This window comes from Sutcliffiella horikoshii (assembly GCF_019931755.1).
Lineage (GTDB): Bacteria > Bacillota > Bacilli > Bacillales > Bacillaceae_I > Sutcliffiella_A > Sutcliffiella_A horikoshii_E.
The window spans coordinates 173,015-403,700 of record NZ_CP082918.1; the positions used below are offsets into that span (position 1 = coordinate 173,015).

General features: G+C 43.0%; 207 protein-coding genes, 19 tRNA genes, 6 rRNA genes, 4 pseudogenes and 5 riboswitches (2 of these 241 cut by a window edge). Of the genes and pseudogenes, 177 read left to right on the forward strand and 59 right to left on the reverse strand.

The genetic code is table 11. The features are described from left to right. From K7887_RS00965 to rocF, 8 genes are all read left to right on the forward strand, one after another. Positions 1-6 (forward strand) — tRNA-Thr (locus K7887_RS00965); it begins 68 nt to the left of the window's first position. 14 nt (positions 7-20) lie between these two features. Further along, a tRNA-Glu gene (locus K7887_RS00970) sits at positions 21-95 on the forward strand. Positions 96-173: 78 nt separating this feature from the next. After that, positions 174-249: transfer RNA gene (locus K7887_RS00975), tRNA-Val, on the forward strand. An 8-nt stretch (positions 250-257) separates the two neighbouring features. Further along, positions 258-341 (forward strand) — tRNA-Tyr (locus K7887_RS00980). Positions 342-476: 135 nt separating this feature from the next. Continuing rightward, positions 477-551, forward strand: a tRNA-Gln gene (locus K7887_RS00985). A gap of 2 nt (positions 552-553) precedes the next feature. Then, a tRNA-Lys gene (locus tag K7887_RS00990) sits at positions 554-626 on the forward strand. Positions 627-660: 34 nt separating this feature from the next. Continuing rightward, a tRNA-Ala gene (locus K7887_RS00995) sits at positions 661-733 on the forward strand. Positions 734-1,212: 479 nt separating this feature from the next. Next, a complete protein-coding gene (rocF, locus tag K7887_RS01000; protein WP_223491793.1) occupies positions 1,213-2,115 on the forward strand; it encodes an arginase in 903 nt (300 codons plus the stop codon). A gap of 188 nt (positions 2,116-2,303) precedes the next feature. On the opposite strand, the gene K7887_RS01005 is transcribed toward rocF, so the two are convergent. Beyond that, entirely contained in the window at positions 2,304-2,486 is a 183-nt protein-coding gene (locus K7887_RS01005) for an aspartyl-phosphate phosphatase Spo0E family protein (protein WP_010194972.1), read from the reverse strand. Positions 2,487-2,665: 179 nt separating this feature from the next. Here K7887_RS01005 and sigW point away from each other — a divergent pair, with 179 nt between their 5' ends. From sigW to glmS, 6 genes are all read left to right on the forward strand, one after another. Continuing rightward, positions 2,666-3,229 carry an RNA polymerase sigma factor SigW gene (sigW, locus tag K7887_RS01010; protein ID WP_060666092.1) on the forward strand — a complete coding sequence of 188 codons (564 nt, stop codon included), beginning with the start codon at positions 2,666-2,668 and terminating at the stop codon, positions 3,227-3,229. A 20-nt stretch (positions 3,230-3,249) separates the two neighbouring features. After that, positions 3,250-3,879 (forward strand): anti-sigma factor family protein, encoded by a 630-nt coding sequence (locus tag K7887_RS01015; RefSeq protein ID WP_223491794.1) that lies wholly within the window; start codon positions 3,250-3,252, stop codon positions 3,877-3,879. Positions 3,880-4,217: 338 nt separating this feature from the next. After that, positions 4,218-5,039 carry a diadenylate cyclase CdaA gene (cdaA, locus tag K7887_RS01020; protein ID WP_223493551.1) on the forward strand — a complete coding sequence of 274 codons (822 nt, stop codon included), beginning with the start codon at positions 4,218-4,220 and terminating at the stop codon, positions 5,037-5,039. Next, positions 5,032-6,282 (forward strand): CdaR family protein, encoded by a 1,251-nt coding sequence (locus K7887_RS01025; protein WP_223491795.1) that lies wholly within the window; start codon positions 5,032-5,034, stop codon positions 6,280-6,282. The genes cdaA and K7887_RS01025 overlap by 8 nt, the downstream gene beginning before the upstream one ends. A 20-nt stretch (positions 6,283-6,302) precedes the next feature. Further along, positions 6,303-7,649 (forward strand): phosphoglucosamine mutase, encoded by a 1,347-nt coding sequence (gene glmM, locus K7887_RS01030; protein WP_223491796.1) that lies wholly within the window; start codon positions 6,303-6,305, stop codon positions 7,647-7,649. 520 nt (positions 7,650-8,169) lie between these two features. Further along, positions 8,170-9,975, forward strand: coding sequence for a glutamine--fructose-6-phosphate transaminase (isomerizing) (gene glmS, locus K7887_RS01035; protein ID WP_223491797.1), 1,806 nt, complete (start codon positions 8,170-8,172; stop codon positions 9,973-9,975). 49 nt (positions 9,976-10,024) lie between these two features. Here the strand turns inward: glmS and brnQ are convergent, their stop codons facing one another. Continuing rightward, positions 10,025-11,377: a branched-chain amino acid transport system II carrier protein gene (gene brnQ, locus K7887_RS01040; RefSeq protein WP_223491798.1), complete on the reverse strand. Its 1,353-nt coding sequence runs from the start codon at positions 11,375-11,377 to the stop codon at positions 10,025-10,027. 221 nt (positions 11,378-11,598) lie between these two features. Between brnQ and K7887_RS01045 the strand changes: the two genes are divergently transcribed. Both K7887_RS01045 and K7887_RS01050 read left to right on the forward strand, forming a co-directional pair. After that, complete coding sequence (locus K7887_RS01045) at positions 11,599-12,270, forward strand: GntR family transcriptional regulator (protein WP_223491799.1); 672 nt, start codon at positions 11,599-11,601, stop codon at positions 12,268-12,270. Between the two features lie 30 nt (positions 12,271-12,300). Next, complete coding sequence (locus tag K7887_RS01050) at positions 12,301-12,759, forward strand: GNAT family N-acetyltransferase (RefSeq protein WP_223491800.1); 459 nt, start codon at positions 12,301-12,303, stop codon at positions 12,757-12,759. A 46-nt stretch (positions 12,760-12,805) separates the two neighbouring features. Here the strand turns inward: K7887_RS01050 and katG are convergent, their stop codons facing one another. The 3 genes from katG to K7887_RS01065 form a co-directional block, all read right to left on the reverse strand. Beyond that, the gene (gene katG / locus K7887_RS01055) at positions 12,806-14,989 is read right to left on the reverse strand and encodes a catalase/peroxidase HPI (protein ID WP_223491801.1); all 2,184 of its coding nucleotides are present in this window, start codon (positions 14,987-14,989) and stop codon (positions 12,806-12,808) included. A gap of 276 nt (positions 14,990-15,265) precedes the next feature. Further along, positions 15,266-16,066, reverse strand: coding sequence for an MFS transporter (locus K7887_RS01060; RefSeq protein WP_223491802.1), 801 nt, complete (start codon positions 16,064-16,066; stop codon positions 15,266-15,268). 13 nt (positions 16,067-16,079) lie between these two features. Further along, the gene (locus tag K7887_RS01065; RefSeq protein ID WP_223491803.1) at positions 16,080-16,280 is read right to left on the reverse strand and encodes a hypothetical protein; all 201 of its coding nucleotides are present in this window, start codon (positions 16,278-16,280) and stop codon (positions 16,080-16,082) included. Between the two features lie 380 nt (positions 16,281-16,660). Between K7887_RS01065 and K7887_RS01070 the strand changes: the two genes are divergently transcribed. Beyond that, on the forward strand, positions 16,661-16,858 hold the full coding sequence (locus K7887_RS01070) for a hypothetical protein (protein WP_223491804.1): 198 nt from the start codon (positions 16,661-16,663) through the stop codon (positions 16,856-16,858). 56 nt (positions 16,859-16,914) lie between these two features. Here K7887_RS01070 and K7887_RS01075 read toward each other — a convergent pair whose 3' ends face one another. The 5 genes from K7887_RS01075 to K7887_RS01095 form a co-directional block, all read right to left on the reverse strand. After that, positions 16,915-18,624 carry a glutamine--tRNA ligase/YqeY domain fusion protein gene (locus K7887_RS01075; RefSeq protein WP_223491805.1) on the reverse strand — a complete coding sequence of 570 codons (1,710 nt, stop codon included), beginning with the start codon at positions 18,622-18,624 and terminating at the stop codon, positions 16,915-16,917. Between the two features lie 468 nt (positions 18,625-19,092). Then, the gene (locus tag K7887_RS01080; RefSeq protein ID WP_223491806.1) at positions 19,093-20,751 is read right to left on the reverse strand and encodes a b(o/a)3-type cytochrome-c oxidase subunit 1; all 1,659 of its coding nucleotides are present in this window, start codon (positions 20,749-20,751) and stop codon (positions 19,093-19,095) included. Beyond that, positions 20,748-21,221 (reverse strand): cytochrome c oxidase subunit II, encoded by a 474-nt coding sequence (locus tag K7887_RS01085; RefSeq protein ID WP_223491807.1) that lies wholly within the window; start codon positions 21,219-21,221, stop codon positions 20,748-20,750. The genes K7887_RS01080 and K7887_RS01085 overlap by 4 nt, the downstream gene beginning before the upstream one ends. Before the next feature lie 27 nt (positions 21,222-21,248). Next, the gene (locus tag K7887_RS01090) at positions 21,249-21,416 is read right to left on the reverse strand and encodes a cytochrome c oxidase subunit 2A (RefSeq protein WP_223491808.1); all 168 of its coding nucleotides are present in this window, start codon (positions 21,414-21,416) and stop codon (positions 21,249-21,251) included. Between the two features lie 15 nt (positions 21,417-21,431). Further along, positions 21,432-21,791: a cupredoxin domain-containing protein gene (locus tag K7887_RS01095; protein ID WP_148980421.1), complete on the reverse strand. Its 360-nt coding sequence runs from the start codon at positions 21,789-21,791 to the stop codon at positions 21,432-21,434. A gap of 218 nt (positions 21,792-22,009) precedes the next feature. Between K7887_RS01095 and K7887_RS01100 the strand changes: the two genes are divergently transcribed. From K7887_RS01100 to K7887_RS01150, 11 genes and pseudogenes are all read left to right on the forward strand, one after another. Next, positions 22,010-22,684 carry a YdeI/OmpD-associated family protein gene (locus K7887_RS01100; protein WP_223491809.1) on the forward strand — a complete coding sequence of 225 codons (675 nt, stop codon included), beginning with the start codon at positions 22,010-22,012 and terminating at the stop codon, positions 22,682-22,684. 114 nt (positions 22,685-22,798) lie between these two features. Beyond that, positions 22,799-23,881 (forward strand): endospore germination permease, encoded by a 1,083-nt coding sequence (locus K7887_RS01105; RefSeq protein ID WP_223491810.1) that lies wholly within the window; start codon positions 22,799-22,801, stop codon positions 23,879-23,881. Continuing rightward, positions 23,878-25,344, forward strand: coding sequence for a spore germination protein (locus K7887_RS01110; protein WP_223491811.1), 1,467 nt, complete (start codon positions 23,878-23,880; stop codon positions 25,342-25,344). The genes K7887_RS01105 and K7887_RS01110 overlap by 4 nt, the downstream gene beginning before the upstream one ends. Continuing rightward, positions 25,341-26,513, forward strand: coding sequence for a Ger(x)C family spore germination protein (locus tag K7887_RS01115; RefSeq protein WP_223491812.1), 1,173 nt, complete (start codon positions 25,341-25,343; stop codon positions 26,511-26,513). The genes K7887_RS01110 and K7887_RS01115 overlap by 4 nt, the downstream gene beginning before the upstream one ends. 96 nt (positions 26,514-26,609) lie before the next feature. Further along, positions 26,610-27,434, forward strand: coding sequence for a DUF2935 domain-containing protein (locus K7887_RS01120; RefSeq protein WP_223491813.1), 825 nt, complete (start codon positions 26,610-26,612; stop codon positions 27,432-27,434). 127 nt (positions 27,435-27,561) lie between these two features. Beyond that, positions 27,562-28,233: a haloacid dehalogenase type II gene (locus K7887_RS01125; protein ID WP_223491814.1), complete on the forward strand. Its 672-nt coding sequence runs from the start codon at positions 27,562-27,564 to the stop codon at positions 28,231-28,233. 15 nt (positions 28,234-28,248) lie between these two features. Then, the gene (locus K7887_RS01130) at positions 28,249-28,752 is read left to right on the forward strand and encodes a peroxiredoxin family protein (protein WP_148966700.1); all 504 of its coding nucleotides are present in this window, start codon (positions 28,249-28,251) and stop codon (positions 28,750-28,752) included. A gap of 186 nt (positions 28,753-28,938) precedes the next feature. Further along, positions 28,939-29,469 (forward strand): annotated as a pseudogene (locus K7887_RS23035) (protoglobin domain-containing protein); the annotation flags it as partial. Between the two features lie 234 nt (positions 29,470-29,703). After that, on the forward strand, positions 29,704-30,231 hold the full coding sequence (locus K7887_RS23040) for a methyl-accepting chemotaxis protein (protein ID WP_399209648.1): 528 nt from the start codon (positions 29,704-29,706) through the stop codon (positions 30,229-30,231). Between the two features lie 155 nt (positions 30,232-30,386). Further along, positions 30,387-30,857: a DUF2243 domain-containing protein gene (locus K7887_RS01145; RefSeq protein WP_223491815.1), complete on the forward strand. Its 471-nt coding sequence runs from the start codon at positions 30,387-30,389 to the stop codon at positions 30,855-30,857. Continuing rightward, positions 30,854-31,657: a cytochrome c oxidase assembly protein gene (locus tag K7887_RS01150; protein ID WP_223491816.1), complete on the forward strand. Its 804-nt coding sequence runs from the start codon at positions 30,854-30,856 to the stop codon at positions 31,655-31,657. Before K7887_RS01145 ends, K7887_RS01150 begins: the two co-directional genes overlap by 4 nt. A 62-nt stretch (positions 31,658-31,719) precedes the next feature. Here the strand turns inward: K7887_RS01150 and K7887_RS01155 are convergent, their stop codons facing one another. Beyond that, positions 31,720-32,379, reverse strand: a complete 660-nt coding sequence (locus K7887_RS01155; protein ID WP_399208996.1) for a spore coat protein — start codon at positions 32,377-32,379, stop codon at positions 31,720-31,722. Positions 32,380-32,528: 149 nt separating this feature from the next. On the opposite strand from K7887_RS01155, the gene K7887_RS01160 reads away from it, so the two are divergent. Next, positions 32,529-32,735, forward strand: coding sequence for a hypothetical protein (locus K7887_RS01160; protein ID WP_223491817.1), 207 nt, complete (start codon positions 32,529-32,531; stop codon positions 32,733-32,735). Then, a complete protein-coding gene (locus tag K7887_RS01165; RefSeq protein ID WP_223491818.1) occupies positions 32,716-33,030 on the forward strand; it encodes a YbjQ family protein in 315 nt (104 codons plus the stop codon). The genes K7887_RS01160 and K7887_RS01165 overlap by 20 nt, the downstream gene beginning before the upstream one ends. Before the next feature lie 60 nt (positions 33,031-33,090). On the opposite strand, the gene K7887_RS01170 is transcribed toward K7887_RS01165, so the two are convergent. Further along, the gene (locus tag K7887_RS01170; RefSeq protein ID WP_223491819.1) at positions 33,091-34,653 is read right to left on the reverse strand and encodes a glycoside hydrolase family 10-like protein; all 1,563 of its coding nucleotides are present in this window, start codon (positions 34,651-34,653) and stop codon (positions 33,091-33,093) included. Between the two features lie 260 nt (positions 34,654-34,913). Between K7887_RS01170 and K7887_RS01175 the strand changes: the two genes are divergently transcribed. Both K7887_RS01175 and K7887_RS01180 read left to right on the forward strand, forming a co-directional pair. Continuing rightward, a complete protein-coding gene (locus K7887_RS01175; RefSeq protein WP_223491820.1) occupies positions 34,914-35,681 on the forward strand; it encodes a MerR family transcriptional regulator in 768 nt (255 codons plus the stop codon). 431 nt (positions 35,682-36,112) lie between these two features. Next, positions 36,113-37,441, forward strand: a complete 1,329-nt coding sequence (locus tag K7887_RS01180) for a hemolysin family protein (RefSeq protein ID WP_223493554.1) — start codon at positions 36,113-36,115, stop codon at positions 37,439-37,441. Positions 37,442-37,493: 52 nt separating this feature from the next. On the opposite strand, the gene K7887_RS01185 is transcribed toward K7887_RS01180, so the two are convergent. Beyond that, a complete protein-coding gene (locus K7887_RS01185; protein WP_223491821.1) occupies positions 37,494-38,723 on the reverse strand; it encodes a hemolysin family protein in 1,230 nt (409 codons plus the stop codon). A gap of 205 nt (positions 38,724-38,928) precedes the next feature. Here K7887_RS01185 and K7887_RS01190 point away from each other — a divergent pair, with 205 nt between their 5' ends. From K7887_RS01190 to K7887_RS01205, 4 genes are all read left to right on the forward strand, one after another. Next, the gene (locus K7887_RS01190; RefSeq protein ID WP_223491822.1) at positions 38,929-40,095 is read left to right on the forward strand and encodes an FtsW/RodA/SpoVE family cell cycle protein; all 1,167 of its coding nucleotides are present in this window, start codon (positions 38,929-38,931) and stop codon (positions 40,093-40,095) included. 132 nt (positions 40,096-40,227) lie between these two features. Continuing rightward, positions 40,228-40,638 carry a hypothetical protein gene (locus tag K7887_RS01195; RefSeq protein WP_223491823.1) on the forward strand — a complete coding sequence of 137 codons (411 nt, stop codon included), beginning with the start codon at positions 40,228-40,230 and terminating at the stop codon, positions 40,636-40,638. A gap of 141 nt (positions 40,639-40,779) precedes the next feature. Next, positions 40,780-41,127 carry a MerR family transcriptional regulator gene (locus K7887_RS01200; RefSeq protein ID WP_223491824.1) on the forward strand — a complete coding sequence of 116 codons (348 nt, stop codon included), beginning with the start codon at positions 40,780-40,782 and terminating at the stop codon, positions 41,125-41,127. Next, a complete protein-coding gene (locus K7887_RS01205; RefSeq protein ID WP_223491825.1) occupies positions 41,124-41,573 on the forward strand; it encodes an SRPBCC family protein in 450 nt (149 codons plus the stop codon). The genes K7887_RS01200 and K7887_RS01205 overlap by 4 nt, the downstream gene beginning before the upstream one ends. 39 nt (positions 41,574-41,612) lie before the next feature. Here the strand turns inward: K7887_RS01205 and K7887_RS01210 are convergent, their stop codons facing one another. Genes K7887_RS01210 through K7887_RS01220 form a run of 3 tightly spaced genes read right to left on the reverse strand, consistent with a single transcriptional unit; the run spans position 41,613 to position 43,402 of the window. Beyond that, positions 41,613-42,374, reverse strand: coding sequence for an HAAS domain-containing protein (locus K7887_RS01210; protein ID WP_223491826.1), 762 nt, complete (start codon positions 42,372-42,374; stop codon positions 41,613-41,615). An 18-nt stretch (positions 42,375-42,392) separates the two neighbouring features. Further along, entirely contained in the window at positions 42,393-43,073 is a 681-nt protein-coding gene (locus tag K7887_RS01215) for a DUF1129 family protein (protein ID WP_223491827.1), read from the reverse strand. Then, positions 43,070-43,402 carry a PadR family transcriptional regulator gene (locus K7887_RS01220; protein ID WP_223491828.1) on the reverse strand — a complete coding sequence of 111 codons (333 nt, stop codon included), beginning with the start codon at positions 43,400-43,402 and terminating at the stop codon, positions 43,070-43,072. The genes K7887_RS01215 and K7887_RS01220 overlap by 4 nt, the downstream gene beginning before the upstream one ends. A 211-nt stretch (positions 43,403-43,613) precedes the next feature. Here K7887_RS01220 and K7887_RS01225 point away from each other — a divergent pair, with 211 nt between their 5' ends. The 14 genes from K7887_RS01225 to K7887_RS01290 all read left to right on the forward strand — a co-directional run bounded on the left by K7887_RS01225 (position 43,614) and on the right by K7887_RS01290 (position 58,417). Next, positions 43,614-44,291, forward strand: a complete 678-nt coding sequence (locus tag K7887_RS01225; protein WP_223491829.1) for an AlkZ-related protein — start codon at positions 43,614-43,616, stop codon at positions 44,289-44,291. 71 nt (positions 44,292-44,362) lie between these two features. Further along, entirely contained in the window at positions 44,363-45,496 is a 1,134-nt protein-coding gene (locus K7887_RS01230; RefSeq protein ID WP_223491830.1) for a sensor histidine kinase, read from the forward strand. After that, on the forward strand, positions 45,497-46,135 hold the full coding sequence (locus tag K7887_RS01235) for a response regulator transcription factor (RefSeq protein ID WP_223491831.1): 639 nt from the start codon (positions 45,497-45,499) through the stop codon (positions 46,133-46,135). Between the two features lie 370 nt (positions 46,136-46,505). Further along, a complete protein-coding gene (locus tag K7887_RS01240; RefSeq protein ID WP_223491832.1) occupies positions 46,506-47,786 on the forward strand; it encodes a DUF58 domain-containing protein in 1,281 nt (426 codons plus the stop codon). Between the two features lie 154 nt (positions 47,787-47,940). After that, positions 47,941-48,873, forward strand: a complete 933-nt coding sequence (locus K7887_RS01245; protein WP_223491833.1) for an ABC transporter ATP-binding protein — start codon at positions 47,941-47,943, stop codon at positions 48,871-48,873. Positions 48,874-48,885: 12 nt separating this feature from the next. Next, the gene (locus K7887_RS01250) at positions 48,886-50,148 is read left to right on the forward strand and encodes an ABC transporter permease (RefSeq protein WP_223491834.1); all 1,263 of its coding nucleotides are present in this window, start codon (positions 48,886-48,888) and stop codon (positions 50,146-50,148) included. After that, positions 50,149-51,252 carry an ABC transporter permease gene (locus K7887_RS01255; protein WP_223491835.1) on the forward strand — a complete coding sequence of 368 codons (1,104 nt, stop codon included), beginning with the start codon at positions 50,149-50,151 and terminating at the stop codon, positions 51,250-51,252. 98 nt (positions 51,253-51,350) lie between these two features. Next, positions 51,351-51,566: a helix-turn-helix transcriptional regulator gene (locus tag K7887_RS01260; RefSeq protein WP_317849231.1), complete on the forward strand. Its 216-nt coding sequence runs from the start codon at positions 51,351-51,353 to the stop codon at positions 51,564-51,566. A 4-nt stretch (positions 51,567-51,570) separates the two neighbouring features. Further along, entirely contained in the window at positions 51,571-51,984 is a 414-nt protein-coding gene (locus K7887_RS01265; RefSeq protein WP_223491837.1) for a hypothetical protein, read from the forward strand. 103 nt (positions 51,985-52,087) lie between these two features. After that, positions 52,088-54,076, forward strand: coding sequence for a methyl-accepting chemotaxis protein (locus K7887_RS01270; RefSeq protein WP_223491838.1), 1,989 nt, complete (start codon positions 52,088-52,090; stop codon positions 54,074-54,076). Between the two features lie 371 nt (positions 54,077-54,447). Next, positions 54,448-54,981, forward strand: coding sequence for a sigma-70 family RNA polymerase sigma factor (locus K7887_RS01275; RefSeq protein WP_223491839.1), 534 nt, complete (start codon positions 54,448-54,450; stop codon positions 54,979-54,981). Beyond that, positions 54,968-56,263 carry a DUF4179 domain-containing protein gene (locus K7887_RS01280; RefSeq protein ID WP_223491840.1) on the forward strand — a complete coding sequence of 432 codons (1,296 nt, stop codon included), beginning with the start codon at positions 54,968-54,970 and terminating at the stop codon, positions 56,261-56,263. The genes K7887_RS01275 and K7887_RS01280 overlap by 14 nt, the downstream gene beginning before the upstream one ends. A 359-nt stretch (positions 56,264-56,622) precedes the next feature. Beyond that, positions 56,623-57,648, forward strand: coding sequence for a LysM peptidoglycan-binding domain-containing protein (locus K7887_RS01285; RefSeq protein WP_223491841.1), 1,026 nt, complete (start codon positions 56,623-56,625; stop codon positions 57,646-57,648). A 127-nt stretch (positions 57,649-57,775) separates the two neighbouring features. Continuing rightward, a complete protein-coding gene (locus K7887_RS01290; RefSeq protein WP_223491842.1) occupies positions 57,776-58,417 on the forward strand; it encodes a hypothetical protein in 642 nt (213 codons plus the stop codon). Positions 58,418-58,638: 221 nt separating this feature from the next. Here the strand turns inward: K7887_RS01290 and metH are convergent, their stop codons facing one another. The 4 genes from metH to K7887_RS01310 are packed head-to-tail and all read right to left on the reverse strand — an operon-like array spanning position 58,639 to position 66,268. Continuing rightward, positions 58,639-62,115 (reverse strand): methionine synthase, encoded by a 3,477-nt coding sequence (gene metH, locus K7887_RS01295; RefSeq protein WP_223491843.1) that lies wholly within the window; start codon positions 62,113-62,115, stop codon positions 58,639-58,641. Next, positions 62,108-63,967 (reverse strand): bifunctional homocysteine S-methyltransferase/methylenetetrahydrofolate reductase, encoded by a 1,860-nt coding sequence (locus K7887_RS01300; protein ID WP_223491844.1) that lies wholly within the window; start codon positions 63,965-63,967, stop codon positions 62,108-62,110. Before K7887_RS01300 ends, metH begins: the two co-directional genes overlap by 8 nt. Beyond that, positions 63,951-65,153, reverse strand: a complete 1,203-nt coding sequence (gene metC, locus K7887_RS01305) for a cystathionine beta-lyase (RefSeq protein WP_223491845.1) — start codon at positions 65,151-65,153, stop codon at positions 63,951-63,953. The genes K7887_RS01300 and metC overlap by 17 nt, the downstream gene beginning before the upstream one ends. Continuing rightward, the gene (locus K7887_RS01310; protein WP_223491846.1) at positions 65,150-66,268 is read right to left on the reverse strand and encodes a methionine biosynthesis PLP-dependent protein; all 1,119 of its coding nucleotides are present in this window, start codon (positions 66,266-66,268) and stop codon (positions 65,150-65,152) included. The genes metC and K7887_RS01310 overlap by 4 nt, the downstream gene beginning before the upstream one ends. A gap of 122 nt (positions 66,269-66,390) precedes the next feature. Further along, positions 66,391-66,511: riboswitch (SAM riboswitch) on the reverse strand. A gap of 281 nt (positions 66,512-66,792) precedes the next feature. Here K7887_RS01310 and cydD point away from each other — a divergent pair. Together cydD and cydC are read left to right on the forward strand one after the other, a co-directional pair. Next, on the forward strand, positions 66,793-68,526 hold the full coding sequence (cydD, locus tag K7887_RS01315; RefSeq protein ID WP_223491847.1) for a thiol reductant ABC exporter subunit CydD: 1,734 nt from the start codon (positions 66,793-66,795) through the stop codon (positions 68,524-68,526). Continuing rightward, positions 68,523-70,247 (forward strand): thiol reductant ABC exporter subunit CydC, encoded by a 1,725-nt coding sequence (gene cydC / locus K7887_RS01320; RefSeq protein WP_223491848.1) that lies wholly within the window; start codon positions 68,523-68,525, stop codon positions 70,245-70,247. Before cydD ends, cydC begins: the two co-directional genes overlap by 4 nt. Before the next feature lie 134 nt (positions 70,248-70,381). Here the strand turns inward: cydC and K7887_RS01325 are convergent, their stop codons facing one another. The 4 genes from K7887_RS01325 to K7887_RS01340 form a co-directional block, all read right to left on the reverse strand. Then, positions 70,382-70,981, reverse strand: coding sequence for a PepSY domain-containing protein (locus K7887_RS01325; protein ID WP_223491849.1), 600 nt, complete (start codon positions 70,979-70,981; stop codon positions 70,382-70,384). 113 nt (positions 70,982-71,094) lie between these two features. Further along, positions 71,095-71,655 carry a PepSY domain-containing protein gene (locus K7887_RS01330; protein WP_223491850.1) on the reverse strand — a complete coding sequence of 187 codons (561 nt, stop codon included), beginning with the start codon at positions 71,653-71,655 and terminating at the stop codon, positions 71,095-71,097. Continuing rightward, positions 71,645-73,021 carry a HAMP domain-containing sensor histidine kinase gene (locus K7887_RS01335; protein ID WP_223491851.1) on the reverse strand — a complete coding sequence of 459 codons (1,377 nt, stop codon included), beginning with the start codon at positions 73,019-73,021 and terminating at the stop codon, positions 71,645-71,647. Before K7887_RS01335 ends, K7887_RS01330 begins: the two co-directional genes overlap by 11 nt. Positions 73,022-73,028: 7 nt before the next feature. Next, positions 73,029-73,700, reverse strand: a complete 672-nt coding sequence (locus K7887_RS01340; protein ID WP_223491852.1) for a response regulator transcription factor — start codon at positions 73,698-73,700, stop codon at positions 73,029-73,031. Between the two features lie 195 nt (positions 73,701-73,895). Here K7887_RS01340 and K7887_RS01345 point away from each other — a divergent pair, with 195 nt between their 5' ends. Both K7887_RS01345 and K7887_RS01350 read left to right on the forward strand, forming a co-directional pair. After that, positions 73,896-75,605 carry an ABC transporter ATP-binding protein gene (locus tag K7887_RS01345; protein WP_223491853.1) on the forward strand — a complete coding sequence of 570 codons (1,710 nt, stop codon included), beginning with the start codon at positions 73,896-73,898 and terminating at the stop codon, positions 75,603-75,605. A 92-nt stretch (positions 75,606-75,697) separates the two neighbouring features. Continuing rightward, positions 75,698-76,096 (forward strand): general stress protein, encoded by a 399-nt coding sequence (locus K7887_RS01350; RefSeq protein WP_223491854.1) that lies wholly within the window; start codon positions 75,698-75,700, stop codon positions 76,094-76,096. Positions 76,097-76,173: 77 nt separating this feature from the next. On the opposite strand, the gene K7887_RS01355 is transcribed toward K7887_RS01350, so the two are convergent. Further along, a complete protein-coding gene (locus tag K7887_RS01355) occupies positions 76,174-77,709 on the reverse strand; it encodes an FAD-dependent oxidoreductase (RefSeq protein ID WP_223491855.1) in 1,536 nt (511 codons plus the stop codon). 299 nt (positions 77,710-78,008) lie between these two features. Next, on the reverse strand, positions 78,009-79,421 hold the full coding sequence (locus K7887_RS01360) for an LVIVD repeat-containing protein (RefSeq protein ID WP_223491856.1): 1,413 nt from the start codon (positions 79,419-79,421) through the stop codon (positions 78,009-78,011). 385 nt (positions 79,422-79,806) lie between these two features. Here K7887_RS01360 and K7887_RS01365 point away from each other — a divergent pair, with 385 nt between their 5' ends. The 6 genes from K7887_RS01365 (at position 79,807) to K7887_RS01390 (ending at position 85,445) form a co-directional block, all read left to right on the forward strand. Next, the gene (locus tag K7887_RS01365; RefSeq protein ID WP_223491857.1) at positions 79,807-80,736 is read left to right on the forward strand and encodes a manganese-dependent inorganic pyrophosphatase; all 930 of its coding nucleotides are present in this window, start codon (positions 79,807-79,809) and stop codon (positions 80,734-80,736) included. A 231-nt stretch (positions 80,737-80,967) separates the two neighbouring features. Then, positions 80,968-82,227 carry an ABC transporter substrate-binding protein gene (locus tag K7887_RS01370; RefSeq protein WP_223491858.1) on the forward strand — a complete coding sequence of 420 codons (1,260 nt, stop codon included), beginning with the start codon at positions 80,968-80,970 and terminating at the stop codon, positions 82,225-82,227. Then, positions 82,205-83,071, forward strand: a complete 867-nt coding sequence (locus K7887_RS01375) for an ABC transporter permease (protein WP_223491859.1) — start codon at positions 82,205-82,207, stop codon at positions 83,069-83,071. Before K7887_RS01370 ends, K7887_RS01375 begins: the two co-directional genes overlap by 23 nt. A gap of 1 nt (position 83,072) precedes the next feature. Beyond that, positions 83,073-83,876 (forward strand): ABC transporter permease, encoded by an 804-nt coding sequence (locus K7887_RS01380; protein ID WP_223491860.1) that lies wholly within the window; start codon positions 83,073-83,075, stop codon positions 83,874-83,876. After that, entirely contained in the window at positions 83,873-84,850 is a 978-nt protein-coding gene (locus tag K7887_RS01385) for an ABC transporter ATP-binding protein (RefSeq protein WP_223491861.1), read from the forward strand. Before K7887_RS01380 ends, K7887_RS01385 begins: the two co-directional genes overlap by 4 nt. 13 nt (positions 84,851-84,863) lie before the next feature. Further along, the gene (locus K7887_RS01390; protein WP_223491862.1) at positions 84,864-85,445 is read left to right on the forward strand and encodes a CDP-alcohol phosphatidyltransferase family protein; all 582 of its coding nucleotides are present in this window, start codon (positions 84,864-84,866) and stop codon (positions 85,443-85,445) included. A 201-nt stretch (positions 85,446-85,646) separates the two neighbouring features. On the opposite strand, the gene K7887_RS01395 is transcribed toward K7887_RS01390, so the two are convergent. Together K7887_RS01395 and K7887_RS01400 are read right to left on the reverse strand one after the other, a co-directional pair. Continuing rightward, entirely contained in the window at positions 85,647-85,793 is a 147-nt protein-coding gene (locus K7887_RS01395; protein WP_010195114.1) for a lmo0937 family membrane protein, read from the reverse strand. Positions 85,794-85,887: 94 nt separating this feature from the next. After that, positions 85,888-86,037 (reverse strand): lmo0937 family membrane protein, encoded by a 150-nt coding sequence (locus K7887_RS01400; protein WP_148989869.1) that lies wholly within the window; start codon positions 86,035-86,037, stop codon positions 85,888-85,890. Between the two features lie 242 nt (positions 86,038-86,279). Here K7887_RS01400 and K7887_RS01405 point away from each other — a divergent pair, with 242 nt between their 5' ends. The 3 genes from K7887_RS01405 (at position 86,280) to K7887_RS01415 (ending at position 87,910) form a co-directional block, all read left to right on the forward strand. Further along, positions 86,280-86,468 carry a CsbD family protein gene (locus K7887_RS01405; RefSeq protein WP_088016761.1) on the forward strand — a complete coding sequence of 63 codons (189 nt, stop codon included), beginning with the start codon at positions 86,280-86,282 and terminating at the stop codon, positions 86,466-86,468. 49 nt (positions 86,469-86,517) lie between these two features. Further along, positions 86,518-86,784 (forward strand): stress-induced protein, KGG, repeat-containing protein, encoded by a 267-nt coding sequence (locus K7887_RS01410; protein WP_223491863.1) that lies wholly within the window; start codon positions 86,518-86,520, stop codon positions 86,782-86,784. A gap of 247 nt (positions 86,785-87,031) precedes the next feature. After that, a complete protein-coding gene (locus K7887_RS01415) occupies positions 87,032-87,910 on the forward strand; it encodes an SDR family oxidoreductase (RefSeq protein ID WP_223491864.1) in 879 nt (292 codons plus the stop codon). A 624-nt stretch (positions 87,911-88,534) separates the two neighbouring features. Here the strand turns inward: K7887_RS01415 and K7887_RS01420 are convergent. Continuing rightward, positions 88,535-89,703, reverse strand: a pseudogene (locus K7887_RS01420) (IS3 family transposase). Positions 89,704-89,924: 221 nt separating this feature from the next. Between K7887_RS01420 and K7887_RS01430 the strand changes: the two are divergent. Next, complete coding sequence (locus K7887_RS01430) at positions 89,925-90,263, forward strand: YciI family protein (RefSeq protein WP_223491865.1); 339 nt, start codon at positions 89,925-89,927, stop codon at positions 90,261-90,263. A 44-nt stretch (positions 90,264-90,307) separates the two neighbouring features. On the opposite strand, the gene bioB is transcribed toward K7887_RS01430, so the two are convergent. Next, on the reverse strand, positions 90,308-91,318 hold the full coding sequence (gene bioB, locus K7887_RS01435; RefSeq protein ID WP_223491866.1) for a biotin synthase BioB: 1,011 nt from the start codon (positions 91,316-91,318) through the stop codon (positions 90,308-90,310). A gap of 422 nt (positions 91,319-91,740) precedes the next feature. On the opposite strand from bioB, the gene helD reads away from it, so the two are divergent. Then, on the forward strand, positions 91,741-94,047 hold the full coding sequence (gene helD / locus K7887_RS01440) for an RNA polymerase recycling motor HelD (protein ID WP_223493556.1): 2,307 nt from the start codon (positions 91,741-91,743) through the stop codon (positions 94,045-94,047). A 444-nt stretch (positions 94,048-94,491) separates the two neighbouring features. On the opposite strand, the gene K7887_RS01445 is transcribed toward helD, so the two are convergent. Continuing rightward, positions 94,492-95,043, reverse strand: a complete 552-nt coding sequence (locus K7887_RS01445; protein ID WP_223491867.1) for a TVP38/TMEM64 family protein — start codon at positions 95,041-95,043, stop codon at positions 94,492-94,494. 103 nt (positions 95,044-95,146) lie between these two features. On the opposite strand from K7887_RS01445, the gene K7887_RS01450 reads away from it, so the two are divergent. The 12 genes from K7887_RS01450 (at position 95,147) to K7887_RS01505 (ending at position 110,516) form a co-directional block, all read left to right on the forward strand. Then, positions 95,147-95,482, forward strand: a complete 336-nt coding sequence (locus K7887_RS01450; RefSeq protein WP_223491868.1) for a metal-sensitive transcriptional regulator — start codon at positions 95,147-95,149, stop codon at positions 95,480-95,482. Between the two features lie 12 nt (positions 95,483-95,494). Next, positions 95,495-95,701: a copper chaperone CopZ gene (copZ, locus tag K7887_RS01455; protein WP_010195133.1), complete on the forward strand. Its 207-nt coding sequence runs from the start codon at positions 95,495-95,497 to the stop codon at positions 95,699-95,701. 93 nt (positions 95,702-95,794) lie between these two features. Next, complete coding sequence (locus K7887_RS01460) at positions 95,795-98,215, forward strand: heavy metal translocating P-type ATPase (protein ID WP_223491869.1); 2,421 nt, start codon at positions 95,795-95,797, stop codon at positions 98,213-98,215. Positions 98,216-98,230: 15 nt separating this feature from the next. Next, entirely contained in the window at positions 98,231-99,094 is an 864-nt protein-coding gene (locus K7887_RS01465) for a hypothetical protein (RefSeq protein WP_223491870.1), read from the forward strand. Between the two features lie 15 nt (positions 99,095-99,109). Beyond that, positions 99,110-99,736 carry an NAD(P)/FAD-dependent oxidoreductase gene (locus K7887_RS01470; protein WP_223491871.1) on the forward strand — a complete coding sequence of 209 codons (627 nt, stop codon included), beginning with the start codon at positions 99,110-99,112 and terminating at the stop codon, positions 99,734-99,736. Between the two features lie 136 nt (positions 99,737-99,872). Further along, positions 99,873-102,068: a beta-propeller domain-containing protein gene (locus K7887_RS01475; protein ID WP_223491872.1), complete on the forward strand. Its 2,196-nt coding sequence runs from the start codon at positions 99,873-99,875 to the stop codon at positions 102,066-102,068. A gap of 497 nt (positions 102,069-102,565) precedes the next feature. Then, positions 102,566-103,636: a D-alanine--D-alanine ligase gene (locus K7887_RS01480; protein WP_223491873.1), complete on the forward strand. Its 1,071-nt coding sequence runs from the start codon at positions 102,566-102,568 to the stop codon at positions 103,634-103,636. 264 nt (positions 103,637-103,900) lie between these two features. Beyond that, positions 103,901-105,262, forward strand: a complete 1,362-nt coding sequence (locus K7887_RS01485) for a UDP-N-acetylmuramoyl-tripeptide--D-alanyl-D-alanine ligase (RefSeq protein ID WP_223491874.1) — start codon at positions 103,901-103,903, stop codon at positions 105,260-105,262. A 292-nt stretch (positions 105,263-105,554) separates the two neighbouring features. Continuing rightward, on the forward strand, positions 105,555-107,072 hold the full coding sequence (locus K7887_RS01490) for a degradosome RNA helicase CshA (RefSeq protein ID WP_223491875.1): 1,518 nt from the start codon (positions 105,555-105,557) through the stop codon (positions 107,070-107,072). A 433-nt stretch (positions 107,073-107,505) separates the two neighbouring features. Beyond that, positions 107,506-108,477 (forward strand): UV DNA damage repair endonuclease UvsE, encoded by a 972-nt coding sequence (gene uvsE, locus K7887_RS01495; RefSeq protein ID WP_223491876.1) that lies wholly within the window; start codon positions 107,506-107,508, stop codon positions 108,475-108,477. 73 nt (positions 108,478-108,550) lie between these two features. Continuing rightward, positions 108,551-109,030 (forward strand): PH domain-containing protein, encoded by a 480-nt coding sequence (locus tag K7887_RS01500; protein WP_223491877.1) that lies wholly within the window; start codon positions 108,551-108,553, stop codon positions 109,028-109,030. After that, positions 109,020-110,516 carry a PH domain-containing protein gene (locus K7887_RS01505; RefSeq protein WP_223491878.1) on the forward strand — a complete coding sequence of 499 codons (1,497 nt, stop codon included), beginning with the start codon at positions 109,020-109,022 and terminating at the stop codon, positions 110,514-110,516. Before K7887_RS01500 ends, K7887_RS01505 begins: the two co-directional genes overlap by 11 nt. Before the next feature lie 35 nt (positions 110,517-110,551). Here K7887_RS01505 and K7887_RS01510 read toward each other — a convergent pair whose 3' ends face one another. Continuing rightward, a complete protein-coding gene (locus K7887_RS01510) occupies positions 110,552-111,265 on the reverse strand; it encodes a rhomboid family intramembrane serine protease (RefSeq protein ID WP_223491879.1) in 714 nt (237 codons plus the stop codon). A gap of 118 nt (positions 111,266-111,383) precedes the next feature. Between K7887_RS01510 and acpS the strand changes: the two genes are divergently transcribed. The 14 genes from acpS (at position 111,384) to K7887_RS01580 (ending at position 122,826) form a co-directional block, all read left to right on the forward strand. After that, a complete protein-coding gene (acpS, locus tag K7887_RS01515; RefSeq protein WP_223491880.1) occupies positions 111,384-111,749 on the forward strand; it encodes a holo-ACP synthase in 366 nt (121 codons plus the stop codon). A gap of 163 nt (positions 111,750-111,912) precedes the next feature. Continuing rightward, the gene (locus tag K7887_RS01520; protein ID WP_223491881.1) at positions 111,913-112,935 is read left to right on the forward strand and encodes a LolA family protein; all 1,023 of its coding nucleotides are present in this window, start codon (positions 111,913-111,915) and stop codon (positions 112,933-112,935) included. 190 nt (positions 112,936-113,125) lie between these two features. After that, the gene (alr, locus tag K7887_RS01525; RefSeq protein WP_223491882.1) at positions 113,126-114,295 is read left to right on the forward strand and encodes an alanine racemase; all 1,170 of its coding nucleotides are present in this window, start codon (positions 113,126-113,128) and stop codon (positions 114,293-114,295) included. Positions 114,296-114,440: 145 nt separating this feature from the next. Beyond that, the gene (locus K7887_RS01530) at positions 114,441-114,722 is read left to right on the forward strand and encodes a CopG family ribbon-helix-helix protein (RefSeq protein WP_010195162.1); all 282 of its coding nucleotides are present in this window, start codon (positions 114,441-114,443) and stop codon (positions 114,720-114,722) included. A 4-nt stretch (positions 114,723-114,726) separates the two neighbouring features. Beyond that, positions 114,727-115,077, forward strand: a complete 351-nt coding sequence (ndoA, locus tag K7887_RS01535) for a type II toxin-antitoxin system endoribonuclease NdoA (protein ID WP_010195163.1) — start codon at positions 114,727-114,729, stop codon at positions 115,075-115,077. Positions 115,078-115,478: 401 nt separating this feature from the next. Beyond that, on the forward strand, positions 115,479-116,309 hold the full coding sequence (locus K7887_RS01540) for an RsbT co-antagonist protein RsbRA (RefSeq protein WP_223491883.1): 831 nt from the start codon (positions 115,479-115,481) through the stop codon (positions 116,307-116,309). Beyond that, positions 116,306-116,662 (forward strand): STAS domain-containing protein, encoded by a 357-nt coding sequence (locus K7887_RS01545; protein WP_010195165.1) that lies wholly within the window; start codon positions 116,306-116,308, stop codon positions 116,660-116,662. The genes K7887_RS01540 and K7887_RS01545 overlap by 4 nt, the downstream gene beginning before the upstream one ends. A 3-nt stretch (positions 116,663-116,665) precedes the next feature. Further along, positions 116,666-117,067: an anti-sigma regulatory factor gene (locus K7887_RS01550; RefSeq protein WP_010195167.1), complete on the forward strand. Its 402-nt coding sequence runs from the start codon at positions 116,666-116,668 to the stop codon at positions 117,065-117,067. Positions 117,068-117,082: 15 nt separating this feature from the next. After that, complete coding sequence (locus K7887_RS01555; protein WP_223491884.1) at positions 117,083-118,090, forward strand: PP2C family protein-serine/threonine phosphatase; 1,008 nt, start codon at positions 117,083-117,085, stop codon at positions 118,088-118,090. A 76-nt stretch (positions 118,091-118,166) separates the two neighbouring features. After that, a complete protein-coding gene (locus K7887_RS01560) occupies positions 118,167-118,475 on the forward strand; it encodes an STAS domain-containing protein (RefSeq protein ID WP_223491885.1) in 309 nt (102 codons plus the stop codon). A gap of 48 nt (positions 118,476-118,523) precedes the next feature. Then, entirely contained in the window at positions 118,524-119,000 is a 477-nt protein-coding gene (rsbW, locus tag K7887_RS01565; RefSeq protein WP_010195173.1) for an anti-sigma B factor RsbW, read from the forward strand. Beyond that, the gene (gene sigB / locus K7887_RS01570; protein ID WP_010195175.1) at positions 118,975-119,760 is read left to right on the forward strand and encodes an RNA polymerase sigma factor SigB; all 786 of its coding nucleotides are present in this window, start codon (positions 118,975-118,977) and stop codon (positions 119,758-119,760) included. Before rsbW ends, sigB begins: the two co-directional genes overlap by 26 nt. After that, positions 119,757-120,356, forward strand: a complete 600-nt coding sequence (locus K7887_RS01575) for a PP2C family serine/threonine-protein phosphatase (protein WP_223491886.1) — start codon at positions 119,757-119,759, stop codon at positions 120,354-120,356. The genes sigB and K7887_RS01575 overlap by 4 nt, the downstream gene beginning before the upstream one ends. A 283-nt stretch (positions 120,357-120,639) precedes the next feature. Then, positions 120,640-122,826: a Tex family protein gene (locus tag K7887_RS01580; RefSeq protein WP_223491887.1), complete on the forward strand. Its 2,187-nt coding sequence runs from the start codon at positions 120,640-120,642 to the stop codon at positions 122,824-122,826. A gap of 222 nt (positions 122,827-123,048) precedes the next feature. Here the strand turns inward: K7887_RS01580 and cmpA are convergent, their stop codons facing one another. Beyond that, positions 123,049-123,159: a cortex morphogenetic protein CmpA gene (cmpA, locus tag K7887_RS01585; RefSeq protein WP_156317784.1), complete on the reverse strand. Its 111-nt coding sequence runs from the start codon at positions 123,157-123,159 to the stop codon at positions 123,049-123,051. 333 nt (positions 123,160-123,492) lie between these two features. On the opposite strand from cmpA, the gene K7887_RS01590 reads away from it, so the two are divergent. From K7887_RS01590 to K7887_RS01665, 16 genes are all read left to right on the forward strand, one after another. Continuing rightward, the gene (locus K7887_RS01590) at positions 123,493-123,966 is read left to right on the forward strand and encodes a SprT family protein (RefSeq protein ID WP_223493557.1); all 474 of its coding nucleotides are present in this window, start codon (positions 123,493-123,495) and stop codon (positions 123,964-123,966) included. 160 nt (positions 123,967-124,126) lie between these two features. Then, positions 124,127-124,201, forward strand: a tRNA-Asn gene (locus K7887_RS01595). A gap of 3 nt (positions 124,202-124,204) precedes the next feature. Beyond that, positions 124,205-124,295, forward strand: a tRNA-Ser gene (locus tag K7887_RS01600). 8 nt (positions 124,296-124,303) lie between these two features. Beyond that, positions 124,304-124,375, forward strand: a tRNA-Glu gene (locus K7887_RS01605). 50 nt (positions 124,376-124,425) lie between these two features. Next, positions 124,426-124,501: transfer RNA gene (locus tag K7887_RS01610), tRNA-Val, on the forward strand. Between the two features lie 45 nt (positions 124,502-124,546). Continuing rightward, positions 124,547-124,621, forward strand: a tRNA-Gln gene (locus K7887_RS01615). Between the two features lie 16 nt (positions 124,622-124,637). Further along, positions 124,638-124,721: transfer RNA gene (locus tag K7887_RS01620), tRNA-Leu, on the forward strand. 26 nt (positions 124,722-124,747) lie between these two features. After that, a tRNA-Leu gene (locus K7887_RS01625) sits at positions 124,748-124,833 on the forward strand. A 107-nt stretch (positions 124,834-124,940) separates the two neighbouring features. Continuing rightward, a tRNA-Arg gene (locus K7887_RS01630) sits at positions 124,941-125,017 on the forward strand. A 17-nt stretch (positions 125,018-125,034) separates the two neighbouring features. Beyond that, positions 125,035-125,108: transfer RNA gene (locus K7887_RS01635), tRNA-Pro, on the forward strand. An 11-nt stretch (positions 125,109-125,119) separates the two neighbouring features. After that, positions 125,120-125,193: transfer RNA gene (locus tag K7887_RS01640), tRNA-Gly, on the forward strand. Between the two features lie 122 nt (positions 125,194-125,315). Beyond that, a 16S ribosomal RNA gene (locus K7887_RS01645) occupies positions 125,316-126,867 on the forward strand. A gap of 225 nt (positions 126,868-127,092) precedes the next feature. Beyond that, a 23S ribosomal RNA gene (locus K7887_RS01650) occupies positions 127,093-130,024 on the forward strand. Positions 130,025-130,149: 125 nt separating this feature from the next. After that, positions 130,150-130,266 (forward strand): 5S ribosomal RNA (gene rrf, locus K7887_RS01655). Together the 16S, 23S and 5S rRNA genes with 12 tRNA genes alongside form the textbook arrangement of a ribosomal RNA operon. Before the next feature lie 32 nt (positions 130,267-130,298). Continuing rightward, positions 130,299-130,375, forward strand: a tRNA-Met gene (locus tag K7887_RS01660). Positions 130,376-130,379: 4 nt separating this feature from the next. After that, positions 130,380-130,455 (forward strand) — tRNA-Asp (locus tag K7887_RS01665). 115 nt (positions 130,456-130,570) lie between these two features. On the opposite strand, the gene K7887_RS01670 is transcribed toward K7887_RS01665, so the two are convergent. After that, positions 130,571-131,494 carry a DUF2268 domain-containing putative Zn-dependent protease gene (locus tag K7887_RS01670; protein ID WP_223491888.1) on the reverse strand — a complete coding sequence of 308 codons (924 nt, stop codon included), beginning with the start codon at positions 131,492-131,494 and terminating at the stop codon, positions 130,571-130,573. A gap of 202 nt (positions 131,495-131,696) precedes the next feature. Next, positions 131,697-131,957, reverse strand: coding sequence for a DUF3243 domain-containing protein (locus tag K7887_RS01675; RefSeq protein WP_392396781.1), 261 nt, complete (start codon positions 131,955-131,957; stop codon positions 131,697-131,699). A gap of 215 nt (positions 131,958-132,172) precedes the next feature. Between K7887_RS01675 and thiL the strand changes: the two genes are divergently transcribed. The 8 genes from thiL to K7887_RS01715 all read left to right on the forward strand — a co-directional run bounded on the left by thiL (position 132,173) and on the right by K7887_RS01715 (position 138,738). Beyond that, the gene (gene thiL / locus K7887_RS01680; RefSeq protein ID WP_223491889.1) at positions 132,173-133,150 is read left to right on the forward strand and encodes a thiamine-phosphate kinase; all 978 of its coding nucleotides are present in this window, start codon (positions 132,173-132,175) and stop codon (positions 133,148-133,150) included. A 12-nt stretch (positions 133,151-133,162) separates the two neighbouring features. Beyond that, positions 133,163-133,618 (forward strand): tRNA (adenosine(37)-N6)-threonylcarbamoyltransferase complex ATPase subunit type 1 TsaE, encoded by a 456-nt coding sequence (gene tsaE, locus K7887_RS01685; protein WP_223491890.1) that lies wholly within the window; start codon positions 133,163-133,165, stop codon positions 133,616-133,618. Beyond that, positions 133,615-134,310 carry a tRNA (adenosine(37)-N6)-threonylcarbamoyltransferase complex dimerization subunit type 1 TsaB gene (gene tsaB / locus K7887_RS01690; protein ID WP_223491891.1) on the forward strand — a complete coding sequence of 232 codons (696 nt, stop codon included), beginning with the start codon at positions 133,615-133,617 and terminating at the stop codon, positions 134,308-134,310. The genes tsaE and tsaB overlap by 4 nt, the downstream gene beginning before the upstream one ends. Before the next feature lie 9 nt (positions 134,311-134,319). Next, the gene (gene rimI, locus K7887_RS01695; RefSeq protein WP_223491892.1) at positions 134,320-134,769 is read left to right on the forward strand and encodes a ribosomal protein S18-alanine N-acetyltransferase; all 450 of its coding nucleotides are present in this window, start codon (positions 134,320-134,322) and stop codon (positions 134,767-134,769) included. After that, the gene (gene tsaD, locus K7887_RS01700) at positions 134,766-135,800 is read left to right on the forward strand and encodes a tRNA (adenosine(37)-N6)-threonylcarbamoyltransferase complex transferase subunit TsaD (protein ID WP_223491893.1); all 1,035 of its coding nucleotides are present in this window, start codon (positions 134,766-134,768) and stop codon (positions 135,798-135,800) included. Before rimI ends, tsaD begins: the two co-directional genes overlap by 4 nt. A 997-nt stretch (positions 135,801-136,797) precedes the next feature. Then, positions 136,798-137,166 carry a GntR family transcriptional regulator gene (locus K7887_RS01705; RefSeq protein ID WP_088016786.1) on the forward strand — a complete coding sequence of 123 codons (369 nt, stop codon included), beginning with the start codon at positions 136,798-136,800 and terminating at the stop codon, positions 137,164-137,166. After that, positions 137,163-138,044, forward strand: a complete 882-nt coding sequence (locus K7887_RS01710) for an ABC transporter ATP-binding protein (RefSeq protein ID WP_223491894.1) — start codon at positions 137,163-137,165, stop codon at positions 138,042-138,044. Before K7887_RS01705 ends, K7887_RS01710 begins: the two co-directional genes overlap by 4 nt. Next, the gene (locus K7887_RS01715; RefSeq protein ID WP_223491895.1) at positions 138,037-138,738 is read left to right on the forward strand and encodes a hypothetical protein; all 702 of its coding nucleotides are present in this window, start codon (positions 138,037-138,039) and stop codon (positions 138,736-138,738) included. Before K7887_RS01710 ends, K7887_RS01715 begins: the two co-directional genes overlap by 8 nt. Positions 138,739-138,779: 41 nt before the next feature. On the opposite strand, the gene K7887_RS01720 is transcribed toward K7887_RS01715, so the two are convergent. Next, positions 138,780-138,962: a hypothetical protein gene (locus tag K7887_RS01720; protein WP_010191762.1), complete on the reverse strand. Its 183-nt coding sequence runs from the start codon at positions 138,960-138,962 to the stop codon at positions 138,780-138,782. A gap of 19 nt (positions 138,963-138,981) precedes the next feature. Beyond that, complete coding sequence (locus K7887_RS01725) at positions 138,982-140,922, reverse strand: ABC-F family ATP-binding cassette domain-containing protein (RefSeq protein ID WP_223493558.1); 1,941 nt, start codon at positions 140,920-140,922, stop codon at positions 138,982-138,984. 261 nt (positions 140,923-141,183) lie between these two features. Here K7887_RS01725 and K7887_RS01730 point away from each other — a divergent pair, with 261 nt between their 5' ends. The 4 genes from K7887_RS01730 (at position 141,184) to K7887_RS22920 (ending at position 143,036) form a co-directional block, all read left to right on the forward strand. Then, entirely contained in the window at positions 141,184-141,822 is a 639-nt protein-coding gene (locus K7887_RS01730; RefSeq protein ID WP_148990068.1) for a redox-sensing transcriptional repressor Rex, read from the forward strand. 40 nt (positions 141,823-141,862) lie between these two features. After that, positions 141,863-142,045 carry a twin-arginine translocase TatA/TatE family subunit gene (locus K7887_RS01735; protein ID WP_088016791.1) on the forward strand — a complete coding sequence of 61 codons (183 nt, stop codon included), beginning with the start codon at positions 141,863-141,865 and terminating at the stop codon, positions 142,043-142,045. Positions 142,046-142,062: 17 nt separating this feature from the next. Beyond that, entirely contained in the window at positions 142,063-142,821 is a 759-nt protein-coding gene (gene tatC, locus K7887_RS01740; protein WP_148980374.1) for a twin-arginine translocase subunit TatC, read from the forward strand. An 89-nt stretch (positions 142,822-142,910) separates the two neighbouring features. Then, on the forward strand, positions 142,911-143,036 hold the full coding sequence (locus K7887_RS22920) for a hypothetical protein (RefSeq protein ID WP_263290325.1): 126 nt from the start codon (positions 142,911-142,913) through the stop codon (positions 143,034-143,036). A gap of 536 nt (positions 143,037-143,572) precedes the next feature. Here K7887_RS22920 and K7887_RS01745 read toward each other — a convergent pair. Beyond that, the gene (locus K7887_RS01745) at positions 143,573-143,779 is read right to left on the reverse strand and encodes a YdiK family protein (protein WP_223491896.1); all 207 of its coding nucleotides are present in this window, start codon (positions 143,777-143,779) and stop codon (positions 143,573-143,575) included. 42 nt (positions 143,780-143,821) lie between these two features. Beyond that, positions 143,822-144,568 (reverse strand): CPBP family intramembrane glutamic endopeptidase, encoded by a 747-nt coding sequence (locus tag K7887_RS01750; RefSeq protein ID WP_223491897.1) that lies wholly within the window; start codon positions 144,566-144,568, stop codon positions 143,822-143,824. Positions 144,569-145,055: 487 nt separating this feature from the next. Here K7887_RS01750 and groES point away from each other — a divergent pair, with 487 nt between their 5' ends. From groES to K7887_RS01790, 8 genes are all read left to right on the forward strand, one after another. Further along, positions 145,056-145,343 carry a co-chaperone GroES gene (gene groES, locus K7887_RS01755; protein WP_223491898.1) on the forward strand — a complete coding sequence of 96 codons (288 nt, stop codon included), beginning with the start codon at positions 145,056-145,058 and terminating at the stop codon, positions 145,341-145,343. Positions 145,344-145,411: 68 nt separating this feature from the next. Continuing rightward, on the forward strand, positions 145,412-147,043 hold the full coding sequence (groL, locus tag K7887_RS01760; RefSeq protein WP_223491899.1) for a chaperonin GroEL: 1,632 nt from the start codon (positions 145,412-145,414) through the stop codon (positions 147,041-147,043). A 361-nt stretch (positions 147,044-147,404) separates the two neighbouring features. Beyond that, on the forward strand, positions 147,405-147,587 hold the full coding sequence (locus tag K7887_RS01765; RefSeq protein ID WP_223491900.1) for a hypothetical protein: 183 nt from the start codon (positions 147,405-147,407) through the stop codon (positions 147,585-147,587). Next, the gene (locus K7887_RS01770) at positions 147,584-148,156 is read left to right on the forward strand and encodes an ABC-three component system protein (RefSeq protein ID WP_223491901.1); all 573 of its coding nucleotides are present in this window, start codon (positions 147,584-147,586) and stop codon (positions 148,154-148,156) included. The genes K7887_RS01765 and K7887_RS01770 overlap by 4 nt, the downstream gene beginning before the upstream one ends. After that, complete coding sequence (locus K7887_RS01775) at positions 148,140-148,379, forward strand: ABC-three component system middle component 8 (protein ID WP_317849250.1); 240 nt, start codon at positions 148,140-148,142, stop codon at positions 148,377-148,379. The genes K7887_RS01770 and K7887_RS01775 overlap by 17 nt, the downstream gene beginning before the upstream one ends. Continuing rightward, positions 148,376-150,142 carry a DUF2326 domain-containing protein gene (locus K7887_RS01780; RefSeq protein WP_223491903.1) on the forward strand — a complete coding sequence of 589 codons (1,767 nt, stop codon included), beginning with the start codon at positions 148,376-148,378 and terminating at the stop codon, positions 150,140-150,142. The genes K7887_RS01775 and K7887_RS01780 overlap by 4 nt, the downstream gene beginning before the upstream one ends. A gap of 46 nt (positions 150,143-150,188) precedes the next feature. Then, entirely contained in the window at positions 150,189-151,460 is a 1,272-nt protein-coding gene (locus K7887_RS01785; protein WP_223491904.1) for an FRG domain-containing protein, read from the forward strand. 15 nt (positions 151,461-151,475) lie between these two features. Beyond that, positions 151,476-152,387 (forward strand): hypothetical protein, encoded by a 912-nt coding sequence (locus K7887_RS01790; protein ID WP_223491905.1) that lies wholly within the window; start codon positions 151,476-151,478, stop codon positions 152,385-152,387. 216 nt (positions 152,388-152,603) lie between these two features. Here K7887_RS01790 and K7887_RS01795 read toward each other — a convergent pair whose 3' ends face one another. Beyond that, positions 152,604-152,813, reverse strand: coding sequence for a hypothetical protein (locus tag K7887_RS01795; RefSeq protein ID WP_223491906.1), 210 nt, complete (start codon positions 152,811-152,813; stop codon positions 152,604-152,606). Positions 152,814-152,948: 135 nt separating this feature from the next. Here K7887_RS01795 and K7887_RS01800 point away from each other — a divergent pair, with 135 nt between their 5' ends. The 6 genes and pseudogenes from K7887_RS01800 to K7887_RS01825 all read left to right on the forward strand — a co-directional run. After that, positions 152,949-153,677, forward strand: a complete 729-nt coding sequence (locus tag K7887_RS01800) for a VCBS repeat-containing protein (protein ID WP_223491907.1) — start codon at positions 152,949-152,951, stop codon at positions 153,675-153,677. Positions 153,678-153,878: 201 nt separating this feature from the next. Continuing rightward, a complete protein-coding gene (locus tag K7887_RS01805) occupies positions 153,879-154,586 on the forward strand; it encodes a M48 family metallopeptidase (protein ID WP_223491908.1) in 708 nt (235 codons plus the stop codon). 278 nt (positions 154,587-154,864) lie between these two features. After that, a complete protein-coding gene (locus K7887_RS01810; RefSeq protein ID WP_223491909.1) occupies positions 154,865-157,798 on the forward strand; it encodes a RelA/SpoT domain-containing protein in 2,934 nt (977 codons plus the stop codon). Positions 157,799-157,939: 141 nt separating this feature from the next. After that, positions 157,940-158,416: a hypothetical protein gene (locus K7887_RS01815; protein ID WP_223491910.1), complete on the forward strand. Its 477-nt coding sequence runs from the start codon at positions 157,940-157,942 to the stop codon at positions 158,414-158,416. A 405-nt stretch (positions 158,417-158,821) separates the two neighbouring features. Then, on the forward strand, positions 158,822-159,529 hold the full coding sequence (locus tag K7887_RS01820) for a M48 family metallopeptidase (RefSeq protein ID WP_223491911.1): 708 nt from the start codon (positions 158,822-158,824) through the stop codon (positions 159,527-159,529). A 54-nt stretch (positions 159,530-159,583) separates the two neighbouring features. Continuing rightward, a pseudogene (locus K7887_RS01825) lies at positions 159,584-159,766 on the forward strand (DUF3231 family protein); the annotation flags it as partial. Between the two features lie 92 nt (positions 159,767-159,858). Here K7887_RS01825 and K7887_RS01830 read toward each other — a convergent pair. The 3 genes from K7887_RS01830 to hxlA form a co-directional block, all read right to left on the reverse strand. Continuing rightward, positions 159,859-160,578, reverse strand: a complete 720-nt coding sequence (locus K7887_RS01830; protein ID WP_090831815.1) for a 3-ketoacyl-ACP reductase — start codon at positions 160,576-160,578, stop codon at positions 159,859-159,861. A 111-nt stretch (positions 160,579-160,689) separates the two neighbouring features. Next, on the reverse strand, positions 160,690-161,247 hold the full coding sequence (gene hxlB, locus K7887_RS01835) for a 6-phospho-3-hexuloisomerase (RefSeq protein WP_223491912.1): 558 nt from the start codon (positions 161,245-161,247) through the stop codon (positions 160,690-160,692). 8 nt (positions 161,248-161,255) lie between these two features. After that, positions 161,256-161,888, reverse strand: a complete 633-nt coding sequence (hxlA, locus tag K7887_RS01840) for a 3-hexulose-6-phosphate synthase (RefSeq protein WP_223491913.1) — start codon at positions 161,886-161,888, stop codon at positions 161,256-161,258. A gap of 484 nt (positions 161,889-162,372) precedes the next feature. Between hxlA and zwf the strand changes: the two genes are divergently transcribed. The 13 genes and pseudogenes from zwf to K7887_RS01905 all read left to right on the forward strand — a co-directional run bounded on the left by zwf (position 162,373) and on the right by K7887_RS01905 (position 173,431). Beyond that, complete coding sequence (zwf, locus tag K7887_RS01845; protein WP_223491914.1) at positions 162,373-163,830, forward strand: glucose-6-phosphate dehydrogenase; 1,458 nt, start codon at positions 162,373-162,375, stop codon at positions 163,828-163,830. 36 nt (positions 163,831-163,866) lie between these two features. Continuing rightward, complete coding sequence (gnd, locus tag K7887_RS01850) at positions 163,867-164,760, forward strand: phosphogluconate dehydrogenase (NAD(+)-dependent, decarboxylating) (RefSeq protein WP_223491915.1); 894 nt, start codon at positions 163,867-163,869, stop codon at positions 164,758-164,760. Between the two features lie 72 nt (positions 164,761-164,832). Continuing rightward, positions 164,833-165,324, forward strand: coding sequence for a hypothetical protein (locus tag K7887_RS01855; protein ID WP_223491916.1), 492 nt, complete (start codon positions 164,833-164,835; stop codon positions 165,322-165,324). 156 nt (positions 165,325-165,480) lie between these two features. After that, positions 165,481-165,831 carry a winged helix-turn-helix transcriptional regulator gene (locus tag K7887_RS01860; protein ID WP_223491917.1) on the forward strand — a complete coding sequence of 117 codons (351 nt, stop codon included), beginning with the start codon at positions 165,481-165,483 and terminating at the stop codon, positions 165,829-165,831. A gap of 172 nt (positions 165,832-166,003) precedes the next feature. After that, positions 166,004-166,420, forward strand: coding sequence for an Rrf2 family transcriptional regulator (locus K7887_RS01865; RefSeq protein WP_010191722.1), 417 nt, complete (start codon positions 166,004-166,006; stop codon positions 166,418-166,420). A gap of 428 nt (positions 166,421-166,848) precedes the next feature. Next, positions 166,849-167,793 carry an LLM class oxidoreductase gene (locus K7887_RS01870; RefSeq protein WP_223491918.1) on the forward strand — a complete coding sequence of 315 codons (945 nt, stop codon included), beginning with the start codon at positions 166,849-166,851 and terminating at the stop codon, positions 167,791-167,793. Positions 167,794-167,831: 38 nt separating this feature from the next. Further along, positions 167,832-168,910 (forward strand): annotated as a pseudogene (mnmA, locus tag K7887_RS01875) (tRNA 2-thiouridine(34) synthase MnmA). Positions 168,911-168,987: 77 nt separating this feature from the next. Further along, the gene (locus K7887_RS01880) at positions 168,988-169,851 is read left to right on the forward strand and encodes an SDR family oxidoreductase (RefSeq protein WP_223491919.1); all 864 of its coding nucleotides are present in this window, start codon (positions 168,988-168,990) and stop codon (positions 169,849-169,851) included. 236 nt (positions 169,852-170,087) lie between these two features. Next, positions 170,088-171,047 carry a magnesium/cobalt transporter CorA gene (gene corA, locus K7887_RS01885; protein WP_223491920.1) on the forward strand — a complete coding sequence of 320 codons (960 nt, stop codon included), beginning with the start codon at positions 170,088-170,090 and terminating at the stop codon, positions 171,045-171,047. A gap of 345 nt (positions 171,048-171,392) precedes the next feature. Then, positions 171,393-171,953 (forward strand): hypothetical protein, encoded by a 561-nt coding sequence (locus K7887_RS01890; RefSeq protein ID WP_223491921.1) that lies wholly within the window; start codon positions 171,393-171,395, stop codon positions 171,951-171,953. Between the two features lie 112 nt (positions 171,954-172,065). Beyond that, a complete protein-coding gene (locus tag K7887_RS01895; protein ID WP_399209044.1) occupies positions 172,066-172,239 on the forward strand; it encodes a CorA family divalent cation transporter in 174 nt (57 codons plus the stop codon). Positions 172,240-172,584: 345 nt separating this feature from the next. Further along, on the forward strand, positions 172,585-173,145 hold the full coding sequence (locus tag K7887_RS01900; protein WP_223491921.1) for a hypothetical protein: 561 nt from the start codon (positions 172,585-172,587) through the stop codon (positions 173,143-173,145). A 112-nt stretch (positions 173,146-173,257) separates the two neighbouring features. Then, positions 173,258-173,431, forward strand: a complete 174-nt coding sequence (locus tag K7887_RS01905) for a CorA family divalent cation transporter (RefSeq protein WP_399209044.1) — start codon at positions 173,258-173,260, stop codon at positions 173,429-173,431. Positions 173,432-173,544: 113 nt separating this feature from the next. Here the strand turns inward: K7887_RS01905 and K7887_RS01910 are convergent, their stop codons facing one another. From K7887_RS01910 to K7887_RS01930, 5 genes are all read right to left on the reverse strand, one after another. Next, entirely contained in the window at positions 173,545-174,789 is a 1,245-nt protein-coding gene (locus tag K7887_RS01910) for a sugar ABC transporter substrate-binding protein (protein WP_223491922.1), read from the reverse strand. Positions 174,790-175,011: 222 nt separating this feature from the next. Next, complete coding sequence (locus K7887_RS01915; protein WP_223491923.1) at positions 175,012-176,040, reverse strand: LacI family DNA-binding transcriptional regulator; 1,029 nt, start codon at positions 176,038-176,040, stop codon at positions 175,012-175,014. A gap of 220 nt (positions 176,041-176,260) precedes the next feature. Then, complete coding sequence (gene guaC, locus K7887_RS01920; RefSeq protein WP_223491924.1) at positions 176,261-177,244, reverse strand: GMP reductase; 984 nt, start codon at positions 177,242-177,244, stop codon at positions 176,261-176,263. Between the two features lie 78 nt (positions 177,245-177,322). Further along, a riboswitch (purine riboswitch) is annotated at positions 177,323-177,422 on the reverse strand. Between the two features lie 304 nt (positions 177,423-177,726). After that, entirely contained in the window at positions 177,727-179,193 is a 1,467-nt protein-coding gene (locus tag K7887_RS01925; RefSeq protein WP_223491925.1) for a sensor histidine kinase, read from the reverse strand. Continuing rightward, positions 179,190-179,873: a response regulator transcription factor gene (locus K7887_RS01930; RefSeq protein ID WP_223491926.1), complete on the reverse strand. Its 684-nt coding sequence runs from the start codon at positions 179,871-179,873 to the stop codon at positions 179,190-179,192. Before K7887_RS01930 ends, K7887_RS01925 begins: the two co-directional genes overlap by 4 nt. A gap of 180 nt (positions 179,874-180,053) precedes the next feature. Between K7887_RS01930 and K7887_RS01935 the strand changes: the two genes are divergently transcribed. The 5 genes from K7887_RS01935 to K7887_RS01955 all read left to right on the forward strand — a co-directional run bounded on the left by K7887_RS01935 (position 180,054) and on the right by K7887_RS01955 (position 190,387). Continuing rightward, on the forward strand, positions 180,054-181,499 hold the full coding sequence (locus K7887_RS01935; RefSeq protein WP_223491927.1) for an ABC transporter permease: 1,446 nt from the start codon (positions 180,054-180,056) through the stop codon (positions 181,497-181,499). Between the two features lie 10 nt (positions 181,500-181,509). Beyond that, on the forward strand, positions 181,510-182,205 hold the full coding sequence (locus K7887_RS01940; protein ID WP_223491928.1) for an ABC transporter ATP-binding protein: 696 nt from the start codon (positions 181,510-181,512) through the stop codon (positions 182,203-182,205). A 575-nt stretch (positions 182,206-182,780) separates the two neighbouring features. After that, entirely contained in the window at positions 182,781-188,735 is a 5,955-nt protein-coding gene (locus K7887_RS01945) for a lamin tail domain-containing metallophosphoesterase family protein (RefSeq protein WP_223491929.1), read from the forward strand. A 233-nt stretch (positions 188,736-188,968) separates the two neighbouring features. Then, positions 188,969-189,520, forward strand: coding sequence for an HD domain-containing protein (locus K7887_RS01950; RefSeq protein WP_223491930.1), 552 nt, complete (start codon positions 188,969-188,971; stop codon positions 189,518-189,520). 330 nt (positions 189,521-189,850) lie between these two features. After that, the gene (locus tag K7887_RS01955; protein ID WP_223491931.1) at positions 189,851-190,387 is read left to right on the forward strand and encodes a hypothetical protein; all 537 of its coding nucleotides are present in this window, start codon (positions 189,851-189,853) and stop codon (positions 190,385-190,387) included. A 132-nt stretch (positions 190,388-190,519) separates the two neighbouring features. On the opposite strand, the gene cspC is transcribed toward K7887_RS01955, so the two are convergent. Continuing rightward, positions 190,520-190,723: a cold shock protein CspC gene (gene cspC, locus K7887_RS01960; protein ID WP_047972459.1), complete on the reverse strand. Its 204-nt coding sequence runs from the start codon at positions 190,721-190,723 to the stop codon at positions 190,520-190,522. A 345-nt stretch (positions 190,724-191,068) separates the two neighbouring features. Here cspC and K7887_RS01965 point away from each other — a divergent pair, with 345 nt between their 5' ends. The 6 genes from K7887_RS01965 (at position 191,069) to K7887_RS01990 (ending at position 197,765) form a co-directional block, all read left to right on the forward strand. Further along, a complete protein-coding gene (locus tag K7887_RS01965; protein WP_223491932.1) occupies positions 191,069-191,530 on the forward strand; it encodes a CarD family transcriptional regulator in 462 nt (153 codons plus the stop codon). Positions 191,531-192,185: 655 nt separating this feature from the next. Further along, on the forward strand, positions 192,186-192,872 hold the full coding sequence (locus K7887_RS01970; RefSeq protein WP_223491933.1) for a response regulator transcription factor: 687 nt from the start codon (positions 192,186-192,188) through the stop codon (positions 192,870-192,872). A 1-nt stretch (position 192,873) separates the two neighbouring features. Further along, positions 192,874-193,881: a sensor histidine kinase gene (locus K7887_RS01975; RefSeq protein ID WP_223491934.1), complete on the forward strand. Its 1,008-nt coding sequence runs from the start codon at positions 192,874-192,876 to the stop codon at positions 193,879-193,881. Between the two features lie 134 nt (positions 193,882-194,015). Next, complete coding sequence (locus K7887_RS01980; RefSeq protein WP_223491935.1) at positions 194,016-194,699, forward strand: ABC transporter ATP-binding protein; 684 nt, start codon at positions 194,016-194,018, stop codon at positions 194,697-194,699. Continuing rightward, positions 194,696-197,278 carry an ABC transporter permease gene (locus K7887_RS01985; protein WP_223491936.1) on the forward strand — a complete coding sequence of 861 codons (2,583 nt, stop codon included), beginning with the start codon at positions 194,696-194,698 and terminating at the stop codon, positions 197,276-197,278. Before K7887_RS01980 ends, K7887_RS01985 begins: the two co-directional genes overlap by 4 nt. Before the next feature lie 118 nt (positions 197,279-197,396). Continuing rightward, the gene (locus K7887_RS01990; protein ID WP_223491937.1) at positions 197,397-197,765 is read left to right on the forward strand and encodes a VOC family protein; all 369 of its coding nucleotides are present in this window, start codon (positions 197,397-197,399) and stop codon (positions 197,763-197,765) included. A 203-nt stretch (positions 197,766-197,968) separates the two neighbouring features. Here the strand turns inward: K7887_RS01990 and K7887_RS01995 are convergent, their stop codons facing one another. Beyond that, entirely contained in the window at positions 197,969-198,370 is a 402-nt protein-coding gene (locus K7887_RS01995) for an anti-sigma regulatory factor (RefSeq protein WP_223491938.1), read from the reverse strand. Positions 198,371-198,500: 130 nt separating this feature from the next. Beyond that, on the reverse strand, positions 198,501-199,202 hold the full coding sequence (locus tag K7887_RS02000; RefSeq protein ID WP_223491939.1) for a Na-translocating system protein MpsC family protein: 702 nt from the start codon (positions 199,200-199,202) through the stop codon (positions 198,501-198,503). Positions 199,203-199,573: 371 nt separating this feature from the next. Between K7887_RS02000 and K7887_RS02005 the strand changes: the two genes are divergently transcribed. The 9 genes from K7887_RS02005 (at position 199,574) to K7887_RS02045 (ending at position 214,296) form a co-directional block, all read left to right on the forward strand. After that, complete coding sequence (locus K7887_RS02005) at positions 199,574-200,527, forward strand: AAA family ATPase (RefSeq protein ID WP_223491940.1); 954 nt, start codon at positions 199,574-199,576, stop codon at positions 200,525-200,527. After that, positions 200,527-201,741: a DUF58 domain-containing protein gene (locus K7887_RS02010; RefSeq protein ID WP_223491941.1), complete on the forward strand. Its 1,215-nt coding sequence runs from the start codon at positions 200,527-200,529 to the stop codon at positions 201,739-201,741. Before K7887_RS02005 ends, K7887_RS02010 begins: the two co-directional genes overlap by 1 nt. A gap of 2 nt (positions 201,742-201,743) precedes the next feature. Further along, positions 201,744-203,966 (forward strand): transglutaminase TgpA family protein, encoded by a 2,223-nt coding sequence (locus K7887_RS02015; protein ID WP_223491942.1) that lies wholly within the window; start codon positions 201,744-201,746, stop codon positions 203,964-203,966. A gap of 39 nt (positions 203,967-204,005) precedes the next feature. Next, positions 204,006-204,107: riboswitch (purine riboswitch) on the forward strand. Between the two features lie 456 nt (positions 204,108-204,563). Further along, entirely contained in the window at positions 204,564-206,084 is a 1,521-nt protein-coding gene (gene guaA / locus K7887_RS02020) for a glutamine-hydrolyzing GMP synthase (RefSeq protein WP_223493559.1), read from the forward strand. A gap of 143 nt (positions 206,085-206,227) precedes the next feature. After that, positions 206,228-206,329: riboswitch (purine riboswitch) on the forward strand. A gap of 130 nt (positions 206,330-206,459) precedes the next feature. After that, positions 206,460-207,785: an NCS2 family permease gene (locus K7887_RS02025; RefSeq protein WP_223491943.1), complete on the forward strand. Its 1,326-nt coding sequence runs from the start codon at positions 206,460-206,462 to the stop codon at positions 207,783-207,785. A 444-nt stretch (positions 207,786-208,229) separates the two neighbouring features. Beyond that, positions 208,230-209,781, forward strand: a 16S ribosomal RNA gene (locus K7887_RS02030). Between the two features lie 225 nt (positions 209,782-210,006). Beyond that, a 23S ribosomal RNA gene (locus K7887_RS02035) occupies positions 210,007-212,938 on the forward strand. 125 nt (positions 212,939-213,063) lie between these two features. Further along, a 5S ribosomal RNA gene (rrf, locus tag K7887_RS02040) occupies positions 213,064-213,180 on the forward strand. Between the two features lie 579 nt (positions 213,181-213,759). Further along, positions 213,760-214,296: a P-loop NTPase family protein gene (locus tag K7887_RS02045; RefSeq protein ID WP_223491944.1), complete on the forward strand. Its 537-nt coding sequence runs from the start codon at positions 213,760-213,762 to the stop codon at positions 214,294-214,296. Between the two features lie 37 nt (positions 214,297-214,333). On the opposite strand, the gene K7887_RS02050 is transcribed toward K7887_RS02045, so the two are convergent. The 7 genes from K7887_RS02050 to K7887_RS02080 form a co-directional block, all read right to left on the reverse strand. Further along, positions 214,334-215,110 (reverse strand): ABC transporter permease, encoded by a 777-nt coding sequence (locus tag K7887_RS02050; protein ID WP_223491945.1) that lies wholly within the window; start codon positions 215,108-215,110, stop codon positions 214,334-214,336. Beyond that, on the reverse strand, positions 215,107-216,003 hold the full coding sequence (locus K7887_RS02055; protein WP_223491946.1) for an ABC transporter ATP-binding protein: 897 nt from the start codon (positions 216,001-216,003) through the stop codon (positions 215,107-215,109). Before K7887_RS02055 ends, K7887_RS02050 begins: the two co-directional genes overlap by 4 nt. Positions 216,004-216,015: 12 nt before the next feature. Continuing rightward, complete coding sequence (locus K7887_RS02060) at positions 216,016-216,207, reverse strand: PLD nuclease N-terminal domain-containing protein (protein WP_168865617.1); 192 nt, start codon at positions 216,205-216,207, stop codon at positions 216,016-216,018. Beyond that, a complete protein-coding gene (locus K7887_RS02065) occupies positions 216,207-216,428 on the reverse strand; it encodes a transcriptional regulator (RefSeq protein WP_223491947.1) in 222 nt (73 codons plus the stop codon). Before K7887_RS02065 ends, K7887_RS02060 begins: the two co-directional genes overlap by 1 nt. Beyond that, the gene (locus K7887_RS02070) at positions 216,425-216,766 is read right to left on the reverse strand and encodes a YxlC family protein (RefSeq protein ID WP_223491948.1); all 342 of its coding nucleotides are present in this window, start codon (positions 216,764-216,766) and stop codon (positions 216,425-216,427) included. The genes K7887_RS02065 and K7887_RS02070 overlap by 4 nt, the downstream gene beginning before the upstream one ends. Then, positions 216,753-217,295, reverse strand: coding sequence for an RNA polymerase sigma factor SigY (gene sigY / locus K7887_RS02075; RefSeq protein ID WP_223491949.1), 543 nt, complete (start codon positions 217,293-217,295; stop codon positions 216,753-216,755). The genes K7887_RS02070 and sigY overlap by 14 nt, the downstream gene beginning before the upstream one ends. 254 nt (positions 217,296-217,549) lie before the next feature. Then, positions 217,550-217,999 (reverse strand): Hsp20/alpha crystallin family protein, encoded by a 450-nt coding sequence (locus K7887_RS02080; protein ID WP_223491950.1) that lies wholly within the window; start codon positions 217,997-217,999, stop codon positions 217,550-217,552. Between the two features lie 298 nt (positions 218,000-218,297). Here K7887_RS02080 and K7887_RS02085 point away from each other — a divergent pair, with 298 nt between their 5' ends. Beyond that, positions 218,298-219,545, forward strand: a complete 1,248-nt coding sequence (locus K7887_RS02085; RefSeq protein WP_223491951.1) for an MFS transporter — start codon at positions 218,298-218,300, stop codon at positions 219,543-219,545. An 84-nt stretch (positions 219,546-219,629) separates the two neighbouring features. On the opposite strand, the gene K7887_RS02090 is transcribed toward K7887_RS02085, so the two are convergent. Next, positions 219,630-221,168 (reverse strand): glycine betaine uptake BCCT transporter, encoded by a 1,539-nt coding sequence (locus K7887_RS02090; RefSeq protein ID WP_223491952.1) that lies wholly within the window; start codon positions 221,166-221,168, stop codon positions 219,630-219,632. Between the two features lie 210 nt (positions 221,169-221,378). Here K7887_RS02090 and K7887_RS02095 point away from each other — a divergent pair, with 210 nt between their 5' ends. The 10 genes from K7887_RS02095 to purF all read left to right on the forward strand — a co-directional run. Continuing rightward, positions 221,379-221,933 carry a DUF2179 domain-containing protein gene (locus tag K7887_RS02095; protein WP_187443912.1) on the forward strand — a complete coding sequence of 185 codons (555 nt, stop codon included), beginning with the start codon at positions 221,379-221,381 and terminating at the stop codon, positions 221,931-221,933. Continuing rightward, positions 221,897-222,103, forward strand: a complete 207-nt coding sequence (locus tag K7887_RS02100) for an NETI motif-containing protein (RefSeq protein WP_223491953.1) — start codon at positions 221,897-221,899, stop codon at positions 222,101-222,103. The genes K7887_RS02095 and K7887_RS02100 overlap by 37 nt, the downstream gene beginning before the upstream one ends. A gap of 103 nt (positions 222,104-222,206) precedes the next feature. Beyond that, positions 222,207-222,309, forward strand: a riboswitch (purine riboswitch). Between the two features lie 292 nt (positions 222,310-222,601). Then, on the forward strand, positions 222,602-223,090 hold the full coding sequence (gene purE / locus K7887_RS02105; protein ID WP_223491954.1) for a 5-(carboxyamino)imidazole ribonucleotide mutase: 489 nt from the start codon (positions 222,602-222,604) through the stop codon (positions 223,088-223,090). Further along, the gene (gene purK / locus K7887_RS02110) at positions 223,074-224,228 is read left to right on the forward strand and encodes a 5-(carboxyamino)imidazole ribonucleotide synthase (protein WP_223491955.1); all 1,155 of its coding nucleotides are present in this window, start codon (positions 223,074-223,076) and stop codon (positions 224,226-224,228) included. Before purE ends, purK begins: the two co-directional genes overlap by 17 nt. Continuing rightward, a complete protein-coding gene (gene purB / locus K7887_RS02115) occupies positions 224,225-225,517 on the forward strand; it encodes an adenylosuccinate lyase (protein ID WP_010191810.1) in 1,293 nt (430 codons plus the stop codon). The genes purK and purB overlap by 4 nt, the downstream gene beginning before the upstream one ends. Before the next feature lie 361 nt (positions 225,518-225,878). After that, the gene (gene purC / locus K7887_RS02120) at positions 225,879-226,604 is read left to right on the forward strand and encodes a phosphoribosylaminoimidazolesuccinocarboxamide synthase (protein WP_223491956.1); all 726 of its coding nucleotides are present in this window, start codon (positions 225,879-225,881) and stop codon (positions 226,602-226,604) included. Next, positions 226,597-226,851 (forward strand): phosphoribosylformylglycinamidine synthase subunit PurS, encoded by a 255-nt coding sequence (gene purS / locus K7887_RS02125; RefSeq protein ID WP_060664027.1) that lies wholly within the window; start codon positions 226,597-226,599, stop codon positions 226,849-226,851. Before purC ends, purS begins: the two co-directional genes overlap by 8 nt. Further along, a complete protein-coding gene (gene purQ, locus K7887_RS02130) occupies positions 226,848-227,534 on the forward strand; it encodes a phosphoribosylformylglycinamidine synthase subunit PurQ (protein WP_223491957.1) in 687 nt (228 codons plus the stop codon). Before purS ends, purQ begins: the two co-directional genes overlap by 4 nt. Next, positions 227,518-229,740 (forward strand): phosphoribosylformylglycinamidine synthase subunit PurL, encoded by a 2,223-nt coding sequence (gene purL / locus K7887_RS02135; RefSeq protein WP_223491958.1) that lies wholly within the window; start codon positions 227,518-227,520, stop codon positions 229,738-229,740. The genes purQ and purL overlap by 17 nt, the downstream gene beginning before the upstream one ends. Then, positions 229,725-230,686 carry the 5' portion of an amidophosphoribosyltransferase gene (gene purF, locus K7887_RS02140; protein ID WP_223491959.1) on the forward strand. 454 nt of this gene lie beyond the right edge of the window, so 962 of the gene's 1,416 nt are visible here — the first part of the coding sequence; it begins with the start codon at positions 229,725-229,727; the stop codon falls past the right edge of the window. Before purL ends, purF begins: the two co-directional genes overlap by 16 nt.

A 230,686-nucleotide genomic window follows, 5' to 3' on the forward strand; every position in this document is an offset into this window, starting at 1 on the left:
GAAGCTTATACAAAAAAATTGGCCCGTTGGTCAAGCGGTTAAGACACCGCCCTTTCACGGCGGTAACACGGGTTCGAATCCCGTACGGGTCACCAAAGTTTTTTCACGACAGTGAAAATAACTAAGTTTTTTGCGTCAGCAAAATAACTTTCCTTTTAAATTAATAATACATTGGAGGATTAGCTCAGCTGGGAGAGCATCTGCCTTACAAGCAGAGGGTCGGCGGTTCGATCCCGTCATCCTCCACCATATCCCTTGGAGGGGTAGCGAAGTGGCTAAACGCGGCGGACTGTAAATCCGCTCCTTCGGGTTCGGCAGTTCGAATCTGCCCCCCTCCACCATTTTAACTTCGAAATGAAAATTCCGGAGTTTTTGTTTGAAGAAATGTATAAACTCCCTTAAATCAGAGATAATAAGTGAAGTTAGTTATCACTGAAGATTGGGTATGTGGTACATAGAGAAACAACTACATTTAATGGGCTATAGCCAAGCGGTAAGGCATCGCACTTTGACTGCGACATGCGTTGGTTCGAATCCAGCTAGCCCAGCCAACGTGCCATTAGCTCAGTCGGTAGAGCATCTGACTTTTAATCAGAGGGTCGAAGGTTCGAGTCCTTCATGGCACATATCTTTTTACAAAGCTTTATTATAACTACATAAGGGGCCTTAGCTCAGCTGGGAGAGCGCCTGCTTTGCACGCAGGAGGTCAGCGGTTCGATCCCGCTAGGCTCCACTTTCTAATAAAGTTTAAGTCATAGACCATTTGGTTTATGGCTTTTTTGTATGCCCCTTTTTTAGAAAGGTCTTCGATAAAAGGAAGCACGAAAAGGTTTCTCTCGTACCTATAAAGCTTAGGGGATCGCATGAGTGAATCGGGCGATAATTTCAATTTACGGGCGACTTTTCAGGTTTACGGGCGATAATTTGAATAATCGGGCGAAAATAAAATTTTACGGGCGATTTTTAAAAAATACGGGCGAAAATCGCAACTAATCGGGCGAAACGTAAAAATAGCCGCTCAGTCTCAGATCGGGTCACCCAACTTTATAGCTCTATCCTCCCAGCTTCCTCCGGGCAACTTATCCGCCCTCCCTCCACCACTAATAATCCGACAATTCCAAACTGCATATATATTCAAAACTATGTCGAGTTGAGTCATCTGATAGTTTCCCTATACAATAGAAGTAGATTACATAAAGGGGGACACGATTCATGAAGAAAGATATCAGTATTATTGGAGTACCAATGGACTTGGGCCAGACACGTCGCGGAGTGGATATGGGTCCTAGTGCGATAAGATATGCAGGGGTAGTGGAACGATTAGAAAATTTAACAAAGACGATAGAAGACCTGGGAGATATTGAGATTGGAAGTAGAGAGAGAACAGCAACTGGTGAAAGCAATCTTAAAAATTTGAAAGCGGTTGCGGAAGCAAGTGAGAACCTGGCTTCTAAAGTGGACGAAGTACTTTCAAATGACAGGTTTCCGCTTGTTTTCGGTGGAGATCATAGTATTGCTATTGGGACCATTGCGGGCCTTGCAAAGCACTATTCCAACATGGGGGTCATTTGGTATGACGCACACGGCGACCTAAATACGGGCGAAACATCCCCATCAGGCAATATCCATGGCATGCCGCTTGCTGTAAGCTTAGGCATTGGTGATTCAACATTAACGTCAATCGGCGGCGACCATGCTAAAATCAAGCCAGAGAATATTGTGATTATCGGGGCAAGATCTTTGGATGAAGGCGAGAAGATATTAATTAAGGAAAAAGGAATCAAAGTATTTACGATGCATGAGATTGATCGAATGGGTATGGCTGCTGTGATGGAAGAGGCTATTGCCTACTTGAGGGAACGACAAACAGACGGGGTTCATTTATCATTGGACCTTGATGGGCTAGATCCTCATGATGCGCCTGGAGTAGGGACACCAGTGCTTGGTGGTATCTCTTACCGTGAAAGTCACCTGGCGATGGAAATGTTAGAAGAAGCAAATATCCTGACTTCAGCAGAATTTGTGGAAGTTAACCCAATTTTAGACGAGCGTAACAAAACAGCAACGGTAGCTGTAGCGTTAATGGGATCTTTATTTGGTGAAAAACTTCTTTAAAATAAAGGATCTGTTAAACACCGCTGTTGATTTCCGCAAATGGCTTCGCTTTCCGCGGGACGGTGCTTGAGCCTCCTCACTCCGTTGCGGGGTCTCAATCTACCGTTACCCCCCGCTGGAGTCTGCGCCTTTTGCTCCAATCAACAGCTAAAAAATTCCACTTATAAAAAAACACCAGCAACTAATACTTAAGAAGTTGCTGGTTTTCGTTTGATTTGTAAGTATAGGTATTGATTTATCAATGAATCAAGCGAGGTGCTCGCATCAATTACTTCCTTAGATTGAAGATGGTTGGATGAGGAAAGTCGAATCATTTCTTCTCTTTTTCTCTCAATTGCTTCCTGTAAATGGACGGTAGCATGGACGGCCACTATACAACACCCCTTATTCATTAGGCTTCAAAAACTAATTAGTAGTTTTTACCCTCTTTTATCCTTTTTAAAACCAATTTCAGTAAAAATTTGTTAGAATATATTTTATAGAGAAAAATGAAACCTTTTAGGGCGAAGACACGTATTACTAGTCGACCGCCAGACAACGGGGGAACGGAATGGAAGAACTAATCAGAAAAAGAATAAAACAAATAAAAAAAGGCGATCAGGATGCATTTGCGGAAATTGTGGAATTGTTTAAAGACAAGATCTATCAATTGGTTTACCGAATGATTGGCAATTCGCATGAAGCAGAAGACATTGCACAAGAAGCTTTCATACGTGCATATATTAACATCAACAGCTTTGATGTTAATCGCAAATTTTCGACCTGGTTATATCGGATTGCGACAAACCTGACGATTGACCGCATTCGCAAAAAGAAGCCGGATTATTATTTAGATGCAGAAGTAGCAGGTACAGAAGGTTTAACGATGTATTCCCAGGTTGCCGCAGATATTGCTTTACCTGAGGAGGAAGTGGAAACGATGGAGCTGCAAGGAGAAATCCAGCGCCAGATATTAAAGCTTCCTGATAAATACCGATCGGTAATTGTCTTAAAGTACATTGACGAGTTATCATTGATTGAAATCAGTGAAATCCTAGAAATTCCGGTCGGAACAGTAAAGACCCGAATCCATAGAGGGCGAGAAGCGCTGAGACAGCAATTGCGCCATGTTTAATTCTGGAGGTGTTATAAACAATGAATAAATGCCCGGAACATATCGTCCAGTATATGCATGAGTATTTAGATGGTGATCTAGAACAAGAACGAGAAAAAGAGCTAAAAGCACATCTCCACGACTGCAAGGAATGCTACCAGCAGTTCCATGAGCTGGAGAAGGCGATTGCTCTTGTGCAAAGCACCTCTCATATATCTGCACCAAATGATTTCACGCAAAGAGTGATGAATAGTTTACCGAAAGAAAAGAAGACCATTGGTTGGAATCGCTGGCTGCGTTCCCACCCAATGCTTGTAGCGGCCGCCATTTTCTTTATTTTAATGAGTGGAAGTTTATTTGGAGGCTGGCAGGAAGATAAGTTTGCATTCACCAACCAGCCGGATCTTGTTGTAGAGGATAATACTGTCGTTGTCCCAGAAGGCAAGGTTGTGGAAGGGGATGTTGTCGTGAAGAACGGGAATATCCGCGTTGATGGTGAAGTTAGAGGCAATGTGACGGTCATAAATGGAGAAATCATCAATGGTGAAAACTACCTCGCTTCCGCAGGCCAAGTAACAGGAGAAATCGAAGAAATCGACCAGGCTTTTGAATGGATCTGGTACACCATGAAAGACGGCTTCAAAAAAGCGGTTGACGTGTTCAACGACTGAGCAATAACCTAGTTGATCGCAGTGGAAGGCGCGAAGACTCCCGCGGGAGGAAGGGACAGGTGAGACCCCGCAACGCAGTGAGGAGGCTCACGGACCGCCCGCAGGAAAGCGAAGCGCCTGAAACGGAGATCAACTGTTAAATGCTATCAAATGAGATGCTTGAAACAATTCAAGCATCTTTTTATATTTCAAGGAGATTATAATAATGTTGCAAAACATGAATTAAAAGGCCATTTCTACCTGATTATTAAAAATATGCTATAATAACATGGTTACGGTTTTCGTACTTGATACATAAATCTTGTACTGTTAAAGGAAGTGTGAGGATGCCTTTTGAAATACCTTTTGGAGATATGCCATATTTAAGTTATCTTGCAAATATCATAGATATTTTACTCGTTTGGTTTGTTATCTATAAGCTTATCATGGTCATCCGTGGGACAAAGGCGGTCCAGTTATTAAAAGGGATAACAGTCATTGTAGTGGTAAGGATCATTAGTAACTTTTTAGGATTCAGTACCTTACAATGGTTGATGGACCAAGCTTTGACATGGGGATTCCTGGCGATTATCATTATCTTTCAGCCAGAGCTTCGACGCGCCTTGGAGCAATTGGGTAGAGGGAAATTGTTTTCAAGAAGCGGTATAGATGATGAGGAAGAGCATGCCAAAATGATTGAAGCGGTCGTTAAATCCGTTCAATACATGGCCAAACGCCGTATTGGAGCGTTGATTTCGATTGAAAGAGAGACCGGAATGGGAGATTACATAGAAACGGGTATTCCGTTGCATGCAAAAGTTTCATCCGAGCTCTTAATTAACATTTTTATTCCAAATACACCACTTCATGATGGAGCGGTTATTTTGCAAAAGAGCCAAGTATCTGCAGCAGCTTGTTACCTTCCATTGTCTGAGAGTCCTTTTATTTCGAAGGAACTAGGTACAAGGCATAGAGCAGCACTTGGAATCAGTGAAGTAACAGATAGTATCACCATTATAGTATCTGAGGAGACAGGAAGTATTTCTGTTACGAAGAACGGTGAATTGCACCGTGACCTGGAACCTGAATTATTCAGCGAGTTGTTGAAGAAGGAATTAGATACAAGCGTGAAGACCAATACTTCGAATCGCTGGCAGTGGAGGGGGCAGAAGGATGGATAAGTTTATCAATAACCGTTGGGTGATGAAAATTATCGCGTTGTTATTGGCCTTTATGCTATACATGTCAGTCAGCATCGAGAATAGTTCCACTCAGCAGACAGATTCTCCCCCTTCTCCTTTTTCCGGATCTACGGACGTGCAAACGGTGACTGATGTTCCGGTTGAAACGTTCTATGACAGGGAGAACCTGGTGGTATCAGGTATCCCGCAAAGTGTTACGGTTACACTTGAGGGTCCAACTGCATCTGTTAAACCAACAGCTTTGCAGAAGGATTTTGAAATCATTGCAGATCTTTCAAATCTAGGTATCGGAACTCACGAAGTAACGTTAGAGTCTCGAAATCTTTCTGACAGATTAAGTGTAGCAATTGAACCAGCAGTAGCTTCTGTTACCATCCATGAAAGAATATCCGAGGATTTCCCTGTGGACGTTGATTTTATTAACAGAGGCCAAATGGAAGAAGGCTATCAGGCAGAACAACCAATTGTTAAGCCTAATATTGTAAAAGTAACAGGATCTCGCGAATTGATTGAAAGTATTGCATTGGTGAAAGCACGTGTGGACCTTAAAGGCGTCAATGAGTCCATTGAACAACAATCCCGTGTGACAGTCTACGACAGAGAAGGAAACACGTTGAATGTGGAAATTGATCCTCCTGTGGTAGATGTAAATGTTCCGATTACAAGTCCTTTTAAATCAGTTCCGTTGAAAATAAATCGCAAAGGGTCATTAAAAGAGGACCTGAGTATTACCAAGATAGAAGCAGAACCGAATGAAGTAACTGTCTATGGACCGAAAAGCGCCATTGACAAGTTGGAGTTCATTGATAATATAGAGTTGGATTTAACGGAGATCACAGAGAGCACAACCATTGAAGTTGATGTGCCTGTACCGGATGGCGTGAAACGCGTTGTACCGGAGAAGGTGAAGATCAACGTGGAAGTGGAAAAAGAAGAACAAAAGACGTTTACAAACGTCCCTATACAACAAATCGGGCTATCAGAAGGGTTGGGACTAGAATTCATTGACCCGGAAACTGGTTTAATGGATCTTACCATACTTGGTGCACCTAGTACCCTTGAGAGCGTTAATAGCTCCGATATGGAAATGTATATCAATGTAACAGATTTGAACGCTGGGGAACATGAAGCCCCTCTTGAGATAAACGGTCCGCAAAACGTTTCGTGGGACCTGCCAAAAAGAAATGTAAAGTTTAGATTAATAGAAGAAACTAATGAGTAGTAAAAGGAGAGATTTACGAAATGGGTAAATATTTTGGTACGGATGGAGTGCGCGGTGTAGCGAACTCGGAATTAACACCTGAATTGGCATTTAAAGTAGGACGTTTGGGAGGATATGTGTTAACGAAGGACCAAACTCGTCCGAAAGTGCTGATCGGTCGTGACACGCGTATTTCAGGACACATGCTTGAAGGAGCGCTAGTGGCAGGATTACTTTCCATTGGCGCAGAAGTCATGCGTTTAGGTGTAATCTCCACTCCTGGTGTGGCTTACCTGACAAAAGCATTGGGTGCCCAAGCTGGTGTGATGATCTCTGCTTCTCATAATCCGGTAGCAGACAACGGTATCAAGTTTTTCGGTCCGGACGGATTCAAACTATCTGACGAGCAGGAAGCGGAAATCGAAGCATTAATGGACCAAGAGACAGACACCCTTCCACGTCCAGTCGGTGCTGACCTAGGTCAAGTGAACGACTATTTTGAAGGCGGACAGAAGTACCTTCAGTTCCTAAAGCAAACAGTGGATGAGGATTTCTCCGGTATCCATATTGCCCTGGATTGTGCACATGGTGCAACATCTTCTCATGCAACACATCTTTTTGCAGACCTAGAGGCGGACATCTCGACAATGGGATCTTCACCGAATGGATTGAACATCAATGATGGTGTCGGTTCTACTCACCCTGAGACACTAGCGCAATTAGTGCTTGAAAAAGGTGCAGACATCGGTCTTGCATTCGATGGCGACGGAGACCGCATCATCGCAGTCGATGAAAAGGGTCAAATCGTCGACGGTGATCAAATCATGTTCATCTGTGCAAAATATTTGAGCGAAAATGGACGCTTACGTCATAACACAGTAGTATCCACTGTCATGAGTAACCTAGGTTTCTACAAAGCATTAGAGGCTAACAATGTTGAAACAAAGCAAACAGCAGTAGGAGACCGTTATGTAGTGGAAGAGATGAAGAACGGAAACTACCTTCTTGGCGGAGAGCAATCTGGCCACATCATCTTCCTTGACTACAACACAACAGGGGACGGCATGCTGACAGGCCTTCAGCTTGTAAACATCATGAAGTTGACGAAAAAGAGCCTGTCTGAGCTTGCTGGCGAAATGACAAAGTTCCCTCAACTACTTGTGAACATAAGAGTGACGGACAAGCACCGTGTTACAGAGAACGAGAAAGTGAAAGCTGTCATTGAAGCGGTAGAAGCAGAAATGAACGGCAACGGCCGCATTCTTGTGCGTCCTTCTGGTACAGAGCCACTTGTACGTGTCATGGCCGAAGCTCCAACACAAGAGCAATGCGATGAGTACGTAGAACGTATCGCAGCTGTTGTGCGCGCGGAAATGGGTACGGAATAATTGATATAGTGAACGAGAAAGATATGCATAAACCGCACTTATGGAGCGGTGGATGCATATCTTTTTTATATGGTGTGGGAATTTTGGTTACGGCGTACTCACTATCCAATTCACACCAGTAGTATGAGAAAAAATACCCCCACCTTTGCATTAAATGGAAATAATCCACATAATTGTTGACGAATTGGGGTATGGAAGGTAAGATATTATTTGTTGCTATTCAAGAACGGAAAGGAGCATTAAAGTCAGAAAACTATAATTAGATACACAAAGCGCCTGAACTAAGCGACGGACGAAACAACGCTTAGTTGACGAGGAGGAGGTTTATCGATCTATCGGCGGATGCCTCCCGGTTGCCAATCACAACCGACTCAGGAACAGTTTAAAGCATAAAGGCAACTTTATGTACAAAGACTGTTACTATGATTACAAAATTATTTTATAGGTAATGTGGGGGCAAGACTGTCCCCTTACTATGGTGTGCTTTCTTGTCCCTGCAACTCTAGGGAGGAAATTAACTATGTGCGGAATCGTTGGATATATCGGAACACAAGATACAAAAGAAATTCTTTTAAAAGGTCTAGAAAAGCTTGAATACCGTGGGTATGACTCTGCTGGTATTGCTGTAATGAACGAAAACGGCGTACACGTATTCAAGGAAAAAGGCCGTATTGCGGACCTACGCGAAGTAGTGGACAATGACGTTTTAGCATCAACTGGAATCGGTCACACTCGCTGGGCAACTCACGGTGTACCAAGTAAAGTAAATGCGCATCCACACCAAAGCACGTCTGGTCGCTTTACACTTGTACACAACGGAGTTATCGAGAACTATTCACAACTTAAACGCGAACACTTACAAGGCGTAGAGCTAGTAAGTGAAACAGATACAGAAGTAGTTGTACAAATCATCGAGAAATTTGCAAACGAAGGACAGCATGTGGAAGAAGCAATGCGTCGCACTCTTTCCATCCTTAAAGGTTCTTACGCGATTGCTTTACTGGACAATGAAGATCCAGAAACAATCTATGTAGGAAAAAACAAGAGCCCTCTATTAGTTGGCGTAGGAAAAGGTGACTTCAACGTAGTGGCAAGTGACGCAATGGCGATGATCCAAGTGACGGATCAATTCGTGGAGCTGATGGACAAAGAGATGGTTATCGTGAAGAAAGAAGCGGTAACAATTAAAAAGCTGAACGGCGAAATCATCGAGCGCGCGCCATACACTGCTGAACTTGATGCAAGTGATATCGAAAAAGGCACATACCCACATTACATGTTAAAAGAAATCGATGAGCAGCCATTAGTAATCCGTAAGCTCATCCAAAAATATCAAAACGAAAACGGCGAGTTGACGATTGATTCTGATATCATCAACGCTGTTAACCAATCTGACCGCATCTACATCGTAGCAGCGGGAACAAGCTACCACGCAGGTCTTGTTGGAGCGCAAATGATTGAAAAGCTTGCGAAGGTACCTGTAGAAGTACACGTAGCAAGTGAGTTCAACTACAACATGCCAATTTTATCTGAAAAGCCGCTATTCATCTTCATCTCTCAAAGTGGAGAAACAGCGGACAGCCGTGCAGTACTTGTACAAGTGAAAGAGCTTGGTTACCCGGCCCTTACTGTTACAAACGTACAAGGATCTACACTGTCCCGTGAAGCGGATTTCACATTGCTACTTCACGCAGGCCCTGAGATTGCAGTAGCTTCTACAAAAGCATACACGGCACAACTTGGCGTTCTGTCTATTTTTGCTGCAGTACTAGCGGAATCTAAAGGACACAACCTAGAATTCGACCTAGTGCAAGACCTGGGTATCGTTGCAAACGCAATGGAAGTTCTATGTGATGCAAAAGAAGAGCTTGAAGACATCGCTCGCAAATTCCTGGCTACAACAAGAAATTGCTTCTTCATCGGCCGTACAATGGACTACTATGTAGGTCTTGAAGGTGCATTAAAACTAAAAGAAATCTCCTACATCCAAGCAGAAGGATTTGCTGGAGGAGAATTGAAGCACGGAACGATCGCCCTAATCGAAAATGGTACACCAGTTATCGCCATCTCCACACAAGAACAAGTGGACCTATCCATCCGCGGTAACGTGAAAGAGGTAGTAGCACGTGGTGCCAACCCTTGTATCATTTCCATGAAAGGCCTAGAAACAGAAGAAGACAGCTTCGTTGTACCACCAGTAAACGAACTGCTATCTCCACTAGTTTCAGTTATTCCGTTGCAATTGATCTCTTACTACGCAGCACTTCACAGAGATTGTGACGTAGATAAGCCACGTAACCTTGCGAAGAGCGTTACAGTGGAATAAATCACCAAAAAGACCCAACCGATTTCTGGTTGGGTCTTTTCTTATGGAATTAACTTGCTTTTCTCTCAAGATGTACATTCTGCGGCTTTTCTTTTATAACCTTCCCCCAAACAAACCCTAATATACCACCGATAATTGCCGGGAGAATCCAGCCTAAACCTACTTCATATAAAGGAAGAACTGTAGCAAAAAGGTCTTCAAGTGGGGCAATGCTCATACCTGCTGCCTTTAACGCATCAGTGATTGCCACAATGGAAGTGAAAATCATGCTTCCTTGGTACACTTCTTTTTTTCCGTTAAAGAATGAGTGTAAGAATGTTAAGGCCATAAGACAAACAACAAATGGATAGATCGCAACTAACACCGGTACGGATACGGCGATTAATTGAGTTAAGCCCACGTTTGCAAAAATTGCACTAATCGTGGATAACAGAATAACAAAAGTTTTGTAAGAAATGCTTGGCAATAGCTTATTAAAATAAGAAGAGCAAGAAATAATTAAACCAATACTAGTTGTTAAACAAGCGCCAATAACGATCAGGCTTAGTAATAGCCCACCGTAAGCGCCAAAAAAGTGATTGGATGCACCCGATAGCACCGCGCCTCCATTTTCTAATAACCCTAATGCTCCGACACTTGAAGCTCCAATATAAGATAGAGAAGTATAGATGATGGCAAGAAGTCCTGCTGCAATACTGCCTGCTTTTGTGACAGCGATCATGATTTCTTTCTTCGTTGTCGCACCCTTTGCTTTTACGGCATTGATGACAACAATTCCGAATACAAAGGCAGCAAGGGCATCCATTGTCAGGTATCCCTCTTGGAATCCTGTGAAGAAAGAGCCATCTACATAATTTTCTGTAGGGGCCTGGAAGCTGCCGATAGGAAAAATAAAGGCCGTTGCAATTAATATCCCTATGAAAACCAGTAATAGTGGCGTTAAAACTTTTCCGACAATATCAACTATTTTAGTAGACTTCAATGAAAAGAAGACGGTAACGCCAAAAAATAGAATGGTGAAGATCAATAACCCTAGGCTGCTTGTTTCTTCAGATAAGAACGGCCTGATTCCCATTTCAAAGGAAGCGGTCCCTGTTCTAGGGATGGCAAAGAGAGGCCCAATTGCTAGATATAAAATAACCGTAAAAGCAAGTCCGAAAACGGGATGTACCCTGCTTGCTAAGGACTGGAGATCACTTTTCCCCGAATATCCTAATGCCAATACTCCAAGTAAAGGCAAGCCAACCCCGGTAACAATAAAGCCCGCATTAGCAGACCAAATATTCGTTCCTGCAGATTGACCAAGCATGGCTGGAAAAATTAAGTTTCCCGCACCAAAGAATAAAGCAAAAAGCATAAAACCGATAGCTAGTACAAATGAAAATGGCATTTTGTTATTCATCTTAAGTCCCCCTGGTAGTTTAGTGATCTGGTTGATTCCGCATAAATATATAGATAATTATTTTAGTAAGGTAATATATTGCATACCACAAGATATCATATGCAAAATATTTATGCAATATATTACGTAGGTTTGTAACATGTAATATATTGTATTTTAAGACAGAATGCTATACACTTTTAATAGATCTAACTCGAATTTTATAAAGGTGGTTGATCATAATGCCCATACCTTCTAACTATTCATCACCCACTCGTGTGTCTGCCAAAAAGCGCGCTTTTGCTCAAATTCAAGAGTGGATCATTGATGGAACGCTTCAACCGAAAGAAAAGCTGAATGATGCGGAGCTTGCACAAGCATTAGGTGTAAGCAGAACGCCTATACGGGAAGCGCTACAACTTTTGAATGTTCAAGGTTTAGTGGAAATGTTTCCAGGAGTTGGCACGCAAGTCACCTCTGTAAATAAAGAAGACATCACCAAGATCTTGCCTCCATTAGGGGCTTTAGAGGCCTTAGCGGCTGAACTGGCAACACCCTTAATTACCCAAGATACTATCGATACATTGCGTGAGATAAATACTGCATTTGCTCACGCCATTAAAAAAGGGGACTTTTATTCCGCTTTAAAGCAGGATGAACAGTTCCATAATATTATTGTAGAAAATGCACAGAACCCGTATCTGGCTAACTCAGTATCAAATCTACAGGCACATGTTCTGCGTCTCTATTTCCACCAATCCATTATATTGACAAGTGCTTCTATAGAAGAGCACGAATCTATGTTAAAAGCATTTGAAAATCGAGATAAAGAAACGGCGGCTAAAATAGCCCGCACTAACTGGCTGCGAGCTATTGATGAGTTTTATGCGGAGCAGAAAGATAGTGGGGAATAGCTTTACTATACATTCGAACGGAGCATAACAATGGAAATTATTGAACTTAGAGAGAAGGGTCAACTATTGGATAAGGCTATCCAAGTTTTTTGGCAACAGTGGGGAAGTGAGGAGAACTTCAAATTTTACGAAGATGCGATTCTCCAATCTGCTACAACCTCTTCTGATATACCACGGTTTTATGTGGCAGTGGAAGAGGGAGAAATCATTGGTACATATGCTATTTTAAGAAATGATATAAATAGCCGTCAGGACCTGTGTCCATGGTTGGCTTGCCTTTATGTTGCGGAGGAGCACAGAGGGAAGGGGATAGGTGCCAAGCTTTTGGAGCATGGATTAAGCGTGGCTGCTGAAAAAGGCTATGAGAACCTATACCTAACAACAGATTTAGAAAACTATTATGAGAGATACGGCTGGAAAAATAGCGGGATTGCATATGGACCAGGCGGTGGCTCGATTAAGCTTTATGAAAAAGGGACTACTAAATAAAAGAAAAGCCAGATGAAGGTTTTAACCTCTATCTGGCTTTGTTGTATTATTTTTTCACTTTCACATCATAACGGTCTGCATCCATTACTTTCACCCATGCAGCCACAAAGTCTTTTACAAACTTTTCTTGGCTGTCGTCTTGTGCGTACACTTCGACAAGGGCACGAAGGACGGAGTGGGAACCAAAGACAAGGTCTACTCTTGTAGCGGTTCGAACGAGTTCGCCTGTTTGGCGATCACGTGCCTCGTAGTAGCCTTCTCCTTCTACTGGCTTCCATTCCACACCCATATCAAGCAAAGTCAAAAAGAAATCGTTCGTGAGCGTACCGACTCTCTCCGTGAAGACGCCGTGCTTGGTGTCGCCATGGTTCGCACCTAGGACACGCAAGCCTCCAATCAGAACAGTCAGCTCCTTTGCAGATAGGTCCATAAGCTGAGCTTTGTCTACCATGAACTCTTCCGGCTTTAAGGAGTATTCTTTCTTATGGTAGTTGCGGAATGCGTCTGAAACAGGCTCCAATACTTCGAAGTTTTCTTCGTCTGTTTGGTCCTGTGTGGCATCACCGCGGCCTGGTGTAAATGGAACTTTCACATCAAAGCCCGCATCTTTGGCTGCTTTTTCAACAGCAGCACTTCCGCCAAGTACGATAAGATCTGCAAGGCTGACGTTTTTGTCCAGAGTACTCTGCAGGTCTTCTAATACATTAATAGCCTTTGCAAGCTGCTCAGGCTCGTTTGCTTCCCAATCCTTTTGAGGGGAAAGGCGAACGCGGGCACCGTTTGCGCCACCGCGTCTGTCCGAATGACGATAAGTGCTGGCAGAAGCCCAAGCAGTTTTAACAAGCTCACTGACAGAGAGACCGCAGTTCAATAGTTTAGCTTTAAGGTCCTCAATCTCTGCGTCTGTTAATGTGTAGTCAACTTTCGGAACCGGATCCTGCCAAATGAATTCTTCTTCCGGCACTTCAGGTCCTAAATATCTGTCGCGAGGTCCCATATCACGGTGAAGCAGCTTGAACCATGCACGTGCAAAGGCATCAGCAAACTCATCCGGATTTTGATGGAAGCGGCGAGAGATCTTTTCGTATTCCGGGTCCATTCGCATTGCCATGTCCGCTGTCGTCATCATCGTTTTTACTTTTTTGGATGGGTCGTGAGCGTCTGGAGCTAAATGCTCTTCATCCGGATCGATTGGTGCCCATTGGTAGGCGCCAGCCGGGCTTTTCGTCAGCTCCCACTCATATCCGAACAGTAAATCAAAATAGCTCATATCCCATTTAGTTGGGGTTGGTGTCCATGCACCTTCGATTCCACTTGTGATCGTGAATGCGCCGTGGCCTGTTTCGTGGGTGCTCTTCCAACCGAAACCTTGGTGTTCAAGGCCTGCTCCTTCTGGCTCTTCTGTCACATGAGATGGATCACCAGCACCGTGGGCTTTTCCGAATGTATGTCCACCGGCAGTCAATGCCACGGTTTCTTCATCATTCATTCCCATCCGTTTAAATGTATCTCGAATATCAAAGGCACTTTTCTTCGGATCTGGTTCACCGTTTGGTCCTTCCGGATTAACGTAGATCAATCCCATTTGTACGGCAGCAAGCGGGTTCTCTAGGTCACGTTCGCCGGAATAACGGTTGTCACCAAGCCATTCCTTTTCAGGACCCCAGTTTACATCTTCCTCAGGCTGCCAAATATCTTCACGGCCGCCACCAAATCCGATTGTTTTTCCACCCATGGATTCAATCGCAACATTTCCTGCAAAAACGAGCAAGTCAGCCCAAGAGAGCTTGTTGCCATATTTCTTTTTAATCGGCCAAAGGAGACGGCGTGCCTTGTCCAAGTTTCCATTATCAGGCCAGCTGTTTAACGGTGCAAAACGCTGCGATCCGCTTCCGCCGCCTCCGCGTCCATCTGCTTGACGATATGTACCTGCAGCATGCCAGCTCATACGGATAAAGAACGGCCCGTAATGACCATAGTCCGCCGGCCACCAGTCTTGGCTATCTGTCATAAGATTATGTAAGTCCTCTTTCAGGCTTGCATAATCGATCTTTTGAAATTCCTCTGCGTAGTTAAAATCTTCCCCTAGTGGGTTTGTCTTCGTGTCATGCTGGTGAAGCACATGCAAATCAAGCTGGTTCGGCCACCAGTCCTTGTTCTTCGTTCCTTTAATTGGCTTATCAGAACCTTCCCCCGTAAATGGGCACTTTCCAACGTTCTCATTGTCCATACATCTTTTCCCCTTTCTGTTTTGAGAAGAGTAAATAGCACACTAACTTGCCTTACAACGTACGAAACCACAAAATGAGACAACATCAATTCTTACATTATAATTATAATAAATAATCAACAGAATAAAAAGAAATACGCACCTATTTTTAGTAATATTCTGAAATTAATATAATTTGGGTACGTCGCCAATTCTTAAGGTGCCTTTTTATTGGAATTTAATACCTTTAAGGTGATAAAAAAGCCAATCGTCATTGCTAGGCGATTAGCTTTAAATTTATTCCTCTGAAGTGTCTCTGAACCTATACATATATTCGTAATAATAAATTTGGTAGTCCGTTTCAAAGGTAGATTTGCTCCAAATACTCGTTTTATCGTTTGTTTCCTCTGTTTCCACTAGTCTCAGTTCGCCTGCGTCAAGGGTCATGATATTGGAATCCACGACTTTTAGCTCTTCCTTATCGGCGTTCAGTGCACGTATCCGGACCTGTACGTCTTTTTCTTCCTCTAAGTTATTTTTTGCGAAGAAGTAGTTTTGATAACCTTCATCTGAACAACTTTCCGTCCTTCGTCTGACGCAATTTTTTTCAGAGTTCATGAAAAGAACGGTGACTTCCTTATCTGTTTCAGATTCAGCTAGTGCCTGCATGGCAGTTTCGATTTTGTGAACATATGCAGCTTTTTGAGCGGTAGGGTAGACCAACGAAAATAATAACAAGAAGGCAACTCCTAATATACCAGCAAAGGCCCACACCGCTTTAGGGTTATGAACAGATTTTGGAGCTCCTTTATGCGTAATGCTGACAATGATATTGACGATCGCTATGATGAATACAATAGCCCCAGTAACGGTAAGCCCTATTATGCCTTCAAAAAAGTTTGGCAATAGGGGCAGTTGATAGGAGTGGTAAAAGTAATAATTCATCGCGCCTACGAGAGCTATTATGATGAAAAGCAGAATACTAGGTTTCTTCCAATCTATCTTTTCCCTTTTTCCATTCCCGGCATCAATGGCCGACCATCCGAGCCATATAAAAGGGATGGTGAAAATTAAAGCCATGACAACGACAAATCCCATTTGTTTCTCCTTTCTAATCCTTGTTAGATAGTAAACTAGTAATGGATAACCACACAAACCCTACGGAAAATAGGCATAGCACGCCTAATGCAAGACCATAAAGGATGCTCCCGTCCCTGAAAAACTCAAATGACGAAATTCCTGTAATGATAGTTATTGCTAAAAATAGAATCATGAAGAAAAAGGTTTGAATGGTATCAAGAAAACGTTGCATAATTTTGCCCCAATCCTTTCTACGGAAACTCACGTACATTTAATACCTTAATTTGGAATAATTTAAACCGTAAATTAGTTATTTATACAAATAATGTATTTTATCAGTATAACGTATGGTGGTTGCTGGCTGAATGGTAGTTTAGGACTATTGAGGGGGGAATAGATATTTATGTTTATCACAATAACCCATCGAAAAGTTATAATAACCTCTGGAAAAGTCACAATCCCCGCTGAAATAGTTACAATATCTCTTTTAAAAGTTACAATCCACCGAAATGGGGAGATGATTAATTAAAAAATTAAGCTAGTATAGTTGAAAAACCCTTATTTTTAGGCTACCGTTCATATTAAGAGAAGTTTTGAATGGAGAGAGAGCATATGATGTTAGCGTTAGGTGTTTTAGGAGTGCTAGTTTTGGTTGGCGGGCTGTTTGCAACACTTCAGGTAGCGGGAAAAGGGGATCAGGACTATCAGAAGAAATCAGAGGGGAATGTAAGACGCCTCACGTATATTTATATCGCGTTGTTTGTTGTTATTATAGTTGGATTTATTGTTTATTTGAGATGGTTTGTGTAGCATGGATAGATAAAAGACCCCCGAGAGAGTTATCTCCCGGGGGTCTTTTGTGTTTACTATAACTTAAACGAACTCTTCAACGACACAATCTCATTAAACACAAGCTTATCGGCAGTCGTATGCTTTGGATCCACATTAAAGTAGCCGTGGCGGAAGAACTGGAATTTCTCCTGTGGCGCCACACCCTTCATGTTTTCCTCCACAAAACCGTTTAACACTTTCATGGAATTCGGGTTCACGTGGTCAAGGAAGGACTTTTCCACTTCCACAGATTCCTCTTCGGTGCCAGCAACATTTGCCACTTCAGCTTCCACTTCAGACTCAGGCTCCTCGTCTAATAACAACGGCTCGAACAAACGGAACTCAGCAGGGACAGCTTGGGACGCTTCCACCCAGTGCAAGGTACCTTTTACTTTACGGCCTGTAAAGCCTGTACCGCTCTTGGTTTCCGGATCATACGTACAGTGGATTTCCACCACATTGCCGTCCTCATCCTTAATGAAGTCCTCACACTTAATAAAGTAAGCATGTTTCAAGCGAACCTCATTGCCAGGGAAGAGGCGGAAGTATTTTTTCGGTGGATCTTCCATGAAATCCTCTTGCTCGATATAGATCTCGCGGGAGAAAGGAATCTGTCTTGTGCCCATTTCTGGATTTTCCGGGTTGATTTCCGCATCCAGCATTTCCACTTGTCCTTCAGGATAGTTGGTGATGACCACTTTCAACGGACGTACAACACCCATCGTACGAGGGGACTTCAATTTCAGATCTTCACGCACAAAGTGATCTAGCATTTGCGAGTCAACGAAACCGGATCCCTTGGAAACACCTGTTTCACGAACGAATGCGCGGATAGCTTCCGGTGTGTAGCCTTTACGGCGCAGTCCGGAAATCGTCGGCATACGAGGGTCGTCCCAACCGTCCACAATTCCTTCTTCCACAAGCTTGCGTAGCTTACGCTTACTCATAACAGCATTGGTGATGTTCAAACGGCCAAACTCGATTTGCTGTGGCGTTCCAGCCATTTCTGTTTCTTCCACTACCCAGTTGTATAGTGGACGTTGATCTTCAAACTCCACCGTACAGATAGAATGAGTCACATCTTCAATCGCATCCTCGATCGGGTGTGCGAAGGCATACATTGGGTAGATGCACCATTTGTCTCCTGTGTTGTGGTGGGTTGCATGAGAAATGCGGTAGATGACAGGGTCGCGCAGGTTGATGTTCGGTGACTTCATGTCAATTTTTGCACGAAGCACTTTCTCACCATTGCCAAATTCGCCTTTACGCATGCGCTCAAATAGGTCAAGGTTCTCTTCCACAGAGCGGTCGCGGTATGGGCTGTCTTTTCCTGGCTCTTTCAAAGTCCCACGATAAGCGCGGATTTCATCAGCAGACAGGTCGTCCACATACGCTTTGCCTTTCTTAATCAAAAGAACTGCACGATTGTACATCTCTTCAAAGTAATCAGATGCAAAGAATAGTCCGTCCCAATCATAGCCAAGCCATTTAACGTCTTCTTTGATGGAGTTAACATATTCAACATCTTCTTTTAAAGGGTTGGTGTCGTCAAAGCGCAGGTTCGTTTTTCCGTTGAACTCGTCAGCAAGATCAAAGTTGATGACGATGGATTTTGCGTGTCCGATATGTAGGTAACCGTTTGGCTCTGGAGGGAAGCGGGTGATGACATGGTTGCGCTTGCCGGATTCCAGGTCCTCTTTTATGATATTTCGAATAAAATTCGAGTTTGCTGGGTTATGTTCCAAGTTTTTCAACCTTCCTTATATAAGAATGCCGGGGGAGCGGGCTATTTCAGCTATTTTCCCCACATTTATGATAGTCAATATTGTAACACAAGAAATGGCAAGCGCAAAAGCTTATAAGAGCGGGAGTGGCGGAAAAAGGAGAAGGATGAAGACCTTTGTCGTGCTCAGTCTTTGTCAGAGAGGTCCTCATTGCCTCGATGAAGACCTCAGTTGAGCTCGAACCGCATTAGAGAGGTCCTCATTGCCTCGATGAAGACCTCAGTTGAGCTCGAACCGCATTAGAGAGGTCCTCATTGCCTCGATGAAGACCTCAGTTGAGCTCGAACCGCATCAGCGAGGTTCTCACCGCCTGAATGAAGACCTCAGTCGATCCCAATCCGCGTTAGCGAGGTCCTCATCGTTATCGCGAATACCCAAAAAACAAAAAAGCAGCGGGACCCCTTCATCCCACTGCCCATCCACCAACCATCACCAAGGCCTGAACGGCGGTGATCCTGGTGGTGCATTTTGTATCATATCCATTAACGGAATCGTGTAAGCGAACAAGATTAGTGCCACTGCAATACCGATCCATAGCTTCCAGTTTTCTAAAATACGTGGTGTTTCCCCCGCATCTTCCGCCACTTCGCCAATCGGGAATTCCGTATGGGCTTTTGGTGCGAAGAAGGTAAGGTTGATGACGATGTAAATCATCAGCATGGATGCGACAAATAGGATGACGCCGCCGAGTGCCATTGTCACTTGGTTTGCGAAGACCCCATCAAACCAAGCGGCGGCTGTGGCATGATCCTGGTAAGTGGTATAGGCGGTACGTCGTGGTGCCCCGAGCAACCCAAGCAAGTGCATCGCACCAGACATGAAGAACATACCGATTGTCCAAAGGATCGTTTGTGTCATCGCAAGCTTGTTCATACGTGCGGTGAAAGCCCTGCCGCGCAAGACCGGAATTAGCCAGTACGCGATTCCGAAGAAGGTCAGGATAACGGTTGATCCAACGGTAATGTGGAAATGCCCCACCACCCAAAGAGTGTTATGGACAACAGCATTCATCTGGTTACTGGCATTGATGATTCCGCCGGTTCCAGCCGGAATGAAGAACAACATTCCCATGAACGGAGCGAAAAAGCGTGCGTCCTTCCAAGGCAATTTTCGTACCCACCCAAAGGCACCACGAGCTCCTTTTGCCCGACCTGCCAATTCAAACGTGGCAAAAATAGAGAAGGCAGTCAACAGGGAAGGAACGATGACGGCAAACGTCAAGACAACCTGCAGGTATTTCCAAAACTCAGAGATACCAGCTTCCATCAGCTGATGGTGAAAGCCAACTGGAATCGAGAACAGCAAGAACAAGACAAAAGCCAAGCGAGCTAGTGAATCACTGAAAAGCTTTCCGCCGATGATTTTAGGAATACAGACATACCAAGCGATGTAGGCTGGCAAGAGCCAGAAGTACACAAGCGGATGGCCGAAGTACCAGAACAATGTGCGGCTCAATAAAATGTTGATGTTATCAACAAGACCTAGGGACCAAGGTAAGAATTGAAGCAACACAGTCGCGGCAACCCCGATGGACGCGACATACCATAAAAGGATGGTACCTACTGTCATAAAGCTGAACAACGGTGTAATCTGACCACGGTTTTGTTTTTTCCAGCGGATATAATGTGCTAACAAGCTTGCCCCGCCTATCCAGGTTCCGACCACAAACAGGGTCAGTCCTACATAATAGAGGGGAGAGGCTTGCAATGGCGCGTAAAAAGTATATAAGACCGATGCGTCATTCGTTAAAATCATTGCAAAACTCAATAGAGTACCGATTGTGAGTACCCAAAATCCAATCCAGCCTAATCTTCTTTCAAAAGGTGTCATCGTGCCGAGTGTCCTGCTCATTCCGGCATGAAGGAAGCCGTAGATGAAATAGGTGGTCAATACGAGGGCAAGCAACACGCCATGTGCCGTCAACAGCTGGTAATAGCTGATGCTGTAAGGAAGCTCAATCAGCCCCCCGCGGACAAGCCCTTGGACCACACCTGCCATCGTTCCAAGGAACAGCGCGGCAAAGGCGATATAAATATAGGCCATGCTTAGTTTTGAATCGTGAATGTCTACTTCCGCTGCCTGTCTCATTCTTCTGTCACCTCAATTTCCATTTGCATATTCTGATGTCCGATGCCGCAATATTCATTGCAAAGGACAAGGTAAGAGCCAGCTTCTTTAAACGTATGTTCCGATTGGTTGATGTGACCAGGTGTGATCATCATGTTGACGTTCGTCTTCGGAATGGTAAAGCTGTGGACGACATCTTGGCTTGTCAACTGGAACTTGACGGTAGAGCCTTTTGGAACGGTAATTTTATTAGGTTCATAGCCAAATGTCATGGCAATGATGGTAGCTTCATAGGTATTCTCGTCGATTTTCTTCAATCCTGGCTCATCAAATGGAGCGGATGCTCTCACATTCTCAGCATCGACGGTCGCCATATGGCTTGGCGGATGATGGCCGTGCGCGAAGGCGGTAAAGCCAATGACAGATAAAAAGACAACCAAGGTTCCGACTCCAAATATTAACCAATATTTTTCATAACGGTGTAAATGCATCTATTTGTACCCCCTTTTTTGACTTGACTAATTTCGTGAAATAAATAAGCTGAACACGCTGATCCACGAAATGACGATAAAGGCTCCTAACATAAATACGGCAATCAATGTGCCTTTTAATGAAGCTTCCTCTCCTTTCAGAGGAAGCTTCTTGTCGGTAGTTTTTTCAGGACGTTCATATTGTAAATTTGCCATCCCTGACACCCCTTTCTATTCCACGACCAGTTTGGAAACCATCTCTGTGTGTCCTGTTCCGCACATGATGTCACAGATGATTTCGTATTCCCCAGGCTTAAGGTTCGCAACGACACTGCCATCTCCTTGAATCTTCACATCTGTCCCTTTAATGGTAATTCCGTGGTGACCTTCCACATTTTCATGGTGGATAGCAACAGGTTTGCCGGCTGGTGCAGTATAAGTAGCTTGATCGAATTCCCAGTTTGAACTCTTAATCGTTACTTCTGCCTCTGCATCCTCCACTGAAACCTCATCAGAACCACAACCAGTCATAACCCCTAAAAGTAATACAAGTGCAAAGCAGCACACCAAAAATTTTTTAAAAGAAAACATACTCGCCACTTCCTTTTCCAATTTTTATATAAATGATCTATGCACCTTCATTGTAAAAGGTGGAAGGATTTAAAAGTGTGATAAAAGTCACACATCTGGAAGAAAAAGGTGAACATTTTGTTAACAAGTGAGCAAAGTGGAAAACACGGTTTGATAATGCCTGATTTTGTTATAATAGTAGATAGACATGTAAGGAAGCTTAGGAGGATGGAAAAGGGATGAATGCCGAAAAAACCATTGTTGATAAACTGAATCTGCAAAAATATGAGAACCGCTTATTTTTACAGTTGCCTGAAGGTGCAGGGGAGTTTGAAGGACTGGACTACGATACTTCTATTAAAAAGGACAAGTATGATTTGATATTCTTGTTCATGTTCTCCATGGAAGATTTCAACAAGTACGTCCAAATTATAAATGAAAAGCAGCTGCTTTCTGATAACGGCTATTTGTATGTCGCCTATCCTAAAAAGGGGAATTCTGTTTACCCGGAATACATTGAGCGGGACAGTTTTTATGCAGCATTAAACTTGGATGAAGAAAAGTACCTGCCAAACAGCACGCTTAAATTTTCAAGAATGGTCAGCCTGAACGAGGTCTTTACAGTGGTAGGGATCAAATCCACCCCTAAAAAAGCGAACAAGAAGACAAGCGCAAAAAGCCAATGTGTCGATGACTACATCGTTCACATTGAAGACATCAAGAGCTTCCTGAAAAATAATGAACATGTATTAGCGAAATATAACGATTTGACATACGGCTACCAGAAGGATTGGGCGCGCTATGTCTATAGTGCCAAAAGGGCGGAAACACAGGAGAAAAGATTGCATGAGATGGTAGCAATCATTGATGAGGGTCATAAATCGATGGATTTATACAGGAGAAATAAGAAGTAATAGGAGGCCGCATTCTACATGAGAATGCGGCCTTTACTTTGAGTTTTTGAATAATTGAGGTGTTTCCACTCATACTATTAAATACTACCATTTGTTAAAAGAGAGGAGACACTCATGACTTTTTCCCGTCTGCAACTATCATTTGTCATCATTCTGTTTATCGGGATCTCTAATCATGTGCTTATGTTGCCTCATCTATTATTTGTAGCAAAGCGCGATGCTTGGGTTTGTGTGTTGGTAGGGTACGGAATCCTGCTGATTTGGGGGATGATTCTATTTTTCATCATGTCTCGAAATAAACAAAAAATGAAGCTCGCTACCTGGATTGCTAAACGAGCGGGAAGGGTTGTTTCTGCCAGTATCATGTTCATCTATTTCTTCCATATTTCCATCATTGCTCTTATATCATTTTATGATTTTATAACATCCATAAAGATATACTTTCTTCCTCTCACACCACAATGGATCGTCGTCCTTCCTTTCCTTCTATTGTGTGTATGGGGAGCTAGCTCAAATTTAAAGACAATTGTGTACAGTGCTACATTTTTATTGCCAATTGTCTGGATTCTTGGTTATTTTGTCGCGTTTTCTACTATCTCTAATAAGGATTACTCTTATATGTTTCCGATCCTTGTGAACGGCAGTTCTCCAATTATTAGCGGTATAACGGTTGTGCTTGGAGGCAGTGTGGATATCCTATTGATTCTTTTATTGCAACAATATGTAAGTAAGCCGTTCAAACTATGGCAACTTCTTCTCCTAATCACAATCTTGCTTGGACTTATTCTAGGTCCTTTACTTGGATCAATTGCTTCGTTTGGACCGAACGTCGCAGCAGTTCTACGCTTTCCTGCATTTGAACAGTGGAGGCTGGTTGAGCTTGGGGAGCATGTTTCACATTTAGATTTTTTTGCAGTCTTTCAGTTCATTTCCGGGGCGGTGATCAGGGTGTCTTTATGTTTGTATTTCCTTAAAGATATCGGATTCACATCAAATAAAGTGAAATCTATCGTTTTTTGGTCAGCTTCCACCAGTTTATTTTTTATAGGAATATTGCCTATCAGTGATCTTTGGGTACAAACGGCCATAGGGACTTATTTTTACCCAGGGTTACTATTGATTGGAATAATTCTGACCTTGTCGTTGTTTGTAATAAGCTTTCTCCCACAAAAGGTGAAAGGAACGGAAGCTGTATGAAGAATTCATCAACACCTGTTCTAAGTTTGGAATCGCTAGAGGACCATTTGAAAGATCACAACCTTCTAGGTGAAGAATTAGAAGCTTACTTTCAAAACTATGCAGATGTTCATTTTATTGAAATGGAAGAAAAACACAGAAATATTTCCGCTTTTTATTGCATGGGAATGGTGGATCTCAGCCAAGTGAATGAGTATTTTTGTTCTATAGTAGAATATGTTCAGGTTCGAGAGGACGCTGTGGTTGAGTACGAGTTGCCGCCGATAGAAAAAGTGAGTTCCATCAGTGGATTAATTGATAAACTTTTCTCAGGGTATTTTATCGTATTTCAACCACACAGAAATTACTTTTTGGCTTTTGAACTTACTGATGTGCCGAAAAGGGAGCCCTCCGAATCCAATACAGAGGTTTCCATCAAGGGGCCAAAGGACGGATTTACTGAAGAGCTGAACATCAACACAGCCCTTATCCGTAAAAGGTTGAAATCACCTTTTCTATTTAATGAAAACTTTGAAATTGGGACGCTAAGTAAAACAGCAGTTTCTCTAATGTATCTGGATGATAGAGTAAATAAGGAGATGCTGAGTGAGGTAAGAAGCAGGCTTGAACAAATGGAAACAGAAAGCTTGGTCAGCAGTGGACAACTGGAGCAATGGTTATCAAATCGCACCTTTTCATTATTTCCGTTATTTGATTATATCGGGCGCCCTGACTTTGCGGTGGAGTGTATATTGAGGGGAAGGTTCATTGTCATTGTAGATGGTTCGCCGATGATATTGATTGGGCCTAATAATATTTTTGTTTTGTTAAAATCACCTGAGGATATTCACTATCCGTATCATACGGTGGCTTTTCAACGGGTATTTAGAATTATAGGTTTTTTTATAGCGGTTATGCTACCAGGTTTTTGGATTGCCATATCTTCCGTAAACGTGGATCAGCTTCCTTTTCAACTATTAAATACCGTTTCCTTATCGAGAGAAGGGCTCCCGATACCGTTAGGGTTGGAAGCGTTCTTTATACTTGGGCTGTTCGAACTGCTGAGAGAGGCTGGAATCAGAATGCCAAAAGCAGTGGGGCAGACGGTTGCAATAGTAGGGGGATTGATTATTGGGGACGCTGCGATACGCGCTGGTTTGGCATCTGCCACAATGATTGTGGTGGTTGCATTGACGGCCGTAGCAACTTTTACACTTGTAAACCAATCCCTGACAGGGACCGTAAGTGTGTTGCGAATCTATATAATGCTGTTAGGTGTGTTTTTGGGTATCTATGGAGTGTTTTTAGGTTTGTTTAGTATCTTATTTTACTTGGCCCGATTGGAGTCCTTTAAGGTGGGATATCTTGAACCCATTTCCACGCTAAATTTCAAGGAGATTCTATCGGCTTTGCTTGTTAACCCTTTTAAAAAACGTCAGTTTATAGCACCCATGGTACAGCGGAAAGGGGGACAGGAAGAATGAGAGCGGATCTTCAAATGCTGCTGAAGGGATTTCTGGTACTGCCCCTTTTGTTCCTAACAAGCTGCTCAGATATTAAAGAGGTTCAGAACCTGAACTATGTTACCGCAATAGGGGTGGATTTCAAGGATAATGAATATATAGGTTATATTCAATTAATCAGTTTCAATTCTCAAGGAGCTAACGGAAGCAGTGGTGAACCTTCTGTATGGGTTTCAGAAACAAAAGGAAAAACATTCGATGAAGCCCTCTCCCGAGCATATAATACTTCACAAGAAAGGCTGCTTTGGGCACATGTTAATACGATTTTAGTAAGTGAAACCGCATTGGAAGAAGGATTTCATCATATTTTTGATGTATTGACAAGGTATTATGAGCTTCGGTTGGTTACGTGGATTTTTGGAACGAACGCCCCTATCAAGGATGTCTTTTCCACCACAAGCTTCTTCAATCAGTCAGCGTTAGCAACCGTTTTGCATCGCCCTTTAGGTACTTATGAACAAAATTCCACTATCCGTCCGATAAAGCTACAACAATTTGTACGAGAATTATATGAACCGGCCCTTACCACCTATCTACCATCTATCCGTATCAATGAAAGCCATTGGGTTCATAATATGGAACCTGATCCCAAACTTGAAATAGATGGGGCCTTTTTTTTGAAAAATAAAGAATTTAAGGGATTCTATACGCTTGAAGTCCTCAAGGGGCTTCGCTGGCTTACTAAAGAGACGGAAAGAGCTGGAATACAAGTAATGGATGATGAGGGAGAGCCAGACTTTAATATTGTTTTTGAAAAAAATGAAGTGGATATTAAACCAGTTGAAGGTAAAGGTCCACTTAGCTTTGATGTAAAGGTTTCTCTCGAGGGAGTCATAGCAAATAGAGATGCAAATAAAATTTTAAATTTAAAAGAAATGGAAGCAAATTTGAGGGAAGAGATACATAAGGAAATTAAGGATTTATACAAACTAGGTGTACAAAATGATACGGATTTTTTCCGCTTGGAGCATATCCTTTACCGAAGGAAGAATAAGAGTTGGAAATCATCTTTGGGTGATGGGGGATTTAAATTATCAGAGAATATGTTGGAGGACATTGATTTAAATGTTAAAGTCATTCATTCTGGAGCGCTCAAAAACCGTACCATTAATATGGAAGAGATAGATTAATTGCCAAAAACGCAGTTTACTTCATGTAGGCTGCGTTTTTCCTTATCATGAAAACCTCTCCCAACAAATAAGTTGTATAAAGAGGAGGGGGACAGAATGAGCTATGAACCGATTACCCCATGGGAAGAGCATGAATTTTGGTTGGGCATCTTAAAGGACCACGCCTATTTTATAAGAGATTACCTATCACCGGAAGAAAAGAAATGGGTCAAGCAGGCGGAAACATTTATTGAGACTTTTGGAAAAGTGGAACAGGAGCTGAAAAAGGTTCCTAAAGATGCACCTGTAGATTCCAGGCCGATGATCAGGCTGGCGGAAATGGCGAATGAGGTGGCCTACAAGTACTACTTGTTTGAGGGAAATCTACTAAACCTAAGACTTTTCAATAAAGTGAATTTGAACCTCACGCCAACCTATCTGAATGGAACCCTTTTGGAGAATAGGGAGTATTTGAGAATATTGGAGAGTTATGTACAAGGACGAGAATACCCAGCCTTATCGCTAGTGGAATTATTGAGCATGTGGCTGGATGATCAGTTGGGGCACGCCGCCTTATTATTGAGGATGCTAGATGGAGTTGAATTCGCGCTGGTTGAACGGACCAATCATGTGAGAGGAAAGTTTTCGCAGTTCATTGTGAAAAACGACATGATGGAAGGCTACCTTCATTTCGCGGAGCCAGGCTTTCCTGCGCAGATGAGGTTCGCAAAGGAAGTGTCAGTGGAAGTAGTGAAGTTTAATAACCTGGTAGCTGAAGTGCTTGAACTTTATTTAAATGACGAGCTTATTAATCAAAGTACCCTGCGATTCCTTGAACATCATTTTCCGGAATCCTGCTATTTTATGAGGAAGTTATCCTATTACGCACCTTCCATCAGCTACCCCGCTTGTAAGCTGACGAAGCCTACGTTGAGGGACTGAATTTAATCAGATGGAGAAAACACACTACCTATATGCCGGTGGTGTGTTTTTTAGAGCACATAAAACAGTTTATATTCTCCTTAAGAGGGAATTTTAAAAAGAGAATACAATAAAGGAAGTGTTAGAGTTGCCCCCTACTATTTCAACATTCGTATTTGATGTATACGGAACCTTATTTGATGTTCATTCGGTAAAAGAAAAAGCGGATGAATTATTTGATGGAAAAGGAACGGAAATCAGTGAAATATGGAGGAGAAAACAGTTAGAGTATTCGTTTCTTCGGCAACTGATGGGGAACTATGAAACATTTTCCGACGTAACGAAAGATTCTTTGAAGTATGCATTGAAGCAATTGTCCATACCGTTTTCTAACAAAGAAGTGGAGTCTCTTTTAGAGCAATATACTTCTTTACGTGCCTATGATGAAGTACAGAATGTGTTAAGCACGCTCAAAGAGAAAGGGAAGGTTCTTGCGGTCTTTTCGAACGGTTCACGAGATATGTTGGATCCTTTGGTCGAACAAGCAGGGATGAACGAGTATTTCCAACACATCATAAGTGTAGATGACACGAAGCAGTATAAACCTACGCCTGCTTCCTATACGGGGGTCCTGAAAGTGATAGGTGTGAAAAGAGAACAAGTTCTATTTATGTCCTCTAATGGATGGGATATTAGCGGCGCCAAAAACTTTGGTTTTCATACTGCTTGGATTAACCGAAATCATTTACCCCAAGAAGAATTGGGGCTAGCCCCAGATTACACATTTGATTCACTAGATGGCATTTTGGATTTATTATAAAAGGAGGAAATGAACATGGGATATCTTAAATTAAAGGACAAAGCTCCTGAATTTAAACTTACTCAAACTACAGGGGAAACTTTCTCGTTTGACGCTCACCAAAAGGAGCATGAGGCATGGCATTTGATCGTCTTTTTCCGCGGTTCATGGTGCCCTGTCTGTCAAAATGAATTGAAGGAACTAGAGGAAAGCAAAGGGTACTTTGAGGATAAAAAAGTACATGTCTTGGCCATTGCCACAGAAGAAGTGGAAAAACTAAAGGAAATGGTATCGGAATATGATTTGACTATGCCTGTTTTATCAGATCCAAATCTTGAAGCACTAGAGGCATATGGCGTCTATTATCATGGAGAAGATGCACCTTATGAAGACCATGGGGTACATGGGGAACCAGCCTATTTCCTTGTCGATGATAAAGGAAAGTTACTCTATCAACAAAGGCAGACAAGTCCATTTGGTAGACCGTCTGTATCTGAACTGCGAAAAATTGTGAAATACATTGGGAAGAATTTAAAGTAGCCTTGTAATCTAGACTTCACCAACCCGCTTCAACTTCAATTCTTAAAACTTTCTAGTTAAGTTATTTAAGCCATTGTCTATGGAGATAAATTCCTATACTATTAAAAATAGACAATTGCTTATAAATCAATAAGCAGTCCCCTCTCCTAGTGAGAGGGATTTTTTGTATGAAAAAGGGGAGTCAGGATGATATTCAAAAGGGAACGCCAACAAGGGAAAAGCTTCAGTTTTGAAGAGGGAAAAGGTAGTCTTGAGGTGAAGAGAGATAGTGAGATCCTCAAGCAAGTAAAAATGATAGACCTTCACAAAAGGGACTTGGAAGTTATAAACGCTATTCAACCGTTTGTTACGGAACAAATTGAGGATATAGTGGCGCGGTTTTATAAGAATTTGGAGAACGAACCGGCGTTATTGACAATTATTAATGATAATAGCTCCATCGAAAGGCTTAAAAAGACGCTTAAACAACATATTACTGAAATGTTTGATGGGAAGATCGATGAGTCCTATTTTGCTAAAAGAATAAAAATAGCTCAAATACATGTAAAGATTGGGTTGCAAACGAAATGGTATATGTGTGCATTCCAAGATTTACTATTATCTCTTATTAACATCATTGATAAGAATATTTCAAACAAAGAAGACTGCCTTCTTGCAATCAGAGCTGTGTCCAAGCTGTTGAATTTAGAGCAGCAGTTAGTATTAGAGGCATATGATCAGGAGACAGAAAGATTAAAAGAAGCTGTGGAGGATCAAAAGCGACATGTTAGGGATAATGTAGCGAGCGCATCTGAAAATTTGGCTGCGATATCAGAAGAGACGAATGCAGCGTTTCAACAATTACTTTCACGTTCTAGTGAGATAGTGTCTCTCTCAAACAACGGAACAGAGCTTTCCATTCTTGCACAGGAACATGAGGAAAATGGAAAAGGCCAAATACATAAACAAACAATGAATATGACAAATATTCACGGTTCCGTCAACGATATTTCAAGAGATGTGGATGTATTATTAACCATATCAAAGCAGATGGAAGAGATCGTAGAAATCGTGACAGGGATAGCGGACCAGACCAACTTGTTGGCGCTTAATGCTGCCATTGAAGCGGCAAGGGCCGGAGAGTCAGGACGCGGTTTTGCTGTGGTAGCAGGTGAGGTTCGAAAACTTTCTGAACAGACCAAAAAATCCGTAACAAATGTTTCTTCTCTTATCCTAAATACGAATAAACAAGCAGAGGAATTGATAAAGTCCTTGGAGAGAATAAGAGTGGAAGTTAAAAGTGGCGACGATAACATGAAGCAGACAGAAAAACACTTTGAAGAAATTTTAAATATGTTAGGGAAAACCACCAACCAAAATAATAAAATCAACGAAGAAGTATTGTCCTTTGTGGGTGTGGTAGATGAACTTGGAAAAGCATTTGAAGAGGTAGCTCATTCTGCAGATAGTTTGACAATGATTACGCAAGAGATGAAATAGTATATAAAAAAGCCGATGGGATTTCTCATCGGTTTTTTCATGCTCAAATTCCCCCTGAATTGTGGATAAAATAGAACGAGAACTTGATTACAAGACAACTTTTAGGGAAATTATGAAGAAAAGCAATCTTCAAAGAATGGGAGTTGAGCAATGACATGAAAAAGGCTACATCCAACTATAGCAGACGAAATTTGTGGTCGGGGATTCTCTTTGGATTAGGGGTGGTTGGCTTTATAGATGAAACAATCTTTCACCAATTGCTTCACTGGCATCATTTTTATGACAAGTCGACCACAAGTATTGGTTTAGTATCTGATGGTTTATTTCATGCATTCAGTTGGTTTGCAACGATTGGTGGTTTATTTTTATTTGCTGATTTAAGGAGAAGGAACTCGCTTGTTTGGAAAAGGTGGATAGGAGGGATTTATTTAGGGGCTGGAGTTTTTCAGTTATATGATGGAATCATTCAACACAAAATCATGCGAATTCATCAGATTCGATATGTAGATAATGTAATAATCTATGACGTGATCTGGAATGTGATTGCTGCCGGCATGATAGTGGTAGGTGTGATTTTAACGATTAAAACGAATAATAGGCACCGTACCCAAGAGGTTTCTTCATGAGCATACTCACTCATATCCATCATCACGCAGAGCTCGGTGGTTGGACTAGTCAGCTCCTGGTGCTTCCTTTTTTATTGGCTCTATTTTTATTTCTAGTAGCAGTGAAACTATCCAATCAAACATATACCAAATGGCCGCTCAAGCGGACTTTGCTGTTTATTGGTGGTATTATCTTTGCGGTAAGTGCTTTGGCAGGTCCGATTGCAGAAAAGGCACATGTGGATTTCACCTATCATATGTATGCACATCTTTTATTAGGGATGTTGGCGCCGCTATTGCTCGCTTTGTCGGCACCTATGACCCTTGTAATGAGGACGCTCAGCGTTAATGCTTCAAGAAAGTTAACAAGGTTCCTAAAGAGTAAACCTATCTCGGTCGTTACAGATCCGGCTGTTGCAACTGTTTTGAATATCGGAGGTTTATGGGTTCTATATACAACCTCATTGTATGAAGCGATGCATCAGCATGTAGGGCTGTATCTTTTAGTGCATCTTCATGTGTTCCTGGCAGGGTATTTATTTACTATATCGATGATTTATGTTGATCCGACAGTACATAGAAGAAGCTACCTTTATCGTGCCATCATATTCATTCTCGCACTTGCAGGACATGGCATACTTTCGAAATTCATCTATTCCCGGCCTCCAATGGGTGTGCCGGTAGAACAAGCCGAAAGAGGCAGCATGATTATGTATTACGGCGGAGATGTTATTGACGGTATCATCCTTTTCATTCTGTGTCTTCAATGGTATAAAGCTACACGTCCTAAAGCACTTGGCGAGGTAGCTTTAGAAGGGTAAGGAAAAATGAACAAAGAAGCCTTGGAGAAAAAATTGTTGCTCACCAAGGCTTCTTTGTTTTTTTAATGAGGCATATTCCCTTGAGTCGGTACGGTTGTATAACTTTGCAGCATCGCATTCATATCCTGCATGGCAAGCTGCGGTACTTGATAGTAGCCATGTTTATTTTGATATAAGAAAATCTCATAGCTCATTTCAATGAAGTTTGGCACACTGTCGGCAACAACGCGGCGAAGGACGGGATTGGTCATTTCAAGCGCCGTCATGGCAAGCAATGTCGCAAGTCCTTTTGTTTGACCGAGCATATAGGCGGAAAGCCCTTTGTCGGCAAGCTCATTAACGGATTGGTTCGGCTTTTTCGGTTGGGACGGTGTGATGCCGTACACTACATCATGTGTTTGGGTCATTTTATAAACTTGAGTAGAAACAGATGGCTTCTGACCAGTTCGGAAGCTTTCCACGATGGTGTTGTACATCTGGGTAACAAAAGTTGTCTGGCGTGTCAGGATATCTTTAAGTGCGGGATCCTGGATATGCTGTTCGTACATTTGGTATTGGTCGAGCATACTGATGATGCCGGCAATTACTTCATGAGCATCGAATAGCTCGTGCCCTCCATGGTTGGTGTTTGTGGTTTGTGTGCCAGCCATATTCATATTCATGTTCGGAGGCATTTGTTGTTGATTCATATTTTGTCCTTGTGGGTTAGGTTGATTTTGCATATTTGTCATCTCTCCTTAAAAGTGGCATTCTGTCTTATAATGAGCAAATTTGTCCCATTCATGTATGAAAAGTGAGGCTGGAAAATATAATGTCAATGGTACAAGGAGTTTCTCTGTGGGTGGTGAATAGTAGTGGTGGAGGGATGAGAATGATTGAAACCCTAAAGAAGGTGCTATTACTTGTAGCTATATTGGGGCAATTAGTCGGTTTGGCCCTGCTTGTCGTTAATATTTGGTTAGGAGTTTTGTTTTACATATTTTATGTACTTGCACTCATTGCCCTATTCATCGTGCTGATAGTTGAGCGTGCCAAAGAGAAAGAGGAGGATGACAAAAATGATTATAGTGACTACTGAATCTGTACCAGGAAAAAAGATTGTAGATCTGAAGGGGTTTGTGAAAGGAAGCACAGTTCAGTCAAAACATATCGGAAAAGATCTGTTGGCAGGTTTAAAAACGATTGTCGGCGGTGAAATCAAGGAGTATTCGGAAATGATGCAAGAGGCTCGTCAAAAGGCAATCGCCCGGATGGTGGAGGATGCGAAGAGCAAAGGAGCGAACGCGATTATTTGTGTGCGTCTCGAAACCTCGAGCGTGATGACGAATGCATCCGAGATTATCGCTTATGGAACGGCGGTAACGGTGGAATAGCATAGGGTAAAAAAAAGAGAAAGCGCTTGGTTAGCAATGTAGCCCACCAAGCGCGTAACTTTATTTTACAACCTTCACAATCTTTGCATCCTTACTTTCCAATCCAGTATTGGAAACGGAGGTTACGCCGTACGTATATTGCTTGTCTTCCTCTACCGTGTTGTCTACATAAGTAGTCACACCCTCCGTAGAATACACAACATCCACGATATTTGCAGGGTCGTTATAATCTCCTTCTTGAAGTCCATCAAAACGGTAGATAACATATTTCCTTGCATCAGAATGCTTTTTGTCATCGATTGTTAGAGTGATACTGCCTTTTGTTTTGTCTGCTTTCATCGTATTTGGTTTTTGTGGAAGCTCTTCACCGTTCCACGGGGTTGCAGGCACTAGTGCAGGTTCTGTGTAGATTTCATTGGTGAGGATGTCTGCATAGCCAAGGTTATTTTTGATGATTTGTCTAAGGGAGAAGTGCATTTGTCCAAATGTGTTATCGTCTTGGCGGTTGTCTAAAATCTGTTCAGGTAGCTCATATGGGTTATACCAGTTCTGGTCAAAGTTGTCTCCTACTTTGTAATCTGCTGTTCCGATATACAGGTTGACCGGATGGTTATAGGCATATTCTTCGACCTCGTTGCTCCACCAGTCAAGCAGGATGGAATAATCAGCTGCTGCAAAACCGCGGGACCAGTAGATTTGCGGTGTAATATAATCGATGCTGCCGTCCTTGATCCATTGTCTTGTATCTGCGTAAAGATCATCATAGTTTGTTTGACCTGCTGTCGTATCACTTCCTGTCGGGTCCATCGCAATATTTCTCCACACGCCAAACGGGGAAATACCAAACTGTACCCAGCTCTTCGTTTCTTTAATAGTGGAGTTAATCGCAGACACTAAGTTGTTTACGTTGTCGCGTCTCCAGTCCTCTATATTATCAAAGCCGCGCGGATCCGCTTCGAATTGTGCTTGATCGGGGAATTCCTCTCCAACTCTGCGATATGGATAGAAGTAGTCATCCATATGAACTGCTTCAATGTCATAGTTCGTTACAAGCTCCTCAACAGTAGAAAGCAGGTAATCCTGCACTCCCTGAATACCAGGATTCAAGTAGTATTGAAAACCGTATTTAACTACCCACTCAGGATGTTCTTTTGCGACATTATCCTCTGAAAGGCTTTCTAATGTTTCAAAAGGCATCGTCACACGATACGGGTTTACCCATGCATGCACTTCAATACCGCGCGCATGAGATTCATCAATCATAATCTGTAACGGGTCATACCCTGGATCTGTTCCTTGTGCTCCTCCAGTCACATACTTGGACCAAGGATCAATTTCAGATGGATAAAAAGCATCTGCTGTAGGTTTTACTTGATAAATGATCGTGTTAAAGTTTTTACCTTTTAGAAAATCAAGCGTTTGTTCTACCCAGGCTGTATAATCTGCTTCGTTCATGCCAGCTTTCACGTCAATGTTCTGAACCGTGGCAATCCAAGCTGCCCTCATCTCATGTTTTGGCTGCTGAGTCATTTCTGCACTCCCTTTCGTTGTAAAAAGAGGGAGAGTGAAGGAGAATAATAGTGCCGTAATTATTATGTACTTACATGCTTGTCCAAATTTCATTTGTAGCCCCTCGCTTTCTTTTGATTTAGTAAACGCTTACAATAAACTTGAAATAATATTTCAAAAAATAACATAAAAGTTGAAATATTATTTCTGTTTTATTATAAAAGTAATGACAAATATGGTATATAAGACGAAAGAATTAAAATGCAGAATATTCTAATATATTTTGTAATTATTTCGGCCTATTTTTTTAAAAAACCTATTTACCTTTACGCAACGTCAAGGTGTACACTGAATTTGTCAGGAGGTGATCAGAGGTGGAATACACCGTACAGAAATTAGCAAAATTGGCTGGAGTGACAGGCAGGACGCTGCGTTATTATGATGAAATTGGGATTCTTAAGCCGGCGAGAATGAGTGCTTCGGGGTATCGTATCTATGGGCAGGCGGAAGTGGATAAGCTGCAGCAAATCCTTTTTTACCGAGAGCTCGAGATAGATCTCGAAAGCATCCAAAAAATCATTAACGCTCCATCCTTTAATGAAGTGGAAGCACTTAAAGAACACCGTGACAGGCTTCTGACAAAGCAAAAGCGGCTCGAGGGCCTGATTGAAAGTGTAGACCGGACCCTGTCTGCGAAAGAAGGGAGCATTAACATGAGTGACAAAGAGAAGTTTGAAGCGTTCAAGCAGAACATGATAGATGAAAACGAAGCGAAATACGGCAAGGAAGTTCGCGGGAAATATGGCAACGAGACAATGGATAAATCAAATGCCAAGCTGAAAGGCATGTCAAAGAATCAGTACGAGCAGGGAGAAAAGCTTGGGGAAGAGGTGCTGAAAGTCTTAAACGAGGCATTCAAAACCGGAGATCCTGCTGGAGAACTTGCGCAAAAAGCGGCAGACTTGCACCGTCAATGGTTAGGATTTTACTGGGATTCCTACTCTAAGGAAGCACATGCCGGCCTTGCTCAAATGTATGTCGATGACGAGCGATTTACTGCATTCTATGATAAAGAACAACCTGGTACTGCTGAGTTCCTACGGGATGCCATCTATATTTATACGGGAATGCAAAAACAGTAACTTATACCCAGTCCCGACTCCTTTCAAAGGGAGTCGGGATTTTTCTACTAATCTACAAATATTGACTTTACAACGAAACTATAATAGAATTTTTCTTGATAGTTTATGAGTTTAAGCTATCGCTCACATATAATGAGCTTATAATACTCCAAAGGGGAGTAGCTAACAGTTATGTCGTCAATCCGTGACAGTAAAGTCACCGGCTTAACTGGCAACATTTCAGATGTTGTTTGCGAGACCTTTGCCACTTAGGTACAGGTTAAATAACTTTACAAATAAACCTCTACCAGTTTTTGGTGGAGGCTTTTTTATATTCAGACAGGGGGAGAGTTCTAATCTAAAATTAGGTGGAATAGTTAAAGGTAAAGGTAGAAAAAATAAAAGTGGAAATTTTCGGAGGTGAATCCCTCTTTTGAGGGAAACAATTGGATATTGACAGTATATTAATTATGAACTTACTTTTAGTGGCTTTGTTAATAGGTTTAACAGCATTCTTCGTTGGATCTGAGTTTGCAGTGGTAAAGGTGCGTATGTCCCGTATTGACCAATTGATTGCAGAAGGTAACAAGACAGCGGTTGTGGCAAAAAAGCTTATTTCCGACCTGGATTATTACTTGTCTGCGTGTCAGCTTGGAATTACAGTGACAGCGCTAGGTCTTGGTTGGTTAGGAAAACCGACTGTTGAAAGACTATTATATCCGCTATTTGAAAACTTTGGTGTACCGGAAACCGTTACAACTTTTGTTTCGTTTGCGGTGGCGTTCTCCCTTGTTACATTCTTGCACGTTGTAGTCGGAGAACTCGCACCAAAGACGCTTGCGATTCAGTTTGCGGAAAAAATGACGTTGCTTCTTGCGAGACCATTATATTGGTTTGGTAAGCTGATGTACCCATTAATCTGGACATTGAACGGTTCAGCGCGTATGTTGCTTCGCATGTTCGGTGTACAACCTGCAAGTCATGAGCAGGCCCATTCAGAAGAAGAGCTTAAAATCATTATGACGCAAAGTTTTGAAAGTGGAGAAATTAATCAAACAGAACTATCCTACATGGAAAATATATTCACTTTTGACGAAAGAGTCGCAAGGGACATTATGATTCCGCGCGTGCAAATCGTCACTTTATCTAATAGCATGACCAGAGAAGAAATTATCAGCGTATTGGATGAACACCAATACACCCGTTATCCTGTTACAGAGGATGGGGACAAAGATAATATTCTCGGATTTGTGAACGTAAAGGAAATGCTTACAAACTTCGCTGCGGGCAGAGCAGGGGAGATGAAAGACTTCCTTCACGAGCTTCCGCTAATTCATGAGGTGACCTCCCTTCAAGATGCTTTATTAAAAATGCAGGAAGAGCAGGTTCATATCGCATTAGTCATTGATGAGTACGGTGGTACTGCCGGTATCCTCACGATGGAAGATATCCTTGAAGAAATCGTAGGGGAAATCCGCGATGAATTTGATGCAGATGAAGTACCGGATATTCAAGAAATCGAAACAGATCTTTATCATATAAATGGCCTTGTCTTGTTGACAGATATTGAACACCAATTCGGGGTAATATTTGATGAAAAGGATGATATCGATACGATTGGCGGCTGGATGCAGGTAATGCTGCAGGAGCTAGAAGACGATGAAGAGCAACATATTAAACATGGTGAGAACATTTGGACAGTACTTGAAATGGAAAATCACCAGGTAAAGCAAGTTGGCCTTCAGTTACATGCACTATCAAATCAGCATCAACAGTCATAATAAATAAGAGGGTGTCGCTCTTCTTCACGGAAGAGCGACACCCTCTTTACGTTTAATTAGCTTTTTTCTTAACTTTCACTTGCTTGATGACATTGTCCTCCATCTTCAAAATGTCAAAGTGGAGGTGATGATACTCAAGGGATTCACCCTCTGTTGGTATATGGCCAAGCTCTTTGAAAAGAAACCCTGCAACCGTGTCCTCTTCTTCAGGCACCTTTGTTTTAAACACTTCATTAAAACGCCGGATGGCAATTTTTCCATGACAGATGATTTGAGTGTCCGTTAATTCTTCAATGAGAATTTCCCCGGATTCATCCGTTTCATCCTCAATTTCCTGCCCGATCATGGCTTCAATAATATCTTCATGGCTGATGAGTCCTGTCGTCCCACCGTACTCATCAATAACAATAGCCATATGTTTTTTCTCTTTAAGCATCATCTTAAATACTTTTTCAATAGAGGTGGATTCTGCAACAAACAGTGGATTGGTATCCATGAAGTCCTTGATCTCTAAGTCCGGTCTCAGAGACCAATTCAACAAAAATTTAGCATGAAACACGCCGATAATGTTATCCATATTATCTTTGTAGACAGGATAACGTGTATAACTACTATCCATTACAAAGCTTCTCGCGTCTTCAAAAGTAATATCACAAGGCAACCCATGAATCTCAATCCGCGGTGTCTTCAACGCATCACGGACATCCTTGGTATAGAAATCAATGGCACCGAGAATATGCTGCGATTCTTCCTCGTAAAATGTTCCCTCCGTGCGGCCGATGTCCACCATCGTTCTAAGCTCTTCCTTGGAAAGAGTTGCCTCTTGGACCATTCCCCTTGAAAGAAGGCGGATGATGAAATTAGTAAGGATAGAAAGCAAAAAGATCAGGGGCTTTAAGACAAAAAGTAGAATGGAAATGACAGGTGCCACAATAAACGCTACATTATTGGCAAAAGTAGCGGCAATGGATTTTGGCACGACCTCTGCACAGATAATCAAAACGACAGTCAGAACAGCAGTAGCAACCCCAACATTCCAGCCATAATCAATAGCAATAAGTGTTACAAGTGTCGGCAACATGATGTTGGCAACGTTATTTCCGATTAGTATGGCTGTAATAAACTGGTCAGGGCGTTCAATCAGCTTCAACAACTTTTGAGCAGCAAGGTCCCCGTTTTCTGCTCGGATTTGAATTTTCATCTTATTAACAGCTGTCAGCGCCGTTTCACTCCCCGACAAGAAAAAAGACATAAATAAGAAAAAAGCTATCGCAATAAACAAAGTATGTAGTCCTCCTAAATTAAGTTAGTTCTAATTTCCCCTTTTTCCACCTTCACATGCATTATCCATAATTTTATGGATTGACCTTTATGTTTTTCTCTAATATGCTTTATAGGTTATTCTATTATTAAACATATCATTAATTTAAATAATAATATAAACAACCTAAAAAGAAAAAGTTTAAGTAGAGATAGGAGAGAAAACAGTGGAAAAAGACTATAAACCTCAGTTGGATACCACGTTGATTTTTCTTATGGGGATTATGGTAGTAGCAAGTCTTTTTGCATTAAAGAGTGTAGAGCCCACGTTACCGCCCGTCCTGCAAAACATAAATTTCATGCAAAAGCAGCTGATGTGGTTCGTTGTAGGAGCCATTGGTATCGGGATATCATTGCTAATACATTTTGACTACTTACGGAACCTGGCTTGGATTACATACGGCATGGGAGTCGTACTGTTACTCGGGCTGGAGTTTAACGTCCCATCATCCTTTGTCAGTACCATAAAAGGGGCAACAAGTTGGTACACGCTTCCAGGCCTTGGTAATATCCAACCATCGGAATTGATGAAGATTTCCATCATATTAGTCTTGAGTAAAATTATTGCCGACCACCGTGCCCAATATGAAGTAGCAACTTTGCGCGACAGTTATTTGCTACTTGGGAAAATAATCGCAGCCTCCAGCATTCCGTTATTCCTTGTAGCGAAACAGCCGGATATGGGTACGACGCTTGTTTATTGTGCAATCATTGCTGCCATGATTCTTGTGTCGGGGATCAAGTGGAGCATCATCCTCTCGCTCGTAGGCGCTGCGATAGGTTTCATTGCACTATTCTTATATATTTTCATTGCACACCCAACGTTTTTCCATACCTACCTAATCCCTGAATATCAACTGGACCGTTTCTACGGCTGGTTGAACCCTTATGAATACCAGGACGTCCAAGGCTTCCAGCTCGTACGGTCCCTGCTTGCCATCGGATCTGGGGAGTACACAGGTTCAGGTTACGGCGAGATGAACGTCTACCTGCCGGAAGCACACACAGACTTTATCTTTGCCGCCATCGCCAGCCAGTTCGGCTTTATGGGCGCAACGGTTGTTATATCGTTGTTTTTCTTCCTTATTTATAAAATCACCTTCATTGCCATGGAATGCCATGATACGTACGGTACTTACCTTTGCGCAGGAGTTATCGGCATGCTGACCTTCCAAGTGTTCCAAAATATCGGCATGACCATTGGGTTGCTTCCTATTACAGGAATTCCACTGCCGTTTTTCAGCTACGGAGGGAGTTCGCTTCTGACGTATATGATTGCGGTCGGGATTGTGTTGAATGTTCAGATTAGGACTAGGAAGTATTTTTTTGAATGATTGGATTTGGATCCCTTACTGCTTAGAGTGGTAGGGGATCTTTGTATGATGAGGATTAACTTGAAAAAGTATGAATGATACGGGTTGTCTGATATATAATGGGAAGTAGAGAACAGAAACGGGGGTTCAGAGATGTATATATTTGGTTTAGTATTATTTGCGATTAGCTTTGGTCTAATCGGATTCGGGGTATTCACGACGCTGGTCAGATCTGAAAAGAAAAAAGGGCGCATTTCGCTTGTGGTTGGGACAGTGCTGCTCATTACGACGTTTGTGATGTACACGTATTTCCCTTCTGCATCTGGTGAAGATCAAATTACGGTAGAAAGTGTGGCAGTGACGGAAGCTGAGAACGGTGCTTATCGTTGTTCGGTTACCGAAACAGATTATAATGGGCTTACTTATCATTATGAAGCAGCGACCGAAAAGGATGCAGAAGCATTCTGCGACCAGTTTGAGGTCGGAAAAGAATATACAATTTCTTTTGAATATGATTTAGATACTGAGGAGTATACCTTGGTGGAGTTGAAAGGCCAGGAGTAATGAGGAACACCTAAGGAAGCGCTAGTTGCTGCACTTAGGTGTTTTTTTAAAAAGAGGGGTTTTGGAAACTAGGTTAATTAAAATTCCCCATTGACCATGTGGTGCACCACACAGTTTAAACTAAACAAAGGAGGGCAAGAAATGTACAAAGTCAGTGAATTTTCCGAGATGACCGGGCTCAGCAAGGAGACCCTGCGCTATTATGCGGAAGTGAAGCTGATCGAGCCTGCCTATATCGACCCGAAAAATAACTACCGATATTACGATGATGGCAGTTATTTTCTGGCCTTACTTTTAGTGAAACTGAGGAGCTTCGGGTTCACCATCCAAGAGATGATTTCGGTGATGGAGGATGAATCGTTTGCACACCTAGAAGACTTACTCATTCAAAAGAAAGAAACGATACGACTCCAAATGGTGGAGTTGCAACAAAAAACAGAAGAAATCGATGCTTTCTTGGCGTCAGGAAAGGAGACAAAAGAACAATGATTCAATGGCAAGAAGAACGAGTGCTACCTGTTCCTATTGAAAAAGTATGGGAACTCTTCCTCGACAAGAATATCAAAAGGACCATGCCGAAAGTGGAGGAACATACGCTAATAGAAAAAACAGAAACAGAGGTGGGTGCAAAACACCAGCAAACATATCGAGAAGGCAAGCGGGTGGAAACGTATATCGTGGAGACGCTGGCTTATGAGGACAAGCCTGACAGGAAACATAAACAAATAGCTTTTGTACTCGGAAAGGCATTTGAAATCAATTTGTCTTTTACGCTGGAAAAGGTTGATGAGACGCATACACGCTTCATTTATGCTGGGCATAATAAAGGTGTTAATTTTGTGGGGCGGGCGATGCTGAAGCTTGGCAGCGAGAAGAGCAACAACAAAGTTGTGCAGGAGTACATGGACCGAGTAGAAACGGAATCGATGAAATAGAATGGGAGCTGACGCTATTAAAAACGCGCAGCTCCAGTTTTATTTTGCAGAGGTGGATGTCCTCTTCATCTCGAAGAATAAATAAGCCCCGATTAATGCATACATGATAAGACTGCTGATCCATAGTTGGTTGCCTACCGATAAGTCGGTAAAGCCTACCAAGTATTCCGGAACAATGTAGAAGATGGGAAGCACGATGGAAACAATCGTTTTACTCCAAATGGAAATTCCAATTAAAAACGAGATGGCCATACTTGCGACAATCAGGTTGCCGTAATAGCCGTGCATAATAATTGGTGACTCGATATAATTTGGCAGGAACATTAACCCTACAAACATGGCAATTGATAAAAAACTCACCAAGTATAAGAAAAAGAATTCTTTAGCCTTGGAAAAGTTATGGCTGGAAATATGCCTGAATGTCCACATATAGGCAAGAAGCAGAACAATGCATACTAGCGGGTAACCAATTAGCTCGACCAGCGAGTATTGAAATCCGCCAAAAACGATGTCCTTCAGAACGATGCCGGAAAATGCCCCAAGAATGATGATGGGAACATATTTAGCCCAGCCACGTACATCAAAAGACATTTCTCCGGAGATCTGCTCCATGTATTCTTTCGGTGAGCTTCCGATGATATGCTCGACACTCTTATTCTCTTTTTCTGCCTCGTATAGATGCACTTCTAGCTCATCGGTTATCTCATCAATTTCATTTGTCTTTTTGCCACATGAAAATAGGTAGATTCGTAGGTTTTCTATAAATGTCTGGCTCTTTTTAGATAAAGGTAATTGGTTCATTTGGTTTGCTCCTTTCGGTTAATGGGTTTGGTATGCGCGCTGAATCAATTTCCCTGTGGCAAGTAGAATGAGCGCGATAATCAGGTAAATCCACCATTCTATCAAAATTCTTGGGCCGAAATCAGGAACAAGCCAGGAGAACAATAAAATCAGCGCGAAGGAACCTCCACCAAAAAGGCCAGCTTTTAAATAGGCGCGTTTAGCTGATTTCTTTTCACTGAAAAGGCTCGAACGAACTAAGGTGAAGATTACTTTTACTCCTAGAGCAGAAACACCTAGAACAGCCAAAGCTAATACGATTAAATTACCTATAGGAGAAGGTGCTTTTATCTCAGTAAAGAAAGGCATTATGAAATGAACAATGGATAGCACGAGAGCGAACCACCCTAAGGAATTACTGACCTGGGTGCTTATGAAAGGAATCACATCTCGCTTTTTATCTTTAGGCAGCCCTTCAATCAGTTCATCTGCATAAGCTTTGGGGTCTGACCCTAGTAGCTCAGTTCCAGATCGTCCTTCATGTTGCGCTTCTAACATATGGTCGAGGAGGTCCATCAGTAATTCCTCGCTTTCATGTTCCGCCACTCTTAAATCCGTACGAATATATAATAGAAAATCCTCATACAACTTCAAATTATCATCACTTAATAGCTTCCGTTTTTCATTATTCTCTTCAATCAATCTTTTCGTATCTCTCATCTGTTTTCCCCTCTTTGCAATAATTGACTTACAGGACTTGCGATCAGCATCCATTCGCTTGAGATTCGTTCAAGTTCTTCTCTTCCGGAGTCTGTTAGGAAATAGTACTTTCGGTTCGGTCCGGATGCGGAAGGACGCATTTCGCCTATGATGAATCCGTTCTTTTGAAGTCGGAGCAGTACCGGATAGATGGTGCCTTCACTGATGTCCAGTAACCCGACTTTTTGCAGCTGCTGGGAAAGTTCGTACCCATAGACTGCTTTCTCCTCGACAATTGCCATCACGCAGGCATCGAGGATTCCTTTTAATAGCTGGCTTCTTGCTGCCATGTGTTCACCTACTTTGAGTTGTGGTAAAAGGTAATTTTAGTTTGGTATCTTGCATAACAAGGTAATAGGTCAAAGTGCTGCGGCTATCTTGTATTACATGATACTCTTATTATATGCGTAGCTATCTTGTAATGCAAGGTATATTTGGAAAATTTTTAAAGGACTCTCTGCGGTGGATGTAGAATTTCTAAAATATAAGGAGAGGATTACATTGACTACAAAAACTAGCATCATCCATACATATGAAGAGGCGATAGCTGTAATTAAAGAAGTGGGCTTGCTTCCGCTTGCGCCGTTATTCGACGATTATCCATCGCTTGGAGGCATTACGCCGAAAGAGGCATGGCATTCCGACACCGAGCAAGATCCGTGGATTTGGAGGACGCAATTTGCAGCAGATGGGGTGGCGGCTTATGGAAAATTCATTAAGAAAAAAGCGGTGTTCATCTCCAAGGACCTACTTCCGCTGATGCTTGCTGCACTTGCAAGTCAAGAAACCATGGAGAAGCGATATGAAAAAGGAGAAGTATCCCGTGAAGCTTTAACCCTTTTCACTCTCATTTCGGAGAACCAAGGAATTGATACGAGAGTACTGCGAGCAAAAGCTGGAATGAAGGAAAAAGAAAAGAAGAAAGCTTTCGATCAGGCATTACTGGAGCTGCAAGGAAATCTTGATATTGTGGTATCGGGAACAAAAGAAAAGCAGGACGAAAATGGCGAAAAGAATGGGTGGAGCAGTACGTCTTATGAAACGATGAAGCATTGGTGTGACAAAAATCAAATTAAAGTGTTGGAATTGAAAAAAGAAGAGGCAACCGAAAATCTGATGAATCATTTTGAAAGTTTTACATCAGAAGCGACGATGAAGAAGTTGAAGAGAGTTTTTTAGTCAAACGTTTGTTCAAAAGGAAAGTTCATGGAACAACAAGAATTCACATAAAATAAAGGCGGGAATGTTTTATGGATAGCAGGATTAGTTTACTTTGGATAAAACTTTGTTTTGTGTGCGCGATTCTTTTAATTATGCCGTTCTACTATTCGTTAACAGGCACGCTGTTGGCTGTCTATCTTTTGGCTGCGGGATTGTATTTGGGGCTTTATTTTTCCATGCCTATTTGGAAAGCGAAGTGGGTGGCGTATTTATTGGCAAGTGGTGCGGTGGTATTGGTGCAACACTTTATCCTGACGCCTTTTGATGTGTTGCCTTGGCTGTTGGTCTATTTTTTATTGCTGGATGGAATGCAATCTTCCGCTACCAAGCAGGCAGTACTTACGACAATGGCTGTGCTCTTGCCAATTACGGTCTCCTTTGGCACTCTTGCGGTTTCTGATCTATTTTTCTATCATTTATTTCTTTTCATCATGTTGGCCGGGGTGGGGGCGCTTATCCATCGGTACTACCGTGATAATGAAAAGTTTGATCGAGAGTGGAAAAGCTTGTTGGTGGAGTATCGTGTCCTAAAAAGGCAGGTTCTTGAAAATGAGGAGGTTGCCAGAGTCGAGGAGCGGAACCGGATTGCTAGAGATATTCATGATTCTGTGGGGCACCAGTTGACAGCACTCATGATGCAGCTGGCAGTGGCGGAGCAAGCGGCAGGGGAAGAGAAGGTCGCTTCCATTGTGAAGCAGTCCAAACAGTTGGCCCGGGAAAGCCTTGATGGGATGCGAAAAGCAGTGAAGGCCTTGCAGGGTGAAGAGGAGCAGGGAATCTCATCAGTGATTCATTTGATCAGAAAATTAGAAGCGGAAAGTCAGATGAGGGTACAGTTGACTACTAAAACGGGCGTGCTATCGCAGCCTTTAAGCAACGAGCATAATATTGCCTTGTATCGTTTCGTACAGGAGGGAATTACGAATGCCATGAGGCACGGTAGCTCGAAGGAAATCTCCATTACGCTTGAGATCATCGGGGAGCACAGCTTTCAGGTGAAGGTGGAAAATAAAACGGAAGTTACAATTCCTGTGGAAGAAGGATTCGGACTGCAAAATATGCGGAAGCGAATGGAAGGTCTGAACGGACGGATGGAGCGGGAAGTCACCGAGGGATATTTTACAGTGAAGGGAATTTTCCCTTTGAAGGGAGTTACATATTAAGTGATTAATATATTGCTAGCGGAGGACCAGGCGTTGGTTCGGCAAGGAATAAAAATGATGATTGAACAGCATCCTTCGTTTCGGGTTGTGGCCGAGGTCGCAAATGGGAAGGATGCGGTGGATGCTTATGAGAAACATCTGGTGGATTTGGTGCTGATGGATGTACGGATGCCAGTGATGACGGGGATTGAAGCTACAAAGGTAATCAGGCAGCGTGACCCGAAAGCGAAGGTGTTGATACTGACCACTTTTGCAGATGATGAGTACGCAATGGAGGCGTTGAAGCTTGGGGCATTAGGCTATCTATTGAAGGATGCTGATGCGGCGAGCCTTTTGTCCTCGATCGAGAGCTGTTTGAATGGAGGGATTTCCATCGATGCCTCTGTAGCGGGGAAGGTGGTGCCGAGGTTGATTAACCAGTCGCCAGAGCCCTCTAGTTTGGAGATGGTCGAGTTGACCAGCCGAGAGCGGTCTATTTTACAGCTTGTTGGTGAGGGGAAAAATAACCAGGAGATTGCAGAAGCCTTGCATCTTTCTATTGGAACGGTGAAGAACCATGTGACGGTTATTTTGCAAAAGCTTGGGCTGAGGGATCGGACGCAGCTTGCTATTTTTGCTATAAGGAATGGGGTTGTGTAGGTGGGCATTATAGTTGTTTTCCAATATCATCCACCTATAGACCTGAAGGGCATTAAAAATGAAGCGTTCGGTCAAATAGAGGGGCTCTATACGCCCGAAGCAGAAGTGAAACCGGGAGTTCGGTCAAATAGAAGGGCTCTATACGCCCGAAGCGGACGGGAAAGTGGGAGTTCGGTCAAATAGAAGGGTTCTATACGCCCGAAGCGGAAGTGAAACCGGGTGTTCGGTCAAATAGAGGGGCTTTATACGCCCGAAACGGAAGTAACCCTGCACGTTCAGTCTAATAGAGTGCTCCATTCACCCCGAACCAAAGGCACTTGTCCCCCAAAAACCTTATGTCACCCCGAACCCAAAAGAAGGAGGACGATAAATGGATCCAAACCAATATGATTTGCATATGAAAACGCGGTTTCAACGAATAAAGCAACGAGTCAGGGGTAAGAAGTCCGAAATCTATTCAAATGACGAATGGAGTGGCTGGGTACACCAAATAGAGAACGAAAGAGGGCTTCGGTTTATGAATGCCGTTCTCTTTCTTCTTCTGTCTGCATCCATATTTTTAGGGTCCACTCCGTTAATTTTCCTTTTTTTCGCAATATTAGCCTACATGTGGGGGAACTTCTTTTATCTCACCTATGTGTCCAAAAAGCTTGAGATTCACATAATAGAGGAGCGGTTGAAGCTGTTTACTGAAGATGAGGGGGTGTTAAGACTTAGAATTACCCACAACAGTTTGCTTCCGATATTTTTCGGAAGGCTAAGAGTGGGAACGGACAAAAACATACTGTTTCAACATGGAGAAGAGCTAATACATATGAACCAGTTACATTTTAACTTTCATCAGGTTGGTCGAAGTCAATGGGAGGTCGTACTTCCTTTTACGGCTGTTAAGAGAGGAGTGGCCCAGCTCCACCTGTTCGACATGGAAATCGAGTCTTTCTTTGGTTGGGGAAAAGTATACCTTCAGACAAGAGACAAAATGCAGTTTGAGGTCATCGTCTATCCGAGAAGGAAGAAAGTTGCGGGGCTTGAGAAAATCTTCCCAAAAAAGCAGGGAGAGCAACCGAGTAGAAGTTCCCTGTTTGAAGAGAAAAGTAGAGTGCTAGGCACAAGGGATTATGTGACCGGGGATCCTTTTGGTGGCATTCATTGGAAGGCCACTGCCAGAATGAACAGCCTCCAGTCCAAAGTGTACGAACGGACAACCCAATTATCGTGGTTATTTGTCATTGATATCAGTTCTAGCAGTTTTGAGGAAAAAATGCGTGGTATTGCGTTTCTCCTACACTATGCCACTAAGCAAAATATCTCCTTTTCGATTCTGGTGAATATTAAGAAACTCGGGAATCCATCGTATATCGTGATGAATTCAGGGGAAGGCAAGCAACAACTGTATGCTGGAATGATGCTTTTGGCTCGGATCAAGGTGGAGAACGTGATGATTCCTTCCATGACATTCGGACAGATTCTACACCAGCATGCATTAAGGCATCCTTACGTGATTGCATGTGCAGAGCAAGCGGTGATGGAGACGTGGAATTTACCTGCTTCCACGGAGGGGTTTGTTTTGGAGACTGTGGGAGATGGTGTGAAGTTGGTGAAGTTGCGGAAAGGTATGAAGCACCGGGAGACTTTTATGAAGCATGCTTAAAGCTCGAGATTTTATTCGGGCTTTTTTGGCGTCTACCCCCCCACAACATCAAAAGTGACTAAAGTCACCCCGCCCCCCGCAAACTTATGACCTTCTTCAGGTTAACTTTCCCCTAACCGATAGTATAGTAGAAGTAACAAAGGGGGCCACGAACATGCTAGAAGCCATTCAACTGACCAAAACATTCAAAAACACGCAAGCCGTTAAAGGCGTCAACTTATACTTAGAAAAAGGGGAAACGGTGGGACTGCTTGGGCCAAACGGTGCCGGCAAGTCCACTACCATTTCCATGCTTTCCTCCCTCGTAAGTCCGACAAGCGGGGATGTGCTCCTCAAAGGGGAAAGTGTCAAAGATCAGCCGCAGCACCTCAGAGAAATCTTGGGTGTCGTGCCGCAGGAGATCGCGGTATTTCCGGAACTGACTGCCTATGAAAATATGAGCTTTTTCGGGAAGATTTACAAACTGCCAAGAAACGAATTAAAACAGAGAATAGAAGAAGTCTTGACGTTGGTCGGCCTTGAGCAGCGTCAAAAAGAACCGGTAAAGCAATTTTCCGGAGGGATGAAACGTCGACTCAATATTGCAGTGGCACTGCTTCACAGACCGGAGATTCTAATCATGGATGAACCGACTGTCGGAATTGATCCGCAATCAAGAAATTACATCCTGGAAACGGTGAAAAAACTAAACGAAGAAAAGGGGATTACGGTTCTCTACACAAGTCATTACATGGAGGAAGTGGAGTTTCTTTGTCAGCGCCTCTATATCATGGACCGCGGCGAAGTGATCGCCTCCGGGACAAAGGATGAAGTGAAAAATATTCTTTCCTCTGAACATACCATCGAGGTCGAAGTGGAAAAGATCAACCCGGCTTTTATCGAAAAGCTCGAGGGCATCCCGGCCATTTCATCTGTCACTACGCTTGATAAGAAAATTATCTTGCTTGCTCCAAAGAAGATTAACCTGTTAGAAGATGTCTTTGATGCGGCAAAGCAAACAGACAGTCCGCTAAAAGGAATACAAATAAAAGCGCCGACACTTGAGGATGTCTTTTTGCATCTGACCGGTCGCAAGCTTCGTGATTAGGGGGATGTCAACGTGTTAAGTGCGTTTATCAAAAAAGACCTCCTCCACTTGCTGCGGGATAAAAAAGAAGTTCTGATCTTGCTTGCGATGCCGTTTGTGTTAATTACGATTCTTGGGTTTGCGTTAGGAGGGAACTCTGACGAGAACATTACTCTCAATGCGCAGGTTGCAGTCATTGACCAAGGCGACCTCACTGCCGAGTTAGCGCAATTCGACAAATGGATGAAATCCGAAAACATTCCTGACCAAGCCAGAAAGCCGATCCTTGAAGCTGCCGAACAAACTTCCTTGCCTGAGTTGCTCGTGGATACAGTCATGAAAGAGGAACTTCAAGATTTGTTAAAAGTAAAAGTAGAAACAGACCTGGAAGCGACTCTAGACAATGACGCAAACGCCGGAGTTCTGCAATTCCCGGAAGGTCTTCGTTTTGAAACGTGGAAAAGTCAATTTTTCAACGAGGAAACAACAAAAGAATTAGAGCTCTACTTGAACGAGGGGAAGGGATTGGAAGCAAATATCATCTCAGATGTGGTAGAGAATTTTACCGATCAGATGCGTCTGCAAACGGTGTTGACGCGAGAGGCCCAACAAACAAATCAGGACTTCCCTATTTTCGAGAATGTAGCAGATGTGACAGGTGAAACAGTAACAGTGGACGGAAAGGTGCCTGTGGATTCCTTTGGTTATTTTGCTGTGGGGATGAGCACGATGTTTGCGTTATATGTTGTGTCCTTTGTCGCTGGCTATGCTTATTATGAAAAAGCCACATTTGTGTATGACCGCATCCTGCTTACCAATACAAACCCTTGGATGTACGCGTCAAGTAAGTGGTTTTCAGCGGTACTGATTTGCTTCCTTCAATTGTGTGCTTTATACGGTTTGGCCGCTTTGATTTATCAGGTGAATTGGCCGGATTTGGTTTCTTTCCTGTTGATCACACTCTTTTTCAGTTTTGTGATCGGCTCCATGGCTGTATTGATTACTGCCTTGAATTACCGCTTTGAAACGCAACGGGTATCCACGATGTTTTCCGGATTCCTTGTTAGTGTGTTTGCATTCTTGGGTGGAAGCTTTGTGCCTTGGAATGAAGTTTCCGACACGATGTTTACGATTGCCTCATACACTCCAAATGGTGCTGCCCTTCAAGGTTATCTCAAAATATTAAGTGGCGGAGAGCTTGCAGCTATTACGGGTAACCTTTTCCGCTTGGCAGTGGTGAGTATCGCCCTCCTCCTGATAGCCATTCCTATTTTTCCGAAAAGGAGGTTGATTTAAATGAGGGCCATACTAATCAACCATTTACAATATTTTAGAAGACAGCCATATGCGGTGATCGGAATGATTGTACTGACGTTTGTATTCGCCCTCGCGCTCGGGCAGGTAAATCAAGCGGAACCAGTAGAGGTCCCTGTATTTTCAACAAACCTTACAGAGGCAGAACAAGCAGGAATAATTGAGTCATTAAATACCAAAGCGGAGAATACCGTTTTTGTTGCCGAAAAAGAAACCGCCGTTAAAGAAAAACTCGAAAAAGGCACCATCGATATGGGGTTACAATTGGAGAGGGACAGCTACAAGCTTTATCTTAGTGCCACCACTCCTAACACCACCCTGATAGAGGCGTATGTAGCGAACGTGGTGCAGTCAGAGCGGACACTTTCCGACGCAGCGGATAGACTTAATGCAACCTCAGACGAATTAAGAGAAAAGGTAGAAGAGAGTAGCGGATTGTTTGCTGTTTCGGAAAAATCTTTTCAAGAAAGCGAATTTGTTTATGATGCTTCTCTGCAGGCTTTATTCGGATTCTCGCTTTTCTTCGTCATCTTCACTGTTACCTACACCGTAAGTACAATTTTGGAACAGAAGAGAAATGGAATGTGGAATAGGATGATATTGTCTCCGTTAACAAAAGTTCAGCTGTACTTGGGACATGTAAGTTTCAGCTTTTTACTTGGATACGCGCAGCTGGCTTTAGTATTCTCCGTTTTTCACTTTGTATTGGGAGTTGACCTAAAAGGGGGATATCCAATGATTCTCCTTGTGATCATACCATTTTTGTTTGCAATCGTGTCCCTCGGGATACTGATCAGCGCGATTGCCACCAATCCAAGGCAATTGGATGCTGTCATCCCGTTAATATCAGTGAGTATGGCCATGATCGGCGGGGCATACTGGCCACTTGAAATTGTGCAGTCAGAGGCTTTGCTCACCATATCCAAGCTGATTCCGATGACCTACGGGATGGAAATGCTAAAGGGGGCAACGTTGTTGGATTGGTCCTTGTCGCAATTTTTGCTGCCTGCTTCGGTATTATTTTGCATGGGTGTCTTCTTTATGGGAATTGGATTGAATCTGATGGAACGGAAAGCAACGGTGTAAATTTTTTAAAGGGAGTGTGTAAAGGTATCTTTACATATTTCCTTTTTTTGTTTATAGTATATGTAAAGATATCTTTACCTTTTATGGAGGGGACGCCCGTGGCAGTAATCAATCATATTAAAGAAATTCGGCAAAAGCGTGGAATCACACAAATCAAGATGGCCGAAGATCTGCAAATCACCAGGCAAACGGTTAATGCCATTGAGAAAAATAAATACAACCCAAGCTTAGAATTGGCCCTCAAACTGATTGCCTACTTTGATGTGCCGATTGAGGAAATGTTTTATCTAGACGAAAAAAAAGAGGGGGAGTAGGGATATGAAGACTAATAAGAAGTGGTTCTGGTTGGCATTTGTAGTCATCTTAATCTGCATGCAGATTGGCGGAGCGTTGGGAATCTATATAATCGGCAGGGAGGAAGGGGTATTTGATTATAGCCTTCTACTATCCATGTTTCAAGGTACATTGGGAGGCCTTGTTTTGGTACTCCTAATCATGTTTTTCCGTAAAAAGAGGAAGCCGAAATTACCGGAATTTGATGAGCGCAGCATGCTATTGATGAAACGCTATTTCTTGGGAGCCCTGTATGTCGTGTTCATAGGCAGCGCAGCGATTGTTGTGACACTAGCACTCCTTGGTGTGGAAACGGTAGAAGTAGGAATGCTTGCGGTGTACCTGAGCATATTGTTTATCGTCGTTGGAATGGGAGCGCTTGTGACGGCACGACTTTAACTGTGTATTTTTTCGAAAATACTGACTTCTCCTTTATTTCTTAACATTTAACATACTATGTCGATAAAATGTTTATCTGTTAAAAATAAAGGAGTTTAAATACATGTTCAAATCAATACGAGGCAAACTGGTTTTTTCGTTTTTGTTACTTATATTTTTGATCATTGCCAGTGTTGGCGCGGTTACATATAGTCAAGCAAAGAAAAAAATAGATCATGACGTTGTTGCAGATGCGGAAGCTGCGATGATAGATCTTGAAGAGACCATTCATATTTACCTAGATAACTATTCTAAAATACTTAGTTCTTATGGGAGCACCTCTTTAGTTGATGACTTTCTAGTAGAAGGATCCTCGGCAAATGAAGCAACTATGTTAGAGGGGTTTGACAAGGTATTAGGCAATTTCCCTGATATGCAGGTCCTATACTTGGCAACTGCCGCGAAAGAGTTCTATTCTTCACCTGCCATGGATCTTCCATCAGATTTCGATCCGACTACTAGAACTTGGTATGTACAGGCCATGCAAAGTCCTGGTGAGGTCATTTATACAGATGTCTATGCAGATTCAAGTACCGGTGAACCGGTCATCACTTTAGCAAAAGCGGTAACAGGAGACGGAGTTGTAAAGGGAGTGCTTGCAACGGATATTAATATTACCGCTTTGGAAGAGCTAGTTGCACAAAAAGAACTTGGATATGGTGGATATAGCATTCTTTTGGACAATTATGGAGTTGCATTGGTGCACCCTACCTTGACGGGGGAGAATCTATTAGATCAAGACCTTCCGTTCATCGATAACATCTACAAGGAAGAAACGGAAGGTGTTCAAAGGTATACATATGATGGGGAGAAAAGGGTGCTGGCTTTTAACACAGTTGATGAAACTGGCTGGAAAATAGGCGGAGTATTCTTGGAAAAAGACATGCTTCAATTGGCCAATGGCATTTTGAGAACAATTGTTATAGTTGGTCTGATCGCTATTGTGGTGGCAAGTATCTCTACCATACTATTAGCACGTTATATTACTAGGCCGATATTGAGGTTGAATTCAGAAGTTACGAAAGTAGCAGAAGGGGATCTGACAGGTGACATTGAGGTCCATTCCAAAGACGAGATCGGCGTTTTGGCAGCCTCCTTTAAAACAATGCTTGGGAACATGCGCGAGATGATTGGGACTGTTGCCGATTCTTCTCAAAAAGTGAAGGCGTCAGTGGAAGATATGAGTGCCGTCACAGAAGAAGTTTCCGCAACAAGCGAAGAGATGAACCGCGCAATTGAGGAACTGTCAAAAGGTGCAGTCCAACAGGCAACCGATTTAGAGGGAACAAGTTCCCGTACCCAAAATCTGGCGGATAATATTGAGGATGTATTGTCCAAGCAAGATGACCTTCAGGCGCTGTCTGGGCAGATTATTTCAGCAAATGAAACTGGTGTGCAAAAGCTTAGTGTGCTGCAAGGCCATACAAATGAATCAACGGAAATTGTGATGAACCTTAACGGGTTGATGACTCAGTTCACGGAGAAGATTAAAAGTATTGAGGAAATCACGCATACCATCAACGAAATTTCCAATCAAACAAATCTGTTGGCGCTGAATGCAAGCATTGAAGCCGCTCGTGCCGGCGAACATGGCCGTGGATTTGCGGTGGTGGCAACGGAAGTAAGAAAGCTAGCGGAACAAACCGCCGACTCGACCCAGCACATTAAAGAAACCATCTCGAGCATACAGGAAGAGTCCCAGGTGATTTTGGAAGAGATGGAGAGAACAAATAAGATCTCAGGTGAGCAAAGCCTAGCTGTCGCGGACACGGGCGAATCGTTCGGAGAAATCGCGACCAATATCCGCTCTATCATTGGATTCATTGAGGACATCATGGCTAACATGAATGCCATGAATGATTCGAAGGAAGAAGTGCTCGCTTCCGTCCAAAGCATCTCTGCCATTGCAGAGCAGTCTGCTGCAGGTACAGAAGAAATTGCGGCATCGACCGACGAGCAAGTGAAGGCAATCAGCAGCATCGCTTACTCAGCTGAAGAGCTGCTTGCAATGAGTGAGGATTTGAGTGAGTTGATTAAGAAGTTTAAGTTGTAGGATTTTTTGTGGGAACCCCGGCCGGGTGAGAAAGTGGATGGCCGGGGTTTTTTGTATGGGGGCAGGTTTGGAGGTTCGGATGTTCAGAGGGGCTGGTTGGCTGGCCGGCCCGTGGTGTTTTCTTGATATATTGCTAGATTTCTTGATATATCTTGAAATTTCTTGATATGTTGGTGGATTTTCTTGATATAATTCATTTTTTCTTGATATATTCTAAAATTTCTTGATATCCACCGTGCAATGAAGAGATTAGCACTATCCAAGGCGCTATCCATGCCACTTTACCCATAACCCCATCAAACTTTCCCTGGATTTCATGGAACGTTTCCCAAAAGTCGCTTGTCTAATAAGGGAAAGGAGGTCACAACATAGTGAAAATATTAAAATCGTGGTTCAAACCGTCCGCAAGTGGCCCGACATTCGAGTCCCTAATTAAAAACGAGCAGGAAAAGCTTTATAAAATAGCCTTTGCCTACGTGAAAAACGAACAGGATGCATTGGACGTGGTGCAAGAAGCGATCATCAACGGATACAAGGCGTTCCCAAAACTGGAAAATCCACAATATTTTTCTACATGGATGACCAGAATTTTGATTAACACCGCTATCAATGAATTGCGAAGAAAGAAGAAGATTACCTTCCTTGATATAGAGAAACATCATGAACAGTCTGTCAAAGAAAGCTACCTGTCCATACATAAATTAGACCTGGCAGAAGTGCTGGAAAGACTCAAACCAGAACAACGGAGCTTATTGATGATGAGATTTACTTACGGTTACTCCATCAAGGAGTTGGCGCAGATTTTTGACAAGCCGGAAGGGACGATCAAATCGCAGTTACACAGGACGTTGGCTCAGGTAAAAGCGGAACTCGAAGAAGGAGGAGAGAAGTATGGAGAAGCTTAGCCGTGAAATCACATCCGAGTTTGAGGAGATATATGTACCGACTAATGAGTTGGAACAAAGAGTGCAGAAAGCGTTGGAGATCGGGCAGAAACGGAAACGGAAAAAATCCAATAGGCTGCAATTGTTGAAGGTCAATTTTGCTGCGATATTAGTGGTCGGGATTATTGCCGTGCTTGCACAGTCATTTTGGAATACTGATGAAAACCTTTCTGGATCAGTTGCAAAAGATAGCATTCTCTCCCACTACGGTGACCCTGGTTTCAACCTGGTTGCCATAGAAGGAAAAACGACCGCATTGGATTTGGTAGAGAAGTCGAATGGAATGACACTTAAGATAAAAGAGGTATATTTTGATGAAAGCCGTGTTGCTGTGGGGTATGAAGTGGAATCGGAGGAAGCGAAGAAAGGGCTGATGTTCTCTACCATGTCATTTAACGGTAAAGACCTTGGTGCGGGCACACAAAACTGGGATATAGCCGCCGATCAGACCCATAGAGGCATACTTGATTTTAATGCAGAAGACCTCGCTGATACCGGTACAATCGAATTGAATGTTGAATTTAGTAAATTCAATGATTTACAAGCAGAATGGCATTTCCAAATCAAAGTGGAAAAAGAACCGGGATTAATCGTAAGAGGTCTTGGACTTGAAAAACAGCATGAAGGTAGCAGATTCAGAGTTTCTCTCCTAGAAGAAACGGCCTCCAGGCTAGAACTGACCACAAGTTTTAATTTACCTGATGACATTAGAAAAACCATAACAGAAGATATGTTGCTAGAAATGATTGTGGTGGGGGAACAACCTGATGGATCATTTATATCAAATCGCTATTACAGACAGAGCGGTAATTGGGGCTTTGCTGAACGGATGAAAGAAGAAGGTAAGAGTTATATATCACACTCTGAGTTTGCGCCATTACGCAAAGTGGATTCGATTAAAGTTATACCGTATGTAATTGATTACAATAGGGTAATTACTGAGCCTTTGAAGCAAGAGGCAGTTTTAACTTCCCAAAATGGAACAATACAGCTGGTTAGTATGACGAATAAAGAGAATAGATTGGTAGTCAAATTGGATAAGGGGAGTATCCCAACTGAGCTAATCGGTCAAAACGTCCAAATTGAAGATAAGAATTTTAACAGGTATAAGAATGTGTTCTATAGAGATAAAGGGAATTACGTTGAACTTTACTTTGATATAAAAGGTAAGAAGGAAGACTTAAATATTGTCTATCAGCCAGTGGAATATTTCTTTGAAGATCTGGCCATCGAGGTAGAATAGTAAATGAGCGGCTGCTGATTCAGCCGCTTTTTTGCTTCAATGGATATATCCGTGTATACAATGGATATATAAAATTTACGGTTGATATATTTGTTTTACAATGGATAAATGGTCCGTTTGGATGGATATCCTCGCAAATTCAACTTCGTGACATAAGCCGCAATCAAGAAACAATACAAACTCCAGTCATTTGAGTAAATTTACTCAATAAAAATCCACTAAAATACAATGATTATTACTATTTTCCTTACTTTTCACCCCACCCTAATAATTAGTGACTACTTTACGAAATATCTCTGTGATTTCGACAAAATACTTCAAACGGAAGAATATATTGGTAGTTAACGAGGGGGATTATGGTGGAAAGTCAGAATATTAGGTCTCGTAAAGAGAGAATTGAGACACAAAAAAGGATCAACAAGGGAAAGAGAGATAGAAAAATTGTTAGTTATGTCCTAGCTGGAACTCTTGCGGTTAGTGCGTTTATCACAGTTAATGCCAGAGGTGAAGTGCTTGCGAATGAAGCAGTACACCAAGTAAAACCTGGAGAAACGTTATTTTCACTAGCTCAAAAGTATGGGGTCTCCGTCAAGGAGTTAAAAGAGTTGAATGGTCTAAAGTCTGACATCATAAAAGTTGGCCAAATTTTGCAACTGAGTGAAACTGGTTCTAAAGACGTGGATGAAAACAAGAAATCAACCCATGAAGTGTCGTCTGGAGATACACTATTTTCAATAGCGAAGAAATATGGTCTTTCCGTTACGGAACTTAAACAAGTAAATAACCTTAAAACGGACTTGATCAAAGTGGGACAGGTCCTGAAGGTTGGAGGTGCAACAACTTCTTATAAAGTAAAAGCTGGGGATACCCTCTTCTCTATTGGTGAAAAATTCAATGTAACGGTTGGTTCCATCCAAAAGAAGAACAACCTCACAACGGATACAATTCGCATAGGGCAACAGTTAATCATTCCACCTTCTTATCATCAGTCGGCGGAAAAGACTCAGGAAAAAGTGACAAAGGCATTTTACACAGTAGCACCAGGGGAAACGCTGTGGGGCATCGCTAAAAAGTTCAATATGTCAGCACATAAAATTAAGAAAGATAATCACATGTCTTCGGAATATGTACTGATCGGTCAGGAGTTGAAAATCCAAACGGACGGCATGATAAAAGCCAATGCTGTTATAACTGGAGTGGTAGACCGCAATTCAGTGGAGTTTCTGATAGAAGGGGAGAAGGAGCCGGTTGTCCTGAGAGTTGCCTACGGTACCGCTCCCAATTATGACATTATCTCAGGAGCTGAGTTGTCTATCATTTATAAAAAAGGGATCAGTCCTGTTTTAGTAGATCTTGTGTTTGCTAATGAGGAGTTTGGTTATTAGAGTTTGGAGGGGAGGATCACTTTTGGTGGTCCTTTTCTTATGCTGCGGGGGAAAAAAACAAAGGTATTTAGCTTTTTATATAGAAATATTTACCTGAGAACGCAATAGAAAGCGGGTAATACCTAACATGTTAAAGAGTAAGCCATTCTTATATGTTTCTGTATCATTAATTGTAATCGCAATGATCATGTCTGTTCCTTTTAGACTACATTCCCCTTATGGTCCAGAGCGTACCACTGTTTTATCTATCCCGATAACAACAGTGGAAGGACCCGTGTATGTCGGAATGATTACCGTGTCTATTCTTCTTCTGGGGTTAGTCTTCTTGGTGCTTGCATTGAAAAAGTACAAGGTACGAGCCGTCATATTGGCAGTTCTTCTCTTTGCGTTTGGTCCATTAAAGTTTGCGGAGGCATACCAGAGTACCTTTGCCACCGGCCTAGATGCGATATCTTTTGATAAAGAAAATAGCACATGCATCTATGAAGCCAAAGATGAAAGAACCATGACGGCTCGATGCGAATTATATCTAAAAAATCATAGTAAGGAAGATGTATCATTTAAACTCACTTTCTATGAAGAAGAGTGGTTTGAAGGACCTCAGTATATGAACAATGCCGGTCCCTTCAAATTAACCGTTCCAGCAAATAATGAAAATCCAATTATCGTGAAGCGAGAGCTAAAACTAGAAAAGGAACAGACTTTTTCAGGATCTAATAGTCACTTCAACGTCATTTTAGAAACCAAAGGAAAACAGCGAATCCTTTAGTCAAACGTTTGTTTAAAAAAGAATACTCTAGCTACCATTAAAAACAAATCATCCAACAAACGTTTGTTTAAATCCCCAACCCGCTGGTACATATGGTCCCAAGGCCTTTAGTCAAACGTTTGTTTAAACGAAACCACCCCCGGCTAAGCGCCACCTATCCACCTTAATCAAACGTTTGTTTAATAAAAAAAACCCTCACGCAACCACGCGAGGGTTCCTACCTACAACACATTAAAATACCTAGCCTCCGGATGCGCAAACACAATTGCCGACACCGATGCCTCTGGCTCCATCATACAGCCATCCGTCAGCTCCACGCCAATATCCTCCGGCTGGATCAACTTGAATAGCTTCTGCTGATCATCCAAGTTCGGACATGCAGGATACCCAAACGAGAATCGCTGGCCTTGGTACTTGGCAGAAAATCGTTCCTTCATTGTAAAGCTGACAGGATCCGGGAAGCCCCAGCGGTCGCGCATTTGCTGGTGGACCAGTTCCGCGAGGCCTTCAGCAGTCTCGAGTGCCAAAGCCTGCAGGGCATGGCTTTCCAAAAAGCGGCCTTCCTTTTTATATGCGGCACCCAGTTCGCGAATTCCGCGGCCTGCAGTTACCGCGAACAGTCCCACATAATCCATAACACCACTGTCGCGGGGCTTCACATAATCAGCCAAGCAAAGGTGAGGCGCTTTTGCCTGTCTTGGAAAATCGAACTGCTCAATCACTTTACTTGTGTCCTCTGGATCATAGATGAACAGGGTGTCGCCTTCTGACTGAGCCGGGAAGTATTGATACACGGCAGCTGGAGTGATGAGTTTATTCAGCTTAACTTCCGACAACAGCTGATCCACCACACCCTTCACTTGTAAGGTGCGCTCGTCTTTTTCCGCCACCAATCTCTCAATCTTTCCTTTTACGCCAAGATGATGCCCGATCAACATTTGCATATTGATGTACGGTTCCACATGGGAAACAGAAATGTTCCGCAGCAGGTGACGCTTCGTATCATTTGGTGTGAATACACGTACATCCCGCGAGACATTGGAGCGAACTTTAACGGCCGTCGCAACAACACTGCTGTCCTCAGCAACACCAGACGCGCTCTCTGCAGCCGCCGCTGCCTCACGCAATCTCTTCTGTTTCTCCGCCTGCTCATTCACCAACACTTCAAACTCCTCAGGTGAGCGCAGCTGGTTGGCAAGCGACAAGCCGTTCATCGCATCCTTCGCATAAAGGACAAGCCCTTCATATTCTTTGGAAATCTTGTTGTCTGTGAACTTCCGAGACAAAGCAGCTCCACCTACTAATATAGGAACCGAGATGTCGGATTGCTTCATATCCTGCGCCGTCAACACCATCTGTTGTGCGGATTTTACGAGCAATCCAGATAAGCCGACGATATCCGGCTTTTCTTTTTTAATAGCTTGAATTAAGTCGGTAGAAGTTACTTTAATTCCAAGGTCGACCACGTCATATCCGTTGTTACTCAAGATAATGTCGACCAGGTTTTTCCCGATGTCATGCACATCGCCTTTAACAGTCGCGAGTAGAACCTTCCCTTTAGAAGAGGAGGTATCACTTGCTTCCATATGCGGCTCCAAAAAGGCGACGGACGCTTTCATGACCTCGGCGCTTTGCAACACTTCCGCAACGATCAGCTGGTTATCATTGAACAAGCGGCCGACTTCTTTCATCCCGTTCATTAATGGACCATTGATGATTTCCAGTGGAGTAGGGTAAGCGGCCAACGCAAGCTCAAGGTCAGGAAGGAGCCCTTCTTTTGTTCCTTCCACCACATAGTAGGCTAGTCGCTCATCAAGAGGTAAATCCGGAATATTGGACTTCGCTTCTTTCTTTTTGCCTCGGTAAAAGTCAGTGAATAACGCCAGTGACTCATCGGTCGTTTCAAATAGCAACTTTTCCGCCATCTCGACCTCTTCGGCAGGGATGGATGCGAAACGCTCCAGTTTTTCGGTGTTCACGATCGCATAGTCCAAGCCTGCCTGTGTGCAGTGATAGAGGTAAACGGCATTTAACACTTCACGTCCGACCGGTGGGAGCCCGAAAGAAACGTTGCTGACGCCAAGTATCGTCAAACAGGCAGGAAAGTGTTCTTTTATTAAACGAATTCCCTCCACCGTTGCATTTGCCGACCCAATATACTGCTCGTCACCTGTACCGACAGGGAAAACCAGCGGATCGAAAATGATGTCAGTAGGGGAGACCTTGTACTTGTTCACCAACAGATCGTAGGACCTCTGTGCAATCTCAAGCTTCCGTTCAGCACTAACGCCCATTCCTTCTTCGTCAATGGTGCCGACGACAAGCGCCGCACCGTATTTATGAACCAACGGAATGATCGCTTCAAAGCGTTCCTCGCCATCCTCGAGGTTGATGGAGTTGATGATCGCTTTTCCTTGCGAGTATTTCAACGCGGCCTCGATGACCTGCTCGTCGGTGGAGTCGATGACAAGTGGGACCTTCACCTTTTTCACGACCTCTTGTACGAATGCTTTCATGTCCTCAAGCTCATCGCGATCCGGGTCGGCAAGGCAGATGTCGATGACGTGGGCGCCGCCTTTTACTTGGGCACGGGCCACTTCTGCCGCTTCTTCAAATTTTTTCTCCGCAATCAGTCTCTTAAACTTACGGGAGCCGATGACATTGGTGCGCTCCCCGACCATGATTGGGCGAAGGGAAGGGTCGTCATAGATGAATGACTCAATTCCGGAAACGCTGTGGTGGTCGCAAACAGTGGCAGCACGAGGCTTATAATCCTTCATCACTTCCGCAATCGCGCGAATATGATCTGGTGTCGTTCCGCAACAGCCTCCGACAATGTTCAGCCAGCCCTGTTCGGCAAAACCCCCAAGCTTGGTCGCGAGGGACTGTGGCGTTTCATGATAATGACCTTCCTCATCCGGCAAGCCGGCATTTGGATAGCAGCTGACCGCACTTTTGGATAAGTTGGAAAGCGTCCGGATATGGTCCTGCATGAATTCCGGTCCGGTCGCACAGTTCAATCCGACTGCAAGAGGTTTCATGTGCTCCACAGAAACGTAAAATGCATCAATCGCCTGCCCTGCAAGGGTGGTCCCCATCGGCTCGATGGTGCCGGAGATGATGACCGGTACTGTGACACCGGTTTTTTCAAAAGCACGTTGGATGCCAAGAAACGCGCATTTCACGTTCAATAAGTCTTGGCTCGTCTCTACTAAAAGACAGTCAGAACCCCCGTCCAACAACCCACGTGCTTGCTCCTCATAGGAATCTGTCAGGGCATCAAAAGTGGTTCCACCCGTAACACTCAAGGTTTTCGTTGTCGGACCTATCGAGCCTGCCACAAAGCGCGGCCACTCCAGGGTGGAAACCTTAGCGGTCGCACGCTTGGCAATTTCCGCGCCAAGCCTATTAATCTCGTAAGCTTTGCAGCCAAGCTCATACTCATCAAGTACAAGATCAGTCCCGCCGAACGTATTTGTCTCCACGATATCGGCACCAGCGTTCAGGTATTCCACATGGATGCGTTCGATGACATCGGGTGCGGTGATGTTCAGGTTTTCGTTACAGCCGTCATACTCTTCGCCGCCAAAGTCATCTGGCGTAAGGTTTGCCTGTTGCAGCATCGTTCCCATCGCGCCGTCCATGATCAGTATTTTCTTTTGCAATTGCTGTTCTAGTAGTGTGATAGGTTTAGACATTTTGAACCCTCCTGGATGAATGGAACGGACCGTATTTTTTGGCATAGTTGGCAAGCTCTACTGTCAGTTCATAGCGCATGAACGGTGTGATCATGTAGATGCCGTTGAATAGTTCAAGTGCGGCATCAAGCAGCCCCTTCGCAATGTTTAAGCCCTCAAGACTTGCCTGCTGTGGATCATATTGATGACGGTTCATCACCTCGAGCACCTGTGGAGTCAGCTTGATTCCCGGCACCTCATGATGAAGGAAATTGGCGTTGCGGCTGCTTGTCAGCGGCATAATCCCAATATAGATGGGTGCATCAATATGTTTAGTAGCCTGATAGACTTCGAGTAATTTTTCTTCTGAAAAGACAGGCTGACTGATGAAATAGTCTGCACCGGCGTCTATTTTTTTCTCCATTCGTTCGACCGCCTTATCGATGATGCGAACATTCGGGTTGAAGGCAGCTCCGACTGAGAAGCTTGTGCGCTCCCCAAGTTCTTTTCCAGAAAGGGAGACACCTTGGTTAAACTGTTTGATCATATTGATGAGACCAAACGAGGTGACATCATAGACAGAGGAGGCACCCGGAAAATCACCGACCTTCGTTGGGTCTCCAGTAACTGCCAGCACGTCATGAATGCCAAGCTGATGGAGTCCCATCAGGTGTGACTGCAAGCCAATCAGATTGCGGTCACGGCAGGTGATGTGGATCAGCGGGCGCAAGCCGATATCTGATTTCACAATGGATCCCAGTGCGGTGTTGCAGACCCGTGGGGAAGCAAGGGAATTGTCCGCTAACGTGAGCGCATCAATGCCTGCGTCCTTCAAGGCTTTAGCCCCAGCCATGAATTTATCTGTATTTAATTTTCGTGGAGGATCGAGTTCCACGATGATGGATTGTTGCTTTTTTGCTTTTTCAAAAAGTGGTGTTGGCACTTCCTTCTTTTTAGAAGGGATGATGATGGTTTTCTCTTTCCGCTTTACTTGTTTTTCTTTCACAGGGCCCACGTCCTGGAGTGCTTGGGAGAACGCCTGGATATGTGCCGGCGTTGTCCCGCAGCAACCGCCAAGTAACCGTACGCCTTGGTCGCGAAAGGCAAGTGCAGTTTCTTTAAAATAATCCGCGTCGCTGTCATACTCCAGTTTCCCATCCACATAGGAGGGGAGACTTGCGTTCGGATAGGCAGACAGATAAGCAGTCTTTGGAATCGATACCTCTTCCAGTGTGGAAATCATATGATAGGGACCCAAACGGCAGTTTAATCCGACGATATCAGCACCAAGCGATTCCAAGCGGTTCAAGGCATCTGTGATGTGGACGCGATTTTGCAAATAGCCAACCTCTTGGAGCGAAACTTGCGCAATGATCGGTAGGTTCGTTTCTTTTCTAGCAATCTGCAGGACCGTCTCTAATTCCTCCAGGTCATAGAAGGTTTCTAGCAAAATACCATCGACCCCTTCAAGCAGCAGGCAGTAGAGCTGCTCGCGGAAGGTGCGTTTAATTTCTTCAAGCGGAATGGCTTCAGGCTTGATGGCGCGGATCCCGCCGATTGTACCGACCACATGGGCGCCAGGGTGATCCGCCACTGCTTTTTTCGCTAGCCTAACCGCAGCGCTATTTATTTCTTTTACCTGATCCTGCAGTCCATAACGCTCCAGCTTGTGGTAGTTGGCCGCATACGTGTTGGTCTGGATAAGATTGGCGCCGGCATTTAAATATGCCTGGTGGATATTATAAATTTGGTTTGGTTGCGACAAGTTCAATTCCTCAAAGCAACAATCAGAACCGTAGGAATAGAGGAGGGTCCCCATCGCGCCGTCTGCAATTAATATTTTGTCTTGTTGTAAACTATCTAAGATTCCCATGATATACCCTCCGTTGTTCTTGGTTACCGCTTGCTTCTGTAATGGTTTGCTGAAATGCCTGTTCAAAGTCTTCTATTAAATCCTCGGCACTTTCAAGTCCAACCGACAAGCGGAGTAAGGAGTTGGAGATGCCGCGTTTTAACCGTTCTGCTTCCGGCATTGCCGCGTGAGACATTTTCGCAGGGAAGGAAAGGATGGATTCTACCGCTCCTAAGCTCACAGCAAACACCGGAATTTCTACATTGCCGACAAACTTCCTTAAATCCTCCTCGCTGTGCAGTTCAAAAGAAAGGACAGCTCCAGGTCCTTGCGCCTGTCTGTGTTGAAGGGTGAAGCTAGGGTGTGTCGTCAATCCTGGAAAATAAACCTTTTTAACGGCAGGATGTTTTTCTAGGTAACTGGCCATTTTATAAGCGGACTTTTGGGACTGCTCAAGCCTTACATGCAATGTTTTAAGCCCTCTTAAGACAAGCCACGCATCCTGGACACCAAGCACCGCGCCGAAGGAATTTTGCAAAAAGGCTAAACGGTCGGCAAGCACAGGATCCTTCGCCACCGCAAGGCCTGCCACGACATCACTGTGTCCGGAAAGAAACTTCGTTGCGCTGTGCAGGACAAGGTCTGCGCCAAGCTCCAGCGGCTTTTGCAAGGCTGGCGTCAAGAACGTGTTGTCGACGAAAGTCCAAGCTCCGACTGTTTTGGCGAGAGTGGAAATCGCTGTGATGTCCGTTACTTTTAATAACGGATTGGATGGTGTTTCTACATAAAATAATTTTGTATTGGGTTTGATGGCTGCTTTCACTTTTTCCAAATCTGTCATATCCACAAAAGTATGTTCCACGCCGTATCGGGTAAGAACCTCGGAGACCATCCGGTAAGTGCCCCCGTATACGTCTTCTGAAATCAATACGTGATCGCCTTGTGATAGAAGGAGGAAAGCAGTCGAGATGGCAGCCATTCCAGATGAAAAAGCAAAGCCTCGCGTTCCTTCTTCTAAGTGTGCGATTGTCTCTTCGAGTGCTTCCCGGGTTGGGTTGGCAGAGCGTCCATAGTCATATTTGCCAAAGGAATCGATATCAGGCTGATGAAAGGTGGATGCGTGTTGTATGGGCACGCTCACCGCTCCGTTACTTTTATCAAACTTATGGCGGTTGTGTAGCAGCTTCGTTTGAAAAGAATGGCTCATGATAGGACCTCCTTTTGAATGGAAGCAGCTTTCAGCGCCGCCTCTAAGTCTTGTATTAAATCTTCCGCGTCTTCAATGCCGACTGAAAAGCGCAACAGTCTGTTGCACACGCCGGTTTCGAGGCGGATTTTTTCCGGAATGTCCGCATGCGTCTGAGTGGCAGGATATGTGATAAAGCTTTCCACGCCGCCAAGGCTTTCGGCAAAAGTAATAAGGTTCAAGTTTTGAAGCAGGGGATTGACCCATGCTTCGTCTTGGATGCGGAAGGAGAGCATGCCGCCCCGTCCTGGGTAGAGTACGTCCGTAATGGAATCATGCTGAGCTAAGTATTCCGCAATTCGTTTTGCATTCTTTTCATGCCGTTCCATGCGAAGGGACAAAGTTTTCATGCCGCGTATCAATAACCATGAGTCGAAGGGACTGAGCACCGCACCTGCCGCGTTATGGTGAAGCGCAAGGGATTCACAAAGCTCCTCGCCCTTTGCGACAATGAGTCCTGCCAGCACATCATTATGACCGCCAAGATATTTGGTCGCGCTGTGAATGACGATGTCCGCGCCTAATTTTATGGGATTTAATAGAACAGGAGTGTAAAACGTATTATCACAGATTAAAAGAAGTCCGTGAGCTTTCGCGAGCTCTGAGACCGCTTGAATATCTGTTTCTACCATCAGGGGATTGGTGGGAGTCTCTACAAAGATAGCCTGTGTTTGTGAAGTAATGGCTTTTTCGATTTCTGAAAGGTCGGTCGTGTCCACATAGCTACAACACAGTCCCCATTTTTTATAGCCTTCTTCAAAAAGGCGGTACGTGCCGCCGTACAAGTCCTTACAAACGATAAGGTGGTCACCGGACTTGAAAAGGGAAAGGATGGTCAGAATCGCCGCCATGCCGGAGCTACAGGCATACCCTTGGTCGCCGGCCTCTAAATCCGCGATTGCTTTTTCCAACACATGGCGCGTCGGATTTCCCGTTCTTGTATAGTCGTATCCTGTTGATTGCCCAATACCTTCGTGTCGATAGGCAGTGGAAAAATAAACAGGCGGGTTAACAGTTCCAGTGGCAGTTTCTGAGCGATTTCCGATTTGCGCAAGCTTTGTTTCCGTTTTATACATGAAAGGGCCTCCTATATGGTAAGTGACAATCGTTTCTTCCAGAGGGATGAGGCTTTAATGCTTTATTGGATAAAAAGAAAAAGCCTTCTATAAGAAGAAGACTTTTATCGAAAAGTTCATTCTTCTCATCTCTGCAAGCATCACAGCTTGCTGGAATTAGCACCTTTTCAACGTCCGTTCTAACGGGCGCTGCTGGTTGCTGAGGTGTCTTCGGGCCATTCCCTCAACCTCTCTGGATAAGAAAGTTCACTATTTAATTATCTGAACAATTTAATTATTTTACTAATTTACAACAGGTCAGAGTGAAATGCAATGTTTTTTTCTGAATGATTTAATTTTATGCGGTGAAGGAGTGGGGTAGAAGTTAAGTGGAGAAAGAATTTTTTTGTCATAAAATGGTCAATCCCATAAGAGGAAATTCCACGGAGCATGTTATATAATGTTAACTATAAAGTATGTGAAACTTTTCACTAACTAGCTATTCTAATCCGATTTTCATTAATAGAAAAGAGGGATTTATCATAATGACGGACTTAAAAACGATTGCAAAATCACATAGAGGTACAAGGATGACGCTGACCCTTATTGCCATACTGACAGGAGCGACTGTTATCGGGCAGGCGTATTTCTTCGTCACTATCGTGGATCGCGTGTTCCTGAGGGGCCACACGTTCCAAGAAATCCTGCCATTCCTAGGGGGACTTCTAGCAGTATTGGCTGCACGAGCGGCCTTGATCTATTGGAGCGGTCTAACGGGCGTGAAGCTTGCTGCCAAAGTAAAACGAGATTTCCGGATTGCGTTGTTGCAGAAATTTTCCAACAGTCCGGTTCAAGCTTCTCTTAAGGGCCAGTCTGGTCAAAAGGTGAGCGTGATGATGGATGCGGTGGATGAAATCGATCCGTATTTCAGCAGGTATGTGCCGCAGGTCATCCAATCGAGCATCATCCCTATCATGATTTTGATCGCGGCATTCAGCCAGCATGTGAATACAGGTTTGATTATACTGATTACGGCGCCGTTCATTCCCATTTTTATGATCGTTGTAGGCTTGAAAACAAAGAAAAAATCAGAAGAGCAGATGGATAAACTGAATGCTTTTTCCGGAACGTTTCTCGATACCTTGCAAGGGCTCACGACGTTGAAACTATTCGGTCGCTCAGCCAAACAGCAGGAAACAATCGAAAATAGCAGTTTGAGCTTCCGGGATGCAACGATGGAAGTGTTGAGAATCGCATTTTTGTCCTCCCTGATGCTGGAATTCATTTCGATGCTTGCAATTGGATTGATCGCGCTTGAGGTAGGTTTGCAGCTTGTGGTCTTTGAAAATGTTACGTTCTTTACTGCCTTTTTCGTATTGGTATTGGCACCTGAGTTCTACCTTTACTTGAAGGAGCTTGGAAGCGCCTTTCATACAGGGCGAGGTAGCATGGGAGCAGCGAAAAAGGTGACAGATGAGCTGGCAGAGGAGGGAAATCCTATCGAATGGGGGGACGCTTCTTTTCAAAAGGAGCAGGGTCCTCCTGCATTACAATTGAACAACCTTGGCTTCCGTTATGGAGATCAAGGCTTTGCCATCGAAAATATATCAGTGGATATCCCGCCATACACGCAGCTTGCTTTAATTGGGCGTAGTGGAGCAGGAAAATCGACACTGCTCAATCTGATGGCAGGGCTGATTCGCCCGTCAGAAGGGGGAGTGCTGGTGGATGGAAAGCCATTATTTGAATACGAGGAAAAAGCGTGGTTTGACCGCCTCAGCTATATTTCGCAAAATCCGTATCTTTTTTCTGGAACGATTGCCGATAACATTGCGATAGGCGGAAAGGCGGATGCAACACAAGAGGAGATAAGAAGTGCTGCCGAGAAAGCGGGTATCCTTCCGTTAATTCAATCTTTACCAGAAGGTTTCAAGACGAAAATCGGCGAAGCTGGGAGAGGTTTATCGGGCGGAGAAAAGCAGCGATTGGCGTTGGCGCGAGCCTTTTTGAAAAAGCCGTCGGTCATCCTTTTTGATGAGCCAACAACAGGACTGGACTTGCAGACCGAGCGGATTTTGCAGGCTTCTATGAAGGAGTTGGCGAAGGGGTCTACCGTCATTACCGTTGCGCACAGATTGCATACAATCAAACAGGCGGACTCCATTTTACTGCTTGAAGCAGGTGCGTTGATTGCCCAAGGAACACATGAAGAACTGGTTGAAACGGTACCCGCTTATCGTGAAATGGTGTCTGTCCAGCAAGGAGGGAGCGCAGGATGAGAGAGTTAGCACATGTTGTAAAGCTGGTCATGATGGAGAAGAAAGACATACTCCTGTCCATTTTGCTCGGGTTCTCAGCAGGGATTACAGCTGTGGGGCTATTTGCCTCCAGTGGTTATCTCATTTCCAAAGCGGCCTTGGCTCCGCCAATCTATACCTTGACCGTGATGATTGCAGTGTTGAAGCTCTTCGGTTTCGCGCGGGCATTTAGTAGATACGGCGAACGTCTGTATTCACATAGGACAACTTTTACGATATTAAGTAATCTGCGTGTTTCTTTTTATAAAAAAATAGAGCCGCTTGCGCCGCAGATTTTCCAGAAATATCGCAGCGGTGATTTGCTTGCAAGAATTGTGGGGGATGTAGAAAGCCTGCAGAACTTCTTTCTACGTGTGTTCTACCCACCGGTTGTGCTGGTGCTCGTCTTTTTAAGTACGATATTTTTCATTTCCTTTTTCTCTATATATCTGGCATTGGTGATGTTCGTCGGATTGATTTTGACTGGATTTGTGGTGCCGGCAATCTTTGCGGTAGGGCAACGCCGATTACAGAATCGTGTCAGAGAAGAGAGAGGGGCGCTTTCAACAGAAGTGACGGAACTGTTTTACGGGTTCCGTGACTTGAAGATCTATCAGCAACTGGATGTTAAGGAGAAGTTGCTTGCCGATGCTGCAGATTCTTATGTTGGGGAGCAAGAGCGTGAAGGAAAACAGGCGATGTTCAATCAATCGGTGAACACGTTTATTACATTGCTTGTTTCATGGACCTTGCTTGCGCTTGGTGCATACTTGACCGTGGAAGGACAGTTTGAAGGATTGTTTCTCGCCATGCTTGTGATGATTTCCTTGACTGTGTTTGAAAATGCGGCACCGATGGCTGTTTTTCCAAATCATTATGAGGAAAGCAGACGGGCTGCGGTAAGGTTGGATGAGGTGGTCGACGGAGAGCCGGTTGTAGGAGCAGCGTCAGCTGGTGCAACTGTGGAACTACCTGTGCAGCAGGCATTTTCTTTTGCGATGAAGGATGTTAGCTTCCGTTATCCTGGAGAGTCCCGTTTGACGCTTGACGGGGTGAATATCAGTTTGCCTGCTGGCTCTAAGACAGCCATTGTTGGCCCAAGCGGTTCTGGAAAATCTACGTTATTGCAGTTGCTGTTGAAAATATATGATCCAGAGGACGGTTTGGTCTTGTTGAATCAGTGGGATTATGCCGAAGTGGAGCAGGAGGACTTGTGGAGTAAGGCGAATGTCGTCCTGCAGGAAAATCACTTTTTCTACGGTACGATCCGGGAGAATCTTGCGCTTGCCAAAGATCGATTGAGTGATGAAGAGATGTTGGAGGCATTGGGCGCGGTGAAACTTGACGGGTTTTCCTTGGATGATGCGGTGCTTGAAAAAGGGGAGAACCTTTCCGGCGGGGAGAAGCAGCGCCTGGCTATCGCGCGTGCGTTATTGAAAGCCGAACGTTTGTGGCTCTTGGATGAACCGACTTCCTCCGTGGATGCTGTTACAGAAGCAGCGATTTTTGAGAAACTCTTTGAAGCGGCGGCAGAGGACACATTGGTTCTGGTAAGTCACCGCTTGACGGGTCTCGAGAAGATGGATCAGATCATTGTCATGGAGAATGGCCGTGTCGTGGAGGCAGGAACATTTGATGAGTTGATGAGGATGAAGGGATATTTTTATGAGATGAAAGAGATTGAGAAAAGCGTGTTTATGTAGGTGAGTAGTTTTAGCAATGGCTTTGGCTGTCTGGGGGAGAGTTTGGTGGTCCCTGGGCGGCTTTTTTGTTTTTTAACGTCCCCCCAACGAAAAAAAGCAGCCCCGTCACAGGGCCGCCTTATCCAACCTAACTATTAATCATCCCACTCCACATACAACACTTTTCCTGTAATGGCGTCAACATAAACAGATACATCGTCATCGTCGCCGTTTTGGTGGTTTTTGATTTCCACTTCATATACAAGCTTTCCGTTTTCGCGCTCAAGCTCAATATCTTCAAGCTCTCCTGGTACTTCCTTCTTCGCAATTCCCTTTGCTTCACCGATGGAAATCACGGCTTCATCCTTGGCATTAGCAGTGTTCCCCGAATTTCCGTTTTCACCATTAGCTGCTTTACCGCCGCGGCGCTCATCTTTTTCTTCCTTGATGATCTCACCATTCTCGGCGTCCACCTTAAATTCAAACTCATACTCATCATTCTTTACTTCAATTTCATACACAAGGCGTCCGTTTGCACGGTCCTTTTCCGCTTCATGGATTACTCCATTTTCCACTTTCGCCAACACAATGTCAGATGCTTCGGCTAAAGTGATGCCAGCTTTTTCTCCTGACGGCTCAGCAACTTGGACCTGCTTTAACGTTTCCTTCGTATCCTCGTTCTTTAACGCTTCCGCTCCTACGCTGATTCCACCGATAAGGACTGCTCCTGCCATGACTGCTGTGAAGATTTTCATATTTTGTTCCTCCTTGAATTTTTATTAGTTTCGCTTGCTACACTTACATCATAGCCAGCTAACATTAATAGAAAAGGAGGATAACATTAAAAAATCTTAATGAAACAAAATCACTAATCCCAAGTCAAAGACAAGATTTCACCTGTATAAGCATTGATGAGAATGGTCGCTTCCGACTCATCACCCACTTCCATTTCCACCTCATACACTTTGATTCCATCTTCTTCATCCAGATCGATATCTTCCACTCTGCCCGGTACTTCCCTTTTAGCAATTTCAATTGCTTCTTCTCTGGTAAGCATGCTCGGTGCTGGTTCTTCAGTTGTGGGCTCTTCCGGTTGTTCGGCCGCTGGATCATCAGCAGGTTTCTCTTCTCCGCCACCCGTCTTCCCTTTACGGTTTACAAGTTTAAGAGAGGTGATTTCGCTAGTTCGGCCGTCCACGGTGAGTTCGTATTCACCCATGTCATTTTCCATATATACTTCATACATTTCATCTTTTTGCTCCAAGGAAGTGATGATACTGCCGCTATATTGGCTTTCCACCAGCTCACGCACTTCCGTTTCAGTTGCCAGTGCCTCTGTTTTGTTAAAAAAAAGATAATAAATCGCAGCCCCTGAAAGTACCAGGAAAGCACCGGCGAAAAGAGTCATAAAAACCTTTTTATTTTTCATTCGCTTTCACTGTCCTTTCCTTTGGCAACATTACTTTTACCGTGGTGCCTTTTCCTTCTTCGCTTGCAAAGTCTATGGTACCTTGATGCGCATCGACAATCTGCTTGGCAATGGAAAGACCAAGGCCTGCGCCGCCTGATTCGCGGTTTCTGGCTTTGTCTACACGGTAAAAGCGATCGAAAATTTTATCGAGGTCATCTTTTGGAATGCCGACTCCTTTATCTTGAACGGAAAAATAACAGCTTGCTGCGGATTCCCCGAGCTCCACCACTATTTCTGCTTCACTATATTTCCGCGCGTTATCTAAAAGGATATAGACTAACTGCTTTATTTTATTGGTGTCGGCGAAAACAGAAGAGGATAGTCCTCGATCGATAATATCGATATTCCTGTTAAAAGAAACCTCCATATTATGCGCGGCTTGTTTGCAAAGGGAATGCAAATCCACCGATTCTTTTTTCAACACCATATCATTATCGGCATTTGCCAGCTGCAGCATTTGCTCGGTCATTTCCTTCATCCGGATGGACTCTGTATAAATGGCGTCCACCGATTCTTCCAGGAGTTCCGGCTTTTTCATGCCCCATCGTTTCAGCATGCTCGCGTAACTTTCTATCACAGTCAGCGGAGTCTTCAACTCATGAGAGGCGTCTGAAACAAACTGCTGCTGCTTCTGATAGTTGCCTTCCAAAATATCAATCATCTGGTTGAACGTATGGCCCATCGTATACAGCTCATCCTTGGAGTTTCCCTGCAACTGCAGCTTCTGATAATCTCCGGTCTGTTGGATTTGCTTCATCGTCTTGGTCATGGCCTGAATCGGCGTCAAGATGATGCGGCTTAATACATTGCCGAAAAATAATGCAGGTAACAAGAGAAAGACAGATGCCAAAAGTAAGACGATAAGCAGCGTGTCTATGGTGCGCTTGGAATCTTCCAGCTTTTCGGTCACTTCAAGCATGACGATATTTCCGTCCGTCCAAATGAGCGGGTAAGAGACAACGGCGTAAGGAACGCCTTCGAACGTACGGGTGGTGGAAAACTGCTGATTCTGAAATTTGGTGGGAACAAGCCTCATGTCATACTCTTTGGCACTGTTGGCAACTGAGGTATTCTCCTCTGTGACGATGCGAATCATTCCGTTAGGAGGTAGATAGGCATTAAGCAGGGAGCTGAAATCAGTCTCGTCCTCACGTATCGCCCTGTTCACAGCTTCCGCCACCGATTCGGCATGATCCTTCACCCGGTTCAGGTCATTATCCAAGATGTTTTTTTGGAAAAGGAAATAGATCGCCCCGTTGACAAGGAGCAACATGATGACAAGCCAGACAGTAGAAAACAAGAGAATTTTGCTTTTTATTTTCATAGGTTCGCTACTCCTTTAATCGGTATCCGACACCACGCAAGGTCACCAGCACCTCAGATAGGTCCAATTTTTTACGAAGATGCCTCACATAGACGTCCACAATATTGGTATCTCCGTAATAATCGAAACCCCATACCCGATTGAGAATTTGTTCGCGGTTTAAGGCTTGCCCTTTATTTTCGATAAAATAAACGAGGAGGTCGAACTCTTTAGGTGTAAGGTCCACGTGTTCATCACCACGGGATACCTCCCGGGTTTTTTCGTTAACCTTCCAGTCCTTCACAGTCAGCAGGCCGGCGTTCTTTTCTGTGCCCGTTTGTACCGTTCGGAGGGATGCCCTGACCCTGGCCAAAAGTTCCTCTATTTCAAAAGGTTTTGTCACATAATCATTTGCTCCAAGATCCAGACCGCTTACCTTATCAGGAATGGAATTGCGGGCGGTCAAAAGGATGACGGGAGTGTTGGTATCTGTCGCGCGAATCCTCCTTAACACTTCCAGACCGCTCAGTTCAGGCAGCATCACATCAAGCAACACCAAGTCCCATTGTTGCTCTTTGAATTTTTCCAAGCCGCTCGTGCCAGTGAATGCGGCGTCTGTTTCATAGCCCTCATGCTCAAGCTCCAATTGAAGGACACGGGCAATCTTTTTTTCGTCTTCAATAATCAATATGTTTGCCATCGCAGGTTCTCCCACTCTCTAAAGGAATCTTTTGATTTCTTTATAACATAGGTAGCGGTTGTTTCCTAATATAATTAGCATTGACGTGTAGCAGGGAAGGGTAGTATAGTAGAGTTTAAATGATAACGATTATCATTAGGGTGTCGAAGTAAAAACGATCATATACATAACTATTTTAAAAAGGGTGTGGAAGTATTGGTACGACGGTTTTTCTCGTATTATAAGCCATACAAGTGGCTGTTTATTTTGGATTTTTCCTGCGCCGTTTTAGTAGGTTTGCTCGAACTTGCGTTTCCGATTGCCGTCAATCAGGTGATCGATAGGCTTTTGCCCCAAGAAAATTGGACGCTCATCGTCTGGGCATGCATCGGGTTGCTTGCCATCTATGCCATCAATACAGGGCTTCATTATGTGGTTACCTATTGGGGGCATATGCTCGGCATTAATATTGAAACGGACATGCGCAGAAAGTTATTTCAGCACATGCAGAAGCTTTCATTTGGCTATTATGACAACAATAAAACAGGTCATTCCATCTCCAGGCTGACAAAGGACTTAGAAGAAATCGGAGAGGTGGCCCACCACGGACCTGAGGATGTCTTTGTGGCATTGATGACGCTTATCGGGGCATTTTTTATCATGCTCACTATCAACTGGAAGCTTGCCATTCTATCATTCTTAGTCATTCCGCTATTAATGATTCTTGCCATCCATTTTAATAAAAAAATGACGCGCACGTTCCGCAGAATGTTCAGTGATGTGGCAGAAATTAATGCGAGAGTAGAAGACAGTATCGGCGGAATCCGCGTGGTGCAGGCTTTTGCTAACGAAAAACACGAACAGAAGCAATTTGCGGTGAACAATGAAAGCTACCGTTCTACGAAACTTGCTTCTTATAAAATAATGGCACAGAATGTCACGGCAAACTACATGCTGATGCGCCTTGTCACATTATTTACGCTCCTGTTTGGTACTTTCTTCGTTATCCGCGGGGAGCTTAGCTACGGGGAGTTTGTTGCATTCATCCTTCTGTCCAACGTTTTACTGGGACCTATTCAGAAAATAAATGCAGTAATCGAGAGCTATCCAAAAGGGATTGCCGGGTTCAAACGGTACACAGAAATCATGGATACGGAGCCTGACATTGCAGATGCGCCAGATGCGGTCCATGCTGATCTTGAAGGAGAGATTCATTACCGAAATGTATCGTTCGGTTATGAAGGCAACGAGCGAGTATTAAAAAACATCAACCTCACCGTCAGGGCAGGGGAAACAGTGGCGATTGTCGGTCCATCAGGTGCCGGGAAGACCACGCTTTGCAGTCTTTTGCCAAGGTTCTATGAACTAGAGGAAGGCAGCATTCTCATTGACGGCTATGATACGCGCGAATTGACGCTAGAATCATTGCGAAGCCAAATCGGGATCGTGCAGCAGGATGTGTTTCTATTTTCCGGAACGATCCGAGAAAATATTGCATATGGAAAACTTGATGCGACAGACGAAGAAATAATGGAGGCAGCAAGACGTTCCCAGCTGGATGAATTCATTTCCACGCAGCCACAGGGACTTGATACAGTCATTGGGGAACGCGGCGTGAAACTGTCTGGCGGCCAGAAGCAGCGCCTTGCCATTTCACGGATTTTCCTGAAGAATCCACCGATCCTTATTTTAGATGAAGCGACCTCCGCACTTGATACCGAAACGGAACGCGCAATCCAAGAATCGTTGACGGAGCTTTCCAAAGACCGGACAACGCTTGTCATCGCCCACCGCCTTGCAACCATCAAAAATGCGGACCGTATTATGGTTGTCACAAAGGATGGGATCGCAGAACAAGGCCGACATGAGGAACTGATTGAGGCGGAAGGAATCTATAGCAGATTGCATCATGCACAATTTGGTTAAGAGTGAGGAAATTTCTGTAAGAGTGTTTCAACTGTTTCCACGGGGGAATGTATAGAGAAAAGAGCTATCATTTTTCCTAGGAGGAAACGATTATGAAAAAAACAATATTAGGTGTTTATGATACAGAGAAAAAAGCCAGAAATGTAGTGGAAGGATTGATTGTCCAAGGATACCGGGCAGAAGAGATCGTCGTGGTTGCACTTGGTGATCAAATTGGATCCGACTACCCGACAGGAACAAGGGTGGAACACATCACATCGGAAGAAGATGATTCGGTGGTCGACAAACTCCTTTTGCCGGATGAAGCACAGGCACCACAAGGAGTAGGAAACAAGCTACTTGAACTAGGCCTATCAGACCGAGATGCACCAATGTATGCAACAGATGTGGAAAATGGCAGGATCTTGGTGCTGACGAACGAAAAAGAGAGCCAGGAAGCACGCACAGTTGAGCCATGTGTGGGTGCTCGTGAAGAACAGGAAATGCACTAGACAGGTAGACTAATAAAGTGAGAGGAACGCCTCCTATAGTTGTGGCGTTCCTCTTTTTATGTTTAGTAGTTTTACGATTATACCCTTTTTAATGGCTTCGTTGCCGGCCCCTCTAACACATCCCCTTTATAAGAAAACCTTGATGCATGGCAGGGACAATCCCACGAACGCTCCGCATCATTCCACACCACATCGCACCCCATGTGGGTACAGGTTGGCTTCAAGATGTGACATGTGCCTTCCTTGTCCCTGTAGGCTCCAACCTTTTTGCCATCAAGCTGGATTATGCCACCCTCATCATGCCCCAGTTCTTCGATGCTGCGGGATTCTCTTTTTATTTTTCCCTTTATCAGTTCTTTTGCTACAGTTGCATTTTCCTTAACAAAACTTTTAGCGCTGCTGTAATTCATTTCACTCCTGCTTGGATGGAAAAGGTCCGTGTAAGGATTTTCCTGATTGAGGATGGTATCCTTCAATACACAGGCGGCAGCCGTCCCATTTGTCATTCCCCACTTTGCATAGGCTGTAGCTATTAACACATTTTCAGATCCTGACTGAATGGGACCGATGTAAGGCAGGCGGTCAAGCGAAAAAATATCCTGTGAGGACCAATGATACGGGATCTCATCTATATCAAAATACCGGGCTCCAAAATCGGCAAGTTTCTCATAATTGGTGAGGGTGTCTCGATCATTTTGTCCGGTAGGATGCCCTTCCCCTCCAAGAAGCAATAATTTCTCTCCATTAGGACCAGTTGCAGAGCGGATGGAGCGTGTCGGTTTATCTGCGCTCAAGTATATGCCATCCGGAATGTTTCCTTTGTTTATCTTAGCAGCCAGAGCGTAAGAGCGTTCTACATGCAATCTGGAAAGGAGCAGGCGATTCATATCATTGAAAGGGTAATGGGTGCTGACGATAATATCTTTGCTTTTTACCTCAAACCCGTTTTCTGTTTCAACAATCGAAGAATCCTTCTGTATGTCTGTAGCTCTTGTATCCTCATACACTTTCCCGCCGAGTTTTGTAAAAGCCCGCAGCAGGCCGTTAAGGTATTTGACTGGATGAAACTGTGCCTGATCCCGCATCATCACGGCATTTTTTATGGGAAAGGGGAGGGCGAGGTCTTCCGTATGAGCAAAGCCGCCATCTATACCAAGCTTAAGATAGGCATTTGCCTCTTCCTCCACTTTTTGCTCCATTTCCTTGCTTGTGGCGTAAATGAATGAAGGGAGTGTGCGGAAGTCGCAATCTATCTGCAGGTTGTTGATGCTGTCTTGAATGAAAGATAAGCCTTCCTGATTCGCCTCATAATAAAGCCGTGCTTTTTCTTGTCCATGTTGCTTTATTAAATCTTGATAAATCAACCCGTGCTGAGAAGAGATTTTAGCAGTGGTAAACCCGGTGGTCCCGCCAATGACTTTCCTTGCTTCAAGGAGAGCGACTTTTAACCCTTCCTTTGCAAGCAGATAAGCGGCGGTGATCCCGGTAATCCCGGCACCGATGACAGTCACATCCGCTGAGATATCCTCCGTAAGCGGTGAAAAAGCATCGGCTGAATCCTGCTCCATCCAGAGGGAAGCAGGATAGGATGGTAATTTCGAATAATTTGGCATATCAGAACCTCCATAAAATAGCGTTATTATTTCCTACCCTACTTGACGGGAAAATATCGTTCTAGAGAGTATTTGGGAGATTCGCACTTCCATAAAAAGGGTATCCATTAACTTTCCTTGGCGCTTTGGCACGAACTCGGCCCATTTTGGCACGAACTAGCCAAGTTTCCGCAACGAACTTGGTCCATTTTGGCACGAAATCCAACCATTTTGGCATCAACTCGGCCCCATGAGGTCTAGACAACCAAATAAACATACAAAAAGCGACGAATCACATAGGACTCGTCGCTTTCTTTCTGCTATTCTATAATTTTATCCGACTTATTGCTGTTATTTTTCAATAAAACCTTTAATCCCGAACCAATATCGGAAGCAAGGACAAAGTTTCTGTCTACAAACACACCCCAAATATCAGATCGCTCAGGAGTATATCTGCCAACCTCTGTCGGTTCACTTGGATCCGTAATATCCACAGCAATGACCCCGCCGGCATAGTAGCTCAAGTAAAGTGTGTTGCCGTGGACTTTTGGATCATGCACGGTTTTGGAGAAAGTTGCATAGTTAGGTGGCGCATCTTCCGGGATATCATACGTCAAATCTGTCTTGAATTCGCTCAATAACACTGGGTTTGTCTTATCTTTTATATCGAAAATCCTTGTATATCCAAATGCTGCTTCATATCCAGGTTTTAATGGCTGATAAACCTCACGAGTTTCAATAAGGATCGTTCCGCCTTTTGCCAGTGCGGCTGAATGGGCAGAGCCTTGTTGTTCAGATGCGAAATCGGTACGCCCCAGATATTCAGGATTTTCCGGATCTTTTAAATCGAAAATGACGGTACCTAGATCCCACATGGAAACATAGGCATAGCGGCCGTTATTATCTGTGATGACACTATGATTAAAAACAGGGCGGGTCTTGCCATCAGGAGATTGCCAATTGTAGCCGTTAAAGTCTTCTGCAACTTCTGGAAGCTCCCGAGGGTCAAATTCCCATAGAGTCGTTGGTTCGGCGGGGTTGGAAACATCTACCACTTGGAAGTCACGAGAATCTCCATGGCTATAATAATCCGCATAAGGACTTGCAGCAAGCACCAATGCGCGGTTGCCTTGAGTGGTCAAATACAATTCGTGCGTACCTGTCGTCTGCTTCGTCACTTCCCAGAAACCAAGTTTTACAGGCTCAGCTGGATTTGTCACATCATATAAAAGGAAACCGCCTTTGGAATCGGGGTTATTACGGTTCAATTGCTGAACACTGACAACTGCAAGGTCTCCTTTAAAATCAGGCGTGTTTACTGATTTTACAATAACCTTCTCCTGCCATGTTCCAGGGATATCATTATGTGCAAATACGGAAATTTCCTCTGGGTTAGCTGGATCTTTTAGATCAAACACCCTTACTCCGCCGTTTGCACCATTGCGAGTGTGGGTACCTACATAGGCATACCCTTTATGTGAGTAAACATCCGCAAAAGAATTTTGTCTGCCATCTTCTCTAATGATATTCATTTCAGGTGCAGCAACTTCTTTAAGATGCTTCAAGTTTTTACTGCCATACAGCTGGGCTATTGCCAAATCATCATACAGTGTCCGTTCCCCTTTTAATAATCCAGTTTCATCTAATCTGTCATGTGCAAAAGCCATTGGAGCCATAGCAGAAAAGACAAGCATCCCTGCGATAGAAGTTTTTACGAGAAAGTTTTTCTTCAACCTTGTTCCTCCTAGCAAACTATTATTTCGGAATGCAAAATATATTCCGTAAGTTATATAGTAAGGAAGAGAATAGCATTCATCAAATTCTTATAAGAATATTCAGATTTTTTAAAATGAATAGTTTTCCTCTTGATGCCAGTTGTGGGATATTTAAGTGGTACTATTTTCGTGAAATAATGTCTTGGTAAGGGGAAAAGCGTATTCACTTAGAAGGTAAGGGAAATGAAAAAATAGTAAAATAGTTCCTGTCTGAGAAAGCTTCAAACTTTTTATCGCGCAGGACTCGAATACGTTTTGAAACGAAAGAAATTTTAAGGTAATATACAAAGTGGAAGAGTTAGCAGAATTAGCTCGATAAAACATATACGCAAGGAGAGTACTCATGACAAAAGTTTTAGTACTAGGACATAAAAACCCAGATACAGATTCCATCTGCTCAGCCATCGCTTATGCAGAGTTGAAAAAGCAATTAGGCATGGACGCAGAGCCGGTTCGTTTAGGAGAGTTAAACGGGGAAACAGAATTTGCGTTAAAAGAATTCAACAGTGAAGTGCCGCGTTTAGTGGAAACTGTTGCAAACGAAGTGAAGGAAGTAATATTGGTTGACCACAACGAGCGCCAACAAAGCGTAAGCGACATCGATCAAGTTCGCGTTCTTGAAGTAATCGATCACCACCGTATCGCAAACTTTGAAACGGCAGATCCTTTATACTACCGTGCAGAGCCTGTTGGCTGCACAGCGACGATCTTGAACAAGCTTTACAAAGAAAATGGCGTGGAAATCTCCAAGCCGGTTGCAGGTTTGATGCTTTCTGCCATCATTTCTGATTCCCTATTGTTCAAATCCCCAACTTGCACAGAGCAAGATGTACAAGCTGCAAAAGAACTGGCGGAAATCGCGGGTGTGAATGCAGAAGAGTACGGCTTAGCGATGTTAAAAGCGGGAGCGGACATTAGCGACAAAACAGTAGAACAGCTAATCTCTCTTGACGCAAAAGAATTCCAAATGGGCGACTACAAAGTGGAAATCGCACAAGTAAACACGGTTGATACAAACGACGTTCTTGCCAAACAAGAAGAGTTAGAAGCAGTAATCACAGCGAACGTTGCGGACAAGGACCTAGATTTGTTCTTACTTGTCGTGACAGATATTTTAGAAAATGATTCTGTTGCACTTGCACTGGGATCCCAGGCTCCGATTGTGGAGAAAGCGTACAACGTGAAGCTTGAGAACAACACAGCTTTGTTAAAGGGTGTTGTGTCCCGTAAGAAGCAGGTTGTACCTGTGTTGACGGATGCTTTAACAAAATAATAGGTCTCTTCGGAGAGATGAACGCATGGATTGATTCTTGGTGAGTTGGTCCGTGCGTTTTTTTAATTAGCCACAAAAAAGTTCCCCCAAAAGTGATCCAAATCCCCACCTAAAACGTTAGGTTCCTAAAGAACCTAAACCCACCACAAACATACCAACATTTTAAAGTACAAAAGGATAGTGTTATATATATAGATAGAGAGATTTGACAAAGAGAGAAGAGGGACGTCCATGAGGAAGTTAAGGTTACTGGCATTGTCATTTTTAATCGTACTATTAATGGTCGCAGCTGGCTGCTCGAACACAAACTCAAACACAAACAGCGGCACTGCCGGCGAAGAACTTAAAGAAAAAGACTGGAGCGACATAACCGAACTTGCAGACGGCTCCAAGGTCCGCATTTTCATGTGGGGCGGAGATGAAGGGATCAACCGTTACATGGATGAATGGGTCGCACCTAATCTTAAAGAAAGTCATAACATCGAACTAGAACGAGTGCCGATGGACACAAACGAAATCCTCCAAAAATTGTCCACGGAAAAGCGTGCAAATAAAGAAGAAGGGACTATCGATATAATCTGGATAAACGGTGAGAACTTCAAGAACGCCAAGGAGTTTGAACTACTCTACGGTCCTTTCAGCGAAAAATTGCCAAACTATCAGAACTATGTCGACACAGAAAGTCTCGACGTTCAATATGATTTCGGTATAGAAGTAGAAGGACTGGAGGCGCCATGGGGGAAAGTGCAATTTGTTTTCCAATATGATGAGGAAAAAATCCAGACCCCACCTGCCAACTTTGAAGAGCTCAAGAATTGGATAAAAGGAAACCCAGGAAAGTTCACATATCCTGAGGCAAATGATTTTACAGGAAACGCGTTTCTAAGGCATGTTCTGTACGATGTGGTCGGCGGCCCGGAAAAATTATTAGAAAACGGCTACAACGAAGAAGTTTTAGCAGAACACGAAGACGCACTCTGGAGCTATCTCCGTGAAATCCAACCTTCCCTTTGGAGAAACGGGGAAACCTATCCAGCAACTTTAACGGATCTCGACCGCCTGTATAGCCAAGGGGAATTGTGGATGACGATGGGATATAACGAAGCGAGGGCGGAAAGTCTTATCAAGGACGGCGTATTCCCGGAAAGCACGAAATCCTTTGTGTTAGATTCAGGTTCTATCGGAAACACGCACTTCCTGGCCATCCCGTTTAACAGTCCAAATAAAGCAGGGGCAATGGTGGCGATTGATTTCTTGATGTCCCTGGATGCACAGCTTGCAAAATACGAGTCAACCTATTGGGGAGAAAATATGGCGCTTGATCCGACAAAGCTGCCAGAGGACGCACAGGAAAAGCTAGCGGATATGGACCGCGGAGCTTCTGTCCTGCCACCGAAAAAGTTGAGTGAAAGTCTGTTACCAGAAGTGGATGCAGAATATGTGAATTGGTTGAAGGAGCATTGGGTCAATGAAGTGGTTCAAAAGCAATAGCTGGAGTCTTGCACTCCTTCCTGCTTTTCTTTTTACATTCTGCCTTGTCGTGTATGGGCTGTTTATGGCGGCACAGGAGAGTGTGACAACCTTGAACGGCTTTTCAACGGATGCATATAAAAAAATATTTCAAAACGAGGCTTTCCTGGATTCTTTAACATACAGTCTCAGGATTGCCTTCGTTTCCACGACGCTGTCACTCGTATTGGGACTATTACTAACTAAATTTCTATTTGAAACCTTAAAGAACCACCTGGCACGGACAATGGTTTGGCTGCCAATGCTATTTCCACACTTTGTTTGGGGATATATGATGATCCTGCTGTTCTCGCAAACGGGTTGGTTTTCCACGATGTTGCATGCTATGTCCATCATAGATAGTCCGGATCAGTTTCCGGTACTGACCAATGACCGCTATGGGATTGGCATCATTATCACCTACACATTAAAAGAGATTCCCTTTGTTGTGTTGATGTTGTTGCCTGTATATGCACAGCTCAACCGGGATCTGCCAAATGTGGTGAAGACACTTGGCGGCAACAAGTGGCATGTGTTTAAAACGGTGGAGTGGCCATGGTTGTTTCCAGTATTGATGGAGGCAGGGCTGATTGTTTTTGCCTTTATTTTGGCAGCATTTGAAGTGCCGTATTTACTTGGGACGACCTATCCGAAAATGGTATCGGTCCTTGCGTATGAATGGTTTTATCAAGGGGACTGGAGCAAAAGGCCGGAATCATTTGCTGTGATGATGACAGTGACCGCCATTATTTTTGGGCTGCTCGTTCTTTTGTTGAGCTTGGTCTCAAGATCACGGTATCGCATGATGAAAGGAAACGGGATGTAGGATGAGAGAGAATAGAAACTGGAGCATATTGTATATCATTTTCGCATTCGTTCTCTTTTTTCCTGTTCAGCTTTTGTTTGCAAAAAGCGTATCGTACGGTTGGCGGTGGGGAGAGATCATCCCAACTTCTTTTTCAGAAAGAGGCTTTACCGTTCTGCTTAATGATTCGCGCTTTTATTCGGCAATTGGAATGACGCTTTTAATTGGGATTATTGTTATTCTCCTAAATCTATTAATTGCTGTACCTGCTGCAAGGGCACTGGCTTTTCACACGTTCAGGGGAAAATGGATCGTGGAAGTCGTGCTCCTTCTCCCAATCCTCATTCCTAGCCTTGCGGTGGCGATGGGAATTCATATCACGATGATACGACTAGGTTTGGCGGATCATTGGCTTGGTGTGGTGTTGGTTCACCTCATCCCGACAGTACCTTATTCCATAAAAATTTTAAGATCTGGTTTTGAAAGACTGGGGCAGAAGTGGGAGGAACAAGCGAGTTCCCTTGGCGGCACAAAAGCGGCAATCCTCTACAGAATTTATTTGCCGCAATTATTGCCAAGCTTTCGAAGTATGGTGTTTTTGATTTTTGTTATTTCCCTTAGTCAATACGCACTAACCTCCATCATCGGCGGTGGAAACGTTTTGACGTTGGCTATGCTATATTTTCCGTTCCTGTCGTCAGTGGACGAAGCAGTCATTGCCAGTTTTTCTATAGTGTTTGCGCTGCTTCCTATTTGTGTGATGATCGGGTTTGAGCTAGTGTTTCGACTGGTGATTCCTTATCAGAAAAGGGTGTTTTTAGATTGAATGAAAAAATAGTGATAGAAAAAGTATCGAAAAATTTTGGAGAGAAATGCATCATAAGTAATATGAATTTGACGATTGAGCAAGGAGAGACCATCAGTGTGGTCGGCCCTTCAGGAAGCGGCAAGTCGACACTATTGAAATGCCTTGCGGGACTGGAAGCCGTTTCAGCCGGAAGCATCAAAATAGGGGAAAAGGATATCACCTCCATGCAGGCCAATCAGCGTCCAATTGTCATGATGTTTCAACAGCCTCTTTTGTTTCCCCATATGACTGTCTTGGAAAATGTCATGATAGGTTTATCTTTTAAAAGAAAAGGGACAAAAGCCGAGCGAAAAGAGCAAGCTGCTAATTTTATCATGAAAGTTGGACTAGAGGGCTACGGAAAAAGCTATCCTTATGAACTTTCCGGCGGGCAGCAGCAAAGGGTGGCACTAGCCCGCGCATTGATTACGAACCCGCAACTGATATTGTTGGATGAGCCGTTTAGCAGCATCGATAATGAAAAAAGGGACGAATTGAGATTATGGGTGAGAAATTTATTGAAAGAAGAAGGTATTGCCAGCCTTTTTGTCACCCATGATATAGAAGAAGCGATGCTGATGGGGGATAGGGTCGTGGTATTTGCCGAGCAAAAAGTCCAGCAGGTTGGCAAGCCGATGGACGTGTATGAAGAGCCGGCAACACCTTTTGTGGCAAAATTTTATTCAGATGGCCTTTTAATTGGGAAGGATTCCTTTGTTCATTCACAAAAATTAATCTTAGATAAAGAACAGTCAGAGGACTGCTATCAATCCTATGCAGGTAAAGTAGTACAGAAAAAAGTAAAACACGGCAGTCTTTTTTATGATATTCAGATGGAATCCATCCATCAAAAGCTTACACTTCCTTCTGTGGAAAATTTAGCCCTATCCCAGCAAGTATGGGTAACGGTGAAAAAAGAACAGGATATAGTACATTTTAAAAATTCGTTATAAAAGGAAGGTTCTTATGCTTGATACGCATGCCCGAAAATATGTACAACCATTGATATCAAACACGGCAGAGCAATTGTTGAAGTTCGGATTGACACCAAACCAGGTCACTGTCATATCTTTTTGTATCGGTGTCTCATCCGGAGCCTTTTTCTATTTTGGCCTGCCAATCATAGCAGTATTGGTTCTGTGGATTTCGGGCTTTCTTGATGCGGTCGATGGTACTATGGCCCGCAAAACGAAGTCTTCTCCATGGGGAACGGTGATGGACGTCACGTTTGATCGACTGGTTGAGATCAGCGTCATCCTCGGTGTGGCATTTGTCTATCCCGAAATACAGTGGGCATTGTTATTGTTGAGCGTGTCCATTATTTTTTCCATTACGGTCTTTTTGACGGTCGGTGCGGTTTCTGAAAAGCAGGGGATGAAGTCCTTTTACTATCAGGCCGGGCTTGCGGAAAGAACAGAAGGATTTATCTTGCTCTCACTCATGATGCTGCTGCCTCCATTTGTCCTATGGACCACCCTGATTTTCCTCGCAGTCGAAATAATCACCGGCCTCCAACGTTTCCTCGAAGCAAAAAGGATCTTGCAGTAGCATAGATACCTTAGCTGTTGATTGGAGCAAAAGGCGTAGACTCCTGCGGGGCAAAGCCGAGGAGGCTCAAGGTCGCCCCACGGAAAGCGAAGACTTTTGCGGAAATCAACAGCGGCTTCAGTGAGATTTTCTCACAAAAAAAGCTGGAAAGTTTCAGTGACAACACTGATTCTTTCCAGCTTTTTTCTATCTTTTATATACCTAAGGCCTTCTACGGCCAGCGAATAAGTTAAAGACTAAAGCGATTAGTGCTAATACAAGAATAATGTGAATTAGGTTCCCTGCGATATCAAAAGAGAATCCAAGTAACCATAGAATAAGTAATACTGCAAAGATTGTCCATAACATAGTGATATGCCTCCTAAACATCTGACTTAGAATAGCTGTACTATTGTTTTTCCCTTAGGAAAAACAACTAGTCGTAGAAATTTATGGATGTGTGTTACCTGACGCCACGTCTTCTTCCAAATAGGTTAAATACGATAGCTAACACTGCAAGAACTAAAAGAATGTGAATTAGTCCTCCGCCAATTTCCATTGCGAAACCAAGTAACCATAGAACTAAAAGTACAACAAATATTGTCCATAACATGTGATTTTCCTCCTAATATAGTTTTGGTATTTTTTTTCAACGTCTACACAGAAGGTAATTCCCTAGCGTGTAAAATGTTAAACCAATAATTTTTTTATTTGTTTCAAGAGAAGTGGATTAGGACAAAAGTTGGAAAAAGAGAATGTACCAATAATTAGGTTTTAAATTATGTAGAAGTGGAATGGAGTAACTAGTGACGAGCTATCAGATGTCACAAATTGAAGTGGGAGGTGATGTTGATTATGAATCAGACAACCATGAAAGGTAAGTGGAACCAGATGAAAGGTGACGCCAAGAAGAAATGGGGAAATCTCACGGATGATGATCTTCAACAAATTGAGGGAGATCGTGATAAGCTGGTAGGCAAAATTCAGGAACGCCACGGGAAGTCAAAAGAAGAGGCGGAACGTGAAGTAGACGGTTGGATGTAGGTCAGTACTTAAGCATCTTTTAAAAATTACTTAAAGGAGAGGATTTAAGATGGCTAACAACAATAACAATAACAGCAATAACAATAACAATAGTAATAACAGCAACAACTCTAACAACAGCGGTTCTAACAGCTCCACAATGACTTACGAGGAGCGAGGTCGTAAGGGCGGAGAGAAGACTAAGCAGGAGCATGGTCAGGAGCATTTCGAGGAAATCGGCCAAAAAGGCGGTAACAAGACGCTGAATGAACACGGCAAAGAACACTTCGAAGAAATCGGCCAAAAAGGCGGAGGAAATAACTCGAACTCCAATTAACAAGTGCCACAACCATAGATAAGAACCATAGGGCAGCCAGAAAAACAAAGGCTGCTCTTTATCTTTTAGAAAAAACGAGATTCTCAGCTGTGGATTGGAGCAAATGGCGAAGACTCCTGCGGGGGAGTAGCGACAATGTTGAGACCCCTGAAGCGTTGTGAGGAGGCTCAAGGTCGCCCCGCGGAAAGCGAGCCATTTGCGGAAAGTAACAGCGGTGCAAAACATATCCCAAAAAGGAGTGGAGAAAATGAGTGAAGAACGATTTGATTCCGTACAAACAGATGGCCAACCGTCACAAGAACAAGGAAAACAACCTGGTGACGAAAATGAAATGGTACCAGAACCAATCTGCGATAACCCCAACTATAAGGGAAGCGGAAAACTAAAAGGGAAAAATGCCATCATCACTGGCGGGGACAGCGGAATAGGCCGGGCAGTGGCTATTGCCTATGCTAAAGAAGGTGCCAACGTCAGCATTGTCTATCTGGATGAACATGAAGACGCAAAAGAGACAAAACAAATCGTGGAACAATACGGCGGCAAATGTCTGTTATATTCTGGTGATATTGGTCAAAAAGATTTTTGTACAGATGTAGTAAAACAGACAGCAGAAGAGCTGGGAGGTTTACATATTCTCGTGAACAATGCGGCTGAACAGCATGTGCAAGAGAAGATAGAGGATATTTCCGAAGAGCAGCTGCTGCGTACGTTCCAAACTAATATCTTTTCCTATTTTTATTTTATCCAGGCAGCAATGCCATATCTGGATAAAGGAAGCTCCATTATCAACACCGCTTCTGTGGTGGCCTATAAAGGAATGCCTGTATTAATGGACTATTCCGCAACAAAAGGGGCAATTGTAGCGTTGACGCGTTCCTTGTCAGAGAATATCGTGGGCAGTGGAATCCGGGTGAACGGGGTAGCACCTGGTCCAATTTGGACGCCGCTCATTCCGGCATCCTTTGAGGGAGAACAGGTGGAGGAATTCGGTACCAATTCTCCGATGGGACGTCCGGGTCAGCCGGCTGAATTGGCTCCGGCCTATGTTTATTTAGCATCAGAGGATTCCTCCTATGTTTCAGGACAAATGATCCATATTAACGGCGGTACAGTCGTGAACGGATAAATATAGTTAATTTTTTGGGGGCAGCTCGAGCTGTCCCTTTTTTCGTTGTTTATAAAATTATAAAATAATGGAATGCTGGAATAGTCTTCAGATTCATTCGTGTTCCTTGTGATGAAGACCTTAGTGACGAGGAAAAAGGAAGAGAGAGGTCCTCATCGCCGTTATGAAGACCTTAGTGACGAGGAAAAAGGAGGAGAGAAGTCCTCATCACCGTGATGAAGACCTTAGTGACGAAGAAAAAGGAAGAGAGAGGTCCTCATTGCCATGATGAAGACCTTAGTGACGAGGAAAAAGGAGGAGAGAAGTCCTCATCACCAATATGAAGTCCTTGGTGACAATGAAATGGTCTTCTGTCAAGAAAGTGGACAACTTTTTAGAGAGAATCTTCTTATGTTTTTCAATATTGGTACAGCTTTACTTTTTAAAAAAGCTATTTTCCTCGTATCTAGTTTGTATCTTGTATGAAAGATCCCAAATAGAGAATTCTCAGTGTCCCGCAACTTGACATGGAGCCTCTGCGGGTATGACCTCGAGCCACAAAGCCACCTGGGTAGGAACCAGTGGCTCGCCAGGTAGGCTATCCTACCCGCCCCTCCATGTAAAGTTGCTAAGTGGGGTTACTCTTTATGCAGCTTCTTTATCTAGTACTTGTTTTTTCGTATTGCTTCGTTCGTATTCATTTGGTGATATATATCCTAGTTTAGAGTGACTTCTTCTTTCGTTATAAAAGCTCATAATATAGGTCCAAATTTCCTTCGTTGCTTCTTCTCGAGTTGCGAATTTTCTTCGATACACAAGCTCTTTTTTCAGAGTCGCAAAAAAGGACTCCATACATGCATTATCATAACAGTTTCCTTTTCGACTCATACTTATTTCCATGTTACATTCCTTCAAGCGTGCGATGTAATCACTGGAGGTATATTGGCTACCACGATCAGAATGGTGAATCAGGCCATAAGGAGGCTTTCTTTGATTTATAGCTCTGTTTAACGCTTGTAAAGGAAGCTCCTTTGTCATGGTTTTGTTCAAACTCCAACCAACAATTTTTCTAGAAAACAGGTCCATTACTGTAGCCAAATACAACCATCCTTTTAACGTCCAAATGTATGTGATATCTGTTACCCACACTTGATTAGGCTTTTCTGGATTAAACTCGCGATTAAGTAGATTCGGATAAATTGGCTGATTATGGTTGGAATCTGTCGTAACCACAAAACGTTGTTCCGGTATAGCACAAAGCCCCATTTCACGCATATATCTTCCGACGGTTTTCTCTGAAATCAGAAACCCATCTTTATACAATTCTCTCGTAATTCTAGGACTCCCATAGACTTCTTTATTCTGAAAGAATAGACCACGAATTTTTGCCATCATCCACGTTTTTCGTTTTTTTCTAGGGGACTCCTTTTTATTAATCCACTTGTAGTACCCACTCTTGGATACATTTAATACCGTGCACATCTTCACAATTCGAAACTCTTTCCGATGTTGAAAAATAAATCGGTAAATTACTTCTGGCTTTTCATGAAGATGTGCGCCGCCTTTTTTATGATTTCATTTTCCTCTTTCAATTCGTTTATTTGATCCAATAGTTCTTTTTCACGTTTTTTAAACTCGCTAGGAGTAATGTAACTCTCCCCAGCTTGCGTTTTCTTTCGATAAATGCTAACCCAACGTGATATGTTCTTTGGTGACAAGTCCATTTCTTTACTAATATCTGTTGCTTTATTTCCCTCTTCTACTACTAGCTTGGCAATGTATTCCTTGAATTCAGGGTCATATCTTTTACTCATCATGACACGCTCCGTTCCAGATACTTGTTTTTACAAGTCTCTCCAAACCGTGTCTACTTTATAGTCTAGACCCAGAAATCTCATTGAAATGGTCAAAGATGGCCAAGTCCAATATTTCAACGAGAAATGTCCCAAGAGATTCAAATCTTACTTGGGATGTTTTTCTTCATTCTATAAAAGGATTTCCTCGTATTATGTAGAAATTTAAGGGAAGGAAAGGAGTGGGGAAATCCATGAGCCTGCAAACCTATATATATTTACTAAGATTGCCTGAAAGATTATATGACCCGGATCATTGGACGGAAGAGGAAAAAACAATAGTATCTCGACATTTTTCCTACTTAAAAAAGAATGTGGACAGTGGAGTGGTGATTCTCGCGGGAAGAACCGAACAGACGGATGAAACCGGGTTTGGAATCGTCATATTCTTGGCAAGAAACGAAACCGAAGCAGAAAGGTTTATGAATAACGACCCAGCCGTACAAAGCGAAATCATGACAGCAGAATTGTCCCCTTACCGACTGGCGTTAATGAATGAAAAGTTTTCTATAGGTGTTTAATAAAAAGACAGTGGCACGCGCTGTTCCACTGTCCTGATTGGTGTTTACACGCCGGCAAACTGCTGGCTTTCTGTTTCAAATGCATTTTCCTCGATCTCAAAACCAAGGTCTTTGATCATTTGGTGATCTTGGTTAGATGCTTGACCGCTAGTGGTCAAATAGTCACCGACAAAGATAGAATTTGCCATGTAAAGCCCCATGCTTTGAAGCGTGCGAAGATTGTATTCGCGGCCACCGGAAATCCTGATTTCTTTTGTTGGATTCACAAAGCGGAACATGGCAAGGATCTTCAAGCATTTTAATGGAGTCAAATCATCCATGCCGGCAAGTTTTGTTCCTTCTATTGGGTGCAGGAAATTGACGGGGATGGAGTCTGCATCTAATTCTTTTAACGAAAAGGCCATTTCTACGATATCCTCCAGCGTTTCACCCATTCCGCAAATCACACCAGAACAAGGGGAGATTCCTGCACTTTTCAGTGTTTCGAGTGTGCGGATGCGATCTTCGTAATCATGTGTCGTGGTAATCTCGCTGTGATGTCCTTTGCTTGTATTGATATTATGGTTAAAGCGGTCCACGCCCGCTTCCTTCAAGAGTTTCGCTTGTGCATCGTTTACTAGCCCCAGACAGGCGCAGATTTTCATAGTATCTACTTCTTTTTTGATATCTTGAACAGCCTGCACCACTGTGTCCACGTCTCGATTTGTCGGCTTACGCCCGCTCATGACGATACAGTAGGTGCCGATTTTATTTTTCTTCGCTTCTTTGGCTCCGTCGACGATGATTTTTTTGCTGACAAGCGGATAGCTGTCAATTTCGGTGTCGGCTTTCATGGACTGAGAGCAGTAGCCGCAATCTTCTGGGCACAAGCCGCTCTTTGCGTTAATGATCAGGTTCAGTTTTACTTTTTTTCCGTAATAGTGTTTGCGGATATGAAAGGCTGCTTGAATAAGTTCTAATACATTGTCGTCGTCTTCGTTTAAAATTAGTAAGGCTTCTTCTGGTGTAATGTGATAGCCCTCTACCACTTTTTCTGCTAGCTGTTTCCAAGCCAAAGTAATCACTCCTATTGAGTTTTTGCATGAACTGTTGATTTCCGTTCTAGGCGCTTCGCTTTCCACGGGCGGTCCGGGAGCCTCCTCACTTCGTTGCGGGGTCTCCCCTGTCCCTTCCTCCCGTAGGAGTCTGCGCGCCTTCCACTACAATCAACAATGTTACTGTATATATGTAAACTTAATTACATTAAAAGTTTACATATAAAAGTGGCAGCTGACAAGGAAAAGCAGTAAATCTGATGGAAAATTGCAAATTGTTTTGTAAGCGGTTATAATTATTTTTCCGGCAAAAAAGAACAGAAAACCGTTGCGTACTTTGAAAAGGTTCCTTAAGGGATAGTTACCATGAATGGAGAAAAACTCTAGTTCATGGTTTTTTGCGTCCCTACAAAAACCTCGGGAGTGTGAAGAGTTTGGCAGAAATGAAGAAAAGACACCCTGATTTTGATCAGGAAGTGGAACGGCTTATCTTTACCAAAAAGTATATGGACATTGTCATCAAAGCAACAGAGTTGGATGAGGAATCCTTTAAATCTAGCTTTAAAGAAGCACTTGATGGCATCGATTTTAAAGACAGTAGTTTAAGTTATTTGAACATGCTCACCAATGCGAACATGCTCCAGCGAACGACAGAAGAGATCCGCAGCCTCAAGAAAATCTACCACAAGCCCTACTTTGCCAGAATTGACTACAAGCGGGCCGGCAAGGAAGAAGAGGAGGTCCTTTATTTTGGAAAGGCCTCATTATTTGACCGAGAAACCCAAGATCCAATTATTGTCGATTGGCGTTCCCCGATAGCCAATCTTTACTATGATGGCAGGCTTGGTGAAGTGGAGTACGAGGCAGAAGGCGAAACGTATGACGGCTATCTGTCCCTGAAACGTCAATATATTATGGAAGATGGCGAACTCCAAGACATAAGGGATGTTGATTTGACGACGACGGACGAGCTGTTACAAGAATCGCTATCCGGCAGTTCCAGCAACCGTCTGACTGATATCGTTTCAACCATTCAAGAAGAGCAGAACCGAATCATCCGCGCCGACTTAAATAAACCGATTATTGTTCAAGGAGCGGCGGGAAGCGGAAAGACGACCATTGCTCTTCACAGGATTTCTTATTTTATCTATACCTACCAGGATCAATTCCGACCGGAACAACTGATGATCCTCGCACCGAACAATCTATTCATCGATTATATTTCTGAAGTTCTTCCGGAACTTGGGGTGGACAGGATCTTACAGACGACTTTTATTGATTTTGTCTTAAGCTGCATCGGCAAAAAGGTGAAATTACGACCTCCGTCCGAAAAGTTGATGGGCTTCATTAACCACGTATATGAAGATCCTGAAATGATCCAATGGCTCGCAAGTTTCAAAGGTTCGTTAGAATTTAAGGACATCATGGACCGCTATTTATCTGACATCTTAGAAACACTCATTCCAACAGAGGATTTCTACCTGACTTCTAAATTCAAACTCTACACCGCTGAAAAAATGGAAAACTTGATTCGCAACGAATATACCTACCTCCCGTATTATCGCCGAATGGAAAAGGTGAAAAGTGTTCTCCAAAACTATGTACGTACAGAGAAAAAAGTACTCTTGCATAAAGTAGAGAGGTTTTACGACCAGAAGCTCGACAAGGCATTGTTCAATATGAACCTTGATCCTGCAAAACGGAAAAGCTATGTGACAAAAGCAATGGATAAAAAAGATGCCATGACAGAAGAAATAAAAAGGGAATCCAGAACAGCTGTTAACGCCTTTATCCGTAAGCTTCCTAAACACACACTTTTTCACTATTTTAAAGAGCTGGTAACAGACCGGACTACCTTTGCGAAGTATGCAAGTGATTATTTGGATGACTATCAGATTAAGTACTTTGTCGACTATCAAGTGAAATTACATAGACAAAAGCAGTATGAGCTAGAAGACTTGGCAGGGCTACTCTATTTGCAACACCATTTATATGGGATCGATAAAGATTTGCGTGCTCGAAATGTGGTCATTGATGAAGCGCAGGATTACAGTTATTTTCAGCTTGCGGCTTTGAAAAGTGCGTTGGAAACAGATATGTTCACCATTGTGGGAGACTTGGCGCAAGGGATCCATTCTTATCGCGGTATTCAGGATTGGAACAAGGTGAAGGAAGCAATTTTCCCAAGGGCTGCCTACACCACTTTGCAAAAAAGTTATCGTACAACAGTGGAAATCATGGAAACGGCCAATGACATGTTGAAGCTATTGCCGTTCGAACTTCCAAAAGTGGAGCCGGTGGTGAGGCATGGTGCGAAACCAATTTTTCATAAATGGTCTACATCTGGTGGTGTAGCTGAAATGGCGGGCACATTAGCGGCCGAAATAGAGACGTTATATAAAGACGGTCGAAAAACAATCGCAGTGATTGGCAAAACCGAGAAGGAATGTAAGAAAATAGAGGGGTTGCTTCGCAAGTATACAGACTTAAAGGTTCAATTGCTCTTGGAAAATGAAGAGATCAACCAGGAAGATGTCGTTATCGTCCATGCCCAGTTGGCAAAGGGGCTGGAGTTTGACGCTGTGCTGTTGTGCACGCTTGATGAGGTTTTCACAGAAACTGAAATTGACGTAAAGCTGTTATACGTGGCGATGACAAGGCCCCTGCATCATTTAAGCTTTTACGGAAATCACGAAGGAGACTTTTTGCTCGGGCATGTATCGGATGGGAAGGTTTTAATAGAAGAATAAAAGAGATGTGACAGAGCCTTTTTAGTTAGAGGCTCTGTTTTTATTTAAGATAAGAAAGCTTATAATCCGGTTGATTTCCGTTCCAGGCGCTTCGCTTGCCTGCGGGCGGTCCGGAAGCCTCCTCGGGCATTCGCCCTGTGGGGTCTTCCCTGTCCCTTCCTCCCGCGGGCGTCTGCGCGCCTTCCACTCCAATCAACTAGGTGACTTCATTCACTGAAGTGTTTAAAAAATTGCATATAACCAAGTTATCTGAAAAAGCATTTCCGATTCGTCCTAGTAGTTTCTAGCTGTGGATTGGAGCAAATGGGTGTAGACTCCAGCGGGGGAGTAACGGTAGGTTGAGACCCCTGAAGCGTTGTGAGGAGGCTCAAGGCACCGTCCCGCGGAAAGCGAAGACATTAGTGGAAAGGAACAGCGGCAGTTAACCAACATCTTTTGTAGCTGTTACTTCTTCAATCGCCCGCGTAACACCAAGACAACAACCCCAAGGGCAACCAAAGCCAAGATTACCTTTCCTGCCGTATTCCACTGCAGTACCTGATACACCGAGAATGCTTCTAACATCAAAGCCGGGACTTTCCCGACCGTACTTGCAACTGCAAACCCGACCAAGCTTATTTTACTTGTGGCCCCTGCCAATGTAACAAGTCCAGATGGCGCAAATGGGAATAGTCGTAAAGCAAGAACTAATAAAAATGCTTCCCTGCCACCTGTTTCCTGTAATTTCACCAGCCATTTATTTTTCATCAACGCATCCGGAGCGAACTTCTTAATGCCTTTTCGATACAACCAAAAGCTGACGACTGCTCCAATCGATTCCCCTAAAAAAGAAATCAACGTTCCCCACCAGAAGCCAAAGAATGCCAGGTTGGCAGCGGTTAGGAACACACTCGGCATAAAAGCGAGTATGCTTATGATGGTATTGAAAAGAATACTAAGAAGAATCGCAAATGGCCCGACTGCTGCAAACCATTCTAGAACTTGATCTTTCCACATGGGTATTTTACCTCTTTCACAGTTATTGTAAAATTATAAATCTATTCTCTTTACATACCGTATAGGGGTATGTTACTTTATAAGGGATAGGAGGTCAAGAACGATGGAAAACCTTCCAGTTGAAATAGTAAATGAAGAGTGTTGCCATACAGACAAAGGTGAACGGAAAAGTCACCATTCTGAAGAGCAAAAGAAGGCGTTGATATCGCGTTTGAACCGGATCGAGGGTCAGGTGCGAGGGGTTAAACGCTTGATTGAAGAGGACACCTATTGTGATGATGTGCTCACTCAAATCTCAGCAGTACAGTCTGCTCTAAACGGCCTTGGAAAAATGCTTTTAGAGGGACATATGAAATCCTGTATCGTGGAAAGAATTCAAGATGGTGATACAGAAGTGATAGATGAACTGTTAGTAACAGTTAAAAGACTGATGAAATAAGGGGAGATTAATATGGAACAAGTAACATTAAAGGTAAATGGTATGAGTTGCGGTCATTGTGTAAAGGCGGTTGAAGGAAGCGTTGGGGAACTTGAAGGTGTGAATTCAGTTAAGGTGGATCTTGCATCCGGGACTGTAGCAGTAGAATACAAAAGCGAGCAAGTAACAGTGGATAAAATTAAGGAAACAATCGACGAAGAAGGTTATGAAGTAGCATAATCCATCTGGTCAGATACGTGCTTTTCTTACGAGAACAGCACGTTTTATTTGGAAACTAATATACCCCCTGTGGGTATGAAGGAGGTCAGCGTGATGAGTGATCAAAAGAAAAAAGAAACCAGATTACAGATAACCGGTATGACGTGTGCGGCTTGCTCAACAAGGGTGGAAAGAGGGTTGAACAAAATGGCTGGAGTGGAAACGGCCAATGTGAACCTTGCCCTTGAAAACGCAGCTGTCACCTATGACCCGCAACAGGTATCTGAAAAAGAAATAGAGAAAAAAATCCAGGATCTTGGCTATGATGTCGTGAAAGAAAAAGCAGAATTTCTGATTACCGGCATGACGTGTGCGGCTTGTTCGAGCCGGATTGAAAAGGTGCTCGGGAAAATGGAAGGCGTTAATTCAGCCAATGTGAATCTTGCCTTAGAAAGTGGAACAGTGGAATATAATCCTTCCAAGCTAAAGCCAGCGGACATCATTGCCCGCATTGAAAAAGCAGGCTATGGTGCTACGGAAAAAGTAGAGAAGAGCGAAAGTGCCGAGAACTTCCGTCAAAAGGAATTGGATAAGCAGCAAGGGAAGTTTGTTTTCTCGTTAATTCTGACAATCCCGCTGCTTTGGGCAATGGTGAGTCACTTTTCCTTTACCTCTTTTATCTATCTGCCTGATATGCTAATGAACCCGTGGGTACAGCTCGCACTTGCGACCCCTGTTCAATTTTTCATCGGCTGGCAATTCTACACGGGTGCATATAAAGCGCTGAAAAATAAAAGTGCGAACATGGATGTATTGGTTGCACTCGGAACAACAGCGGCGTATGTTTACAGCTTGTATTTATCGATTGACTCAATCGGTTCAGATGCCCATATGGTCGAGCTTTATTTTGAAACAAGTGCAGTTATTATCACCCTAATTATTTTAGGAAAGCTTTTTGAAGTGAGAGCGAAGGGACGTTCTTCCGAAGCGATCAAAAAATTGATGGGACTTCAGGCGAAAACAGCCCTTGTTTTACGTGACGGAAAAGAAATAGAGATTCCATTGGAAGAGGTACTTGTAGGAGATATCGTGTCTGTTAAGCCAGGGGAAAAAGTTCCTGTTGATGGCGAGATTGTGGAAGGGCAATCAGCGGTGGATGAGTCCATGCTGACAGGGGAGAGCATTCCAGTCGACAAAAAGACCGGGGATTCCGTCTATGGTTCTACGATTAATAAAAACGGATTCCTGAAAATGAAAGCAACAAAAGTAGGCAAAGAAACGGCCCTTGCTCAAATCATCCGGATTGTAGAGCAGGCGCAAGGCTCCAAAGCGCCAATTCAACGTCTTGCAGATAAAATTTCGGGCATCTTCGTTCCAATCGTGGTTGGAATTGCGATCCTGACTTTCTTAGTTTGGTATTTTATCGTCGATCCTGGAAACTTCGCGCAAGCACTGGTGAACTTGATTGCGGTTCTGGTCATTGCATGTCCATGTGCGCTTGGCCTTGCAACCCCAACTTCAATCATGGCGGGATCGGGCCGTGCAGCTGAACTTGGCATTCTTTTCAAAGGCGGCGAGCACTTGGAGCAGACCCACCGCATTACAACTGTTGTGCTGGACAAAACAGGGACAGTGACAAATGGGGCACCTGTTTTAACAGATGTACAACTGGAGCCTGGTGAGGATGAAGCGACAATCCTTGCAATGGTGGGAGCAGCGGAGAAACAATCTGAACACCCATTGGCGCAAGCGATTGTCGAAGGAATCCAAGCAAAGGGTATCGAGTTTGGCTCTGTGGGCTCATTTGAAGCGATACCCGGCTATGGTATTGAAGCGGTCGTAGGGGAAGACACAGTGGTGGTTGGTACACGTAAATTAATGAACAAGCACCATGTAGCTGTCGAACATGCAGAAGAAGCCGTCCGCGAGCTTGAAACGAACGGGAAAACGGCTATGCTCATTGCGGTAAACGGAGAGTACAAAGGCATTATCGCGGTCGCAGACACAATCAAAGATACTTCAATACAAGCCGTTAAACGATTGAAGGATATGGGTCTGGAAGTAGTCATGATGACAGGTGACAACGAACGTACAGCCAAAGCAATTGCCCAACATGCCGGAATTGATCAGGTCATTGCCGAAGTGCTTCCGGAACAAAAAGCGGAAGAAGTCGCAAAGCTTCAAAAGCAAGGCAAGAAAGTGGCGATGGTCGGCGATGGTATCAATGACGCTCCGGCCTTGGTAACAGCGGATATCGGAATGGCAATCGGAACCGGAACAGATGTCGCGATGGAAGCAGCAGACATCACGTTAATGCGCGGTGACCTGAACAGCATTGCCGATGCCATTATCATGAGTAAGAAAACTATTACTAACATCAAACAAAATCTGTTCTGGGCATTTGCTTATAACTCCATGGGAATTCCAATTGCAGCGTTAGGCTTCTTGGCACCATGGGTAGCAGGAGCGGCGATGGCATTCAGTTCGGTATCGGTTGTATTGAATGCACTAAGATTGCAAAAAGTGAAACTCTAATAAGGTGGGAACACGATGAAAAAATGGATTGGATCTGCGCTTGTTTATCTGTTGTTGGTGGTCGGAGGCTATACGGCGTATTCGTTTTATGCAGGTGATGAAGTATCTCAAGGTGATGAAGGCAGTCATGAGGAGCATGTGGGTGAAGAGGCGCACGGTGAGGAAGAAGAGCATGGCGAACATGAAGAAGAGGGCCATGACGGTGGGCACGGCGACCATGAAGGAGAATCCTCCTCTAGTGAAGTTCAAGCAGACGTGAAGCTGGATGGTGAGGAAATGACCATTACCTTGACAGACCTTGATGGCAACCCAATGGATGAACTGGAAGTAAGTCATGAGAAACTGATGCATCTAATTGTAATCAGTGAGGATATAGAGGTATTCAAGCATTTACATCCAGAAAAGGTTTCTGATGGTGTTTTCACTGCAAATGCTGACCTGGAAGAAGGCATGTACCAGGCGTTTGTAGATATCAAGCCGAGTGAGCTGGAGTATGTAAATGAAGCCCATCCGGTGATGGTAGGGGAGCATGGTGGTCATGAAGATGAACATGTCCATTTAGAACCTGAAACAGAATGGACGAAGGAACAAGGGGACTATTCCGTAACGCTAGATGTAAATAATTTTTCGGTAAAAGAAAACGTGGTCCTTTCTTTTGAAATAGATGGGGCAGAGCCTGAGGATTATCTTGGTGCCCTAGGACATGTGGTCGTGGTGGATGAAGGTCTGGATGAGTTTATCCATGTGCATCCTCGCGAAGGAGAGAAGCCTGTATTTGAGGCCCACTTTAGCAAGCCTGGCATGTATAAACTATGGGCAGAATTCAAATTGGACGGGAAAGTTTACGCCTTCCCTTATGTGTTGGAAATCACAGAATAAAGGGGATTTGTTGCAATGGGAGAAAAACTGATTAAGCTTGCGGTCAATGGGGGCATTGACTTTGGGGCTAAGTTGAATAGTAAACAGCTATTGATGCTTGCGCGTTATATGGGAGATGATCAAGAGCTCGAAGTCACCACCTTTCAGCAGTTGTATGTCGATGTTCCAGAAGACAGGTTGGAAGAAGCGAAGGCAGACTTTTCAAGCGTCGGTCTCAGCTGCTATCCCGTCGGCAATTATGTCAAAAGCCTTCGCACCTGCAACTTCTGTAAGGGAGAGCTAGAAGAAGGGATGCCTGTGGCCAAGGAAATCAACCGCCGCATTGCCGGGAGAGCGGTTCCTTTCACCTTGAAACCTGCCTATACGGGATGTCCGGTCGGATGCGGGGAGCCACTGGTCAATGATATTGGCGTGATCAAACAGCACGGTGAACGATTCGACCTTTATGTCGGCGGCAAAGCGAAAGGACTGGACGCGAGAACCGGGTTATTGTTTGCAGACGGTTTGGAGGAAGACGCGCTTTATGGAATGATTGATAGATTGATAGACCTTTATGCTGCAGAAGGTAAAAAGCGAGAGCAATTTGCCAAGTTTGTCGGGCGTTACGGACTTGATGAGCTGAAAGAGAAGGTTATGGCATAGGAAGTGGAGTGGTAGTAGTGCTCATGGAGCCAGCGGATGAGTTTGATGGTCCGCTGGTTTTTTGTTTTTCATTTCCACCCTCCAATGTAACTTTTTTACATCCGCCTCGTCTAACCGTATAAAAGGGGGCAATTACATGAAAAAAAAGGTAATTATCTTTTCTTCTATTATAGTAAGCCTGGCCGTCATCTTTACGTTCATCTATCAATCAAGAGAACCTTTTGCGGTCAATGGCACCGGCAATCCCTACTCCGAAAAAGACACTCAAACCGTACTCTCAGATAAAAAATGGTTGCTGACTTTTACAAAAGAGTTCAAGCAGGGAAGCATCAAGGAAAATGAGTCGATCTATGTGACGGATAAGGACGGCAAGAAGGTGGAGACCGTCTTAGAAGTTAACGAAGACTTTGTCGCGCTATCTCCCCCAGAAGGTGGGTATGATCCAAGTAAAGGACCGTATGAGCTTCACATCAGCGGAGAAATTGAATCGGTGGATGGCAAAACGCTAGGAAAACAAAAGAAAATAAAATTCACTGCTATGAAACAATTACCGACGGTTACTTCCAACAAAGAGCTCAACTCATTGTTTACCGCACTTCTCGAACAAATGAAGCAAGAGCGGGAAGAAAGTAAACAGTTTTTTAGCTTTGGTAGGAGCGGAGATGAATCAACATCATCTTCTGAGGATAGCGACGGAGCTGCAAATGCCGATATGGCCGCTGAAAGTGAATCTAGCGGTGGTTCAGACGGCCACTCCGAAACGAATGTTCAGGTTCAAGGAGTGGATGAAGCGGATATTGTCAAAACAGATGGCGACTTTATCTACCAAACAACCGACCAAAAGTTGAAGATTACAAAGGCGGAACCTGTAAAAGAAATGACCGTTCTGACAGAGCTCCGATATAAAGACTTTAATCCCTACCAACTGTTTTTGGATGGCAACCAGTTAGTGGTCATCGGTCATTATTGGGATGAAAAGATGGTGTATGACGGGTATGGATATAAGGGTAGTGAAGGCGATATGATCATGCCGATGCATGAGGCAACGAAAGCTATCATCTATGATATTACAGACCGATCAAACCCAACAGTCCAAAAAACAGTAACCCTAGAAGGGGGTTATGTTTCCAGCAGGAAGATTGAAAACCATGTTTACTTGATTACGAACAAGTATGCAGACTTTTGGATGCTTGAGGAGCACCCTGAGGCAGATTTGAGACCGCGGGTATCCGATACACAGGGGGAGGAAGAAGGAGAAATGGAGGGGGTTCCATATGAGGATATCCGTTATTTCCCTGATTCCACAGAAGATAATTTTATGACCATAGCCTCCATCAATTTGAACCAACCACAAGAGGATGCGTCCATTACAACCTATGTCGGCAGTGGAAATCAGATTTATATGTCAAAAGAAAACCTGTATGTCGCGGTGCCGAACTATGGGTATGGGCCGAACTGGGCGAATAATGAAAGTACGGAAGTTTATAAATTTGCCGTCGATGGCACGAGTGTGGAATTCCGGGCCAATGGAGCCATCCCGGGTCATCTTTTAAACCAATTTTCCATGGATGAATATAAAGGACATTTCCGAGTGGCAGCAACCAAAGGGCAGGCATGGGATGAAAACTCGCCGTCAAGCAACCACCTCTTTATTTTGGATGAAAGTATGAATGTGGTCAGCAGCGTAGAGGACCTGGCAAGGGGCGAGCGTATCTATTCTGTCCGCTTCATGCAGGATAAAGCATATGTGGTGACGTTTAAGGAAGTAGATCCGCTTTTCGTCTTTGACCTGAGTAACCCTGCTGAGCCAAAAGTGCTTGGTGAGTTAAAAATACCTGGATTCAGTAATTACTTGCACCCTTATGATGAAAATCATCTAATTGGTTTTGGGTATGATACGAAGTTGGAAAAAGATCAGTGGGGAACAAGAGTGATGACAAACGGAGTGAAAATATCCTTGTTTGATGTGAGTGACCCGACAAATCCTCTGGAAAAACATACAGAGATTATCGGCGGGCAATCTACCCATTCCCCATTAAATCACGATCATAAAGCACTTCTTTTCAATAAAGATAAGGATGTTTTTGCATTTCCAATTACCAAGTATAAAGAAAACCAAAAGGATGGTAGCTACCGTCTCGATTTTGAAGGGGCGATGGTATATGGGATCGACCCGGAAAAAGGATTCACCTTGCACACCAAAATATCGCATCAGCCAGAAAATACCCTATACGAGGACTGGGAGAACATGGTCCAACGTATTCTCTACATCGATGACCACCTTTACACGGTTACACCAAAAGAAGTAAAGGCGACAAAAATTACATGGTAGTAGAGTGAAGAGAAACTTGAATTATTCAAAAATCAGGTTGATTGGAGTGGAAGACGCGCAGACTCCTATGGGAGGAAGGGACAGGGAAGACCCCGCAGGGCTTGCCCGAGGAGGCTTCCGGACCGCCCATGGAAAGCGAAGCGCATGGAACGGAAATCAACCCGATCATGCACCAATAATGATTTGAGAGAGCGACTCACCCCGCTCTCTTTTTTTTACAAAAATGCAGGAAATAATGACAAGATTCGCCGGCATTTTATTTCCTAGGAAAAGAAACTTGTCGAAAATAATCTAGGCATTTAGGTTTGCACTCTACACGCCTGTGGAATGACATTCATATATTAAGGAAAAAGATTTTATCTTTTCCACCTACTTAAATGGACGAAGCAGTTTCGAATTCTTGTATGTAGGTGCTATAATGAAATAATTGAAGTAAGGACATAAAGTATAAAATACCTAAAATATAAAACAGATCATCTCTTTGAGGGGGAAGCAATATGAAAACAAAATTGCATTTATTATACGGCGGGAAATCAGCGGAGCATCAAGTTTCCTTACAAACAGCATTGGCTGTGACAAAGGCTTTAAATACAGATAAATTTGAAGTATATCCGTTATACATAACGGAATCAGGCGAATGGAAGCGGGGCGGCTTGTTGAACGGGCCAGCAGAGAGCGTACACCAATTAAAGCTGGAAGAGGGCGGCACAACCATCGCACCTCTAGCATTGACTAACGAAGAAGATACGGAAGAGACTCAAACAGTCGTGTTCCCTCTATTACATGGACCGAATGGAGAGGACGGAACAGTTCAAGGAATGTTGGAACTTTTAAACCTTCCTTATGTAGGAAATGGTGTGTTGGCATCATCTGCTGGAATGGATAAAGTTATCATGAAAAACCTTTTCGACCAAGCAGGACTGCCACAAGTGGGCTATGTACACTTCCTTCGTTCTGAATGGGAAAAGGCTGCAGATGCAACATATGAAAAAGTAGAATCTGAGCTTGGGTATCCATGCTTTGTTAAGCCTGCAAACTTAGGATCAAGTGTTGGGATCAGTAAAGCGAAAAACCGCGAAGAACTGGAAACAGCTTTCCGTGAAGCGTTCGACTATGATCGCAAAATCATTGTGGAGCAAGGCCTGGAAGGTGCCCGTGAAATCGAGATTGGCGTACTTGGTAACGATGAGCCGGAATGCTCTGTGATTGGAGAAATTGCTCCTAAGACCGAATTTTATGATTACAAAGCAAAGTATGAAGATGGCGATACGGCCATGATCATTCCTGCGGAGATCAGTGATGAGGTTTATGAGCAAGTAAGAGCAATGGCGATCACTGCTTTTAAAGCAATCGATGGAGCAGGCCTTGTGCGCGCAGACTTCTTTTTAACAAAAGAGGGTAAACTGTATATTAACGAAGTCAACACGATGCCTGGTTTCACTCCGTTCAGCATGTTCCCATTATTATGGCAGCATACTGATGTGTCCTACCCAGAACTAATCGAAAAACTAGTAGGATACGCACAACAACGCCACGCAGAAAAACAAAAAATTAAGCATACATTTTAATAAAAGAGATTTCTCCAGTAAATGGGAGTGCAAGGTGTGAGACTCCTACGGGGGTAATGGTTGGTTGAGACCCCGCAGGCGAAGCCGAGGAGGATCAAGCATAGTCCCGTGGAAAGCGAACACCTGGAACGGAAATATACAGGGAGTTAAACGAAACACACAATAAGCAGATAAACAGGCAGGGGTTGGGTCATCACGAGAAAAGGTCTAAACAAGTGATGTCAGCCCCTTCTCTGTGTAAAAAGAATAGGAGGGACAACCAAAATGATTAAAAGAACACTTAAAGAAATACAAGAAATGGCGCAAGGCCAGCCGATCTCTTCCGAATACAGAGACATCGTAGTAGAGGGCGTTTCAAAAGATACACGTGAAGACATGAGCGGGAAATTGTACATACCGATTATCGGAGAGAATTTTAACGGCCATGCATTCGTCCGCGACGCAATCGAGAAAAAAGGTGCTGTGGCATCCTTCTGGCAAAAAGATCAACCAGAACCACCAGCAGACCTAAACCTGATATTTGTGGATGACACCATCGAAGCATTGCAGCACCTTGCAAGCAGTTATCGGAATGAAATCGGTATGAAAGTTGTGGGGATCACCGGAAGTAACGGCAAAACCACCACAAAAGATATGGTCACTTCTGTTTTGGAAACAACATTCCGCGTGCATAAGACGGCTGGAAACTACAACAACCATATTGGCTTGCCGCTAACGATTCTTTCTATGAAGGAGGATACGGAAGTAGCAGTGTTGGAAATGGGGATGAGTGGCCGCGGAGAAATCGAATTGCTTTCTAACATTGCGAAGCCTGACGCTGCCGTTATCACAAATATCGGGGAGTCTCATATGCAGGACCTTGGTTCTCGTGAAGGGATCGCGGAAGCTAAACTTGAGATTGCTGCCGGCCTTAAGCAAGATGGCAAGCTAATCATCAATGGAGATGAGCCGCTTTTGACAGACAGAGTTGGAGGCAAGACCAACGTTATTCCGTTTGGTTTGAAGGCTAACAATGACTATCAGGCAAAGGACATTATGTTAAAAGGCAGAGGCACTCATTTTATAATAGAAGAAACAGAGTACTTCATCCCGGTACTTGGTGCCCACAATGTGACAAATGCCCTTGCTGCCATCATCGTCGGAGAGCTTTTCGGTGTGTCTGAGGAAAATAGGAAAAAAGGCTTGGAGCAACTTGTCATCACTGGTATGAGGAATGAAGTGGTGGAGACTTCCGGCGGCTGGACGGTCATTAATGATGCCTACAACGCAAGTCCTACTTCCATGAGAGCAGCACTGGATTTGTTGGGCAGCCTCGACGGATACGGGAAAAAGATTGCCGTGCTTGGTGATATGCTGGAACTCGGTGACATGGAAAAGACTTTTCACCATGAAATTGGGCAATATGTAAAAGAAAAGAATGTGGATTATGTCTTCACTTTCGGTGCCCTCGGCATGGAGATCGCAAAAGGTGCCCAAGAAGTGATGGAATCTTCTCGTGTTAAACCGTTCATGAACAAGCAAGAGTTAACCCGCGAACTGCTGCCGCTTTTAGAATCCGGTGATGTGGTGATGGTAAAAGGATCACGGGGCATGAAATTAGAAGAAGTTATTGAAGGTATCAAGTAATTCTTTCTTTTCAAAGGAATACAAAGTTCTTTAAAAGAGAAAATTAATAGTAAGCGTTCTGCAATTACTTAAATTGGTACGGAAAGAAAAATATTTTGCCGATATATTCGGCAGAGGAGCGCGATTGAAAGCGTAACCTCCTATAAGTTGGCATTAACCTTTATTGCTATTTAGTAGCCAAAGTGTTATGATAACAGGTAATGTGTTTAATATGTCTACTTATAAAGATTAGGCAAGCGCTCAGCCGCGTGCCTAATTTATTAATTTGTATAGATAAAGGAGTAGGAATAATTTGGCGTTATTTAAAGAATTAGGTTTATCAGAAGATATCATGAAGTCTATCGACAGAATGGGGTTTGAAGAAGCTACCCCTATCCAATCGGAAACGATTCCTGTAGCATTAACTGGTAAAGATGTTATCGGTCAAGCTCAAACAGGTACAGGTAAAACGATTGCATTCGGTCTTCCATTGCTTGAAAATGTAGATGTGACAAACGACTCCATTCAAGGTATCGTTATCGCACCGACTCGTGAATTAGCTATCCAGGTTGCTGAAGAAATTTATAAAGCTTCTTACCATAAACGTGCTCGTGTTCTTTCCGTATTTGGAGGACAGGACATCAGCAGACAGATTCGTTCATTGAAAAAGAACCCTCACATCGTAGTTGGTACTCCAGGTCGTTTACTTGACCATATCAACCGTAAGACTCTTCGTCTTCAGAATGTGAACACGGTTGTTCTTGATGAGGCAGATGAAATGCTGAACATGGGATTCATCGAGGATATCGAAAAAATCCTTGCTGAAACACCAGAAAAGAAACAAACATTACTTTTCTCTGCTACAATGCCTGCACCAATCCGTGCAATCGCTGAGCGTTTCATGAGCGAGCCTGTAAATGTAAAGGTACAAGCGAAAGAACTAACAATATCCAACATCCAACAATTCTACGTGGAAGTTCCGGAAAAGAAGAAGTTTGACACATTGACTCGTCTTCTTGACATTCAATCTCCAGAGCTTGCTATCATCTTCGGCCGTACAAAGCGCCGTGTAGATGAGCTATCTGACGCATTGAACGTGCGCGGATACTCTGCAGAGGGAATTCACGGTGACCTTTCTCAAGCGAAGCGTATGAGCGTACTTCGCAAGTTTAAAGAAGGTTCCATCGATGTACTTGTTGCAACAGACGTAGCAGCTCGTGGACTTGACATCTCTGGTGTAACACACGTTTACAACTTCGACATCCCACAAGATCCTGAAAGCTATGTTCACCGTATTGGACGTACAGGTCGTGCTGGTAAGAGCGGATTGGCGATCACATTCGTTAGCCCTCGTGAAGTTAGCTACTTGCACCATGTAGAACGCGTAACAAAACGTAAAATGGATAAATTGAAGGCACCAACTCTAGACGAAGCACTAGAAGGCCAACAAAAAATGTCCATGGAAAAATTAACGCAAGCTGTTGAAGCGAAAAACCTTGGTTTCTACCGCAATGCAGCGGAACAATTATTAGAAGAGCACGATGCAATAACACTTGTATCTGCAGCTCTAAAATTGTTCACTAAAGAGCCGGACGAAACTCCAATCCGTCTTACGGAAGAAGCACCAATGCACTCAAGAAGAGGCGGCGGCGGTGGTGGTGGCCGTGGCGGCGACCGTAACCGTGGTGGCGGAAAGAGCGGCGACCGTAAAGGCGGCTGGAACAAACGCTCCGATAGCCGTGGCGGCAAGCCAGGCGGCGGTTCTGGTTCAAGAGACGCAAACGCTAAGCGCCAAGGCTACAAACGTTCTTCTCGTAAAGAGCGCGTATAATTAACTTTTAACTTGCAGAAGCTCGAGAACTGACTGGGATAACCGGTTGGTTTTCGGGCTTTTTTTGTTGTGGGTGGGGGTTGGGGGGTTAAGCACTTTATCATAGTGGTGAAAACTGTAAATATAAGGGTTCTATACGCCCGAACAGCCGCCAAACCCGGGCTAAATGTCTAATAGAGGGGCTCTATACGCCCGAACGACCACCAAATCGGGCTGAAATGTCCAATAGAACGGTTCTATACGCCCGAACAACCCCACAATCCGGGTAAACTGTCCAATAGAACCCATATAAATTCCAGTTCCCTTAATTTTCAACCAACTCCCTCCCCATCCTTGAGAACCCAACACCCCACCCCCAAAAAGAACAAATCTCCCCTCACTTGGGCATACTACCTCTAAACAAATCCTAACCAAAAGGAGGGCCCGCACCACCATGACCATCGTAAAACTCGGCTACGTCGCCATGAGCGTGCAGCTTACTAACGCTTCCCCGTCCAAAACGATGACCTTTGCCCAGTTCAGTAAACTTAAGGACCGGGAAGCGGCAATCGCAAAGCTTGAACGCATATCGATTGAAAACCTGGAAAATTGCCTGCGTCTCCTCAAGCACAATGTCGCTAATGATATTCGTTTTTTCCGGTTCAGCTCCAAACTGATTCCGCTCGCAAACCATGAAGAGGTGAAAGACTGGAAGTTCATGCGGCCTCTTAAAGAAATCCTGTCCCAAATCGGTGACTATATCGAAGAGAACCCGATGCGTGTAGACTTTCACCCGGATCATTTTGTGCTGCTCAATTCTAAGAAAAAGGAAATCATCAACCAGACCATCAAGACGCTCAGTATGCATCGCTCTCTTTTAAAAGGAATGAGGGTTCCCACCCAGCACCGTTGTGTTCTGCATATAGGTGGGGGCTATGATGACAGGGAGTTGGCACTGGAGCAATTTATCCATAACTTTGCGCTTGTTCCGCAGCCAATTCAGGAAATGCTGATTCTTGAAAATGATGATACGACATTCCACTTGCGGGATGCTTTATATGTTTGTGAAAAACTCAATGTACCGCTCGTTTTTGATTACCATCATCACCTTGCGCATTTTGAGGAGGAAGCAGAAGGATGGGTGCAGGATTGGGAGAGGGTAGTGCAAACGTGGGAGCATTCACCGCTGCCTGTGAAAATGCATATTTCAAGCCCGAGGGACGAGAAGAACTTCCGTGCCCATGCCGATTATGTGGACCCTAAAATGTTTATGGATTTCCTCCAAGGCATCAAAGGAAGTGTGCCGGAAATCAATTGTATGATTGAGGCGAAGAAAAAGGATGAGGCACTTTTTCAGCTTATGGAAGAGATGAAAAGTTATCCTGAAATAGAGATAATTGATGGGGCGTCCTTCAAAATTAAATAGAATTTTCCAACAGAGGGCATCCATAGTATACTAGGAAAAGCGACAGCTAGAATGTGATTTGGAGGGAGAGCAAATGAGGCCGGAGCCTAAACAGATGATAGATAGAAAAGCGTTGTCGGTATGGAGGATCTCCGCCGCACTGAATTCCATATTTTACGTCCTGCTTTTTGTAGGATTTTGGTTTATACAACGTTCCTTCGAATTCCCTTGGTGGACACTGCTAATTGCGGGGGTTCTTTTTGTACTGATTTTCATATTTACCGTCATTATTTTTCCGTCGATGCAGTGGAAGCGCTGGCGTTTTGAAGTGCATGAACATGAAATTGACTTGCAGCATGGCATTTTTATAAAAAAGAGAACGTTGGTGCCGATGGTTCGTGTGCAGCACGTTGATACGCGTCAGGGGCCAATTTTGAAAAAATTCCACCTCTCCACGGTACTGATTTCAACCGCGGCAACCATTCATGAAATACCGGCTCTCGATGAAGAGCAGGCAGATCAAGTCAGGGATTACATATCAAGGCTTGCGAGGGTGACAGAAGATGATGTCTGAGAAAAAGAGGATGCATCCTGCCGCCATCGTTGTAGCTTTTTTCAAACAACTGCGTGAGCTTTTGTTTCCGATTATTATTTTCGTATTCTTTGGAAGTAGTTCGGGGGAAGGTTTTTTCGGGATTATTTACATAGCTGTAATGGTCTTGTGGTTTGCAGGATTAATCGCAATCGGTGTGATCTCTTGGTATCGATTTTACTATTGGATAGAAGACGGTGAGCTGCGCATGGAATACGGTGTTTTCGTGAAAAAACGCCGGTTCATCCCGCAAGAAAGAATTCAAACCTTGGATACTTCGGAAGGAATTATCCAGCGGATCTTTGGTTTGGTGAAGGTGCAAATCGAAACAGCTGGTGGCGGAACGGAAGCGGAAGCAAGTTTGACGGCTGTTACAAAGGATGAGGCAAGCAGGCTGAGGGAAGCTTTATTGTATTACAAAAATAAAGCGGAAGCGCTGGGAGAAAACTTAGAGGTCTATGGACCGAAGCTGCCGATTCAGCAGGAACCAAACGAGGAGCCTGTAGAAAAGCCAACATATAAAGCATCTTGGAAGACACTTTTTATTGTGGGAACAACTTCCGGAGGGATCGGTGTAGTGCTGTCAGCGGTTATCGCGTTCACATCACAATTCGATCAAATTGTCCCATATGAGGATATCATCGACCGTTTCGGGATGGTCTTGCAGACAAGTGTGTATTTCATTGCCTCAATCGTTTTTGTTGTATTGTTTATGTCGTGGCTCATCTCTATTGTGATGACCATGTTTAAATACGGGAATTTCACTGTCACCAAACAAAATGATGAACTTCAGATTTCGAGAGGGATCATCGAAAAGCGGCAATTGACGATTTCCTTGAAAAAAATACAAGCAATTAGAATTTCACAAAATATCCTAAGACAACCTTTCGGATATGCGACCGTTTATGTGGAGAGTGCAGGGAGCTCGGGAGGAAAAGAGTCTGATTTTTCCACGATCCTTTTTCCGTTGTTGAAGGTTTCCGAAGTGGAAGCTCATTTGAAGGAGTTTGTCCCGTCCTACCTTCTTACACAAGAGGTTCACGGTCTTCCGAAGAGGTCGGTGATTCGATATCTTATCCGCTTAATGGTACCGGCAGCGCTGCTGTCCATTCCGATCGCCTATTTCTTTCAACCGTATGGATATCTTGCCTTTTTGTCGGTGGCGGTTGCCGGATTGCTAGGTTACAGCCAATATAAGGCTGCGGGTTGGGCGATGGAAAATGAGCAGCTTCAACTTTCTTATCGCCATTTAAGTAAAAACACTGTCCTTGTCCGGAAAAAAAGAATTCAATCTTTTGAGCTGCGGGAGTCTTTTTTTCAGGGAAAAAGAAAGCTTTTTACGATCAAAGCTGCCATTAAAACCGGTCTTGGAGGGAAGAATTTTCAAGTGGTGGATGTGGAGCAGCAAGACGGCGAACAGATTTACGAGTGGTATTCTTATGAAAAAAAGCAAGGGGATGTCATGTGATGTGACAACCCTTGCTTTTGTTTTTTAAAATGGAATTACATAAATCTTGAAAGAATGCCGAAAAGCACTAATGCGCCTAAGACGATCCAAAAAATATTTTGCTTTCCGCTCCGTGGTGCACTCGGTCTGCCGATATTCGGGAATATGGCGCGCAAGGATCTAGGTGATGTCGCAGGCCCTCTTCCAAGGAAGAAGGGTGCTAACACGGTACCGGCAAAGAATCCGAATAAGTGCGCGATAACATTGATATTGGAGTTCAAGAAGGTCATCACAAGCCCGACTCCTAAAATGGTCAAGATAACTTGTGAATTTGCTCTATCCAATAGGTCTGGTCGTAAGAACACCATATAAAAATAGAGGCCGAAAATCGCAAAAATGGCACCCGAAGCCCCAAGATGACTGTATATGTCAGGTTTTAATAGTAAGGTGGCAACGTTGACTAGAATTCCACCTAGCAAATAGAAGGTAATAAATTTCGCTTTTCCCAGCATCCGCTCTACGGCAGGTCCGAACAGGACGAGCGATAGGGAGTTAAATAAGAAGTGAGTCAGACTGGCATGTAGGAAAATAGGGGTAATCAGCCGCCACCACTCTCCTTGCCATATAAACAGGTTGAATCCGATGGTAAGGTTTAAGAGCGTTGGAGAAAATTGTACAACCAGCCAAAGTATAAGGTGGATGGCAACAATTGTGGTAATAATAGGATATAATCTTCTAAAAGTACGAAAGTTTTCCGTTCGGACGAACATCCGCTTCACCCCTTGTTCTTTAAATTAGCTCTTTTCAGATTATCATGTTAGCACCTAAAAGTCTTTTTAGGAGAATCAGAAAATATATCATTACTATATGAAGGAGGTTGGTCAAAGTATGATTATCGGAACTGGAATCGACATTGTGGAGCTTGCCCGCATCGAGAAATTGATGAACCGCCAGCCTAACTTTGTGAATCGTATCCTCACACCGCTAGAAAAGGAGAGGTTCTTATCATTAAGTGAAAAACGAAAAGTAGAGTTCCTCGCAGGTCGTTTTGCTGCAAAGGAGGCCTTTTCCAAAGCGAAAGGAACCGGAATAGGGAAGGATCTCAGTTTTCAGGACATGACTATTGTTTCCACAGAAAAAGGGAAACCGTACTTTTCCGAGCCTGAAATGACAGACGGTAATGTCCATTTGTCCATATCCCACAGTGAGAAGTATGCCATCGCGCAAGTAATTATCGAAAGCTTGTCAAGCTAGTCTGCATAATCCCCGAAACTGGCTCATATACATAGTTCAGAAAGGAGACAAGGTGTACAAGTAGAGGTTCAGCCTACCTGCGTCTGGAGGGATGGTCCGGTATCTCTGCACTCTCACTTTTCTCTAAGATAATCATGTAATGAAGGCAAAGGGGATGAATAATTTGAGAAAAGCATGGCTATTGGTAGTGGTTGGCCTTGTGAGTATCCTTGTTCTCGCAGGGTGCGGTACGAAATCGAAAGAAGATGTAACAGCTTCTCTTGGTGCGAAAGTAGAAGAGATGAAGGGGTATGAATCGAATGCAAAAATGACCCTTCAAACTGGCGCGGAGCCACAAGTGTACGAGGTGCAAATCGGGCATAACAAACCGAACTTTTACAAAGTGAATTTGAAAAATGCGGAAAAGGATCAAAGCCAGATCATCATCCGCAATGACGAAGGTGTATTTGTCTTAACGCCGGCGCTGAACAAGAGCTTCCGCTTCCACAGCGAATGGCCGCAAAACAGCAGCCAAGCCTATCTGTTCGAATCGCTTGTGAATGATATCAAAAATGATCCGGAAGCAACATTCACCGCTACAGAAGAACATTATGTATTTGAAACGAAAACAAACTATCAAAATAATAAGCTTCTTCCGACTCAGGAAATTACTCTGAGCAAGAAAGACTTGTCACCTGTTTCTGTGAAGGTAATGGACCCGGATAAAAAGCCATTGGTGCTAGTGGAGTTTTCTGACTTCAAATTTGATGCAAGCTTTGACGCTGATGCTTTTGATGTGAAAAAGAACATGACTGGTGCCCGTGCGAGCCTGGAGTTGCCTGCATCTGGACCTGTTACAGAAGAGTCTGATGAGTTTTCGGCTATGACACCGCTTGATACGCCTGCCGGTACGGATCTTAAAGAAGAAACCGTCGTGGAAACAGCGAACGGAAAACGTGTCGTCATGACGTATGAAGGCACGAAGACCTTTACGTTGATCCAAGAGAAGGCGCGTAACTCGGAGGTTCCGACATCCCAGCTTGTCAATGGTAACCCGGCAGACCTTGGCTTCACAGTCGGTGCCATGACAGAAAACAGCCTAACATGGACCTACCAAGGCGTAGACTTCACCCTAGCATCCAAAGACCTCACCCAAGAAGAAATGCTCATGGTCGCACGCTCCGTCCAAGGCGCAGCCATCAAATAGTTCAACACCAACCAGCAGGCCCGTTGCAGACGGGCCTGTATATTTTTTTGTGAAAAGGGGTCAGACCCTCACAGGAATTTCGCCCTCCGTGTCGAAGGGGCTTTCTTCACATGACTTTGGGGGATTTTTTCGTTATGATAGGAACATATTAATTTGAGGTTGTAGATAGGTAAAGGAAGTGCTAAGGAAGATGTCGAGCTTTCATCGGGATACTTGGGTTGAGGTAGATTTGGATTGTATTTATGAGAATGTGCAGGCGATACAGGAGCATGTGACAAAGGATGTCACGGTAATTGCGGTCGTTAAGGCGAATGCTTATGGGCATGGAGATGTGCAAGTGGCAAACGTGGCGTTGGAAGCTGGTGCGAAGTATCTTGCTGTTTCTTTTTTGGATGAGGCGATGTCTTTAAGGCAGCAAGGAATAACGGCACCGATCCTTGTGCTTGGTGCTTCAAGGGTTTCAGACCTGCCGCTTGCTGCGAAAGAGAATATCACACTCACCGTTTTTCAAAAAGAATGGGTGGAAGAAGCGACTTCTGCATATCAGGGCACGAAATCGGTTAAACTGCACCTGAAGCTTGATACTGGGATGGGAAGAATCGGGGCGCGAACACAAGAAGAAGTCGCCCAAATACTAGAGAGGATTGACAAAGCCGCTAACCTGCAAATTGAAGGGATTTACACCCACTTTGCTACCGCAGATGAGTTGCAAACGGATTATGTGGAACATCAGTTTGAAAGGTTTCACGCATTGTTAGATCAAATCACAAATCAATACAGCATCCCAATGATTCATTGCGGAAACAGTGCCACAACGCTAAGGTTTCCAAAAAGGATCTTCAATGCGGTGCGTGTTGGGATAGCGATGTATGGATTAACGCCATCACCGGAAATGGAACCAGAACTGCCTTTTCCGCTAAAAGAGGCCTTTTCCCTTCATACCAAACTTGTACATGTAAAAAAACTATCCATTGGAGAAAGCGTCAGTTATGGGGCTACCTACACCACGAAAGAAGAAGAGTGGATCGGAACGGTGCCGGTTGGCTATGCGGATGGATGGATTAGAAAATTGCAAGGAATGAACATTCTTGTAGATGGGAAACTCGCACCAATTGTTGGAAGAATATGCATGGACCAGTTTATGATTAAATTGCCCCATGAACTTCCAATTGGAACCAAGGTTACGCTTATAGGAGAACAGGACGGCAAAAAGATCAGCTCGAACGATGTGGCTGCCAAGCTTGACACCATTAACTACGAGGTGCCGTGTATGATCAGCTACCGTGTGCCCCGCATGTTTTTGCGTAATGGGAGTATAATGGAAGTGAGAAACTATTTGCAAGACAAACCATTAGAATAGTAAATGGTAATTTTCTGCATAAAAAAGGGTTTATATAGTGATAATAGAGAAGAATTCGCTAAATGGACTTTGCAATTATCGGCAATGATGGTATTATGGAATATGGAATAGTATTATGTGTCTGTAGTTCTTGGAGGTGTATGCTGTGTCTGAATCCAGCGCAACAACTGAAATCTTGATTCGATTACCTCAAAACTTAGTGTCGGAATTAGATGGTTTGGTAAAACAAGAAAACGGCAATCGAAACGAATTAATCTTTCAAGCAACAAAGATGTATCTTCGCGAGCGCAAAAAGCGTCAGATTCGCGAGTCCATGAGACGTGGCTACATGGAAATGTCTAAAATCAATCTAAACATTGCATCTGAAGCTTTTTTGGCTGAATATGAGGCGGAGCATACGGTTGAACGCTTAGTAAGCGGGGGGTAATCATTTGATTGTCAAACGCGGTGACGTTTATTTTGCTGATTTATCCCCGGTTGTTGGGTCTGAGCAAGGAGGCGTTCGACCAGTACTTGTCATCCAAAATGATATCGGAAATCGTTTTAGCCCGACCGTTATAGTAGCTGCCATTACTGCTCAAATCCAAAAAGCCAAACTCCCAACACATGTAGAGATCGATGCGAAGCGTTATGGTTTTGAACGTGACTCTGTTATCCTGCTCGAACAAATTCGAACAATTGATAAACAAAGATTAACGGACAAAATTACTCATCTTGACGAAGAGATGATGGACAAAGTGGATGAGGCGCTTCAAATAAGCTTAGGACTTATTGACTTTTAATATTTGAATCCGTTTATCGATAAGAAGCTATTCACAAGCGCGTGAGTAGCTTTTTTATTTTGTAGCTATGTGAACCCTAGCTGTTGATTGGAGCAAAAGGCGTAGACTCCTGCGGGGGAGTAGCGGCAATGTTGAGACCCCTGAAGCGTTGTGAGGAGGCTCAAGGTCGCCACGCGGAAAGCGAAGCCGTTTGCGGAAATCAACAGCGGTGTTGTACAAGTTCCACACTCATTTCTAAGAAGATACCACCATAATTAGGTAAATAAACCACAATTATGGGTGAAATGGGTATAAACATATTTGACTTTTAAAACAATTAAAATTTATAGTTGTATTAGTATAGCTGAAATTATTTGTCGAATTTATAAATATATCTATTACCGAAAAAAGGAGCCGGGATAATGAATCAAAACATAATCACGTATATTGATGATAACCGAGAGACTATTTTTAACCAATGGATCGAAGGCATGGATGAAATCGGCGAAAAGAAAGAATTGAAAGCCATCTCCGAAAAGGTGTACCTTAGCACAAGCAGAGAATACATCAATTTATTATTGAGCAACATTAGTAAAGATATGGACAACCTTTCTGTGGTATTAACCGATTTTGCCGAGAAAATTGTTCGATTCGGTTGGCCTCTCATTTATGTGACAGAAGGTCTTTCATTATTCGGGAAGATTGTATTTGAGGGAATGACGAAAGATGAAACGGACGATAGCCAAAAAGTCACCCTGATGTATGATTTTGATCAATGGCTCCGACCGGTCTATAACGAGATTGTAAAAACGTATACAGGTTCATGGGAACATACAGTGTCTATGCAGAAAATCGCATTACAAGAATTGGCTGCTCCACTTATCCCGGTATTTGATAAAATCTCTGTCATGCCGCTTGTGGGTACAATCGATACGGAACGCGCAAGACAAATCATGGAAAACCTCCTTCAAGGTGTAGTGAAACACCGTGCAGAAGTGGTCTTAATAGATATCACGGGTGTACCGGTTGTCGATACGATGGTAGCGCACCATATTATTCAGGCTGCTGAAGCGGTAAGACTTGTGGGTGCAAAATGCTTATTGGTTGGAATTCGTCCTGAAATCGCACAGACTATCGTCAACTTGGGTATTAACCTAGATCAGATTATTACGAAGAACTCCCTGAAAAAAGGGATTGAGACAGCGCTTGAAATGACAAACAGAAAAATTGTGACTGCGGGGGATCCAGAGTGAGAATACCTATATTAAAGCTTCACAATTGCCTATTAATTTCGATTCAATGGGAACTAGACGATCAAACTGCGTTGCAATTTCAAGAGGATCTTCTAAATAGAATACATGAAACAGGAGCAAATGGAGTGGTCATAGATTTGACCTCCGTTGATATGATTGATTCATTTATTGCAAAAGTGCTTGGGGATGTGATCAGCATGTCGAAACTTATGGGAGCGCAAGTCGTTCTGACAGGGATTCAACCTGCTGTAGCCATCACTTTAGTGGAACTCGGAATCCAATTGGATGAAGTGTTCACAGCACTAGATTTAGAAAAGGGTCTAGAGAAATTACAACAGGAATTGGGGGAGTAAATGATGACTGTCCAATCCTGTGTAAAAATAAGAAACGAATGGGACATCGTAGCTGCCCGACAAATGGGTAGAAATGTTGCCAAAGATCTAGGTTTCGGCACAGTAGACCAAGCGAGGATAACTACCGCAATTTCGGAGTTGGCTCGGAATATTTATTTGTATGCAGGTACAGGTCAAATTTGTATAGAAGAAATGGATGAGTACGGAAAAAGAGGACTGAAAGTGGTTGCCACAGATGATGGTCCTGGAATTCCTGACATCCGACAGGTGATGGAAGATGGTTTTTCCACATCAGGAGGCCTTGGAGCCGGATTGCCTGGAGTAAAGAGGCTAATGGATTCGTTTCAGATAGATTCTTCTTCTGGGGAAGGAACGACAATCCATGCCGTAAAGTGGGTTCGCTAGAAGGGGGGATAACCCATGAATTACGATAAATTAGAATCAGAATATAAAGAAATACTCTCTGCCTACCTGAACCGCCAGTCGGAGGAAGCTCTGTATAAAGGGCAGGAATTCAGTCGCAGAATACTTGGGGAAAAAGTTTCTCCAGAAGAAATTATCAGTGTGCATAAAGCGATGCTGCAAGATCTTTCTCCTGAGATACCGGATAATATTCTGCATTCTTTGGATTTTCTACTTGAAGTGATGATAGGATATGGGATTGCCTATAGGGAGCACCAAAGTCTTCGCCACAGACAACAGGAGATTCAAACGGAGATTGAAATTGCAGCAAATGTCCAGCAGACGCTACTTGAGACGAAAATTCCTGAAACGGATTCAGTGGAGATCGGTGCGATAAGTGTTGCTGCTAAACATATGAGCGGAGACTATTACCATTTTGTCCATAACGAAAAAGATTCGTTTAGTGTCGCTATTGCGGATGTCATCGGGAAAGGAATCCCGGCTGCAATGTGTATGAGCATGATCAAATATGCGATGGATAGTTTACCAGATACCAGGGTTGCTCCAAGCTATGTACTTGGCAATTTAAATAGAGTAGTGGAGCAGAATGTCGATGCGAGCATGTTCATCACGATGTTCTATGGTATGTATGACCTTCACAAACACCTCTTCTCATTCTCTTCTGCGGGGCATGAACCACCGTTGTATTTTGATGCGAAGAAAAATGAATTCTATGAGCTCGATGCCAGAGGGCTTGTCCTTGGTATCGACAGACTTGCAACTTATCAACAGTATGAAAAGCAAATAGAAGTAGATGATATGGTTATCCTTTTCTCTGATGGAGTGACAGAGTGCCGTACGGAGGAAGGATTTATCGAGGTTGATAAAATAATAGATTTAATTAGGTCATATATTCATTTACCCCCTCAAGCTATTGTGGAGCTGGTGTACAGAGACCTTGAGAAAATCCAGGACTTTCAGCTCAGAGATGACTTTACCTTAATTATTTTAAAAAGAAAGGTTTAAATGTTTGAGAAGCGGGTATTTAGTATTGGGATGACCTAAAAATGGAATTCTAATTCATGTTTGAGGTGACGAAAGAATGAATATGGACATTCAGATAAAAGAAGATTTAAATCAGACGCTTGTCGTCCTAGAAGGGGAAATAGATGCCTATACCGCACCAAAGGTAAAGGAAAAGGTTGCCCCTCTATTAGAAGGCTTTACTGGAGAGCTAGTATTTGATTTATCTAGTGTTAATTATATGGACAGCACAGGCTTAGGGATGTTTGTAGGTTTCTTTAAAACCGTAAAGGCAAACAACGGTGTCTTTCGTCTGGTAGGGTTATCGGATCGTTTAAAGAGATTGTTTGATATTACAGGTTTAGCGGGAATCATGGAAATAAAATAGGCTGCATGCAGCAGTTGCTAAATAAGTTCACTTAAAGGTGGGGGAACAATGAACCGGGCTTATGACTATATAGAAATGTCTTTTCCGGCGAAAGCAGAGTATGTAGGAGTTATCCGACTTACTTTGTCCGGAATTGCAAATCGTATGGGCTTTTCATACGATGAAATTGAAGATATCAAAATCGCATTAAGTGAAGCTTGTACCAATGCGGTCGAGCACGCTTATAAGCAAGATGAAAAAGGTAATATTCGAATCGGATTCGGTATTTACAAAGACCGACTCGAGTTAGTTGTAGCTGACAATGGACAAAGCTTTGATTTCGACAAAGTAAGGGAAGAATTAGGTCCATACACCGAGTCGCAACCAGTAGAAACTTTGCCAGAAGGAGGGTTAGGATTATTCTTAATCCAAACGCTGATGGATGATGTGAAGGTGCACAGCAATCAAGGCGTTACTGTCTTCATGACAAAGTATGTACAAGGAGAGCAGGTGGAAAGGGATGCGGAATCAATCTCCGTCCAGTAAGCTGGATGTTAATATGCTATTAGAGCGGTACCAACAAGATGGTTGTGAAGTATCGCAGTTGCAATTAGTAGAGCATTATACTGCACTTGTTGAATCCATCGCTCGAAAATATTCAAGAGGCAAAGCCTTTCATGAAGACCTTTCCCAAGTAGGGATGATCGGATTGCTCGGTGCCATGAAGCGTTTCGATGCAAGTTTTGGCCGAAGTTTTGAAGCATTTGCCGTTCCGACGATTATCGGAGAAATTAAACGTTTCCTTCGCGATAAAACTTGGAGTGTCCATGTTCCGCGCAGGATCAAGGAAATTGGACCGAAGATAAAGTCAGCTGTCGAAGAACTGACAAATGAACTTCAACGTTCACCAAAAGTATTTGAAATCGCTGATTACTTGGAAGTTACCGAAGAAGAAGTGTTGGAAGCGATGGAGATGAGCCAGAATTATCAAGCTCTATCCGTCGATAATGCCATAGAGGCTGATTCTGATGGAAGCACGGTAACCATTCTCGACATCGTAGGGAACCAGGATGCCGGGTTTGATCAGGTGGATCAGCAGCTTCTATTACAAAAGATTTTCCATGTGCTTTCAGAAAGAGAGAAACAGATTATCGAATGCACATTTTTCAAGAATATGAGTCAAAAAGAAACAGGGGAAAAGTTGGGTATTTCGCAGATGCATGTATCAAGACTGCAACGCAAAGCGCTGACCAAGCTGAAACAAGCATTCATGGAAGATAATGCAAACACGGAGATTTTTTCATGATCGAACAGTTCAAACATGAAAAAGCGAACGTGAATGCCTACCAGAATGCGAAAAACGGAATGTATTTTTGTGGGGACAGCTACTACGTAAATACCACGGATGACTACTTTTTATGTGTAGTAGCAGATGGTTTAGGTAGCGGAGAGTATGCACACGATGCTTCACAAGCAGTCATTTCCGCTGCCAAAGACCATGAAACTGAGGACGTTTCCGTTATCATGAAAGCTTGTAACGAAGCGATGAGAAATAAGCGTGGTGCAGCGGTTTCTGTGCTGAAAGTCAACTATGACCAGCGAGAAGTTGTGTACAGCTGTGTTGGGAATATTCGATTTTACCTATATCCTCCTACAGAAAAGCTTATCTACCCACTTCCGGTCAAAGGCTACCTATCTGGAAAACCCCAAACACTTAAAACTCATCGTTTTCCCTACAGTTCTAAAATGAAGTTCTTCATCTACTCAGATGGTTTAAATATCCCATCCGTAAAAAAATACATCAAAGACATCCCATCCGCCACGTCATTGCTGGAAATAGCCGCAATGTTCACAGGCAACGGCATGGACGATGTAACCATCATCTCAGGTGAAATCCACTAGGGAGATCGTATTCTAACTTTTTGAAAATGATTGTGGAAACCAAGTTGATCGCAGTGGAAGGCACGAAGACTCCTATGGGAGGAAGGGACAGGGAAGACCCCGCAGGGCGAATGCCCGAGGAGGCTTCCGGACCGCCCATGGAAAGCGAAGTGCCTGGAACGGAGATCAACAAGTTAATGCAACTTTCAAAGTCCAAGACTGACATTTCCATGTTAGTCTTTTTTCTTTGTCCGAATAATTTGCTAAAATAGAAGATGGGTTAATATGTTGGGAGGCTACAAAATTGGAATGGAACGATAAAAACGAGCAATTGGTCAACCTATTAGTGAAAGACGTAGAAGTGACAAAAGGACAAGCCAAAAAAGTAATAGCACTTTTAGAAGAAGGCAACACCGTTCCTTTTATCGCCAGATACCGTAAAGAACAAACAGGTTCTCTGGACGAAGTGCAAATCAGAGCTGTCATGGAAAAATGGCAATACATACAAAACCTTGAAAATAGAAAAGAAGAAGTTACCCGCCTGATCGAGGAACAAGGGAAACTTACACCAGAACTGAAAGCTAGCATTTTAAAATCAACCAAACTACAACAGGTGGAAGATCTCTACCGTCCATACAAACAAAAACGACGCACAAAAGCGACAGTTGCAAAAGAAAAGGGATTGGAGCCTTATGCCGAGTGGCTGCTCACGTTCCCGTCCTCTCCTTCACTCGAAGAAAAAGCTGCTGATTTTCTCTCTGAGGAAAAAGAAGTGGCAACCGTTGAAGAGGTGTTAGAAGGAGCAAAGGATATTCTTGCGGAAACCTTTTCGGATGAACCAACCTATCGCCAATATATCCGTGACGTTACTTATAAACAAGGCAAGGTCGTATCGGCCGTTAAGAAAGCGGAAAAAGACGAAAAAGAAGTCTTTGCTATGTATTACGAGTATGAAGAAGCGATCTCAAGAATCCTTCCGCATAGAATCTTGGCAGTGAACCGTGGAGAAAAAGAAGAAGTCTTACGAATCTCCATTGCTGCTCCAACAGAAAGAATCGTGGAATACCTGAATCGCCAAGTGATTAAACGAGAATCTTCCATTGCTACACCTCTTATAAAAGAAGCGATTGAGGACGGCTATAAGAGATTGATTGAGCCGGCGATTGAGCGTGAAATCAGAAAAGAGCTGACAGAAAAAGCGGAAGAACAAGCGATCCATATTTTCTCGGAGAACTTAAGGAACCTCTTGCTTCAACCACCTCTTAAAGGACGAGTGGTATTAGGGGTCGACCCTGCTTATCGAACAGGTTGCAAACTTGCGGTTGTCGACGAAACAGGCAAAGTTCTTCACATAAGTGTTATCTATCCGCATACATCTGGGGAGAAGAAACGAGAAGAGTCCATTAAAAAGCTATTGGACGTCCTATCCACATTCGAAATTGAGGTAGTGGCTATAGGAAATGGGACGGCATCAAGGGAGACGGAGCAACTACTTGCAGATGTCATCCAACAAAGCGGAAAGAGTATCTCTTACTTGATCGTCAATGAAGCTGGGGCGAGTGTGTATTCCGCATCTGACTTGGCAAGAGAAGAATTCCCGGATCTTCAAGTTGAAGAAAGAAGTGCTGTCTCCATTGCCCGCAGACTGCAAGACCCGTTGGCGGAGCTTGTGAAAATTGACCCAAAATCGGTTGGAGTCGGTCAGTACCAACATGACGTGGCACAAAAGCGCTTAGCGGAATCCTTGAATTTCGTTGTAGAAACCGTCGTAAACCAAGTCGGCGTGAACGTGAACACCGCGTCCTCTTCTTTATTGCAATATGTAGCAGGACTATCAAAGACCGTTGCTACTAATATCGTGAAGAAGCGGGAAGAAGAAGGGAAGTTCGCTAGCAGGTCTGACCTGAAAGGCATTCCAAGGCTGGGGGCAAAAACCTATGAACAATGTATCGGCTTCTTAAGAATTATAGATGGAAAACAACCATTAGATAGAACGGGCATCCACCCGGAAACTTACGCGGATGTTAAGAAGTTATTGAAGCAACTTGGCACGTCTGAAAAAGACATCGGAACGGAAAAGCTGCAGCAGGCTTTGAAAGATGTAGATGTTGCAAAGTTTGCCGAGGATTTAAACATCGGTCCTATTACACTACAGGACATCATCGATTCTCTCATCAGACCGGAAAGAGACCCTCGTGATGATATGCCAACCCCACTCCTTAAGCAGGATGTATTAAAAATGGAAGATCTGCAAAAAGGAATGGAACTAGAAGGTACAGTCAGAAACGTTGTAGACTTCGGAGCGTTTGTTGATATCGGCGTGAAGCAGGACGGCCTTGTTCATATCTCTAAACTCAGCAATCGTTTTGTGAAACACCCGCTTGACGTTGTCTCTGTCGGGGATATTGTCACAGTCTGGGTTGACGGAGTGGAAGTAAACAAAGGGCGAGTATCCCTAACGATGCTGCAACCGGAAAAGCAAGAAGTATAAGAAGATAAAATAACCCCCCGAACTGCCAATAAAAAAAGGTTGTTCGGGGGTTTTCTTTAAATATATGAACACATAAATACTGTTGATTTCCGTTCCAGGCGCTTCGCTTGCCTGCGGGCGGTCCGTGAGCCTCCTCGGCTTGCGCCTGTGGGGTCTCACCTGTCCCTTCCTCCCGCGGGCGTCTACGCGCCTTCCACTTCAATCAACTAGGTTATTTCACTTTCAACTATTCTTTTTATGATAGAAAAACCAGCACTGATTCAACATTTTTATCTGATATCGATCCTTCTCCAGGTATGCGCGTTGCATCTGCTTCCTAAACCAAGACGGCATCTTTTCACTACCCCCTTCAACCAATTTACTTGAAGGCTCATGAGGGGCTGTTTAGTTAAAGATTGTTTGAAGTCAAAAATAGTGAGAGTTAGAGTGGATTGGAGCGGAAGGAACTCGACTCCGGCGGGAGGTAGCGGTAGACTTGAGACCCCACAGCGCAGCGAAAAGGCTCAAGCACCGCCCCGCGGAAAGCGAGTGCCTGCAGCGGAAAGGAACGGCAAAACTTCAATGAGAAAACAACAATCTTATAGAAAACAGCCAAACATAAATGACTTATTTTTTTCTATACTATGCAGTATAATGGGGAGGGTTCGAATGAAAGGTGGAGGACAAATGGAAGACAAAGATCTACAAAAGTTAATAGAAGAAATCTCACTAAAGCATTTCAACAGACCTTTCCTTCACAAAGCCTCTTTCAATCATCGCCTGAAAACAACCGGGGGAAGATACCTCACTTCCACAAGCAACATCGAAATCAACAAAAAGTATTACGATGCACTCGGAATGGACGAGCTAGTAGGCATTATCAAACACGAACTCTGTCACTACCACCTGCACATCCAGGGCAAAGGCTATAAACACCGAGACGCTGATTTTCGTATCTTACTAAAAAAAGTTGGGGCACCAAGATTTTGCACGCCGATCCATACACCAACAACCAAGCCGAAAACTTTTCGTGTATATGAATGTGTAGATTGTCACCTGCAATACAAAAGAGTAAGAAGAGTGAATACAAACAAGTATAGATGTGGAAAATGTAGAGGGAAGTTAAGAGAAGTGGAAAAGCATGTTGACACACAACTATAAAATATGATAATTTATTCTAGTCGCTGTTTTAAAAAACGGCTGGATGACAATTATGATAATATATCATTTTTGTTCCAAAAAAACTTGACTTTTAAGTACAAGCTTATTAAAATAAAAGCAGTCGGTTGCGACGAAAGAATTTAATTATTACCGTTTTTATTCCACCATAGCTCAGCGGTAGAGCATTCGGCTGTTAACCGAAGGGTCGTAGGTTCGAATCCTACTGGTGGAGCCAAATGGAGAAGTACTCAAGTGGCTGAAGAGGCGCCCCTGCTAAGGGTGTAGGTCGTGTAAGCGGCGCGAGGGTTCAAATCCCTCCTTCTCCGCCATCTATTAAGGCCCGTTGGTCAAGCGGTTAAGACACCGCCCTTTCACGGCGGTAACACGGGTTCGAATCCCGTACGGGTCACTACAAAGTGGGATGCAAAACATTCTTGTTTTGCTTCCCATTTCTATCCTGGAGGATTAGCTCAGCTGGGAGAGCACCTGCCTTACAAGCAGGGGGTCGGCGGTTCGATCCCGTCATCCTCCACCAGAGGGACTTATTATTAACTCCTTTTATTTAAATCATCATCTTCGATGGGCTATAGCCAAGCGGTAAGGCATCGCACTTTGACTGCGACATGCGTTGGTTCGAATCCAGCTAGCCCAGCCAACTTTATAAAATGTATGCGGGTGTGGCGGAATTGGCAGACGCGCTAGACTTAGGATCTAGTGTCTTTGACGTGGGGGTTCGAGTCCCTTCACCCGCACCATACATTTACACTAGCCATTCATTTTCGCGGTCGTGGCGGAATGGCAGACGCGCTAGGTTGAGGGCCTAGTGGGGGCAACCCCGTGGAAGTTCGACTCTTCTCGGCCGCACCAAAAACACTGAAAAAATAATTCCGAAAAAGTGTTGACACGAAATGCTGGATTTGATATTATAGTTAAGTCGCCTCTGAGAGGGACATCAAATAAACAACTTATATGAAGCGCCCGTAGCTCAATTGGATAGAGCGTTTGACTACGGATCAAAAGGTTAGGGGTTCGAGTCCTCTCGGGCGCGCCATTACTTTTTAAAGTAAACGGGGAGTAGCTCAGCTTGGTAGAGCACTTGGTTTGGGACCAAGGGGTCGCAGGTTCAAATCCTGTCTTCCCGATATTGAATATTGCGGGTGTAGTTTAATGGTAAAACCTCAGCCTTCCAAGCTGATGTCGTGGGTTCGATTCCCATCACCCGCTCCATAATATTGAATGATCTTTGAAAACTAAACAAAACAACAGCGTCATAAGTCGGTTCTACGGAACACGACAAAATGATTTTAAGTAACACAAGCTAGCAAATTTTGAGCAAAAGCTCAGACTCTTTATTGGAGAGTTTGATCCTGGCTCAGGACGAACGCTGGCGGCGTGCCTAATACATGCAAGTCGAGCGGACCTTTTAAAAGCTTGCTTTTGAAAGGTCAGCGGCGGACGGGTGAGTAACACGTGGGCAACCTGCCTGTAAGACTGGGATAACTTCGGGAAACCGGAGCTAATACCGGATAATATAAGGAACCTCCTGGTTCTTTATTGAAAGATGGTTTCGGCTATCACTTGCAGATGGGCCCGCGGCGCATTAGCTAGTTGGTGAGGTAACGGCTCACCAAGGCGACGATGCGTAGCCGACCTGAGAGGGTGATCGGCCACACTGGGACTGAGACACGGCCCAGACTCCTACGGGAGGCAGCAGTAGGGAATCTTCCACAATGGACGAAAGTCTGATGGAGCAACGCCGCGTGAGCGATGAAGGCCTTCGGGTCGTAAAGCTCTGTTGTTAGGGAAGAACAAGTGCGAGAGTAACTGCTCGCACCTTGACGGTACCTAACCAGAAAGCCACGGCTAACTACGTGCCAGCAGCCGCGGTAATACGTAGGTGGCAAGCGTTGTCCGGAATTATTGGGCGTAAAGCGCGCGCAGGTGGTCCTTTAAGTCTGATGTGAAAGCCCACGGCTCAACCGTGGAGGGTCATTGGAAACTGGGGGACTTGAGTGCAGAAGAGGAAAGTGGAATTCCAAGTGTAGCGGTGAAATGCGTAGAGATTTGGAGGAACACCAGTGGCGAAGGCGACTTTCTGGTCTGTAACTGACACTGAGGCGCGAAAGCGTGGGGAGCAAACAGGATTAGATACCCTGGTAGTCCACGCCGTAAACGATGAGTGCTAAGTGTTAGAGGGTTTCCGCCCTTTAGTGCTGCAGCTAACGCATTAAGCACTCCGCCTGGGGAGTACGGTCGCAAGACTGAAACTCAAAGGAATTGACGGGGGCCCGCACAAGCGGTGGAGCATGTGGTTTAATTCGAAGCAACGCGAAGAACCTTACCAGGTCTTGACATCCTCTGACACTCCTAGAGATAGGACGTTCCCCTTCGGGGGACAGAGTGACAGGTGGTGCATGGTTGTCGTCAGCTCGTGTCGTGAGATGTTGGGTTAAGTCCCGCAACGAGCGCAACCCTTGATCTTAGTTGCCAGCATTCAGTTGGGCACTCTAAGGTGACTGCCGGTGACAAACCGGAGGAAGGTGGGGATGACGTCAAATCATCATGCCCCTTATGACCTGGGCTACACACGTGCTACAATGGACGGTACAAAGGGCAGCAAAACCGCGAGGTCGAGCCAATCCCATAAAACCGTTCTCAGTTCGGATTGCAGGCTGCAACTCGCCTGCATGAAGCCGGAATCGCTAGTAATCGCGGATCAGCATGCCGCGGTGAATACGTTCCCGGGCCTTGTACACACCGCCCGTCACACCACGAGAGTTTGTAACACCCGAAGTCGGTGGGGTAACCTTTTGGAGCCAGCCGCCTAAGGTGGGACAGATGATTGGGGTGAAGTCGTAACAAGGTAGCCGTATCGGAAGGTGCGGCTGGATCACCTCCTTTCTAAGGAATGTACGCTTGTTGTTTTGTTTAGTTTTGAGAGAGCATTCTCTCATATTAGATAAATCTTCGGATTTATCCTTAGACAATTCTTACGAATTGTCATAGTTGTTCCTTGAAAACTAGATAATGTAACTAATATCAAGATATTCACAAAATATCGTTCATCTTAGTAATTTTCTTTATAGATATCATCGCTGATATCGACACATGACCATATTGGTCAACGGTTAAGTTATTAAGGGCGCACGGTGGATGCCTTGGCACTAGGAGCCGATGAAGGACGGGACTAACACCGATATGCTTCGGGGAGCTGTAAGTAAGCTTTGATCCGGAGATTTCCGAATGGGGAAACCCACTGCTCGTAATGGAGCAGTATCCTTATCTGAATACATAGGGTATGGAAGGCAGACCCGGGGAACTGAAACATCTTAGTACCCGGAGGAAGAGAAAGCAAACGCGATTTCCTGAGTAGCGGCGAGCGAAACGGAATTAGCCCAAACCAAGAGGCTTGCCTCTTGGGGTTGTAGGACACTCAACATGGAGTTACAAAGGAACGGGGTAAATGAAGCGATCTGGAAAGGTCCGTCATAGAAGGTAAAAACCCTGTAGTTGAAACTTCGTTCCCTCCTGAGTGGATCCTGAGTACGGCGGGACACGAGAAATCCCGTCGGAAGCAGGGAGGACCATCTCCCAAGGCTAAATACTCCCTAGTGACCGATAGTGAACCAGTACCGTGAGGGAAAGGTGAAAAGCACCCCGGAAGGGGAGTGAAATAGATCCTGAAACCGTGTGCCTACAAGTAGTTAGAGCCCGTTAATGGGTGATAGCGTGCCTTTTGTAGAATGAACCGGCGAGTTACGATTACGTGCAAGGTTAAGTCGATGAGACGGAGCCGTAGCGAAAGCGAGTCTGAATAGGGCGCATGAGTACGTGGTCGTAGACCCGAAACCAGGTGATCTACCCATGTCCAGGGTGAAGTTCAGGTAACACTGAATGGAGGCCCGAACCGACTCACGTTGAAAAGTGAGCGGATGAGGTGTGGGTAGGGGTGAAATGCCAATCGAACCTGGAGATAGCTGGTTCTCTCCGAAATAGCTTTAGGGCTAGCCTCATGTGTTAGAGTCTTGGAGGTAGAGCACTGATTGGACTAGGGGTCCTCATCGGATTACCGAATTCAGTCAAACTCCGAATGCCAAAGACTTATCCATGGGAGTCAGACTGCGAGTGATAAGATCCGTAGTCAAGAGGGAAACAGCCCAGACCGCCAGCTAAGGTCCCCAAGTATACGTTAAGTGGAAAAGGATGTGGAGTTGCTTAGACAACCAGGATGTTGGCTTAGAAGCAGCCACCATTTAAAGAGTGCGTAATAGCTCACTGGTCGAGTGACTCTGCGCCGAAAATGTACCGGGGCTAAACGTATCACCGAAGCTGCGGACTGTTCTTACGAACAGTGGTAGGAGAGCGTTCTAAGGGCGTTGAAGCTAGACCGTAAGGACTGGTGGAGCGCTTAGAAGTGAGAATGCCGGTATGAGTAGCGAAAGAAGGGTGAGAATCCCTTCCACCGAATGCCTAAGGTTTCCTGAGGAAGGCTCGTCCGCTCAGGGTTAGTCGGGACCTAAGCCGAGGCCGAAAGGCGTAGGCGATGGATAACAGGTTGATATTCCTGTACCACCTCCACTCCGTTTGAGCAATGGGGGGACGCAGAAGGATAGGGTAAGCGCGCTGTTGGATATGCGCGTCTAAGCAGTAAGGCTGAGAAGTAGGCAAATCCGCTTCTCGATAAGGCTGAGCTGTGATAGCGAGGGAAATATAGTACCGAAGTTCCTGATTTCACACTGCCAAGAAAAGCCTCTAGCGAGGAGTATGGTGCCCGTACCGCAAACCGACACAGGTAGGCGAGGAGAGAATCCTAAGGTGAGCGAGAGAACTCTGGTTAAGGAACTCGGCAAAATGACCCCGTAACTTCGGGAGAAGGGGTGCTCTGTTAGGGTGTTAAAGCCCGAGAGAGCCGCAGTGAATAGGCCCAGGCGACTGTTTAGCAAAAACACAGGTCTCTGCGAAGCCGTAAGGCGAAGTATAGGGGCTGACGCCTGCCCGGTGCTGGAAGGTTAAGGGGAGAGGTTAGCGCAAGCGAAGCTTTGAACCGAAGCCCCAGTAAACGGCGGCCGTAACTATAACGGTCCTAAGGTAGCGAAATTCCTTGTCGGGTAAGTTCCGACCCGCACGAAAGGCGTAACGATCTGGGCACTGTCTCAACCAGAGACTCGGTGAAATTATAGTACCTGTGAAGATGCAGGTTACCCGCGACAGGACGGAAAGACCCCGTGGAGCTTTACTGTAGCCTGATATTGAATTTTGGTACAGCTTGTACAGGATAGGTAGGAGCCTGAGAAGCCGGAGCGCTAGCTTCGGTGGAGGCGTCGGTGGGATACTACCCTGGCTGTATTGAAATTCTAACCCGCAGCCCTTATCGGGCTGGGAGACAGTGTCAGGTGGGCAGTTTGACTGGGGCGGTCGCCTCCTAAAGAGTAACGGAGGCGCCCAAAGGTTCCCTCAGAATGGTTGGAAATCATTCGCAGAGTGTAAAGGCACAAGGGAGCTTGACTGCGAGACCTACAAGTCGAGCAGGGACGAAAGTCGGGCTTAGTGATCCGGTGGTTCCGCATGGAAGGGCCATCGCTCAACGGATAAAAGCTACCCCGGGGATAACAGGCTTATCTCCCCCAAGAGTCCACATCGACGGGGAGGTTTGGCACCTCGATGTCGGCTCATCGCATCCTGGGGCTGTAGTCGGTCCCAAGGGTTGGGCTGTTCGCCCATTAAAGCGGTACGCGAGCTGGGTTCAGAACGTCGTGAGACAGTTCGGTCCCTATCCGTCGTGGGCGCAGGAAATTTGAGAGGAGCTGTCCTTAGTACGAGAGGACCGGGATGGACGCACCGCTGGTGTACCAGTTGTCTTGCCAAAGGCATAGCTGGGTAGCTACGTGCGGACGGGATAAGTGCTGAAAGCATCTAAGCATGAAGCCCCCCTCAAGATGAGATTTCCTTTTACTTCGGTAAGTAAGATCCCTGAAAGATGATCAGGTAGATAGGTTCGAGGTGGAAGCATGGTGACATGTGCAGCTGACGAATACTAATCGATCGAGGACTTAACCCAAATAAGTATTGAAATAAGTGAACGATATGAATACCTTGATAGGAACACATTATCTAGTTTTGAAGGAACAAGAAAGTTGAAAAACTTCTTGATTTTTCCTACAAGTTATATTATAATAGTAATTGTCTGGTAATGATGGCGAAGAGGTCACACCCGTTCCCATACCGAACACGGAAGTTAAGCTCTTCAGCGCCGATGGTAGTTGGGGGATCTCCCCCTGTGAGAGTAGGACGTTGCCAGGCAAGTGCTTTTTTAAAATAGCATATATTATTATCGCGGGGTGGAGCAGTCTGGTAGCTCGTCGGGCTCATAACCCGAAGGTCGCAGGTTCAAATCCTGTCCCCGCAACCAATAAGGTCCCGTGGTGTAGCGGTTAACATGCCTGCCTGTCACGCAGGAGATCGCCGGTTCGATCCCGGTCGGGACCGCCATTCTTTTAAAATGCGAAACTAGGTTTCGTTATTTTTTTTGTCTTTTTTTAGAAAACAAAAAAGAATGGACCCCCTTTCGAGGCCCCATCCTATCCATTCATCCATCTACCTACTATTAATTATAGTTCGCTTTATGTGCTTCCAAGATCTCTTCAGAAGTAGCAGCTGACCAGTCTTCAATGCTTGCCCCTTCATTTGCATCAACAAAGGATTTCAGCATCTTATAGCTTTCGCTGTAGCCATATTGACTTGGTAACCCGTTTCTTCCACCTTTAAAGATTTCTTGTGTCTTTTTATCATCTTCTTTTTCAAGCTCGCCCTCAATTCTTGTCCATAGATCTTTGTTGTATTCTTCATCTACTGGCGCTACATCAATATTAGGATAAACAAGTTTTTGGAACATGGTTCCTTTTCCTTCAATGACAAGGTTATCTAAAACGGTAAATGTTTCGCCGTTATAATGGTTATCAACCCAGTAGCTGTGGTGGTATTTGTTTGCGACACCTCCTTTTAGCAAGTTGTCTGTTGTATTTCTATCAAAGAATACGACGATTTTGCCAACACCTGCAGTGACGAAAGTGGCTGGTGCATTGTTGTCAGTCGGGAACACACATACAGTTGTTTTGCTTCCTTCAAGTGGCAGTTCGTTAGAAGACTTGGTTAATGCGTCTTTAACAGCAGCATTGATCTTTTTGGTATCCATTCTTTTCAGGTTATCTTGAACAGCAATTCTGTTCTTTGGTGGAGCAAGAGCATAGTCTGTATTTGTTTCGAACTCGCCGCCTTTATAGCATTTATCTGCAACCTCATCAAGGATGCTTGAAGTGTACAGTGCAGTTGCTTCTTCCCCTTTTAGCCCTTCTTCATAGAATGCCTCGTACAACTGGTACACGTGGATTATCTCGAATTCTTGTCCATTTTCTTCGAAGGCGTATTCTAAGCCGATTGCCTCTTCGGCATCTGCTTCCGTTCCTCCGTTGTTACAACCTGTTAATGCTACAGCCATGATGAGAAAAAAGAAAAAACTAGTAAAGCGCATTGTATTCCCTCCTGTGATAGTATTTGCCCCCTATATAGTATATATCGGCAACCAAGTTTAAATATTCTATAAATTATGACAAATTCCTTCTTTTTCATTAATTTTTTATTAAGGAAATTTTACCCATGAAAAAAACCACCCCAATGAGGTGGCGGTTGTAAACTTGTAATCTAAACAAATACGTATATTTAGACTAGTACTATTAATCCACTAGTTTAACAAGCATATGTGCAAGTTTGTGCCGTTCGTCTTTGTCGCCGACTTTCCATAGTTCCTGAAGAAGTTTTTCTTCACTGTTTCTAGGATCTTCATGCTTTGCCAAGTAATCTGCTACTTTTTCTGCGGCCATAGCTAGTTGTTCTTCTCCAAGGCCCACTTTTTTTCCTTTGGAGACTTTGTCACTTAAATAGCTCTTGAAGGTATCGAAGTCGGCCAGGATCTGTTCTTTTTTGCCAGGGTCCATATTTTCAACTTTACGTTCTACTCTGTCTTGAGTAGCTTCACGGTCTGTGTATGCCATTTCTTATATTCCTCCTCTAAATTTAAGCGTTCTCTTGTCCATATCCTTTTTATGGGAAGGTTAAACCTTATGATGCTTTTCTTGGCAGAATTATTTTCTTTATGAAGGTGCTTTCGCTATAATAGTGGGTAGCAGTCGGAAGCAGAGGAGTGAAGAGCGTGTCCATTTCAGATGAATTTGCTTTTATTAAAGATATTCAACCTGATCGATTATTTCATGCTGAGAAGGTAGTTGGAATCGGAGACGACGCGGCCATTATCGGAGTGGAAGAAGGCTTCGAGAAAATTGTATGTGTCGATACGATGGTGGAAGGTGTTCATTTTACACGTAAAACGATGAAGCCGTTTGATATCGGCTACAAGGCATTGGCGGCTAATATCAGTGATGTGGCGGCAATGGGTGGATATCCTTTGTATTACCTTGTATCCATTACGATCCCAAAGAGCTGGACGCAGGAAGAACTGAAGACTATCTATGATGGGATGAAGACGCTTGGGGAGCAATATGAGATGGATCTAATTGGCGGTGACACGACTTCCGGCAAAACGATGGTATTGAGTGTATTTGTGATTGGCAAAGTGGAAAAAGGCAAAAGGCTGCTTCGCTCCAATGCGCGCGATGGAGATGTAGTGTTTGTCTCTGGAACGGTGGGGGATGCGGCAGGCGGTCTAGATATTCTTTTACATAATAAGAATGCCGGTAAGTTTGAGGCATTAGTAGAGAGCCACCAGCGTCCGAAGCCACAAGTCGCACTGGGAAGGATTTTAAGTGAGTTTGAACGTGTTTCTTTAAACGATGTGAGTGACGGCTTGGCAAGTGAGCTTTTGGAGATTGCAGAGGCGAGCCAGGTAGATATTTTAATAAATAAGGAAACAATACCTATAAGTGAGGATTTACAGCGTTATGATGCGGAAAATGCCCTTAAGTGGGCTTTGACCGGTGGGGAGGACTTCGAACTGGTCGGTTCCATTCCTGAAGTGGACTGGGCTAAACTGCAGAAGGAGTGCCTGACAGCCGGAATGAAGATTACGAAAATAGGGACCGTTTCTAGTGGCGAAGGACAGGCGTTCTTGAAAAGTCATGACGGCGTGCAGGAATTGAAAAAAGAAGGTTATAATCATTTTAATAGAGGTTAGGAGTAGGATGATATGTTGCAAGTGGAGCTTATGACACATTCTGCCGAGGAGACCATGGCAAAGTCCGAGGCGCTTGGCAAGTTGATGGAAGGCGGAGAGGTTCTGTTGTTGGAAGGGGATCTTGGCGCCGGAAAGACGACGTTTACGAAAGGGTTGGCCAAAGGACTGGAAATCAAGAGGAATGTGAACAGTCCGACTTTTACCATCATCAAAGAGTATCAAGGCCGTCTCCCCCTTTATCACATGGATGTGTACCGCTTGGCTAACAGTGAAGAGGACTTGGGTTTTGATGATTATTTTGAAGGGGAAGGGGTCACGGTCGTAGAGTGGGCCCATCTGATTGAAGAATTTTTGCCAAGTGAACGGTTGGAAATCTATATCTATCACCATGGCGACGATGAACGAAAGATCGTTCTCACACCTAAAGGGGAAAGATATGAAGCTATATGTAAGGAGTTAATGGAATGACCAAAGTGTTAGCGATTGATACGTCCACCTATGTGTTGGGCGTTGCAATAGTAGAAGAGGATAAAGTGATCGGGGAACTGGTCACAAATGTGAAAAAGAACCATTCGCTGCGCGCGATGCCGGCAGTGGAAAAGTTGATGCAGGACTGCGATGTCACTCCTTCTGAACTTGATAGGATTGTAGTCGGAAAAGGCCCTGGGTCTTATACGGGAGTAAGGATTGGTGTGACGCTTGCTAAGACGTTGGCCTGGTCATTGAACATTCCGCTTGTTGGGATTTCTAGTCTGGAACTTGTTGCGGCGAACGGCCGTTATTTTGCCGGAAGTATCTGTGCTTTGCAGGATGCGAGACGCGGTCAGGTGTACACTGGGCTGTATCGTTTTAAAGAGGACGAGTTGGTGACAGAGATTGAGGACGTCAACATCTTGATGACAGACTGGCTGCAGGCTTTAAAAGACAGGCAGGAACAGGTGTTGTTCATCGGAAATGATGTGCACCTTCATAAGGAAACCATCATAGAGTACCTTGGGGAACTGGCGTATTTTGCACAAGTCAGCGAACATAACCCAAGACCAAGTGAGCTTGCTTTTCTTGGCTTGAAAAGGGAGGCCGAGGATGCTCATTCCTTTGTGCCGAATTACACGAGGCTTGCTGAGGCAGAGGCGAAATGGCTGGAAAGTAAAGAAAAATAGGTGAGCGGAATGAATTCTTTGATTGATATAACAAAAATGACGGTTTACGATATTGAAGGAGTGCACCGGGTGGAGTTGAAGTCGTTTGCTACACCTTGGACGCAGGACGCCTTCTATTATGAACTGACCAACAATCCGTATGCTCATTATCTCGTGATGAAAGAGGAGAATCGGGTAATCGGTTATTGTGGGATTTGGATTGTGATGGGGGAAGCGCAGATTACAAACATTGCGGTGGATCCAGCTTGTCGCGGCAGGAAGCTTGGCGATCTTTTACTAGGAAAAGCAATGGAATATTGTAAAATGGTCGGAGCAACCACTGTTTCGCTTGAAGTAAGGGTATCGAATGTAGTGGCGCAGGGACTCTACCGAAAACACGGCTTCCAAAACGGCGGAATCCGGAAAAAATACTATGTGGATAATAATGAAGATGCACTAGTGATGTGGGTGAATATATGAAAATAAATGAAGCAAAAGATGAACTAATATTAGGAATTGAAACGAGCTGTGATGAGACAGCTGTCGCGATTATTAAAAATGGCAAGGAAATCGTGGCGAATATCGTCTCCTCGCAGATTGAGAGTCATCAACGTTTTGGCGGAGTGGTACCAGAAATCGCTTCCCGTCATCATGTCGAGCAAATGACAGTGGTATTAGAGGAAGCGTTGGAACAGGGCGGCGTGACCATGGCAGACATAGATGCAATTGCTGTGACAGAAGGACCGGGACTTGTTGGTGCACTGTTGATCGGTGTGAATGCAGCAAAAGCGCTGGCGTTCGCTCACCAGAAGCCACTTGTCGGCGTTCATCACATTGCAGGCCATATCTATGCCAACCAGCTTGTGGCAGACCTAGACTTCCCATTGCTTGCGCTCGTCGTTTCAGGCGGGCATACAGAGCTTGTGTACATGAAAGAGCACGGTTCTTTTGAGGTAATCGGGGAAACGCGTGACGATGCTGTAGGAGAAGCTTACGATAAGGTGGCTCGCACGCTTCAGCTGCCATATCCGGGAGGACCTCACATCGACCGTATGGCTGCAGAGGGAACACCTTCTATTAAGCTGCCAAGAGCGTGGCTTGAAGAAGACTCCTATGATTTCAGCTTTTCAGGTTTGAAGTCAGCTGTTATCAACACCCTTCACAACGCCAAGCAAAAAGGGGAGGAAATTGTCCCTGAAGACCTTGCGGCAAGTTTTCAAGAAAGCGTGATTGAAGTGCTCGTTGGAAAAACGATTCGCGCGATGAAGGAATATGGCGTGAATCAAGTGTTGCTTGCAGGCGGTGTAGCGGCAAACAGAGGGCTGCGTGCAGCATTGCAGGAAGCTTTAGATAAGGAAGAGAAGAACTTGGTGATTCCACCGTTATCCTTGTGTACGGACAATGCTGCGATGATTGCGACTGTGGGCAGTGTGATGTATCGATTAGGAAAGCGATCTGGAATGGATTTGAATGCAAACCCAGGATTGGATATTGAGAAGCCTTTTAACTGACTTTGTGCAGTTGAAGGGCTTTTTTTGTTGTGGTTGCTTGATAGGCAAGGGCTTACAAGGTGGGAACATGTTATCCACACTCCTGTGGATTAAATGTGGATAGTTACCCGAATATCCACTAAAATAAACCTCCAAAATGTGAATAAAAAATGTGGATAACTTTGTGCATTTTTGTGGATAGTGTGGATAGTTATCTTGGAAACTTATAAAACAAGGGTGGATATGTGTATAAACCTGTGGGTAAGTGGTGCTAGTCGACAAGCTTCAGCAGAATACCTTTTTTGTTCGACAAAATGTGCGTTCCCGGATGGGGAGAGTGTTGGTAACTTCGGATTGAAGGTGGATGTGGAGTGTTCTATCGGATGGAAGGGTGGCATTGTGAGTGGCTTCGGTCGTATAGGAGGGCTCTATTAGACTGAAGGGTAGCTTTGTGGGTAGCTTCGGTAGTATAGAGGGCTTCTATTGGACGGAAGGGTAGCTTTTGGTGTTGCTTCGGTAGTATAGAGGGCTTCTATTGGACGGAAGGGTAGCTTTGTGGGTAGCTTCGGTAGTATAGAGGGGTTCTATTAGACGGAAGGGTAACTTGGCAGGGAGCTTCGGTCGTATAGACCGCCTCTATAAGACTCTTTTGGTGCTCAGCAAGTCGCTTCGGGCAAATAGAAAACTTCAAAGCTACCTGACTTTTAATTGGGTGGCTGGAATAACTTTTATCAACGCCCGAAACGGATGCAACTGATCTAAAAAGGTAACAGAGAGGCTGTATCAGTGACCGAACTGGCATCGATGAACCAAGAACGGTAACAGAGGAGCCTTCTCAGTGACCAAACCGGCTCTGTTTACCCAAGTTTGGTAATAGAAATCAAATTAATTTTGCAAAAATCGTTAATAACCCCATTGACTTCTCCCTCTCTAACTTATATAGTTAGTTACATAACTAATGAACCAAATAACACAATAACTAAAACACCAGTCAACCCAAAGAAGGTGAAATCAAATCATGGAAATCAACCTTAAGAGTGACATCCCCATTTTCCAGCAGGTGGCCGAACTGATCGAGAGCGGCATCTTAGAAGGCAGCATGCAGGAGGGAGAGCGGGTGCCGTCTACTAACGAATTTGCGAAGTATTATCAGATCAATCCAGCAACAGCAGCGAAGGGAATCAATCAGTTGGTCGATCAGGAAATCCTATTTAAGAAAAGGGGAGTAGGAATGTTTGTGGCAGAGGGAGCAAAGCAAATCATCCTTACAAAAAGAAAAGCGGCATTTTTTAAAGACTATATCGTTCCGTTAAAAAAGGAAGCAAGCAAGCTTGGTATAACAGAAGAGGAATTAGCGACATTGATCGGCAAGGGGGAAGAGCAATGAAAATAGAGGTAAAGAATGTATCCAAAATCTACGGAAACAAAAAAGCTGTGGATAACATGTCACTAACGCTTGAGGAAAACAAAATCTATGGCCTGCTCGGACGAAACGGTGCAGGTAAAACGACACTAATGCAAATGCTAGCAGGTCATGCGCTTCCTTCATCAGGAGAAATCCTCATCAACGGTCAGAATCCATTTAACAATAGAGGCATAACCAAAGATATCTGCCTTGTGAACGAAAGTAACAACTTCATCAAACGTCTTAAAATCAAAGATATTTTAAAAGTGGCTTCGCTTTTTTACCCGAACTGGTCATGGGAGACTGCAAATGCACTGCTCACAACCTTCAATCTAAATCCGACTCTCAAAACGAAAGGCTTATCAAAAGGGATGGAATCCTCGCTTGGGATTATCATTGGGCTTGCCAGCAGAGCGAAAATCACCATTCTGGATGAACCGTATATCGGACTTGATGCAGCGGCCAGGTTTAAATTTTATGAGGTGCTCTTAGAAGAATACGAAGAGTTTCCGAGAACGATTATTTTATCCACACATCTGATTGATGAAGTGAGTAACTTGTTTGAAGAAGTTGTGCTGATGAGAAGTGGGCAGCTTGTTTTCCACAAGTCCACAGAGGAGCTACTTGATTCAAGTATCACGATATCAGGGAAAAAGGAAGCGGTGGATGAGTTCTCACAAGGCAAGCGCGTGTTGCATGAATCGATCCTAGCAGGAAGAAAAACGGTAACATTATACGGCGAAGGATTAACAGTTGAAGAGGCGACCCAGCACAACTTGGATGCAGACCGGAGCTCCATTCAGCAACTAATGGTGTATATGACAGAGGAAGAGTTAAAGGGAGGGAAGCAATATGCTTAAGGATATGAAAGCAGTACTCTATTACTTGGCTGTGGATATGCGGTTTTCGTTCATGGTGTTTTGGTCCATTCTGTTGCTCAGTTTGACTGCCATGTTCCTTATTGTCCTTTCCTTTGACACGACGATGGTTGTTTCCACAAGCATGGCCATTTATATTTTCTGCGGCATCACGGGTTTTTTGACAACCAAGGAGACGTTCCCTTATTGCATTAAGTTTGGTGCGACAAGGAACCAATACTTGCTCAGTGTTTTGATCTATTGTAGCGTCGTGGCAGTGGTGTTTTCCACCATCCATGTCATCGTTAAGAGCATTTTCGATGGGCTTGTAGGCATGGCAGCAAGCGGGAGCTTCCTCACTTACCATACGGTTGAGATGACGACTTTGGCAAATACATGGTATAACCAGCTGTTTGTAGATCTGGTCATCTGTTTCCTTCTTTTATCACTTGGCTTTTTGCTTGGCACCATCTTTTACCGCCTTGGTTTAATTGGGGGATTTGGAACATTAGCGCTGCTTGCAATTGCTTTTCTCCTGCCCACTACAAGGGATTTCTTGTTGGATGCCTTGGTGGATATGGATGGATGGAAAATAGGCCTGAACTTTGTCCTGTTGTTGGCTATTGCACTATTCGCTTACCTGCCGAACTGGGGAATGCTGAGGAAAGCATCCACTTTGTCCAGTGCGACGAGATAGAAATATAACAAAACCGCACAGTCCAGTCTGTGCGGTTTTTGCTAGTTACGCTGTTTTTTCTTTTGGAAAAATAAATAGTAAATTCCAAGACCCAACCCTGCAAGGTTGATAGCCAGCATGACGAAATAATACGCTTCGATCGGGCCGGTGAAGATATAGTAAAAGTATCTGATGGTGTTAATAATAATGACCATTAATAATACAATCGAAAAAAATCTATTCATCCATATCCCCCTAAAATATTTAAACAAGCTCTTCCCATTCCTCCATCAAGGCAAAAAGCCTTTCCTGAAACGCTTCATTCGCAGTGTTCAGCTCCAGCACCTTCTCGTGATCTTGATAAACTTCAGGCAAGCAAAGCTCGCTTTCGTTATGCTCGATTTTCTGCTCAAGCTCTTCCATTTCTTTTTCAATTTCTTCCACACGGCGTTTGCGCTGGCGTTCCAGGCGCTTTGCTTCTTTTTCCTGTTCGTAACTCATTTTCTCAGGTGCGTCACTGGTTGCAGTTGAAGTGACCTTTGAACCTTTGGAACTCGCAGTCTCTGCTTCCAATCGCTCAAGCTCCAACGCTTCTTCTTTTTTCTCGACATAATAGTCGTAGTCCCCAAGGTACTCTGTAGCCCCTACCGTGCTCAGCTCATACACCTTCGTCGCCAGTCTATTAATAAAATAACGGTCATGCGAAACAAACAGAATCGTTCCGGGATAATCAATCAGAGCATTCTCGAGGATTTCTTTGCTATCTAGGTCCAAGTGGTTAGTAGGCTCATCCAAAATCAGCACGTTTGAGCGCTCCATCATCAGCTTGGAAAGGGCAAGCCGCGCTTTTTCGCCACCACTCAACGTGGATACAGGCTTCAGCACGTCATCGCCGGAAAATAGGAAGTTTCCTAGAACGGTCCGGATTTCTTTCTCCATTTTTTGAGGATATTCATCCCAAAGCTCCGCTAGAACGGTTTTGTTGGAAGTAAGGTCTGCCTGCTGCTGGTCGTAATAGCTGATCGACACATTGGCGCCAAAGGAAAAGCTGCCTTCAAGCGGCTTTAATTTTCCTACAAGCGTCTTTAATAAGGTAGACTTCCCAATCCCATTTGGGCCAACAAGTGCGACACTGTCGCCGCGGCTCATGGAAAAGTCGACATGGCGGAAGACAGGATTTGTATCATAGGAAACAGATAAATCTTTCGCCTTAAGGACATCGTTCCCGCTTTGACGGTCGATATCGAACATGATGGATGCAGACTTTTCGTCGCCTTTAGGACGGTCCATCACTTCCATCTTTTCGAGTTGCCTGCGACGGCTTTGGGCGCGTTTGGTAGTTGAGGCACGTGCCAGGTTCTTTGCTACAAAATCTTGCAGTTTGGCAATCTCGTCTTGCTGCTTCTCAAACATTTTCATCTCGCGCTCATACTGCTCGGCCTTCTGCTCTAGATACTTGCTGTAGTTTCCGATGAACTTAGCGGATTGCTTACGCGAAATCTCATAAACAATGTTGACGACCTTGTCCAAGAAATAGCGGTCATGGGAAACAATCAGCAGGGCACCAGGGTAGCCTTGGAGGTAGTTTTCCAGCCAGGAAAGGGTGTCGATGTCCAAGTGGTTGGTCGGCTCATCCAGAATGAGCAGGTCCGGCTTGGTCAAAAGTAGTTTCGCTAAGGCTAAACGTGTCCGTTGTCCGCCACTGAGCGTTTCAATTGGTGTTTCGTAATCGTACTCGGAAAAGCGGAGGCCGTGCAGGACGGAGCGGATATCTGCTTCATATTGAAAGCCGCCTTTTTGTTTGAAGGCTTCTTGCACTTCGTCATATTCTTTGAGAATGCGGGCGTATTGCGTCTCATCTTCAAAATAAGCGGGATCTCCCATTTTCGCTTCAAGGGTGCGCATTTGTGTTTCGAGTTCGCGCAGGCCGGTGAATACGGTCAACATCTCGTCCCAGATCGAGCGCTCAGTCTGTAAACCTGTGTCTTGAGCGAGATAGCCGATCGACACGCCTTTAGGTTTAATCAGGTCTCCTGAATCAAAGGAAAGCTGATTGGATATGATTTTTAATAGAGTGGATTTCCCTGCCCCGTTGCGTCCGACTAGGGCAATTCGATCTTTGGATTGTACTTCTAGTTTTATATTCGATAAAATAAGGTCAGCGCCGAAATATTTGGTCAGCTGATTTACCTGTAAAATAATCATCATCTTCACCTCGTGTAATTCTAGGTTAAGTGTATCTTTCTTTGGGGTTTACATCAAGATTTTGGGTATCTTGCTTTTGGTCGAGGGCTGGTTTTGGCCGAATCGCCCGTAAATCGGGATTATCGCCCGTAAATTTTTATTTTCGCCCGATTCCGGACAGGGCACAAAGGCAGGGTAAAATAGTATAGACATAGAAATGTAATCGTTTTCGTTCCATGTTAAAATAGAAAAGCAAACAGGTTCGACAAATGGGGGAGTAAAATGAATAACGAACAAATGAAAATTCCACAGGCAACGGCAAAGCGCCTGCCGTTATATTATCGTTTCATCCAGAATTTGCATTCGTCTGGCAAGCAGCGCGTGTCATCTGCGGAGCTTAGTGAAGCGGTAAAGGTAGACAGTGCCACGATCCGCCGGGACTTCAGTTACTTTGGTGCGTTGGGGAAAAAGGGATATGGATATAATGTTCAATATTTGTTAACTTTTTTCAGGAAAACGCTCGACCAAGACGAATTGACATATGTTACTCTAATAGGTGTAGGTAATTTAGGAACCGCCTTCCTACATTATAATTTTATGAAAAACAATAATACGAAAATAGTGATGGCCTTTGATGTGGACGAGTCCAAGATCGGCTCGGAAATCGGAGGAGTCCCTGTTTATCATTTAGACGATATTGAAGAGCAAATGCCAGAGAATGTTACGGTAGCCATCTTGACGGTTCCGGCTCCGGTAGCGCAGCCAATAGCGGATAGACTTGTAGAAAAGGGCGTAAAGGGCATACTGAACTTTACACCGGCCCGTATCAATGTTCCGGAAGAGATACGCATCCATCACATTGATTTAGCGGTGGAACTGCAGTCATTGGTATATTTTCTCAAGCACTATCCAAGCGAGTAAAAAAGATGTAGAATAAGAATATTTCGAGGAGGTGTCAAATATGGGTTCATTAGGAATGGGAAGCCTCTTACTTATTGTATTTGTAGCACTACTTATTTTCGGTCCAAGCAAGTTGCCTCAACTTGGGAAAGCAGCAGGTAACACGTTGCGCGAATTCAAAAACGCAACTAAAGGATTGGCCGATGACGACGACGCTAAAGAGAAAAAAGAAGAAACGAAGTAATGTAAGGATGAACATATATGCTAGATAGAGAAATGTCGGTGTATGACCATATAGGCGAGCTCCGAAAAAGAATCATCATCACAGCATCCTTCTTTTTCGTTTCGGCAATCGGCGGCTTCTTCTTGGCCGAACCGATCATTGTCTATTTACAGCAAACAGATGAAGCGAAAGAGCTGACGATGAACGCCTTTCGTATGACAGACCCCATCAAGATCTTTATGCAATTCGCCTTTCTAATTGCATTTATCATCACGTTCCCCGTCACCCTCTATCAGCTTTGGGCCTTCATCAGCCCGGGCTTGTTAGAAAAAGAACGGAGAGTAACGTTAAGCTATATACCAATTTCCATTTTCCTATTTTTAAGCGGACTAGCTTTCTCTTACTTCATTTTATTCCCGTTTGTCGTGGATTTCATGGGTAGACTAGCAGACCGATTGGAAATAAACCAGGTAATCGGAATCAACGAATACTTTCAATTCTTATTTCAGCTGACCCTACCGTTTGGGTTGCTATTTCAAATGCCAGTAATTGTGATGTTCTTAACAAGGCTGGGCCTAATTACACCAGACATGTTGGTGCAAATCCGTAAGTTCGCTTACTTTGCGCTGCTTGTAGTTGGTGGAATGATAACACCGCCAGAACTGATCTCACATTTGATGGTAACCGTCCCGCTGTTCATTCTATATGAAATCAGCATTGTGATTTCCCGCGTTTCTTATAGAAAAGCGCAGAAAGCGGCAGCGTTGATGGAGCAGGAAGAGAAGATGAATAATTAGATTAGATGACGCAGGCTCGTCCCTTTTTGAGAAGGGGGCGGGCTTGTTTTTGGATTGGAGGGGGCTGCGGCCGCGGAGGTAATTTTTTTTTGGGGCGTCGGGACAGGTGGCACGGGAGCGATGGACCGGATGGATCTGGTGGACTGGATCAGTGGGTCAAAGGGACAGATGACGGTGCAAATCGTGCAAAATGTCCGAAGATTTTCGAAAGTTGACCGAAGTTTCCCAAAATGTGACCAAAGATTTGGCGAAGTTGACCGAAGTTTTTCCGAATTTGTCCGAACGAAATTTTGAGGTGTCCCAAGGTCGTCCAGAGTTGACCAAACACCGACTTCAAATGTCCGAACATCCTGCTAAGAAACAAGGAAATTGTCCGAACACCTGAGCGAATTGACCGAACCCTCCCAGACACCCACCAAAACGAGTATTTCCCCCTGTTTTTGTTCAAAATAGGTAACATTTCAAAACATCCTCGCTCCAACCCCAAAAGAACAACCCTAATTACCCAAAAACACTTCTAGTAAGACTAACCCAAAACATCCCCCAGTAAGAGCTAACCCCAAGTTGATTGCAGTGAAAGGCGCGCAGACGCCCGCGGGAAGAAGGGACAAGTGAGACCCCACAGGCGCAAGCCGAGGAGGCTCACGGACCGCCCGCAGGCAAGCGAAGCGCCTGAAACGGAAATCAACTGGATCCACAGACTCCCCCTAAACAAAAAGACCCGCACCCTTCAACAGGTACGAGTCTCCAATCACTTTTTCTTCTGTTGTATCTCTTTTATCTTCTGATGCAGCAGATAAGACCGAATGGCGACGCCAAAGTCAAAGGTGGCAATAAGCATCAGCAGGATGGTGTGCCAGTGCCAGATGGTATCCCTCACAGAAACAATCGCCAGGTACAAGAACAAGCTGCCCATGATCGCATAGAAGAAAACCATTCTTAATGGTGTTATTTTCATGTGCAAATCCTCCAGGTAAGTTCAGCTCTAGCGGAGAGCTGTTTAAAAGAACGAAATGAAATTCGGTAAGTTCTGTTGCATTTCTTCCATTTGACGCATCATTTCTTCAATATCATCGCGGAACACATATTGCACGATGACCACAAACGAGTTCATGGCAACGTGGGCGATAATCGGAACGATGATGCGGTTTGTTTTTACATATAGGAAAGCGAAAATGCCCCCCATGACAAAGTATATCAGCAGATGCTCGAAATCTTGATGGACCACCGCAAAAAGCAGGGAACTAACCGTCAGCGCGATGGCAAAGTTAAACTTCTTATAGATGGAACCGAAAATGATCTTACGGAAAATAATTTCCTCTAATATCGGTCCAGCGACTGCAACGGCAAAAATCATGACAGGGAATGCGGAGACAAACCCCATGATTTGTTGGGTGTTCTCAGATCCCGGCTGGATGCCGAAAAGTTGCATTTGAATTTGTGCGGCAAGCGCCTGACCGATCAGAGCGAGTGGAAAGCCGACAACCGACCAGAGTACTGTTTTTGGGATGGAAGCCGTTTCGCCTCGGAAGTCCCCTTTGGTCCATTCGTTGCGGAGTATCCAGGCAACAATGGCCAATCCAATCGTAAAACTGATAAATGCCCAGACACCGATGAGATAAGGCTCTCTGGTGGCACGCTCCATGCCATCCCCGACGCCAAGCCAGATCAACAGCGGGTAACCAAGCAATCCGGACAGCTGCATCAGGACATATGTAATAATGACCAACCAATAGTTTTTTGTCATAATAAGCTCCTCTTTTTCAAGGCTATTTTCGTAATAGTTGTTGTTTTATCGTATGAATAAAGCGCTCGTTATACTCCATACTGTCGTGCTCTTTTCTTCCGAAATCAGAAAAGATTACACAGAAAAATAGAGTAGATAAGCGGTAAAAAGTCCAATTGCCGACTTTTTACTAGGTATAGCAACTACCTTTGTGAAAAGAGCCTTATGCATTATTCACTTTTCGTATTGTACCATATAATCTATATGTCCTTGTAACGATAAGGTTTCCCTGAATGTGGCGATTTTACGAAAACAATCTCAATTCGACACGTTTAAACAGGAAAGCACATGAGGATAATGAAAAGGGTTGCAAGTCTAAAATTTTTTAGATAAAGATACTTGCAAAACAGAAGCAGATTCATTATTATAATAATTGTGTTAGCACTCAAGTGTTAAGAGTGCTAATAAAAAATAATCCATTACATATGAAACCAAGGAGGTTGTTTTCATGTTAAAGCCATTAGGCGATCGCATTGTAATTGAACTTGTTCAATCAGAGGAAAAAACGGCAAGTGGTATCGTATTACCGGACTCTGCGAAAGAAAAACCTCAAGAAGGTAAAGTAGTAGCAGTAGGATCTGGTCGCGTACTAGAAAGCGGAGAGCGTGTAGCGCTTGAAGTTGCAGAAGGCGACAGCGTAATTTTCTCTAAATACGCAGGAACTGAAGTGAAATTCGAAGGAAGAGAACTTCTTATCCTAAAAGAAACAGACGTACTTGCAGTAGTAAGCAAATAATCAACTAGCGGCCAGAGAGTAGCCGCATTACTTATAATTTTTAAATTTCCTAAGGAGGTCTATCTATCATGGCAAAAGAAATTAAGTTCAGTGAAGAAGCCCGTCGCTCCATGCTTCGCGGTGTAGACAAACTAGCTGATGCAGTGAAAGTAACATTAGGACCAAAAGGACGTAACGTAGTACTTGAAAAGAAATTCGGTTCTCCACTAATCACAAACGACGGTGTAACAATCGCGAAAGAAATCGAATTAGAAGATGCATTTGAAAACATGGGTGCGAAACTTGTAGCAGAAGTTGCAAGCAAAACAAACGACGTTGCCGGTGACGGTACAACTACTGCAACAGTTCTTGCGCAAGCAATGATCCGCGAAGGATTAAAGAACGTTACAGCTGGTGCAAACCCAATGGGTATTCGTAAAGGTATTGAAAAAGCGGTTGCTGTAGCAATCGAAGAATTAAAAACAATCTCTAAACCAATCGAAGGCAAAGCTTCTATCGCACAAGTTGCAGCAATCTCTGCAGCAGACGAAGAAGTAGGTCAATTGATTGCAGAAGCAATGGAGCGCGTTGGTAACGACGGTGTTATTACGCTTGAAGAGTCCAAAGGCTTCACTACAGAACTTGAAGTAGTAGAAGGTATGCAATTCGACCGTGGATATGCATCTCCATACATGGTAACTGACTCTGATAAAATGGAAGCTGTTCTTGAAAACCCTTATGTGTTAATCACAGATAAGAAAATCACGAACATCCAAGAAATCCTTCCAGTTCTTGAGCAAGTAGTACAACAAGGCAAGCCGTTGTTACTGATTGCAGAAGACGTAGAAGGCGAAGCATTGGCTACATTAGTAGTGAACAAATTACGTGGAACATTCAATGCAGTAGCAGTTAAAGCTCCTGGATTCGGTGACCGTCGTAAAGCAATGCTTCAAGACATCGCAGTACTAACTGGCGGAGAAGTAATCACAGAAGAATTAGGTCTTGACCTAAAAACTGCGAACATCAGCCAATTAGGACGCGCTGACAAAATCGTTGTAACTAAAGAAAACACGACTGTTGTAAACGGACACGGCAACACGGAAGAGATCCAAGCTCGTGTTGGCCAAATCCGTGCACAATTAGAAGATACAACTTCTGAATTCGACCGTGAAAAATTACAAGAACGCCTAGCTAAAATCGCTGGTGGCGTAGCTGTAATCAAAGTTGGAGCGGCGACAGAAACAGAACTAAAAGAGCGCAAACTTCGCATTGAAGATGCTCTAAACTCCACACGTGCTGCAGTTGAAGAAGGAATCGTAGCCGGTGGTGGTACGGCTCTTGTAAACATCTACAACAAAGTAGCGGCAATCCAAGCGGAAGGCGACGAAGCAACAGGTATTAAAATCGTTCTTCGCGCAATCGAAGAGCCTGTACGCCAAATCGCGCACAACGCTGGTCTAGAAGGATCTGTCATCGTAGAACGCCTGAAAAAAGAAGAAATCGGCATCGGATTCAACGCAGCAACTGGCGAGTGGGTAAACATGCTTGAAGTTGGTATCGTAGATCCGACTAAAGTAACTCGCTATGCACTTCAAAACGCAGCAAGCGTATCTGCGATGTTCCTAACTACTGAAGCAGTAGTAGCAGACATCCCAGAAGAAAACGCTGGCGGCGGCATGCCTGACATGGGCGGCATGGGTGGAATGGGCGGAATGATGTAATCTGTCCTTCAAACTCTTGATTTAGAAGGATTTGATAGTAAGGTGAGAGTGAAATGCTAACATTTTGTTAACATAGAGGTAATTTAACGGAGGCTTCTCATAAGTTCAATGAACTTGTGGGAGGCTTCTTTTTATTTCCTAATTTACGTTGTGCATATAAAAGTGAAGCAATTGCCCTGTTTTGTCTAGTGGTTAGGATAGTTGCTTCTTGATCTAACATAAACTGAATTTTGTCAAATTATTATATTTACATTTTGACGAAAAAACATAGGTATTGTAAAAAAATTCAAAATTTGAAGTAATAGTTTTAAGCTGTTAAAGAAAGTACATAAAACTCATTAAATTAGGAAGGGGATTTTAAATGACTATTGATTGGACAACCGTTATTACCCACCTATTTACACTTATACTCGGAGCAACAGGGGGTTATGTTTTTAAGTCAATAAGGATAACTCGAAAAAACATTAATAAAACAAAAGGAAAAAATAGTCCTATTCTTAATAACAAAGGTGATGTAAAGGGTCATTTCGGTGATGGAAGATGACAGGAAGTAAAAATACTACAAAAGGTGATAATAGTCCAGTTTATAACAATAATGGTAATGTATACAACTCAAACGTTATACATATGAGAAGTGACTTTATTAATCCCTATAACCTTAAAATGGTAATAAACTTTCTGGAATTAGAGCTTGAAAATGATATAGAGCCTAATCCAGGTGTTGAGGATGATGTTGGATTAAATAGGATAAACATTGTAGCCAAAAATACTATTAATAATTTAGAAGAAGAAGGATCTAATGATTACAACAAAGTCATAATTGAAAGCAGTATTTATTTTAAAACTATTAAAGATATACTTGCTGACCCTCGTAATAAAAAATTAAAGAAATCATACAATAATATAAAGAAGACCATCAATAGAAAAATCCCAGAAATTAAAAGAGAAAAGGAATATTTTTGCGAAGTAATTAATGATATTATTGATAGATTTTTAAACTCAAATGATATAGAGATCCTAGAGAATGAGGAAATGGTTAGTGTTGTAATACATTTTATGTATTATATATGTCACATTGGAGAGAACGGTGATACCAATGCTGAAACCGGATAAATTTACAGAGTTAAATAGAAGTTTAATTTATGTAGTTGCAATATTAATAAAGCTATTCAAAGAAAATGATTACAAGTGTAGCTACGGAAAGCTTTATAATGAATTGGAAAAACAAATTGGTGATGATGCGTTATATTTCTTTTTACCGGCAATTGATTTTTTATTTTTACTTGGTAAAGTTGACTACGATATCGATTCTGACTTCTTGGAGATGGAAATATGAAATTATCAAGGTTGTATAGCGATGATTCAAGGTTTAAAGATATAGAATTTAAAAATGGATTGAATATCATATTTGGTTATGTTCATGATAAAAATGTTAATGATCCCCACAATCTTGGGAAAAGTGCTCTTGTACAGCTGATAGATTTCATGCTGCTTAAGGAAGTGAAAAAAGGAAACTATTTTTACAACAAGAAAAAGGTTTTTAAGAATCATACATTTTATCTTGAATTAAAACTAAATAAAGGTGACTATTTAACAATTAGAAGATCTTTTAGTAACGTAACAAGAGTAGATATCAAAATAATCAATTATTCTACAAAACTGTTGGATTGTGCAGAATGGGATTATACAAATTTAGTTCTAAATACTACGAGTGAAAATGTGATTCCGGCTACAGCAATTTTAAATGAAAAGTTGAACTTTGATATATTAGGAGATTATGATTATCGTAAGCTAGTAGGTTATTTTATTAGAACTCAAAACGACTATAGTGATGTTTTCCAATTAAAGAAGTTCTCAAGCTCTACAGATCAAGTATGGAAACCTTTTGTATATGAATTATTAGGGTTTGATAGTATTCTTCTTTTTAAAAAATATGAACTAAATAGTGAAATTGATGCTTTAAAAACAAAAATAAAAAATATGGAAGACTATTATAGTGCTTCAGATATAGATAGAATTAACGGCCAAATTGATATTCTGAATAGAGAAAAAGAAATATTGGAACAGGATCTTGACTCCTTTAACTTCTATTTAAATGAAAAACAAATTAGTAAAGTATTAATTAATGAGATTGAAAACAAATCGATTTCCTTACAAAACAAAGCATATAATTTACGGGCTGACATTGACCTTATTGAAAATTCTTTAGCGACGAAAGAGTTTCTTGACTTTGACTACATAAAAGAGCTTTTTGAAGAAGTCGAAATTTACTTTAGTGATCAACTTGAAAAATCATATGAAGATTTAATTAGTTTTAACAAGTCTTTACTAGAAGATAGAAGGGTTCATTTATCAAAGCTTCTTATTGACAAACAAGCAGAGCTTAAAGTTGTCGATGAAATGCTAAAAGACTTAGGAAAACAACGGTCAGACATCTTAAATGTGTTACAAGATAGTGATGTTATAAATAAATACAAAAATTTGAGAGCAAATTTAATTGAAAAGGAAAAGAGCATTCAGAGTCTTGAGACCCAAAAAGATATAATTTCACAAACAAGAACAGATATCAAAGAGTTAAATGAAAAAAAGAAGGAACTGGAAAAAATAAATCAAACAATAGATACGAAAATAGAAAGTGGAAATCAGGTTCTAAATGATATAAGGTATCTATTTAAGACTTACTTTGAAGCTATAACAAGTAAGAATGGAATAATTGATATTTCAACTAATACAACTTCAAATGTCGAGTTTAATGCGGGTATTATAACAGATGGTGGAGCTTTGACCCATGAAGATGAAGGTTTTTCATATCGAAAAATGCTGTGTATGTGTTTTGATTTAGCTATATTAAGCTATTATTCTAATAAAAGTTTCTTTAAATTTTTATATCATGATGGACCTTTTGAGGCATTACATGAAAATCGCAAATGGTCTTATCTTGAATTTATTGAAGAATATTGTAATGAAAATGATGTGCAGTATATCATAAATTTAATTGATTCAGATGTCTCTAAAGATAAATTAAATAGAAGAGATATTGTATGTGAGCTTGAGCAAACTGAAGATGGATCAGGTGCGTTATTTGGTTTCAAGTATTAGAAAGGTAAGGAATAAAGTAAAATGTATTATGAAAGGATATAGTTCATTGATTAAATATATAACGAAATATAACCAAGATGATGTACCAACCTTATTTGGTCAGATAATTTTAGATATTGAGTTAATAGAAGACCCTCCGTTTTACATAATAGTTACCGATGATAATCAAAGTTGCTTTTTAGGATATATAGAAGTGTTTGCAGAATTTATATCATGTAGAGTGGTTTCAAGAGTCTTTGAATTGAATCAAGTTTTAAAGAATCCAGATAATTATATCTTGGAACACGAAAAAGAAATTAAAGAAATTAGAGTAGGCGATTTTAAAAGTATTGAATTGAATATCAGGAGTTTAAAAGAGGCTCTCGAAGTCTCTAGTATTATAGTCTCAAATAAAAACAGTTTTTTATTTAGGGGCCAAGCAAATAAAGAATGGACGATTGAGAGTAGTTTATTTAGAAAAGGATACAATCAAAGTAAGGAACCGCAATTATATTCTGAGATTAGGCGTATAAATCATGATCAATTTAGTTCTAATGATTTTAATCAACTAACCAGTGATATGCAACATTATGGGATTCCTACTAGGCTTGTGGATTGGACTAGCAATATTTTTAATGCAATCTATTTCGCCTGTGTAAGTGGTATGGAAGATTTAAGTAAAGATGGAGCTGTTTTCTTAATGGATTGTCCGGAGATATTAAATGTGGATTCGGAAACTTATAAGGATATTCAATCTTTTTTAGAATACAGATATGGTTACAAAGATGATGTAGAAGCAATATTCCCTATTCTTTCCAAAGTATATGAGTCCGATAAAAAGTATAAATTCATAGAAATTAGGCTTTCTAACGAGAGAATAAAACGCCAAAATGGTTACTTCTCCCTATGTTTTGAAGCTAGTGAAGATGAAGCCAACGGTTTTTTAAAGTATATGTTTAATGAATATCTAAAAAGAAATAATAGTAATGTTCCAGACCAACATCTAGATAAAGTTGTCGATCTAATAAGGATACCTCTTGATAATTCCATTAGAGATCCTATTTGTCACCGGGTTGAAGAGTATAATTCTATAGCTTCTGAGCATCCAATAGACTTGGAGGGGTTAAAGGAGGCTTTAGATAGATTCAGTAGTATTAAACCTTTTACTCATATAATGAATGATATTCAAAAGCATGATCAGCATATAAAAATAATTATTCCTTCTACATATAAGAAAGATATTACTATTGAGTTAGATAAAGTTGGGATTAATAGTAGTACCATATATCCAGATCTAGAAGGTATGACTAAGTATATCAAGGAAAAGTATTCTAATTAAGGTGGAGGAATTAGAATGGAATACAAAGAAGCTCGATTAAGAAATCTGAAAATAAAATTATATAAAGTATCACTTTCTAAAGGTAAGGTATTAGAACACTCTCATAGTATAGAAGCTATTAATAAAAAATTATTTTTCAAAAAATCTGATATAAAAGACCATATTGAATCTTTTTTTAACTCTAGTAATGAAAAATACTTAATAAAACCAGAAATAAAAAAAGAGTTTGATAATTATTTTGAGAAGTATGATCAATATTCATCAGAACAAGAAGAACTTAAGATGATATTAAAAACTAATTATGAATATATAAGAGACATTTATATAAATTTAAAACCAACTGAAGAGGCCAATGAAAAAATTCAGAAAACAAAAGAAATAGCTGCTAAGTTGCATTGGGTATATTTACCTATATATCCTGAGCAAACCATAATAAATTCAGGGATTATTCCCGAAGAAAATACTGAAGAATATTATGAGCACTTTCATACTATTGAAGATTTGTACAGAGTAATATATGAAAATGCTGAAATCGAATGGAATAGTATAGAAGGGGATATTAACTTGAATTCCCCATTGAAAATGAGGGTTTTCTCTTCTAGATGGGGGCATTATGATACCTATTCTGTAAAAAGAACTATGAAAGGGTGGAATTTCAAGCATTTATCATATGATGTCGATTGTTCCAAAGATGGAACAATAAATAGTACAAAGGAAGACGGACTTTATAATATATTAGCCCATGATTCAATTCAATATCCTTATGATGGGGTTAGGTATGCACTAAGAACTTTGTGGAAAATTGCGGACTCTACTAGCATGTCTTCTAAGGAATTAGAAATTAAGCTACAAGATATAGCAGATTGGATTAATGCTGTAGAGAAAGCAACAAAAAGTAATCAGCCTAATTGGGTAGGATATTATTAAAGTCACTCATGAAAAAATGCTAACATCTTGATAACGTCATCCCATAAAAAGCAGGTGCTAAACCCCTTAATAGTAAAGGTTTTTTAGTGTGAAAATGTAAATAGGAAGAGGCTTTCATTAGTTGACTAAACAATAGAAAGCCTCTTTGTTAATGTTCGGAACAATGACCATGAAAGCTTTGTCTCTATTATGAAACCACCTCTCATCCCTCAAACCCTACCAAGAACACCCCGGATACCCATATATATCCTGCACTGTAAACACATCATACTGCTTCAAAGCAAACTGTGCATGGTACAAGTATTCCATCACCAATAGCTTCCCACCAGAGATCCCACATAAAACCCCCGAAGCCCCTGTCCCATCTACAAACGAGATCCCAATAGGCTGATTCATTAAGTACGGTATTTTTTGTTGCCAAGGCATAGCTGACACTCCTCTCCCTCTAGTGTATAACCCATATAGCCGTAAAGTGCCTGTATGAATGTTGTGGGCTGAACATGTGTACAGCACCGTGCATAGGTTAGATGTAACAATTAAATGTGTGCAGGGGAGGCTAATATGAATAGGTATTATTACAATTCCAACTGGAGGATTACTGGTGTGGTGGCTTCGGCAACTGGGGATGTAAATGGCGATTTGATCCCTGATAGTGTGTTTGTGACAGGTTATAGAGAATCAGAGGGTTACATCATACAGAATATGGTGCTTGGTATCCGGGATGGAGCAACAGGTGTCTCGGTTAGTATTCCTCTGAAGGAAAATATGGGGTATGATCCGATGCTGTTTTTGGGTGATTTTACGGGAGACGGGGTCAATGATATTTTCATTACCTTCCCTACAGGTGGCAGCGGTGGAACGACCAATACCTATATTTATTCTTTTGTTAACAACGAACCACGTTTGTTGTTTGACTCGGATGCATTTAACCAAGCGTATCAATATAAGGTAACGTATAAGGACAAATATAAGGTGGAAGTAGTTAGTGAAAGAAATAATGCTAAGTATCTTATCGATCTTTCCCTAAGGGACCCTGAGTATTTAAATGGAATTTATGATGCCAATGGCAAATTGAAGGCGCCTTTCAGTGGGTGGGTGGATCCCATAAGCGGAATATACCCAGTTGATTTTGGATTTGATGGTGTATTTTATTTACTTGCCTATCAACAGATTGCCGGAAGCTACCATGCAGATACGGTCGGTACGATGCAGAATAGACTTAAGTGGAATGGTTATATGTTTGTGCTGGACTATCAGGATTTGGCGATCTATGGGGCTGATAACAGTTGAAAAACATGATTTATCATAGAGGAGCGGGGCGGTTCTAGCGCTCAGCAGGAAGTATGAGAACCGTCCTTCTACTTCCTGGGAGTGACAAACGGGCTTCCTTTTGGGATTAGGGTTTTGGAGTAAGGAATTAATCTCCGCTACTTTTTAAAGGCGAAATTTTATATAATTACTTGAAAAAGTACATTGAAGTAAGGTGATAAAATGATACATACATATTCAGGAGAAACCATCCATTTTGAGATAAAATACAAAAATCGCAAATCCATTGCCATTCATATGGACGTCTATGGAAATGTGGAAGTCCAGGCTCCTAAAGGTACACAGGATGAAAAAGTGATTCAATTGCTGGAGGAAAAGTGGGAACTGATTCAAGAAAAATCAAAAAAGATGAAGGACAGGCTGCTTGGGCAGCAGGAGAAGGAATACAGTCAGGAGGAGAGGGTTCTTTATTTAGGAAACACCTATCCTGTAAAGGTTTATCAAGATACTACTATTGAACAAGATTATGTCGTGTTTGATGAGAAACATATAAATGTATATGTGAAACAGGTGGAGGACGGAAGGATAAAACAAGCTTTAAAGAGATTTTATTACCAGCAATGCAAAGCTATAGTGGAGAAGAGTGTAAGATCCTATCAAAGTAACTTTAAAGTAAAACCACGGTCTATCCGTATATCTGATAGTAAGACTACATGGGGAACCTGTGATTCCCAATTACAGTTAACTTTCAATTGGAAGTTGGCCATGGCTCCAATGAAAGTAATCGATTATGTAGTAGTACACGAAATGTGCCATATGATTCATCTTAATCACGACCGCTCCTTCTGGCGGCTTGTAGGAAAAATATCGCCTGATTATAAAGAACAGGAAAATTGGTTGGCGCTGTCAAGTTGGAAGATGACTATTTAGGCAGGAGAGGCTTAGGGAAGGAGGACAGGTTTCATGGATCCAACAAAAATTCAAAAGGAAGCAGAAGGACCGTCCCCCTGCTTCCCATTTCTATATTACTACAGTAGTTTCATTTATGAAATATGAGGAAATGCTTATGGAAATATTTAAAAAATAATTTAAATTCCATATAATAGATATGTTGGGATATAATGTAGGGAGAATTAAATTTTAAATAATAAAATAATACTGCTTTAAGAACAAATAGATTAAAAAATAAAGTAAAGTGGGAGTTACCAGTGGAAGTTAAAGAAAAAATTGAAAAGTTTAGTCAGGAGTATGAGTTAAGTCAATTTACTTTTAGTAATTATTGTAGCACCGTTGCGAACATTTTAAAGTCATTATTAAAAAAGCATTCTCTCCAGTATCAAATTGTAGCAAGCCGTTTAAAAGATTTTTCATCAATAGAAAATAAATTGATAAAGGGCTCTTTACCTGAGGGTATAAGCACTATTTTTGATATAGATGATATAGCAGGTTGTCGTGTTATTTTTTATTTGGAAAGTGATATCCAGAAGTTTTCAAATTTGCTTTATGATGAGTTTATGGTTGAGAAGCATAACTTGAGATATTCAGAGGATGGGTATAACGCTTTACACTTAGTAGTAAAGCTTAATAAAAATAGGTTAGAATTGATGGAATATGCGGAGTTTAATGAATTAAAGTGTGAAATACAATTGACAACAGTTCTTTTTCACGCTTGGTCGGAAATGTCACATAATATTATATATAAGCTTCCCGATGGACTTTCAGAGTTTGATGAACAATCTGTTAATGCTCTTAAAAAACAATTCGGAGAGGTCATGAAAAATCAAATTAAGCCTGCTAGTTATACTTTTGAATTTATAAATGAGAGGTTTGAAAAACTAAAGCAAGGTAAACAGATTTTCGATGTAAATTTTTTGCAGAGCATCATGTTTGCATTATCACGTAATGAAGTTTATGAAAAAGTAAGTTTGCTTCATCAATTTATAATCGAATTTGGTGATAAGACGCCTGATGGTTTTAACTTAACAGAATTTATTCCTAAAATTATTCAAAAATCTAGAGAGCTTGAAACAACTGATGTTGAAACTGCATTAGGAAGCATGTATGGATTTGAACATTATCATGTTGTTGAGAAATGTCTAGATATATTAAATCAAATTAGATATCTCTATTTAGAAGACACTTTAGATATACTTTTGATATTATCTATCGATGATGGACCAAAAATTAGGGAAAAAGCCATTCAGGTTCTTATTAATCTATGTAAGTATAATTTAAAAGTTATTGATAAAGTTGGTTACTTTCCTCAAATGCAAATGGTATCCAAAATAAAAAAAGAGTTAGCTATAGCCATTGATTTTAATAAGTGGGTTGTTTTAAAAACAATTTTTTCAAATCTATTAAAGCTAGAATTTGATGACGTTTCATTTACTGATTATAAGGAAATTAGTATTCGGACAGGAACCATAGGATTAAATTCACATCTCCAAGAAATTAGAAAAGAAGTAATTGACCTATTGGAGTATATTTATCAAAATACTTTTGAAATTGAAATTAAGGTAGAGATAATAAAGATATTAATGGAAGTCACTAACTTACCTAGAAGAGTAGAGTATAATCAGCAAATCCACGAATTAGTAAGAGAAAATGCAAATGAAGTCATTAGCTGGCTATTGGACAATTTTGCTGGGTTTCAACTTTTGGAAATTAAGGCTATTGATGAAAATTCTTTTAGATTAAAACAATTAATACCTGAGTCTGAAGAAATAAAAAGATTAATTACTTTAATAGAAATGGACATTGAATATGAAGTTTTCAAAACTTTGGTCGGTAGTGATTTATCATATAGTAGAGACCTTGGATGGCGAGAGGCTGAAGATTTAAGACGGGCTGGCATAATTAAGTATCAGAATGAGATCAATAGTGAAAACTTCCCTTCTTGGGAAAAGAGAATAGTATCAATTGCTACTTGCTGTACCGGTACTAACTTATGGGAATTTGGAAATTTCCAAACCTTTTTATTTGGAATAGGAAAATTAAAGCCGTCATTGGCCAAAAATGTGATTATCAATAACGAAGAAAAGTTAGAGGTTTTCCTCCCTAACTTAATTGCAGGAATATTGTATTCTGATAAGGAAAATGTTGCTAAGGAATTTATAAAAGATTGGATAACACAAAATAAATATATAGAGCAATGTGCAGCAGTATTTAACTTAGTTGAAGAACATGATTTTGAATTGATGGAGCAAATCTTTCTTAAAGCTTCTAAAGAGACAAATATAAAGGCATTATTTAATTTACTTCATGCAATTATACGAAATGTCGATTGTTATGAGCAATCAAGCATTTTATTTGTTGAAATTGTTAAAGAGCTTTCAAAACATGAACAATACAATTGGACTAGCTTGATTTGGTATGATGAAAACTCAATTTTACATTTTTTAAAAGAGGAAGACTTAGAAGTTATACTAGGTGAGTTAGAAAAGTATAATACCTTAGGAGTTCATGAAGAGGAGATATTAAAGCCTACTTGTATAAAAGAGCCAGAAAAGGTTATTTATTTTTTTGGAAGACGTATTGAAAAAGAAATACAAATGCAAAATCAGGGTAAAAACAGATTAATAGATAAATACGATGCGGTCCCGCATAATTTTTATGAATTAGATAAATTTTTAATAGATAAATCAGAAATAATTTTGCCACAGATAATACAATGGTTTAATAAATCCGAATGGTTGTACCAATGGGAAGCTGCTCAGTTAATTAAGAATATCTTCCCTAATTTTGAACAACCACTACAGGAGTTTCTTAATACCCTAATTTTCAATGGTGAAGCGAATGAGGCTAAAATTGTTCTAAGAGTTATAAAGGAATACGAAGGTTCTCCTGTTACATATGAAGTATGCAAAAACTTAATAAGAACAAATGTGGGAAATAAGGAAATGATGCAAGAACTAATGAGTGCATTGACACAAACAGGAGTTGTTTCAGGGGAGTATGGGTTTGTAGAGGCTTATAAACAAATTAAGAAAGAAGTTCGTAAATGGCAGAGAGGGGAAAAAAGTCAGGAAATTAAAACATTTGTTGTAGAATTTATGAGATATATTAATCCATTGATACTTCACGAAATTCGAAGGGCAGATAAAAATATAGAGATGATGAAAAGACGATATAATAGTCAATGACTAGCTGAAGGAAAGGGTGTAGCTTAAATTAAGCTACACCTATATTGAGAAACTGATATTTTTCACACTAAATAAATAGAATTTGAGGAACTTTTAAGGTACACATTCCTTAAAATACGAAAAATTAGGAGGTTGGTGTGTTTGGAAAGTTTTGAGTTTTATATGATGCTAAATGCCCTAGGTTTCATCTTTTTAGTTTTTGCAATTGGCATTGGTGTTAGCATTATTCAAGAAGAGAAAATAGAAAAAAAGGACAAACTTATTTTTGGTCTGTTTTCACTCTTTTTCCTATCAGTCATTATTTTTGCAATAAACACTGGGAATGTTGACCCTAATGCTCCTTTATCGAAAGAGATTTTTAATATTTTAGCAGCATCGTTAACTTGCTCTGGTTTATGGAACTTAAAAAACAAAGCTAAAGGAAATAATTCTACTTTAAAGAGTAGTTTCAAAATAGTTTCAACACTTATTTTGATTTGGACTATTGTAAGTGCTTTGTTTGGTTTCAACGCTCTTAGACACGCAAATACTTTGGCTTTATCAATTGCATCCATCGGATTTTTCTTCCTGCCGATATTTGTAAATCAATATCTTGAAAAATACAAAAAAATGAACTAGACCAAGATTAATAATTGAAACATTAAGGCGCTAAAGCTTACTCTTGCGCTTTTTTGTTTGCTTATTTTATGCACCTTCAAATTATTACACTATATATCTAATAAAATAGTGTTGAGATGATTGTTAGCCTATTGTTGCTGTAGAAAGCGAATGCTCCGTTTGGTGAAAACCACTATATCACTGAATTAAAATTAGACTGGATACGTCTTTTATATACGAAGTTTCAAAATAAGTTTAAACTCTATACGCACCATCATTATGATGTTACTTAAATGGTATGATTAGTAGTTACCAGAGTGCATCGGAATCATTCTAGCGCTCAGCAGGAAGTATGAGAACCGTCCTTCTACCTCTTGGGAGTGACAAAAGGGCTTCATCTTGGGATTAGGGTTTTAAGGTGATAAAATGATACATACATATTCAGGAGAAACCATCCATTTTGAGATAAAATACAAAAATCGCAAATGCATTGCCATTCGTATGGACGTTTATGGAAATGTGGAAGTCCAGGCTCCTAAAGGTACAGAGGATGAAAGAGTGATTCAATTGCTTGAGGAAAGGTGGGAACTGATTCAAGAAAAATCAAAGGAAATGAAGGACAGACTGCTTGGACAGCAGGAGAAGGAATACAGTCAGGAGGAGAGGATTCTTTATTTAGGAAACACCTATCCTGTAAAGGTTTATCAAGATACTACTATTGAACAAGATTATGTCGTGTTTGATGAGAAACATATAAATGTATACGTGAAACAGGTGGAGGACGGAAGGATAAAACAAGCTTTAAAGAGATTTTATTACCAGCAATGCAAAGCTATAGTGGAGAAGAGTGTAAAATCCTATCAAAGTAACTTTAAAGTAAAACCACGGTCTATCCGTATATCTGATAGTAAGACTACATGGGGAACCTGTGATTCCCAATTACAGTTAACTTTCAATTGGAAGTTGGCCATGGCTCCAATAAAAGTAATTGATTATGTAGTAGTACACGAAATGTGCCATATGATTCATCTCAACCACGACCGATCCTTCTGGCGACTTGTAGGAAAAATATCACCTGATTATAAAGAGCAGGAAAATTGGTTGGCGCTGTCCAGTTGGAAGATGACTATTTAGGCAGGAGAGGCTTAGTAAAGGGGAATAGACCTAATGCATCCAACAGAGATAATGGCACTTGGTTATTATGGGGAGGCTTTATCAATGTGTCAAAGAAGAGATTTATCCGCTGATTACGCTCGAATGAATATGGAAATTGCTTTAATCGCTGAAGATGGTATGAATCTATTAATTGAAAACGGTTGGATGGAACAACCCCCTACTGCCACTGACCATGAAAACCTGACGAAGAATTAGAACAAGGTGTTCATACTTTCCTTGTATCATGGATACATATATGAGTTTTTTGTACGAACTAAAAAAGCAGACCCAAACGGATCTGCTTTTTTTTAGGATGGATTTGTGGACCATAATCCAGCTGTTTTAATAAATACTCTTGGATTAAATTTCAAACTAGCCACGACTAATTCTGCAAGGTCTTCTGGGTGCATCACGTTTTCTTCATTGCCTTTAACAAGATTTGTATCAATCGCTAAATCGGTAACGACCGTACTTGGTGTTAAAGCAGTGACACGGACATTATGTTTTCTTACTTCTAGCATTAGTGATTCTGTTAGGCCTAAAACAGCGAATTTAGAAGCACTGTAGGCACTTGTAACAGGAGCACCTTTTTGTCCTGCAGATGAAGAAATATTGATGATATCTCCTGATTTTCTTTCGATCATTCCTGGTAATACTGCTCTTGTTACATTGTACACACCCATTAAATTGACTTGGATGATTTTTTCCCATTCTTCTGGTGTTAGATCAAGGAACCCACCAAATTTAGCAACACCAGCGTTGTTGATTAGGATATCAATTGGACCTAAGTCTGATTTGATATGTTCAACAGCATGGGTAACGGATTCAAGATCGGTCACATCTGCTGTTGCTGCAGAAACCTTCACATCAAATTGTGCTAGTTCAGCAGCTACCTTTTCTAGATTGGACATATTTAAGCCGATTAGGCCTAAATGAACGCCTTCTTTAGCTAAGGCGATAGCAGTTGCACGGCCAATGCCTCTTCCTGCGCCAGTAACTATTGCAGTTTTTCCATTTAAAGAAATCATTTTATCACTCCTAAAATTATTATAAATAGTAGTTCATTCTAGCAGAAAGACCGCAAACTTGCATGGAAACAGTTGCGGTCTTTCCTATTTTGAACTTGAGGAATAATATATTTATTCTAAGTTGGCATGTTTACCATACATTTTATTGGTATCCAACCCTTTTTTCTCCATGAAACGAAGAATCACTGCGTCGTAAAATAGTAGAAGTGTTTGCTCAAATAATGAGCCCATTGGTTGAATCGTCTTAAAATTACTCTCCGACTGATCTTTAGGTGAGCCAGGCAACTTAATAGTGATATCCGCTAATTGTCCAATAGTGGACTCAGGGAAAATCGTTACAGCTGCAATAGTCCCACCGATGCTTTTTGCTTTCTCAGCCATGGAAACTAAACCTTTTGTTTCTCCTGAACCTGATCCAATGATTAAGATGTCATCTTTTTCAAAATTAGGGGTTACTGTTTCGCCAATCACATAGGCATCTATCCCCATGTGCATCATTCTCATGGCAAATGATTTGGCCATAAATCCAGATCTACCTGCGCCAGCAACAAAGATTTTTTTGGATTCAAGAATCCCATTAACTAATTTTTCAGCTTCATCATTGGAAATTAAATCTCCCGAGCGAATTAACTCTTTTATGATTTTAGCTAGGTATTGAGTTGTATTCATGATCTGAATTACCCTTGATTAATCATTTGTTGCATTTTTGCAGCAGCAGCTTTTTTATCAGCTTGTCCAGTAATCCCGCCACCTACAATGACAAGGTCTGGTTGTACTTTGATAACTTCTGGAAGTGTTTCTAACTTAATACCACCTGCGATTGCAGTTTTAGCATTTTTCACAATACTTTTGATGGTTTGTAAATCTTCAAAAGAGTTCTTTCCAACTGCTTGAAGATCGTAGCCAGTATGAACACAAATATAATCAACGCCCATAGCGTCCACTTCTTTTGCACGTCCAGCAAGGTCTTTAACAGCAATCATATCAACAAGGATTTTTTTACCTTGTTTTTTCGCTTCTTCAACAGCACCTTTAATGGACATATCTTCAGCAGTACCAAGAATTGTCACGATATCTGCACCAGCTTCAGAAGCTTTCATTACTTCATAACCAGCTGCATCCATGATTTTTAGGTCTGCTAATACCTTTAAGTTAGGGAACGCTTCTTTTACTGCTTTTACTGCATGAAGTCCTTCATTGATTACAACCGGTGTACCGATTTCGACGATATCAATGTGATCCTCCACTTCTTTAACTAACTCAATTGCTTCTGGAATATTTACTAAATCTAATGCTAATTGTAATTCCATCTATATTCACTCCTATAATTTTTTTTATTGTTGTACAGTGATAGCTTTTCCACCATGGCCTCTCACTGAACAATTGCAAGTATATAACGTATGATTAAATATTAAAAGTACGCACTTTTATTTTACATAGTGCTAAAAAGTATACTGTAAGACAGACCGCTGTTTGTGACACCTCCCGTTTAAATAGCCCGCTTATTATGCCCAAAGCTTCAACACATAAAAAAATACTGTTTTCAAAAAATTAATATCATATATGTTTGTGGCCGGGGAGAGGATGCTCACCCTGGCTTTTAATTTTTTTTGCACATAAATAGAAGAGTTTATTTCCTATGGTATACATTTTGTTATTAAGTTATTTTTTTATCACTATTTAAATAAAAAGTGCGTACTTCCATTTGAAAAATGTAGGTATTATACTTACATCTTGTTGCAACAATGTTTCACGAAACACTGAAATTCATTTCTGATTTTGGAGGTATGTAAAATGGAGGCAATGACATTTGTCTTATTTGGGGCGACAGGGGACTTAGCAAAAAGAAAAATCTTCCCTGCTCTATATAATTTATTTTTGGATAAAAAATTACCTCTGCCCATCTCCATTATTGGGGTGGGCAGAGGAGAATTATCAGATACTGATTTCCAAAAACATGTGAAAGATTCTTTAAAAGCATTTTCTAGACGATCACTACATGACGATTCAAACCTTGAAGTGTTTATCCGTGCCTTTCGTTATAGCCATGTAGATGCTATCAAGGCTGAAGGTTATAAAGGATTACTTGAACTCGTTAAACAACGTGAAGAAGAATTGAATATTCCAGAAAATCGTATGTTCTACCTATCTGTTGCTCCAGAGTTATTTAATGTGATTGCTTCCAACATTAAAGAGAGTGGTCTAGGTTCTACTAAAGGTTGGAAACGTCTTATTATCGAAAAACCGTTTGGGCATGACCTAAAATCAGCTCAAGTATTAAACGATAAACTAAGCAAAGCTTTTGATGAAGAAGAAATTTTTCGCATCGACCACTATCTTGGAAAGCCGATGGTACAAAACCTGGAAGCGTTAGGGTTTGCAAATCCAGTGCTTCAAGCATTAAGGAACAACCAATACATTGCAAATGTGCAAATTACTGCAACCGAAACAGTTGGGGTTGAAGAAAGAGCTGATTATTATGATAAAGCCGGGGCTATTCGCGACATGTTTCAAAATCATATGCTGCAAATGTTAATGATGACAGCAATGCAGTTGCCAAAACAAATTAATGCAGAAGAGATCCGCAATGAAAAGAGAAAAATAATAGAATCACTACGTCCGTTAAAGAAAGAAGATGTAGTGAATCATGTGATTCGAGGTCAATATGGTCCTGGTGAAATCCAAGGTAAACCAGTTGTTGGCTATACAGGAGAATCTGAAGTTGCTCCTTCTTCATTAAATGACACATTTGTAGCTGCCCGTCTATATGTGGATGATGATTTTTGGAGAGGGGTTCCTTTCTATATCCGTACAGGAAAAAGAATGACAGAGAAATCCACCCGAATTGTGATTGAATTCAAAAATACTTTAAAGGATTTGTATAGGGCTCAAGAAGAAGAAACTGCCCCAAATCTTTTAGTGATTGAAATCAATCCAAACGAAAGTGTTTCATTACAATTAAATAGTAAAAACCCATTAAACAATGGAAAAATCGAACCAGTCAGTGTTGATTTTTCTTCTAAACAAGCAGATGTTCCTGAAGCGTATGAGCGTTTAATTTACGATGCAATGCGTGGCGACTCAACTTTCTTTGCGCATTGGAAAGAAGTGGAGTTGTCTTGGAAATGGGTACAGCCTATCTTAGAGGCTTTTGAGGAAAATACAATTCCCCTTCCATTATATCCATCCGGGTCAACGGGACCAAATGCTTCCCATCGATTATTGGCAGAGCAAGGATATAAATGGTGGTAGTAATAAAAGATGAACAATATTAAGGAGGAAATGAATATGAAAATTGGATTAATTGGTTTAGGAAAAATGGGATTAAACTTAGGTCAAAATTTAATTGATAACAAGCATGAAGTAGTAGCTTTCGATGTAAATAGAAGTTCCGTTGAAGAAATGAAGAAATACGGTGCTCAAGGTACATCTGATTTAAAAGAACTTGTTGCATCATTAGAAAAACCAAGAGTTGTATGGATTATGGTTCCGCATGCTGTAGTGGATTCAGTAATTGATGAAATGACACCATTATTAAGCGCTGGAGATATCGTAATTGAAGCTGGGAATTCTCACTATAAGGAATCCATCCGCAGATATAACCAGCTAAAGGAGGTAGGAATTCACTTCATGGATGCCGGTACTTCTGGTGGAATGGAAGGTGCTCGTAATGGAGCATGTTATATGATTGGTGGAGACCCTGAAGCCTGGAGCATCGTGGAACCTATTTTCAAGGATACAGCTGTCGAAAATGGATTTATCTATGCTGGTAAAGCAGGGAGCGGCCATTTCTTAAAAATGGTTCACAATGGAATTGAATACGGCATGATGGCAGCGATTGGTGAAGGATTCGAGGTGCTAGAAAAAAGCGAATTCGATTTTGACTACGAAAAAGTAGCTAGAGTGTGGAATAACGGCTCCGTTATTCGTTCATGGCTCATGGAGTTGACTGAACGTGCATTTTCAAAAGATGCAAAGCTAGATGAAATTAAAGGGATTATGCACTCTTCTGGTGAAGGGAAATGGACAGTTGAAACAGCTCTAGATTTACAAGCAGCTACTCCCGTTATCGCAATGTCGCTTTTGATGCGTTACCGTTCATTAGACAACGATACCTTTACAGGTAAAGTGGTAGCTGCATTAAGAAACGAATTTGGTGGACATGGTGTTGAAAAAAACTAAAAGAATTACATCTGTTATTAGTGAGATGGTATTGAAACAATGAATATGATGGTAGGAAAGGATGTGTAGTTCATGAATGTATTGGATGCAAAAATGATAAATACTCAGTATGGAATAGAAACTTATCTGGATCTATTGGAAAATGTTGAAGTGAAAGACGTTCAATATGTTACAGAGACAGCTTCTTTTTACGAAATCACTATAGGTGTAGAGTATTTTCGGTTGAGGAATGAAAATTATTATAATAGTGAAAAGAGATATTTTAAGATACGGATGAATTCTGATTTAAATGCTATTACTATAATAGAAACAAAAAGAGAAAGTTTATTTGCTGTGAAAAATGAATTTGAAAGATCTGCAACAAAAGAACTAATTGGAGAGTGGCTGATTAAAAGCAGTGCTTTCAGAAAAGTTCTTAGTGATTTGATAGATGATAAGAAAATGGAAAACGTTACAACCGAGGAAAATATAATAGGAACAATAGGAACAATTAGGTTCCTGAAGAAATTACTTGAAATCACAACAGAAGATATTTTAAGTGCTCGTGTTGAGACCTCTCACTAGTTTCCGTAACGCATCTTCCTAATGAACATCAGAATAGAGAATTATATGTTCACTGCTAATATAATTTGTATGGAAGGATATAACAAGTACAGACTTATATTTTATTTAGTGAAAAAAGTATACTATGGGCTATAATAAATATGGAGGTGATGATAAATGTCGCGAATGCAGGAAAAGATGTTTAATTGTGAAAAAGAATTAACACTTTCCGTTATTGGTGGTAAATGGAAGATGCTTATACTATGGCATCTAGGGAAAGAGGGAACGAAGCGATTTGGTGAATTGAAAGCTCTTATGCCAGGGATCACGCAGAGAATGCTAGTTAATCAATTGCGAGAACTGGAAGAAGACTTGATTGTAAAACGCGAAGTCTATCCCGTCGTTCCTCCAAAAGTAGAATACTCCCTTACTGAACAAGGAAGAAGCTTGATGCCGATTCTCGATGCTATGTATAACTGGGGAAAAGATTATATGGAAACTGCAGGATTGAATCCTTTAGTAAGATAAGAGTTGGTTAGGTGAATTTTAACTGGTAATTTAAGGTTGACTTCGTTCGAGGTAGTCAACCTCTTTTCAATCCCCACTAAAAATTGGCATAAATATAACTAATCATTTCATTGACTTTCCAAACTGTATTAATTAATATTACAGTACAGGAGCCAAGAGGAAGTGAAATCCAGTGAATAGTGAATTTACGATAGCCGTTCATAGCTTAGTTCTTTTAGCGCATTTGCCTGATCACATGGCAAGTAGTCAAAAGATTGCAGACAATGTTTCCACAAATCCGGCAAGAATTCGTAAAATAATGAGTTGTTTGCGTAACCATGGATTTGTACGAACAAAGGAAGGAATAGGAGGAGGCTACATTCTTCAAAGAGATCCTGATGAAATTACATTGGGGCAAATCTATCGCTCAGTGTCAGGTGCAACGATTAAACCCAATTGGTGCTCTGGAGATCCTGAGGAGGAATGTGTGGTTGCTTCTAATATTCAACTTGTGATGGATGAGGTCTTTGAGGAAACCGATCAATATTTTTCAGCGTACCTCGATCGTATTTCCATTGCATCTATCTTGAAGAAAATAAAACAATATTAATAAGTTGTTTTATTTTTGATCTAAATGTAATGTTTTTTGTTACAGATGATAAATGCTCTTTTAGTCCGATGGTTTAAGTCTCTTTTTGTGTAAACTGTAACTATTTTAAGTTCAGTTTACTGCTATAAATCTTATGAGGTTTCATTCAATAAAATAAAGAAAGGTGTGATAAATGTATGGGTATGTCAAATGCAAAACATAGACACGTTTGCGACAAATGCCTAACGATAACGAAAGAAATTGGTCATTGTCCTAAATGTGGCCATTCCGAATTACGACCATTCATGTTTTTTTTACAGAGTGGGGGCAAATATCATGTCGTAAATACAAATTCAGTAAAGCAAGAAACTGCATGATAAACAGGGAAGTTCACTTATTCACAAAGGAAGACTGATAGGTTGGTTTTGAAAGGGGAGAGTTTAAAAAGTATGAATAAATTTGAAAAGCATAAAGGTTTTTCACGCACATTCCAAGAAAACAAACTTTCACTTGGGTTATTCTTTCCTTTAGAAGCATATAAGGGAAGTATCCCGGTTATGGATTTAAAGCAACAGATAGATCTTGCCCGGATAGCTGAGGAGGCTAATTTTGCTTCTTTATTTGTTAGGGATGTTCCATTGAATGACCCGTCCTTTGGTGATGTTGGTCAAATATATGATCCTTGGGTTTTTCTAGGTTACTTAGCAGCTCAAACAAAAGAGATTGCATTAGGGACAGGGAGCATTGTGACGACACTACATCATCCACTTGATCTAGCGAAAGCTGCTGCATCTGTAGATCAAATATCCAATCAAAGGCTTCTCTTGGGTATTGCAACTGGAGACCGACCTATTGAATTTTCAGCATATAAAGTTAACCGAGAAGAACGAACAGAATTATTTCAAGAGGCACTTATTGTTATGAAAGAGGCATGGAAACAGTCATTCCCACTGATCGACTCACAAAGAGTTGGATTAGAACAAGGAGACCTCTTGCCGAAACCCGTTTTATCAGATATTCCTTCTTTCGTGACAGGGCGTTCAGGGCAGTCACTAGAGTGGATAGCTGAAAACAGTGACGGTTGGATTAGTTATCCGCGAAATATTGATGTACAAGCTAAACTCATTAATGATTGGCGTTCTTTAACGTATGATTTCCAGCCATTTTCTCAATCGCTTTATATTGATTTAGCAGAAGATCCGGATGAAGGCCCTACTCCTATTCACCTTGGGTTTAGGAGCGGATACAAATTTTTCATTGAATATCTGAATCGCTTACAAGAAATTGGAGTTAATCATGTTATTCTGAATTTAAAATATGGTCAACGTCCGGCAAAGGATGTAATTAATGATTTAGGAGAAAAGGTAGTACCTAGGTTTCCTGCATTTAAGTAACATTTAATTGAATAAGAGATTGAAAGGTGGTGAGAGGTATGAAGAAAAGACCAGAAGATACAAGAGTAGTAGTCGGTATGTCTGGAGGTGTTGATTCGTCGGTTACAGCTTTGCTTCTTAAAGAGCAAGGATATGATGTAGTTGGTATTTTTATGAAAAATTGGGATGACACGGATGAAAGTGGTTTCTGTACAGCAACTGAAGATTACGAAGATGTGATTAAGGTTAGTAATCAAATCGGCATTCCGTATTATGCTGTAAATTTTGAAAAACAGTATTGGGATAAAGTCTTCACATACTTCCTAGAGGAGTACAAATCAGGTCGGACACCTAATCCTGACGTCATGTGTAATAAAGAGATCAAATTTAAGGCGTTTTTAAATCATGCGATGTCAATTGGGGCTGACTATATTGCAACAGGTCACTATGCACGAGTCGAAGAAAAAGATGGACAATACCGATTGTTGCGAGGTGCTGATCATAATAAAGACCAATCATACTTCCTTAATGCTCTTTCTCAAAAGCAATTATCGAAAACTATGTTTCCGCTTGGGCATTTATCCGTGAGATTGCGATAGAGGCAGGTCTTGCAACAGCAAAGAAAAAAGATAGTACGGGTATTTGCTTTATTGGTGAACGAAATTTCAAGGAATTTTTAAGTGGCTTTTTGCCAGCTCAACCTGGTGAAATGCAAACCTTAGATGGTGAAATTAAAGGTCACCATGATGGTCTTATGTATTATACTATTGGTCAACGTCAAGGTCTTGGCATTGGCGGATCCGGGGAGCCTTGGTTTGTCATTGGTAAAGACTTAAAGCGTAATGTTCTGATTGTTGGACAAGGGTTTCATAACGAAGGACTTTATTCAGAAGGTTTAGAGGCTATTGGTATGAATTGGTTTAAAACAGATCTAACTTTTAAGCAAGAATTTAGTTGTACCGCCAAAATGAGATACCGTCAAGAGGATCAAGAGGTAACAGTGTATCCGCAAGAAGATGGAACAGCAAAGATTTATTTTCACAAAAGACAAAGGGCTATTACCCCAGGACAAGCTGCTGTTCTGTATGATGGTGATATTTGTATTGGTGGGGGAACAATAGATCGTGTTATTAAATAATAGGAAACTGACTAAATCCGTGAAAGTTCAATCCTTACTAGACTATTAAAATGAAAAGTATATCGGGGGAATAATACATGAAAATGTTAGTTACAGGTGCGACAGGAAAATTAGGATCTAAAATTGTAGAGGCTTTATTAAAAAAGGTACCAGGAAACCAATTAGCTGTAAGTGTTCGTAATCCAGAGAAAGCTGAAGGATTGCGGGCTCGAGGAGTAGATGTCCGAAAAGGTGATTTTGATTATCCAGAAACACTTGATGCGGCTTTTGCTGGCGTTGATCGCTTGCTAATTATCTCTGCGGATGGGGAAAATGAAACAAGAATACGACAACACGCGAATGCAATAGCTGCGGCCGAGCGTGCTGGAGTGAAATTTATTGCTTATACTAGCATAGCGAATGCAAAGGAAAGTGAAAACTTCCTTGCTCCAACGCATAAAGCAACAGAAGAAGCTATCATGAAAACAGGTATTCCTTATTCATTTTTAAGAAATAATTGGTACTTGGAAAATGAAATTTCAAGTATTCAAGGTGTTCTAGCAGGTGCTCCTTGGGTGACATCAGCAGGAAATGGTAAGGTAGGATGGGCATTACAACAAGATTACGCAGATGCTGCGGTTGCGGTATTGACTGGTAATGGGCACGAAAATTCTATCTACGAGCTTTCTGGAAAACTATTAACTCAGGAAGAGTTTGTATCAGCTCTTGGTAATGTATTGGGGAAAGAAGTACCTTTACAACAAGTTGATGACAATACTTATGCAGACATTATGAAAGGTGCAGGTGTACCAGATTTTCTAATTCCTTTTCTTGTGGAAATCCAAACAGGCATTAGAGAAGGTACGCTTGAAGTCGAAAGCAATGACTTCGAAAAACTTCTTGGGCGTTCAGCTACACCAATTAGTGACGGACTCAATCAAGTTGTTAATGATATCTCTTAAACACTGAATCATTTTAAGTATTAAGACGACAAACCCTTGCTATTATTGAGTATTAGTATGATATATAAAATTTTATGAGGCTTTCCATAAGTTTAGTAACTATGGGGAGTCTCTTTGTTTATGATTGAAAAAACATTAAATGTTTATGGCTTTTGAAAACAATACATCCACCCCCACTTTTAAAACCCCACAATTCCGGGTATAAAAACCCTATATGATTGTGAGGGGACAGCCACATGATAAGAATAGCCGGAATGACAAGGGATCATCAAATCACCAAAAACATTAACATCAATAACCTCGATAGAAACGCCTATAAATGGATTTGGGTTGACTTTAACCAGCCTACGGAAGAGGAAATAAAACATTTAGACAGTACTTTTCAATTCCATCCATTGGCGATAGAGGATTGCATACATAGACTACAGCGGCCGAAGCTTGATCATTATGAGGATCATACTTTTTTCGTGACGCACAGTATTCAGGAAAAGGATGAGGAGCTTCATAAGGAGGAAGTGAATTTCTTTTTAGGGGAAAATTATGTCGTGAGTTTTCATCAGGCACCTTCTAAAGAGGTGGATGAGGTGTGGAAGAGCTTAGACAAGCCACCCAAAGACGTGGAAAATTGGGATGAATATTATGTGTTTTATGAAATCCTGGATGACATTGTCGATAATTATTTTCCGTTCCTTTATAAGCTGGAGGACCAGCTGGACAAAATCGAGGAGAACACGCAAGATAAATCAATGAATCAGCTGATGGAAGAGCTGTTCGATACAAGGTATTCCTTATTGGAGCTAAGACATACGATCAACCCAATGCGTGATCTGCTGTACCGCATGCTCAATAATCATCGTCTGGATGGGGTGATGAAAAGAAAAGAGTACTTCGCGGATATTTATGACCATCTCTTGAAGCTTTCTGACTTGATTACCTCCAACCGGGAATTGACGGCGGACATTCGGGATAATTACCTTTCCTTGAACTCCCATCAAGCCAACAATGTGATGAAGGTCCTTACCATCATCACGTCCATCTTCGCACCATTGACTTTTATAGCGGGAATCTACGGGATGAACTTTCAAAACATGCCTGAGCTGACTTGGAGATACGGATACTTTGTGGCGCTTGGAGTCATGGCCGTCATGGGGATAAGCTTGTTTATTTGGTTTAAGTGGAAGGGTTGGTTTAAGTGAGATACCTATATGTAGACTGAAGCGAGTATGAAACCTATACTCGTTTTTTGTTTTGAGAACTAAATAAAAAACAGCATAGTTAATCCAATGAGAAAGAAATCAGTAGCGCGGACTATTGGGGAGATGATTGGATATGGAAAGTGGTTAAGCCATTATAGAAGTAAGCCGACCTTGAAAATTTTATCCGAAGACGAACCCACCTGGCTAAATATTTCGAAAGTAGGTAGCCCATGCTCCGCTCAAACGGAAATTAGGTACTTTTATATTTACCTAACCGTTTAAAAAGTCCAAGCGTTTTTATTTTTATCGCATAACTTGAGGTAGTAGGACTGGAGGTGATTAGCTTTGAAGAGGAAAAAATACTCCGATTGTAGTTGTCATATATTCCCGGTTTTGAAATCAACAAAATATGACTGTCCTCTTGGAAGACGCGGTCCAACAGGTCCACCAGGCCCACCAGGTCCACCAGGTCCACCAGGTCCACCAGGTCCAGCTGGAGGAATTGGTTTTTTTGGGTTTGACCAAACTGGAGAGGGTGCAGTGTTAACTCCTGAAGTTGAAACTACTGTGTTGACGGTGTCTGTAAATTCTGACGCTGACCAATCAGTAAAAATAGATTCGGTAGCAGCAGTAGATATTATAGTAGGTTTGTCTACTACTTTTCAGTTCACAATAGAGTATTCTTTGTATAGGGATGATATCCTTTTGGCTACTATCGTAGAAAATGACGAAGGAGATAAACCAGGTGGGATTGTACGCTTATTTAGCAATATTCCTAATTTAACTTGGGTTGATACACCTGGTTCTGGTATGCACACTTATGAGATTCGATTAACTGTAAGAGGGTCTAACATATTAACAGCCACTACAAGTACTAGGTCTTTAAATGTCTTTGCATTAGATTAGAAATTAAGGCAACTCAGTAATCTCATTTATATTTATGTTGGGCGAGATAAGATTATTTGCTAGCGGTAGCAGGGGGACGGTCCTGTCACTTCCATCTAACTCCAAAAGAAGCATGGGAACCGCCCCCCCTGCTTTATTGACGTTTATAGCGGGAATCTACGGGATGAACTTTCAAAACATGCCTGAGCTGACTTGGAGATACGGATACTTTGTGGCGCTTGGAGTCATGGCCGTCATGGGGATAAGCTTGTTTATTTGGTTTAAGTGGAAGGGTTGGTTTAAGTGAGATACCTATATGTAGACTGAAGCGAGTATGAAACCTATACTCGTTTTTTGTTTTGAGAACTAAATAAAAAACAGCATAGTTAATCCAATGAGAAAGAAATCAGTAGCGCGGACTATTGGGGAGATGATTGGATATGGAAAGTGGTTAAGCCATTATAGAAGTAAGCCGACCTTGAAAATTTTATCCGAAGACGAACCCACCTGGCTAAATATTTCGAAAGTAGGTAGCCCATGCTCCGCTCAAACGGAAATTAGGTACTTTTATATTTACCTAACCGTTTAAAAAGTCCAAGCGTTTTTATTTTTATCGCATAACTTGAGGTAGTAGGACTGGAGGTGATTAGCTTTGAAGAGGAAAAAATACTCCGATTGTAGTTGTCATATATTCCCGGTTTTGAAATCAACAAAATATGACTGTCCTCTTGGAAGACGCGGTCCAACAGGTCCACCAGGCCCACCAGGTCCACCAGGTCCACCAGGTCCACCAGGTCCAGCTGGAGGAATTGGTTTTTTTGGGTTTGACCAAACTGGAGAGGGTGCAGTGTTAACTCCTGAAGTTGAAACTACTGTGTTGACGGTGTCTGTAAATTCTGACGCTGACCAATCAGTAAAAATAGATTCGGTAGCAGCAGTAGATATTATAGTAGGTTTGTCTACTACTTTTCAGTTCACAATAGAGTATTCTTTGTATAGGGATGATATCCTTTTGGCTACTATCGTAGAAAATGACGAAGGAGATAAACCAGGTGGGATTGTACGCTTATTTAGCAATATTCCTAATTTAACTTGGGTTGATACACCTGGTTCTGGTATGCACACTTATGAGATTCGATTAACTGTAAGAGGGTCTAACATATTAACAGCCACTACAAGTACTAGGTCTTTAAATGTCTTTGCATTAGATTAGAAATTAAGGCAACTCAGTAATCTCATTTATATTTATGTTGGGCGAGATAAGATTATTTGCTAGCGGTAGCAGGGGGACGGTCCTGTCACTTCCATCTAACTCCAAAAGAAGCATGGGAACCGCCCCCCCTGCTTTATTGACGTTTATAGCGGGAATCTACGGGATGAACTTTCAAAACATGCCTGAGCTGACTTGGAGATACGGATACTTTGTGGCGCTTGGAGTCATGGCCGTCATGGGGATAAGCTTGTTTATTTGGTTTAAGTGGAAGGGTTGGTTTAAGTGAGATAACTAGAAGTTTTGCGCAAATCTACTGAGGAGTGTCATTTTGCTTTCTTAACAAAATGATTGCCTAGAAGTTATCCTGTTGGAGGCAAGATAACTTCTAGGCATTTTGTTTTATTCGTAGCTCATTTCTATTTCTTGATTAATTAATTCTTTTGCACTTTCTAATGTTTCTTTGACATCATCGCCCTCTGAAATAAATGTCAATGCATTAGCCATTGGATCCCAAACTGCTGAGAGTGCAGGTACTGGAGGGAAAGGCTTTGCATGCTCAAGTTGTGTTGCAAAACCAGTTAATAAAGGATCATTTTGAAATTCCTCGCTGCTAAGGATGGAAGATTTGGCTGGCATTTCTCCTGTTTCAGCAAAGTAATAGTTCAAAGATTCTTCATTTGTTAAATAAATTGCTAATTCTGTTGCCTCTTTTGGATATTCCGTGAACTCAGAAAGCATCCAGCCTTTTGTTCCTAAAAACGTTATAGGATGTTCCCCGTTCTCAAGCTTTGGTAGTGGAGCCGTTCCTAATTTATCTCCTAGTTGTTCTTGTAATTCCTTAAGTGCCCAAGGACCATTAATGATTGCGCCTACATCTCCTTCAGTAAATAAGCCACCTACAACATCCATTGTAATTCCTTGTGGGATGTACCCTTTTTCAAACCAACTTTGAATTAATTGTCCACCTTGTTGAGCTCCTTCGCTTGCTATGCCTATATCGCTTGTATTATAGACATTGTTTTCTTGACCAAAAATCTCTGCTCCATACCCCGCCATAAATGGAAAGGAGAAATAGAAATCTATTGCAGGATATAAGAAACCAAACTTATTGTTTGGCATATCGGTTAATGATTTCGCGATTTCTTCTAAATCTGCCATTGTTTCCGGTGCTTCTGGAACAAGGTCTTTGTTATAGTAAAGCGCAAGTGATTCTACGACTGCAGGAAGTCCATAAACTTCTCCTTCAAAGCTTAAAGCTTCTACTGAACCTTCTGAATAAGTATCAAGAATTGCTTGATCCACTTCCATTGGTCGAACTAACCCTTTCACTGCCAAGCTTCCGATACCTGGTTGAAAGAACAAATCAGGACCTTTTCCAGCCGGGCCATCAAGTGACAATGCTTCTTCTTGTTTATCCATCGCAAATGGAAGGACTTTTACGGGAATACCTGTTTCGTCAGTAAATCCTTTTACTATTTCTTCAACCGCTGGAGCTTGATCTGTTGGTGTCCAAACTAATAATTCCTCTGGAGCACCTGCTTCACTTGTATCTGAATTACTATTCTGCGCTCTGTCTGGACCACAAGCAACTAAGAACATCAATACTAAAATTGAAGATAGAATAGCCAATTTATTTTTCATCATAACTTTCTCCCCCTTTTAATTAATACGATAAGCATGTTAATTTTCGAGTTGAATAAGTGTTATCACCACCTTCCATGAGGGTTAATCGGTTAAGTGATTAAAAAGTATTCTGATTATAAGCGCTTACAATTTAATCAACTTTAAGTAGATTAGGTTAACCGTTTAACCAAGTTTTTAAAATTTAAAGTGCTATATGTTAGTTAATAGCACTTCTAAATTTTTTTAGTTACGTTTCTGGGTCGATTCTCTAATGATAAGTTCTACTGGCATTTCAACCGTTTGATGTTCGATATCTATTGATTCAATAGAATTTAAGAGTAGGTTTCCGGCTGTTTTTCCTTTTTCAATAATGTCTTGTCGGACTGTCGTTAAACTAGGCGTCGTATAGTTACTGATAGTTAAATCATCAAAACCGACAATCGAATAATCACCAGGAACTTGTTTACCTTGCTTTTGTAGAGCTTTAATAATTCCAATAGCCAACACATCTGACACCGTTACAATTCCTGTTAATTTTCGATTATAGTTTACAATCTTCTTCCCAATCTTTAATCCATTATCAAATGTAATATCTTTCGTTTCAAAAATTAACTTCTTATCTAAGCTCAGACCAGCTTCTTGTAATGCTTTTTTATATCCCTCAAAACGCTTTGTGTCGACAGGGCTTGATGTAAGATTCGTAGCGACAAAACCGATGTCTTTGTGTCCCAAATCAATTAAATGTTTAGTTGCTAAATATCCACCATGTTCATCATTTACTTTCACATTATCAAATAGATTTGTATATTCCTCATAAGTATCAATAAGGACAGTTGGAATGTTAAGCGCTTTCAATTCATTGTATAAGTTTTGGGAGAACATCCCCAAGAATATCAATCCATCTAAATTTCTTTTCTTTACCCAATTTCTACATTCTTCAGGATTGCCAACACCTGCGATCATCGTATCAAACTTACGGTTTCGAGCGACTGACTCCACTCCGCTAACAAACTCGTTGTAATATAAGTTGTTCTTAAACACCGAAGCCGGTGAATCTTCCACTAACGGGAGCATTATTCCAATCAGATTGGATTTCTTCTTTGACAAGCTAATGGCGGTAAAATCAGGGTAGTAATTTAAAACTTCAACCGCTTCAAGTACTCGCCGCTTTGTATCATCCGATACTTTTTTTACACCGTTTAGTACATAGGATACGGTTGCAGGCGATACTTCCGCATATTTAGCTACATCTTTAATAGTTGTTTTTTTCATCTTTTCCTCCAGGTTAACCGGTTAACTCCTTGTGTTATAAGATTAATACATTTCAATAAAAGTTGTCAATATGCTTTATTTTTTGGCAGGATCGTTCTTTCAATATGAAGCATGATATCTGCTACAATAATGATTTTCCGCATTACCCTAGTCAACATAAAAAAACAGCATACCTAACCCCTCCGGATTAAGTATGCTGCCATGTTTGTTCCCCTAAACCTTAGTAAACCTTATCCCCATTAAAAATGGAGTTCTTTACAATCACATAATCTACGTGACGGATGGAGTCTAAAGTGGTTCCACCAGCGTAAGAGATGGAAGATTGAAGGTCTTGTTCCATTTCAGTTAATGTATCTTGTAAGGCACCTTTATGCTCAACGAACATTTTTTTGCCTTCTACGTTTTTCTTTTCGCCTTTTTGGAATTCGGAAGCGGAGCCGAAGTATTCTTTCACTAGCTTTCCGTTTACTTCGCTCGTTTCTCCTGGTGATTCTTCATGGCCTGCAAAAAGGGAGCCGATCATGACCATCGTTGCACCAAAACGTACGGATTTCGCGATGTCACCGTGTGTACGGATTCCGCCGTCAGCGATAATTGGTTTGCTTGCTGCCTTTGCACATAAACGAAGTGCTGCCAACTGCCAGCCACCAGTTCCGAAACCAGTTTTAATTTTTGTGATACATACTTTACCAGGTCCAATCCCGACTTTAGTTGCATCTGCGCCCGCATGTTCGAGTTCGCGCACTGCTTCAGGTGTACCAACGTTGCCAGCAATGACGAAGCTCTCTGGTAGGTGTTTTTTAATATGCTGAATCATATTGATGACAGCATTGGAATGCCCATGGGCAATGTCGATTGTAATGTATTCAGGAGTAAGACCTTCTGCTGCAAGTTCCTCAACGAAGGAATATTCTTCTTCTTTCACTCCCACACTGATGGAAGCGTAAAGGCCTTTTGCATGCATGTTCTCGATGAATGTTTGACGCTTTTGTGGCTCAAAGCGATGCATGATGTAAAAATAGTTATTTTCAGCAAGATACAGGGCAATCTTTTCATCAATGATCGTTTGCATATTGGCTGGCACTACAGGAAGTTTAAATTGACGGCCACCAAGTGTTACCGTTGTATCACACTCAGATCGGCTGTTAACGACACATTTATTTGGCACTAACTGAATATCTTCATAATCAAATACATTTTCCATGAGACACACTCCTAAAAGAATTATTTTCATAGTAATGTTCGGTTTTTACACAACAAAAAATCCAGACTGAAAATGGGCAGAGTGAATCCACCCATTCGTAGTTAGGATTTTACGGCTCCTAGTAGAAACTCTTAGACCATATCTCTAAGAATATACGAATGAAACTTTATAAGTAATTTCAACACAAGTTCGATTATAAACGAACTTTCGCAGAGTGTAAACATTTATTGTTCGTATTTTATTAAAAAATAGATATAATTTTAAGTGTTATCGCTCATAAAAATGATTTTTTACGACAGAGCAGTAGTATGTTCATCAGAAAATATACGTATATAGCAATTTTTAAACAAACGTTTGTACAACTGATTTTCAAATGTTGTTTTGAAGGGGATTAAATTAAATCGATAAATATCGACTATTTTTACATGCTATAGCAAAATAGGGATAGTTTAAAGACGGGTCGGCAAACCTGTCCCGACGACTCACCCCATTGGCAAACAAACATAAAATTTAGCGCCTTCCCCCGGGGCACTAACAACATCCACACTTCCATGGTGTGCTTCTACAATCGCTTTCGTAATGGAGAGTCCGAGCCCGGCACCTCCATATTCACGGTTTCTGGAATAATCAATTCGATAAAACCGCTCAAAAACATGCGGCAGTTTGTCCTTTTCTATTCCGGAGCCATTATCCTCCACGCTTAAATGAATGGAAGAATCCTTTACCTCTAACCGAATATCAATCCTGCCTTGCGCAGCATCTGTATGTTGAATGGCGTTTTGAAAAAGGTTTAAGATTACTTGCTTTATTTTGTCAGGGTTCACATTCGCGTACACATCGTTTACCAAATGAAAGGTAACTATTCTTTTTCCCGCCAGAATGCTAAGCTGTGGCTTCATGTCGCGGATGAGTTCGGTTAGGTTGGTTGATTGCAGTTCTAATTGTGGTGCTTGATCCAATTTAGCCAACAGTAATAATTCCTCTACTAGCTTAATCACCCGCTTGGTTTCGCCGTACATATTATCAAGTGCCATCGACAATTGATTCGGATTTTGGGCAGCGCCTCTTAACAATACTTCCAGATATCCATGCACAGATGTAAGAGGGGTTCTGAGTTCATGGGAGGCGTCCGCGATGAAACGTCTCATTTGTTCCTTTGCTTCTCGTTCTTGTCCAAAAGATAGCTCTAGGCGTTTTAGCATATCATTGAAGGATTCGGATAACAGATCTATTTCTTCTTGTCCTTGTTTCTGTGGAATTCGGTACGCCATGTTGGTAGCGTTGATGGTCTGAACAGATGATACGATGTTGGATAAAGGTCCCAATGTCTTTTTAATAACAGAGAAGTAGATCCAGATCCCTACTGCAATCGCAAAAGCGGATAGGATCATAAAGGTTAGCCATTGTTTCCATAATAACTGCTGCAAGGGAGCGGTGCTGACTCCCATTTGTAGTATCGCACCTTCTCCATTTTGAAATCTTTTTGGATTTCGTAAGGCAGGTCGGAATAGGACAAGCTGTTCCGTGCCGTTTTCATCTTTTAATAAATGATAATCTGCTCTATTCCTAACGCCTATGTTTTGTTTTATTGCCTCTAATTCCGCTTGAGAAAGCTTTGGTGAAACCAATCCGTTGTTTTCTAATAAGTCGATATATGTTCCATCCTCCTGAATGAGGGAGAGAGACATATTCTCCATTAAGAAAAAATGAGGGCGCTCTCTGCCGCCGGGAGGATCCGCTAATTCTCCCAACGCCCCTATAGGTACAGACATGATGGTTCCTCTTAATTGCTCGGCCTCATTTTTATAAAGAAAGTCCTTTAAGACAATATATTGAAAAAAGCCGATCACCACTAAAATGAGAGAGAGGATGATGAGCATTTTAGAAAGAAGCTGATACCGAAGTGAGGAAGGGGATAGGATTTGTAGGATTTTCCGAATAGGCTTCATGATAAATCCAACCTATATCCAGCCCCTCTGATCGTACGAATGAGTTGATGCTGTTTATCACCGAGCTTTTCCCGTAAGGAACGGATGTAGACTTCTACGATGTTATCCTCTCCTTGGAAGGTATATCCCCATACCTTATCTAGTATTAACAACTTACTCATGACCATCCCGTGATTTAAGACGAGATACTTTAATAGTTCATACTCTGTCGGGGAGAGGGTCAGTCCTTTACCTTTGTACTCAATCTCTTTCCGTCTGTCATCTATTCGAAAAGGACCGTAGACGACTTCACCGAATTGGTCCGGAAACTGGTTTCGGATCCGAGCTTGAATACGTGCTAATAATTCCTCAAAGCTAAAAGGCTTCACGATATAATCGTCTGCTCCAATTTTTAACCCTTTTACCCGATTGTCGACCTCATCTCTTGCCGTCAGCATGATGATGGAGGTTTGGACACCGGTCTTTCTTATCATATTACAGACCTCAAATCCATCTAACCCAGGCATCATGACATCTAAAATGACGACATGCGGCTTGAAGTCTGGTAACAGGTTCATCGCAATAATCCCATCTGATGCTGTCATTACTTTATATCCTTCATTGGATAAGCCAAGCTCGAGGAATTGTAATATATTTTTTTCATCATCGACCAGCAGTATTTTAATTTCTTGGTTATTCATGGCAACATGTACCTCTCTCCGTTTACCTTCATACCGCTTATTGTAACCCCAATATGGCTGGATGATGGCCCTTTGAATAAAATTTTCAGCTAACTTTCAGTTTCTTTTAAGGACCAAATCAGTTTGGTTTTGAATAATACCTACTATAGCTTGTTTTAAAAAAAGAGGAGGTAATAAGGAATGAATTTTATCAAAAGGGCGTATTGGAGTGTAACAGCCAGGAAAGGGAAAAGCCTGATTCTTCTTGTTGTACTTGCTGTTATATCTGTATTTGTATTGACTGGTTTAACGATCCAGACAGCTGCGGAGGAGTCTAGTAATTTAGCAAGACAGGAGCTTGGTGGAGATGTCACGTTAACGGTCGACAGGCAAAGTCTGGTGGAAAATGGTGGGGAAGAGAGAAGAAGGCAAGCCATGTTCCAACCCATTCCCATCGATATAGAAGATGCAGAATCACTCATTGGTTCTGATTATGTGGAAGGGTATAACTTCTACTCTACAACTAGTGCCATGGCAGCTGATTTCACGGCGATTGGAGGAGCAGAGGAAGAAAGTACAATAGAAGAAGATCAAGATCAAGGAAGCATGATGCCTGGTAGAATGGGTGGCGGTATGAATGCTGATTTGGATGTCCAAGGAGTATTATATAGTGATGCGGCTACATCTTTCATGGATGGCCAATCTGAAATGGTAGAAGGAGAACATCTTACAGGGGATGATGCAGGGAAAATGGTCACGTTGGTGGAGGAAAACCTAGCCTCTGAAAATGACTGGTCAATAGGCGATGAAATCTCCATTACATCAGTGGAAACAGAAGAAACGGTAACACTTGAAATCAAAGGTATCTATTCTACTAGTGCGGAAATACCTCCACAAGCAGAAAGAATGCTATCAATGAACCCTTATAACTCTATTTATGTACCGATAGAAGCAGCTAATCAATTGAAGGGTGAAGAAGGGATCATTAATCAGGCCATCTATTATATGAATGACCCGTTAAACATTGATGCGTTTATGGAGGAAGCAAAAAATGAGAGTACCATTGATTTTGATACGTTTATTCTAAATGCGAATGATCAGCTCTATCAACAAATGATGGGACCGATCGAGAATGTATCATCCTTTTCTAACAAGATTGTGTTACTAGTCACGATTGCCGGATCGATTATTCTTGGCTTGATTGTCATGATGACCATTCGAGAAAGAAAGTATGAGATGGGCGTTTTATTAGCAATTGGAGAGAAACGAAAAAAATTAGTAGGTCAATTCCTTGTAGAAATATTGATGGTTGCGGTATTGGCTATGGGGCTATCCCTGGTGACAGGCAGCTATGTGGCAGAAGCAGTAGGGAACCAATTACTAGAACAAGAGCTTACCGCCTCTGAAGAAAGTAACGAACCACAATCCTTTACCAACAGGCGAGGAATGATGGGAGCAATGGGACCTGGAGGCATGATTCAAACCCAGGACGTACAAACGATAGAAGAACTAGCCATTGGCGTTACAGCCGAAAACATTATCATGATGGTTGGAATTGGACTACTTGTCATTTTATTTTCAACACTTGTTCCTGCCTTAAGTGTTCTTCGAATGAATCCAAAAGCAATTTTGACTAATCAAGACTAGGAGGTACATGATGAGTAAACTATTATCGTTACAGCAAGTAAGTTACTGGTACAAACAAGGTTCCATGCAACAGTATATTTTAAAAGATGTGGACATGGCATTTGAGAGAGGTACCTTTTATACCATTGTAGGACCATCAGGATCTGGGAAAACAACATTCCTCGCCTTGGTTTCTGCGCTCGATACTCCTAAAGAGGGCATGGTTCTCTATGAAGGAACCGACTTGAGCAAAATTGGTTTAACCAAGTTTCGGAATCAATATGTATCCATTGTGTTTCAGTCCTATAATCTCCTTCCATATATGACAGCGATTCAAAACGTCTTAACGGCAATGGAAATAACGGGCGTGAAGCAGCAAAATAAAAAGCAATACGCCCTGGATTTATTGGAGAGAGTAGGCATTTCCAAAGACCAGGCGAATCAAAAAGTCTTAACGCTTAGCGGAGGGCAACAACAAAGAGTATCCATCGCACGCGCCATCTCTTCGTCTGCAGATCTGATAGTTGCGGACGAGCCTACAGGGAACTTGGATGAAGAAACAGCGAAAAGTATCATTACTTTATTACAAAAGCTTGCCCATGATGAAGGGAAATGCGTGATCGTCGTCACACATGACCAAAGTATCGCAAGTGATTCTGATGTAAAAGTTACCTTAACGAAAGGGAGAATGGTAGAGGAGAGGATGAGAGAAGCGGTAGTTAGGTAAGATATTCGAACCCGAATGATGGACACCACCGTCATTCGGTTTTTTTGTTGTTTGAGAAACTATAAAATAATGGAATGCTGGATTCTTTGGGATGAAGACCTCCGTGACGAGGGAAAAGGAGGAGAGAGGTCCTCATCACTCGTATGAAGACCTCCGTGACGAGGAAAAAGGAGAAGAGAGGTCCTCATTGCCGTTATGAAGACCTCGGTGACGAGAAATCAGGAGAAGAGAGGTCCTCATCGCCGTTATGAAGACCTCGGTGACGAGGAAAAAGGAGAAGAGAGGTCCTCATCGCCAATATGAAGACCTTGATGACAAGGTCTTCATGTTGAAATAGTCGAATATGAGCGCAAATGAAAAATTCGGCCAAGGTTAACATTTCAGAGCCATATGAAAAGCAAGAAAGCGCCCCAAGAAATTGAGATCTTGGGCCGTGGTTTTAGGTCGCATTAGCAATTTTGGTCTAGACTCTCAAAACTACCCAGCTTTCCACAAATTTTACAACACCTTCATACCCACTTAACATTCCATCGGTAAAATTTTAAATGTTCAAAATAGTTCGGTGGAGGTTAGTGATGAGGAAAGAGAACCGTAAGTTTGGTAGGAAGCTGCTGTCGTCATTGATGATTTTTACTATTGTGGGAACGAGTTTTCAGCCGGTTGTGCCGCGAACTGTGGTGCATGCGGAGGAAGAGGTTACAGAAACGGAAACGACTCCTGTTGAGGAAAATGAGGTAACTAATCCGGAGGAAAGTAGCGAACCGGTTGAAAGTACAGACCCATCTGCTGAGGAACAGGTAGAACCACAGACGCCTGAAGTGGAAGCGGTGGAAGAAGAGGTAACGGAAGAACCTGCAACAGAAGAAGCCGAAGTTGAAGAGCCTGTAAAAGAAGAACCAGAAACAGAAGTTGCTCCATCTTCCAAAGAGGAAGAAGTGGGTGAATCAACGGAACAACCAGAAGAACCTACTGAAGTGCAACAAACGGAAGAAGAAACCATCACAGAAGAGCTGGATTACAACCTGCTCCCGCATCTACTCATCACAGAAATTTCTCCAAACTCAGCTGGTACTGATCATTATGAGTACTTTGAGCTTTACAATAATACAGACAAGGCAATATCTACAGCGAATCTAAATTTTATCTATACATACACGGATACAGGAAAGGAGATTCCTTTCACAGTTCCTGAAACGACCATTGAATCACAGGAAACCCTAGTATTTTGGTATAACAATGGAGACCGTAGTTTAGCTGATTTAAACGAGAACTATGGGTTGGCGTTAACGGAAGAGCAGGTGGTTTCTTTCAAAGATGTCTTCCCGGGTTTTGCGAATGGTGGAAACCGCGCATTGGTGATCAAGGATAAGCAAGGGAAGGAATTGGTTTCTGCCAGTTATCTAGGAAACGAGAATGATAACAACGGAGCGGGAATTGAGTATAAGTTTCCGGCGAGCGGGACGGTGATGGACAAGCATGCGGTTCTTGCATTGCCAACGCCTGGAACCATTGATGCTGTTCAAGTTCCTGAACAGCCGGTGACTGTGGAGGAAGAGGAAGCGCCTGTCGCAGACAAAACACTGCCAGTGATTGAACACACCGCCGTTACAGAAGTGGAAAGGTTCACTGCCATCACTATGCAAGCGACGATAACGGATGAAGTTGGTGTAACTACAGCAACATTATTTTATAAAAAAGAATCAGAGGAAAGTTATACGAGTCTAAGCATGCAACAACAAGAGGCAACGTCTACCTATACTGCTGAAATTCCAGCTTCTAAGGTGAATGGGCCAATCACTTATTACATCGAAGCATCGGATGGAACCAACACAGCAGCGACGGAGACGTCCACGATTGAGGTGGAGGTACCAGCAGAAACATACAGTGAGCTACCATTGCTTATTACCGAGCTGTCCCCGAACTCTAAAGGGGGAGGGACGGATTACTACGAGTTTTTTGAGGTGTATAACAATACGAATCAGCCTATGAATCTAGCAAACTATTCGTTTGTTTATAAATATACGGACACGGGAAGTGAGCTGCCATTCCAGGTGCCTGCAGTGATCTTGGAGCCGCAGGAGGAAATCGTATTTTGGTATAACAACGGAAACAGGACGCTAGCTGAGTTTAACGAAAACTTTGGGCTCGCGCTCACAGAAAGTCAGGTTGTAGAGTTCAAGGATGTCTTCCCTGGCTTCGCAAATGGCGGCAATCGTGCTCTTGTGATCAAGGATGCAGAGGGTGCGGAGGTTGTGTCTGCAAGCTATCTTGGCAGTGACAATGATAATAATGGAGCGGGCATTGATTATCTGTTTCCATCTAGCGGGACAGAGATGCTGAAGCTAGAAGGTTTGGCTGCGCCGACACCAGGTATGGCGAAAGAAAGCCAGGTGCCGACTAACCCGGTGGAGCTAGAGGAAATACCGGAAGATACGGTAGCGCCTGTGGTAGAGCATACACCTGTCACAAATGGAACTGCGTACTCGCCAATTCGGATTGAAGCGACGATTACTGATGACATGGCAAAGCCTTTTGCGACTTTATTTTATAAAAAGCAAGGGGAGGAGACATTTACTTCGTTGTCCATGAACCCAACGTCTGAAGGATCTTCTGTCTATACGGCAGAAATACTTGGGGCGGATGTTTCAGGGAATATCGTTTACTATGTGGAAGCTTCAGATGGTTGGAATGTTTCCAAGACGGAAGAGTTCACGATTGAAGTAGAACAAATTGAAGTGGATTATCAATCTCTGCCGCCATTTTTGGTGACAGAAGTGGTTCCGGATTCGACGAATGTTGGGTCAGCGGATGGCTATGAGTTCATTGAAATCTATAATAATACGAATCAGGATCTTAGTTTTAAAGATTATAAGCTTTATTATCGTTACGGAGCGGAGAGTGCGACAGATGTGGTGTGGCCTTCGATTCCAGATGATGTGGTGATTCCATCCAAGGAAACACTTGTATTCTGGATCATCAATGCGCAAAACCGCGAGCAGACCGTGGCGGATTTCAACGCAAATTATGGTTCCAATTTGGTGGAAGATCAGAATATCGTCCGCATCTACAGCGATGGTATGGCCAATGGCGGGATGCGCGGACTTGTGGTAGCAACGAACTCTAAACAGGAGCTTGCGGTTGCCTACTACAATGATGTTCCAAATGTAAAGGACACGGCAGCCAATATGGGTGTGTTTTATCAATACCCGCTAGATGGTTCCACTCAAATGATCAAGACAAGTGCAGCGGAAAAAGCAGCAACGCCTGGTATGGTGGACGCTTCACAAGTGCCTGCGGAAACGGTTCAGATCGAAGCAGATACGATAGCGCCGACTTATGAAAATTTAACAAAGGTCACCGAGGTTGACCAGACGGAGAATATCGAAATCGTTCTGGATGCGCAGGATGATAAGGAAGTGAAGACGGTCCGTTTATTTTACCGAACGAACGACCAGACCGACTTCAAACACGCGATCCTGACGAAGGATTACAATGACCTGCTTTACCACTATACAATCTACTCGCCTGAAATTATTGCGAAAGAGTATGTGGAATATTATTTCGAGATTTCGGATGGCATGAATGAAGTGACAACAGAGACGTATAAGGTGAAGGTCGCAACGGAATTGGATTTCTCCAGTCTCCGCTTGAATGTAAAAGAAGGCGAGATTCTTGCTGGGGAGAAGATTTTGAAAGGGACTTCCAGCACGGATGCCCCGGAAGATGTGAAGCTTTTGATAGACGGTGTGGAAGTGGAAGGGGAAACATTCCAGGCTGTTGAGCATACCTCTTATTTTGCTTTTGAGGTGAGCGGCATCAATACCTTCTTCCAGAACGGAGTAACCATGGGGGATGAGGTTCTGCATATTTTTGATGACTGGATCAATGAATGGCAGACGATCACAGTTCCGATTGATCCGGACAAACTCGAGCTTGGCGACAATACGATTACGATTCGTGCAGGTAACAAGGCGTCTCCGTTTGACTTGGAGTCCGAAGACAACCGTGACGATTATAACTTGAGAAACGTTCGCCTCGTTTTGGCAGATGGAACGATTCTGCGTGATGCGGTGAAAAATGACCCGGCGCAAGTGTTTGACATGGGCGATGACGGAACAGACCGCATTTTTGAGGACTTCACTTTTACGGTCACAGGGGAGCAGGCGCCATCCAAATCTTATAAGTGGGACACAGCTTCTGTCTCGGATGGGGAGCATGTGATTTCTGCTATGGATGCAGATGAGGAGATCTCAACAAAGGTGATGGTGGATAACACCGCGCCAAGCATCACGACTTCTCTAGAAGAAGGAAAAGAATACAAAGGTGCTTTTACGATTGATGTGACAGCAACCGATGCGATTGCTGGTGTAAAAGAAACGATGGTGCTCCTTGATGACAAGGAAATTGCGGTACCTTTTGAAACGGCATCTTCTAAGCTTTCGGCTGGCGAACATACGTTGAAAATCGTGGCGATCGATGAGGTAGGGAACGAAGCTGTAAAAGTGGTGCATTTTACGGTGGTGAATGAAAATCCACTGAAGCCGGAGCTCGTTTCACCTGCAGATGATGAGGAAACACCTGTTGATGGTGACCCGACGTTGAAGGTAAAGGTGGCCGATCCGACTGATGATGATTTAGATGTTACTTTTTACGGTGGTTATAAGTACGATGTGACTCAAGGCGATCGCATGAAAGGCTTTAAAAATGCCAACGAAGTGGAACCGCCGCAAATGATGGTGCCAGAGGGCGAGGAAGCTTTTACAGAAGAGGATATTGCACTTGTATCTAACGAAGACGGGGAATATCTGATCACGGATTCCTCCACAGAATTCCCGTATCACCGCTTTGATGTGACGGTGGACGATTCGGTTCAGGAGGGGGATACGGTCGAGCTTGTTTGGAAGGGGAACTCCCTTGAAGGCAGGAAGGTTACCATGTATGCCTGGAACCACACGTCGAACAAGTGGGAAATTGTTGATTATAAGATTGCTGGAACGGAAGACTTTGGCCTGCAAGGAGAGGTCGCAGTCGCTGATTTTGTAAAAGAAAGCAACATCAACGTACTGGTGCAGGATGAAATTCCAGCCTCACCTGAAGAGTACGATTACACGTTTGTCTGGATGTCAGACACTCAGTATTACTCCGAAAGCTTCCCGCACATCTATGAAAGGCAGACCGAATGGATTGCAGAAATGGAAGAGGAAATGAAAATTGAGTATGTGTTCCACACGGGAGATCTCGTGAATACGGCTGATCAGGAAGGCCAATGGAATTATGCGGATCAGTATATGGGTGTTTTGGACGAACGTGAAATTCCTTATGGCGTGCTTGCCGGGAACCATGACGTAGATCACAAAACGAATGACTACACCGAGTATTATAAGTACTTTGGCGCGGACCGCTTTGAGGACAAGCCTTTCTATGGCGGCACATATAAAAATAACCGCGGACATTATGACCTTATTTCCTCCAACGGAAATGACTATATCATGGTTTACCTCGGTTGGGGTGTGGAAGACGAAGGGATTGCCTGGGTGAATGAGGTGCTTGCAGCCCATCCAGACCGCATGGCGATTTTGAGCTTCCACGAATACTTGCAGGCAACAGGCGTGCGTCATCCGCTTGGCGACAAGTTGTATGAGGAAGTCGTACTGCCAAACGAGAATGTCATTGCGGTGTTGAGCGGCCATTATCATGAGGCGCAAACACTGATTGATGAAGTGGATGATGATGGAGATGGCGTAGCAGATCGTAAAGTCTATCAAATGCTTGCCGATTATCAGGCAGGTCCAGAAGGCGGACAAGGCTTCATGCGACTATTGCATTTTGATACAGACAATAACCGGATTGTCGTGAACACGTACTCTCCGTACCTTGATCAGTACAACTATTATGATACCGAAACCTATCCAGGCAAGGATGAGTTTGTGCTGGACCTTGACCTTCAGCCAAAAGAAAAGCGCGTGGCAACTGACTACTTTGCGGTGAACGTTTATACGGAAGTGGAAATTGGCAAGCAAGAGGCTGTTTCGAGCGGAAGTGTGGCAGAGATGGTCTGGGAAGGGCTTGACGAAAACGAGCGTTATTGGTGGTATGTCGTGGTGGAGGATGAGCACACGGGTATGACTAAGTCGGATATTTGGACTTTTACTAAAGGTAAGGTGGCGGATGGGCCTGTTGAGCCGGATCCATCAGAGCCTGGAGGACCTGGGGAACCGGGCAAGCCAGGTGGTAATCCTGGAGGGCCGACTAATCCAGGTGCGCCGGGGCCAAGCAAGCCGAATCCCATGAATCCAAACCCTGGGCAACCAGGACAGCCTGGAAAACCGGCAGATCCGGTTAAGGTGAATAACCCAGCAGCGCCAGGTAGTAACGATGGGAAGAAAAACGAACAAGGAAAGAAACAGAGTGGAGAGAAGCTTCCAAACACGGCTACTAATCTATATGACTTTTATGTCATCGGGTTTTTATTGCTGGTGATGGGAGTAGGATGTTTGGTGATGGTGAGGAAGAGAAGAAGGGTGTTATAGGATGATAGGTGAGACGCATGGAATCTTTTGGATTTCATGTGTCTTTTTTTAATAAATCAATATAAACTTAGAAGAAGAGACGTAGAACTATGATTCAGTTTGAATAGTGATTTTTAAACAAACGTTTGATCAAATGGAATTTTTTTATTGTAAGAAAGGGCTTAAAATCGGTTCGTGAAATATCGACTATTTTCGAAAGATATTTTGAAATAATAACTTAGGGGGTTTCTAATATGAATGTAGTAGAGAAAGCCATCATCTTTGCAGCTGAGGCACATAAGCACCAAACAAGAAAAGGGACCGAGATACCTTATATCACACATCCGTTTGCGGTTGGAATGATGTTGCAAGGTGCGGGTTGCTCGGAAGAAGTGGTTGCTGCGGGTATTTTGCACGACACATTGGAAGATACGGAAGCCACTTATGATAGTTTGGTGAAAGAGTTTGGTGGCGGAGTAGCAGATTTAGTTGTGGCTGCTTCTGAAAATGACAAAAGTCTTTCATGGGAAGAAAGAAAACAACACACCATTGATGGGTTGAAAGATGCTTCGATGGAAGAGTTGCAAGTCATTGTTGCGGATAAGCTGCACAATTTACGCTCCATTCGAGCGGATCTTAAAGAACACGGGGATACGATTTGGGGGCGGTTTAATCGAGGCAAAGAGAAGCAACGTTGGTACTATGCAAACATTGTGAAGGCATTGGCTCCTAGGAAAGATGGGTTTAAGTTGATTGGTGACTTAGAGAAGGAAGTTAGTGAAGTTTTTGGTTTTGTAGAGTTGTAGAAGGAGAGGCTCGCTTGGGGGATTTTTGGGGGTGATAAGGACGTCTCTGGGCTGAGAATGGAGGTAGTGAGGTCTTCATAGTGGTTATGAAGACGTCTCTGTGGTGAAAACGGAGGCGGTGAGGTCTTCATCAAGCTTATGAGGACGTCTCTACGATGAAAACGGAAGCACAAAGGTCCTCATCAAGCTTATGAAGACGTCTCTACCGCAAAAAAGTAACCAGAAAGGTCTTCATCCGGTCCCCTGCACTTCCAATTCAAAATAGTGGAAAAAAAGTATATATCTTCACCTGATTCCCTGCTAAAATATTGAAGGAAGGAGATGGAAAATATGAAAATATTAAGTAGGTCGCTGCTGGTCGTATGTTTATTGGCTATTGGAAGTGTGTTGACCGCTTGTAGCGAAGTGGTAGATACGATAAAAGAGCAGGTAGATGCGCAGGATGAACTCATCGCCTATATTGAAGATAGCAATCCAGTCATCGAATCTGCTGTGAATGCGGAGATTGCGGCAGATGAATTTGTGTTTATGGAAGAGGATCTCGAGAGTGCTTATACATATTTAGTCGAGACGACCATTCCTACCCTTGAAAAAGTAGTGGAAGATACAGAAGCCATTGTCATTACCATGGAGGAGTTGCAACCATCACACGATAAGTTAATTGAGGCGCATAAAAAACTGTTGGAAGCCTATTCCACTTATGCAGATGGGTATTATGACGGCGACGAAAGCTTGTTGGAAAAGGGAGACCTTCTCTACGAAGAATATGGTGTGATTTATGATGAACACGAAGCTTTGTTCACGGAATTGGCGGAAGAGTATAACTTAGAGGTGGAAATAGAGGAAGTAGAATTGGAAAACAATTAGAGAAATATACAAGCAAGGCACATGGAATTTTCCCTGTGTCTTTTTATAATGGATGTTTTATTGACTATTATTTGAAAAACATAAAAAAACAGGCCCTATAGTAAGAGCCTGTTTTGTATAAACGATTTAAGATTAAGAAGCTTTTTGAACGTTAGAAGCTTGAGCTCCACGAGCACCTTGCTCAACGTCAAACGTTACTTTTTGACCTTCGTCTAAAGATTTGAAGCCATCACTTTGGATTGCGGAGAAGTGAACGAATACATCGTCTCCATTTTCGCGTTCGATAAATCCAAAACCTTTTTCTGCATTAAACCATTTAACTGTACCTTGTTCCATTTTTGTTGCCTCCTAGTGCGTTCCCACACATTGTATTACTATTCTTGGCCAAAGCACATTCAAGATGAAAAATTGTTATTCATACTATCCTTTACACCGAACAAAAATAATTAACTCAATGATATCAGAAAACAAAAGAACTTGCAAATAAATGGTATTTGACGGTAGAAATTGCAGGTGTTATTTCACTTTTATTGGGAATAAAACTTAATTCCTACTATTTTCTTGTTTTTTTAAGTGAATTGGTTGACGATGAAAATAAAATTATGATATTATAAAATATTTTGTTAAAAAATTTCATATGTGTTAAGGTTAAGAGGGTTACCAAATATGGAGGTGGATTTTTTGTTTAAAATTGGCGATAACATTGTTTATCCAATGCACGGAGTAGGTATAATTAAAGATATAGAAGAAAAGGAAATCTTAGGAAAAAAACAACAGTATTTTGTCATAAGAATGTTAATCAGTAATATGCAAGTCATGATCCCTACGGGTAAAATATTGAGTTCAAGTATACGCCCAGTTACTGACATCATTGCATTGAAACACATCATGCACATTTTTCAGCATGGAGAATCAGATAGATTAATGCCGTGGAAACAAAGATTTAAATTGAACACGGAAAAAATCAAAACAGGTAAAATACAAGAAGGTGCCGAAGTTGTGCGTGATCTAATGCGTATGAAGAAAGAGAAAGCACTTAATTCAAGCGAAAAAAGAATGCTGAATAACGCAAATGAATTTTTGATTAGTGAACTGAGATTAATTAAAGGAATCACTGAAAAGCAAATAAAAAGCTTTTGTTAAGGTTAACTATAAGATAATGTATTACATCCCCGAAAATATCCTGAGTCTTTTTGGAATTATTTAAAGCAAAATACAAAGGCATTCTACTTCTTTAACTCACTTTTGGAGCATTAACCTCTTTTGATATTTCTACAATTTAATTGATTTTTATTATTACGTAAAAGAGATAAACCGATAGTAACACCATATGGTCAACAACAAAAATGGTTTCCAGACTAGGAAACCATTTTTATTTACCACATTAATTAAAGCCGGAGCTCGTTTCTCCTGCAGATGATGCGGAAATCTATGAATCAGTTTAGACTTAGGGGAAGAGCTATAAGGAAGGCATCCGAGTTGGAAGAACCCAAAGCTTACAAACTTCCGTTAATCTTTTATCTGGAATAGTAATTTTTAAACAAACGTTCGATTAAGCTGATTTTTTTTGTTGTGATGGCGGCATTGAAATTGCATCGAGTAATATCGACTATTTTTGCATAGTATAGTAGAAAAATGTTTGAAGGGACGGATAGCTCTTGCTCGTGGGGAGGTAGGGGGACACGTGAAATCTCATATGTGTCTTTTTCTATTTAAAGCTTGTTTTAAAGCGGTTTTTGACGCGAGGGAAGAGATAAAATATGATAGAGGAAAATGATTAGGGTAAGGGTGTTGGTGAATGAGAGTGTTGATGGTGGAGGACGACAGGACGATCGCTGCGGGTTTGGAGTATTCGCTTCGGCAGGAAGGATATGAGACCATTCTTTGTCATGATATCAAATCGGCAGAGTCGGAGATCGCTAGTAGACTTGAAGAGATAGATTTATGCTTATTTGATTTGTCCTTGCCTGATGGGAGCGGCTATGACCTTTGCGAACAGGTGAAAAAGAGAGAGGACAAACCGGTGATTTTTCTTACGGCCTTTGATGATGAGGTGAATGTGGTGATGGGTCTTGATATGGGGGCGGACGATTATATTACAAAGCCATTCCGGGTCCGTGAGTTGCTTTCCCGCATTAAGTCGGTCTTACGACGTTATCATAAGCAGCCTGAGCAGGCCAAAAGCTACATAGATATCGAGAATGTCCGCATTAATACGTTGGAAGGTAAAGTATTCAAAAACGGGGAAGAGGTCCTGCTGACTGCATTGGAATACCGGTTGTTGATGATTTTTGCCAACCATATCGGGCAGGTCCTGACGAGAGCCCAGCTGCTTGACCGGATTTGGGATGTGGCAGGTGACTTTGTCAATGACAACACACTGACGGTTTACATCAAGCGTTTGCGGGAGAAGTTGGAGGACAACCCTCAAAACCCTCTGATCATCCGAACCGTGCGCGGCATGGGCTATAAGGCAGGTCAATAAGATGTGGCGAAACAGAGAAGTTCAACTATACCTGATCACCATGATCTTGATTGGCGCTGTAGCAAGCGTTGCAGCAGCCCTCTTTTTTACCATATCCACAACAATACTTGTTCTCGCAACCACCATGTTGCTCATCGCTTCCAGTGTGGTTTTCACCAGATGGAGATACAAGGAAATCGAAAAACTCTCAGGATATTTACGCCAGATAAGCAATGGCAATTATGAAATGGATGTAAGGGACAATCATGAGGGAGAACTGAGTATTTTAAAAAGCGATATTTATAAGGTCACCCTGATGCTTTCAGAACAGCGTTCCTATTTGGAACAAGATAAAATCAAATTAACAAATGCGATATCAGATATCTCTCATCAATTGAAAACTCCGCTTACCTCCATGATGGTCATGGCTGATTTGCTCAGCGATAAAAAGCTCGATGAATCAAAGCGTGCTGAATTCACCCAGAATATCCGTGTGCAATTGGAAAGAATCGAATGGCTTGTGTCTTCCCTTTTAAAACTATCCAAAATTGATGCAGGGACTGTCAGTTTTAAAAAAGACAACGTTTCAGTCCAGGGCCTTATTGAAAGGGCTGTGCAGCCGGTATTGATTCCAATGGATATTAGAGAGCAGACTTTAGTGGTGGAAGGGGATGAGTCTGTCACTTTTACAGGAGATAATCACTGGACGGCAGAGGCATTGATCAATATTTTAAAAAACTGTGTGGAACATACTCCAGTCGGCGGCAACATATTCATTTCGTTTTCAGAAAATCCCCTCTTTACAGAAATTAGAGTCAAGGATAATGGACATGGAATTCCCAAGGAAGATCTCCCTTATATCTTCAGGCGTTTTTATAAAGGTAAAAATGCAGGAGAAGATAGCGTAGGAATCGGGCTTGCCATGGCATACAGCATCATCACAAGTCAGCAGGGGGATATCGAAGTCAGAAGCGAACAAGGCAAGGGGACCGAGTTTCATATCAAGTTTTATAACAAGGCTCGCACCTGACATAAGGGGATAGGTTCATCCTGTGGGACATGAATCTATCCCCTTAAGTGACTAAATTGTCACGATAGAAGTCACTTTATAGTCATCTTAGGCAGATATACTAAGGGTACATTTGAAAACATGGAGGGAATGCAATGAGCATTTTACAAATAGAAAATCTGTCTAAGGTTTATGGTAAGGGAGATACAGCGGTAAAGGCATTGGATGATGTATCATTTTCGGTGGAAAAGGGAGAATTCGTCGCGATCATCGGTCCATCCGGATCTGGTAAGTCAACGCTTCTTCATTTACTCGGTGGGGTGGACAGACCGTCAAGTGGGAAGGTGCTTGTTGATAATACGGATATCTACCAATTGAATGAAACCCAGCTGGCGATATTCAGACGCAGGCAGATCGGATTGATCTATCAGTTTTATAATCTCATTCCGATTTTGACAGTAGAGGAGAACATGACATTGCCATTACTGTTGGATGAACACAAAGTGGACCAGAAACAATTCAGTGATATTGCATCCATCCTTGGATTGGACCATCGTCTGAATCACTTGCCCAATCAACTTTCTGGCGGACAGCAACAGCGTGTATCCATCGGAAGGGCTCTCATCAGCAATCCGGCGATCATTCTGGCGGATGAGCCGACGGGTAATTTAGACAGCAAGAACAGCGGCGAGATCATGGAGCTTTTGAAAATGTTCAATAAAACTTTCAATCAGACGCTTATCGTTATTACCCATGATGAAAGGATTGCCCTGCAGGCTGACCGTGTCATTGAAATCAATGATGGAAAAGTTGCCAAGGACGAGGTGATCCGTCCATGAACATTATTAACAAGCTGACCATACGGCATCTGAAGAAAAATAAGAGAAGGACGATGGTGACCATCATTGGAGTCATCATCTCGGTTTCGATGGTAATGGCTGTCGCGACGCTTGGAGTTTCCTTTCTAGATCTTTTGAAAAGGCAAACCATTGCAGACAACGGAGAATGGCATGTTCAATATAAAAATGTCACTAGCGATCAAATAAAAGCAATCGAAAAAGATGGGAATACGAAAGATCTTATTCTTTCCAGCGATATGGGTTATGCCATGTTGGAAGGAGACGAGATGACAGATAAGCCCTATCTCTTTTTTAAAGGATACAATGAAGAAGGTTTGGAACAATTTCCTATAAAGTTAAGCAGTGGACGCCTACCTAAAGCGGCAAATGAAGTAGTCGTGTCTGATCATCTTGCGAAAGACATAGGGATTAATTATGAAATCGGCGCAGAAATGACCGTTGAAATTGGAAATCGTATGATGGAAGGTGAACCGGCCCCTTTGCTGCAGAACTATTCTGTTCAAAGAGGGGAAGAGGGATATCTTGAAAACTTGGAAATCCACACAACAGAAACTTTCACTGTTGTAGGAACGATTGAAAGGCCTTCTTGGGAGGAGCCGTGGGCACCAGGATACACGGTGATTAACTATATCGATCAGGAAAATCTGAATCAAGCGGTGAACGTTGACGCCGTTGTGGTGGTTAAGGATTTAAGCCGTTCCATTTTCAAACAAGCGGAACAACTTGCACAACAAAACGATATAGTTGGGGTAGGTTTCAATGATGAACTGCTCCGATATTATGGTATCACTGATAACGATAATCTCCATACGACCATGTATTCTTTGGCAGGAATCATCATTGCTGTCATCGTGATTGGTTCGGTATCTCTGATATATAATGCCTTTGCAATCAGCGTTTCCGAACGGGCAAGGCATTTGGGTATGCTTTCAAGTGTTGGGGCAACCAAGAAACAAAAGCGTAATTCGGTCTTCTTTGAAGGGGTCGTCATAGGGTTGATCAGTATTCCAATCGGTGTCTTAGCAGGGCTTGGTGGGATAGCAATTACCTTTATGTTCATCAACACCTATATAGCGGATGCATTAGGAACAAGTGTAAAGCTTGAAGTAGTTGTCACGCCAGCTTCTGTTCTGGTTGCTTGCTTCATTTCAAGTGCCACTATTTTTGTTTCCACCTACATGCCAGCCCGTAAAGCATCCAAAGTCTCAGCCATCGATGCAATCCGCCAGACACAGGATATAAAGCTAACAGGCAAAGCGGTCAAGACATCCAAGCTTGTCAGAAAAATATTCGGCTTGGAAGCGGAAATCGGACTGAAAAATGTAAAAAGGAATAAGAAAAGGTATTATGCCACATTGTTTTCACTCGTCATCAGCATCATCCTTTTCTTATCTGTATCATACTTCACAAATAATTTGAGCAGGTCTGTGGAAATGTCACAGGCTGGAACCGATTTTGATATTTTAGTTTCAGGAAGCAGCGGAGATATTTCCGACCTTGAATCCTTGGTTCATACAGAAGGTGTAACGGGTTATAGTCTCCAAAAGACGGTTCAGTTAACGTCACTAATAGAGGAAGATAAATTTACTGAAGAGTTGATCGCTGTTATCGAAAAAGAAAATATCGAACTTCAAGATGGTAGATATCCATATTACGTGAATGTATATGGGTTGAGTGAAAGTAGTTTTCAGGAGTATGCCGATAAAGCCGGAACGGACGCGGTAACCTACCGAGATTTAGAAGACCCGAAGGCGATCATTATTGAAAAAATATCTTACCAGGATTACGAAGCATCCAAGTTTGTGGAAACAAAATCGATCAACACCAAACCCGGTGAGAGAATCGAGCTGCAATTTACCGATTATGAAACAAACGAGAGAACCATGCTTGCGGGACTTGAAGTCGGTGCACTGACAGATGAGGTCCCCATGGGAACCAACACAGCAAGGGTTGGCGGGTTGGATATAGTCGTGCCGATCGAAACCTTGGATGCCATCCTCAATGAGAAGGCACTTAATGAGGTGCAATCATACCTTTACCTGAATAGCAGTGATCCCATGAAGACGCAAGAAGCACTCGAAGAAGTCGTTCCCTCTTCCATGTATATATATAACGTCTTTCAAAACAGAGAGCGTGAACAACAAATGATCATGTTCTTATCGGTATTCACCTATGGTTTCATTGCATTGATTTCTTTGATTTCCATTGCCAATATCTTTAATACCATTTCTACCAGCATTTCCTTACGAAAGAGAGAATTTGCGATGCTGAAGTCTGTCGGAATGACCCCGAAAGGCTTTAACAAAATGATCAATTACGAAAGCATCTTCTACGGAGTGAATGCCCTGTTATTTGGCTTGCCGATCAGCTTCGTTGTCATGTATCTGATACATCGTTCTGTAAACGAAACATTCCAATACGGGTTTACCCTGCCGTGGCTAGATATCGTGTTTGTGATAGCAGCCATTTTCGTTATCGTCAGCTCAGCCATGCTATATTCCATCTCCAAAATAAAAAAAGAAAACATCATTGATGGGTTGAAGCAAGAGAATATATAAGCATTAGATAAAATAAGAAAATCTTATATCTATTCATAAAATAACAGTCATTTCTATTATCACCCTCTTTGAGTAAGATGAAAGTAGAATCTAACATCTTACAAAAGGAGGGTTTTTCATGTCATTTGCAATCAACAAAATCGATCATGTCCAGCTTGCCATGCCAAAGGGGCTGGAGGATGACGCGCGCAAATTTTATGGTGAGATTTTAGGCTTAGAAGAAGTGGAAAAGCCGGAGTCGCTTAGAAAAAGAGGCGGGGTGTGGTTTAGTAAAGGTGCTGTTCATCTTCATTTAGGGGTGGAGGAGCCTTTTATTCCTGCAAAAAAAGCACATCCGGCATTTGAGGTTCATCAAATAGAAGAGTTTAAACATTATCTGAGCTCACAGGCGGTGGAGTACACGGTGGACGAGAATCTTCCTGGAGCAAATAGGATTTATGTAAGTGATCCTTTTGGAAACAGGCTGGAGTTTTTGGAATGGGTTTGAGTTCTTAAGAAAGACAGGTGCCCTTGAATTATGCAATAAATAAGAGGATTTATACAATAAACCACCGAAATTATTCAATAAACGCTGTGATTTATTCAATAAATCCTGTTAAATTCACCACAATCCATTTATTCCCACACTATCTAATGAAAGTTGTGTGTTCGGAGAAGGTGGTGGGTCGAGGAACCTGTCCCCACAGCCCTCTACCCCCGCAACCATTTCACCACTTCGATCCTGGTTCCTTGTTCCATGACGGAATCTATCATGAACTCATCCATCATTCTTTTTACTCCGGGGAGGCCTGCGCCGAGGCTGTCGGAGGTGGAGTAGCCGTCTTCCATGGCTTTGCCGATACTGGTGATTCCGGGTCCGTTGTCGACTACAATCACACTTAATCCTGGTGCGTATTTATGTATCACCTCTATAGAAACAGTGCCCGATCCGGCATATTTTATCACGTTTCGTGCGAGTTCTGAGATGGCGGTCGTGATGCGGACTTGATCAATATAGTTGAAACCCATACTGATGGCTATTTCTCTTCCAAGTCTTCTGGCCATGATGATATCTTTGTCGTCTTTGATGGTGAGTTGGTGTTTAATATCCATTCAATCATCCCTCCTAGGGTAAAGCTGTTTGCCATAAGCGGAGAGGTAAGCTACAAAATAAAAAGCCAAAGAGAGGGTGGGGTAGGTACCGCCTTCTCTTTGGCTTATGTCTAGTTCCATGCCTAGATCATTACTGCCGGTTATTTATTTGAGGTGCAAGTATAAACACGATAACGCTCTTATCCAAGGTAAAGTCCCAGTTGACAAATATATCTTGGATATCCTTTTGCAATAGTCGTTGGAAGGATGGTTTTGCTTGGAAGAGGAGTTTTTTCTCCAGCTTCCTTTTTGCGAGTGTCAATGCTTCTTCAAATCCCAGTTCAATGAGTTGTTCCTCTATTCGAACGAGGATGCCTTCTCTAATAATTATCAACGTGCGTTCATTCAACATATGGGAGTATGTAACATCCGGATGTTTCTCTGCTTCGGCGCTGATTTTGGTAATAATGGTTTCGATTTCTCTTCGATTGAGATAGTTGTATTCAAAGAATCTCTCTATTTTCTCCTCGACTCCGACCAAGAGGCCAGATCCGTTCTGGAAAGTCCAGTCATAGTAAAACTCTTTTATCGGTAATCCTGTGACGGAATGGATCATTTCTTTAATTGTGTCGTTCAATTTACGCATCATTTTATCCCGTATCTCTTCGACCGTCATCGTATGATTGTCTTCGAGCAACATATTCTCGATGGGAGATAAAAAATGGCGTAAGTAGATGATAACATATGGTGATGCGATTGTTACAAAGACAGCCTCGGGTCCTTTACCGAAGTGCTTTCTCAGTAATCTTCCAATTTCGCTCGATAATTCGGACTGCTGCAGTTTTACTTCCATTGTCTCATCCCTTTAAGAACAAGAGGTTTGCCCTATGTTCTGTGAAGATTTTAAGGGATGTAGTGTTAAAAAAGTTTAACCCTTTTGATATAGGGGTAAATGTTTAAGTTGGTCACACCCTCTTATATGTAGAAAATTCTACACGAAAACCGAAATTCCTTCTTTATTATTAGATATTGTTTGCTATTTTTTCCCTGAGAGCGATTAGTACCATTCGTTCTCCTTTTTTTGTTATTCTATATATAGGGAAAATTGAAACTATTTGCATGGGTTTTAAAGGGTTTTTCTGCCAGAAAAGCGAATATAGTGTAGGTTAGGTATCATTTTGCTGTCGATTTATAGATAAATATAGATTATAGGGGGTACGGATTTTGGAAACATCACCATTACAAGTAAAACGAATATTGGACAATATTGGCAATGTTATGATTGGCAAAGAACATGTGGCGGAATTGAGTATTGTTGCCTTGCTTGCAGGGGGGCATGTGTTGCTTGAGGATGTACCGGGAGTTGGGAAGACATTGATGGTTCGTTCCCTTGCCAAGTCTGTCGGGGCAAATTTTAAACGCATTCAGTTTACGCCCGACCTTTTGCCTTCAGATGTAACAGGAAGCTCCATTTACAACCCGAAAGAATTAAAGTTTGAGTTTAGGCCTGGCCCGATTATGGGGAACATCGTCCTTGCTGATGAAATTAACCGTACATCACCGAAAACACAGGCCGCTTTATTAGAGGGGATGGAAGAGGGAAGTGTAACAGTGGATGGAAATACCCTTTCACTTGGCAGTCCGTTCTTTGTTATGGCCACGCAAAACCCGATTGAATATGAGGGGACATACCCATTGCCAGAGGCGCAGCTTGACCGCTTTTTATTCAAGATGAACATGGGTTACCCAACACCACAAGAAGAAGTGAATATTTTACATACGACTGAAAAGAAACAGCCGATCAATGAGTTGCAATCGGTTATTACATTGGAAGAACTTCAGGAAATGCAGAAACAGGTAAAAGAAGTGCATGTGGATGTGACGGTAAAAGAGTACATCGTTGACTTGGTTAATCGTACGCGTACACATCAATCCGTTTACTTGGGAGCGAGTCCGCGTGGGTCGGTGGCCTTGATGAAAGCGTCCCAAGCATATGCCTTTATTCATGGCAGAGATTATGTGGTGCCGGATGATATACAATATTTGGCTCCTTACGTGTTGCCGCATCGGATTATTTTGAAATCAGAGGCAAAGTTTGAGGGGATGACAGCGGAGCAAGTGGTGAAAAAGGTTATTGATCGTACACCGATTCCGGTTCAAAGGTCGATGACAAGATAATGAAGGCATTTTTTCAGAAAGTTAAAAAAGTCTGGAAACTGGTTTCTTTTCTGCTATTGGTAGTCACCACATTTGTTTATGCCATGTTCCAAGGCGGATTTGTCAGCTGGTTCTTGTTTATCAGCTTCCTGCCTTTTGCCTTGTATGCTTTTTTAATATTGGTTTATCCGCTCAAGGATTTTGAAGTCTCAAGAGCGATCAATCAGGAAAAATATCGTGCGGGGGATAGATTGATAGGGACCATTACTTTAAGAAGAACGGTTCCGGTCCCGCTTGCCTTTCTTTTAGTAGAAGAAGTACTTCCAAATGATCTGTTATTTTGCCAGCAAACAAAACAAGCAAAACGAATCCTTTTTCCATGGTTTAAAAGCACGATTACCATTCAATATGCTCTAGACCGTGTTCCGCGCGGGGAACATACATTGACAGGAGTCCGTTTGGTGACAGGTGATTTCCTCGGCTTGATTGAAAAAGAGAGAGTCATAGAATTAGATCAACACTTTTTGGTGTATCCAAGTTTTACAGAAATGACGTATAGGCAACACGAAAATAAATTTGATCAAGGGTCCACTTCCTCCAAAATGAAGATGGTACGTGATACGTCCATGACCGTTGGGGTCAGGGAATATCAACCAGGGGACAGGTTCTCCTGGATTGATTGGAAGGCGACGGCGCGTCGAAATGACATCATGACCAAGGAATTTGAACAGCAGCAATCACATGACGTTATGCTGTTCATCGATCGTTCCCAACCCGCCTCATTTGAAAGTGCGGTAAGTTACAGCGCGGCAATGACCAAAGCCATCCTTAAGTATGGATCGCAGGTTGGCCTTGTGTCCCTTGGGGAAGATCGATCTGTGTACTCGTTGCGAAGCGGGGAAGAGCAGTTTGCGGGGATCTATTATCATCTTGCAAAAATACAACCGAACAGTAAAAGGGACTTTTCCAAAGTGATTGAAATGGAAATCGGCAAATTTCAGCCAACTGTTACGTTTCTTTTTATTACAGGTAAGCTTGAGAGAGGCATGGTGGAAAGCCTCGAGAAACTCTCCACTAGGCACCTGCATCTGGAAGTGCATCTGACAAAGGATGACGGAGTTCGTTTAACGAAAGAAGAACTCGCATATATGGATCTATTAAAACGGAGAAACATTTTAATTAAGACCGTTTATCCCAATCGAACGAAAAGCACCATCAGAAGTGAGGTGAGTTAGCGATGGCGAAATCTAACCCATATCAACGGAACATTTATGCCTTACTCATGCATGTGTTCGGATTTATTCTGCTTTTAGAATGGATTCTGCCATTGAGGGATGTGACAGATACTGCGAATTTGTATGTGTTTGTGGTGTTCCTTCTTATATCTTTTTCGCTGTCATTTTTGCAAATACTCCCTTTGCTCAGCTTTTTCGTTCATTTTGGGTTTATGTTTTATTTTATCCATATCCTCTATATGGATGGCAGGTTTCTGAGTAGAGACTGGTTCTCTTACCTTTGGAATGACTTGAAATATAATGTGAATGTTATCTGGGCGCAAGATTGGGTTGCTATGACAGGGATGTTCAGGAGTATTTTGCTGTTTATTCTTTTATGGCTTGTTAGTTATCTTGTCATCTACTGGATTTTGTACCGAAAACAAATGCTTTTATTTGTTATTTTTACGATCACCTACGTTGCCATTCTTGATACATTTACTCCGTATCAAGGAAATGAAGCGATTATGCGGTTGATTGTGGTTGGACTTTCCATTGTTGGATTTGTCCATCTTGAAAGATTGAAAGAACGGGAAGGTGTATATAGAAGTGGTAAACTCCTGATAGGATGGGGAGTTCCGCTGATTATCTTCATTCTTCTTTCCGCTACAGCAGGCTACTTTTCGCCTAAAGCTGCCCCTGTTTGGCCGGATCCTGTGCCTTTTTTGAAGGCTATTGGTAATGGAGATGGTCCGGGAACCGGTGGCGGTGTGCGTAAAATAGGATATGGCGAAAACGACTCGCGCCTTGGTGGACCGTTTGTACCTGATGATAGCGTTGTTTTCCAGGCGGAACTGACGCGCACCCATTATTGGCGTGTGGAAACGAAGGATGTTTATACTGGAAAAGGTTGGGATTCCACAGAAGGAGAACGGGCGGAGCTTAACGGAGGGCAGAATGATCAGGTCTCTTGGATGAGTGATGAGGTACCAACAGATGCCTACTCTGCAACTTTGACGATGGAGAAAACCTATCCTCATATCAATTATCCGCTGGGACTAAACGAAATCCAAGTGGAAGAAGAGGGTATCAATTTTAGCCTGAACGACAGTACGGAAAAAATTCGTACGTTGGATGAAAGTGGAGATCCAGTTGAATTAGAAGAATACCGTGTGAACTATGATTTTCCGAGGTATTATATAGAAGCATTAAAAGGAGCGCAGCCTGGAACGGGTGAGGAAACCAACGAAGAATTTGTGGAACGTTACACCCAGTTGCCGGACTCTTTGCCAGACAGGGTGGTCGGCCTTGCGGAAGAAATAACCGGGTCGTTCACGTCGCGCTTTGACAAGGTTAATGCAGTGGAGAGATATTTCCGAAACAACGACTTTGTCTATGAAACAACAGATGTTGCCGTTCCTACAGGGGATGAAGACTATGTGGATCAATTCCTATTTGAAACGATGCAGGGATATTGCGATAATTTCTCGACTTCGATGGTGGCCCTTTTGCGTGCTGTCGACATACCGGCAAGATGGGTAAAGGGATACACGCAAGGTGAGTTTGTCGATGTGACGGAAAATAATACCCGGCTTTTTGAAGTGACAAACAATAACGCCCACTCTTGGGTGGAAGTATACTATCCGGAAGTCGGCTGGGTAACGTACGAACCAACCAGCGGATTTTCTAACCCTTATAGCTTTGTGTATCAGTCTGTAGAAGAAAATACAGGGGAAACAACAGAGGAAGACGATACCATCGAACAACCGGAACAGCCGGAAACAGATGAAAGTAATATTCCTGAGCTGGATCCAGGTGAAGATGAAGAGGCTGCTGGAGGATCGGGTTCTAATAATGGAACATGGAATTTTGCAGATATCTCTTGGAAGCCAGTAACACTTTTCCTGTCGTCGCTGGTTGCTGCAGGTGCCTTGTTATTTTTCGGCCGCAATAAATGGATACCGTATTTCTATATCCTGCGCTATAAAGGGAAAAAGGATGAAGGTACGTTTAACAAAGCGTATCCTGCACTGTTGAGGCAGTTGCATGCTGTCGGTCTCACCCGTAAAGATGGTCAGACACTTCGCGAATATGCCAAGTATATAGACGACTATTACAGTACAGGTGATATGCAGTCACTCACTGCTCGTTACGAACGTGTACTTTACCGTGGCGATTCGTCTGAGCAGGAATGGGAGAAATCGGTGGAATTATGGGAAAATTTAATTAAAAAGACATCATCTTGACCTAGTAGAAACACACTGATAGAATAAGGTCAAATTAATACAACTATAATTTATTGGCTTCATATATCCTCGATAATATGGTTCGAGAGTCTCTACCGGGTTGCCGTCAACTACCCGACTATGAAGGCAGTTCTAATACTAGTAGGGAGCATTATATCCATATAAGTCCCCATTAGCAAACTAGAATTCTGCCTTCTTATGTATATATGAGGGGAAGATTCTAGTTTTTTTGTGTTTTAAAGGGTATTTTCAACTTTAAATGTGATAGTTTATCCACCTGTAGATTGGAGTGCAAGGTGTGAGACTCCTCGAAAATGCTAGCGCATTTTCTTCGTGCGATGAATCGCTGTCGAAGCTTTCCTTGTCCTGAGGGAGATAGCGGTAGGTTGAGACCCTGCAGGCGAAGCCGAGGAGGCTCAAGCACCGCCCCTAGGAAAGCGAACACCTGGAACGGAAATCTACAGGAGTTAAAGAGATTAACCTTTTTAAAACAAAACAAAGGCATATCTTTCCTTTTGTAGGTCAAAATAAACGAAAAGATATGCTCCGAAAAATAATAAACTTATGAGGTGAATTCGGGTGGAAGGTATCCAAGAAATGGTCGTCGTCCTTGACTTCGGCAGTCAATATAACCAATTAATTACACGTCGTATCCGTGAGTTCGGTGTCTACAGCGAGCTACACCCACATACGATTACAGCAGAAGAAATCAAAAAAATGAACCCAAAAGGAATCATCCTTTCTGGCGGACCTAACAGCGTATACGGAGAAAACTCTTTCCGTTGTGACGAAGAAATCTTCGAACTTGGCATCCCTGTTCTAGGAATTTGCTACGGCATGCAGCTGATGACGATGCACTTCGGCGGCGTAGTGGAAAAAGCAAGTCACCGTGAATACGGAAAAGCACTTGCGACCGTATCTAACCAATCTACTGTGTATCAAGATATCCCAGAACAACAAGTTGTATGGATGAGCCACGGCGATTTAGTTGTTAAAGAGCCGGAAGATTTCGTAGTTGATTTGACAAGCCCAGCATGTCCAATTGCCGGAATCAGTAATGAAGACAAGAAAATGTACGGTGTTCAATTCCACCCAGAGGTACGTCACTCTGTATATGGTAACGACCTTTTAAGAAACTTTGTTTATAACGTTTGTGGCTGCACAGACAGCTGGACAATCGAGAACTTCCTTGAAATCGAAATGCAGAAGATCCGTGACGTTGTCGGCGATAAAAAAGTACTTTGCGCACTAAGTGGCGGAGTAGACTCTTCTGTTGTTGCCGTTTTGATCCACAAAGCGATCGGTGACCAGTTGACTTGTATTTTCGTAGACCACGGTCTATTACGTAAAGACGAAGCGGACGCTGTAATGAAGACATTTAGCGAAGGCTTCAACATGAATGTAATCAAAGTAGATGCAAAAGACCGTTTCCTTAACAAGCTAAAAGGAGTTTCTGATCCTGAGCAAAAACGTAAAATCATCGGTAACGAGTTCATCTATGTATTTGATGATGAAGCTTCTAAATTAGAAGGCATCGACTATCTTGCACAAGGTACTCTTTATACAGATATCATCGAGAGCGGTACGGCAACAGCACAAACGATCAAATCTCACCACAATGTGGGCGGACTTCCAGAGGACATGCAGTTCCAATTGATTGAGCCGTTGAACACATTGTTTAAGGATGAAGTTCGTGCATTAGGTTCAGAACTAGGTATTCCGGACGAAATCGTTTGGCGCCAGCCGTTCCCAGGACCAGGTCTTGGTATCCGTGTTCTTGGTGAAATCTCTGATGAAAAACTAGAGATTGTTCGCGAATCCGATCATATCCTTCGTGAAGAAATCAAAAAAGCGGGTCTTGACCGTGACATCTGGCAATACTTCACGGTACTTCCTGACATCCGCAGTGTAGGGGTAATGGGCGACCAACGTACGTACGATTACACAATCGGTATCCGTGCCGTGACATCCATTGATGGAATGACGTCCGATTGGGCGCGTATTCCTTGGGACGTGCTAGAAGTAATCTCTACACGTATCGTAAACGAAGTGGATCACATCAACCGCGTCGTGTATGACATTACAAGTAAGCCACCTGCAACGATTGAGTGGGAATAATAAATAAAAAAGCCGACCGGGATTGCCTGGTCGGCTTTTGCTTTGGGTGTAAAAACGAACATTGGTAAAAAATATTTGTCGAATGTTCGCTTTTTGTGTTGACGAATCTTTGTGAGCTTGGTAATATGAAAACAGAAATTATCATACATTTATAGTTCAAATCTCGTATAAATTTGGGAATATGGCCCAAAAGTTTCTACCAGGCTACCGTAAACAGCTTGACTACGAGGTATTAGGATTTTGTGCAGGACATCTATCTTTTTTCAGGTGGATGAGCTCTCTTTTTCCTATCCTCGTCAGTTAAATGTTAGCGCCCCTGGTTTATGCCAGGGGCGTTTTCTTGTTTGTACGAATTATCTTGAGGAGGATTTTGGCATGAAGAATTACTTTGAGTTTCAGAAACACGGTACAAGCTACAAAACAGAATCCATTGCGGGACTAACGACATTCCTGGCAATGGCCTATATATTGGTGGTAAATCCACTTATGCTTTCTTTGGCAAGTGTAGGCGATTATCCAGATGCGCTTCGCATGGACCAAGGTGCGATCTTTACAGCAACAGCCCTATCCGCAGCAATTGGTTGCTTGATCATGGGCCTCTATGCAAAATACCCAATCGCACTTGCACCGGGAATGGGTCTTAACGCATTCTTCGCATACTCTGTAGTACTTGGCATGGGCATCCCGTGGCAAACTGCGCTAGCAGGGGTATTGGTTTCTGGTGTTATCTTTATCTTTTTAACACTATTTGGTATTCGTGAAAAAATCATCAACGCTATTCCGGCAGAATTGAAATATGCAGTAGGAGCAGGTATCGGTCTTTTCATCACTTTCATCGGTTTCCAAAATGCCGGTGTCATCGTTGGGGACGAAGTAGTACTTGTGGCACTAGGAGATTTAACAAACGGCAATACATTACTAGCAATCTTCGGTCTAGTAATCACCGTTATTCTTATGGTTAGAGGCATTAAAGGCGGTATCTTCTTCGGGATTGTCATTACAGCGGTTGTTGGTATGCTGTTTGGTCTTATTGATCGCCCTACAGCGGTGGTTGGCGCGGTGCCAAGCATCGATTCCACATTCGGTGCGGCATTCGCTAGTTTAGGAGATATCTTCACCATTCAAATGCTCGTTGTTATCCTTACATTCTTATTCGTAGATTTCTTTGACACAGCGGGTACACTCGTTGCTGTGGCAAACCAAGCAGGATTCATGAAAGACAACAAGCTTCCACGAGCAGGAAAAGCACTTTTCGCTGACTCTGCAGCAACAGTAGCCGGAGCGGTACTTGGAACTTCCACTACCACTTCCTACATTGAATCATCTTCTGGTGTAGCAGCTGGAGGCAGAACAGGATTCGCATCTGTCGTAACAGCAGGATTGTTCTTATTATCACTAGTATTCTTCCCATTGTTGTCTGTCATCACAGAACCGGTAACAGCACCAGCGCTAATCATCGTCGGTGTATTGATGGTATCGGCATTAGGAAAAATTGATTGGAACAAATTTGAGATTGCAGTACCTGCATTCTTAACAGTCATTGCAATGCCGTTAACATACAGCATCGCAACGGGTATTGCGGTAGGATTCATCTTCTACCCGATCACAATGATCATGAAAGGCAGAGCAAAAGAGATTCACCCAATCATGTATGCTTTGTTTGTTATCTTCATCCTGTACTTTGTTTTCTTGATTGAATAGATTAATAGAAGGTTTTAAAATCCCTGCTATAATATGGCAGGGATTTTTTCTGTTAAGAATGTTTGAGGAAATGTAGAGGTGGTACGGTACTTATAAGAGGTTGCATTAATATCTTCTCTATATAGAAGAAAGTCCTCTTAAAATAGGAATTTAAAATTATATTAAAAAAGTAGTTGACCGTGTTTATGTTAACATGGTATATTATTATTCGTTGCTGCAAAACACGATTTGTTAACTCGCTGTAATGCTCGCAACAAAAACTTAAAAAAACATGTTGACGCGAAACGCACAGCATGGTATAGTAATTAAGTCGCCACGGAGCGACGGAAAATGATCTTTGAAAACTAAACAAAACAACAGCGTCATAACGTCGGTTCTTTGGAACACGACAAAATGATTTTAAGTAAGACAAGCTAGCAAATTTTGAGCAAAAGCTCAGACTCTTTATTGGAGAGTTTGATCCTGGCTCAGGACGAACGCTGGCGGCGTGCCTAATACATGCAAGTCGAGCGGACCTTTCAAAAGCTTGCTTTTGAAAGGTCAGCGGCGGACGGGTGAGTAACACGTGGGCAACCTGCCTGTAAGACTGGGATAACTTCGGGAAACCGGAGCTAATACCGGATAATATAAAGAACCTCCTGGTTCTTTATTGAAAGATGGTTTCGGCTATCACTTACAGATGGGCCCGCGGCGCATTAGCTAGTTGGTGAGGTAACGGCTCACCAAGGCGACGATGCGTAGCCGACCTGAGAGGGTGATCGGCCACACTGGGACTGAGACACGGCCCAGACTCCTACGGGAGGCAGCAGTAGGGAATCTTCCACAATGGACGAAAGTCTGATGGAGCAACGCCGCGTGAGCGATGAAGGCCTTCGGGTCGTAAAGCTCTGTTGTTAGGGAAGAACAAGTGCGAGAGTAACTGCTCGCACCTTGACGGTACCTAACCAGAAAGCCACGGCTAACTACGTGCCAGCAGCCGCGGTAATACGTAGGTGGCAAGCGTTGTCCGGAATTATTGGGCGTAAAGCGCGCGCAGGTGGTTCTTTAAGTCTGATGTGAAAGCCCACGGCTCAACCGTGGAGGGTCATTGGAAACTGGGGAACTTGAGTGCAGAAGAGGAAAGTGGAATTCCAAGTGTAGCGGTGAAATGCGTAGAGATTTGGAGGAACACCAGTGGCGAAGGCGACTTTCTGGTCTGTAACTGACACTGAGGCGCGAAAGCGTGGGGAGCAAACAGGATTAGATACCCTGGTAGTCCACGCCGTAAACGATGAGTGCTAAGTGTTAGAGGGTTTCCGCCCTTTAGTGCTGCAGCTAACGCATTAAGCACTCCGCCTGGGGAGTACGGTCGCAAGACTGAAACTCAAAGGAATTGACGGGGGCCCGCACAAGCGGTGGAGCATGTGGTTTAATTCGAAGCAACGCGAAGAACCTTACCAGGTCTTGACATCCTCTGACACTCCTAGAGATAGGACGTTCCCCTTCGGGGGACAGAGTGACAGGTGGTGCATGGTTGTCGTCAGCTCGTGTCGTGAGATGTTGGGTTAAGTCCCGCAACGAGCGCAACCCTTGATCTTAGTTGCCAGCATTCAGTTGGGCACTCTAAGGTGACTGCCGGTGACAAACCGGAGGAAGGTGGGGATGACGTCAAATCATCATGCCCCTTATGACCTGGGCTACACACGTGCTACAATGGACGGTACAAAGGGCAGCAAAACCGCGAGGTCGAGCCAATCCCATAAAACCGTTCTCAGTTCGGATTGCAGGCTGCAACTCGCCTGCATGAAGCCGGAATCGCTAGTAATCGCGGATCAGCATGCCGCGGTGAATACGTTCCCGGGCCTTGTACACACCGCCCGTCACACCACGAGAGTTTGTAACACCCGAAGTCGGTGGGGTAACCTTTTGGAGCCAGCCGCCTAAGGTGGGACAGATGATTGGGGTGAAGTCGTAACAAGGTAGCCGTATCGGAAGGTGCGGCTGGATCACCTCCTTTCTAAGGAATGTACGCTTGTTGTTTTGTTTAGTTTTGAGAGAGCATTCTCTCATTTTAGATAAATCTTCGGATTTATCCTTAGACAATTCTTACGAATTGTCATAGTTGTTCCTTGAAAACTAGATAATGTAACTAATATCAAGATATTCACAAAATATCGTTCATCTTAGTAATTTTCTTTATAGATATCATCGCTGATATCGACACATGACCATATTGGTCAACGGTTAAGTTATTAAGGGCGCACGGTGGATGCCTTGGCACTAGGAGCCGATGAAGGACGGGACTAACACCGATATGCTTCGGGGAGCTGTAAGTAAGCTTTGATCCGGAGATTTCCGAATGGGGAAACCCACTGCTCGTAATGGAGCAGTATCCTTATCTGAATACATAGGGTATGGAAGGCAGACCCGGGGAACTGAAACATCTTAGTACCCGGAGGAAGAGAAAGCAAACGCGATTTCCTGAGTAGCGGCGAGCGAAACGGAATTAGCCCAAACCAAGAGGCTTGCCTCTTGGGGTTGTAGGACACTCAACATGGAGTTACAAAGGAACGGGGTAAATGAAGCGATCTGGAAAGGTCCGTCATAGAAGGTAAAAACCCTGTAGTTGAAACTTCGTTCCCTCCTGAGTGGATCCTGAGTACGGCGGGACACGAGAAATCCCGTCGGAAGCAGGGAGGACCATCTCCCAAGGCTAAATACTCCCTAGTGACCGATAGTGAACCAGTACCGTGAGGGAAAGGTGAAAAGCACCCCGGAAGGGGAGTGAAATAGATCCTGAAACCGTGTGCCTACAAGTAGTTAGAGCCCGTTAATGGGTGATAGCGTGCCTTTTGTAGAATGAACCGGCGAGTTACGATTACGTGCAAGGTTAAGTCGATGAGACGGAGCCGTAGCGAAAGCGAGTCTGAATAGGGCGCATAAGTACGTGGTCGTAGACCCGAAACCAGGTGATCTACCCATGTCCAGGGTGAAGTTCAGGTAACACTGAATGGAGGCCCGAACCGACTCACGTTGAAAAGTGAGCGGATGAGGTGTGGGTAGGGGTGAAATGCCAATCGAACCTGGAGATAGCTGGTTCTCTCCGAAATAGCTTTAGGGCTAGCCTCATGTGTTAGAGTCTTGGAGGTAGAGCACTGATTGGACTAGGGGTCCTCATCGGATTACCGAATTCAGTCAAACTCCGAATGCCAAAGACTTATCCATGGGAGTCAGACTGCGAGTGATAAGATCCGTAGTCAAGAGGGAAACAGCCCAGACCGCCAGCTAAGGTCCCCAAGTATACGTTAAGTGGAAAAGGATGTGGAGTTGCTTAGACAACCAGGATGTTGGCTTAGAAGCAGCCACCATTTAAAGAGTGCGTAATAGCTCACTGGTCGAGTGACTCTGCGCCGAAAATGTACCGGGGCTAAACGTATCACCGAAGCTGCGGACTGTTCTTACGAACAGTGGTAGGAGAGCGTTCTAAGGGCGTTGAAGCTAGACCGTAAGGACTGGTGGAGCGCTTAGAAGTGAGAATGCCGGTATGAGTAGCGAAAGAAGGGTGAGAATCCCTTCCACCGAATGCCTAAGGTTTCCTGAGGAAGGCTCGTCCGCTCAGGGTTAGTCGGGACCTAAGCCGAGGCCGAAAGGCGTAGGCGATGGATAACAGGTTGATATTCCTGTACCACCTCCACTCCGTTTGAGCAATGGGGGGACGCAGAAGGATAGGGTAAGCGCGCTGTTGGATATGCGCGTCTAAGCAGTAAGGCTGAGAAGTAGGCAAATCCGCTTCTCATTAAGGCTGAGCTGTGATAGCGAGGGAAATATAGTACCGAAGTTCCTGATTTCACACTGCCAAGAAAAGCCTCTAGCGAGGAGTATGGTGCCCGTACCGCAAACCGACACAGGTAGGCGAGGAGAGAATCCTAAGGTGAGCGAGAGAACTCTGGTTAAGGAACTCGGCAAAATGACCCCGTAACTTCGGGAGAAGGGGTGCTCTGTTAGGGTGTTAAAGCCCGAGAGAGCCGCAGTGAATAGGCCCAGGCGACTGTTTAGCAAAAACACAGGTCTCTGCGAAGCCGTAAGGCGAAGTATAGGGGCTGACGCCTGCCCGGTGCTGGAAGGTTAAGGGGAGAGGTTAGCGCAAGCGAAGCTTTGAACCGAAGCCCCAGTAAACGGCGGCCGTAACTATAACGGTCCTAAGGTAGCGAAATTCCTTGTCGGGTAAGTTCCGACCCGCACGAAAGGCGTAACGATCTGGGCACTGTCTCAACCAGAGACTCGGTGAAATTATAGTACCTGTGAAGATGCAGGTTACCCGCGACAGGACGGAAAGACCCCGTGGAGCTTTACTGTAGCCTGATATTGAATTTTGGTACAGCTTGTACAGGATAGGTAGGAGCCTGAGAAGCCGGAGCGCTAGCTTCGGTGGAGGCGTCGGTGGGATACTACCCTGGCTGTATTGAAATTCTAACCCGCAGCCCTTATCGGGCTGGGAGACAGTGTCAGGTGGGCAGTTTGACTGGGGCGGTCGCCTCCTAAAGAGTAACGGAGGCGCCCAAAGGTTCCCTCAGAATGGTTGGAAATCATTCGCAGAGTGTAAAGGCACAAGGGAGCTTGACTGCGAGACCTACAAGTCGAGCAGGGACGAAAGTCGGGCTTAGTGATCCGGTGGTTCCGCATGGAAGGGCCATCGCTCAACGGATAAAAGCTACCCCGGGGATAACAGGCTTATCTCCCCCAAGAGTCCACATCGACGGGGAGGTTTGGCACCTCGATGTCGGCTCATCGCATCCTGGGGCTGTAGTCGGTCCCAAGGGTTGGGCTGTTCGCCCATTAAAGCGGTACGCGAGCTGGGTTCAGAACGTCGTGAGACAGTTCGGTCCCTATCCGTCGTGGGCGCAGGAAATTTGAGAGGAGCTGTCCTTAGTACGAGAGGACCGGGATGGACGCACCGCTGGTGTACCAGTTGTCTTGCCAAAGGCATAGCTGGGTAGCTACGTGCGGACGGGATAAGTGCTGAAAGCATCTAAGCATGAAGCCCCCCTCAAGATGAGATTTCCTTTTGCTTCGGCAAGTAAGATCCCTGAAAGATGATCAGGTAGATAGGTTCGAGGTGGAAGCGTGGCGACACGTGCAGCTGACGAATACTAATCGATCGAGGACTTAACCCAAATAAGTATCGAAATAAGTGAACGATATGAATTCTTGATAGGAACACATTATCTAGTTTTGAAGGAATAAAAAAAGATGAAAAAACATCTTGATTTTCTTCAAAGATATATTATAATAATATTTGTCTGGTAATGATGGCGAAGAGGCCACACCCGTTCCCATACCGAACACGGAAGTTAAGCTCTTCAGCGCCGATGGTAGTTGGGGGATCTCCCCCTGTGAGAGTAGGACGTTGCCAGGCAAATTTATGGAAGACCAGTGCTTATTAGTTTAGGCGCTGGTTTTTTTTGTGTTGTTTTGGTGAGTGGGGGCGGCACAATGACTGAATTCTTGGGAAAGGGGAGGCTTTGTCATTGTAGGGCGAGATTGGTGCCAAAAATCTTTAGGAAGAGGTAGTTTTGTCATCGTAGGGCGAGAACGATGACAAAAGCGAGGAAGAAGAAGGTGTTCTGTCATCGTAGGGCGAGTACGGCGCCAAAAGAGAGGAAGAAGAGGGTCTTCTGTCATCGTAGAGCGAGAACGGTGACAAAATAATGAGGAAGAAGGAAGTTTTGTCATCGTTCATCACCAATATATGTAAGATGAAGACAGTTTCCTGCGGATTTGTTAGTTGAAACTGTCTTCATCATGGTTATGAAGACAGTTTGAGGACGAAAATTTCACTGAAAGTGTCTTCATTAAGGTCATGAAGACACTTTGGCAGGAGAAATTTCAATGGAAAGGTCTTGATAACCTCACTCCCCCTAGATTTTCCAATAAAACTCCTCTATACTAAATATCCTAAACATAGAACGCACCTAAAAGGGGAGGGAATTCAAACATGCAGCGTATTATGGTCATTGGGGTATCGGCAGGAGCAGGGAAATCCACGTTCGCCGCAAGGCTTGGGAAAGCATTAGACATTGATGTGTTTCACTTGGATGCTTTCTTTTGGAAACCGGGCTGGGTGGAGGCGAGCATGGAGGAGTTTACACAATCGCAACAGGAAATGATAAAAAATCACAGCTCTTGGATCGTGGAAGGGAACTATACGGCTACTTTTGATATAAGAGCTGAAAAGGCGGATACCATCATCTATTTGGAGCTTCCGTTACGGGTTTGTTTGTATCGTGTGATAAAGAGGTGGCTGACTAACCTTGGGAATAGGCGCCCTGATCTTGGCGGGGAGTGTACGGAGAGGATGGAGTGGGCTTTCCTGAAGTTTATTATCACCACTTACCGAGCAAGGAAGAAAGCGATGAAGAATAGGCTTGATTTTTACCAGGAGGACAAGTTGGTAGTGAGGTTGAAGGGGAAAAGAGCAATTGAATATTTTATACAAGAGATAGAAAGAGCAAAGAGTAGCTCGGCTTCCTAAAATAAGGACCGGTAGCTACTCTTTTTTAAATGGAAGCTTAAAACTGTTCAAATCTTTTAAAGTTAAAGGTTGCCAACAGTACAAGCAGGAGAGATAGACAAAGTGTGGCTGAAATGACGAGCAGGCCGTTTTCTAGAAGCTCTCCTTGCATGAGGATGGCAGTTGCGTGTTCTCTTAGCTTTGCTGGGCTCCATTCCATGAATTTTGTGAAGAGTCCGCTGGATACAGTCAAGAGTGCGAGGAACGATACACTGACTCCGGCGATTCCTCCTGAGGTGCGGATTAAAGTTCCTGCAAAGATCGTAACGGAGATAATCAACACGATCCATAAGCTGTAGACGCCAAAGCTTGCCAGCATGATGTGCCAATCTACTTTGTTGAATAGTAGATTGGTATAGTACCAGGTCAGCACATAGCTTAGTAGCAGGGATGTTAGAGCGATGACGAGTTGTGCTGTCCATTTGCTTAGGATGTACTGAAATGGCTGGACAGGACGGGCCATGACGAGTGTAAGTGTGCCGTTCTGGCGTTCGATGGAAATGGCACTCATGGAAGCTAGCACAAATAGTAGCGTGGCAAGTGTGCCGTATTGGCCTAGAGTGCCGGCAAGTACTTCTTCTCCGGAGGGAGTCGGGATTTCGATGACGGCTCCTTCTGGCAGGTTACCGGCGGACTCGATGATTTGTGGCATATAGTAACTCGTTAATGGTTGGGATATGCCGATGATCATGATGACGATAGGTAACCAAATCCATTTTCCGTTGCGCATGCTCTCTTGCATTTCTTTTATAAAAAGGGTTATAAAGTTTTTCATCGGTTCATCACCTTCATATATGCGTCTTCCAGGGAATCTTGCACCTTTTCATAGTGTGACAGGGTGAGCTCTTTATCTAGTAATTTTGTCAAAACAGCTTTGCTGTGGAAGGTTGCTTCGTTTACATAGATGGTGGCAGTGTGAGTGTCGTGATAGTCGATGGACTCTATGCTTGGAATGCCGTCTAATTGGCCGGTGAGAGATTCTTCTGTCTTTACTTTTACAGCAGAGGTTGTATGCTCGGATCTTAATGATTCCAGGCTGCCGTCCCATTTGATTTGGCCGTCTTTTAGCATGATGACGGTATCGCAAACCTGTTCTGCATCATGTAGGACATGGGTGGAAAACAGGATGGTCATGTGGCTTTTTAATTCAGTGAGAATTTTTAAGACATCGCGTCTGCCATCCGGGTCAAGTGCGGAGACGGGTTCGTCGAGAATCAAGAGCTCCGGGTCGTGCAATAAGGCTTGCGCAAGTCCCAGTCGTTGTTTCATTCCACCCGAGAAGCCGCCTATGCGTTTGTTTTTGACGTCTGTTAAGCTGACAAACTCCAGTGTCTCTTCGATTTTTGTCTTAATCTGAGCCTTTGGAAGGTGGGAGAGTTTGCCTGCGAATTGTAGATATTCTTTTGGTGTCATCCAGGAAAAAAAGGAAGGATGCTGTGGCAGAAAGCCGATTTGGTGTCGATAGTCCTTCCCGTTGTTTTCTGAAAAGCTTATGGATCCGGAAGTTGGTGTCAGAAGTCCCGCAAGCATCTGCAGGGTCGTCGTTTTCCCGGCGCCGTTTGGACCGAGAAGGGCGACACAACTTCCTTTTTCTATTTGAAAAGAAATGCCTTTGACGGCTTGGTGCTGCTTAAATGTTTTGGTTAAGTTATTGATTTCAAGTAACATGCCGGTCGCTCCCTAGTCATTTTTTCGGCCGATCACGAAGTACAGAATCGGGCCGATGGTGGTGATGAATAGAATGATGAGGGCCCAAGCCCATTTTGGTCCGTTCGTTTGTTCTTGACGGCTAAGGCTGATGAGGGCCGTGATGATTAAAATAAGTTGTAAAACGATTAGTGGTGCCGCAAGTGACCAGTTGATGTTTTCCATTACAAACCTCTCCTTTTTTGTCTCTTATGATGTGGGTAAAACACGAATATCAGGTAGAACAGGGTAGGCAGTGGGAATTGAATTAACCCCCAGATTCCCCAGAACCATGCGTAACTGCCTTTTTTCTTAGCGTCAATGAACAGGATGATACTTTGGGTCAACAGAACAGGAATGAGCCATGGCAGAATGGTGTACAGTTGATCCATTTTTTCCGGCGTCATGACAGGATGCTTCCTTCCTGTTTAGCTTTGTTTTTTTGCAAGATGTAAAAAATGATTGGTGCTATGACGAATGCGGACACTTGAATGACGATAAACAGCATAGGTGCTTGGAACATAGCTGTTGTAAAGGCGGTTAAAAGGACGAGCGCCGTGATGACGAAAATACTGAGTTCCTTTTGGAATGCTTTACGTTTTGCCGATTTTGCCAATTGAAGCTGTTCCTGCATTTGTTGAGCGGTAGGGATAGGAGGTGACCCTAATTCGTCTAGTTGCTGCCAGTCTTTGTGAAGTTTTGTTAGAAGTTCCTGTTCTTTTTTATCCTGTTTATTCCTCGTCATGGTCCCACTCCTTTCTTAGCGTTTTAATACCGTTGTGCACTCTTGATTTGACAGTTCCTGTTCTGATGCCGAGCATGGTGCCGATTTCCTCATAGGTGTAACCGTAATAATGCCTCAGTAAAATAGGTGTTCTCGTGTCTGGTGGCAGCTGGTTGAAGTCTGAGAAGGTGTCGCTCCACTCCATGCCGTTTGATTTTGAGCGGAAGGTGAGCTGTCTCGACAAAACATGAAATAGCTTGTTGGCTTTTTTCTTCTCACGCTCTTTTTTTCGGATGGTATCGATGTAGAGTCTAGAGGCAATCGAGATCATCCAGGTGGAGAATTTTCCTTCTCCTTTGAACGAGGCGAGGTTGGTGTAGCACTTCATCATCGTTTCCTGTGCGAGGTCGCTGCTCGTTTCTTCGTTTAATGTAAGTTTGAGTAAGTATTTATAAAGAAAAGTATAGTGCTTCTGAAATAGCTGCGTGAAGGCATCGTCGTCGCCTGTAATTGCCTCTTGTATAAGATAAATGTCTTCTTCCTGCTCCAAATCGATGCCTCCTTTCTTAGCGTTTTCGTTCGTTCAACCATAAGACGCTGTGAGTTTACAAACCGTTCATTTTATTTTTAAATTTTTTGGAGGGGTATTCTGAGGGATCCCCAATTCACTTACTAAACTATCCTAAAAACCATATAAAAAACCCCTTCGTTAATGAAGGGGGAAGATTGAAAGTGTTTAACTTATATAGTATTCGACGTCGAAGTGGAAATTCCTAGAGGGGTCTGACCCCTTATCGTTTTTTTTTACCCATTCTCCTTATTCCCGCCGCCCCTGACGTAGATTTGGCGTTTGGTGTCGCTTATGATGTGGCGGTGGAGTTGGATGAGGAGGAGGCCGTTTTCGTAGGTGGCGTCTACTTTGTCGTCGCGGACTGGGAATGGGAGTTCGAAGGTGCGTTGGAATTCGCCTTGCGCGATTCCTTCTTCGAGGAGTTCGTAGCCTTGGATGTTGAGATTGATTTGGCCTTTCACTTCAAGCTGTTGCGGGCGGACAAACAGTTGTACTTGTTCTGGATTCACAAGGCCTGGCAGGCACATAACACAGAGCAGTTCGTTCTCTTTTTTATAGAGATTGGTCTGGGTCTGCATGTTTTCAAAGTATGGCTCAAATCCGTTCCAAAACTCATCTCCGAAGAACTGATCCCACTGTTTGCGCCAATCTCCCATGTTTCTGAATTGATTGAAGGGCATCATCGGCCATCACGCTTCCTTTCCTGTTTGCATTCTCTTTGCCATTAGATTATGCAGAGATGGGCGGGTAAGTGCCTATGAAAGTACTTATAAGTCACCTGTTCCTAAGCTAAAATATTCTTTTGTCGATTTTCTCTTAGACACATTTAAGGAAAATCATGGTATATTTTAAAATGGAGGTGTTTGAACATGTCAAAAAACTATACATGGGCTTTAAACAAAACACAGAGGGAACAACGAATTAGCAAGTAACGACAGGCGTAAATAAACCGTGTTGTTGCTTGCTGGAAAGTAGGTAACAATGGATAAACTGGAAACAAAGCATGTGTATTACACAATGCATATTATTATTTCGCTTGCGAGCTCTATCATGTTTACGCCGTATGCGATCTATTATATTGAAGAATTAGGATTGAATCCTTTACAGCTAATCTTGATTGGAACAGCCATTGAATTGACTGTTATTGTTTTTGAAAGTATCACGGGGGTTGTTGCGGATACGTATAGCAGGAGGCTGTCTATTATCATTGCAACATTCATTTTAGGTGCTGCCTTTATTTTTGAAGGAAGTATCCCTTATCTCAGCCATAGTACATTGGCAGTCGGAGTCCTGTCCGCTTTCGTCTTATTGCTATTTGCAGAGTTTATACGGGGAATCGGTGAAACATTTTTGAGTGGTGCAGATCAGGCCTGGCTCACTGACGAAGTGGGGGAAGAGGCGGTTGCGAAAATATTTGTCCGCACGAACCAGCTCCGGTTAATTGCGAGCCTTGTTGGAATCATCATCAGTGTGGCACTTGCAAGCCTTGCACTGAATCTTCCTTATCTGGTAGGAGGGGTGCTTTACATTTTGCTTGGAATTTTCTTATGTCTTTATATGAAGGAAAAGAATTTCGAGAGAGTGGAAGCTGCAAATGAAAAGCCATGGAAGGCGATGTCATCGACTTTTCTTTCAGGAGTTACCTTTATTAAAAACAAGCCGGTACTTGTCATGCTGTTAGTGGTGACGGTATTTATCGGTGCAACTTCGGAGGGCTTTGACAGGCTTTGGGAAGCGCATTTGTTGGAGGCATTCACATTTCCAAGCATTGGGTCGCTTGATGCAGTTGTTTGGTTTGGTGTGATTCAGTTTGTAGGGACATTGATCAGCATCGGCGCGATGGAATGGTACCAACGAAAATTTGATGTGAATCAGCCAAAGGTGATTAGATACAGCTTGTTTTATTTTACGATGGGGCAGGTTATCTTCCTGGTTCTTTTCGCGGTAACACCATCCTTCTACTTGGCCATTGGCTGCTTCTGGGTGCTAGGCATTATCGGCTCTATCACCGCGCCAATGTATCAAGCATGGCTGAATCAGCAGCTAGAAAGTAAATCCCGTGCCACGGTCCTCTCCATCATGGGCCAGGGAAACGCAGTCGGCCAAGGACTGGGAGGACCGTTTGTAGGCATCATCGCCACCAGATACTACATTCGCACCGCGCTAGTCCTGGGTGCCATGCTACTGCTGCCGGCAGTTGTTTTATATGGTAAAGTGATGAAGAGATAAAGAAGGGTCTGACCCTCACTCCGTTAAAGCACTAAAAACCCCGCCTCAAAAAGGCGGGGTTTTTGCTTTTGCTTATTTTGTTGCTTAGTCTTTTTTCTCCACATTCACCGGTTTGGTTACATTGGTGAATTTTTCGCTTTTGAATGATTTCATGAGCGAGAAGACCATGAGAATCATGATGATGGCGAATGGGAAGGCGGCGATGATGGAAGCAGTTTGAAGTGCTTCAAGTCCGCCTGTCCAAAGCAGGATCGCTGCTGCCGCCGATTGGATAAGCCCCCATACAAATTTGATGGAGTTTGGCGGGTGTAAGCTGCCGTTGGTTGTTTGCATGCCAAGTACAAAGGTTGCTGAATCTGCTGAAGTGATGAAGAAGGTGCAAATCAGGAAAATGGCAAGCCCTGACATTATCATGCCAAGCGGGTAGTTTTGTAAGACTGAAAACAGTGCTACTTCCATGCCAGACTCGTTAATAACACTATATACCGGAACTCCTTCAAAATACTCGAGGAATATCGCAGATCCGCCGAATACAGAGAACCATAAACCTCCGAAAATTGTTGGAACCAATAATACTCCAAGCAAGAATTCGCGGATTGTCCGACCCTTAGAAATGCGGGCAATGAAAGTACCTACAAATGGTGCCCAGGCAATCCACCAAGCCCAGTAGAAAATCGTCCAATCTTGAACCCAAGAATTATCCGCATCAAACGGGAACAGACGGAAACTCATGGATGGAAGGTTTTGAACATAGCTACCAATCGTTGTGGTAAACAGATCCATTATGAAATTGGTTGGTCCTGCAAACAGCAAGAACACCATTAAAGAGATCGCGAGCACGACATTCAGGTTGCTCAAATATTTAATCCCTTTATTCAACCCAGTCTGTGCAGAAAGCATAAACAACACCGTCACAACCAAGATAACTAATAATTGAGTGGTAATGTTGTTTGTAATAGCCGGTGTAACGCTCGAAAGTCCACCGCTGATTTGGATTGCCCCTAACCCAAGGGAAGTGGCAACTCCAAAAATTGTCGCGAAAACCGCGATAAAGTTGATGAAAGTCCCTAGATGTCCATCAACTCGGTCTCCTAAAATTGGTCGTAAGATGGAGCTGATGACCCCTGGTGAACCTTTTCTAAACTGGAAATACGCTAATGCAAGCGCGATGACAGAATAGATGGCCCAAGGGTGCAGTCCCCAATGGAAAAATGAATAGCGCATTGCTACCCTGGCCGCTTCAGCCGTTTCCCCTTCTCCGGTAGGCGGGGCGAAAAAATGATACATCGGCTCTGAAGCACCCCAAAATACTAATCCGATACCCATCCCGGCACTAAATAACATCGCAAACCAGGTGATGTAATTGTATTCCGGTTCGTCCGTGTCTTTTCCAAGTTTGATACGGCCGAATTTAGTGAATATAAGAATAATGCTAAATAACAAAAATCCTGTTGCAGTTAAAAGGTAAAACCAGCCGAACTTATCAACAATAAAGCCTTGAACTGCTTCTGTTACAGGCTTTAGAGCGGCGTCTCCCAACATGCTAGCAGGAATCACGCCCCAGACGATGAATAAGACAGCAACTATAATAGAAACAATAAATACAGGGGTTGTTTTTTTCATGATTTTTTCACTCCTTTAATGATTTCCCATCACTTCTTTCATAGGTTAAGTATTTGTTACAAAAACGGCAGCTATACTATCCTAACACTTCTGGGACTTTAGTCCAATTAATTTACTTTAAGTGTTTACAGGTTATAGCAGGTTCCATTAGAATTAGTTACTAGATTTGTCATCTAGGAGGCAGGTATCTTGCTTGAAAATAGTTTTGTTATGGTAGCAATCATCATCATTATCAATATTGTTTACGTATCATTTTTTACAATAAGAATGATTTTGACCTTAAAGGGTCAGCGTTATTTGGCTGCGGGGATCAGTATGGTCGAAGTTGTCATCTATGTGGTTGGTCTTGGCCTTGTGTTAGACAACCTCAATGAAATCCAAAACTTAGCTGCTTATGCGCTGGGTTATGGTATTGGCGTCATCGTCGGAATGAAAATAGAAGAAAAGCTGGCACTAGGTTACACCACGGTAAATGTCATCACAAAGGAATATGATAAGGATTTGCCGAAACTTTTGCGTGAAAAAGGATACGGTGTGACCAACTGGCAGGCGAACGGCTTAGAAGGCGACCGAATGGCCATGCAAATTTTAACGCCTAGAAAATATGAAGTTAGCTTGTATCATGCCATTAAAGAGCATGACCCCAAGGCGTTCATCATCGCTTACGAACCAAAAACCATCCATGGCGGGTTCTGGGTCAAAGCTGTAAAGGAAAGGAAAATTAAAGAATGGGTAAGACGCCGCGAAAACGAAAATTCGAAGTAATGGAAAACGAGACAATCAGTGATTGCCTTGACCGAATGGCAAAGGAAGGCTACATGCCCTCGCGCCGGATGGAAGAGCCGATTTTTCAGGAGACAGTAAAAAATGGACATAAAGAAGTACATCCAATTGGCAGAAAAATAGTATTTGAAGGCAAATTAATCGAAAAATAACACTAAAATACGAACATTAATCGACAAAATAACTACATTGTTCATGATTTTCGTTGACATCGACGGAGATTGACGGTAAGATAAACGTAGATGAAAACGAATTAAAAAACAAATAATGAAACCTCATATAATTTTGGGAATATGGCCCATAAGTCTCTACCTGACCGCCGTAAATTGGTCGGACTATGAGGGGAAGTTAACACTATCTATGTTTTTCATGGCGACTAAGTTTGTTTACCTATGCTAATGAAAGCCCAGATGGACCGCTTTCCCTCTAAACCAGGGACCAGTCCATACTGGGCTTTTCTGTTTTAAAAATATACCCTGTTGACTGGAGTGCAAGGTGTGAGACTCCTGAGGGAGATAGCGGTAGGTTGAGACCCCGCAGGCGAAAGCCCAGGAGGCTCAAGCACCGCCCCTAGGAAAGCGAATACCTGGAACGGAAGGAAACAGGGAGTTAACCAAATAACCTACCATTACAAAAAGGGAGGCAACAAAATGAACGCTTTAGTTGGAGTGATCATGGGAAGTACTTCCGATTGGGAAACAATGAAACACGCATGTGACATGCTTGACGAACTACATATACCATACGAAAAGAAGGTCGTATCCGCACACCGCACACCAGACCTCATGTTCACCTACGCAGAACAAGCAAGAGAACGAGGCCTAAAAGTCATCATCGCCGGAGCAGGAGGAGCAGCCCACCTGCCTGGAATGGTAGCAGCCAAAACCACGCTTCCAGTAATCGGCGTACCGGTTCAATCTAAAGCGCTGAACGGACTTGACTCACTGCTATCCATCGTCCAAATGCCAGGCGGAGTACCAGTCGCAACGGTCGCCATCGGAAAAGCGGGAGCGACAAACGCAGGACTCCTTGCAGCGCAAATGATTGGCGCTTATGACAGCAACACAGCAGAACGCCTGCAAGCACGACGAGAAAAGACAGAACAACAAGTGATAGAAAGTAGTGATCAGCTTGTTTAAACATATCGTACCACCAGCAACCATCGGGATCATTGGCGGCGGACAACTAGGTCGGATGATGGCCCTATCAGCAAAGGCAATGGGATTTAAAATCGCTGTGCTTGACCCAACACCGGATTCACCATGCGGACAGGTCGCAGACATCGAAATTACCGCGGCATTTAACGACATGGAAGCCATCAAAAAGCTTGCTTCATTATCAGATGTCGTCACCTATGAATTTGAAAACATCGATTACGAAGCACTGACTTGGCTGGAAGAGAACGCCTACTTGCCACAGGGTAGTGAAGTGTTAAAAGTAACCCAGCATCGCGCTACCGAAAAAATGGCGATTGAAGCTGCAGGTCTTCAGGTTGCACCTTTTATGGAGGTAACGACGCAGGAAGAGCTTAACGAAGCCATTCAGAAAATCGGCTATCCAAGTGTCCTGAAAACAAGCCGCTTCGGCTATGACGGCAAAGGCCAGGTAGTTTTAAAACACGACACTGCACTTGAACAGGCTGTAAAACTTCTGCAACACGGCGAGTGCGTCCTTGAAAAATGGATACCTTTCGTAAAAGAAATATCCGTTGTGGTCGCACGAAGCACAAATGGTGAAATCAAGGCATTCCCAGTCGGAGAAAACGAACATCGGGAAAATATTTTATATAAAACAATCGCACCGGCAAGGGTCGATCAGATCCTAGAGATGAACGCGATTCAAAGTGCGATGACGTTGGCAAGGCACTTTAACCTTATCGGGACACTTGCAGTTGAAATGTTCGTCTTAGAAGACGGGACCTTCTATATAAATGAATTGGCGCCAAGGCCGCACAATTCCGGACACTATACGATGGATGCATGTGAGACATCACAGTTTGAGCAGCACATCAGAGCGGTGACAGGGATGCCCCTTGGAAAAACAACCTTATGGAAGCCTGCGGTAATGGTTAATCTATTAGGGGAGCATGTGGATGCGGCGATTGAGCACATTCCTCATTATGAAAATGCAAAGCTTCATTTATACGGCAAGGCTGAGAAAAAAGAGAAACGAAAAATGGGACATATCAACATTTTAGCTGATACAATAGAACAGGCTTTGGAGCAAGAGGCTTCCTGGCAGATATGGAACACAGTTGAACGGAGGATTTTAACATGATTGAACGTTATACAAGACCCGAGATGGGCGCAATTTGGACAGAAGAGAACCGTTTTCAGGCTTGGCTTGAAGTGGAAATCTTAGCATGTGAAGCATGGGCAGAGCTTGGGGATATCCCGAAAGAAGACGTAAAGGTGCTTCGTGAAAAAGCATCATTCGATATCGAGCGCATCAAAGAAATCGAAGCGGAAACCCGTCATGACGTGGTTGCTTTTACAAGAGCAGTATCTGAAACATTGGGCGATGAGAAAAAGTGGGTGCATTACGGATTAACTTCCACAGATGTAGTCGACACGGCGTTATCTTACCAGCTGAAGCAGGCTAACGAGATCTTACTTGCTGACATCGAACGCTTCGTCACTATTTTAAAAGAAAAAGCGCAAGACCATAAATACACGGTAATGATGGGACGTACGCACGGAGTACATGCGGAGCCGACAACATTCGGTTTAAAGCTTGCTCTATGGTACGAAGAAATGAAGCGCAACCTGGAGCGTTTCAAACAAGCGGCAGAAGGCATCGAGTTCGGAAAAATTTCCGGTGCGGTTGGTACATATGCCAACATCAACCCGTTTGTTGAAGAGTATGTGTGTGAAAAGCTTGGCCTACAGCGTGCGCCAATCTCTACACAAACTTTACAGCGTGACCGTCATGCTCACTACTTAAGCACACTGGCGTTGATCGCAACTTCTATCGAAAAATTCGCAGTGGAAGTACGCGGACTGCAAAAGAGTGAAACACGCGAAGTAGAAGAGTTCTTTGCAAAAGGCCAAAAAGGATCTTCTGCAATGCCGCATAAACGTAACCCGATCGGTTCGGAGAATATGACAGGCCTTGCGCGTGTAATTCGCGGGTACATGATGACAGCTTACGAAAATGTGCCACTATGGCATGAGCGCGATATCTCGCATTCTTCTGCTGAGCGCATCATTTTACCGGACAGCACGATTGCATTGAACTACATGTTGAATCGTTTTGGCAATATCATCAAAAACTTGACGGTGTTCCCGGAAAACATGAAGCGCAACATGGACCGCACATTGGGTCTTATCTACTCCCAACGCGTGTTGCTTGCGTTGATTGACACTGGCATGTCCCGTGAGGAAGCATATGATACGGTTCAGCCAAAAGCGATGGAAGCTTGGGAGAAGCAAGTACATTTCCGTGAGCTAGTGGAGGGCGAAGAGAAAATTACTTCCCGCCTAACTCCGGCACAAATTGAGGACTGCTTCGACTACAACTATCACCTGCAGCATGTTGATACGATTTTTGACCGACTAGGGCTTTAAAATTGGTGGAGCACCGCTGTTGCTTTCCGCACTGGGCTTCGCTTTCCTAGGGACGGTGCTTGAGCCTCCTCACTTCGTTGCGGGGTCTCAAGCTACCGTTATCCCCCTCAGGAGTCTTCGCCCTGTGCTCCAAGCAACAGCTAGGTTGTTTCGTCATAACAGCAGTCTAATTGCATAAGATGTTTTGCCCTGTTCATTGGAGTGGAAGGCACGAGACTCCTGCGGGAGGAAGGGACAGGGGAGACCCCACAGGCGAAGCCGAGGAGGCTCCCGGACCGCCCGCGGAAAGCGAGTGCCTGCAACGGAAATGAACAGGGAGTTTAACAGAAACACAATTCTCTTCTCTTTAGGAGGCAAACCCATGACTTTGCAAAAGCAGGAACTATTATACGAAGGCAAAGCAAAATTGGTCTACTCAACAACCGACGAAAACATCGTCTGGATTCAATATAAAAACTCCGCCACCGCCTTCAACGGCGAAAAAAAAGCCGACATCACAGGCAAAGGCCGATTGAATAACGAGATTACGAGCTTACTATTTTCCATGCTCACTGAAGCTGGCATCGAAAACCACTTCATCGAGCGCAAGTCTGAAACAGAACAGCTTGTGAAAAAAGTCAGCATCATTCCACTGGAAGTCGTGGTCCGCAACATCACCGCTGGCAGCATGGCAAAACGCCTTGGAATCGAAGAAGGCATCACGCTCGAGCAACCGATCGTCGAGTTCTACTATAAAGATGACTCACTGGGTGATCCGCTCATTACAGAAGATCATGTTCAACTTTTGAAGCTTGCAACACCTGCAGAAGTGGACATACTGAAGCATGTAGCGCGCAAAGTCAACGCTGTATTATCGGAATTTTTCGGAAATAAGAATTTGAGATTAGTAGATTTCAAGCTTGAATTTGGCAAAACAGAGGATGGCAGAATTATTTTAGCTGATGAGGTATCACCGGACACTTGCCGCTTTTGGGATAAGGATACAAATGAAAAGTTAGATAAAGATGTCTTCCGCAGAAACCTGGGAAGCCTGACAGATGCATATGAAAAAATACTGGCACGTATTGGAGGAGAGCAGCATGTATAAAGTGAAGGTATTCGTAACGTTAAGAGAGAGCGTATTAGATCCACAAGGAACAGCAGTGAAAAATTCGCTTCATAGTCTTTCTTACAAAGAGGTCGAGGAAGTTCGTATCGGAAAATTTTTAGAATTGACGATTGCTAAATCTGACCGTGACCTAGACGTGCTTGTAAAGGAAATGTGTGAAAGATTGCTTGCAAATACAGTGATTGAAGACTTCCGTTATGAGGTGGAGGAGGTTGTTGGATCGTGAAATTTGCAGTCATCGTGTTTCCGGGCTCCAACTGTGATGTAGACATGTACCACGCGATCAAAGACGAACTTGGGGAAGAAGTCGAGTATGTGTGGCATGATGCAACAAACTTAGATGAGTATGACGGGATTTTACTACCAGGTGGATTTTCTTATGGGGATTACCTAAGATCTGGTGCGATTGCACGTTTTTCAAATGTCATGCTTGAGGTGCAAAAGGCAGCTGAAGCGGGTAAGCCGATATTAGGCGTATGCAACGGTTTTCAAATTTTACTGGAGTCAGGTCTTCTTCCAGGGGCAATGAGAAGAAACAAGAACTTAAAGTTCATGTGCCGTCCGGTGGAGTTAAAAGTGGTGAACAATGAGACGATGTTCACATCGGGGTATAAAAAAGATGAGATCATCACCATCCCCATTGCACATGGGGAAGGAAATTACTATTGTGATGAGAAAACCTTAGGGGAATTAGTAAGCAATGGGCAAATTGCTTTTTCCTATAATGGTGACAATCCAAATGGTAGTCTACATGATATTGCCGGGATTGTAAATGAAAAAGGAAATGTACTAGGTATGATGCCACACCCGGAAAGAGCGGTTTCTGAGCTGTTGGGCAGTGCAGATGGCCTTAAACTCTTTCAATCTATCGTTCGTAATTGGAGGGAATCACATGTCGTTACTTCTTGAGCCAAATCCAGAGATGATCAAAGCGGAAGGCATTTACCGTGAAATGGGACTGAACGATGAAGAGTTCCTAATGGTAGAAAAAATTCTTAGGCGTTTGCCGAACTACACGGAAACCGGATTATTTTCGGTGATGTGGTCCGAGCATTGCAGCTACAAGAATTCCAAGCCGGTATTGCGTAAGTTCCCGATTGATGGACCAAAAGTATTGCAAGGTCCTGGGGAAGGTGCGGGAATTGTGGACATCGGCGACAATCAGGCAGTCGTGTTCAAAATCGAAAGTCATAATCACCCGTCTGCGATCGAGCCTTACCAAGGCGCAGCAACAGGTGTCGGTGGGATCATCCGAGATGTCTTTTCGATGGGCGCACGCCCGATTGCACTATTGAATTCTCTGCGCTTTGGAGAACTGACAACTCCGCGCGTGAAATATTTGTTTGAAGAAGTGGTGGCAGGAATCGCAGGCTACGGAAACTGTGTGGGCATCCCGACAGTTGGCGGCGAGATCCAGTTCGACCCGGCCTATGATGGCAACCCGCTCGTGAACGCGATGTGTGTGGGTCTGATCAATCATGAAGATATCAAAAAAGGGCAGGCAAAAGGTGTCGGCAATACCGTCATGTACGTTGGGGCAAAAACGGGACGCGATGGGATTCACGGGGCAACTTTTGCATCAGAAGAATTGTCGGAAGCGTCCGAAGAGAAACGTCCGGCGGTTCAAGTCGGCGATCCTTTTATGGAAAAATTGCTGCTTGAAGCTTGCTTGGAAATCGTGAAATGGGATGGCCTTGTTGGAATCCAGGACATGGGAGCGGCTGGTTTGACTAGTTCCTCTGCAGAAATGGCATCCAAGGCAGGTTCCGGGATTGAGATGAATCTGGATCTTGTGCCACAGCGTGAAACAGGCATGACTGGTTATGAAATGATGCTTTCGGAATCCCAAGAGCGCATGCTGATCGTCGTGGAAGCGGGCCGTGAGCATGAAGCGCATGAGATTGTTTCGAAATATGGCTTAGAAGCTGTTTCGATTGGAAAAGTAACGGATGATAAGAAATTGCGCCTTGTTCACAAAGGTGAAGTAATTGCAGATGTACCGGTCGATGCGTTGGCAGAGGAAGCGCCTGTTTACCACAAGCCTTCTACTGAGCCTGCTTATTATCGTGAGTTCCAGGAGATGGAAGTAGCGGTGCCTGAAGTTGCGAACTATGAAGAGACGTTAGTGGCTCTGTTGAAACAGCCGACAATTGCGAGCAAAGAGTGGGTTTATGACCAATATGACTATCAGGTACGTACGAATACGGTAGTGGTTCCTGGTTCCGATGCGGCGGTGGTCCGTATCCGCGGGACAGAAAAGGCGTTGGCTATGACAACCGATTGTAACTCCCGTTATCTATATTTGGATCCGGAAGTCGGTGGCATGATTGCAGTGGCAGAAGCGGCACGTAATATCGTGTGTTCCGGTGCGAAGCCATTGGCTATCACAGACTGCTTAAATTTTGGTAATCCTGAAAAGCCGGAAATCTTCTGGCAGATTGAAAAAGCGACAGACGGCATGAGTGCAGCTTGCCGCAAGTTAGAATCCCCGGTTATCGGCGGAAATGTATCTTTATATAACGAAACAAACGGCGTGGCAGTTTACCCAACACCTGTAGTCGGCATGGTCGGGTTGATTGACGACTTGAAGCATGTGACAACTCAAGAGTTTAAGAACGAGGCCGACCTAATTTATGTGATCGGGGAGACGGCTTCCGAGTTTGGTGGAAGTGAGCTGCAAAAGCTTACGTACGGCAAGATTTTCGGTAAGGCACCTGCAATTGATTTAGATGTGGAAGCTAGACGTCAAGATGAGCTGTTGTCGGCAATCCGCGCTGGACTAGTTGCGTCTGCTCATGATGTATCTGAAGGTGGAGTAGGTGTGGCTTTGGCGGAGAGTGCGATGGGTGCCCGCGGTTTGGGAGCGGCAGTGACGCTAACGGGCGACATGACGTCTTCACTGTTCAGTGAAACACAATCTCGTTTTGTTGTCTCTGTTCGTCCTGAAAATCAAGAGGCATTTGAGGCAGCAGTTGCGGATGCTAGTTTAGTAGGAACGGTGACGGCAACAGGAAATCTTCATATTGAATCGGCATCTCGTGAAGTCGCAGTCCATATGTCTGTGGACGACCTTCGCGATGCTTGGAAAGGAGCTATTCCATGCTTGCTGAACTAAAAGGCTTGAATGAGGAATGTGGGGTGTTCGGGATCTGGGGACATCCCGAAGCTTCCCAGATTACCTATTACGGGTTGCACAGCCTGCAACACCGTGGCCAGGAAGGCGCAGGGATTGTTTCAACAGATGGGGAAAAGCTTGTCGCGGTAAAAGGGGAAGGCCTTGTGAACGAAGTGTTCGGTAATGGTAGATTGCAAGATCTTGGCGCTGGAAAAGCAGCGATTGGCCATGTTCGCTATGCAACGGCAGGGGGAGGCGGCTATGAGAATGTGCAGCCTTTACTTTTCCACTCTCAATCTGGCAGTCTTGCACTTGCCCATAATGGAAATCTCGTAAATGCCAACGCGTTGAAGCACCAGTTGGAAACGATGGGGAGTATTTTACAGACGACCTCTGACACAGAGGTGTTGGCTCATCTGATAAAAAGAAGCGGCTACACTCTTTTGAAGGATCGTGTAAAAAATGCGTTGTCGATGTTAAAAGGTGCGTATGCCTTTTTAATCATGACAGAGACAGAAATGATGGTCGCGCTTGATCCGAACGGCTTGCGTCCGCTTTCGTTGGGTAAGTTGAATGATGCTTATGTGGTCGCGTCGGAAACCTGTGCGTTTGATGTGGTTGGAGCGGAATTTATCCGTGACATTGAGCCTGGGGAGCTGTTGATCATCGATAATGGTGGCTTGCATTCTGAGCGGTTCACCTTGCATACCCAGCGTGCGATGTGCAGCATGGAGTACATTTATTTTTCCAGACCTGACAGCAATATTGACGGCATCAATGTGCATACAGCTAGAAAAAGCTTAGGCAAGCAGTTGGCAATGGAGTCAGCTGTGGAAGCGGATGTTGTAACTGGGGTACCGGATTCCAGTATTTCAGCGGCGATCGGCTATGCGGAGCTTTCTGGCATTCCTTATGAGCTTGGACTAATCAAAAATAGATATGTAGG

Coding starts and splice junctions, on each gene's coding strand:
- rocF (WP_223491793.1), top strand. CDS start 1,213: ATGAAGAAAGATATCAGTATTATTGGAGTACCAATGGACTTGGGCCAG.
- sigW (WP_060666092.1), top strand. CDS start 2,666: ATGGAAGAACTAATCAGAAAAAGAATAAAACAAATAAAAAAAGGCGAT.
- K7887_RS01015 (WP_223491794.1), top strand. CDS start 3,250: ATGAATAAATGCCCGGAACATATCGTCCAGTATATGCATGAGTATTTA.
- K7887_RS01025 (WP_223491795.1), top strand. CDS start 5,032: ATGGATAAGTTTATCAATAACCGTTGGGTGATGAAAATTATCGCGTTG.
- glmM (WP_223491796.1), top strand. CDS start 6,303: ATGGGTAAATATTTTGGTACGGATGGAGTGCGCGGTGTAGCGAACTCG.
- glmS (WP_223491797.1), top strand. CDS start 8,170: ATGTGCGGAATCGTTGGATATATCGGAACACAAGATACAAAAGAAATT.
- brnQ (WP_223491798.1), bottom strand. CDS start 11,377: ATGAATAACAAAATGCCATTTTCATTTGTACTAGCTATCGGTTTTATG.
- K7887_RS01045 (WP_223491799.1), top strand. CDS start 11,599: ATGCCCATACCTTCTAACTATTCATCACCCACTCGTGTGTCTGCCAAA.
- K7887_RS01050 (WP_223491800.1), top strand. CDS start 12,301: ATGGAAATTATTGAACTTAGAGAGAAGGGTCAACTATTGGATAAGGCT.
- katG (WP_223491801.1), bottom strand. CDS start 14,989: ATGGACAATGAGAACGTTGGAAAGTGCCCATTTACGGGGGAAGGTTCT.
- K7887_RS01060 (WP_223491802.1), bottom strand. CDS start 16,066: ATGGGATTTGTCGTTGTCATGGCTTTAATTTTCACCATCCCTTTTATA.
- K7887_RS01065 (WP_223491803.1), bottom strand. CDS start 16,280: ATGCAACGTTTTCTTGATACCATTCAAACCTTTTTCTTCATGATTCTA.
- K7887_RS01070 (WP_223491804.1), top strand. CDS start 16,661: ATGATGTTAGCGTTAGGTGTTTTAGGAGTGCTAGTTTTGGTTGGCGGG.
- K7887_RS01080 (WP_223491806.1), bottom strand. CDS start 20,751: ATGAGACAGGCAGCGGAAGTAGACATTCACGATTCAAAACTAAGCATG.
- K7887_RS01085 (WP_223491807.1), bottom strand. CDS start 21,221: ATGCATTTACACCGTTATGAAAAATATTGGTTAATATTTGGAGTCGGA.
- K7887_RS01090 (WP_223491808.1), bottom strand. CDS start 21,416: ATGGCAAATTTACAATATGAACGTCCTGAAAAAACTACCGACAAGAAG.
- K7887_RS01095 (WP_148980421.1), bottom strand. CDS start 21,791: ATGTTTTCTTTTAAAAAATTTTTGGTGTGCTGCTTTGCACTTGTATTA.
- K7887_RS01100 (WP_223491809.1), top strand. CDS start 22,010: ATGAATGCCGAAAAAACCATTGTTGATAAACTGAATCTGCAAAAATAT.
- K7887_RS01105 (WP_223491810.1), top strand. CDS start 22,799: ATGACTTTTTCCCGTCTGCAACTATCATTTGTCATCATTCTGTTTATC.
- K7887_RS01110 (WP_223491811.1), top strand. CDS start 23,878: ATGAAGAATTCATCAACACCTGTTCTAAGTTTGGAATCGCTAGAGGAC.
- K7887_RS01115 (WP_223491812.1), top strand. CDS start 25,341: ATGAGAGCGGATCTTCAAATGCTGCTGAAGGGATTTCTGGTACTGCCC.
- K7887_RS01120 (WP_223491813.1), top strand. CDS start 26,610: ATGAGCTATGAACCGATTACCCCATGGGAAGAGCATGAATTTTGGTTG.
- K7887_RS01130 (WP_148966700.1), top strand. CDS start 28,249: ATGGGATATCTTAAATTAAAGGACAAAGCTCCTGAATTTAAACTTACT.
- K7887_RS23040 (WP_399209648.1), top strand. CDS start 29,704: ATGAATATGACAAATATTCACGGTTCCGTCAACGATATTTCAAGAGAT.
- K7887_RS01145 (WP_223491815.1), top strand. CDS start 30,387: ATGAAAAAGGCTACATCCAACTATAGCAGACGAAATTTGTGGTCGGGG.
- K7887_RS01150 (WP_223491816.1), top strand. CDS start 30,854: ATGAGCATACTCACTCATATCCATCATCACGCAGAGCTCGGTGGTTGG.
- K7887_RS01155 (WP_399208996.1), bottom strand. CDS start 32,379: ATGCAAAATCAACCTAACCCACAAGGACAAAATATGAATCAACAACAA.
- K7887_RS01160 (WP_223491817.1), top strand. CDS start 32,529: ATGATTGAAACCCTAAAGAAGGTGCTATTACTTGTAGCTATATTGGGG.
- K7887_RS01165 (WP_223491818.1), top strand. CDS start 32,716: ATGATTATAGTGACTACTGAATCTGTACCAGGAAAAAAGATTGTAGAT.
- K7887_RS01170 (WP_223491819.1), bottom strand. CDS start 34,653: ATGAAATTTGGACAAGCATGTAAGTACATAATAATTACGGCACTATTA.
- K7887_RS01195 (WP_223491823.1), top strand. CDS start 40,228: ATGTATATATTTGGTTTAGTATTATTTGCGATTAGCTTTGGTCTAATC.
- K7887_RS01200 (WP_223491824.1), top strand. CDS start 40,780: ATGTACAAAGTCAGTGAATTTTCCGAGATGACCGGGCTCAGCAAGGAG.
- K7887_RS01205 (WP_223491825.1), top strand. CDS start 41,124: ATGATTCAATGGCAAGAAGAACGAGTGCTACCTGTTCCTATTGAAAAA.
- K7887_RS01210 (WP_223491826.1), bottom strand. CDS start 42,374: ATGAACCAATTACCTTTATCTAAAAAGAGCCAGACATTTATAGAAAAC.
- K7887_RS01215 (WP_223491827.1), bottom strand. CDS start 43,073: ATGAGAGATACGAAAAGATTGATTGAAGAGAATAATGAAAAACGGAAG.
- K7887_RS01220 (WP_223491828.1), bottom strand. CDS start 43,402: ATGGCAGCAAGAAGCCAGCTATTAAAAGGAATCCTCGATGCCTGCGTG.
- K7887_RS01230 (WP_223491830.1), top strand. CDS start 44,363: ATGGATAGCAGGATTAGTTTACTTTGGATAAAACTTTGTTTTGTGTGC.
- K7887_RS01240 (WP_223491832.1), top strand. CDS start 46,506: ATGGATCCAAACCAATATGATTTGCATATGAAAACGCGGTTTCAACGA.
- K7887_RS01245 (WP_223491833.1), top strand. CDS start 47,941: ATGCTAGAAGCCATTCAACTGACCAAAACATTCAAAAACACGCAAGCC.
- K7887_RS01255 (WP_223491835.1), top strand. CDS start 50,149: ATGAGGGCCATACTAATCAACCATTTACAATATTTTAGAAGACAGCCA.
- K7887_RS01265 (WP_223491837.1), top strand. CDS start 51,571: ATGAAGACTAATAAGAAGTGGTTCTGGTTGGCATTTGTAGTCATCTTA.
- K7887_RS01270 (WP_223491838.1), top strand. CDS start 52,088: ATGTTCAAATCAATACGAGGCAAACTGGTTTTTTCGTTTTTGTTACTT.
- K7887_RS01280 (WP_223491840.1), top strand. CDS start 54,968: ATGGAGAAGCTTAGCCGTGAAATCACATCCGAGTTTGAGGAGATATAT.
- K7887_RS01290 (WP_223491842.1), top strand. CDS start 57,776: ATGTTAAAGAGTAAGCCATTCTTATATGTTTCTGTATCATTAATTGTA.
- metH (WP_223491843.1), bottom strand. CDS start 62,115: ATGTCTAAACCTATCACACTACTAGAACAGCAATTGCAAAAGAAAATA.
- K7887_RS01300 (WP_223491844.1), bottom strand. CDS start 63,967: ATGGGAATCTTAGATAGTTTACAACAAGACAAAATATTAATTGCAGAC.
- metC (WP_223491845.1), bottom strand. CDS start 65,153: ATGAGCCATTCTTTTCAAACGAAGCTGCTACACAACCGCCATAAGTTT.
- K7887_RS01310 (WP_223491846.1), bottom strand. CDS start 66,268: ATGTATAAAACGGAAACAAAGCTTGCGCAAATCGGAAATCGCTCAGAA.
- cydD (WP_223491847.1), top strand. CDS start 66,793: ATGACGGACTTAAAAACGATTGCAAAATCACATAGAGGTACAAGGATG.
- cydC (WP_223491848.1), top strand. CDS start 68,523: ATGAGAGAGTTAGCACATGTTGTAAAGCTGGTCATGATGGAGAAGAAA.
- K7887_RS01325 (WP_223491849.1), bottom strand. CDS start 70,981: ATGAAAATCTTCACAGCAGTCATGGCAGGAGCAGTCCTTATCGGTGGA.
- K7887_RS01330 (WP_223491850.1), bottom strand. CDS start 71,655: ATGAAAAATAAAAAGGTTTTTATGACTCTTTTCGCCGGTGCTTTCCTG.
- K7887_RS01335 (WP_223491851.1), bottom strand. CDS start 73,021: ATGAAAATAAAAAGCAAAATTCTCTTGTTTTCTACTGTCTGGCTTGTC.
- K7887_RS01340 (WP_223491852.1), bottom strand. CDS start 73,700: ATGGCAAACATATTGATTATTGAAGACGAAAAAAAGATTGCCCGTGTC.
- K7887_RS01350 (WP_223491854.1), top strand. CDS start 75,698: ATGAAAAAAACAATATTAGGTGTTTATGATACAGAGAAAAAAGCCAGA.
- K7887_RS01355 (WP_223491855.1), bottom strand. CDS start 77,709: ATGCCAAATTATTCGAAATTACCATCCTATCCTGCTTCCCTCTGGATG.
- K7887_RS01365 (WP_223491857.1), top strand. CDS start 79,807: ATGACAAAAGTTTTAGTACTAGGACATAAAAACCCAGATACAGATTCC.
- K7887_RS01370 (WP_223491858.1), top strand. CDS start 80,968: ATGAGGAAGTTAAGGTTACTGGCATTGTCATTTTTAATCGTACTATTA.
- K7887_RS01375 (WP_223491859.1), top strand. CDS start 82,205: ATGAAGTGGTTCAAAAGCAATAGCTGGAGTCTTGCACTCCTTCCTGCT.
- K7887_RS01380 (WP_223491860.1), top strand. CDS start 83,073: ATGAGAGAGAATAGAAACTGGAGCATATTGTATATCATTTTCGCATTC.
- K7887_RS01390 (WP_223491862.1), top strand. CDS start 84,864: ATGCTTGATACGCATGCCCGAAAATATGTACAACCATTGATATCAAAC.
- K7887_RS01395 (WP_010195114.1), bottom strand. CDS start 85,793: ATGTTATGGACAATCTTTGCAGTATTACTTATTCTATGGTTACTTGGA.
- K7887_RS01400 (WP_148989869.1), bottom strand. CDS start 86,037: ATGTTATGGACAATATTTGTTGTACTTTTAGTTCTATGGTTACTTGGT.
- K7887_RS01405 (WP_088016761.1), top strand. CDS start 86,280: ATGAATCAGACAACCATGAAAGGTAAGTGGAACCAGATGAAAGGTGAC.
- K7887_RS01410 (WP_223491863.1), top strand. CDS start 86,518: ATGGCTAACAACAATAACAATAACAGCAATAACAATAACAATAGTAAT.
- K7887_RS01415 (WP_223491864.1), top strand. CDS start 87,032: ATGAGTGAAGAACGATTTGATTCCGTACAAACAGATGGCCAACCGTCA.
- helD (WP_223493556.1), top strand. CDS start 91,741: ATGAAGAAAAGACACCCTGATTTTGATCAGGAAGTGGAACGGCTTATC.
- K7887_RS01445 (WP_223491867.1), bottom strand. CDS start 95,043: ATGTGGAAAGATCAAGTTCTAGAATGGTTTGCAGCAGTCGGGCCATTT.
- K7887_RS01450 (WP_223491868.1), top strand. CDS start 95,147: ATGGAAAACCTTCCAGTTGAAATAGTAAATGAAGAGTGTTGCCATACA.
- copZ (WP_010195133.1), top strand. CDS start 95,495: ATGGAACAAGTAACATTAAAGGTAAATGGTATGAGTTGCGGTCATTGT.
- K7887_RS01460 (WP_223491869.1), top strand. CDS start 95,795: ATGAGTGATCAAAAGAAAAAAGAAACCAGATTACAGATAACCGGTATG.
- K7887_RS01465 (WP_223491870.1), top strand. CDS start 98,231: ATGAAAAAATGGATTGGATCTGCGCTTGTTTATCTGTTGTTGGTGGTC.
- K7887_RS01470 (WP_223491871.1), top strand. CDS start 99,110: ATGGGAGAAAAACTGATTAAGCTTGCGGTCAATGGGGGCATTGACTTT.
- K7887_RS01475 (WP_223491872.1), top strand. CDS start 99,873: ATGAAAAAAAAGGTAATTATCTTTTCTTCTATTATAGTAAGCCTGGCC.
- K7887_RS01480 (WP_223491873.1), top strand. CDS start 102,566: ATGAAAACAAAATTGCATTTATTATACGGCGGGAAATCAGCGGAGCAT.
- K7887_RS01485 (WP_223491874.1), top strand. CDS start 103,901: ATGATTAAAAGAACACTTAAAGAAATACAAGAAATGGCGCAAGGCCAG.
- uvsE (WP_223491876.1), top strand. CDS start 107,506: ATGACCATCGTAAAACTCGGCTACGTCGCCATGAGCGTGCAGCTTACT.
- K7887_RS01500 (WP_223491877.1), top strand. CDS start 108,551: ATGAGGCCGGAGCCTAAACAGATGATAGATAGAAAAGCGTTGTCGGTA.
- K7887_RS01505 (WP_223491878.1), top strand. CDS start 109,020: ATGATGTCTGAGAAAAAGAGGATGCATCCTGCCGCCATCGTTGTAGCT.
- K7887_RS01510 (WP_223491879.1), bottom strand. CDS start 111,265: ATGTTCGTCCGAACGGAAAACTTTCGTACTTTTAGAAGATTATATCCT.
- acpS (WP_223491880.1), top strand. CDS start 111,384: ATGATTATCGGAACTGGAATCGACATTGTGGAGCTTGCCCGCATCGAG.
- alr (WP_223491882.1), top strand. CDS start 113,126: ATGTCGAGCTTTCATCGGGATACTTGGGTTGAGGTAGATTTGGATTGT.
- K7887_RS01540 (WP_223491883.1), top strand. CDS start 115,479: ATGAATCAAAACATAATCACGTATATTGATGATAACCGAGAGACTATT.
- K7887_RS01550 (WP_010195167.1), top strand. CDS start 116,666: ATGACTGTCCAATCCTGTGTAAAAATAAGAAACGAATGGGACATCGTA.
- K7887_RS01555 (WP_223491884.1), top strand. CDS start 117,083: ATGAATTACGATAAATTAGAATCAGAATATAAAGAAATACTCTCTGCC.
- K7887_RS01560 (WP_223491885.1), top strand. CDS start 118,167: ATGAATATGGACATTCAGATAAAAGAAGATTTAAATCAGACGCTTGTC.
- rsbW (WP_010195173.1), top strand. CDS start 118,524: ATGAACCGGGCTTATGACTATATAGAAATGTCTTTTCCGGCGAAAGCA.
- sigB (WP_010195175.1), top strand. CDS start 118,975: ATGCGGAATCAATCTCCGTCCAGTAAGCTGGATGTTAATATGCTATTA.
- K7887_RS01575 (WP_223491886.1), top strand. CDS start 119,757: ATGATCGAACAGTTCAAACATGAAAAAGCGAACGTGAATGCCTACCAG.
- cmpA (WP_156317784.1), bottom strand. CDS start 123,159: ATGCCGTCTTGGTTTAGGAAGCAGATGCAACGCGCATACCTGGAGAAG.
- K7887_RS01590 (WP_223493557.1), top strand. CDS start 123,493: ATGGAAGACAAAGATCTACAAAAGTTAATAGAAGAAATCTCACTAAAG.
- K7887_RS01670 (WP_223491888.1), bottom strand. CDS start 131,494: ATGCGCTTTACTAGTTTTTTCTTTTTTCTCATCATGGCTGTAGCATTA.
- K7887_RS01675 (WP_392396781.1), bottom strand. CDS start 131,957: ATGGACCCTGGCAAAAAAGAACAGATCCTGGCCGACTTCGATACCTTC.
- tsaE (WP_223491890.1), top strand. CDS start 133,163: ATGTTGCAAGTGGAGCTTATGACACATTCTGCCGAGGAGACCATGGCA.
- tsaB (WP_223491891.1), top strand. CDS start 133,615: ATGACCAAAGTGTTAGCGATTGATACGTCCACCTATGTGTTGGGCGTT.
- rimI (WP_223491892.1), top strand. CDS start 134,320: ATGAATTCTTTGATTGATATAACAAAAATGACGGTTTACGATATTGAA.
- tsaD (WP_223491893.1), top strand. CDS start 134,766: ATGAAAATAAATGAAGCAAAAGATGAACTAATATTAGGAATTGAAACG.
- K7887_RS01705 (WP_088016786.1), top strand. CDS start 136,798: ATGGAAATCAACCTTAAGAGTGACATCCCCATTTTCCAGCAGGTGGCC.
- K7887_RS01710 (WP_223491894.1), top strand. CDS start 137,163: ATGAAAATAGAGGTAAAGAATGTATCCAAAATCTACGGAAACAAAAAA.
- K7887_RS01715 (WP_223491895.1), top strand. CDS start 138,037: ATGCTTAAGGATATGAAAGCAGTACTCTATTACTTGGCTGTGGATATG.
- K7887_RS01720 (WP_010191762.1), bottom strand. CDS start 138,962: ATGAATAGATTTTTTTCGATTGTATTATTAATGGTCATTATTATTAAC.
- K7887_RS01725 (WP_223493558.1), bottom strand. CDS start 140,922: ATGATTATTTTACAGGTAAATCAGCTGACCAAATATTTCGGCGCTGAC.
- K7887_RS01730 (WP_148990068.1), top strand. CDS start 141,184: ATGAATAACGAACAAATGAAAATTCCACAGGCAACGGCAAAGCGCCTG.
- K7887_RS01735 (WP_088016791.1), top strand. CDS start 141,863: ATGGGTTCATTAGGAATGGGAAGCCTCTTACTTATTGTATTTGTAGCA.
- tatC (WP_148980374.1), top strand. CDS start 142,063: ATGCTAGATAGAGAAATGTCGGTGTATGACCATATAGGCGAGCTCCGA.
- K7887_RS01745 (WP_223491896.1), bottom strand. CDS start 143,779: ATGAAAATAACACCATTAAGAATGGTTTTCTTCTATGCGATCATGGGC.
- K7887_RS01750 (WP_223491897.1), bottom strand. CDS start 144,568: ATGACAAAAAACTATTGGTTGGTCATTATTACATATGTCCTGATGCAG.
- groES (WP_223491898.1), top strand. CDS start 145,056: ATGTTAAAGCCATTAGGCGATCGCATTGTAATTGAACTTGTTCAATCA.
- groL (WP_223491899.1), top strand. CDS start 145,412: ATGGCAAAAGAAATTAAGTTCAGTGAAGAAGCCCGTCGCTCCATGCTT.
- K7887_RS01765 (WP_223491900.1), top strand. CDS start 147,405: ATGACTATTGATTGGACAACCGTTATTACCCACCTATTTACACTTATA.
- K7887_RS01770 (WP_223491901.1), top strand. CDS start 147,584: ATGACAGGAAGTAAAAATACTACAAAAGGTGATAATAGTCCAGTTTAT.
- K7887_RS01775 (WP_317849250.1), top strand. CDS start 148,140: ATGCTGAAACCGGATAAATTTACAGAGTTAAATAGAAGTTTAATTTAT.
- K7887_RS01780 (WP_223491903.1), top strand. CDS start 148,376: ATGAAATTATCAAGGTTGTATAGCGATGATTCAAGGTTTAAAGATATA.
- K7887_RS01790 (WP_223491905.1), top strand. CDS start 151,476: ATGGAATACAAAGAAGCTCGATTAAGAAATCTGAAAATAAAATTATAT.
- K7887_RS01795 (WP_223491906.1), bottom strand. CDS start 152,813: ATGCCTTGGCAACAAAAAATACCGTACTTAATGAATCAGCCTATTGGG.
- K7887_RS01800 (WP_223491907.1), top strand. CDS start 152,949: ATGAATAGGTATTATTACAATTCCAACTGGAGGATTACTGGTGTGGTG.
- K7887_RS01805 (WP_223491908.1), top strand. CDS start 153,879: ATGATACATACATATTCAGGAGAAACCATCCATTTTGAGATAAAATAC.
- K7887_RS01820 (WP_223491911.1), top strand. CDS start 158,822: ATGATACATACATATTCAGGAGAAACCATCCATTTTGAGATAAAATAC.
- K7887_RS01830 (WP_090831815.1), bottom strand. CDS start 160,578: ATGATTTCTTTAAATGGAAAAACTGCAATAGTTACTGGCGCAGGAAGA.
- hxlB (WP_223491912.1), bottom strand. CDS start 161,247: ATGAATACAACTCAATACCTAGCTAAAATCATAAAAGAGTTAATTCGC.
- hxlA (WP_223491913.1), bottom strand. CDS start 161,888: ATGGAATTACAATTAGCATTAGATTTAGTAAATATTCCAGAAGCAATT.
- zwf (WP_223491914.1), top strand. CDS start 162,373: ATGGAGGCAATGACATTTGTCTTATTTGGGGCGACAGGGGACTTAGCA.
- gnd (WP_223491915.1), top strand. CDS start 163,867: ATGAAAATTGGATTAATTGGTTTAGGAAAAATGGGATTAAACTTAGGT.
- K7887_RS01855 (WP_223491916.1), top strand. CDS start 164,833: ATGAATGTATTGGATGCAAAAATGATAAATACTCAGTATGGAATAGAA.
- K7887_RS01860 (WP_223491917.1), top strand. CDS start 165,481: ATGTCGCGAATGCAGGAAAAGATGTTTAATTGTGAAAAAGAATTAACA.
- K7887_RS01870 (WP_223491918.1), top strand. CDS start 166,849: ATGAATAAATTTGAAAAGCATAAAGGTTTTTCACGCACATTCCAAGAA.
- K7887_RS01880 (WP_223491919.1), top strand. CDS start 168,988: ATGAAAATGTTAGTTACAGGTGCGACAGGAAAATTAGGATCTAAAATT.
- corA (WP_223491920.1), top strand. CDS start 170,088: ATGATAAGAATAGCCGGAATGACAAGGGATCATCAAATCACCAAAAAC.
- K7887_RS01895 (WP_399209044.1), top strand. CDS start 172,066: ATGGGAACCGCCCCCCCTGCTTTATTGACGTTTATAGCGGGAATCTAC.
- K7887_RS01905 (WP_399209044.1), top strand. CDS start 173,258: ATGGGAACCGCCCCCCCTGCTTTATTGACGTTTATAGCGGGAATCTAC.
- K7887_RS01910 (WP_223491922.1), bottom strand. CDS start 174,789: ATGATGAAAAATAAATTGGCTATTCTATCTTCAATTTTAGTATTGATG.
- K7887_RS01915 (WP_223491923.1), bottom strand. CDS start 176,040: ATGAAAAAAACAACTATTAAAGATGTAGCTAAATATGCGGAAGTATCG.
- guaC (WP_223491924.1), bottom strand. CDS start 177,244: ATGGAAAATGTATTTGATTATGAAGATATTCAGTTAGTGCCAAATAAA.
- K7887_RS01925 (WP_223491925.1), bottom strand. CDS start 179,193: ATGAAGCCTATTCGGAAAATCCTACAAATCCTATCCCCTTCCTCACTT.
- K7887_RS01930 (WP_223491926.1), bottom strand. CDS start 179,873: ATGAATAACCAAGAAATTAAAATACTGCTGGTCGATGATGAAAAAAAT.
- K7887_RS01935 (WP_223491927.1), top strand. CDS start 180,054: ATGAATTTTATCAAAAGGGCGTATTGGAGTGTAACAGCCAGGAAAGGG.
- K7887_RS01940 (WP_223491928.1), top strand. CDS start 181,510: ATGAGTAAACTATTATCGTTACAGCAAGTAAGTTACTGGTACAAACAA.
- K7887_RS01945 (WP_223491929.1), top strand. CDS start 182,781: ATGAGGAAAGAGAACCGTAAGTTTGGTAGGAAGCTGCTGTCGTCATTG.
- K7887_RS01950 (WP_223491930.1), top strand. CDS start 188,969: ATGAATGTAGTAGAGAAAGCCATCATCTTTGCAGCTGAGGCACATAAG.
- K7887_RS01955 (WP_223491931.1), top strand. CDS start 189,851: ATGAAAATATTAAGTAGGTCGCTGCTGGTCGTATGTTTATTGGCTATT.
- cspC (WP_047972459.1), bottom strand. CDS start 190,723: ATGGAACAAGGTACAGTTAAATGGTTTAATGCAGAAAAAGGTTTTGGA.
- K7887_RS01970 (WP_223491933.1), top strand. CDS start 192,186: ATGAGAGTGTTGATGGTGGAGGACGACAGGACGATCGCTGCGGGTTTG.
- K7887_RS01975 (WP_223491934.1), top strand. CDS start 192,874: ATGTGGCGAAACAGAGAAGTTCAACTATACCTGATCACCATGATCTTG.
- K7887_RS01980 (WP_223491935.1), top strand. CDS start 194,016: ATGAGCATTTTACAAATAGAAAATCTGTCTAAGGTTTATGGTAAGGGA.
- K7887_RS01985 (WP_223491936.1), top strand. CDS start 194,696: ATGAACATTATTAACAAGCTGACCATACGGCATCTGAAGAAAAATAAG.
- K7887_RS01990 (WP_223491937.1), top strand. CDS start 197,397: ATGTCATTTGCAATCAACAAAATCGATCATGTCCAGCTTGCCATGCCA.
- K7887_RS01995 (WP_223491938.1), bottom strand. CDS start 198,370: ATGGATATTAAACACCAACTCACCATCAAAGACGACAAAGATATCATC.
- K7887_RS02000 (WP_223491939.1), bottom strand. CDS start 199,202: ATGGAAGTAAAACTGCAGCAGTCCGAATTATCGAGCGAAATTGGAAGA.
- K7887_RS02010 (WP_223491941.1), top strand. CDS start 200,527: ATGAAGGCATTTTTTCAGAAAGTTAAAAAAGTCTGGAAACTGGTTTCT.
- K7887_RS02015 (WP_223491942.1), top strand. CDS start 201,744: ATGGCGAAATCTAACCCATATCAACGGAACATTTATGCCTTACTCATG.
- guaA (WP_223493559.1), top strand. CDS start 204,564: ATGGTCGTCGTCCTTGACTTCGGCAGTCAATATAACCAATTAATTACA.
- K7887_RS02025 (WP_223491943.1), top strand. CDS start 206,460: ATGAAGAATTACTTTGAGTTTCAGAAACACGGTACAAGCTACAAAACA.
- K7887_RS02045 (WP_223491944.1), top strand. CDS start 213,760: ATGCAGCGTATTATGGTCATTGGGGTATCGGCAGGAGCAGGGAAATCC.
- K7887_RS02050 (WP_223491945.1), bottom strand. CDS start 215,110: ATGAAAAACTTTATAACCCTTTTTATAAAAGAAATGCAAGAGAGCATG.
- K7887_RS02055 (WP_223491946.1), bottom strand. CDS start 216,003: ATGTTACTTGAAATCAATAACTTAACCAAAACATTTAAGCAGCACCAA.
- K7887_RS02060 (WP_168865617.1), bottom strand. CDS start 216,207: ATGGAAAACATCAACTGGTCACTTGCGGCACCACTAATCGTTTTACAA.
- K7887_RS02065 (WP_223491947.1), bottom strand. CDS start 216,428: ATGACGCCGGAAAAAATGGATCAACTGTACACCATTCTGCCATGGCTC.
- K7887_RS02070 (WP_223491948.1), bottom strand. CDS start 216,766: ATGACGAGGAATAAACAGGATAAAAAAGAACAGGAACTTCTAACAAAA.
- K7887_RS02080 (WP_223491950.1), bottom strand. CDS start 217,999: ATGATGCCCTTCAATCAATTCAGAAACATGGGAGATTGGCGCAAACAG.
- K7887_RS02085 (WP_223491951.1), top strand. CDS start 218,298: ATGGATAAACTGGAAACAAAGCATGTGTATTACACAATGCATATTATT.
- K7887_RS02090 (WP_223491952.1), bottom strand. CDS start 221,168: ATGAAAAAAACAACCCCTGTATTTATTGTTTCTATTATAGTTGCTGTC.
- K7887_RS02095 (WP_187443912.1), top strand. CDS start 221,379: ATGGTAGCAATCATCATCATTATCAATATTGTTTACGTATCATTTTTT.
- K7887_RS02100 (WP_223491953.1), top strand. CDS start 221,897: ATGGGTAAGACGCCGCGAAAACGAAAATTCGAAGTAATGGAAAACGAG.
- purE (WP_223491954.1), top strand. CDS start 222,602: ATGAACGCTTTAGTTGGAGTGATCATGGGAAGTACTTCCGATTGGGAA.
- purB (WP_010191810.1), top strand. CDS start 224,225: ATGATTGAACGTTATACAAGACCCGAGATGGGCGCAATTTGGACAGAA.
- purC (WP_223491956.1), top strand. CDS start 225,879: ATGACTTTGCAAAAGCAGGAACTATTATACGAAGGCAAAGCAAAATTG.
- purS (WP_060664027.1), top strand. CDS start 226,597: ATGTATAAAGTGAAGGTATTCGTAACGTTAAGAGAGAGCGTATTAGAT.
- purL (WP_223491958.1), top strand. CDS start 227,518: ATGTCGTTACTTCTTGAGCCAAATCCAGAGATGATCAAAGCGGAAGGC.